Origin of the sequence: Streptomyces malaysiense (assembly GCF_000980885.2) — a bacterium.
Taxonomy (GTDB): Bacteria; Actinomycetota; Actinomycetes; order Streptomycetales; family Streptomycetaceae; genus Streptomyces; species Streptomyces malaysiense.
On sequence record NZ_LBDA02000019.1, the window covers coordinates 1 to 219,846 of the forward strand.

209 protein-coding genes, 3 tRNA genes, 1 pseudogene and 1 riboswitch are annotated in these 219,846 nt (G+C 70.9%); of the genes and pseudogenes, 83 read left to right on the top strand and 130 right to left on the bottom strand.

Annotated elements, in window-relative coordinates; genetic code table 11:
* Positions 1 to 884 (bottom strand): ATP-dependent 6-phosphofructokinase (locus tag VT52_RS09775; protein WP_071387423.1); only part of this gene is annotated, 884 nt, incomplete at its 3' end.
* A 233-nt stretch (positions 885 to 1,117) separates the two neighbouring features.
* Between VT52_RS09775 and pta the strand changes: the two genes are divergently transcribed.
* The 3 genes from pta to pyk all read left to right on the top strand — a co-directional run bounded on the left by pta (position 1,118) and on the right by pyk (position 5,931).
* Positions 1,118 to 3,217 (top strand): phosphate acetyltransferase, encoded by a 2,100-nt coding sequence (gene pta / locus VT52_RS09780; RefSeq protein WP_046424287.1) that lies wholly within the window; start codon positions 1,118 to 1,120, stop codon positions 3,215 to 3,217.
* Positions 3,214 to 4,422: an acetate kinase gene (locus tag VT52_RS09785; RefSeq protein ID WP_046424289.1), complete on the top strand. Its 1,209-nt coding sequence runs from the start codon at positions 3,214 to 3,216 to the stop codon at positions 4,420 to 4,422. Before pta ends, VT52_RS09785 begins: the two co-directional genes overlap by 4 nt.
* A gap of 84 nt (positions 4,423 to 4,506) precedes the next feature.
* Entirely contained in the window at positions 4,507 to 5,931 is a 1,425-nt protein-coding gene (gene pyk / locus VT52_RS09790; RefSeq protein WP_046424290.1) for a pyruvate kinase, read from the top strand.
* Positions 5,932 to 6,034: 103 nt separating this feature from the next.
* Here pyk and VT52_RS09795 read toward each other — a convergent pair whose 3' ends face one another.
* The 4 genes from VT52_RS09795 to VT52_RS09810 form a co-directional block, all read right to left on the bottom strand.
* Positions 6,035 to 7,261 (bottom strand): hypothetical protein, encoded by a 1,227-nt coding sequence (locus VT52_RS09795; RefSeq protein WP_240509705.1) that lies wholly within the window; start codon positions 7,259 to 7,261, stop codon positions 6,035 to 6,037.
* Positions 7,262 to 7,412: 151 nt separating this feature from the next.
* Entirely contained in the window at positions 7,413 to 7,973 is a 561-nt protein-coding gene (locus VT52_RS09800) for a DUF6114 domain-containing protein (RefSeq protein ID WP_046424291.1), read from the bottom strand.
* A 116-nt stretch (positions 7,974 to 8,089) separates the two neighbouring features.
* Complete coding sequence (locus tag VT52_RS09805) at positions 8,090 to 8,722, bottom strand: DUF6230 family protein (RefSeq protein ID WP_046424293.1); 633 nt, start codon at positions 8,720 to 8,722, stop codon at positions 8,090 to 8,092.
* Between the two features lie 622 nt (positions 8,723 to 9,344).
* The gene (locus tag VT52_RS09810) at positions 9,345 to 10,322 is read right to left on the bottom strand and encodes a tetratricopeptide repeat protein (protein WP_046424294.1); all 978 of its coding nucleotides are present in this window, start codon (positions 10,320 to 10,322) and stop codon (positions 9,345 to 9,347) included.
* A gap of 219 nt (positions 10,323 to 10,541) precedes the next feature.
* On the opposite strand from VT52_RS09810, the gene VT52_RS09815 reads away from it, so the two are divergent.
* Positions 10,542 to 11,159: a TetR/AcrR family transcriptional regulator gene (locus VT52_RS09815; RefSeq protein ID WP_046424296.1), complete on the top strand. Its 618-nt coding sequence runs from the start codon at positions 10,542 to 10,544 to the stop codon at positions 11,157 to 11,159.
* Between the two features lie 592 nt (positions 11,160 to 11,751).
* Here the strand turns inward: VT52_RS09815 and VT52_RS09820 are convergent.
* The 7 genes from VT52_RS09820 to VT52_RS09850 all read right to left on the bottom strand — a co-directional run bounded on the left by VT52_RS09820 (position 11,752) and on the right by VT52_RS09850 (position 16,768).
* A complete protein-coding gene (locus tag VT52_RS09820; RefSeq protein WP_046424297.1) occupies positions 11,752 to 13,452 on the bottom strand; it encodes a coenzyme B12-dependent isobutyryl-CoA mutase large subunit in 1,701 nt (566 codons plus the stop codon).
* A 97-nt stretch (positions 13,453 to 13,549) separates the two neighbouring features.
* A complete protein-coding gene (locus tag VT52_RS09825; RefSeq protein ID WP_046424298.1) occupies positions 13,550 to 13,888 on the bottom strand; it encodes a DUF3817 domain-containing protein in 339 nt (112 codons plus the stop codon).
* 43 nt (positions 13,889 to 13,931) lie between these two features.
* The gene (locus VT52_RS09830) at positions 13,932 to 14,441 is read right to left on the bottom strand and encodes a MarR family winged helix-turn-helix transcriptional regulator (RefSeq protein WP_046424299.1); all 510 of its coding nucleotides are present in this window, start codon (positions 14,439 to 14,441) and stop codon (positions 13,932 to 13,934) included.
* Positions 14,442 to 14,629: 188 nt separating this feature from the next.
* The gene (locus VT52_RS09835) at positions 14,630 to 15,277 is read right to left on the bottom strand and encodes a TetR/AcrR family transcriptional regulator (protein WP_046424300.1); all 648 of its coding nucleotides are present in this window, start codon (positions 15,275 to 15,277) and stop codon (positions 14,630 to 14,632) included.
* On the bottom strand, positions 15,274 to 16,038 hold the full coding sequence (locus VT52_RS09840) for a hypothetical protein (protein ID WP_046424301.1): 765 nt from the start codon (positions 16,036 to 16,038) through the stop codon (positions 15,274 to 15,276). Before VT52_RS09840 ends, VT52_RS09835 begins: the two co-directional genes overlap by 4 nt.
* A gap of 92 nt (positions 16,039 to 16,130) precedes the next feature.
* The gene (locus VT52_RS09845; RefSeq protein WP_046424303.1) at positions 16,131 to 16,427 is read right to left on the bottom strand and encodes an MTH1187 family thiamine-binding protein; all 297 of its coding nucleotides are present in this window, start codon (positions 16,425 to 16,427) and stop codon (positions 16,131 to 16,133) included.
* The gene (locus tag VT52_RS09850; RefSeq protein ID WP_046424304.1) at positions 16,424 to 16,768 is read right to left on the bottom strand and encodes a DUF3817 domain-containing protein; all 345 of its coding nucleotides are present in this window, start codon (positions 16,766 to 16,768) and stop codon (positions 16,424 to 16,426) included. Before VT52_RS09850 ends, VT52_RS09845 begins: the two co-directional genes overlap by 4 nt.
* 252 nt (positions 16,769 to 17,020) lie before the next feature.
* On the opposite strand from VT52_RS09850, the gene VT52_RS09855 reads away from it, so the two are divergent.
* The 4 genes from VT52_RS09855 to VT52_RS09870 all read left to right on the top strand — a co-directional run bounded on the left by VT52_RS09855 (position 17,021) and on the right by VT52_RS09870 (position 19,695).
* The gene (locus tag VT52_RS09855; protein ID WP_046424306.1) at positions 17,021 to 17,653 is read left to right on the top strand and encodes an AIM24 family protein; all 633 of its coding nucleotides are present in this window, start codon (positions 17,021 to 17,023) and stop codon (positions 17,651 to 17,653) included.
* A 1-nt stretch (position 17,654) separates the two neighbouring features.
* Positions 17,655 to 18,305, top strand: coding sequence for an AIM24 family protein (locus tag VT52_RS09860; protein WP_046424307.1), 651 nt, complete (start codon positions 17,655 to 17,657; stop codon positions 18,303 to 18,305).
* A 59-nt stretch (positions 18,306 to 18,364) separates the two neighbouring features.
* Positions 18,365 to 19,126: an AIM24 family protein gene (locus VT52_RS09865; protein ID WP_079174972.1), complete on the top strand. Its 762-nt coding sequence runs from the start codon at positions 18,365 to 18,367 to the stop codon at positions 19,124 to 19,126.
* A gap of 92 nt (positions 19,127 to 19,218) precedes the next feature.
* On the top strand, positions 19,219 to 19,695 hold the full coding sequence (locus tag VT52_RS09870; protein ID WP_046424311.1) for a MarR family winged helix-turn-helix transcriptional regulator: 477 nt from the start codon (positions 19,219 to 19,221) through the stop codon (positions 19,693 to 19,695).
* 51 nt (positions 19,696 to 19,746) lie between these two features.
* Here the strand turns inward: VT52_RS09870 and VT52_RS09875 are convergent, their stop codons facing one another.
* The 3 genes from VT52_RS09875 to VT52_RS09885 form a co-directional block, all read right to left on the bottom strand.
* Entirely contained in the window at positions 19,747 to 20,946 is a 1,200-nt protein-coding gene (locus VT52_RS09875; protein ID WP_046424312.1) for an MFS transporter, read from the bottom strand.
* 149 nt (positions 20,947 to 21,095) lie between these two features.
* Positions 21,096 to 22,052, bottom strand: coding sequence for a methylmalonyl Co-A mutase-associated GTPase MeaB (gene meaB / locus VT52_RS09880; protein WP_046424315.1), 957 nt, complete (start codon positions 22,050 to 22,052; stop codon positions 21,096 to 21,098).
* A gap of 39 nt (positions 22,053 to 22,091) precedes the next feature.
* Complete coding sequence (locus VT52_RS09885) at positions 22,092 to 23,291, bottom strand: acetyl-CoA C-acetyltransferase (protein WP_046424317.1); 1,200 nt, start codon at positions 23,289 to 23,291, stop codon at positions 22,092 to 22,094.
* A gap of 149 nt (positions 23,292 to 23,440) precedes the next feature.
* Between VT52_RS09885 and mce the strand changes: the two genes are divergently transcribed.
* From mce to VT52_RS09920, 7 genes are all read left to right on the top strand, one after another.
* Positions 23,441 to 23,881 (top strand): methylmalonyl-CoA epimerase, encoded by a 441-nt coding sequence (gene mce, locus VT52_RS09890; RefSeq protein ID WP_046424319.1) that lies wholly within the window; start codon positions 23,441 to 23,443, stop codon positions 23,879 to 23,881.
* 207 nt (positions 23,882 to 24,088) lie between these two features.
* Entirely contained in the window at positions 24,089 to 28,039 is a 3,951-nt protein-coding gene (scy, locus tag VT52_RS09895; RefSeq protein ID WP_046424321.1) for a polarized growth protein Scy, read from the top strand.
* Positions 28,040 to 28,222: 183 nt separating this feature from the next.
* The gene (locus VT52_RS09900) at positions 28,223 to 29,158 is read left to right on the top strand and encodes a coiled-coil domain-containing protein (RefSeq protein ID WP_046424324.1); all 936 of its coding nucleotides are present in this window, start codon (positions 28,223 to 28,225) and stop codon (positions 29,156 to 29,158) included.
* A 66-nt stretch (positions 29,159 to 29,224) separates the two neighbouring features.
* Positions 29,225 to 30,178: an ATP-binding cassette domain-containing protein gene (locus VT52_RS09905; RefSeq protein WP_046424325.1), complete on the top strand. Its 954-nt coding sequence runs from the start codon at positions 29,225 to 29,227 to the stop codon at positions 30,176 to 30,178.
* The gene (locus VT52_RS09910) at positions 30,175 to 30,954 is read left to right on the top strand and encodes an ABC-2 transporter permease (RefSeq protein WP_046424326.1); all 780 of its coding nucleotides are present in this window, start codon (positions 30,175 to 30,177) and stop codon (positions 30,952 to 30,954) included. Before VT52_RS09905 ends, VT52_RS09910 begins: the two co-directional genes overlap by 4 nt.
* A 130-nt stretch (positions 30,955 to 31,084) precedes the next feature.
* Entirely contained in the window at positions 31,085 to 32,359 is a 1,275-nt protein-coding gene (locus VT52_RS09915; RefSeq protein ID WP_046424327.1) for an ABC transporter ATP-binding protein, read from the top strand.
* Entirely contained in the window at positions 32,356 to 33,237 is an 882-nt protein-coding gene (locus VT52_RS09920; protein WP_046424329.1) for an ABC transporter permease, read from the top strand. Before VT52_RS09915 ends, VT52_RS09920 begins: the two co-directional genes overlap by 4 nt.
* A 13-nt stretch (positions 33,238 to 33,250) precedes the next feature.
* Here the strand turns inward: VT52_RS09920 and VT52_RS09925 are convergent, their stop codons facing one another.
* Entirely contained in the window at positions 33,251 to 33,583 is a 333-nt protein-coding gene (locus tag VT52_RS09925) for a hypothetical protein (RefSeq protein WP_046424330.1), read from the bottom strand.
* A gap of 219 nt (positions 33,584 to 33,802) precedes the next feature.
* Between VT52_RS09925 and VT52_RS09930 the strand changes: the two genes are divergently transcribed.
* Entirely contained in the window at positions 33,803 to 34,831 is a 1,029-nt protein-coding gene (locus VT52_RS09930; RefSeq protein WP_046424332.1) for an LLM class flavin-dependent oxidoreductase, read from the top strand.
* A 151-nt stretch (positions 34,832 to 34,982) separates the two neighbouring features.
* Here VT52_RS09930 and VT52_RS09935 read toward each other — a convergent pair whose 3' ends face one another.
* Positions 34,983 to 35,375, bottom strand: coding sequence for an SCO5389 family protein (locus tag VT52_RS09935; protein WP_046424334.1), 393 nt, complete (start codon positions 35,373 to 35,375; stop codon positions 34,983 to 34,985).
* Positions 35,376 to 35,664: 289 nt separating this feature from the next.
* Here VT52_RS09935 and nucS point away from each other — a divergent pair, with 289 nt between their 5' ends.
* The gene (gene nucS, locus VT52_RS09940) at positions 35,665 to 36,336 is read left to right on the top strand and encodes an endonuclease NucS (protein WP_046424337.1); all 672 of its coding nucleotides are present in this window, start codon (positions 35,665 to 35,667) and stop codon (positions 36,334 to 36,336) included.
* A 69-nt stretch (positions 36,337 to 36,405) separates the two neighbouring features.
* Here the strand turns inward: nucS and VT52_RS09945 are convergent, their stop codons facing one another.
* The 4 genes from VT52_RS09945 to VT52_RS09960 all read right to left on the bottom strand — a co-directional run bounded on the left by VT52_RS09945 (position 36,406) and on the right by VT52_RS09960 (position 41,282).
* A complete protein-coding gene (locus VT52_RS09945; protein ID WP_046421604.1) occupies positions 36,406 to 38,829 on the bottom strand; it encodes a hypothetical protein in 2,424 nt (807 codons plus the stop codon).
* 236 nt (positions 38,830 to 39,065) lie between these two features.
* Positions 39,066 to 39,389 (bottom strand): STAS domain-containing protein, encoded by a 324-nt coding sequence (locus VT52_RS09950; RefSeq protein ID WP_046421601.1) that lies wholly within the window; start codon positions 39,387 to 39,389, stop codon positions 39,066 to 39,068.
* A 170-nt stretch (positions 39,390 to 39,559) separates the two neighbouring features.
* On the bottom strand, positions 39,560 to 40,408 hold the full coding sequence (locus VT52_RS09955; protein WP_046421600.1) for a 3-hydroxyacyl-CoA dehydrogenase family protein: 849 nt from the start codon (positions 40,406 to 40,408) through the stop codon (positions 39,560 to 39,562).
* A 238-nt stretch (positions 40,409 to 40,646) separates the two neighbouring features.
* A complete protein-coding gene (locus VT52_RS09960) occupies positions 40,647 to 41,282 on the bottom strand; it encodes a TetR/AcrR family transcriptional regulator (RefSeq protein WP_046421598.1) in 636 nt (211 codons plus the stop codon).
* Between the two features lie 80 nt (positions 41,283 to 41,362).
* On the opposite strand from VT52_RS09960, the gene VT52_RS09965 reads away from it, so the two are divergent.
* Genes VT52_RS09965 through VT52_RS09975 form a run of 3 tightly spaced genes read left to right on the top strand, consistent with a single transcriptional unit; the run spans position 41,363 to position 43,504 of the window.
* Positions 41,363 to 42,148, top strand: coding sequence for an ABC transporter ATP-binding protein (locus VT52_RS09965; protein ID WP_046421594.1), 786 nt, complete (start codon positions 41,363 to 41,365; stop codon positions 42,146 to 42,148).
* A gap of 20 nt (positions 42,149 to 42,168) precedes the next feature.
* The gene (locus VT52_RS09970) at positions 42,169 to 42,918 is read left to right on the top strand and encodes an ABC transporter permease (protein WP_046421592.1); all 750 of its coding nucleotides are present in this window, start codon (positions 42,169 to 42,171) and stop codon (positions 42,916 to 42,918) included.
* A gap of 13 nt (positions 42,919 to 42,931) precedes the next feature.
* Entirely contained in the window at positions 42,932 to 43,504 is a 573-nt protein-coding gene (locus VT52_RS09975; protein WP_046421589.1) for a cob(I)yrinic acid a,c-diamide adenosyltransferase, read from the top strand.
* Here VT52_RS09975 and VT52_RS09980 read toward each other — a convergent pair.
* On the bottom strand, positions 43,501 to 44,040 hold the full coding sequence (locus VT52_RS09980; protein ID WP_046421587.1) for a hypothetical protein: 540 nt from the start codon (positions 44,038 to 44,040) through the stop codon (positions 43,501 to 43,503). The two genes, VT52_RS09975 and VT52_RS09980, sit on opposite strands and share 4 nt — an antisense overlap.
* A 155-nt stretch (positions 44,041 to 44,195) precedes the next feature.
* Between VT52_RS09980 and VT52_RS09985 the strand changes: the two genes are divergently transcribed.
* Both VT52_RS09985 and VT52_RS09990 read left to right on the top strand, forming a co-directional pair.
* Positions 44,196 to 45,407, top strand: a complete 1,212-nt coding sequence (locus VT52_RS09985; RefSeq protein WP_046421586.1) for a sensor histidine kinase — start codon at positions 44,196 to 44,198, stop codon at positions 45,405 to 45,407.
* Positions 45,404 to 46,051 carry a response regulator gene (locus VT52_RS09990; protein ID WP_046421585.1) on the top strand — a complete coding sequence of 216 codons (648 nt, stop codon included), beginning with the start codon at positions 45,404 to 45,406 and terminating at the stop codon, positions 46,049 to 46,051. The genes VT52_RS09985 and VT52_RS09990 overlap by 4 nt, the downstream gene beginning before the upstream one ends.
* Positions 46,052 to 46,077: 26 nt before the next feature.
* Here the strand turns inward: VT52_RS09990 and VT52_RS09995 are convergent, their stop codons facing one another.
* On the bottom strand, positions 46,078 to 46,809 hold the full coding sequence (locus VT52_RS09995) for a DUF4097 family beta strand repeat-containing protein (RefSeq protein WP_046421582.1): 732 nt from the start codon (positions 46,807 to 46,809) through the stop codon (positions 46,078 to 46,080).
* A gap of 233 nt (positions 46,810 to 47,042) precedes the next feature.
* Between VT52_RS09995 and VT52_RS10000 the strand changes: the two genes are divergently transcribed.
* Positions 47,043 to 48,875, top strand: coding sequence for a glycoside hydrolase family 18 chitinase (locus VT52_RS10000; RefSeq protein WP_046421580.1), 1,833 nt, complete (start codon positions 47,043 to 47,045; stop codon positions 48,873 to 48,875).
* A gap of 82 nt (positions 48,876 to 48,957) precedes the next feature.
* On the opposite strand, the gene VT52_RS10005 is transcribed toward VT52_RS10000, so the two are convergent.
* The 25 genes from VT52_RS10005 to VT52_RS10125 all read right to left on the bottom strand — a co-directional run bounded on the left by VT52_RS10005 (position 48,958) and on the right by VT52_RS10125 (position 75,393).
* Positions 48,958 to 49,404, bottom strand: a complete 447-nt coding sequence (locus tag VT52_RS10005; protein WP_046421579.1) for a DUF2550 domain-containing protein — start codon at positions 49,402 to 49,404, stop codon at positions 48,958 to 48,960.
* A 154-nt stretch (positions 49,405 to 49,558) separates the two neighbouring features.
* Positions 49,559 to 49,933 (bottom strand): F0F1 ATP synthase subunit epsilon, encoded by a 375-nt coding sequence (locus VT52_RS10010; protein ID WP_046421578.1) that lies wholly within the window; start codon positions 49,931 to 49,933, stop codon positions 49,559 to 49,561.
* A gap of 110 nt (positions 49,934 to 50,043) precedes the next feature.
* Entirely contained in the window at positions 50,044 to 51,480 is a 1,437-nt protein-coding gene (gene atpD / locus VT52_RS10015; RefSeq protein ID WP_046421576.1) for a F0F1 ATP synthase subunit beta, read from the bottom strand.
* Entirely contained in the window at positions 51,481 to 52,398 is a 918-nt protein-coding gene (locus VT52_RS10020; RefSeq protein ID WP_046421575.1) for a F0F1 ATP synthase subunit gamma, read from the bottom strand. It abuts the gene before it with no gap.
* 21 nt (positions 52,399 to 52,419) lie between these two features.
* Positions 52,420 to 54,012 carry a F0F1 ATP synthase subunit alpha gene (atpA, locus tag VT52_RS10025; RefSeq protein ID WP_046421574.1) on the bottom strand — a complete coding sequence of 531 codons (1,593 nt, stop codon included), beginning with the start codon at positions 54,010 to 54,012 and terminating at the stop codon, positions 52,420 to 52,422.
* A 160-nt stretch (positions 54,013 to 54,172) separates the two neighbouring features.
* Positions 54,173 to 54,988: a F0F1 ATP synthase subunit delta gene (locus VT52_RS10030; protein ID WP_046421572.1), complete on the bottom strand. Its 816-nt coding sequence runs from the start codon at positions 54,986 to 54,988 to the stop codon at positions 54,173 to 54,175.
* Positions 54,985 to 55,530 carry a F0F1 ATP synthase subunit B gene (locus tag VT52_RS10035; RefSeq protein ID WP_046421570.1) on the bottom strand — a complete coding sequence of 182 codons (546 nt, stop codon included), beginning with the start codon at positions 55,528 to 55,530 and terminating at the stop codon, positions 54,985 to 54,987. Before VT52_RS10035 ends, VT52_RS10030 begins: the two co-directional genes overlap by 4 nt.
* A gap of 41 nt (positions 55,531 to 55,571) precedes the next feature.
* Positions 55,572 to 55,799 carry an ATP synthase F0 subunit C gene (gene atpE, locus VT52_RS10040; protein WP_030386954.1) on the bottom strand — a complete coding sequence of 76 codons (228 nt, stop codon included), beginning with the start codon at positions 55,797 to 55,799 and terminating at the stop codon, positions 55,572 to 55,574.
* Between the two features lie 74 nt (positions 55,800 to 55,873).
* The gene (gene atpB / locus VT52_RS10045; protein WP_046421569.1) at positions 55,874 to 56,713 is read right to left on the bottom strand and encodes a F0F1 ATP synthase subunit A; all 840 of its coding nucleotides are present in this window, start codon (positions 56,711 to 56,713) and stop codon (positions 55,874 to 55,876) included.
* A 210-nt stretch (positions 56,714 to 56,923) separates the two neighbouring features.
* Positions 56,924 to 57,364: a Cg1360 family ATP-synthase-associated protein gene (locus tag VT52_RS10050; protein ID WP_046421567.1), complete on the bottom strand. Its 441-nt coding sequence runs from the start codon at positions 57,362 to 57,364 to the stop codon at positions 56,924 to 56,926.
* A gap of 301 nt (positions 57,365 to 57,665) precedes the next feature.
* Positions 57,666 to 59,003 (bottom strand): MraY family glycosyltransferase, encoded by a 1,338-nt coding sequence (locus VT52_RS10055; protein WP_046421565.1) that lies wholly within the window; start codon positions 59,001 to 59,003, stop codon positions 57,666 to 57,668.
* Positions 59,004 to 59,167: 164 nt separating this feature from the next.
* Positions 59,168 to 60,406, bottom strand: a complete 1,239-nt coding sequence (locus tag VT52_RS10060) for a serine hydroxymethyltransferase (protein ID WP_046421564.1) — start codon at positions 60,404 to 60,406, stop codon at positions 59,168 to 59,170.
* Between the two features lie 124 nt (positions 60,407 to 60,530).
* Positions 60,531 to 61,208, bottom strand: a complete 678-nt coding sequence (locus VT52_RS10065; RefSeq protein ID WP_046421563.1) for an arsenate reductase/protein-tyrosine-phosphatase family protein — start codon at positions 61,206 to 61,208, stop codon at positions 60,531 to 60,533.
* A complete protein-coding gene (locus VT52_RS10070) occupies positions 61,205 to 61,852 on the bottom strand; it encodes an L-threonylcarbamoyladenylate synthase (protein WP_046421562.1) in 648 nt (215 codons plus the stop codon). The genes VT52_RS10065 and VT52_RS10070 overlap by 4 nt, the downstream gene beginning before the upstream one ends.
* A 50-nt stretch (positions 61,853 to 61,902) precedes the next feature.
* Positions 61,903 to 62,748, bottom strand: a complete 846-nt coding sequence (prmC, locus tag VT52_RS10075; protein WP_046421561.1) for a peptide chain release factor N(5)-glutamine methyltransferase — start codon at positions 62,746 to 62,748, stop codon at positions 61,903 to 61,905.
* A 37-nt stretch (positions 62,749 to 62,785) separates the two neighbouring features.
* Positions 62,786 to 63,853, bottom strand: coding sequence for a peptide chain release factor 1 (prfA, locus tag VT52_RS10080; protein ID WP_046421560.1), 1,068 nt, complete (start codon positions 63,851 to 63,853; stop codon positions 62,786 to 62,788).
* Between the two features lie 109 nt (positions 63,854 to 63,962).
* The gene (gene rpmE, locus VT52_RS10085) at positions 63,963 to 64,187 is read right to left on the bottom strand and encodes a 50S ribosomal protein L31 (RefSeq protein ID WP_018571447.1); all 225 of its coding nucleotides are present in this window, start codon (positions 64,185 to 64,187) and stop codon (positions 63,963 to 63,965) included.
* Between the two features lie 154 nt (positions 64,188 to 64,341).
* Entirely contained in the window at positions 64,342 to 65,472 is a 1,131-nt protein-coding gene (locus tag VT52_RS10090; protein ID WP_046421559.1) for an LCP family protein, read from the bottom strand.
* A 319-nt stretch (positions 65,473 to 65,791) separates the two neighbouring features.
* Positions 65,792 to 67,846: a transcription termination factor Rho gene (gene rho / locus VT52_RS10095; protein WP_046421558.1), complete on the bottom strand. Its 2,055-nt coding sequence runs from the start codon at positions 67,844 to 67,846 to the stop codon at positions 65,792 to 65,794.
* A 409-nt stretch (positions 67,847 to 68,255) separates the two neighbouring features.
* Positions 68,256 to 69,173, bottom strand: a complete 918-nt coding sequence (thrB, locus tag VT52_RS10100; RefSeq protein ID WP_046421557.1) for a homoserine kinase — start codon at positions 69,171 to 69,173, stop codon at positions 68,256 to 68,258.
* A gap of 369 nt (positions 69,174 to 69,542) precedes the next feature.
* Positions 69,543 to 70,601, bottom strand: a complete 1,059-nt coding sequence (gene thrC / locus VT52_RS10105) for a threonine synthase (protein WP_046421556.1) — start codon at positions 70,599 to 70,601, stop codon at positions 69,543 to 69,545.
* Positions 70,602 to 70,607: 6 nt separating this feature from the next.
* Positions 70,608 to 71,900: a homoserine dehydrogenase gene (locus tag VT52_RS10110; protein ID WP_046421555.1), complete on the bottom strand. Its 1,293-nt coding sequence runs from the start codon at positions 71,898 to 71,900 to the stop codon at positions 70,608 to 70,610.
* Positions 71,901 to 72,082: 182 nt separating this feature from the next.
* Positions 72,083 to 73,474 carry a diaminopimelate decarboxylase gene (gene lysA / locus VT52_RS10115; RefSeq protein ID WP_046421554.1) on the bottom strand — a complete coding sequence of 464 codons (1,392 nt, stop codon included), beginning with the start codon at positions 73,472 to 73,474 and terminating at the stop codon, positions 72,083 to 72,085.
* A gap of 57 nt (positions 73,475 to 73,531) precedes the next feature.
* Complete coding sequence (nrtL, locus tag VT52_RS10120) at positions 73,532 to 74,563, bottom strand: ArgS-related anticodon-binding protein NrtL (protein ID WP_046421553.1); 1,032 nt, start codon at positions 74,561 to 74,563, stop codon at positions 73,532 to 73,534.
* Positions 74,564 to 74,856: 293 nt separating this feature from the next.
* Positions 74,857 to 75,393 carry a response regulator gene (locus tag VT52_RS10125; RefSeq protein ID WP_046418654.1) on the bottom strand — a complete coding sequence of 179 codons (537 nt, stop codon included), beginning with the start codon at positions 75,391 to 75,393 and terminating at the stop codon, positions 74,857 to 74,859.
* Between the two features lie 107 nt (positions 75,394 to 75,500).
* On the opposite strand from VT52_RS10125, the gene VT52_RS10130 reads away from it, so the two are divergent.
* Positions 75,501 to 75,572 (top strand) — tRNA-Arg (locus VT52_RS10130).
* 466 nt (positions 75,573 to 76,038) lie between these two features.
* Here the strand turns inward: VT52_RS10130 and VT52_RS10135 are convergent.
* The 16 genes from VT52_RS10135 to VT52_RS10210 form a co-directional block, all read right to left on the bottom strand.
* Positions 76,039 to 76,509: a hypothetical protein gene (locus VT52_RS10135; protein WP_046418603.1), complete on the bottom strand. Its 471-nt coding sequence runs from the start codon at positions 76,507 to 76,509 to the stop codon at positions 76,039 to 76,041.
* Positions 76,506 to 76,877, bottom strand: a complete 372-nt coding sequence (locus VT52_RS10140; protein WP_046418600.1) for a helix-turn-helix domain-containing protein — start codon at positions 76,875 to 76,877, stop codon at positions 76,506 to 76,508. Before VT52_RS10140 ends, VT52_RS10135 begins: the two co-directional genes overlap by 4 nt.
* A gap of 44 nt (positions 76,878 to 76,921) precedes the next feature.
* Positions 76,922 to 77,314 (bottom strand): type II toxin-antitoxin system RelE/ParE family toxin, encoded by a 393-nt coding sequence (locus VT52_RS10145; RefSeq protein ID WP_046418598.1) that lies wholly within the window; start codon positions 77,312 to 77,314, stop codon positions 76,922 to 76,924.
* Between the two features lie 205 nt (positions 77,315 to 77,519).
* Positions 77,520 to 78,893, bottom strand: a complete 1,374-nt coding sequence (locus VT52_RS10150; RefSeq protein ID WP_046418597.1) for a tyrosine-type recombinase/integrase — start codon at positions 78,891 to 78,893, stop codon at positions 77,520 to 77,522.
* Entirely contained in the window at positions 78,890 to 79,060 is a 171-nt protein-coding gene (locus VT52_RS10155; RefSeq protein WP_240509707.1) for a helix-turn-helix transcriptional regulator, read from the bottom strand. Before VT52_RS10155 ends, VT52_RS10150 begins: the two co-directional genes overlap by 4 nt.
* Positions 79,060 to 80,379, bottom strand: coding sequence for a replication initiator (locus tag VT52_RS10160; RefSeq protein ID WP_046418591.1), 1,320 nt, complete (start codon positions 80,377 to 80,379; stop codon positions 79,060 to 79,062). Before VT52_RS10160 ends, VT52_RS10155 begins: the two co-directional genes overlap by 1 nt.
* Positions 80,380 to 80,510: 131 nt before the next feature.
* On the bottom strand, positions 80,511 to 80,768 hold the full coding sequence (locus VT52_RS10165; protein WP_046418589.1) for a hypothetical protein: 258 nt from the start codon (positions 80,766 to 80,768) through the stop codon (positions 80,511 to 80,513).
* A gap of 14 nt (positions 80,769 to 80,782) precedes the next feature.
* Positions 80,783 to 80,977, bottom strand: a complete 195-nt coding sequence (locus tag VT52_RS10170) for a hypothetical protein (protein ID WP_046418586.1) — start codon at positions 80,975 to 80,977, stop codon at positions 80,783 to 80,785.
* 12 nt (positions 80,978 to 80,989) lie between these two features.
* A complete protein-coding gene (locus VT52_RS10175; RefSeq protein ID WP_046418584.1) occupies positions 80,990 to 81,181 on the bottom strand; it encodes a mobile element transfer protein in 192 nt (63 codons plus the stop codon).
* The gene (locus tag VT52_RS10180; protein ID WP_046418581.1) at positions 81,181 to 81,372 is read right to left on the bottom strand and encodes an RING finger protein; all 192 of its coding nucleotides are present in this window, start codon (positions 81,370 to 81,372) and stop codon (positions 81,181 to 81,183) included. The genes VT52_RS10175 and VT52_RS10180 overlap by 1 nt, the downstream gene beginning before the upstream one ends.
* Before the next feature lie 18 nt (positions 81,373 to 81,390).
* Entirely contained in the window at positions 81,391 to 82,020 is a 630-nt protein-coding gene (locus tag VT52_RS10185; RefSeq protein ID WP_046418580.1) for a DUF2637 domain-containing protein, read from the bottom strand.
* 83 nt (positions 82,021 to 82,103) lie between these two features.
* Entirely contained in the window at positions 82,104 to 83,477 is a 1,374-nt protein-coding gene (locus VT52_RS10190; protein ID WP_046418578.1) for an FtsK/SpoIIIE domain-containing protein, read from the bottom strand.
* A 5-nt stretch (positions 83,478 to 83,482) separates the two neighbouring features.
* A complete protein-coding gene (locus VT52_RS10195) occupies positions 83,483 to 83,833 on the bottom strand; it encodes an SCO3933 family regulatory protein (protein WP_046418575.1) in 351 nt (116 codons plus the stop codon).
* 125 nt (positions 83,834 to 83,958) lie between these two features.
* Positions 83,959 to 84,687 carry a GntR family transcriptional regulator gene (locus VT52_RS10200; protein ID WP_046418574.1) on the bottom strand — a complete coding sequence of 243 codons (729 nt, stop codon included), beginning with the start codon at positions 84,685 to 84,687 and terminating at the stop codon, positions 83,959 to 83,961.
* An 89-nt stretch (positions 84,688 to 84,776) separates the two neighbouring features.
* Positions 84,777 to 85,214 (bottom strand): ATP-binding protein, encoded by a 438-nt coding sequence (locus VT52_RS10205; RefSeq protein ID WP_046418572.1) that lies wholly within the window; start codon positions 85,212 to 85,214, stop codon positions 84,777 to 84,779.
* Between the two features lie 278 nt (positions 85,215 to 85,492).
* On the bottom strand, positions 85,493 to 86,233 hold the full coding sequence (locus VT52_RS10210) for a GntR family transcriptional regulator (RefSeq protein WP_046418570.1): 741 nt from the start codon (positions 86,231 to 86,233) through the stop codon (positions 85,493 to 85,495).
* A gap of 80 nt (positions 86,234 to 86,313) precedes the next feature.
* Between VT52_RS10210 and VT52_RS10215 the strand changes: the two genes are divergently transcribed.
* Positions 86,314 to 87,411: a DUF1152 domain-containing protein gene (locus VT52_RS10215; protein WP_079174963.1), complete on the top strand. Its 1,098-nt coding sequence runs from the start codon at positions 86,314 to 86,316 to the stop codon at positions 87,409 to 87,411.
* Positions 87,412 to 88,212: 801 nt separating this feature from the next.
* Positions 88,213 to 88,875, top strand: coding sequence for a hypothetical protein (locus VT52_RS37535; RefSeq protein ID WP_143070861.1), 663 nt, complete (start codon positions 88,213 to 88,215; stop codon positions 88,873 to 88,875).
* Positions 88,876 to 89,464: 589 nt separating this feature from the next.
* Here the strand turns inward: VT52_RS37535 and VT52_RS10220 are convergent.
* The 4 genes and pseudogenes from VT52_RS10220 to VT52_RS38670 form a co-directional block, all read right to left on the bottom strand.
* Positions 89,465 to 92,539, bottom strand: a complete 3,075-nt coding sequence (locus VT52_RS10220) for a type I restriction endonuclease subunit R (RefSeq protein WP_046418565.1) — start codon at positions 92,537 to 92,539, stop codon at positions 89,465 to 89,467.
* 1 nt (position 92,540) lies between these two features.
* Positions 92,541 to 93,767: a restriction endonuclease subunit S domain-containing protein gene (locus VT52_RS37540; protein ID WP_143070862.1), complete on the bottom strand. Its 1,227-nt coding sequence runs from the start codon at positions 93,765 to 93,767 to the stop codon at positions 92,541 to 92,543.
* Positions 93,760 to 95,274 carry a type I restriction-modification system subunit M gene (locus VT52_RS10225; RefSeq protein ID WP_046418562.1) on the bottom strand — a complete coding sequence of 505 codons (1,515 nt, stop codon included), beginning with the start codon at positions 95,272 to 95,274 and terminating at the stop codon, positions 93,760 to 93,762. The genes VT52_RS37540 and VT52_RS10225 overlap by 8 nt, the downstream gene beginning before the upstream one ends.
* 826 nt (positions 95,275 to 96,100) lie before the next feature.
* Positions 96,101 to 96,300: pseudogene (locus VT52_RS38670) on the bottom strand (IS481 family transposase); the annotation flags it as partial.
* A 125-nt stretch (positions 96,301 to 96,425) separates the two neighbouring features.
* On the opposite strand from VT52_RS38670, the gene VT52_RS10230 reads away from it, so the two are divergent.
* The 4 genes from VT52_RS10230 to VT52_RS38675 all read left to right on the top strand — a co-directional run bounded on the left by VT52_RS10230 (position 96,426) and on the right by VT52_RS38675 (position 100,378).
* Positions 96,426 to 97,586, top strand: a complete 1,161-nt coding sequence (locus VT52_RS10230) for a metallophosphoesterase family protein (RefSeq protein WP_046418560.1) — start codon at positions 96,426 to 96,428, stop codon at positions 97,584 to 97,586.
* Between the two features lie 638 nt (positions 97,587 to 98,224).
* Positions 98,225 to 98,491, top strand: a complete 267-nt coding sequence (locus tag VT52_RS10235) for a hypothetical protein (protein ID WP_143070863.1) — start codon at positions 98,225 to 98,227, stop codon at positions 98,489 to 98,491.
* Between the two features lie 368 nt (positions 98,492 to 98,859).
* Complete coding sequence (locus VT52_RS10240) at positions 98,860 to 99,828, top strand: pyridoxal phosphate-dependent aminotransferase (protein WP_167377675.1); 969 nt, start codon at positions 98,860 to 98,862, stop codon at positions 99,826 to 99,828.
* On the top strand, positions 99,818 to 100,378 hold the full coding sequence (locus VT52_RS38675) for a response regulator transcription factor (RefSeq protein ID WP_079174967.1): 561 nt from the start codon (positions 99,818 to 99,820) through the stop codon (positions 100,376 to 100,378). The genes VT52_RS10240 and VT52_RS38675 overlap by 11 nt, the downstream gene beginning before the upstream one ends.
* 63 nt (positions 100,379 to 100,441) lie before the next feature.
* On the opposite strand, the gene VT52_RS10250 is transcribed toward VT52_RS38675, so the two are convergent.
* From VT52_RS10250 to VT52_RS35480, 10 genes are all read right to left on the bottom strand, one after another.
* Positions 100,442 to 100,924: an SAM-dependent methyltransferase gene (locus tag VT52_RS10250; protein ID WP_046418555.1), complete on the bottom strand. Its 483-nt coding sequence runs from the start codon at positions 100,922 to 100,924 to the stop codon at positions 100,442 to 100,444.
* Between the two features lie 16 nt (positions 100,925 to 100,940).
* Positions 100,941 to 102,290 (bottom strand): ATP-grasp domain-containing protein, encoded by a 1,350-nt coding sequence (locus VT52_RS10255; protein WP_053055443.1) that lies wholly within the window; start codon positions 102,288 to 102,290, stop codon positions 100,941 to 100,943.
* An 11-nt stretch (positions 102,291 to 102,301) separates the two neighbouring features.
* Positions 102,302 to 103,066 carry a class I SAM-dependent methyltransferase gene (locus tag VT52_RS10260; protein ID WP_046418553.1) on the bottom strand — a complete coding sequence of 255 codons (765 nt, stop codon included), beginning with the start codon at positions 103,064 to 103,066 and terminating at the stop codon, positions 102,302 to 102,304.
* Positions 103,056 to 104,108, bottom strand: a complete 1,053-nt coding sequence (locus VT52_RS10265) for a hypothetical protein (protein ID WP_046418550.1) — start codon at positions 104,106 to 104,108, stop codon at positions 103,056 to 103,058. Before VT52_RS10265 ends, VT52_RS10260 begins: the two co-directional genes overlap by 11 nt.
* Positions 104,102 to 105,151, bottom strand: a complete 1,050-nt coding sequence (locus VT52_RS10270; protein ID WP_143070864.1) for a PLP-dependent transferase — start codon at positions 105,149 to 105,151, stop codon at positions 104,102 to 104,104. The genes VT52_RS10265 and VT52_RS10270 overlap by 7 nt, the downstream gene beginning before the upstream one ends.
* A gap of 2 nt (positions 105,152 to 105,153) precedes the next feature.
* Positions 105,154 to 106,620 carry a coproporphyrinogen-III oxidase family protein gene (locus VT52_RS10275; protein WP_046418549.1) on the bottom strand — a complete coding sequence of 489 codons (1,467 nt, stop codon included), beginning with the start codon at positions 106,618 to 106,620 and terminating at the stop codon, positions 105,154 to 105,156.
* Positions 106,621 to 106,753: 133 nt separating this feature from the next.
* The gene (locus VT52_RS10280; protein WP_079174968.1) at positions 106,754 to 107,248 is read right to left on the bottom strand and encodes an SAM-dependent methyltransferase; all 495 of its coding nucleotides are present in this window, start codon (positions 107,246 to 107,248) and stop codon (positions 106,754 to 106,756) included.
* A 26-nt stretch (positions 107,249 to 107,274) separates the two neighbouring features.
* On the bottom strand, positions 107,275 to 108,351 hold the full coding sequence (locus VT52_RS10285) for a thioesterase domain-containing protein (RefSeq protein WP_046418548.1): 1,077 nt from the start codon (positions 108,349 to 108,351) through the stop codon (positions 107,275 to 107,277).
* A 48-nt stretch (positions 108,352 to 108,399) separates the two neighbouring features.
* Complete coding sequence (locus VT52_RS10290) at positions 108,400 to 109,638, bottom strand: MFS transporter (protein ID WP_046418544.1); 1,239 nt, start codon at positions 109,636 to 109,638, stop codon at positions 108,400 to 108,402.
* A complete protein-coding gene (locus VT52_RS35480) occupies positions 109,635 to 110,399 on the bottom strand; it encodes an alpha/beta fold hydrolase (protein WP_167377676.1) in 765 nt (254 codons plus the stop codon). Before VT52_RS35480 ends, VT52_RS10290 begins: the two co-directional genes overlap by 4 nt.
* A 205-nt stretch (positions 110,400 to 110,604) precedes the next feature.
* Here VT52_RS35480 and VT52_RS10300 point away from each other — a divergent pair, with 205 nt between their 5' ends.
* The 3 genes from VT52_RS10300 (at position 110,605) to metK (ending at position 113,959) form a co-directional block, all read left to right on the top strand.
* Positions 110,605 to 112,140 carry an amino acid adenylation domain-containing protein gene (locus VT52_RS10300; RefSeq protein ID WP_046418542.1) on the top strand — a complete coding sequence of 512 codons (1,536 nt, stop codon included), beginning with the start codon at positions 110,605 to 110,607 and terminating at the stop codon, positions 112,138 to 112,140.
* A gap of 119 nt (positions 112,141 to 112,259) precedes the next feature.
* Positions 112,260 to 112,697 (top strand): hypothetical protein, encoded by a 438-nt coding sequence (locus tag VT52_RS10305; protein WP_046418539.1) that lies wholly within the window; start codon positions 112,260 to 112,262, stop codon positions 112,695 to 112,697.
* A gap of 23 nt (positions 112,698 to 112,720) precedes the next feature.
* A complete protein-coding gene (gene metK / locus VT52_RS10310) occupies positions 112,721 to 113,959 on the top strand; it encodes a methionine adenosyltransferase (RefSeq protein ID WP_046418537.1) in 1,239 nt (412 codons plus the stop codon).
* Positions 113,960 to 114,014: 55 nt separating this feature from the next.
* On the opposite strand, the gene VT52_RS10315 is transcribed toward metK, so the two are convergent.
* From VT52_RS10315 to VT52_RS10325, 3 genes are all read right to left on the bottom strand, one after another.
* Positions 114,015 to 117,113, bottom strand: coding sequence for an AfsR/SARP family transcriptional regulator (locus VT52_RS10315; RefSeq protein ID WP_167377677.1), 3,099 nt, complete (start codon positions 117,111 to 117,113; stop codon positions 114,015 to 114,017).
* Positions 117,114 to 117,757: 644 nt separating this feature from the next.
* Positions 117,758 to 118,141, bottom strand: a complete 384-nt coding sequence (locus VT52_RS10320; protein ID WP_046418536.1) for a DUF6083 domain-containing protein — start codon at positions 118,139 to 118,141, stop codon at positions 117,758 to 117,760.
* A 223-nt stretch (positions 118,142 to 118,364) separates the two neighbouring features.
* Positions 118,365 to 119,465, bottom strand: a complete 1,101-nt coding sequence (locus tag VT52_RS10325) for a substrate-binding domain-containing protein (protein ID WP_046418637.1) — start codon at positions 119,463 to 119,465, stop codon at positions 118,365 to 118,367.
* Between the two features lie 492 nt (positions 119,466 to 119,957).
* On the opposite strand from VT52_RS10325, the gene VT52_RS10330 reads away from it, so the two are divergent.
* Positions 119,958 to 120,938 (top strand): hydroxyacid dehydrogenase, encoded by a 981-nt coding sequence (locus tag VT52_RS10330; protein ID WP_046418634.1) that lies wholly within the window; start codon positions 119,958 to 119,960, stop codon positions 120,936 to 120,938.
* 129 nt (positions 120,939 to 121,067) lie between these two features.
* Here VT52_RS10330 and ku read toward each other — a convergent pair whose 3' ends face one another.
* Complete coding sequence (gene ku / locus VT52_RS10335) at positions 121,068 to 122,099, bottom strand: non-homologous end joining protein Ku (protein WP_046418633.1); 1,032 nt, start codon at positions 122,097 to 122,099, stop codon at positions 121,068 to 121,070.
* Positions 122,100 to 122,162: 63 nt separating this feature from the next.
* On the opposite strand from ku, the gene ligD reads away from it, so the two are divergent.
* A complete protein-coding gene (ligD, locus tag VT52_RS10340; protein ID WP_046418534.1) occupies positions 122,163 to 123,062 on the top strand; it encodes a non-homologous end-joining DNA ligase in 900 nt (299 codons plus the stop codon).
* On the opposite strand, the gene VT52_RS10345 is transcribed toward ligD, so the two are convergent.
* Positions 123,059 to 123,862, bottom strand: a complete 804-nt coding sequence (locus VT52_RS10345) for a nuclease-related domain-containing protein (RefSeq protein WP_046418631.1) — start codon at positions 123,860 to 123,862, stop codon at positions 123,059 to 123,061. The two genes, ligD and VT52_RS10345, sit on opposite strands and share 4 nt — an antisense overlap.
* Positions 123,863 to 123,961: 99 nt before the next feature.
* Here VT52_RS10345 and VT52_RS10350 point away from each other — a divergent pair, with 99 nt between their 5' ends.
* The 6 genes from VT52_RS10350 to VT52_RS10375 all read left to right on the top strand — a co-directional run bounded on the left by VT52_RS10350 (position 123,962) and on the right by VT52_RS10375 (position 130,150).
* Positions 123,962 to 124,468: a protein-tyrosine phosphatase family protein gene (locus VT52_RS10350; protein ID WP_046418533.1), complete on the top strand. Its 507-nt coding sequence runs from the start codon at positions 123,962 to 123,964 to the stop codon at positions 124,466 to 124,468.
* Between the two features lie 128 nt (positions 124,469 to 124,596).
* Positions 124,597 to 125,343, top strand: a complete 747-nt coding sequence (locus VT52_RS10355) for a hypothetical protein (RefSeq protein ID WP_046418531.1) — start codon at positions 124,597 to 124,599, stop codon at positions 125,341 to 125,343.
* Positions 125,340 to 126,596 carry a sensor histidine kinase gene (locus VT52_RS10360; protein ID WP_046418528.1) on the top strand — a complete coding sequence of 419 codons (1,257 nt, stop codon included), beginning with the start codon at positions 125,340 to 125,342 and terminating at the stop codon, positions 126,594 to 126,596. Before VT52_RS10355 ends, VT52_RS10360 begins: the two co-directional genes overlap by 4 nt.
* Before the next feature lie 151 nt (positions 126,597 to 126,747).
* The gene (locus VT52_RS10365) at positions 126,748 to 128,109 is read left to right on the top strand and encodes an FtsW/RodA/SpoVE family cell cycle protein (protein WP_046418527.1); all 1,362 of its coding nucleotides are present in this window, start codon (positions 126,748 to 126,750) and stop codon (positions 128,107 to 128,109) included.
* A gap of 53 nt (positions 128,110 to 128,162) precedes the next feature.
* Positions 128,163 to 129,620, top strand: a complete 1,458-nt coding sequence (locus VT52_RS10370) for a penicillin-binding transpeptidase domain-containing protein (protein ID WP_167377679.1) — start codon at positions 128,163 to 128,165, stop codon at positions 129,618 to 129,620.
* A gap of 44 nt (positions 129,621 to 129,664) precedes the next feature.
* Positions 129,665 to 130,150: a DUF3291 domain-containing protein gene (locus VT52_RS10375; protein ID WP_046418523.1), complete on the top strand. Its 486-nt coding sequence runs from the start codon at positions 129,665 to 129,667 to the stop codon at positions 130,148 to 130,150.
* On the opposite strand, the gene VT52_RS10380 is transcribed toward VT52_RS10375, so the two are convergent.
* Both VT52_RS10380 and VT52_RS10385 read right to left on the bottom strand, forming a co-directional pair.
* Positions 130,134 to 131,027: a hypothetical protein gene (locus tag VT52_RS10380; RefSeq protein ID WP_107481285.1), complete on the bottom strand. Its 894-nt coding sequence runs from the start codon at positions 131,025 to 131,027 to the stop codon at positions 130,134 to 130,136. The two genes, VT52_RS10375 and VT52_RS10380, sit on opposite strands and share 17 nt — an antisense overlap.
* Positions 131,028 to 131,119: 92 nt before the next feature.
* Complete coding sequence (locus tag VT52_RS10385; protein WP_046418519.1) at positions 131,120 to 132,229, bottom strand: ferritin-like domain-containing protein; 1,110 nt, start codon at positions 132,227 to 132,229, stop codon at positions 131,120 to 131,122.
* A 124-nt stretch (positions 132,230 to 132,353) separates the two neighbouring features.
* Here VT52_RS10385 and VT52_RS10390 point away from each other — a divergent pair, with 124 nt between their 5' ends.
* A complete protein-coding gene (locus VT52_RS10390; protein WP_046418516.1) occupies positions 132,354 to 133,292 on the top strand; it encodes an AurF N-oxygenase family protein in 939 nt (312 codons plus the stop codon).
* Between the two features lie 70 nt (positions 133,293 to 133,362).
* On the opposite strand, the gene VT52_RS10395 is transcribed toward VT52_RS10390, so the two are convergent.
* Both VT52_RS10395 and VT52_RS10400 read right to left on the bottom strand, forming a co-directional pair.
* Complete coding sequence (locus VT52_RS10395) at positions 133,363 to 133,938, bottom strand: hypothetical protein (RefSeq protein ID WP_046418514.1); 576 nt, start codon at positions 133,936 to 133,938, stop codon at positions 133,363 to 133,365.
* A gap of 110 nt (positions 133,939 to 134,048) precedes the next feature.
* Positions 134,049 to 134,651, bottom strand: coding sequence for a HutD/Ves family protein (locus VT52_RS10400; RefSeq protein WP_046418511.1), 603 nt, complete (start codon positions 134,649 to 134,651; stop codon positions 134,049 to 134,051).
* A gap of 119 nt (positions 134,652 to 134,770) precedes the next feature.
* On the opposite strand from VT52_RS10400, the gene VT52_RS10405 reads away from it, so the two are divergent.
* From VT52_RS10405 to VT52_RS10415, 3 genes are all read left to right on the top strand, one after another.
* The gene (locus tag VT52_RS10405) at positions 134,771 to 135,430 is read left to right on the top strand and encodes a TetR/AcrR family transcriptional regulator (protein WP_046418509.1); all 660 of its coding nucleotides are present in this window, start codon (positions 134,771 to 134,773) and stop codon (positions 135,428 to 135,430) included.
* Positions 135,431 to 135,434: 4 nt separating this feature from the next.
* On the top strand, positions 135,435 to 135,725 hold the full coding sequence (locus VT52_RS10410) for a hypothetical protein (RefSeq protein ID WP_046418629.1): 291 nt from the start codon (positions 135,435 to 135,437) through the stop codon (positions 135,723 to 135,725).
* A 115-nt stretch (positions 135,726 to 135,840) separates the two neighbouring features.
* Positions 135,841 to 136,863 carry a C40 family peptidase gene (locus tag VT52_RS10415; protein WP_046418507.1) on the top strand — a complete coding sequence of 341 codons (1,023 nt, stop codon included), beginning with the start codon at positions 135,841 to 135,843 and terminating at the stop codon, positions 136,861 to 136,863.
* Between the two features lie 60 nt (positions 136,864 to 136,923).
* On the opposite strand, the gene VT52_RS10420 is transcribed toward VT52_RS10415, so the two are convergent.
* From VT52_RS10420 to VT52_RS10440, 5 genes are read right to left on the bottom strand one after another with little or no spacing between them, the layout of a single operon-like run.
* Entirely contained in the window at positions 136,924 to 138,177 is a 1,254-nt protein-coding gene (locus VT52_RS10420) for a styrene monooxygenase/indole monooxygenase family protein (RefSeq protein ID WP_046418503.1), read from the bottom strand.
* Between the two features lie 23 nt (positions 138,178 to 138,200).
* The gene (locus VT52_RS10425; RefSeq protein WP_046418501.1) at positions 138,201 to 138,860 is read right to left on the bottom strand and encodes a GTP-binding protein; all 660 of its coding nucleotides are present in this window, start codon (positions 138,858 to 138,860) and stop codon (positions 138,201 to 138,203) included.
* Positions 138,841 to 139,254 (bottom strand): DUF742 domain-containing protein, encoded by a 414-nt coding sequence (locus VT52_RS10430; RefSeq protein ID WP_046418499.1) that lies wholly within the window; start codon positions 139,252 to 139,254, stop codon positions 138,841 to 138,843. The genes VT52_RS10425 and VT52_RS10430 overlap by 20 nt, the downstream gene beginning before the upstream one ends.
* Positions 139,251 to 139,742, bottom strand: a complete 492-nt coding sequence (locus VT52_RS10435) for a roadblock/LC7 domain-containing protein (RefSeq protein ID WP_046418497.1) — start codon at positions 139,740 to 139,742, stop codon at positions 139,251 to 139,253. Before VT52_RS10435 ends, VT52_RS10430 begins: the two co-directional genes overlap by 4 nt.
* Positions 139,739 to 142,531 carry a sensor histidine kinase gene (locus tag VT52_RS10440; protein ID WP_240509708.1) on the bottom strand — a complete coding sequence of 931 codons (2,793 nt, stop codon included), beginning with the start codon at positions 142,529 to 142,531 and terminating at the stop codon, positions 139,739 to 139,741. The genes VT52_RS10435 and VT52_RS10440 overlap by 4 nt, the downstream gene beginning before the upstream one ends.
* Positions 142,532 to 142,915: 384 nt before the next feature.
* On the opposite strand from VT52_RS10440, the gene VT52_RS10445 reads away from it, so the two are divergent.
* Positions 142,916 to 143,704, top strand: coding sequence for a protein phosphatase 2C domain-containing protein (locus tag VT52_RS10445; RefSeq protein WP_046418492.1), 789 nt, complete (start codon positions 142,916 to 142,918; stop codon positions 143,702 to 143,704).
* Between the two features lie 47 nt (positions 143,705 to 143,751).
* Here the strand turns inward: VT52_RS10445 and VT52_RS10450 are convergent, their stop codons facing one another.
* The gene (locus VT52_RS10450) at positions 143,752 to 144,243 is read right to left on the bottom strand and encodes a MarR family winged helix-turn-helix transcriptional regulator (RefSeq protein ID WP_046418490.1); all 492 of its coding nucleotides are present in this window, start codon (positions 144,241 to 144,243) and stop codon (positions 143,752 to 143,754) included.
* Between the two features lie 291 nt (positions 144,244 to 144,534).
* Here VT52_RS10450 and VT52_RS10455 point away from each other — a divergent pair, with 291 nt between their 5' ends.
* Positions 144,535 to 145,311 (top strand): lysozyme, encoded by a 777-nt coding sequence (locus VT52_RS10455; RefSeq protein ID WP_240509710.1) that lies wholly within the window; start codon positions 144,535 to 144,537, stop codon positions 145,309 to 145,311.
* A gap of 131 nt (positions 145,312 to 145,442) precedes the next feature.
* Here VT52_RS10455 and lon read toward each other — a convergent pair whose 3' ends face one another.
* Together lon and VT52_RS10465 are read right to left on the bottom strand one after the other, a co-directional pair.
* A complete protein-coding gene (gene lon / locus VT52_RS10460) occupies positions 145,443 to 147,863 on the bottom strand; it encodes an endopeptidase La (protein WP_046418484.1) in 2,421 nt (806 codons plus the stop codon).
* 82 nt (positions 147,864 to 147,945) lie between these two features.
* Positions 147,946 to 148,734 (bottom strand): rhomboid-like protein, encoded by a 789-nt coding sequence (locus VT52_RS10465; protein WP_240509709.1) that lies wholly within the window; start codon positions 148,732 to 148,734, stop codon positions 147,946 to 147,948.
* Positions 148,735 to 148,912: 178 nt separating this feature from the next.
* Between VT52_RS10465 and VT52_RS10470 the strand changes: the two genes are divergently transcribed.
* The 4 genes from VT52_RS10470 (at position 148,913) to VT52_RS10485 (ending at position 155,677) form a co-directional block, all read left to right on the top strand.
* Positions 148,913 to 149,590, top strand: a complete 678-nt coding sequence (locus VT52_RS10470) for a spermine/spermidine synthase domain-containing protein (RefSeq protein ID WP_046418482.1) — start codon at positions 148,913 to 148,915, stop codon at positions 149,588 to 149,590.
* Positions 149,591 to 149,701: 111 nt separating this feature from the next.
* Positions 149,702 to 150,445, top strand: coding sequence for a response regulator transcription factor (locus VT52_RS10475; RefSeq protein ID WP_046418480.1), 744 nt, complete (start codon positions 149,702 to 149,704; stop codon positions 150,443 to 150,445).
* Positions 150,442 to 151,566 carry a HAMP domain-containing sensor histidine kinase gene (locus VT52_RS10480; protein ID WP_046418478.1) on the top strand — a complete coding sequence of 375 codons (1,125 nt, stop codon included), beginning with the start codon at positions 150,442 to 150,444 and terminating at the stop codon, positions 151,564 to 151,566. The genes VT52_RS10475 and VT52_RS10480 overlap by 4 nt, the downstream gene beginning before the upstream one ends.
* 301 nt (positions 151,567 to 151,867) lie before the next feature.
* Positions 151,868 to 155,677: a multifunctional oxoglutarate decarboxylase/oxoglutarate dehydrogenase thiamine pyrophosphate-binding subunit/dihydrolipoyllysine-residue succinyltransferase subunit gene (locus VT52_RS10485; protein WP_046418476.1), complete on the top strand. Its 3,810-nt coding sequence runs from the start codon at positions 151,868 to 151,870 to the stop codon at positions 155,675 to 155,677.
* A gap of 128 nt (positions 155,678 to 155,805) precedes the next feature.
* Here the strand turns inward: VT52_RS10485 and VT52_RS10490 are convergent, their stop codons facing one another.
* Positions 155,806 to 155,985 (bottom strand): DUF6104 family protein, encoded by a 180-nt coding sequence (locus VT52_RS10490; RefSeq protein WP_046418474.1) that lies wholly within the window; start codon positions 155,983 to 155,985, stop codon positions 155,806 to 155,808.
* Between the two features lie 192 nt (positions 155,986 to 156,177).
* On the opposite strand from VT52_RS10490, the gene VT52_RS10495 reads away from it, so the two are divergent.
* Positions 156,178 to 157,065 (top strand): DUF4097 family beta strand repeat-containing protein, encoded by an 888-nt coding sequence (locus VT52_RS10495; RefSeq protein WP_046418473.1) that lies wholly within the window; start codon positions 156,178 to 156,180, stop codon positions 157,063 to 157,065.
* A gap of 1 nt (position 157,066) precedes the next feature.
* Complete coding sequence (locus VT52_RS10500) at positions 157,067 to 158,041, top strand: PadR family transcriptional regulator (RefSeq protein WP_046418471.1); 975 nt, start codon at positions 157,067 to 157,069, stop codon at positions 158,039 to 158,041.
* Between the two features lie 51 nt (positions 158,042 to 158,092).
* On the opposite strand, the gene VT52_RS10505 is transcribed toward VT52_RS10500, so the two are convergent.
* Together VT52_RS10505 and VT52_RS10510 are read right to left on the bottom strand one after the other, a co-directional pair.
* The gene (locus VT52_RS10505) at positions 158,093 to 159,058 is read right to left on the bottom strand and encodes a zinc-binding dehydrogenase (protein WP_046418470.1); all 966 of its coding nucleotides are present in this window, start codon (positions 159,056 to 159,058) and stop codon (positions 158,093 to 158,095) included.
* Positions 159,059 to 159,242: 184 nt separating this feature from the next.
* Positions 159,243 to 160,466 carry an NAD(P)-dependent malic enzyme gene (locus VT52_RS10510; RefSeq protein ID WP_046418468.1) on the bottom strand — a complete coding sequence of 408 codons (1,224 nt, stop codon included), beginning with the start codon at positions 160,464 to 160,466 and terminating at the stop codon, positions 159,243 to 159,245.
* Between the two features lie 608 nt (positions 160,467 to 161,074).
* Here VT52_RS10510 and VT52_RS10515 point away from each other — a divergent pair.
* The 3 genes from VT52_RS10515 to VT52_RS10525 are packed head-to-tail and all read left to right on the top strand — an operon-like array spanning position 161,075 to position 163,804.
* Positions 161,075 to 162,031: an ABC transporter substrate-binding protein gene (locus VT52_RS10515; protein ID WP_046418467.1), complete on the top strand. Its 957-nt coding sequence runs from the start codon at positions 161,075 to 161,077 to the stop codon at positions 162,029 to 162,031.
* Between the two features lie 40 nt (positions 162,032 to 162,071).
* A complete protein-coding gene (locus tag VT52_RS10520) occupies positions 162,072 to 163,004 on the top strand; it encodes an amino acid ABC transporter permease (protein WP_046418461.1) in 933 nt (310 codons plus the stop codon).
* A gap of 47 nt (positions 163,005 to 163,051) precedes the next feature.
* Positions 163,052 to 163,804 carry an amino acid ABC transporter ATP-binding protein gene (locus VT52_RS10525; RefSeq protein WP_046418624.1) on the top strand — a complete coding sequence of 251 codons (753 nt, stop codon included), beginning with the start codon at positions 163,052 to 163,054 and terminating at the stop codon, positions 163,802 to 163,804.
* Positions 163,805 to 163,880: 76 nt separating this feature from the next.
* Here the strand turns inward: VT52_RS10525 and VT52_RS10530 are convergent, their stop codons facing one another.
* Entirely contained in the window at positions 163,881 to 164,639 is a 759-nt protein-coding gene (locus VT52_RS10530; RefSeq protein WP_046418459.1) for a class I SAM-dependent methyltransferase, read from the bottom strand.
* A gap of 100 nt (positions 164,640 to 164,739) precedes the next feature.
* Here VT52_RS10530 and VT52_RS10535 point away from each other — a divergent pair, with 100 nt between their 5' ends.
* Complete coding sequence (locus tag VT52_RS10535) at positions 164,740 to 165,369, top strand: CGNR zinc finger domain-containing protein (protein ID WP_046418456.1); 630 nt, start codon at positions 164,740 to 164,742, stop codon at positions 165,367 to 165,369.
* Here VT52_RS10535 and sodX read toward each other — a convergent pair.
* Positions 165,273 to 165,707, bottom strand: coding sequence for a nickel-type superoxide dismutase maturation protease (gene sodX / locus VT52_RS10540; RefSeq protein ID WP_046418454.1), 435 nt, complete (start codon positions 165,705 to 165,707; stop codon positions 165,273 to 165,275). The two genes, VT52_RS10535 and sodX, sit on opposite strands and share 97 nt — an antisense overlap.
* Positions 165,708 to 165,852: 145 nt before the next feature.
* On the opposite strand from sodX, the gene sodN reads away from it, so the two are divergent.
* Entirely contained in the window at positions 165,853 to 166,248 is a 396-nt protein-coding gene (gene sodN, locus VT52_RS10545) for a superoxide dismutase, Ni (protein WP_046418451.1), read from the top strand.
* 124 nt (positions 166,249 to 166,372) lie between these two features.
* Here the strand turns inward: sodN and VT52_RS10550 are convergent, their stop codons facing one another.
* Both VT52_RS10550 and VT52_RS10555 read right to left on the bottom strand, forming a co-directional pair.
* Positions 166,373 to 166,600 carry a hypothetical protein gene (locus tag VT52_RS10550; protein WP_046418449.1) on the bottom strand — a complete coding sequence of 76 codons (228 nt, stop codon included), beginning with the start codon at positions 166,598 to 166,600 and terminating at the stop codon, positions 166,373 to 166,375.
* Between the two features lie 16 nt (positions 166,601 to 166,616).
* Complete coding sequence (locus tag VT52_RS10555; protein WP_046418447.1) at positions 166,617 to 167,771, bottom strand: inorganic phosphate transporter; 1,155 nt, start codon at positions 167,769 to 167,771, stop codon at positions 166,617 to 166,619.
* A gap of 141 nt (positions 167,772 to 167,912) precedes the next feature.
* On the opposite strand from VT52_RS10555, the gene VT52_RS10560 reads away from it, so the two are divergent.
* Complete coding sequence (locus VT52_RS10560) at positions 167,913 to 168,311, top strand: helix-turn-helix transcriptional regulator (RefSeq protein ID WP_046418621.1); 399 nt, start codon at positions 167,913 to 167,915, stop codon at positions 168,309 to 168,311.
* A 65-nt stretch (positions 168,312 to 168,376) separates the two neighbouring features.
* Positions 168,377 to 168,793 (top strand): VOC family protein, encoded by a 417-nt coding sequence (locus tag VT52_RS10565; protein ID WP_046418444.1) that lies wholly within the window; start codon positions 168,377 to 168,379, stop codon positions 168,791 to 168,793.
* A 36-nt stretch (positions 168,794 to 168,829) separates the two neighbouring features.
* On the opposite strand, the gene VT52_RS10570 is transcribed toward VT52_RS10565, so the two are convergent.
* The 3 genes from VT52_RS10570 to VT52_RS10580 all read right to left on the bottom strand — a co-directional run bounded on the left by VT52_RS10570 (position 168,830) and on the right by VT52_RS10580 (position 171,975).
* Positions 168,830 to 169,162 carry a DUF952 domain-containing protein gene (locus VT52_RS10570; protein WP_046418443.1) on the bottom strand — a complete coding sequence of 111 codons (333 nt, stop codon included), beginning with the start codon at positions 169,160 to 169,162 and terminating at the stop codon, positions 168,830 to 168,832.
* A gap of 157 nt (positions 169,163 to 169,319) precedes the next feature.
* On the bottom strand, positions 169,320 to 170,456 hold the full coding sequence (locus VT52_RS10575; protein WP_046418441.1) for a family 2 encapsulin nanocompartment cargo protein polyprenyl transferase: 1,137 nt from the start codon (positions 170,454 to 170,456) through the stop codon (positions 169,320 to 169,322).
* A 112-nt stretch (positions 170,457 to 170,568) separates the two neighbouring features.
* Complete coding sequence (locus VT52_RS10580; RefSeq protein ID WP_046418438.1) at positions 170,569 to 171,975, bottom strand: family 2B encapsulin nanocompartment shell protein; 1,407 nt, start codon at positions 171,973 to 171,975, stop codon at positions 170,569 to 170,571.
* A gap of 194 nt (positions 171,976 to 172,169) precedes the next feature.
* Here VT52_RS10580 and VT52_RS10585 point away from each other — a divergent pair, with 194 nt between their 5' ends.
* Entirely contained in the window at positions 172,170 to 173,069 is a 900-nt protein-coding gene (locus VT52_RS10585; protein ID WP_046418618.1) for a 1-aminocyclopropane-1-carboxylate deaminase/D-cysteine desulfhydrase, read from the top strand.
* Between the two features lie 27 nt (positions 173,070 to 173,096).
* Here VT52_RS10585 and VT52_RS10590 read toward each other — a convergent pair whose 3' ends face one another.
* Positions 173,097 to 174,692: a Na+/H+ antiporter gene (locus VT52_RS10590; RefSeq protein ID WP_046418436.1), complete on the bottom strand. Its 1,596-nt coding sequence runs from the start codon at positions 174,690 to 174,692 to the stop codon at positions 173,097 to 173,099.
* Between the two features lie 61 nt (positions 174,693 to 174,753).
* Between VT52_RS10590 and VT52_RS10595 the strand changes: the two genes are divergently transcribed.
* The 3 genes from VT52_RS10595 to VT52_RS10605 all read left to right on the top strand — a co-directional run bounded on the left by VT52_RS10595 (position 174,754) and on the right by VT52_RS10605 (position 176,992).
* Complete coding sequence (locus tag VT52_RS10595) at positions 174,754 to 175,014, top strand: UBP-type zinc finger domain-containing protein (protein WP_046418435.1); 261 nt, start codon at positions 174,754 to 174,756, stop codon at positions 175,012 to 175,014.
* Between the two features lie 437 nt (positions 175,015 to 175,451).
* Complete coding sequence (locus tag VT52_RS10600) at positions 175,452 to 175,868, top strand: ATP-binding protein (protein ID WP_009190566.1); 417 nt, start codon at positions 175,452 to 175,454, stop codon at positions 175,866 to 175,868.
* Between the two features lie 20 nt (positions 175,869 to 175,888).
* Complete coding sequence (locus tag VT52_RS10605) at positions 175,889 to 176,992, top strand: RNA polymerase sigma factor SigF (protein WP_206306480.1); 1,104 nt, start codon at positions 175,889 to 175,891, stop codon at positions 176,990 to 176,992.
* Between the two features lie 9 nt (positions 176,993 to 177,001).
* On the opposite strand, the gene VT52_RS10610 is transcribed toward VT52_RS10605, so the two are convergent.
* Entirely contained in the window at positions 177,002 to 177,451 is a 450-nt protein-coding gene (locus tag VT52_RS10610; protein ID WP_046418616.1) for a hypothetical protein, read from the bottom strand.
* A gap of 254 nt (positions 177,452 to 177,705) precedes the next feature.
* Here VT52_RS10610 and VT52_RS10615 point away from each other — a divergent pair, with 254 nt between their 5' ends.
* On the top strand, positions 177,706 to 178,674 hold the full coding sequence (locus VT52_RS10615; protein ID WP_046418428.1) for a diacylglycerol/lipid kinase family protein: 969 nt from the start codon (positions 177,706 to 177,708) through the stop codon (positions 178,672 to 178,674).
* 320 nt (positions 178,675 to 178,994) lie between these two features.
* Complete coding sequence (locus VT52_RS10620) at positions 178,995 to 179,252, top strand: WhiB family transcriptional regulator (protein WP_003992873.1); 258 nt, start codon at positions 178,995 to 178,997, stop codon at positions 179,250 to 179,252.
* Between the two features lie 233 nt (positions 179,253 to 179,485).
* On the opposite strand, the gene VT52_RS10625 is transcribed toward VT52_RS10620, so the two are convergent.
* On the bottom strand, positions 179,486 to 180,961 hold the full coding sequence (locus tag VT52_RS10625) for a sensor histidine kinase (RefSeq protein ID WP_206306481.1): 1,476 nt from the start codon (positions 180,959 to 180,961) through the stop codon (positions 179,486 to 179,488).
* A 499-nt stretch (positions 180,962 to 181,460) separates the two neighbouring features.
* On the opposite strand from VT52_RS10625, the gene nagB reads away from it, so the two are divergent.
* From nagB to VT52_RS10655, 6 genes are all read left to right on the top strand, one after another.
* Positions 181,461 to 182,246: a glucosamine-6-phosphate deaminase gene (nagB, locus tag VT52_RS10630; protein ID WP_046418421.1), complete on the top strand. Its 786-nt coding sequence runs from the start codon at positions 181,461 to 181,463 to the stop codon at positions 182,244 to 182,246.
* Positions 182,247 to 182,544: 298 nt separating this feature from the next.
* On the top strand, positions 182,545 to 183,309 hold the full coding sequence (locus tag VT52_RS10635; protein WP_046418419.1) for a GntR family transcriptional regulator: 765 nt from the start codon (positions 182,545 to 182,547) through the stop codon (positions 183,307 to 183,309).
* A 136-nt stretch (positions 183,310 to 183,445) separates the two neighbouring features.
* Positions 183,446 to 183,709, top strand: a complete 264-nt coding sequence (locus VT52_RS10640; protein ID WP_107481289.1) for a DUF3311 domain-containing protein — start codon at positions 183,446 to 183,448, stop codon at positions 183,707 to 183,709.
* Entirely contained in the window at positions 183,706 to 185,334 is a 1,629-nt protein-coding gene (gene mctP, locus VT52_RS10645; protein ID WP_046418415.1) for a monocarboxylate uptake permease MctP, read from the top strand. Before VT52_RS10640 ends, mctP begins: the two co-directional genes overlap by 4 nt.
* A gap of 146 nt (positions 185,335 to 185,480) precedes the next feature.
* Positions 185,481 to 185,605, top strand: a riboswitch (cobalamin riboswitch).
* A 124-nt stretch (positions 185,606 to 185,729) separates the two neighbouring features.
* Complete coding sequence (locus VT52_RS10650; RefSeq protein ID WP_046418413.1) at positions 185,730 to 188,087, top strand: ribonucleoside-diphosphate reductase subunit alpha; 2,358 nt, start codon at positions 185,730 to 185,732, stop codon at positions 188,085 to 188,087.
* A gap of 56 nt (positions 188,088 to 188,143) precedes the next feature.
* Complete coding sequence (locus VT52_RS10655; RefSeq protein WP_046418411.1) at positions 188,144 to 189,154, top strand: ribonucleotide-diphosphate reductase subunit beta; 1,011 nt, start codon at positions 188,144 to 188,146, stop codon at positions 189,152 to 189,154.
* Here VT52_RS10655 and VT52_RS35495 read toward each other — a convergent pair.
* Positions 189,067 to 189,309 (bottom strand): hypothetical protein, encoded by a 243-nt coding sequence (locus tag VT52_RS35495; RefSeq protein WP_046418409.1) that lies wholly within the window; start codon positions 189,307 to 189,309, stop codon positions 189,067 to 189,069. The two genes, VT52_RS10655 and VT52_RS35495, sit on opposite strands and share 88 nt — an antisense overlap.
* Before the next feature lie 92 nt (positions 189,310 to 189,401).
* Here VT52_RS35495 and VT52_RS10660 point away from each other — a divergent pair, with 92 nt between their 5' ends.
* A complete protein-coding gene (locus VT52_RS10660; RefSeq protein WP_046418406.1) occupies positions 189,402 to 190,364 on the top strand; it encodes a GlxA family transcriptional regulator in 963 nt (320 codons plus the stop codon).
* A gap of 33 nt (positions 190,365 to 190,397) precedes the next feature.
* Here VT52_RS10660 and VT52_RS10665 read toward each other — a convergent pair whose 3' ends face one another.
* The 8 genes from VT52_RS10665 to VT52_RS10700 all read right to left on the bottom strand — a co-directional run bounded on the left by VT52_RS10665 (position 190,398) and on the right by VT52_RS10700 (position 197,848).
* Entirely contained in the window at positions 190,398 to 191,771 is a 1,374-nt protein-coding gene (locus VT52_RS10665) for a bifunctional albaflavenone monooxygenase/terpene synthase (RefSeq protein WP_046418404.1), read from the bottom strand.
* On the bottom strand, positions 191,768 to 192,853 hold the full coding sequence (gene cyc1 / locus VT52_RS10670; RefSeq protein ID WP_107481290.1) for an epi-isozizaene synthase: 1,086 nt from the start codon (positions 192,851 to 192,853) through the stop codon (positions 191,768 to 191,770). The genes VT52_RS10665 and cyc1 overlap by 4 nt, the downstream gene beginning before the upstream one ends.
* A gap of 291 nt (positions 192,854 to 193,144) precedes the next feature.
* Entirely contained in the window at positions 193,145 to 193,795 is a 651-nt protein-coding gene (gene def / locus VT52_RS10675; protein ID WP_046418402.1) for a peptide deformylase, read from the bottom strand.
* A gap of 72 nt (positions 193,796 to 193,867) precedes the next feature.
* Complete coding sequence (locus tag VT52_RS10680) at positions 193,868 to 194,848, bottom strand: tetratricopeptide repeat domain-containing protein (protein ID WP_046418611.1); 981 nt, start codon at positions 194,846 to 194,848, stop codon at positions 193,868 to 193,870.
* 213 nt (positions 194,849 to 195,061) lie between these two features.
* Positions 195,062 to 195,364, bottom strand: coding sequence for a mycothiol system anti-sigma-R factor (gene rsrA, locus VT52_RS10685; protein WP_046418401.1), 303 nt, complete (start codon positions 195,362 to 195,364; stop codon positions 195,062 to 195,064).
* The gene (sigR, locus tag VT52_RS10690) at positions 195,361 to 196,056 is read right to left on the bottom strand and encodes an RNA polymerase sigma factor SigR (protein ID WP_037660184.1); all 696 of its coding nucleotides are present in this window, start codon (positions 196,054 to 196,056) and stop codon (positions 195,361 to 195,363) included. Before sigR ends, rsrA begins: the two co-directional genes overlap by 4 nt.
* A 256-nt stretch (positions 196,057 to 196,312) precedes the next feature.
* Positions 196,313 to 196,939: an alpha/beta hydrolase family protein gene (locus tag VT52_RS10695; RefSeq protein WP_107481291.1), complete on the bottom strand. Its 627-nt coding sequence runs from the start codon at positions 196,937 to 196,939 to the stop codon at positions 196,313 to 196,315.
* A 93-nt stretch (positions 196,940 to 197,032) separates the two neighbouring features.
* Positions 197,033 to 197,848 carry an SOS response-associated peptidase gene (locus VT52_RS10700; RefSeq protein WP_046418397.1) on the bottom strand — a complete coding sequence of 272 codons (816 nt, stop codon included), beginning with the start codon at positions 197,846 to 197,848 and terminating at the stop codon, positions 197,033 to 197,035.
* Between the two features lie 50 nt (positions 197,849 to 197,898).
* On the opposite strand from VT52_RS10700, the gene VT52_RS10705 reads away from it, so the two are divergent.
* The 4 genes from VT52_RS10705 to VT52_RS10720 all read left to right on the top strand — a co-directional run bounded on the left by VT52_RS10705 (position 197,899) and on the right by VT52_RS10720 (position 201,461).
* Positions 197,899 to 198,621, top strand: a complete 723-nt coding sequence (locus tag VT52_RS10705) for a M50 family metallopeptidase (RefSeq protein WP_046418396.1) — start codon at positions 197,899 to 197,901, stop codon at positions 198,619 to 198,621.
* Positions 198,622 to 198,716: 95 nt separating this feature from the next.
* Entirely contained in the window at positions 198,717 to 200,033 is a 1,317-nt protein-coding gene (aroA, locus tag VT52_RS10710) for a 3-phosphoshikimate 1-carboxyvinyltransferase (protein WP_046418393.1), read from the top strand.
* Between the two features lie 9 nt (positions 200,034 to 200,042).
* On the top strand, positions 200,043 to 201,053 hold the full coding sequence (gene rsgA, locus VT52_RS10715) for a ribosome small subunit-dependent GTPase A (RefSeq protein WP_046418391.1): 1,011 nt from the start codon (positions 200,043 to 200,045) through the stop codon (positions 201,051 to 201,053).
* 84 nt (positions 201,054 to 201,137) lie between these two features.
* Positions 201,138 to 201,461, top strand: a complete 324-nt coding sequence (locus tag VT52_RS10720; protein ID WP_046418389.1) for a DMT family transporter — start codon at positions 201,138 to 201,140, stop codon at positions 201,459 to 201,461.
* A gap of 43 nt (positions 201,462 to 201,504) precedes the next feature.
* Here the strand turns inward: VT52_RS10720 and VT52_RS10725 are convergent, their stop codons facing one another.
* Positions 201,505 to 202,098 carry a TetR/AcrR family transcriptional regulator gene (locus tag VT52_RS10725; RefSeq protein WP_046418388.1) on the bottom strand — a complete coding sequence of 198 codons (594 nt, stop codon included), beginning with the start codon at positions 202,096 to 202,098 and terminating at the stop codon, positions 201,505 to 201,507.
* Positions 202,099 to 202,307: 209 nt separating this feature from the next.
* Here VT52_RS10725 and hisN point away from each other — a divergent pair, with 209 nt between their 5' ends.
* Positions 202,308 to 203,108 carry a histidinol-phosphatase gene (gene hisN / locus VT52_RS10730; RefSeq protein WP_046418386.1) on the top strand — a complete coding sequence of 267 codons (801 nt, stop codon included), beginning with the start codon at positions 202,308 to 202,310 and terminating at the stop codon, positions 203,106 to 203,108.
* A gap of 148 nt (positions 203,109 to 203,256) precedes the next feature.
* Complete coding sequence (locus VT52_RS10735; RefSeq protein ID WP_046418384.1) at positions 203,257 to 203,664, top strand: CBS domain-containing protein; 408 nt, start codon at positions 203,257 to 203,259, stop codon at positions 203,662 to 203,664.
* 99 nt (positions 203,665 to 203,763) lie between these two features.
* Here the strand turns inward: VT52_RS10735 and VT52_RS10740 are convergent, their stop codons facing one another.
* A complete protein-coding gene (locus VT52_RS10740) occupies positions 203,764 to 205,218 on the bottom strand; it encodes a catalase (RefSeq protein WP_046418383.1) in 1,455 nt (484 codons plus the stop codon).
* A 146-nt stretch (positions 205,219 to 205,364) separates the two neighbouring features.
* Here VT52_RS10740 and VT52_RS10745 point away from each other — a divergent pair, with 146 nt between their 5' ends.
* A complete protein-coding gene (locus tag VT52_RS10745; protein ID WP_046418382.1) occupies positions 205,365 to 205,781 on the top strand; it encodes a Fur family transcriptional regulator in 417 nt (138 codons plus the stop codon).
* Positions 205,782 to 205,990: 209 nt separating this feature from the next.
* Here the strand turns inward: VT52_RS10745 and VT52_RS10750 are convergent.
* From VT52_RS10750 to VT52_RS10765, 4 genes are all read right to left on the bottom strand, one after another.
* Positions 205,991 to 206,064: transfer RNA gene (locus VT52_RS10750), tRNA-Met, on the bottom strand.
* 86 nt (positions 206,065 to 206,150) lie between these two features.
* Positions 206,151 to 207,962, bottom strand: a complete 1,812-nt coding sequence (locus VT52_RS10755; protein ID WP_046418380.1) for a tetratricopeptide repeat protein — start codon at positions 207,960 to 207,962, stop codon at positions 206,151 to 206,153.
* 238 nt (positions 207,963 to 208,200) lie between these two features.
* Positions 208,201 to 208,274, bottom strand: a tRNA-Met gene (locus VT52_RS10760).
* A 41-nt stretch (positions 208,275 to 208,315) separates the two neighbouring features.
* Positions 208,316 to 211,222 carry a UPF0182 family membrane protein gene (locus tag VT52_RS10765; RefSeq protein ID WP_079174971.1) on the bottom strand — a complete coding sequence of 969 codons (2,907 nt, stop codon included), beginning with the start codon at positions 211,220 to 211,222 and terminating at the stop codon, positions 208,316 to 208,318.
* 164 nt (positions 211,223 to 211,386) lie between these two features.
* On the opposite strand from VT52_RS10765, the gene VT52_RS10770 reads away from it, so the two are divergent.
* Entirely contained in the window at positions 211,387 to 211,929 is a 543-nt protein-coding gene (locus tag VT52_RS10770) for a PPA1309 family protein (RefSeq protein ID WP_046418378.1), read from the top strand.
* A gap of 126 nt (positions 211,930 to 212,055) precedes the next feature.
* On the opposite strand, the gene VT52_RS10775 is transcribed toward VT52_RS10770, so the two are convergent.
* The 4 genes from VT52_RS10775 to VT52_RS10785 all read right to left on the bottom strand — a co-directional run bounded on the left by VT52_RS10775 (position 212,056) and on the right by VT52_RS10785 (position 215,278).
* Positions 212,056 to 213,153 carry a YlbL family protein gene (locus tag VT52_RS10775; RefSeq protein WP_206306482.1) on the bottom strand — a complete coding sequence of 366 codons (1,098 nt, stop codon included), beginning with the start codon at positions 213,151 to 213,153 and terminating at the stop codon, positions 212,056 to 212,058.
* A gap of 50 nt (positions 213,154 to 213,203) precedes the next feature.
* Complete coding sequence (locus tag VT52_RS37890; RefSeq protein ID WP_167377678.1) at positions 213,204 to 213,377, bottom strand: hypothetical protein; 174 nt, start codon at positions 213,375 to 213,377, stop codon at positions 213,204 to 213,206.
* A gap of 226 nt (positions 213,378 to 213,603) precedes the next feature.
* Complete coding sequence (locus VT52_RS10780; protein WP_046418375.1) at positions 213,604 to 214,062, bottom strand: molybdenum cofactor biosynthesis protein MoaE; 459 nt, start codon at positions 214,060 to 214,062, stop codon at positions 213,604 to 213,606.
* Positions 214,063 to 214,153: 91 nt separating this feature from the next.
* The gene (locus VT52_RS10785) at positions 214,154 to 215,278 is read right to left on the bottom strand and encodes an SDR family oxidoreductase (RefSeq protein ID WP_046418374.1); all 1,125 of its coding nucleotides are present in this window, start codon (positions 215,276 to 215,278) and stop codon (positions 214,154 to 214,156) included.
* 191 nt (positions 215,279 to 215,469) lie between these two features.
* Here VT52_RS10785 and VT52_RS10790 point away from each other — a divergent pair, with 191 nt between their 5' ends.
* Together VT52_RS10790 and VT52_RS10795 are read left to right on the top strand one after the other, a co-directional pair.
* Positions 215,470 to 216,909 (top strand): zinc-dependent metalloprotease, encoded by a 1,440-nt coding sequence (locus VT52_RS10790; protein ID WP_046418372.1) that lies wholly within the window; start codon positions 215,470 to 215,472, stop codon positions 216,907 to 216,909.
* On the top strand, positions 216,906 to 217,427 hold the full coding sequence (locus tag VT52_RS10795) for an NUDIX hydrolase (protein ID WP_046418370.1): 522 nt from the start codon (positions 216,906 to 216,908) through the stop codon (positions 217,425 to 217,427). The genes VT52_RS10790 and VT52_RS10795 overlap by 4 nt, the downstream gene beginning before the upstream one ends.
* Before the next feature lie 78 nt (positions 217,428 to 217,505).
* Here VT52_RS10795 and VT52_RS10800 read toward each other — a convergent pair whose 3' ends face one another.
* The 3 genes from VT52_RS10800 to VT52_RS10810 form a co-directional block, all read right to left on the bottom strand.
* Positions 217,506 to 218,261: an AIM24 family protein gene (locus tag VT52_RS10800; RefSeq protein ID WP_046418369.1), complete on the bottom strand. Its 756-nt coding sequence runs from the start codon at positions 218,259 to 218,261 to the stop codon at positions 217,506 to 217,508.
* Between the two features lie 17 nt (positions 218,262 to 218,278).
* Entirely contained in the window at positions 218,279 to 218,959 is a 681-nt protein-coding gene (locus VT52_RS10805) for an AIM24 family protein (RefSeq protein ID WP_046418368.1), read from the bottom strand.
* Positions 218,960 to 218,970: 11 nt separating this feature from the next.
* Positions 218,971 to 219,846 (bottom strand): AIM24 family protein (locus VT52_RS10810; protein ID WP_143070865.1); only part of this gene is annotated, 876 nt, incomplete at its 5' end.

The following is a 219,846-nucleotide window of genomic DNA, read 5'->3' on the forward strand; positions in this document are numbered from 1 at the left end:
ACGGCGTGCCAGCCGAAGCGGGTGGCGAGGACGCGGTCGTAGGCGGTGGGCACGCCGCCGCGCTGGACGTGGCCGAGGATGACCGGCTTGGCCTCCTTGCCGAGGCGGCGCTCCAGCTCGTAGGCGAGGGCGGTGCCGATGCCCTGGAAGCGCTCGTGGCCGTACTGGTCGATCGCGCCCTTGCCGTAGTCCATGGTGCCCTCGGCGGGGTGCGCGCCCTCGGCGACGCAGATCACGGCGAACTTCTTGCCGCGCGAGAAGCGCTCCTCGACCATCTTGACCAGGTCCGCGGGGTCGAAGGAGCGCTCGGGCAGGCAGATGCCGTGGGCGCCGGCGGCCATACCGGACTCCAGCGCGATCCAGCCCGCGTGCCGGCCCATGACCTCGACCACCATCACCCGCTGGTGGGACTCGGCGGTGGTCTTGAGGCGGTCCATCGCCTCGGTGGCGACGCCCACCGCGGTGTCGAAGCCGAAGGTGCGGTCCGTGGACGAGATGTCGTTGTCGATCGTCTTGGGCACGCCGACGACCGGGAGGCCCGCGTCGGAGAGCATCCGGGCCGCCGTCAGGGTGCCCTCGCCGCCGATCGGGATCAGCGCGTCGATGCCGAACTCCCCGACCATGTCGGTGGCCCGCTCGCAGGCCTCCCGCAGCCGGTCCCGCTCCAGGCGGGAGGAGCCGAGGATGGTGCCGCCGAGGGCCAGGATGCCGCCGACCGCGTCCAGGTCGAGGGCGCGGTAGTGGCGGTCGAGCAGACCCCGGTAGCCGTCCTCGAACCCGATGACCTCGTCGTCGTACTGCGTCACCGCGCGGTGCACGACCGAACGGATCACGGCGTTCAGGCCGGGGCAGTCGCCGCCTGCGGTGAGAACTCCGATGCGCATCGTGCTGTGTCTCCTGCTCGCTGTCTCGTCCGTGCGTGAGGCTGCCCCGATTCTTTCACGTCCGCCGGGGAGCCCCGGGATCCTGACGGGCGCCTTATCCCGGCCGAGGGGTACTGTCAAGAGGGTTCCGCTCACCCTGGTGGGCGATTTTTGTGCCGACCAATCGACGACGACCCTTCGATGACGACCTTGCGACGGCCCTTCGACGGCGACATGAGAAACGGAGTGGACACGTGACGCGCTGCGTGTACCTGACCGGCATCGACCGCGGCGACGGCCGCCAGGTCGTGGAGCTGGGGGTCATGGAACTCCTGACCCGGCAGGTCGACCGGGTGGGGGTCTTCCGCCCGCTCGTGCACGACGGCCCCGACCGGCTGTTCGAGCTGCTGCGGGCGCGCTACCGCCTCTCCCAGGACCCGGCGACCGTGATCGGCATGGACTACCGGGAGGCGTCCGCGATCCAGGCCGAGCGGGGCACCGACGAGCTGGTCTCCACCCTGGTCGACCGGTTCCACCAGCTGGCCCGCGACTACGACGTGGTCCTGGTCCTCGGCACCGACTACGCCGCCACCCAGCTCCCGGACGAGCTGGCCCTCAACGCCAGGCTGGCCAACGAGTTCGGCGCCTCCGTGCTGCCGGTCGTCGGCGGCCGCGGCCAGAACGCCGAGTCGGTGCGCGCGGAGGTCCGCAACGCCTACCGCGCCTACCACGGCCTGGGCTGCGACGTCCTCGCCATGGTCGCCAACCGGGTCTCCCGCGAGGACCGCGACGAGATCGCCGAGCGCCTGGCCTCCCGGCTGCCGGTGCCCTGCTACGTGCTGCCCGACGAGCCCGCCCTGTCCGCGCCGACCATCGCGCAGATCGCCCAGGCCCTGGACGCCCGGGTGCTGCTCGGCGACGACTCCGGGCTCGCCCGCGACGCCCTCGGCTTCGTCTTCGGCGGCGCCATGCTGCCGAACCTGCTGGCCGCTCTGACCCCGGGCTGCGTGGTCATCACCCCCGGAGACCGCGCGGACCTGGTCGTGGGCGCGCTGGCCGCGCACAGCGCCGGCACCCCGCCGATAGCCGGCATGCTGCTCACCCTGGACGAGGTGCCGGGCCAGGAGATCCTCACGCTGGCCGCCCGGCTCGCCCCGGGCACCCCGGTCCTGGCGGTGCGCGGCAACAGCTTCCCCACCGCCGAGCGGCTGTTCTCCCTGGAGGGCCGGATGACGGCGGCCACCCCGCGCAAGGCGGAGACCGCGCTCGGCCTGTTCGAACGCCATGTCGACACCGCCGAGCTGGCCGGCCGCATCTCCGCGCCGAGCGGCGACCGCGTCACCCCGATGATGTTCGAGCACACGCTGCTGGAGCGGGCCCGCTCCGACCGGCGCCGGGTCGTGCTCCCGGAGGGCACCGAGGAGCGGGTGCTGCACGCGGCCGAGGTGCTGATGCGCCGGGGCGTGTGCGACCTGACCCTGCTCGGCCCCGCCGACCAGATCCGCAAGAAGGCCGCCGACCTGGGCATCGACCTCGGCGACAGCCAGCTGATCGACCCGGCCACCTCCGAGCTGCGCGACGCCTTCGCCGAGAAGTACGCGGCCCTGCGCGCCCACAAGGGCGTCACGGTGGAGCTGGCGTACGACGTCGTCACGGACGTGAACTACTTCGGCACCCTGATGGTCGAGGAGGGCCTCGCCGACGGCATGGTCTCCGGCTCGGTGCACTCCACGGCGGCCACCATCCGCCCGGCCTTCGAGATCATCAAGACGCGCCCGGAGGCCGCGATCGTCTCCTCGGTGTTCTTCATGTGCCTGGCCGACAAGGTGCTGGTCTACGGCGACTGCGCGGTCAACCCCGACCCGGACGCCGAGCAGCTCGCCGACATCGCCGTCCAGTCGGCCGGTACGGCGGCCCGCTTCGGGGTGGAGCCGCGGATCGCGATGCTGTCGTACTCCACCGGCACCTCCGGCACGGGCGCCGACGTCGACAAGGTGCGCGCGGCCACCGAGCTGGTCCGCGCCCGCCGGCCCGATCTGAGGATCGAGGGGCCGATCCAGTACGACGCCGCCGTGGAGCCCACCGTCGCCGCGACCAAGCTGCCGGGCTCCGAGGTCGCCGGGCAGGCCACGGTGCTGATCTTCCCGGACCTCAACACCGGCAACAACACCTACAAGGCCGTGCAGCGCTCGGCCGGCGCGATCGCCGTCGGCCCGGTCCTCCAGGGGCTGAACAAGCCGGTCAACGACCTGTCCCGGGGCGCCCTGGTACCGGACATCGTGACCACCGTCGCCATCACGGCCATCCAGGCCCAGACCTCCGCAGACCGAACAGAAAGCGTGCCCGCACCGTGACCGCGACCCGTGTCCTCGTCCTCAACTCCGGCTCCTCGTCGCTGAAGTACCAGCTGCTCGACATGCGGGACGCGAGCCGGCTCGCCCTCGGCCTGGTCGAGCGGATCGGCGAGCAGACCTCCCGGCTCAAGCACACCGTCGCGGGCAGCGGCGAGACCCGCGAGCAGGACGGCCCGATCGCCGACCACGACGCCGCGCTCAAGGCGGTCGCCGGGGAACTGGCCCGCGACGGCCTCGGCCTCGACTCGCCGGACCTGCTGGCGATCGGGCACCGGGTGGTGCACGGCGGGATGTTCTTCACCGAGCCCACCGTCGTCGACGACGGCGTGATCACCGAGATCGAGCGGCTGATCCCGGTCGCCCCGCTGCACAACCCGGCCAACCTGACCGGCATCCGCACCGCCCGCGCGCTGCGCCCCGACCTGCCGCAGGTCGCCGTGTTCGACACCGCGTTCCACACCACGATGCCGGAGTCGGCGGCGCGCTACGCGATCGACCCGCGCCTCGCGGACCGCTACCGGGTGCGCCGCTACGGCTTCCACGGCACCTCGCACGCCTACGTGTCCCGCGAGACGGCCCGGCTGCTGGGCAAGGACCCCTCCGAGGTCAACGTGATCGTGCTGCACCTCGGCAACGGCGCCTCCGCGTCCGCGGTGGAGCGGGGCCGGTGCGTGGACACCTCCATGGGGCTCACGCCTTTGGAGGGGCTGGTGATGGGTACGCGCTCCGGTGATCTGGATCCCGCCGTCATCTTCCATTTGGCACGGGTTGGCGGAATGTCCATGGACGAGATCGACACTCTCCTCAACAAGAGGAGCGGCTTGTTCGGTCTGTGCGGGGACAACGACATGCGGGAGATCCGCCGCCGGATCGACGAGGGCGACCAGGAAGCCGCTCTCGCCTTCGACATTTACATTCACCGGCTCAAGAAGTACATCGGCGCCTATTTCGCCGTCCTCGGGAAGGTGGACGCGATCGCGTTCACCGCCGGGGTCGGGGAGAACGCGGCGCCCGTGCGGCAGGCGGCGATCGCGGGCCTGGAGGGGCTGGGCGCGGCGGTCGACCCGGAGCTGAACTCCGTGCGCGGCGACGGGGCCCGGCTGATTTCGCCCGGGTCCGCGCGGGTGGCCGTGGCCGTGGTGCCGACGGATGAAGAACTGGAGATCGCGACGCAGACCTACGCACTGGTCGGAAAGAGCAATTGAGCAGCACCTGAGCAGGACTCCTCTCATTTGTATCTTCCGCCAGACGGAATATTCCGTAGCGAAACAAACCGATAGGATCGCCCCATGCGCCGTTCGAAAATCGTCTGTACTCTCGGCCCCGCGGTCGACTCCCACGAGAAGCTCGTCGCCATGATCGAGGCGGGCATGAACGTGGCCCGCTTCAACTTCAGCCACGGCTCCCACGCCGAGCACCAGGCGCGGTACGACCGCGTCCGTGCCGCGTCCAAGGAGACCGGCCGGCCCATCGGCGTCCTCGCCGACCTCCAGGGCCCGAAGATCCGCCTGGAGACCTTCGCCGAGGGCCCGGTCGAGCTGGAGCGCGGCGACGAGTTCGTCATCACCACCGAGGACGTGCCCGGCGACCGGCACATCTGCGGGACGACGTACAAGGGGCTGCCGGGCGACGTCGGGCGCGGCGACCAGGTCCTGATCAACGACGGCAACGTCGAGCTGAAGGTCGTGGACGTGGAGGGCCCCCGGGTCCGGACGATCGTGATCGAGGGCGGTGTCGTCTCCGACCACAAGGGCATCAACCTGCCCGGCGCGGCCGTCAACGTGCCCGCGCTGAGCGAGAAGGACGTCGAGGACCTGCGGTTCGCGCTGCGCATGGGCTGCGACATGGTCGCGCTGTCCTTCGTGCGGGACGCGAAGGACGTCCAGGACGTGCACCGCGTCATGGACGAGGAGGGCCGCCGGGTCCCGGTCATCGCCAAGGTGGAGAAGCCGCAGGCGGTGGAGAACATGCAGGACGTCGTCGCGGCGTTCGACGCGGTGATGGTGGCCCGCGGCGACCTCGCGGTGGAGTACCCGCTCGAGAAGGTCCCGATGGTGCAGAAGCGCCTGATCGAGCTGTGCCGGCGCAACGCCAAGCCGGTGATCGTGGCAACCCAGATGATGGAGTCGATGATCACCAACTCCCGTCCGACCCGCGCCGAGGCCTCCGACGTGGCCAACGCGATCCTGGACGGCGCCGACGCGGTGATGCTGTCCGCCGAGTCCTCGGTGGGCGCCTACCCGGTCGAGACGGTCAGGACGATGTCGAAGATCGTCCAGGCCGCGGAGCAGGAGCTGCTGTCCAAGGGCCTGCAGCCGCTGGTGCCGGGCAAGAAGCCGCGCACGCAGGGCGGTTCGGTGGCCCGCGCGGCCTGCGAGATCGCCGACTTCCTCGGCGGCCGGGGCCTGGTCGCGTTCACCCAGTCCGGTGACACCGCGCGCCGCCTCTCGCGCTACCGCGCCGCCCAGCCGATCCTCGCCTTCACCACCGAGGAGTCCACCCGCAACCAGCTGACGCTGAGCTGGGGCGTGGAGCCGTACGTGGTGCCGTTCGTGGACACCACCGACGACATGGTCGACCAGGTGGACCAGGAGCTGGCCAAGCTGGCCCGCTTCGAGAAGGGCGCCACCGTGGTCATCACGGCCGGCTCGCCCCCCGGTGTCCCCGGCACCACCAACATGATCCGGGTGCACCACCTGGGCAGCGAGAGCTGACGCGGCCCGCACGGGCCCCTGTACGGCGCGGAGGGCGCCCCCCTGCGGACAAGGGGGCGCCCTCCGCGGTGTCCGCGGCTCCCGGACGGGTCCTGGGGGCCGGTCAGCCGGTCGTGTACACGTGCATCCCGGGCACGTGCAGGTTGCCTCCGAACTGGGCGGCCTGGGTCACCTTCACATGGGTGAAGTAGATCAGCGGGAGGTTCAGCGGGGGCGGGCTGTCCGGGTCGAACGTCATGGGGATCAGGCCGAACAGGTTGCCCGAGATCTGCTCGGTGTACATCACGGTCTTGCCGCCGCGGATGGTCGACGTCGAGCCCTTGGACGCCTGGACGTGGTACGTCTTGCCGGACAGCGAGTCGTGCACCGTCTGGTGCAGGTCGCCGATGTCGGTGCCGTCGGAGATGACGTACTTCAGCACCTTCTTGGTGGTGCCGTCGGCCGTCCGCACCTCGACGATGCCCTGGTAGTCGGCGCCCTTGAGCAGCAGCGAGCTGGCCTGGAGGTACCAGGGGTCGTCCGCCACCGGCACCTGGTTGTCGACGCCGCCCTGGTCGGTGGTGGCCGCCGGGCAGTCCGCGGCCGAGGGGCTCGCGCTCGTGGACGGGCCCGGGGTCGCCGAGTCCGCCGTGTCCTTGACCGCCCTGCCCGCGCCGTCGACCGTCTTGCCCGCGCCGTCGACCGTCTTCGAGACCGTGCCGGTGGCGTTCTTCACCGTGCCCCCGACCGTCTCGGCGGCCTTGGAGGTCGTGTCCGTGACGGTGTCGGACAGCTTCGTGCCCGACGACGACGCCGTGGAGCCGGACGCGGACGGCGACGGGCTCGCCGAGGGCGTGGCGCTCGCGGACGGCGTGGCGGTGTCCTGCTTGCCGCCGGTGAGGACGTTGCCGAGGGTGTCGCCGATGGTGCCGAGGAGTCCGCCACCGCCGCTCTGGCTCGGCGACGTGCTCGACGTCGTCGTACCGGAGCCGGAACCCGAACCGGAGCCCGTACCCGAACCGGAGGTCTCGGTCGGCTTCGGCGCGGCCTCGTCCGCGGAACCCGAACCCGAGCCCGAGCCCGAGTCCTTGGACGACGAGGAGCCCGCCGTGCCCCCGGAGGAGTCCTTGGCCGTGTCCTTCGTGGCGTCGCCGCTCGGCGAGGACGCCGGCGTCGGCGCGTCGGTGGACTTGGTGGCCGACGGCGACGGCGAGGACGAGGGGTTCTTGCTGTCGTCCAGCGCCTTGACGCAGTCCTTGTACTCGTCCGCCGTCAGGCTCTTGGCGGCGGGCGAGGAGGCCGGGCTGCCGCCGTTGCCCGCCGCGAGGGCGAGCGTGGAGGTGAAGCCCATGCCCATGAGCACGGCCGTCGGCATCGCCACGGTGGCTATCGCCCTGCCGGCCGGCATGTGGAACCTGGTGAACAGCGGCTTCCTGGGGGCCGCGTGACGGGCTCCGGTTCTCCCGCGGGACTCGACCGCATCGATCCCGCGGCTCACCTCGTCAGCCGGCACTGTGCCTCCCGTTCGCCCCGTTGGCCGGGCTCGTTCCTGACAGGTCGTTCGGCTCGTACACACCGTCGGCGCCCTGGGCGGGCAGCGGCACGGACTCGGGTGCGCCGCCCGTGCCCGGGGCGGCCTCACCTGCCTGCGACTCCGGTCCGCCGGGCTCGCCCGGCGCCCATGCCACGGCCATCGCTCCGCCGATGAGGGAGAACAGGAAGCCGAGGACGAATCCACCGAAGTTGGACACGGGGAGGGACACCAGTGCCAGCAGGATCGCGGCGACTCCCGCGAAGGTCCGCACATGCTTCTGGAACCAGAGGCTGATGCCCAGCACGACGAGCAGCACACCGATGATCAGGGATCCCGCTCCCGCGGTGGTCGCCATCGCCAGCGTGAGGTGTCCCAGCTGGAGGTGGGCGTACGGGAAGTACATGATCGGAAAGCCGCCGAGCAAGACGAACAGACCTGCCCAGAACGGCCGCGCGCCCCGCCAGGCGCGGAACTGCTGCCTCCGGACGTTGAACTGGCCGGAGTCGGCGGCAGGGGTCTCGGCGCTCATGGAAAACAGCTCCCTGGTGCGGCATTGCTGTGGTGATGACGTGTGCCGCGCGTGAAGACGCGGCGGGTGTGGCGCGGGCGGGGGCGCCGTCGGCTCCCCCGCCCGTCAACGAGTGCCTAGTAGCACTCGTGTGTGCCCGCCTGCACGGACATGTGCAGACCACTGAGCTTGAAGGTGCCGGCCGTGGTCGCCCACGCCGTCTGCTTCACACCGGTCAGCGTGGCCGAGTCGGCCTGCTGCGCGAAGCCGAACGGGTTGGCCTGCTCCTTGCCGCCCTTCATGCCCGGACCCTTGCCGGCGTCCTTGGCCGCAACACCGATGTCGATGTTGTTGAAGGTGGCGTCGGCGCTCAGGTCGTCGACGTCGATGTACAGCTGGCTGGCCTCGACCGGCTTGTTCGCGCCGGCCTTCAGCACGAGGCTCACCGAGCCCAGCACCGGGATGTTCGGCGTGACGACCGACTGGCACATGTTCGTGATCTCGGCCGAGTTGAACGCCGAGACCGCGACCGGGTGGGTCGTCTGGTCACCACTGAGGGTGTAACCGTTGTCGAGGGCGCCGTACTGCTCGAAGCCGTGACCGACCAGCTGGTCCGCGGTCACCTTGAAGGACTGACCCGACACGCTGAACGAGGCGGCCAGCGCACCCTGAGCGAGGGCGACACCTATACACGCCGTGGCGGCGACGCTGGGCACCATGACCACAGCGAACCGCTTCCATCTGGTCCCGCCACGCACCTGGGACTCCATATTTCCTCCTTCTCGGACGTACATCTCCTGGCCCGGACTCGCCCACGAACGGCGGCTCGACCGGGCAGGGATGGGAGAAGTGCTACGTCCTCGGGAAGGGGAGCGCCTGTACTCGCAGGCGCCTACGCACCCGGATCACCGGCGATCACCCCCGAGCGACAACCACTGGTCGCGCCTGACACACATCACGCACAACCTTGCTGGACAGGCTTCGCCGGCCGGCGAAGACCCCCCTGTCCGAGAGCCGGCGCCACTGCCGCCGGCTCTGCTCGGTGGGGACCCAGAGTCTCCCTCGCCCCGACCGGGTGCCGGGGTACGGGAATGGACCGAGCGTCGCCGATCGTGGTGCAAATTGGCCGCCCGCACAAGGGGGTTCGTTACTGGCTAGTAACGGGCGGATAACCGAGAACCGACAGGGCGATCCCGGAGTGCGACACTCAGTCGCAACACAGGGCAGAGCAAAGCCGTTGATCTCTGTACGAAACCAGACAGATCAACGGCCCTGATTTACTCGGAGTAACAGCCGCCCCGATTGCCAAGATTTGGCAAAGCGGAGCGGCCCCAACGCATTGTCGGCAAACCTTTCACCTCGGCGTCACAGGCCGTGGCGTTTACGGACTGGTCAGAAAAGAGCCCGCGCGAGCGCCCTGCGAGCGCCGATCACCCGGGGGTCCTCGGAGCCCACGACCTCGAACAGCTCCAGGAGCCGGCGGCGTACCGCGTCCCGGTCGTCACCCGCCGTGCGCTGCACGGTCTCGATCAACCGCCCGAAGGCGTCCTCGACATGACCGCCCACCAGGTCCAGGTCCGCGGCGGCGATCTGCGCCTTCGCGTCCTTGGGCTGCTCGGCTGCCTCCCGGCGCACCTTCTGCGGATCCATACCCTGCACCCGGCGCAGCAACTCCGCCTGCGCGAGACCGAGTTTGGCCTCGGGGTGGGCCGGGTCGTCGGCCAGCACGTTCTGGTACGCGGCGACCGCGCCCTCCAGGTCGCCGGCGTCCAGGGCCTGGGCCGCCGCGTTCAGCAGCGCGTCGTAAGGACCGACCGGGGCCTCGGCGCCCGCGCCGGGAGCGCCGCCCGGCCGCGCGTCCGGGTCGACGGTCAGGCCGGTCAGGCCGAAGCGCTCCTCGGCGACCTGCACCAGCTGGTCAAGGGTGCCGCGGATCTGCTCCTCGCCGGCCGTCCCCTGGAACAGGGGCAGGGCCTGGCCCGCCACGACGGCGAACACCGCCGGGATGCCCTGCACCCCGAACTGCTGCATCAACATCTGGTTGGCGTCGACGTCGATCTTGGCGAGGAGGAAGCGCCCGGCGTACTCGACCGCCAGTCGCTCCAGGACCGGGCTCAGCTGCTTGCAGGGCTGACACCACTCGGCCCAGAAGTCGATGACGACGGGCACCTCGGCGGAGCGCTGGAGGACCTCGCGCTCGAAGCCCGCCTCATCGACGTCGATGACGAGATCGGCCGGGGAGACGGCGCCCGTGCCGCCCTGCCGGGCCGCTTCCGCGCGCGCCTGCTCGGCCTTGGCCTTGGCCTCCTGGGCCGCCTTCACCGCGGCGAGGTCGACCACGCCGCTCATGGACATGTTCCGTGGCTGCATGCGTCTATCCTCCCCTGTTCCAGCGTCTGAAGAAAAAAGCGCCGCTGTCCGGCGCCGGGTCCCCACCCACGCCGTGCTGTTCTGCCCGCGTACGTCCCTCGCGAGCTTTCGCTACGACCCGTAGCGTAATGGCAATGGGGGATCGCGCGACACCGCCTTCCGGTGATCTCCCTCACGACGCCACGGATCCGGACGCCACCGGCCGGTTATGGTCGGGGGATGCAGAGCCGCACCCCCGCCGCCCGTCCCGGGCGCCCGCGCAGCGCCACCGCGGACGCCGCGATCCTGGCCGCGACCCGGGAGGCGCTGGTGGAGCTGGGGTGGTCCAAGCTCACGCTCCAGGACGTGGCCACGCGCGCGGGGGTGGCGAAGACCACGCTCTACCGCCGCTGGGCGGGCAAGAACGAGCTGGTCGTCGACGCGGTCGCGGAACTCTTCGACGAGCTGCGGCTGCCCGACGCGGGCAGCCTGGCCGCCGACATCGAGGGCGTGGTCCTCCAGTTCGCGGCGCTCCTGGACCGCCCCGAGTGCCGCAGCGGTCTCATGGCGGTGGTCGCGGAGTCGACCCGTGACGAACCCCTGCGCGAACGCATCCGAGCCTCGGTCGTGGAACGCCAGAAACGCCTGGTCGTCGAGGGCCGCGCCCGCGCCCAGGCCCGCGGCGAACTCCCTCCGGAGTCGGACCCCGAGGAAACCGCCCGCACCATCGACCTCACCTTCGACATGGTCGCCGGCGCCGTCGTCCACCGGACCCTGGTCAGCGGCAAACCGGCCGACGGCCCGTGGATCCGGAGCTTCATCCGGGTGCTTCTGCTGGGGTTGTCCGCCCCGGCATGAGGACGCGGAGCGACCGGTGCCGCACGGGACACCTCGGCGGCACGCCCCGCACGGAACCCCGACCGAATCCGAACCCCCGCCCGCTCCCTCGCAACGGGCCCGTGTCCCCGTGCGCACCCCCGACGAACGCGGGACGCCCCGGCGGCTCGGCCCCCCACGGCCCCCAACCCGCCCCACGACCGGCCCAGATCTCCGTGAGCCCGGCACCGCGCCCGCGGCCACCGCGCGAGCCCCCGGACCGGCCGGAGCGGGCCGATCGAACGGACCCCACCGCGCGCCCGCCCGACGAACGCGGGACCCCCCCGGCGGCGCGGACCGGCGGCTCGAAGCGGCGGCGCGGACCGGCGGGGAGCCCAGGCCGAGCCCGGATCCCCGTGACCTCCGACCCACCCCGCAACGGCCCCCACGACCCCGCAAGCACCCCCGCACAACCCGGCCCCCGCCCCGGCCGGGACCGGACCCCGGCACCGCGCCCGCGGCCACCACGTGAGCCCCTGGGCCGGCCGGAGCGGACCAGCCGCACGGACCCCGCCGCGCCGCCCGCCCGCTGGCCGGCCCGGCCGCGAGGCCCCCGTCGGGAGCCCGGCCGTCCTCAGAATCCCGGCGGTTCCGTGTACGCGCCCCACTCGTCGCGCAGGACGCCGCAGATCTCGCCGAGGGTCGCCTCCGCGCGGACCGCGGACAGCATCGGTCCGATCATGCTGGAGTCGTCGCGGGCGGCGGTGAGGAGCGCGGTGAGGGACGTGCGCACGGCGTCCTCGTCGCGGGCGGCCCTGCGGTCCCCGAGGATCTGGACCTGGGCGCGTTCCACCTCGTGGCCGACGCGCAGGATCTCCAGTTCGCCGGTGACGGAGCCGGTGTGCGTGTTGACGCCCACGACCTTCTTCTCGCTCTTCTCCAGGGCCTGTTGGTAGCGGAAGGCGGACTCGGCGATCTCGCCGGTGAACCAGCCGTCCTCGATCCCGCGCAGGATCCCGGAGGTCATCGGCCCGATGGGGTGCCGCCCGTCCGGACGGGCCGCGCGCCCCCGCTCCCTGATCCGCTCGAAGATCTCCTCCGCGGCCGCCTCGATGCGGTCGGTCAGCTGCTCGACGTACCACGCGCCCCCCAGCGGATCCGCCACCCCCGCGACCCCGGTCTCCTCCATCAGCACCTGCTGGGTGCGCAGCGCGATCTCCGCGGCCCGCTCGCTGGGCAGCGCCAGCGTCTCGTCCAGGGCGTTGGTGTGCAGCGAGTTGGTCCCGCCGAGCACCGCGGCCAGCGCCTCCACCGCGGTGCGCACCACGTTGTTGTACGGCTGCTGCGCGGTCAGCGAGACCCCGGCGGTCTGCGTGTGGAACCGCAGCCACTGCGCCTTCTCGGTCCGCGCGCCGTACACGTCCCGCAGCCACCGCGCCCAGATGCGCCGCGCGGCACGGAACTTGGCGATCTCCTCGAAGAAGTCGACATGGGCGTCGAAGAAGAACGAGAGCCCGGGGGCGAACGCGTCGACGTCCAGGCCCCGGCTCATCCCCAGCTCGACGTACCCGAACCCGTCCGCGAGCGTGTACGCCAGCTCCTGCGCGGCCGTCGCCCCCGCCTCCCGGATGTGGTAACCGGAGACCGACAGCGGCTTGTAGGCGGGGATGCCGGCCGCGCAGTACTCCATGAGGTCGCCGATCAGGCGCAGATGCGGCTCCGGCTGGAAGAGCCACTCCTTCTGGGCGATGTACTCCTTGAAGATGTCCGTCTGGAGCGTGCCGTTGAGGACCGCGTGATCCACGCCCTGGCGTTCGGCCGCGACCAGGTACATGCAGAAGACGGGCACGGCGGGCCCGCTGATCGTCATGGACGTGGTGACCTCGCCGAGCGGGATGCCCTCGAAAAGGATCTCCATGTCGGCGGCCGAGTCGATCGCGACCCCGCAGTGCCCGACCTCGCCGAGCGAGCGGGGGTCGTCCGAGTCCCGGCCCATCAGCGTGGGCATGTCGAACGCCACGGACAGGCCGCCGCCGCCCGCGGCGAGGATCATCTTGTAGCGCTCGTTGGTCTGCCGGGCGTTGCCGAACCCGGCGAACTGCCGGATCGTCCAGGTGCGCCCCCGGTAGCCGGTCGAATGGAGCCCCCTGGTGAACGGGTACTCCCCCGGCCAGCCGATCCGCTCGAATCCCTCGTACGTGTCACCGGGCCGCGGCCCGTACACCGGCTCCACGGGATCCCCGGAGAGCGTGGAGAAGTCGGCGTCACGCTTGTGCGCGGCGTCGTATCGGGCCTGCCAGCGCCGGCGGCCCTCCTCGATGGCGTGAGCGTCCATACCATCGAATTTACTTGGACGTCCTAGTAAGTGTCGACGCCCGAGCCGCCGTACGGGTGCGGTACGGCGGCTGCGGCCCTGGTCCCGCGGCGGGGGCCTACGCCTCGGCGACGGCCGGGGTGCGGTCGGCGATCTTGCCGTCCAGTTCCCGGCTGATCCTCCGCTCCACGAAGAACGCGGCGGTCGGGATGGTGCCCGCGAGGAGCACCCACAGCTGCTTGCCGACCGGCCACTTCGCCTTGGCGCCCAGGTCGAAGGCGAAGACCAGGTAGACGACGTACAGCCAGCCGTGGGCGATGGCGATGACACGGGTCATGTCGGCCGCGCCGCTGATGTCCAGCCCGTACTTCGCGATCATGCTCAGGCACAGGAGCACCAGAAGGACACCCGTGGTGTAGGCCATGACGCGGTAGCGGGTCAGCACGCTCTTCTTCATGGAGTCGAGCGTAACCACCCGTTCCGGGAGATCTTGGCCGGGGTCACCCCTCGTCGAAGTCCAGCGCGGCGATCCGCAGCGGGCGGAACATCGCGAAGATCTCCCGGCACTCCTCGGCGTCGTAAGCACCGAGCCCGAAGTCCATGGCCATCAGGTCGCGGGAGGCCGCGTCGACCACCTCACGGCCCTTCTCGGTGATCACCGCGAGGGTGCCGCGGCCGTCGTTGGGATTGGGCCGCTTGGCGACCAGGCCGGACTTGACCAGCCGGTCGACCGTGTTCGTCACGGACGTGGGGTGCACCATGAGACGCTCGCCGATCTTGGACATCGGCAGCTCCCCGGCCTTGGAGAAGGTGAGCAGCACCAGCGCCTCGTAGCGGGCGAACGTCAGCCCGTACGGCTTGACCACCGCGTCCACCTCGGCGAGCAGGATCTGCTGGGCCCGCATGATCGAGGTGATCGCGGCCATGGACGGCACGTTGCCCCAGCGCTGCTGCCACAGCTCGTCGGCGCGGGCGATGGGGTCGAACGGGAGGCTGAGTGGCTTCGGCACGTCATCAGACCCTACCGGCCGGTCATATGCCGGTCAGCTCCGTCTCATCTTTCGGCCTCCCGCGACCACGACCGCGACCGCCCACGACCGCCGCCGCGCCCCGAGGCCGCCCGGGGTCCCGCCCAGGGGCACGGGCGACCGCGAGGGACCACGGCACGGCCGCAGCCGGCCCGCGGCCCGGCCCCCGCTCACCGGCCGGCCCGCCGCAGGCGGTGCCGAACGGCCCGCTGCGCCACCGGCCCCAGTTCCTCCAGCGCGGCCACGAGCGCGGCCAGCTGGTCCAGCGCCCCCAGCGCCGCCTCCGCCCCCGGCGCGTCGACCCCCTCGTACAGCTCGATCCCCACGAACGACGCGGCCACCGCCCGCGCGAACCCCGCCGGGTCGACGAACTCGGCGACCGGGGTCCCGGCGAGCAGCCGGGCGAGCACCTGCTCGATCTCCGCGATCCACAGCCGCAGCCCCGCCGCCGTCGCGGGCCCGAGCGCCGCGTGCGTGGGGGCGCCGGCGAGCAGCTGGCCGAGGAGGGCGACATGGCCGTCGTCCCGCTCGTGCTCGTGGATCTCCCGGGCGACGGCGAGCAGCTCGGACAGGGAGGTGACCGCGGCGAGCCGCTCGCGGTAGCGGGCGACGGCCTGCTCCGCGCCGTACCGGCAGGCCGCCGCGAGCAGCTCGTCCACCGTGCCGAAGTGGTAGAAGACCAGCGCCTGGTTGACGCCGGCCGCGGCGGCCACGGTACGGGCCGAGGTCTTGGCGATGCCCTGCTCGGTGAGCGTGCGCAGGGCGCCCTCCAGCAGCTTGGCCTTGGTCTCCCGGGCCTTCGGCGTCTCGGAGCTCACGCGGGCGCCTCCACACGCTTCTGGAGGGTGCGCAGCAGCCGCGGCGCCCGGATCCGGGTGGCGGGGGCACGCAGGCAGCGGCGGGCGGCCGGGGTGCATTCGAGCGGCGACTTGAACAGGGCGAGGCAGACCGCGGCGAGCAGGAGTACCGGGCACAGGTAGGCCATGACGGCGTCGAACGACCCGAACAGGCGCATCAGGCGCTCCAGGCGCAGCCCGCCGAGGCAGGCGGTGAGCAGCAGGACGCGCACGACGATCTCGGCGAGCCAGTTGCACAGGGCGCGCTCGGGGGTGATGCCGCGCTCCACCCAGAGCCGGAGCCGGTCGAAGGACCAGGCGGTGGCCCAGTCGAGCAGCGGGCGCACCAGGAGGCGGTCGGCGGCGGCGCCGAGGGCTCCGCCGCGGGGGCGGTAGTCGTAGCCGGTGAGGAAGCGCACGCCCCGGTCGTCGGGGACGTAGCGCCAGTAGCCGCCGCCCTCGGCGATCAGGCCGAGGGGGTGGGTGGAGGAGAAGCACAGGGCGGAGGTGCGGGTGCCGTCGGGGCGTTCCTTCTCGCCGGCCGAGACGCCGGTGCCGGCGAGGGCGAGGAAGGGAGGCAGGCGCGCGGTGAAGTGGAAGGGCCGCGGCTCGCCCGGGGCGCCCGGGAGGTGGCGGAGCTCGGTGACGAGCAGGTACCAGCGCCGGCGCAGGACGGGGTCCTGGGTGTGCGCCCACAGGAGGTCGAGGTCGGCGCGTATGTGTGTCTCCGTATAGAGACCCATGGTGTTCCCCCACGTCAGGCCGCTGTTTGAGCGATCGCTCAAAGGATCTTCGAGAAAGAAGGTACTTCCCTTTGAGCGATCGCTCAAAACCGCTAACCCGCCAGGTGGCGCTCGACCGTCTCCACCTTGGAGGTGAGGCCGTCGGTGACACCGGGCCGGATGTCGGCCTTGAGGACGAGTGAGACGCGCGGGGCGCGCGCCTCGACGGCGGCGACGGCGCGCCGGACGACGTCCATGACCTCCTCCCAGCTCTCGCCCTCGATCGAGGTGAACATGGCGTCGGTGCGGTTCGGCAGGCCGGACTCGCGGACCACGCGGACGGCGTCGGCGACGTACTCCCCGACGTCCTCGCCGACGCCGAGGGGTGTCACGGAGAAGGCGACGATCATGCGTTCACGACCCCTTCCTTGCGGGCGCGGGCGGCGATCACGGCGCCCTCGGCCTCGCGGCGCAGCCTCCGCTCGGCGAAGAAGCCGCCGGTGGGCAGCACCGAGAGCACGAAGTAGAGGGCGGCGGTGCCGAGGCTCCACTTGGCGCGGTTCCAGGCGTCGGCCCAGAAGATCACGTACAGGATGAACAGGACACCGTGGACCGCGCCCATCACGGGCACCGCGTTGAAGTCCGTGGTCCGCTTCAGCACGGAGCAGACGAGCAGGACGATGAAGGACACGGCCTCGGGGGCGGAGACGAGGCGGAGGCGGCGGATGGCGGTGGCGGTCTTGATGTCCACGGATCACCTTCGGTGGGAGTTGCGAGCAGAGGCGGCCGGCCGGGTCCGGCGGTCGCCGGTCCGGGGTTGCCGGTCCGAGGTCGTCGGCCCGGCGGTTACGGAGCGCCGTCGGGGGGCTACCGGTTTGTGAACGCACGCACAAGCGTGCCGCCATTGTGGCAAACCGCGCCCCTGGGGGTCCGCTCAGGGTGCGGCTCCACCCACGGGTGCTGTTCGGCCCACCCGCGCTGCCGCTACGTTCCCAGCGTGGCGATGTTCCGATTGCAAGGCAGCAAGGTGCTCGCGGTCGAGATGACCGGGGACGCCGTGAAGGCGAAGAACGGCTCGATGGTCGCGTACGACGGGCAGATGTCCTTCAAGAAACTCACCGGGGGCGGGGACGGGCTGCGCGGGATGGTGACCCGCCGGCTCACCGGTGAGCAGATGGCGGTGATGGAGGTGAAGGGGAACGGGACCTGCTGGTTCGCCGACCGGGCGACCGAGATCAACCTGGTGCGCCTCCAGGGCGAGAAACTGTACGTGGAGTCCGGCAACCTGCTGGTGACGGACGCGGCGCTGCGCACGGGCACCACGTTCACGGGGCTGCGCGGCGCCTCCCAGGGGAACGGCCTGTTCACCACGACGGTGGAGGGGCACGGCCAGGCGGCGATCATGTCCGACGGCCCCGCGGTGGCACTGCGGGTCAGCCCCCGCCATCCGCTGACCGTAGATCCGGGGGCCTATGTCGCCCACCAGGGCAATGTCCGGCAGTCCTTCCAGTCGGGTGTGACGTTCCGCACCTTCCTCGGGGAGGGCGGGGGCGAGGCGTTCCAGATCCGCTTCGAGGGGGACGGCCTGGTCTATGTGCAGCCGAGCGAGCGGAACACGATCGCGGGGGACCTGTGAGATGACCTTCCGAGAGATCAACTCCAAGATGGTCGAGGCGACGGTGCTCCCCGGGCAGCGGCTGTTCAGTCAGCGCGGGGCGATGCTCGCCTACAAGGGGGACGTGTCCTTCACCCCCAACCTCCAGGGCGGCCAGGGCGGGGTGATGTCCATGCTGGGGCGCCGGGTGACCGGCGAGGCGACCCCGCTGATGACCGTCGAGGGCAGCGGCACGGTGTTCTTCGGGCACGGCGGCCATCACGTGCACGTCATCCACCTCACCGGCGACACCCTCTACGTGGAGGCCGACCGCCTGCTCGCCTTCGAGGGCACGCTGCGCCAGGGCACCATGTTCATGGGCTCACAGGGCGGGGTGATGGGCCTGGTCCGCGGCCAGGCCACCGGCCAGGGGCTGTTCACCACCACCCTCCAGGGCCGGGGCGCGGTCGCCGTGATGGCGCACGGCGGCGTCTTCGAGCTGCCGGTCGGACCCGACCGCCCGGTGCACGTGGACCCGCAGGCCTATGTCGCCCACCACGGCGACGTCCGCAACAGACTGTCCGCCGCCCTCGGCTGGCGCGAGATGGTGGGCCGCGGCTCCGGCGAGGCGTTCCAGCTGGAGCTGAGCGGCAGCGGCACGGTGTACGTCCAGGCCTCGGAGGAGAAGCTGTGAGCGCGTACTCAGGCACGTACGGCACCGCCGGCCCCGGCGGCCCGGTGGTGTACGACCCGATGACCCTGCCCGTCGACGACAACGTGAACAGCTACACGTTCTGCGTCGAGCTCAAGGACGGGCAGTGGTTCCTCCAGAAGGGGAAGATGATCGCCTACTACGGGGCGATCGAGTTCAACGGCATCGGGCACGGCCGGCTCGACCATCTCGTGCGCACCTCGTTCCATTCGCCACTGCACGCGAGCGACTGGGTCGTGGCGAGCGGCTCGGGCAAGATGCTGCTCGCCGACCGGGCCTTCGACGTCAACTCGTACGACCTGGACGACGGGAACTTGACCATTCGCGCGGGCAATCTGCTCGCTTTTCAGCCAAGTCTCGCGCTCAAACAATCGATCGTGCCGGGTTTTCTGACCCTCATCGGAACCGGAAGATTCGTGGCCGCGTCCAACGGGCCGGTGGTGTTCATGGAGCCTCCTCTCCGGGTGGATCCCCAGGCACTCGTCGGCTGGGCCGACTGCCCCTCCCCGTGCCATCACTACGACCACGGGTACCTGACCGGTGTACTGGGCGGACTCCGTGCGATGACGGGCCTGGGCGGGGTCTCCGGAGAGGAGCACCAGTTCGAGTTCGTGGGTGCGGGGACGGTGCTGCTCCAGTCGTCGGAGGCACTGATGGCGGAGGTCGAGACGGGGGTCGTACCGTCCGATCCGGGGACCCCGGGCGGTGGCTCACCGGGGCGGCTCGGACACGGTCCGCAACCGCCCGGCGCACCGCGCCTTCCCGGACAGCTGGGGGACCTCCAGCGTCGCTTCGGGCTGTGAGCGGTAGTCTGCGGAGTGTGACGTCGAACGCGTGCGCACAGTCACACCACCCGAAGTAGTTCGCCATTCAACTTCTTAGGTAGACTTCATTCATGGAGACCGAAACGGCCACGCGCTGGCTGACCGATGCGGAGCAGTGCGCCTGGCGCACCCACCTGGAGGTCAACAGGCTGTTGACGTACCAGCTGGAGAAGGATCTGCAGCCGTTCGGCCTGACGATGAACGATTACGAGATCCTCGTGAACCTGTCCGAGTCGGAGGACGTGCGGATGCGGATGAGCGACCTCGCCTCCGCCACGCTCCAGTCCAAGAGCCGGCTATCGCACCAGATCACGCGGATGGAGAACGCGGACCTCGTGCGCCGCGAGAACTGTGAATCGGATCGGCGGGGGCTGTACGCGGTGCTCACGGAGCACGGCATGGAGACGATGAAGAAGGTGGCGCCGCACCATGTGTCCTCGGTGCGACGGCACTTCATCGACCTGCTCTCACCGGAGGCACTCGTGGAGCTGGACAAGGCGCTGAAGCCGATCGCCGAACACCTGCGGGGACAGCGGGGGCGCCCCTAGGCGGACGCGGGTCGCCGCGCCCCCGGCAAGGGGGCGCGGCGACCCGCGCGATCAGCCACGTCGTGACCGCGGGACACCGCCGGCCCCGGCCACCACGGCGGAGACCAGCGCCGTCGCACCCGCCACCAGGAAGCAGACCCCCAGCGGCATCCGGCCGATCAGCAGCCCCGTCGCCAGCGCTCCGGCCGAACTCCCGGCGTTCACACCCATGTTGACCCACGCCCCGGCCTGCGTCCGGGACCCGGCGGGCACGGACTCGTCGGCCGCGAGGTACGCCGTCGTCAGGGTCGGGGCGAAGAAGAACCCGGCGAGGGCCAGCGCGGCGGTGAGGACCCGGAGGTCGGGCGCGAGCCCCGCCACCGCGACGACCAGGCCCAGCGCCACCGAGAAGCGGAGCAGCCGCGTCCGCGCCGGGACCACCCACCGCACCGCCCCGTTCGCGAGGCCCCCCAGCGCGCTGCCCGCCGACAGCGCGCCCAGCACCCACGGCACGAGATCGCCGCCGTACCCGTGCGCCGAGGCGTAGGCCATGGTCAGCAGGTCCACCCCGCTGAGGGTCAGTCCGACGCCGAGGGCGACGACGGCGGGCGCGAGCAGACCCCGGACGCCCCCGAGCCGCGCGCCCGGTACGGCCGGCCGCGGCCCCGGCATCACCGGTGACGCGACGAACACCCCGGTGCCGGCCACGATCAGCAGCGCGCTGAGCACGATCCCGGAAGCCGGCGGGGCGACCCCGGTCAGGACGCCGACCAGGACCGGACCGGATACGAAGAGCAGTTCCTCGGCGACGCCGTCGAGGCTGTAGGCGCGCTGCAGCAGATGCCGGTCGGGGGCCAGCTCGGCCCACAGCGCGCGCATCGTCGGCCCCAGCGGGGGTGTGCAGCCGCCGGCGAGCGCCGCGACCACCGCGAGCGGGGCCACCGGCGCCCCGGGACGCCAGGTCAGGACGGCGAGCAGGGTCAGCAGCGCGCCGTACAGCAGGGCCATGGGAGCGAGGGCCCGGCGAGGCCCGTGCCGGTCGATCAGAGCCCCGCGCACCGGCATCAGAAAGACCGACGCGGCGCCGAACAGGGACATCACCGCCCCGGAGACGGCGTAGGAGCCGGTGGCGCGGGTGACGGACAGCATCACCGCGATGGAGACGGTGCCGTAGGAGAGGCGGGCGGTCAGGGCCGCGGCGAAGGTGCGGCGGGCGCCCGGAAGGCGCAGCACGGCGGCGTACGAAGGCCGCACGGGAGCATGCGTGGACATGCGGGAGGGTTCCTCTGCTGGAGGCGGGAGAAGGGCATGCCGAAGCACGCGAGCGCCGAGCGGTCATGGCGTCGCGTGCGGGGCGGGCCCTATGCCAGGAGGAGGAACATGGAGGACAACCTAGCCGGTGGCGGCCGGAGCCGGCCCGCTCAGCTCTTCGTGATCCCCGCCACCAGTTCGTCGGCGGCACGGTACGGGTCGAGTTCGCCCGCGACGATCCGCTCCGCGAGGGCGCTCAGGCGCCGGTCGCCGTGCAGGTCCCCGATGCGCTCGCGCAGGGCCGTGACCGCGATGGTCTCCACCTCGCGGGCCGCGCGGGCGCGCCGGCGTTCGGTGAGGACCCCGTGCTCCTCCATCCAGGCGCGGTGCTTCTCCAGCGCCTGGACCACCTCGTCCACGCCCTCGGCGCGGGAGGCGACCGTCTTCACGATGGGCGGGCGCCAGTCGCCGGGTCCGCGGGCCTCGCCGAGACCCAGCATGTGGTTCAGCTCGCGGGCGGTGGCGTCGGCGCCGTCCCGGTCCGCCTTGTTGACGACGTAGACGTCGCCGATCTCCAGGATGCCCGCCTTGGCGGCCTGGATGCCGTCACCCATGCCCGGGGCCAGCAGCACCACGCTGGTGTCCGCCTGGGCGGCGATCTCCACCTCGGACTGGCCCACGCCCACCGTCTCGACCAGGACGACGTCGCAGCCCGCCGCGTCCAGGACGCGGATCGCCTGCGGGGCGGACCAGGCGAGGCCGCCGAGGTGGCCCCGGGTGGCCATGGAGCGGATGTAGACGCCGGGGTCGGAGGCGTGCTCCGACATGCGCACCCGGTCGCCGAGCAGGGCGCCGCCGGAGAAGGGCGAGGACGGGTCGACGGCCAGGACGCCGACCCGCTTGCCCTGTTTGCGGTACGCCGTGACCAGTGCGGAGGTGGAGGTCGACTTGCCGACGCCCGGCGAGCCGGTCAGACCCACCACGAAGGCGTTGCCGGTCAGCGGGGCCAGCGCCGCCATGACCTCCCTGAGCTGCGGGGACGCCCCCTCCACCAGGGAGATCAGCCGGGCCACGGCCCGCGGCCTGCCTTCCCTGGCCTGGGCCACCAGGGAGGAGACGTCCTGCATCACACAGCTCCGTTCACTTCACCGACCTGACGGAAGACCTCAGGCCTTCGGTACCCGCACGATCAGCGCGTCACCCTGGCCGCCGCCACCGCACAGCGCGGCCGCGCCGACGCCGCCGCCCCGGCGCTTGAGCTCCAGCGCCAAGTGGAGCACGAGGCGGGCGCCGGACATGCCGATCGGGTGGCCGAGGGCGATCGCGCCGCCGTTGACGTTCACCTTTTCCGTGGAAACACCGAGGTCCTTCATTGACTGCACGGTGACGGAGGCGAAGGCCTCGTTGATCTCGATCAGGTCGAGGTCGGCGACCTCCTTGCCCTCCTTCTTGAGGGCGCTGAGGATCGCGTTGGAGGGCTGGGAGTGCAGCGAGTTGTCCGGGCCCGCCACATTGCCGTGCGCGCCGATCTCGGCGAGCCACTGGAGGCCCAGCTCCTCCGCCTTGGCCTTGCTCATCACGACCACGGCGGCGGCGCCGTCGGAGATCTGCGAGGAGGTGCCGGCGGTGATGGTGCCGTCCTTGGTGAAGGACGGGCGCAGCCTGCCCAGGGTCTCCACGGTGGTGTCGGCGCGGACGCCCTCGTCCTTGCTGAACAGGACCGGGTCGCCCTTGCGCTGCGGGATCTCCACGGGGGTGATCTCCGCCTCGAACACGCCGTTCTTCTGCGCGGCGGCGGCCCGCTGGTGGGACAGGGCGCCGATCTCGTCCTGCGCGAGGCGGCCGATGCCGAGCCGGGTGTTGTGGTGCTCGGTGGACTCGCCCATGGCGATGTTCTCGAAGGAGTCGGTCAGGCCGTCGTGCGCCATCGAGTCGATCATCTCGATCGCGCCGTACTTGTAGCCCTCGCGGGACTTGGGCAGCAGGTGGGGCGCGTTGGTCATGGACTCCATGCCGCCCGCCACGACGATGTCGAACTCGCCGGCGCGGATCAGCTGGTCGGCCAGGGCGATGGCGTCGAGACCGGAGAGGCACACCTTGTTGACGGTGAGGGCCGGGACGCTCATCGAGATGCCGCCCTTGACGGCGGCCTGGCGGGCCGGGATCTGGCCCGCGCCGGCCTGGAGCACCTGCCCCATGATCACGTACTGCACCTGGTCGCCGCCGATGCCCGCGCGGTCCAGGGCGGCCTTGATCGCGAAACCGCCCAGGTCGGCCGCGGAGAAGGACTTCAGGGAGCCCAGCAGCCGTCCCATGGGCGTACGGGCGCCCGCGACGATCACCGAGCTGTTCGTTCCAGAAGACATGAGGTGCGATCCCCTTCCAGCTACGCAGAGCCGAGGAGTGAACGAGGGTTTACATCGAATGTACTGAGAGTCACTCAGTGCCGTCATCGCCCTGCCGGTGTGATCGCGCGCACGTTGCGTAACCACCGCCGTGGCGCTGCACTGAAACCATGCTGACGCGAATCGACCACATCGGGATCGCCTGCCACGACCTCGACACCACCGTCGAGTTCTACCGGGCCACCTACGGCTTCGAGGTGTTCCACACCGAGGTCAACGAGGAACAGGGCGTGCGCGAGGCCATGCTCAAGATCAACGAGACCTCGGACGGCGGCGCCTCCTACCTCCAGCTCCTGGAGCCGACCCGCGAGGACTCCGCGGTCGGCAAGTGGCTGGCCAAGAACGGCGAGGGCGTGCATCACATCGCCTTCGGCACGGCGGACGTCGACGCCGACTCCGAGGACATCCGGAGCAAGGGCGTACGGGTGCTCTACGACGAGCCGCGACACGGTTCCATGGGTTCCAGGATCACCTTCCTGCACCCCAAGGACTGCCATGGAGTCCTCACAGAACTGGTGACTTCGGCGCCTGTTGAGTCTCCGGAGCACTGACCGCCGTACATATGGGCCGGTAGGGTTGGGGGCGGTCGTCCCGCGAACCGGGGCGGCCGCATGCCGGGGTCCGGGTTTCGGGGGACGTGCGTCGGGGCAGCAGGCCGTGCTCCGCCGTTGATCTGACACCATTTCCCCGGGGGCCCCGTTCGGCGGTTGGACGTGGCTCGTTGGAGAAGCTGACCAGGGGACGGATGGGACCGCGCAGTGCGGGGCTACGAGAGCCAGGAGCGAGAGCCGGCGGCTGACGACGTCGACCACCTCTCTCGGTTCGAGGCCGATATGAAGCGGCTGAGGACCGAGCGGGAGAAGGCGATCCAGCACGCCGAGGATCTCGGCTACCAGGTCGAGGTGCTGCGCGCCAAGCTGCACGAGGCGCGCCGCACCCTGATGACCCGTCCCGCCTTCGACGGCGGCGACATCGGCTACCAGGCCGAACAGTTGCTCCGCAACGCCCAGATGCAGGCGGAGCAGCTGCGGCAGGACGCCGAGCGCGAGCTGAGCCAGGTCCGCGCGCAGACCCAGCGGATCCTCCAGGAGCACGCCGAGCAGGCCGCGCGGCTCCAGGCCGAGCTGCACCAGGAGGCGGTGACCCGGCGCCAGCAGCTCGACCAGGAGCTGGCCGAGCGCAGGGCGACCGTCGAGTCGCACGTCAACGAGAACGTGGCGTGGGCGGAGCAGCTGCGCGCCCGTACCGAGCAGCAGGCCCGCCGGCTCCTCGACGAGTCGCGCGCGGAGGCCGAGCAGGCGATGGCCGCGGCCCGCGCGGAGACCGAGCGGCTGACCCGGGAGGCCCGGGACCGGCTGCGCGGCGAGGCCGAGGAGGCCCGCTCCGAGGCCGAGCAGATCCTGCGCCGGGCCCGCACCGACGCGGAGCGGCTGCTGAACGCGGCGTCGGCGCAGGCGCAGGAGGCCACCGAGCACGCCGAGCGGCTGCGCACCACCACGGCCACCGAGTCGGACACCGCCCGCCGGCAGGCGAGCGAGTTGAGCCGGACCGCCGAGAAGCAGATGGCCGAGGCGGAGGAGGCGCTGCGCAAGGCGCAGTCCGAGGCCGAGAAGCTGGTCACCGAGGCCGAGGAGGCCGCCGCCAAGACACTGGCGAGCGCCGAGGCCGCCAACGAGACGCGCACCCGTACCGCCAAGGAGCAGGTCGCGCGGCTGGTCGGGGAGGCGACCAAGGAGGCCGAGGCCACCCGTTCGGACGCCGAGCAGCTGGTGGCGGACGCGCGCGCCGAGGCGGAGAAGATCCTCGCCGAGGCCGCCGAGAAGGCCCGTGCGGCCACCGCCGAGGAGACCGCGACCCAGCTGTCCAAGGCGGCCAGGACCGCCGAGGAGGTCCTCAACAAGGCGTCGGAGGACGCCCAGAAGACCACCAAGGCGGCCGCCGAGAAGGCCGAGCGGATCCGCAAGGAGGCCGAGGCCGAGGCGGACCGGCTGCGTGCCGAGGCGCACGACATCGCCGAGCAGCTCAAGGGCGCGGCGAAGGACGACACCGAGGAGTACCGCGCCAAGACGGTCGAGCTCCAGGAGGAGGCCCGCCGGCTGCGCGGCGAGGCCGAGCAGCTGCGCTCCGACGCGGTGGCCGAGGGCGAGTCGATCCGCGCGGAGGCCCGCCGGGAGTCGGTCACCAAGATCGAGGAGGCGGCCAAGTCCGCCGAGGAGCTGCTGGCCAAGGCCAAGGCGGACGCCGACGAGCTGCGGCAGAAGGCGACCGCCGACAGCGAGAAGGTCCGCACCGAGGCCATCGAGCGCGCCACGGCGCTGCGCCGGCAGGCCGAGGAGACCCTGGAGCGCGCCCGCGCGGAGGCCGAGCGGCTGCGCACCGCGGCCGACGAGCGGGCCGAGTCCGTGAGGGCGGACGCCGAGAAGGCGGCCCGGGAGCTGCGCGAGGAGACCGACAAGGCGGTCGAGGCACGGCGCGCGGAGGCCGCCGAGGAGCTGACCCGGCTGGGGACCGAGGCGCAGGAGCGGCTCACCTCGGCCGAGCAGGCGCTCACCGAGGCCCGCGAGGAGGCCACGCGGATCCGCAAGGAGGCCGCCGAGGAGGCCGAGCGGCTGCGCGCCGAGGCCGCCGAGCGGATCCGGGCGCTCCAGGAGCAGGCCGAGACCGAGGCGGAACGGCTGCGCGACGAGGCGGCGGCCGACGCCTCCGCGTCCCGCGCCGAGGGCGAGGCCGTCGCCGTGCGGCTGCGCGGTGAGGCCGCGGCCGAGGCGGAGCGGCTGAAGACCGAGGCGCAGGAGAGCGCCGACCGGGTGCGCGCGGAGGCGCAGTCCGCCGCCGAGCGGCTGGCCGCCGAGGCGTCCGAGACGCTGGCCGCCGCGCAGGAGGAGGCCGCCCGGCGCCGTCGCGAGGCCGAGGAGCTGCTGGGCGCTGCCCGCGAGGAGGCCGAGGAGGAGCGCCGGCGGGCCCGCGAGCAGAGCGAGGAGCTGCTGGCCTCGGCGCGCAAGCGGGTCGAGGACGCGCAGGCCGAGGCGGTCCGCCTGGTCGAGGAGGCCGAGCGGCGGTCCGGTGAGATGGTGTCCGCCGCCGAGCAGCACGCGCAGCAGGTGCGGGACTCCGTGGCCGGGCTGCACGAGCAGGCGCAGGAGGAGATCACCGGGCTGCGGTCGGCCGCCGAGCACGCGGCGGAGCGTACGAAGCGCGAGGCCGAGGAGGAGGCCGAGCGGCTGCGGGCCGACGCGCACGCCGAGCGGGAGCGGGCGGGCGAGGACGCCGGGCGGCTGCGGCAGGAGGCACGGGAGGAGTCCGAGGCGGCCCGGGAGCTGGCCGAGCGCACGCTCGCGGAGGCGACGGCGGAGGCCGAGCGGCTGCGTTCGGACGCGGGCGAGTACGCGCAGCGGGTGCGCACCGAGGCGTCCGACGCGCTGGCGGAGGCCGACCAGGCGGCGGCGCGGACCCGGGCGGACGCCCGTGAGGACGCCAACCGCATCCGTTCGGACGCGGCGACGCAGGCCGACACGCTCATCACGGAGGCCCGCAAGGAGGCCGAGCTCCTCCAGACGGAGACCGTCGCGGAGGCGGAGCGGCTCCAGACGGAGACCGCCGCCGAGGCAGAGCGCGTGCGCACGGAGTCCGTGGCGGAGGCCGAGCGGGTACGCGCGGAGTCCGTGGCCGAGGCCGAGCGGGTACGGGCCGAGGCGCGGGCCGCCGCTGAGCAGCTGGTCGGCGAGGCCGCCACGGAGGCGGAGCGGCTGCGGGCCGAGGCCGCCGAGACGGTGGGCTCCGCGCAGGCGCACGCCGAGCGGACGCGGGCCGAGGCCGAGCGGGTCGAGGCGGACGCCCAGGCGGCGGCCGAGCGGCTGCTCGGTACGGCGCGCGAGGAGGCCGAGCGGACGCTGGACGAGGCCCGCAAGGACGCGAACAAGCGGCGTTCGGAGGCGGCCGAGCAGGTCGACAAGCTCATCGGCGAGACCACGGCCGAGGCAGACAAGCTGCTCACCGAGGCGCAGCAGCAGGCGCTGAAGACCACGGCGGACGCCGAGACGCAGGCCGACACCATGGTGGGCGCGGCCCGCAGCGAGGCCGAGCGGATCGTCTCCGAGTCGACCATCGAGGGCAACTCCCTGGTGGAGAAGGCCCGGACGGACGCGGACGAGCTGCTGGTGGGCGCGCGCCGGGACGCGACCGCGATCCGGGAGCGGGCGGAGGAGCTGCGCGAGCGGGTCACCGCCGAGATCGAGGAGCTGCACACCCGGGCCCGCCGCGAGTCCGCCGAGACGATGAAGTCCGCCGGCGACCGCTGCGACGCACTCATCAAGGCCGCCGAGGAGCAGTTGGAGAAGGCCCAGGCGAAGGCGAAGGCGATCCTCTCGGACGCCGACTCCGAAGCGGGCAAGGTGCGTATCGCGGCCGTCAAGAAGGCGGAGGGCCTGCTGAAGGAGGCCGAGCAGAAGAAGGCGCGGCTGGTCAAGGAGGCCGAGGAGCTCAAGGCGGAGGCGATCCGGGAGGCGCGGCGCTCGGTGGAGGAGGGCAAGCGCGAGCTGGAGGTCCTGGTGCGCAGGCGCGAGGACATCAACGCCGAGATCTCCCGTGTCCAGGATGTCCTGGACGCGCTGGAGTCCTTCGAGACGCCGGGTGCGGGCAAGGACGGCTCGGTCAAGGCAAGCGCGACGGTCGGCGCCCCCCGTTCGGGTGGCAAGTCGTCAGACAGCTAGCATCCGAGGGGTGTTTCGGGGTCCACTGAGGGCTTTGCCCTGCTCGTTGGCAAGTCCTCCGACGGTCAGCCACTCAAAAGAGGTGTCATTCTCCAGATCAAACACGTATCCGCTCGATGACACACCGCTTCGGCCCCTAGGATTCCCCCTATCACCTCACCGGTCTCATTTGACAGGAACCCCATGAGCGACACTTCCCCCTACGGCTTCGAGCTTGTGCGGCGTGGGTACGACCGCGCTCAGGTGGACGAACGTATCTCCAACCTCGTCTCCCAACGTGACCAGGCCAACGCCCGCATCACCGCCCTGGAAAAGCGCATCGAGGAGCTGCACCTCGAAACGCAGAACGCCCAGACCCAGGTCAGCGACGCCGAGCCGTCGTACGCGGGTCTCGGCGCTCGGGTCGAGAAGATCCTGCGCCTGGCCGAGGAAGAGGCCAAGGAGCTGCGTGAGGAGGCCCGCCGCGCGGCCGAACAGCACCGCGAGCTGGCCGAGTCGGCCGCTCAGCAGGTTCGCAACGACGCCGAGTCCTACGCCACCGAGCGCAAGGCGAAGGCGGAGGACGAGGGCGCCCGGATCGTCGAGAAGGCCAAGGGCGAGGCGTCTCAGCTGCGTGCCGACGCGCAGAAGGACGCGCAGTCCAAGCGCGAGGAGGCGGACGCCCTCTTCGAGGAGACCCGCGCCAAGGCCGCGCAGGCCGCCGCCGACTTCGAGACGAACCTGGCCAAGCGCCGCGAGCAGTCCGAGCGCGACCTGGCCTCGCGTCAGCAGAAGGCGGAGAAGCGGCTGGCGGAGATCGAGCACCGCGCCGAGCAGCTGCGCCTGGAGGCGGAGAAGCTGCGCACCGACGCGGAGCGCCGCGCCCGCCAGACGGTGGAGACCGCCCAGCGCCAGGCCGAGGACATCGTGGCCGACGCCAACGCGAAGGCGGACCGCATCCGTTCCGAGTCCGAGCGCGAGCTGGCGGCCCTCACCAACCGCCGCGACAGCATCAACGCCCAGCTGACGAACGTGCGCGAGATGCTGGCGACACTGACCGGCGCGGCGGTGGCCGCCGCCGGCTCGACGGGCGAGGACGAGCCCGTCTCTCGTGGGGTCCCGGCGCAGCAGTCCCGGTAGGTTTCACGGCTCCGAAGCCCCCTGCTTCAAGTGGCAGGGGGCTTTGTCCCGTTCTAGCGTGGCGGCATGATCGAGCTGGACGGGCTGACCAAGCGGTACGGCGAGAAGCCGGCCGTCGACGGTCTGACATGTACCGTGCGGCCCGGCATCGTGACCGGGTTCCTCGGGCCCAACGGCGCCGGGAAGTCCACGACCATGCGGATGATCCTCGGTCTCGACCACCCCACCGCGGGTGAGGTACGGATCGACGGCAGGCGGTACGACCAGCTGACGGACCCCCTGACGTACGTCGGCGCGCTGCTGGACGCCAAGGCGATGCACGGCGGGCGCAGCGCCTACAACCATCTGCTGTGCCTCGCGCAGAGCAACGGCATTCCGCGCGCCCGGGTGGGCGAGGTGCTGGAGACGGTCGGGCTGATGGCCGTCGCGCGGCAGAAGGCCAAGGGGTTCTCGTACGGCATGTCGCAGCGGCTGGGGATCGCGGCCGCGCTGCTCGGCGACCCCCGGATCCTGATGTTCGACGAGCCGGTGAACGGGCTCGACCCCGAGGGCATCCACTGGATCCGCAATCTGATGAAATCACTGGCCGCCCAGGGGCGGACGGTCTTCGTGTCCTCCCATCTGATGAGCGAGATGGCGCAGACGGCCGACCACCTCGTCGTGATCGGGCAGGGCCGACTGCTCGCGGACACCTCCATGGCGGAGTTCGTCCGGCGGCACGCGCGCAGTTACGTCCGCATCCGCTCGCCCCAGCGCGAACGGCTCCTGGACGCGCTGCACGAGGCCGGGATCACCGTGACCGAGGCCGCGGACGGGGCACTGGAGGCGGAGGGCGGCAAGGCCGAGCAGGTCGGGGAACTGGCCGCGGGGCACGGGATCGTGCTGCACGAGCTGAGCCCCCGGCAGGCTTCCCTGGAGGAGGCGTTCATGCGGCTGACGGCGGGATCGGTCGAATACCACGCACAGTCGGAGGCCGCCCCGCCGGACCGGGGCTCCGACCGGCGGGGGCGGACGGCATGACGGGCGCCCAGGCCGCGCGGACCCTCCGCTCGGAATGGACGAAGATCCGGTCGGTGTCGTCCACGGGCTGGACCCTCTCGGTCGCCGCCGTGGTCACCATCGGCATCGGCATGCTCATCTCCGCGCTGACCCGGAACGAGTACGACTCGATGCCGATCCAGGAGCGGCTGGCCCTCGACCCGACCTTCGTCAGCTTCGCCGGCATGACCCTCGGCCAGCTCGCCATGATCGTGTTCGGCGTGCTGGTCGTCACCAGCGAGTACAGCACGGGCATGATCCGGGTCTCGCTGGCCGCCGTACCGCGCCGCGGCACCTTCCTGTTCGGCAAGACCGCGGTGGCGGGCGCGCTCGCCCTGGTCGTCGGGATGGTCACGAGCTTCGCCACGTTCTTCCTCGGCCAGGCCATGCTCGGCCCCTACCGGGCGGGGCTCGGCGACCCCGGGGTGCTGCGCGCGGTGGTGGGCGGCGGGCTGTATCTGACCCTGATCGCGGTGTTCTCCATGGGCGTCGCCACCATGCTGCGCTCACCGCTGCTGTCGCTCGGCATCCTGATGCCGTTCTTCTTCCTGATCTCCAACATCCTCGCGGCCGTGGAGAGCACCACGAAGGTCGCCCGGTTCCTGCCCGACCAGGCCGGCAGCCGGATCATGCAGGCGATGCCGCGCGCCGACGACGTCCCGTACGGACCCTGGGGCGGTCTCGGGATCATGACGCTGTGGGTGATCGCCGCGCTCGCCGGAGGATACGCGCTGCTCAGGCACCGGGACGCCCAGTAGAGGTCACCTTCACGCAGCGTATTGCCTCGGCTTTACTTTTATTTGGGCGGAACCGTCAGCGCCCGGCTATCCTCCTAACCCTTACGGGGGCGGTTCCTCGCTGTCCTGAACCTTCCGATGGGTGCGGAGCATGATCGAGGCTGTAGGCCTGACGAAGCGGTACGGCGACAAGACCGCCGTGTACAACCTTTCCTTCCAGGTTCGACCGGGATCCGTGACCGGCTTCCTCGGGCCCAACGGCTCGGGCAAGTCCACCACGATGCGGATGATCCTCGGCCTGGACAATCCCACGTCCGGCCAGGTGACCATCGGCGGTCACCCCTACCGCAGGCTCCCCAACGCGCCCCGCCAGGTCGGCGCGCTGCTCGACGCCAAGGCCGTGCACGGCGGCCGCTCCGCCCGCAACCATCTGCTGAGCCTCGCCCAGCTGTCGGGCATCCCGGCCCGCCGCGTGGACGAGGTGCTCGGCGTGGTCGGCCTCCAGGACGTCGCCAAGAAGCGCTCCAAGGGCTTCTCGCTCGGCATGGGCCAGCGCCTCGGCATCGCCGCCGCGCTGCTCGGCGACCCCCAGGTGCTGCTCTTCGACGAGCCGGTCAACGGCCTCGACCCCGAGGGCATCCTCTGGGTGCGCAACCTGATGAAGGCGCTGGCCGCGGAGGGCCGGACGGTCTTCGTGTCCTCCCATCTGATGAGCGAGATGGCGCTGACCGCCGACCACCTCATCGTGATCGGGCGCGGCCAGCTGCTCGCCGACATGAGCGTGACGGACTTCATCTCCGCCAACTCCGCCGACTTCGCACGGGTGCGCACCCCCGACACCGAGCCGCAGCTGCGCGAGAAGCTCGGCGCGGCGCTCACCGGGGCGGGCGGCCATGTGCTGCCGGAGCAGGACGGCGCGCTGCGCGTGACCGGGCTGCCACTGCCCCGCATCAGCGACCTCGCGCACGAGGCGGGCGTCCGACTGTGGGAGCTGTCGCCGCACCAGGCCTCGCTGGAGGAGGCGTACATGCGGATGACCCAGGGCGCGGTGGACTACCGCTCCACCAGCGACCAGAAGGCGGGCCTCCAGCAGCCGCTGCCGCCCGGCGCCGAGCCGCCCGTGCCGGTGCCCGGCCAGGGCCAGCCCGGCTGGTACGCCCCGCCGCCGCCCCAGCAGGGCGGGCAGCCCTTCGCGATGCCGGCGGGCGGCCCCGGCGCGCCCGCGGGACCCTACGGCGGCGCCCCGGCGGGCGCGTACGGCGCTCCGGGCGCCCCGGCGGGACCGGGAGCCCCGGCCGTGAACCCGTACGCCCAGCCGGCGCCTCAGGCCCCGGCCGCTCCCCCGGCCCCGGCCACCGCCCCCGCCGCCACGCCTGACGCCTCCTCCCCCGCCGCCGACACGAACCAGCCCGAGGACGCCCGATGAGCACCCACCAGCCCCCGATGCCGCAGGCCCCCGGCGCGCCCGACCGGCAGGCGGCGCCCGGCGGGTCGTACCCCGGCTACACCTCGCCGATCCCCGTCGTGCGCACCCACCTCGGGCACGCGCTGGCCTCGGAGTGGACGAAGATCCGGTCGGTCCGCTCGACGATCTGGACGCTCAGCGTCTTCGTGTTCCTCGTCGTGGGCATCGGCCTGCTGGTCGGCGCGCTGGTGTCGGCGCACGCCAGCGAGTCTTCGCTGAGCGGCACCAACCCGCTCTCCTTCGGCTTCTTCGGCGTGCTCGTCGGCACCATGTGCGTCATCACGCTCGGCGTGCTGACCACGGCCTCGGAGTACGGCACCGGCATGATCCGCACGACGATGACGGCGTGCCCGAGCCGCGGCCGGGTGCTGGCCGCCAAGGCGATCGTGTTCTTCGCGGTCGCCTTCGTGGTGTCCCTGGTGTCGGTCGGCTTCGTGGCGATGGTCCAGTCGTCCATGCTGTCCGGTTCCGGTGTGGAGTCGCCCTCCGGCGCGGACTGGTTCAAGGCGACCGTCGGCGTGAGCCTCTACATCGCGCTGCTCGGTCTGCTCGCGCTGCTCGTCGGCTCGATGATCCGGCACTCCGCGGGCGGCATCACCATCATGATCGGTCTGGTGCTCGCCCCGCTGGTGCTGGCGCTGTTCATGGCCACGGAGTCGCTGCACTCGGTGCGCGACTTCCTGTTCGAGTACAGCTTCCCGAGCCAGCTCAGCGTCTTCTACGACAACACGCTCAGCGGCTCCGGGCCCCAGGGCTGGGACCCGCTGTGGATCATGCTGGGGCTGACCGCCGCGGCCGGCGTGGGGGCGTACGCACTGCTGCGCAACCGGGACGTGTGACCGGTCCGGTCGCTCAGAACTTCGGCGCGTTACGAGACCGCTGCACCCGTGTGGTGCGGCGGTCTCGCGCGTTCCAGCAGGACTTGTGCCAGTGGCGGCGGTCGTCCACGCCCGCGTGCTCCGGCCAGGCCACCACGTGCGGCACCGCGGAGGGGATCATCTGGTCGCAGCCGGGGCAGCGGTAGGTCTTGCCCTCGGCGCTCGCGCCCGCGACATGGCGCACGCTCCACTCCTCGCCCCGCCAGTCCTGCGAGGACTGGAAGCCGCCGTACCGCCCGGTGCGGTCGTCCTCGGCGCTGTGGCCGGACGGGTCGGCGGCCTTCGGTCGGTTGCGGCGCGGGGACACGGGACACCTCTCGGGGCTCGGCGGCAAGCAAGGGCTGCGTCCAGCGTACGCGGCGCCCGGCGGGGTACGCGAAGGCCGCCAACCGGCGCAAGTCCCCCTCCGGAACGGCCGATTCTGAAGACAATCCGCAAATTCCTCCGCCAGGCCGTGTCCTTGGCACGTGTCGGACGGTTATGCCGGTGGGGGAGCTCGGGTCGGAGCCGAGGAAGCGGGAAAGCGATGTACGTAGGAAGCTTTGTGCTGGCCGCCCAGTTCCCGGGCCAGGGTCAGGGGGAGGCACTGCACCGGGCGGTCCGCTCGGCGGAGGTCGCCGAGGAGGCCGGGCTCGACTCGGTGTGGCTGGCCGAGCACCACTTCGTGCCGTACGGCACCTGTCCGTCCGCCGTCACCCTGGCCGCGCTGCTGCTCGGCCGCACCCGCCGCATCCGGGTGGGCACCGCGGTCAGCGTACTGCCCACCGTCCACCCGGTCGCCCTGGGCGAGCAGGCCGCGCTGCTGCACCTGACGAGCGGCGGTCGGTTCACCCTCGGGGTGGGCCGCGGCGGTCCCTGGGTTGACCTGGAGGTGTTCGGCAGCGGCCTGGACGCGTACGAGAACGGGTTCCCCGAGTCACTCGATCTGCTGCTGCGCTGGCTGCGCGAGCCCTCGGTGGGCGCCCGCGGTGAGCGCTTCGCGTTCCGCGAGGTGCCCGTCGTACCGCGTCCCGCCCAGGCCCTGACGGACACCCCGGGCCCGGAGGTCGTCGTCGCGTGCACCTCGCCGAAGAGCGTGCGGCTGGCGGCGGAGCGCGGGCTGCCGATGCTGCTCGGGATGCACTCGGGCGACGAGGAGAAGGCGGAGATGGTCGCGCTGTGGCGGCGCAGTGCCCGCGCGGCGGGCCGGCCGCCCGAGGAGATCGCGACGGCGGCGCACGTCGCGGCCGGGGTCTGCCAGCTCGCCGACCGCCGCCAGGACGCGGCGGAGACCCTGCTCAAGGCGATGCCGGGTTGGCTGAAACAGGGACTCGACGCGCATGTGACGGTCGACGGGCGCAAGCGCGCGATGCGCGACCCGGTCGCCTACACCGAACTGCTCTGCGGGCTGCATCCGGTGGGCACCCCGCGGCTCGCCGGCGACCGGCTCGCGGCCACCGCCGAGCGCACCGGCATCTCCCGCTTCGCCCTGCTGGTCGAGGGCTCGGGCGATCTCGCGGCGACGGAGGACACCCTGCGGCGCCTGGGCGCCGAGGTGCTCCCGCAACTGCGCTGACGAACCGCCTGCCGACCGGTTGACGGACAAGGGCGAACAGACACACCCGGCAAGCCACCTGGGGGGCTTGCCGCCCCAGCACCGATCGCGCCTTCCACGGGTGGAGCGGCAAGCGGGCGACGCACCGCCCCGGACGTGCCGGGGCCGCGGGTCAGCAGTCCCGAAACTCCGGCGACTGGTTCAGCAGCTGGGCCCGCACGGAGGTGAAGCGGGTCAGCGTCTCGTCCACCGAGGCGTCCAGCGGGAACACCGCGACCCGGTGGCAGTTCTGGAAGGCCAGCCGCACGCCGAAGTGCCGTTGCAGCGCGCCGCGGATGGCGTCACTCGCGAGGGCACGCAGCAGCTGTCCACGCGCCTGCTCGTTGGGCGGGGGCGTCTGGTTGTCGGCGAAGGGGCCGCCGTCCACCTTCAGCTGGGCCACCAGGGAGCTGATCATCTCCCATGCGTAGGGCAGGGAGCTCCGGACGCAGTCGACGAATTCCGCTTCGTCGACCTCGCCTCGCTCGGCCGCGTCGAGTAGGGCCGGTGAGACGTCGAGCGACATGGGTTCTCCTCTCGCACCCCCGGTGAACAGGGGTTGCCGGACGGATAAAGGGAGTTCGGCCCCGAAAAACACGCTGAGTACATGGTTCGCGACCTCCCGTTCCCTACGGTAGGCAACGGTCGGTGACCACACCACCAGAATGCGTATATGGAACGGTCGGGTTGCACCCACAATCGGCCAAGGATGAACAAGAGTTTCCAGGGACAAAGCAGTGACAAGTGGGACCATCCACAGGGAGCGGCTCGGGCGAATCGCGTACGGCAGTGGGTGTCGAGTAGCGTTGCCGACCATGCGTCTCGTCATTGCCCGGTGCTCGGTCGACTACGCCGGCCGGCTCACCGCCCACCTGCCCTCGGCGCCCCGCCTGATCCTGGTCAAGGCGGACGGCAGCGTCTCCATCCACGCCGACGACCGGGCCTACAAGCCCCTGAACTGGATGTCGCCGCCCTGCACGCTGAAGGAGGGCGCGGGCGAGGACGAGGGCGTGTGGACCGTCGTCAACAAGGCGGGCGAGAAACTGATCATCACGATGGAGGAGATCCTCCACGACTCCTCGCACGAACTGGGCGTGGACCCGGGTCTGATCAAGGACGGCGTGGAAGCGCACCTCCAGGAGCTGCTCGCCGACCGCATCGAGACCCTCGGCGACGGCTACACGCTCATCCGGCGCGAGTACATGACGGCCATCGGCCCGGTGGACATCCTGTGCCGGGACGCCGAGGGCCGGACGGTCGCGATCGAGATCAAGCGCCGCGGCGAGATCGACGGTGTCGAGCAGCTGACCCGCTACCTCGACCTGCTCAACCGCGATCCCCATCTCGCGCCGGTCCGCGGCATCTTCGCCGCCCAGGAGATCAAGCCCCAGGCCCGCGTCCTCGCCACCGACCGGGGCATCGACTGCCACATCATGGACTACGACGCCCTGCGCGGCATCGAGGACGACAAGCTGCGGCTGTTCTGAGGGACGGGACCGCGACGGTGAACGGCGGTGCCGGACGGCCCCTTCGGGCCGGTCCGGCACCGCCGGCCCTCACCCGGGGCTCTGCGTCCCGGGGTCCGGGTCGGCCGGGGCCGGCGCGTCGGACGCCGACTTCGTGAACGACGCCTGGTCGCTCGCGGAGCCGGTGGGCGTGTCCGTGTCCGTCGGGGTCGGCCCGGTGGCCGAGGAGGACGGGGAGGCCGGGGACGAGGCCGGGGTGGACGGGGTCGACCCCGAGGGGTCCGGGGACGTCGGCTTCGTCCTGGTCGGAGTCGGGGTCGTCCCTCCGCCGGGCCCGCCGCCCGAGCCGGTGCCCGTCGTGTCCGACGGGTCGGCCGTGGGACTCGCCGACGGCCGCACCGGAGCGTTCGTCCCGGCGTACGTCCCCGCCGGGGCCGGGGCCGAGCGGTGGCCCGTCGACGGCCGCGAGGCCGTGCCCGGGTCCTGCGCCGGGGCCGGATCGGCGGCCGGGTCGCCCGCGTCCTGGCTCGTGGAGGGGTTGACGTCGGCCCGCCCCGCGGGGTTCTTGTCCTCGGTGTCGTGGGACGTCATGCCGAGCGTCACCACCGTGCCCAGCACCGCCGCGAGCAGCGCGCCGGAGCCGGCCGCCACCAGATTGCGGCGCGCGAGACGCCGTATGGCGAGACTCTTCGTCTGGGACGCGACGACGATCCGCGGAGTGACCAGGGTGTCCGGCACGGAGGGCACCGACAGCGCGGCGGGCAGCGCGGGCACCGGCTCCGTCGCCGGCTCCCCCACGACCACCGGCACCGGCAGGCCGGGCAGCTCCCCCGCCCGGTCCGCGACCAGCGCCAGCGCCCGGCGCCCCGCGACCGCGCCCCGCTTGTCCGCGAGCGCGCCGCGCAGCGCGATCGACGCCTCCAGCTCCGCGCGGGCCCGGTCAAGCCGCCCCCCGCACAGCGCGAGAATCCCCAACTCATGGTGGAAGTAGGCTTGTTCGGGCACCTCACCGGAGTGCAGCGCGGCCTGTGCGCCACTGCGCAGGGCCCGCTCCCAGGCGCTCCACCGCAGCGCGGCGGCGAACGCGGGCGCGGCGGCGCGCGCGAGCCGCACCGCCTCTCCGTCGTCGCCCTCGCCCGGTGGCACCACGGCGGCCAGCGCCGCGAGCACCGCGTCGGCCTCCGCGGCCACCCGCTCCGGGGTGACCGAGGGATGCCCGGCCCACCAGGCGTAGTGCCGGGCGGCGGTACAAGCACGCTCGGGCGCGTCGTCGCCGTACCCCGCGGCCTCCAGCTGGGTGCGCACGCCCGCCGCGAGCCGGTACCGGGAGCCGGCCGGGGAGACCAGGCCGCAGTGCACCAGCTCCCCGAGCGCCGCGTCGGCATGGGTGTCGCCGACCAGGGCGGGCAGGTGCGCCTGGTGCGGGACCTCGCCGCCGAGGGCGACCGCGAAGCGCAGGGTGGCGCGGGCGGAGGCGCTGAGCCGGGAGGCGAGCAGCGGCGCGGGGGCGGCGGCCTCGCCGAGCGAGGGCAGCGGACCGCCCTCGTCGGTGAACTCCGGCACCGCGTCGACCACGGGCCGTACGTCCTCGAAGACGCCGTACTCGTCCACCGCCCCGGATTCGGCCCGGAGTTGGTCCCGCTGCCGCAGCAGCGCGCCCGCCTGGACGAACCGCAGCGGCAGGCCCTCGGACTCGAACCACAGGTCGCCCGCCCAGTTGGCCTCCTCCTCGGTGAGCACCCGCCCGGCCGTGCGCTCCAGGATGTCCACCCCGCCGGCCCGGTCGAGCCCGCCGAGGAAGACCTCTTCGACGTCGGCCTCGGCGCTCGGCGCGGGCACGTCCGGGGTGGCGGAGACCAGGAAGGCGCACTCGGGCGTCGCCTCCAGCAGCTCGTCCAGCTCGGCGCCGCCGAACTCGATGTCGTCCACCACGACGACCGCGCCGATCTCCGCGAGCGGCGCCCGCAGTTCGAGGCGTTCGGGACGGTGTCCGGGGGCGTCGTGGACGGTGTGGAAGAGGTCGTGGAGCAGGTCCTCGGCGGTGCGGCGGATGCCGCACAGGCGCACCACGCCGTCGGGCGCGAGGTCGCCGCAGTCGTCGGCGACCAGGTCGAGCAGGGCGCTGCGGCCGGACCCGCCGGGGCCCGTGAGCCGTACGGTGCGACCGCGCGCGAGCAGCCGTACCAGCCGCTCCCGTACTTCCTGGCGTTCCAGCAGGGGCAGCGGGTGCTGTGCGGGTCCCGGTGGTACCGGGGGGCGGCCCGCGCGTTCGTCCTCGGCCCGCTCGGCGGCGCCGCGCTTGCGGGGGCCCGCCGGGCGCCGGGCCGGCGGGCAGAGCTCGATCTCGCTGCCGTCCACGGGGTTGACGGTGAGCAGCAGGTCGCCGGAGACCAGGTGTGCGGTGCGGGCGGGCGCGGGCGCGCTCGGGCCGAAGTCGGCGGTGAGGGGGTCGCGGGGCGGGCGCCGGGTGCCCGCGTGTCCGTACTCCTCAGGCCCAGGGCTGATCGGGTCCATGGGTTCAAGCCCCCCATAAGCGTCGTGTGCTCGTGTTACGGCCCCTCCCGGCCTGCCGCACGCCGCACAGTCGCTCCGGTCCGGGCCCGCTCGGTCGAGGGTTGCGAGTCGGGCGGGCGACCGAACACTAAACCTTTGCTCAGTATCCACGACAGGGCGGGGTGCCCCACGGTCCGAGACGTCACGGTCCGGCGCGGATTGCCCGTCCGGTGTGCTCGCGCCCCGCGGGCACCGGCTCACACCCGGGGCAGCGACTCCACGCCGATACCGCCCTCGATCGCGAGGATGCGGTGCAGCCGGGTGGCCACCAACAGGCGCTGCATCTGCGGCGGTACGGCGCGCAGCACCAGACGGCGGCCGCAGCGGCCGGCCCGCCGGTGGGCCCCCATGATCACACCGAGCCCGGTGGCGTCCCAGGAGTCCAGTTCGGACAGGTCGAGCACCAGGTCGCCGGCGCCGTCGTCGACGGCCGAGTGCAGGGCCGTACGGGCGTCCGCCGCGCTGCGGACGTCGAGGCGCCCCCCGACGACCAGCTCGGCGTGGTCGCCCCTGATGTACATATGCGCTCCCCGTTGAGTGCGGTTGTGGCCAACTCCGTATCGATGGTGTGCACCGTCTGACTGAATGCGTGGCGGTGCGGTTGCTGCTTGTAAGCGAACCGATACCGAATTCACCCTTGGGGGTGATGTTCCGGGGGTGAACCCGGTGGCGGAACGCGGCAGTGCGCCGATCAGTACGTGTAGAAGCCCTGCCCGCTCTTGCGGCCGATGTCACCGGCATCCACCATCCGGCGCATCAGCTCCGGCGGGGCGAACTTCTCGTCCTGGGACTCGGTGTAGATGTTGCCGGTGGCGTGCAGCAGGATGTCCACACCGGTCAGGTCGGTGGTGGCGAGCGGGCCCATGGCGTGCCCGAAGCCCAGCTTGCAGGCGAGGTCGATGTCCTCGGCGGTCGCCACACCCGACTCGTAGAGCTTGACGGCCTCCACGACCAGCGCGGAGATGAGGCGGGTGGTGACGAACCCGGCGACGTCGCGGTTGACGACGATGCAGGTCTTGCCTACGGACTCGGCGAACTCCCGTGCGGTCGCGAGGGCTTCGTCGCTGGTCTTGTAGCCGCGCACCAGCTCGACCAGCTTCATCATCGGCACCGGCGAGAAGAAGTGGACGCCGACGACCCGCTCGGGGTGCTCGGTGGCCGCCGCGATCTTGGTGATCGGGATGGCGGAGGTGTTGGAGGCGAGCACGGCGTCCGGGCGCACGATCTTGTCGAGCGCGCGGAAGATCTCGTGCTTGACCTCCAGCTTCTCGAACACGGCCTCCACGACGACGTCCGCGTCCGCGGCGGCGTCCAGGTCGGTGGTCGGGGTGATGCGGCCCAGCGCGGCCTCGGCCTCGGCCGCGTCCAGCTTGCCCTTGCTCACGAACTTGTCGTACGACGCCTTGACGCCGTCGGTGCCGCGCGCCAGCGCCTCGTCGGTGACATCGCGAAGGACGACCTCCCAGCCCGCCTGCGCGGCGACCTGAGCGATACCGGACCCCATGAGACCGGCCCCGATGACGGCGAGCTTCCCTGCCACGTCCGACTCCTCTTCCCGCTGTTACCCGCTATGGACATGTGTGCCTTCGGCGGACGATAGCGCTCCGAAGCGGCCGTGTGACCAGTAAGTAACGCGCGTCACGTCTCATTTGACGGACGTCACATCGGGGCGACTTCCCCCGGATCCGAACGGCGGTCGAACGGCGGTCGACACGGTGCGTGTTCGGGGCACTACACCACAGCCGCGCGAAAAGGCCCCCGGCGCCGCTCCGTTGGCCCTACCCGCGCACCGCGTAGGCGAGCACCCGCTCGCTCAGCAGTTCCTCGATGTCGTCCAGCAGCGCCAGCACCTCCCGCGAGACCTCGCCCGGTTCGCGGCGCTCGAGCATCTCGCGGCCGATGACCCGGATGGCCGTGCCGTGAATCCAGCCGATCTGACCGGCCATCAGGCTCGGCAGCTCGTCGTCCTCGGCCGCGCCGGTCTCCTCGCGCAGCACCTGCTCCAGGTTGGCCTCCACCTCCTGGGCGAGCGCCCAGAGCCGGGAGCGCAGGGCCGGCGCCTCCTGGATCACGCGCATGAAGTCGGCGTAGCCCGCGAACAGGCCGACACGGGGGGACACCGCCCGGACCTCGTCCCGCAGCTCGCGCAGCACCGCCTGGGCCGCCGACTCACCCTCGGCGCGGCCCCGGACCCAGCGGGCGAGGCGCTCGACCATGCCGGCGGAACGGTCGAGGAACAGGTCCTCCTTGGCCGGGAAGTAGTTGTAGACGGTGTTGACGGAGACGTTCGCCGCGTCGGCGATCTCCGCGACCGTCACCGCGTCGAAGCCGCGCTCGACGAACAGCCCCGTGGCGACATCCGAGATGTACTGCCGGGTCTGCCGCTTCTTCCGCTCCCTGAGCCCCTCAGCCATGCCCGCCATCCTAGCTTCGCTGCATCTTCTTAAAACTTGGAGTCATTGCAATTTTTCAGGGACTCTGTTTTTCTGGAGGCATGGCAGCAGTCATCAGCGCGGCGGGCCTCGCCCGCACCTTCCAGACGAAAGCCGGCCCCGTCGACGCCGTACGCGGCGTCGACCTCACCGTCCACGAGGGCGAGATCCTCGGGTTCCTGGGCCCCAACGGCGCCGGCAAGACGACCACCCTGCGCATGCTCACCACGCTCCTGAAGCCGACCGGCGGCACGGCCGCCGTCGCCGGGCACGACCTGGCCACCGACCCGGCCGGAGTGCGCCGGGCCTCCGGGTACGTGGCCCAGTCCGGCGGCGCCGACCCGGGGATCGGCGTCCGGGAGGAACTGGTCACCCAGGCGCGGTTCTACCGGCTTTCCAAGGCCGACGCCGTCGCCCGCGCCGGGGAACTCGCCCGCGAACTCGACCTCACCGACTTCCTCGACCGCAGGACGGCCGCCCTCTCCGGCGGCCAGCGGCGCCGCCTCGACATCGCGATGGCCCTGACCCACCGCCCCAAGGTGCTGTTCCTGGACGAGCCCACGACCGGACTCGACCCGGGCAGCCGCGCCGACCTGTGGGACCTGGTCCGCCGGCTGCGCGACGAGCACGGCACGACCGTCTTCCTGACCACCCACTACCTGGACGAGGCCGACGCCCTCGCCGACCGTCTGGTGATCGTGGACGGCGGCACGGTCGCCGCCGAGGGCACGCCGGGCGCGCTCAAGCTGCGGTACGGCGGCTCCCTGGACGCCACCCTCCAGGACACCTTCCTGGCCGTCACCGGCCGCGCCCCCGCCCCCGCCGGCGACGCCCCCGTCGCCGTATGACCCCCCAGGAGCCCACCGGCATGCTGCTGCACGACACGGCCCTCGTCTACGGCCGCTACCTCCGCCAGTCCCTCCGCTCCCGCTTCGCCCTCCTGTTCGGCGCCCTCACCCCGCTGCTCTACCTGCTCTTCTTCGGCCCCCTGCTGACCGGCCTGCCGCTCGGCCGGGCGGGCAGCTCCTGGCAGATCCTGGTGCCCGGCCTGCTGCTCCAACTCGGCCTCTTCGGCGCCCTGTTCGCGGGATTCACGATCATCATGGAGAGCGCCCAAGGGGTGGTCGAGCGGATGCGGGTCACCCCGGTCAGCCGGCTCGCCCTGCTGCTCGGCCGGGTGCTGCGCGACGCCACCGTGTTCGTGTTCCAGGCGGTCCTGCTGGTGCTGGCCGCCGTGGCGATGGGCCTGCGCGCACCCCTGGCGGGAATCCTCGTCGGCTTCGGATTCGTCGCCCTGCTCACGATCTCCCTGGCCTCGCTGTCGTACGCGGCGGGCATGAAGGTCCGCACCCCGCAGGAGTTCGGCCCGCTGATCAACGCGGTGTCGATGCCCTCGATGCTGCTGTCCGGCCTGATGCTCCCGATGTCCCTGGCACCCGCCTGGCTGAACGTGCTCTCGCACTTCGTGCCGTTCCGCTACCTGGTGGACGCGATGCGCGACGCCTACGTGGGCCACTACGCCACCGCCCACATGCTCTACGGCGTCCTCGTGGCCGTCGGATTCGCCATGCTGGCCGTGACGGCGGGCACACGGGTGTTCCGGACGGCCGGGGCGTAATTACGCTGGGCCCATGGTCAATCTGACGCGCATCTACACCCGCACCGGCGACAAGGGCACCACACACCTCGGTGACATGAGCCGGGCGCCCAAGACGGACCTCAGGATCTCCGCCTACGCGGACTCCAACGAGGCCAACGCGGTCATCGGCACCGCGATCGCCCTGGGCGGCCTGGACGAGGAGGTCGTCACGGTCCTCACCCGCGTGCAGAACGACCTGTTCGACGTGGGCGCGGACCTGTCGACCCCGGTGGCGGAGAACCCGGAGTACCCCCCGCTGCGGGTCGAGCAGTTCTACATCGACCGCCTGGAGGCGGACTGCGACCGCTTCAACGAGCAGCTGGAGAAGCTGCGCTCCTTCATCCTCCCCGGCGGCACCCCGGGCGCGGCCCTGCTCCACCAGGCCTGCACGGTCGTCCGCCGCGCCGAGCGCTCCACCTGGGCGGCGATGGAGGCGCACGGCGACCTCATGAACCCCCTCACCGCCACCTACCTCAACCGTCTCTCCGACCTCCTGTTCATCCTCGCCCGCATCGCCAACAAGGCCACCGGCGACGTGCTGTGGGTGCCGGGCGGCGAGCGCTAGCGCCCACGCTCCCGCCTGGGGAAGAGCGTGTAGCTCCCGGCGATCACCACGTTGATGCCGATCAGCCACACCATCCTCAGCTGCCACGCCCGCAGCGAACCCGTGTCGCCGTCGGCACCCACGTACCGGATCGCCGCCTGGAGCAGCACGAGGGCGACGACGCAGGCCAGTGTCCAGCGGGCCGCCACCCGCCATTCGTGGGCGGCGCGGGCCCGGCCGTAGCGGGGCGGGCGCACCGGGGGCGGGCCGCCGGCGAAGCGGTGGGCGACCCGGGCGTCGGCCCACCTGATCGTGGCGTGGCCGAGGCCGACCGTGAAGCCGATGTAGACGGCGGCGAGCCCGTGCCGCCAGTCCGCCCGGCCACCGTGCTTCAGATCGATGGCGGTGACGACGAGCAGGACCACCTCCAGGAGCGGCTCGCACAGCAGCAGGGCCAGTCCGGTGCGCGGCATCCGCAGCCCGTACCGGACGCCCAGCCCCGCCGCGAGCAGCACCCAGAACGCCACCTCACAGGCGACGATCACCGCGACGATCATGAACCGCTCCCTTCCTCGCCCGCCGTCCCCCAGGCTCGCGCGGCGGGGACGGCGGATCGTCGTCCCCGGGGCCGAGTCCGGGTAAGCGAAAGTCGCGGTCCGGGACCGTTCCCAGGGAGCATCCGCGCTCTGCGCGGGGCGTGTTGGATGGGGGTATGGCCGTACGACTGCTCCGACCGCACCGGTTCGACGTGTTCCTCGCAGCCGGCGGCCTCGCGGGCGGGATCGCGCTGTGGGCGCTCGGGCTGCACACCTCGGGCAGCGGGGTGCTCGGCGCCGACTGGGGGCTGATCCCGCTGGCGGTGACGGCGGGCCTGGAGCTGCTCCGCCGCACCCGGCCACGACTCGCCCTGATCTGCGGCACCCTGGCCGTCACCTTCGACATGTTCACCCCGGGCAACGCGGCGACGATCCTGATGTTCACGGACCTCGCCTACACCGCCGTGCTCTACGGCCCGCCGGCCGCCGCACGCCGCATCCCCGTCACCACCGGGCTGGTCAGCCTCGGGGTGACGCTCGGATTCCTCGTCTGGTGGCGCGAGCCGCATGCGATCCTGGTCGGCCTGGGCTGCGCCGTCGTCTCCTTCGCCCCCGCCGCCACCGGGGCCCTGGTGCGCAACCATCACGAGGCCGCCACGGCCGCACGGCTGCGGGCCGAACAGACCGCGCTGCTCGCGGAGATGGACCGAGCGCAGGCGGTGACCGCCGAACGGGCGCGGATGGCACGGGAACTGCACGACATGGTCGCGGGCCACCTGTCGGCCATCGCGATCCACTCCACGGCCGCGCTCTCCCTCGACGACCCGGACACCTCCCGCGCCTCCCTCGATGTCATCCGGGAGAACAGCGTCGCCGGACTGACCGAGATGCGGCGGCTGATCGGCATCCTGCGGGACAGCGGCGACGACACCGGCCCGACGGCGACGCCGACGCTCGACGGACTCGGCGCACTGACCGCCGGTGCCCGTGCGAACGGGCTGGACGTCACCCTCGACGCCGGGCACGGCGGCGTTCCGGCACCGGTCGAACTGGCCGCCTACCGGATCGTGCAGGAGTCGCTGACCAACGCCCTCAAGCACGCGGCCGCGGGACCCGTCCTGGTCGTGCTGCGCCAGGCGGACGACGCCCTGCGGATCGAGGTGAGCAGCCCCTACCGGCCCGGTGACGGACCCCGGGTGCCCGGCTCGGGTGCCGGGCTCCCCGGGATGCGGGAGCGGGCCACGCTGCTCGGGGGAACCCTGACCGCCGGACCGCACGGCGACCGGTGGACCGTACACGCCGTCCTCTCGCTGGCCGAGCACACCATCGCCGAGGACACCGCCCTCGCCGATGTCACCGATGTCACCGACGGGGAGGTCCTCGCATGATCCGCGTCCTGGTCGCCGAGGACCAGTCGGCCGTCCGCGCGGGACTGGTCCTGATCCTGCGCAGCGCACCCGGCATCGAGGTGGCCGGTGAGGCCGCGAACGGCGAACGGGCGGTCGAACTCGCCCGGGAACTGCGGCCCGACGTCGTACTGATGGACGTGCAGATGCCGCGCCTGGACGGGGTGTCGGCGACCCGGCTCATCACGGCGGAAGGGCTCGCGGACGTCTTGGTGCTGACCACCTTCGACCTGGACGAGTACGTCTTCGGAGCCCTGCGGGCCGGCGCCTCCGGGTTCTTGCTGAAGAGCGCGGAGGCGAAGGACCTGATCGACGCGGTGCGGACGGTGGCGCGCGGGGAGGGGATCGTGGCGCCGGCTGTGACCCGGCGGCTGATCGCCGAGTTCGCCGGCGGTCCGGGCGGCGGCCGGGGCACCCGGACCGATCCGGCCGTGCTGGACGGGCTGACCCCGCGCGAGCGCCAGGTGCTCTCCCTCCTCGGCGAGGGGCTCTCCAACGCGCAGATCGGGGTCCGTCTGGAGATGGCGGAGGGCACGGCCAAATCGCACGTCAGCCGGCTGCTGGGCAAGCTGGACCTGCGCAGCCGGGTACAAGCGGCTGTCCTGGCGCGGGAGCTGGGCGCCTGACGGAGCCGCTGCCCGCGCCCGGCCCGCTAGCCCGCCGACTCCACCGTCAGGTTGCCGTTCGTCGTCGACAGGTCCAGGAGGTACCGGCCCGACGGGTCGTCCTTGAAGGCCAGGGTCTTGTCGCCGTTGGTGTCGTGCGCCGATATCCGGTATTTGGCGGGCGGCACGGTGATCGTGAGGTCTCCGCTGGTCGTATGAGCCTTGATGTTGCCGGGGGTGGCCGTCCGGATCGTCACCGTGCCGTTCGACGTGCGGGTGTCGATGGCGCCGCCCTTGGTGTTCTGGACATGGACATCGCCGTTCGACGTACGCAGCTTCACCGCGCCCGCGGCGTCGTGCACCGCGATGTCGCCGTTGCTGGTGTGCACGTCGATCGCGCCCGCGTCATTCAGTGTGAGGTCGCCGTTGGAGGTGCCGCCCGTCACCGGAAGGCCGGCGGGGACCTTCACGTCGTAGTCGACGGCGCAGTCGGGGCCGCAGCCGGAGAGGGTCAGGACGCCGTTGTCCACGTGGAAGGTCGCACGGCTCGGCTTGTCGCCGTGGTAGTTGACCTTGCGGTGCACGGAGACCGCGGAGGCGTCCGCCGCGGACTCCACCTTCACGTCGCCGTTCCCACTGTCGAGGCGGATCGACGTCACCTTCTGGGAGACCTTGGCGTCGTCCTCGAAGCTCTTCTGATCGAGGATCGAGCACGCGGAAAGCCCGCCGACGGTGAGTGCGGCCAGGGCCGCGGCAGCAAGGAAGCGCGCGCGTCGCATGAAGGGTCCCCCGTATACAGCGCATCGGATCGTTGATCGGTCACAGCGATCGTACGCAGCCAGCCGTCCGCGCTTCACTGGGGAAAACCCCCCAATGCATCGGGGGTGTAAAGGAGTTGGAATGGTCCAGACCTATTGACCCATGGTCCAGACCTTTCTACCCTCGCAGCACCGTGGGCATGAAGGCTCAGTCATGTCCCCCCTGTCACCCCCACTACCGAGGGAGGCGCTCGATGCGCTTCAGACACAAGGTCGCGGCAGGGCTCGCGACCCTGGTACTCCCCCTGGCCGGACTGGTCGGACTCGCGAGCCCCGCGCCGGCCGCGACCGCCCAGGCCGCCGGCGTCACCGCGAGCTTCACCAAGTCCAGCGACTGGGGCACCGGCTTCGGCGGCCAGTGGACCATCAAGAACGCGGGCTCCGCGAGCATCAGTTCCTGGACCGTCGAGTGGGACTTCCCCTCCGGCACGTCCGTCACCTCCGCCTGGGACGCCGACGTCACCAACTCCGGCAACCACTGGACGGCGAAGAACAAGTCCTACAACGGCACCATCGCCCCCGGCGCCTCCGTCAGCTTCGGCTTCAACGGAGCCGGTCCGGGCAGCCCCGGCAACTGCACGCTCAACGGCGGCAGCTGCGACGGCACGACCGCCCCCGGCGACTCCGCGCCGAGCGCCCCCGGCACCCCGACCGCCTCCGGCATCACCGACACCTCGGTGCAGCTCTCCTGGAGCGCGGCCACCGACGACAAGGGCGTCAAGAACTACGACGTACTGCGCGACGGCAAGGTCGTCGCCACCGTGACCACCACGTCGTACACCGACACCGGACTCACCGCCGGCAGCGACTACTCCTACTCGGTGCAGGCCCGCGACACCGCCGACCAGACCGGTCCGGCCAGCGCCGCCGTCTCCGTGCACACCACCGGCGGCTCGACCACTCCGCCGCCCCCCGGCGGCAAGGTCAAGCTCGGCTACTTCACCGACTGGGGCATCTACGCCCGCAACTACAACGTGAAGAACCTGGTGACCTCCGGCTCCGCCGCGAAGATCACCCACATCAACTACGCCTTCGGCAACGTCACCGGCGGCAAGTGCGCCATCGGTGACTCCTACGCCGACTACGACAAGGCGTTCACCGCCGACCAGTCGGTCAACGGCACGGCCGACACCTGGGACCAGCCGCTGCGCGGCAACTTCAACCAGCTGCGCGAACTGAAGGCCAAGTACCCGAACCTCAAGGTCATCTGGTCCTTCGGCGGCTGGACCTGGTCCGGCGGGTTCGCCGACGCGGCCAAGGACCCGGCCGGCTTCGCCCAGTCCTGCTACGACCTGGTCAACGACCCGCGCTGGGCCGATGTGTTCGACGGCATCGACATCGACTGGGAGTACCCCAACAACTGCGGCCTGACCTGTGACACCAGCGGGCCCGAGGCGTTCAAGAACGTGATGGCCGCGCTGCGCGCCAAGTTCGGCAGCGGCAAGCTGGTCACGGCCGCGGTCACCGCCGACGGTTCGGACGGCGGCAAGATCGACTCCGCCGACTACTCCGGCGCCGCCCAGTACGTCGACTGGTACAACGTGATGACGTACGACTTCTTCGGCGCCTGGGACGCGAAGGGCCCCACCGCCCCGCACTCCCCGCTCACCTCGTACAGCGGCATCCCGAAGGCCGGCTTCACCACCGCCGACGCGATCGCCAAGTACAAGGCGGCCGGTGTCCCCGCCTCCAAGCTGCTCATCGGCATCGGCTTCTACGGCCGCGGCTGGACCGGCGTCACCCAGGACGCCCCGGGCGGCACCGCGACGGGCCCGGCGGCCGGCACCTACGAGCAGGGCATCGAGGACTACAAGGTCCTCAAGTCGTCCTGCCCCGTCACCGGCACCGTCGCGGGCACCGCGTACGCCCACTGCGGCAGCAACTGGTGGTCGTACGACACCCCGTCGACCATCGCCGGGAAGATGAGCTGGGCCAAGACCCAGGGCCTGGGCGGCGCCTTCTTCTGGGAGTTCAGCGGCGACACCAGCGACGGCGAACTGGTGAACGCCATCAGCAGCAACCTGTGAGAACCGTCAACCGCACGAGGCTCTAGCCTCGTCGACGCTCCCCCCGGCTTCCGTCCGGGGCCCCCGGACAGTGGGCGAGTGGCTACGCCACGTTCACCCGCTGTCCGGGCGGAGCGGCTTCCAGCCACGCGAGGAACCCGGTCAGCGCGTCCTCGCTCATGGCGAGTTCCAGGCGCGTGCCCCGGTGGACACAGGCGAGGACCACCGCGTCGGACAGCAGTGCCAGTTCCTCCTCGCCCTCGGGCAGCCGGCGGCCGGCCACCTCGATCTGGGCGCGTTCCAGGACGCGGCGGGGGCGGACGGCGTAGGAGAAGACCCGGTACCACTCGATGCGGTCGCCGTTGTAGCGGGCGACGCCGTAGCTCCAGCCCTTGCCGCCCGCGTCCGGCTTCTCGGCCACGCCCCACCGCAGGGAGCAGTCGAAGGTCCCGCCCGAGCGCTGGATCAGCCGGCGCCGCAGACCGAACAGAAACAGCCCGGCCACCACGAGCGCGACCACGATCCCGCACACAGTCAGAGCGAGGACCATCGGCACCGACCTCCTCGTCTCCTAGGTAGGGGAACTGCTTCTACTACTGAGTAATGAAACGGAAAAAACACCTACATCTGCCTCAGCCGCGACCGGCACCGGATTGCTCCGGGCCGGCCGCGGCTGAGTGATGTCAACGTACCGCGCGGCTGGTTCAGCGCGCGGCCGCCGCACGAAGTCGGACGTCCGCGCGGCGCTCGGCGGCGGCGTCGCCCTCCGCCTTCGCGCGCTCGAGCTCCCGCTCCGTGCGCTGGACATCGATCTCGTCCGACAGCTCGGCGATCTCGGCCAGCAGGGACAGCTTGTTGTCCGCGAACGAGACGAAACCGCCGTGCACCGCGGCGACGACCGTTCCGCCGTCACTCGTACGGATGGTCACCGGGCCCGACTCCAGCACACCGAGCAGCGGCTGGTGACCGGGCATGACGCCGATGTCGCCGGAGGTGGTGCGCGCGACGACCAGGGTGGCCTCGCCGGACCAGACCTGGCGGTCCGCGGCGACCAGCTCGACGTGCAGCTCAGCAGCCAAGAGTGGCTCCTCGGGTCACCACCCGGCAGGGGTGCCGGGTGTTGGGGTCAATTCTAGTGGGCGTTGCGGAGGGGGCGGGACGCGCCCGCCCCCTCCGAAGAGCACGGGGCTCAGGAGACGCCCAGCTCCTTGGCGTTGGCCTTGAGGTCCTCCAGGCCACCGCACATGAAGAACGCCTGCTCCGGGAAGTGGTCGTACTCGCCGTCGCAGATCGCGTTGAACGCGGTGATCGACTCGTCCAGCGGCACGTCCGAACCGTCCACGCCGGTGAACTGCTTGGCGACGTGGGTGTTCTGGGACAGGAAGCGCTCCACGCGACGGGCGCGCTTGACGACGAGCTTGTCCTCTTCGCCGAGCTCGTCGATACCGAGGATCGCGATGATGTCCTGCAGGTCCTTGTACTTCTGCAGGATGTTCTTCACGCGCATGGCCGCGTTGTAGTGGTCCGCGGCGATGTACCGCGGGTCCAGGATCCGGGACGTCGAGTCCAGCGGGTCCACGGCCGGGTAGATGCCCTTCTCCGAGATCGGACGGGAGAGAACCGTCGTCGCGTCGAGGTGGGCGAAGGTGGTGGCCGGAGCCGGGTCGGTCAGGTCGTCCGCGGGGACGTAGATCGCCTGCATCGAGGTGATCGAGTGACCGCGGGTCGACGTGATGCGCTCCTGGAGGAGACCCATCTCGTCGGCCAGGTTCGGCTGGTAACCCACCGCGGACGGCATACGGCCGAGCAGGGTGGAGACCTCGGAACCGGCCTGCGTGAAGCGGAAGATGTTGTCGATGAAGAACAGCACGTCCTGCTTCTGGACGTCACGGAAGTACTCGGCCATGGTGAGGCCGGCCAGCGCGACGCGCAGACGGGTGCCCGGGGGCTCGTCCATCTGACCGAAGACGAGGGCCGTCTTGTCGATGACGCCCGAGTCGGTCATCTCCTCGATGAGGTCGTTGCCCTCACGGGTGCGCTCACCGACACCGGCGAACACGGAGACACCGTCGTGGTTGTTGGCGACACGGTAGATCATCTCCTGGATGAGCACCGTCTTGCCGACGCCGGCGCCGCCGAACAGGCCGATCTTGCCGCCCTTGACGTACGGGGTGAGCAGGTCGATGACCTTGACGCCCGTCTCGAACATCTCGGTCTTCGACTCGAGCTCGTCGAAGTTCGGGGCCTTGCGGTGGATCGGCCAGCGCTCGCCCTCGTACTGCTCGTCGACGTTCAGCACCTCGCCAAGGGTGTTGAACACCTTGCCCTTGGTGAAGTCGCCGACCGGCACCGAGATCGGCGCGCCGGTGTCGACGACCTGGGCCTGGCGGACCAGGCCGTCGGTCGGCTGCATGGAGATGGTGCGGACCAGGCCGTCACCCAGGTGCTGGGCGACCTCCAGGGTCAGCGTCTTCTTCTCGCCGGCGTTGGCCGGGTCGGACACCTCGACGTGCAGCGCCTGGTAGATGTCCGGCATCGCGTCGACGGGGAACTCCACGTCGACGACCGGGCCGATGACCCGGGCGACGCGGCCCGTAGCCGTCGCGGTCTCAACAGTGGTGGTCATTTATCGGTCACTCCCCGCGGTCGCGTCGGCCAGGGCGCTCGCGCCACCGACGATCTCGCTGATTTCCTGGGTGATTTCGGCCTGGCGGGCCGCGTTGGCAAGGCGGGACAGCGTGTTGATCAGCTCGCCCGCGTTGTCGGTGGCCGACTTCATCGCGCGCCGCGTGGCGGCGTGCTTGGAAGCGGCCGACTGGAGCAGCGCGTTGTAGATACGGCTTTCGACATAGCGAGGCAGCAGGGCGTCGAGGACGTCCTCCGCCGAGGGCTCGAAGTCGTAGAGCGGCAGGATCTCGCCCTCGGACCCCGTCTCCTCGGCGACCTCGTCGAGGCGCAGCGGAAGCAGCCGTGCGTCGAGCGCGCTCTGCGTCATCATCGAGACGAACTCGGTGTAGACGATGTGGAGTTCATCCACGCCGCCCGCGGCCGTGTCCTTCTCGATGGCCTCGATCAGCGGCGCCGCGACCGTCTTGGCGTCGGCGTACGTCGGCTCGTCGGTGAAGCCCGTCCACGACTCCGCGACCTTGCGCTCGCGGAAGTTGTAGTGGGCGACACCGCGCCGGCCGACGATGTACGCGTCGACCTGCTTGCCCTCGCGCTCCAGGCGCTCGGTCAGCTGCTCCGCCGCCTTGATGGCGTTGGAGTTGAAGGCGCCGGCCAGACCGCGGTCGCTCGTGAGGAGCAGGACCGCGGCACGGGTCGGGTTCTCCGCCTCCGTGGTGAGCGGGTGCCTGGTGTTCGAACCCGTACCGACCGCCGTGACCGCGCGTGTCAGCTCGGTCGCGTACGGCGTGGATGCCGCCACCTTGCGCTGCGCCTTGACGACGCGCGAGGCGGCGATCATCTCCATCGCCTTGGTGATCTTCTTGGTCGCGCTGACGGATCGGATACGACGCTTGTAGACCCGGAGCTGGGCTCCCATGAGTCAGGTCCCTTCCTTACGTCACTTGGCGGCAGCGGCAGGAGTGTCCTCGCCGAGCAGCTTGCCGTCCGAGGTCTCGAACTGCTTCTTGAACTCGGCCACCGCGTCGTCGATCGCCTGGATCGTGTCGTTCGACATCTTGGCGCCCTCCTTGATGGAGGTCATCAGGCCCTGGTGCTTGCGGTGCAGGAAGTCCAGCAGCTCCCGCTCGAAGCGACGGATGTCCACGACCGGGACCTCGTCCATACGACCGTTGGTGCCGGCCCACACGGAGACGACCTGGTCCTCGGTGGCCATCGGCTGGTACTGGTCCTGCTTCAGCAGCTCGACCATGCGCTGACCGCGCTCCAGCTGGGCCTTGGAGGTCGCGTCCAGGTCGGAACCGAAGGCGGCGAACGCCTCCAGCTCACGGAACTGGGCGAGGTCCACACGCAGGCGGCCGGAGACCTGGCGCATCGCCTTGTGCTGGGCGGAGCCACCGACTCGGGAGACCGAGATACCGACGTTCAGCGCGGGACGCTGACCGGCGTTGAACAGGTCCGACTCCAGGAAGCACTGGCCGTCGGTGATGGAGATGACGTTGGTCGGGATGAACGCCGAGACGTCGTTGGCCTTGGTCTCGACGATCGGCAGACCGGTCATCGAACCGGCACCCATCTCGTCGGAGAGCTTGGCGCAGCGCTCCAGCAGACGCGAGTGCAGGTAGAAGACGTCACCCGGGTAGGCCTCACGGCCCGGCGGGCGGCGCAGCAGCAGGGACACGGCGCGGTAGGCGTCGGCCTGCTTCGAGAGGTCGTCGAAGATGATGAGGACGTGCTTGCCCTCGTACATCCACTGCTGGCCGATGGCCGAACCGGTGTACGGCGCCAGGTACTTGAAGCCGGCCGGGTCGGACGCCGGGGCGGCGACGATGGTCGTGTACTCCAGCGCGCCGTTCTCCTCCAGCGAGCGGCGAACGCCCGCGATGGTGGAGCCCTTCTGGCCGATGGCGACGTAGATGCAGCGGACCTGCTTCTTCGGGTCGCCGGTGCGCCAGTTGTCGCGCTGGTTGATGATGGTGTCGACGGCCAGGGCGGTCTTGCCGGTCTGGCGGTCACCGATGATCAGCTGACGCTGACCGCGGCCGATCGGGGTCATCGCGTCGACGGCCTTGTAGCCGGTCTCCATCGGCTCGTGCACCGACTTGCGCTGCATGACCGTGGGGGCCTGCAGCTCAAGGGCGCGGCGGCCGGACGTCTCGATCTCGCCGAGGCCGTCGATCGGGTTGCCGAGCGGGTCGACAACACGGCCGAGGTAGCCCTCGCCGACCGCGACGGAGAGCACCTCGCCGGTACGCGTGACCGGCTGACCCTCCTCGACGCCGCTGAACTCGCCGAGGACGATGGCACCGATCTCGCGCTCCTCGAGGTTGAGGGCGAGGCCGAGGGTGCCGTCCTCGAACTTCAGCAGTTCGTTGGCCATGGCCGAGGGAAGACCCTCGATCTTCGCGATGCCGTCGCCGGCAAGGGTGACCGTACCGACCTCCTCGCGCGAGGCCGCGTCCGGCTTGTACGACTGGACGAAGTTCTCCAGCGCGTCCCGGATCTCCTCCGGCCGGATCGTGAGCTCCGCCATCTGGGTTCCCTGCTCTCCTTGTTGGGCCCGAAGTTTCACTTTGGGGGGATGGGGACTCCCCCCAACAGGAGGTGAATCCTCTGCACGGCCCAACCAGGGCCGTATGTACGTACTGCTATTTCTCGGTATGCCGAGGTGCTGCGTCGCTGTCGCGGCGCCGCTAGCTCGCCATGCGACGGGCGGCCTCGTCCAGCCGGTCCGCCAGCGAACCGTTGATGACCTCGTCACCGACCTGGACACGCATTCCGCCGACGACGTCGGGGTCCACGTCCAGGTTGAGGTGGATCCGGCGGCCGTAGAGCTTGCCGAGGGCGGCGCCGAGGCGCTGCTTCTGGGTGTCGCTCAGCGGTACCGCCGAGGTGACGACCGCGACCAGACGGTCCCGGCGCTCCGCGGCCAGCTTGGACAGGGACTCCAGTCCCGCTTCCAGGCTACGACCACGCGGCGCGGCCACGAGGCGCACGACCAGACGCTCGGTGGCGGGCTTGGCCCGTCCGCCCAGCAGCCGGTTCAGCAGCTCGGTCTTGGCCCCGGCGCCCGCGGTGCGGTCGGTCAGGGCGGCGCGCAGCTCGGTGCTGGAAGAGACGATCCGGCCGAACCGGAACAGCTCGTCCTCGACCTCGTCGAGGTTGCCACGCTTCTCCGCGGCGGTGAGGTCGGCGATGTCCGCCAGCTGCTCCAGCGCGTCCACCAGGTCGCGGGGCTGCGACCAGCGGGCGCGGGCCATCCCGGCCACCAGGTCGGCGGTCACGCCGCTGACCTGGGCGCCGAGCAGGCGCTGGACCAGCTCGGCCTTGGCCTCTCCGGACTGCGCCGGGTCGGTGAGAACCCGGCGCAGGCCGGCCTCGCGGTCGAGCAGCGCGGTGACGGCCGCCAGCTCGTCGGCGAGCGAGGTCGCGTCCGCGGACGTGGAGTCCGTCAGCGCGTCGAGACGCTCCCGTGCGGCTGCCAGGGCCTCGCGGCTCGCTCCGTTCATCGCGCGGCCTCGGCCTTCTCCTCGAGCTCGTCGAGGAAGCGGTCGATCACACGGCTCTGCCGGGCGTGGTCCTCGAGGGACTCGCCGACGAGCTTGCCGGCCAGGTCGGTGGCGAGCTTGCCGACGTCCTGACGCAGCGTGGACGCGGCGGCCTTGCGGTCGGCCTCGATCTGGGCGTGACCGGCGGCGACGATCTCCTCGCGCTGCCGCTGGCCCTCGGCCCGCATCTCGGCGATGAGCGTGGCACCCTGCTCCTGCGCCTCCTGGCGCAGTCGCGCGGCCTCGTGCCGGGCCTCGGCGAGCTGGGCCTTGTACTGCTCAAGGACGCTCTGGGCCTCGGTCTGCGCGGCCTCGGCCTTTTCGATACCGCCCTCGATGGCCTCGCGACGCTCTTCCAGAACCTTGTTGATGTTCGGGAGGAGCTTCTTGGCGAGGAAGCCGAAGACGATGACGAAGGCGATCAGGCCGATGACGAGCTCCGGCCACGGCGGAACGAGAGGGTTCTCCTTCTCCGCCGCAAACTGAACCCATGCGTGGGTCATCTCAGTGCCTTTCGTCGAATGGGCTGTCGCTGTCGTTCGACTCAGGAGTAGACGAACGGCATGACGAGGCCGATGAGGGCCAGCGCCTCACAGAACGCGAAGCCGAGGATCTGGTTGGCGCGGATCAGGCCCGCGGCCTCGGGCTGACGCGCGAGGGCCTGCGTACCGTTACCGAAGATGATGCCGACGCCGACGCCGGGGCCGATGGCCGCAAGGCCGTAACCGACGGAGCTGAGCGAACCAGTGACAGCGGCAAGGGTCTGGGACATGCCAGTTCTTCCTTTTCTTTACGGACCGGTGGGGGTTGGCCACCGGACGACCAGGGGTTTCGGGGCGGTTTGGCTCAGTGGTGCTCGGCGAGCGCGCCCTGGATGTAGGAGCAGGTCAGCAGGACGAAGACGTATGCCTGGACGGCCTGGATGAACAGCTCGAAGGCGGTCATGACGATCGTCATCGCGAACGAGACACCGGAGTAGGCGATGCCGATGCCGTTCAGCATGTACCAGCTGGCGACCGTGAAGAGCACGAGCAGCGTGTGACCGGCGAACATGTTCGCGAACAGTCGCACGGCGTGCGTGAAGGGGCGGACCAGCAGGTTCGAGAAGAGCTCGATCGTCATGGCCAGCGGCAGCACCGGTCCGAGCGACTTGTCGTAGCCCGTGAAGTTCTTGAAGGCGCCGACGAAACCGTGCCGCTTGAAGGTGAGGGAGACCCAGAGGATGTAGACGATCGCCGCCAGGACGATCGGGTAGGCGATGATCGCCGTGACCGGGAACTGGGCGACCGGGATGACCGACCAGAGGTTCATCATCCAGACGAAGAAGAAGAGAGAGACGACCAGCGGGACGTACTTCTCGCCTTCCTTCTTGCCGATGGTCTCGTAGACGACACCGCGGCGCACGAAGTCGTAGCCGGCCTCGGCGACCATCTGGAGCTTGCCCGGGACGACCTTGGGCTTGCCGAACGCGGCCCAGAAGAAGCCCACGATGATGATGGAGCCAAGCAGGGCGAGCAGCATCGGCTTGTTGAAGTAAAAGCCGTGCGTGTTCCCCCAGATCGGCTCGAAGAGGAACGAGTGCAGGCCTGGAGCGACGGTCTCGAAGCCGCACCCGCTGAACAGGTGGCAGCTCGAGTCGAAAGCGAGCGTCTGCGTCGGATCAGCACTCACCGCGGGCTCCTTCATCGTGGCGCATAGGTACGGCAACCTCGTTGTGTCGGCGCGGCGTGCGGCCGCGTGTCGGCACGGGACTGGTGTGACGGATGTGGGGGCGGCTGGGGGGCATCTCGCCTCGCGATCGGACAGGCGTCAGCTCGGATGCCCGCGCCCGCGATGCCGCAGTTGGCACCGGACGATAGCAGTTAGCGCGCTGCGCCTTTATCCCGGCCCTACCTCTCACGACGAACGCCCTGTCTTTTCGGGCTTGTCACCCGAGGACGAGGCATCCGGATCGACGTAGAGGGTCTTGGCCTTCATGTGCGCACGCGTCTGTGCGCTGATCCACGCGAGGGTGGCGACCACAAGCGTGATGGCGAAGGCACGCGGGTTGAAGAGCGTGGTGTTCTTGAACAGGGCGACGAAGATGACCATCAGCAGCAGCTGAGCCGCGTAGAGCATCAGGCCCATCATCTGGAACAGCTGCGGAAATGACTTGGCGGTGCGCTGGAGCACGTAGAGACCGAGCCCCATGAACAGGATCACGACCAGCGTCGCGACGACGGCCCCGAGCGCTCCCTTGCCGCCCGCGACCACACCGCTGACGACGGCGGCGAGCGCGCCGACGACAGCCGTGGGCACGGCGGCCTGGGCCAGGATCCGGACGTCAGAAGACGGCATGGCGGCAACTCCGCTTTCACAGGGGGCAGGTGTCGTCATGGACGAGCGTAGTCCCGGGCTGAGCGATCGAGATCTCACACCAACGGACCGTCGCACTACGGTCCCTCGGCTCTATCCGGGGTTCTCGTGAACAGTATCACAAACTATTTGATGAGGTCTTTACCTGGTAGGTGTGCTTGCTGTCACACATGAGAGTGACTCTGCACGTCTGATCAGAAACACGGCCGCTTTGTCTGGTATTGGGGATCTTTGCTCCCCCACGACTTGGCAATGCTCTAGTCAGATTCTTACCTTGACCGTCTCAGGAACGGTCGGGAAATCGCCCACGAGTGCCGATTGCGGTCGCCCCGTTGACGCCGGACACACCGGCCGTGACGGGCGCGCGCTCATCGGACTCCGGTTCGGCGGGTCCGTCCTGCGCGGCCGCCTCCATGGCGAGTTCCGCTTCCGCCGCCGCGGCGGCGGCCGCACGCCGGCGCCGGTACCGGGGCGGCACGAAGCGCTGGGCCCACACGGGCACCCGCGGCGTGAAGCGCGGCAGGAGCAGCAGGACGAGGCCCACGGCGCTGAGGAAGACGACGCCGAGCACGATCCACATCGACGCCGAGTTGACCGAGTAGGCCAGCGCGCCGAAGGCGATCAGCGCCGACCAGAAGTACATGATCAGCACCGCGCGGCTGTGCGAGTGGCCGATCTCCAGCAACCGGTGGTGCAGATGCCCGCGGTCCGCGGCGAACGGCGACTGGCCGCGCCAGGTACGGCGCACGATGGCCAGCACCAGGTCGGCGGCCGGGATCGCGATGATCGTCAGCGGCATCAGCAGCGGGATGTAGACCGGCACCATCTGGTGCACCGTGGCGCGCTCGGAACCGGAGAACAGGTTCATCACGTCCGGGTCCACCTGGCCCGTGATCGAGATGGCGCCCGCGGCCAGCACCAGGCCGATCAGCATCGAGCCGGAGTCGCCCATGAAGATGCGCGCCGGGTGCATGTTGTGCGGCAGAAAGCCCAGGCACATGCCCATCAGGATCGACGCGAACAGGGTCGCGGGGGCCGCGGCCTCGATGCCGTACGACACCCAGACGCGATACGCGTACAGGAAGAACGCCACCGTCGCGATGCACACCATGCCGGCCGCGAGACCGTCGAGGCCGTCCACGAAGTTCACGGCGTTGATCGTGATGACGACGAGTGCCACGGTCAGCAGCGTGCCCTGCCACTGGGTCAGCGCCACGTTGCCGACGCCGGGGATGGGCAGCCACAGGATCGTCAGACCCTGCATCACCATGACGCCGGCGGCGATCATCTGGCCGCCGAGCTTGATCAGGGCGTCGATCTCGAACTTGTCGTCCAGGACGCCGATCAGCCAGATCAGGGCGGCGCCGGAGAGCAGGGCGCGCGGCTCGTTGGACTTCTCGAACACCCAGTTCAGGCTGGACAGGTGGTCGGCGACCAGCAGGCCCGCGCACAGCCCGAAGAACATCGCGATCCCGCCGAGGCGCGGAGTGGGCTCCCGGTGCACGTCCCGGGCCCGGATCTCCGGCATCGCCCCCGCCACGATCGCGAACTTCCGCACCGGCCCTGTCAGCAGGTACGTCACCGCGGCCGTGATGCAGAGCGTCAGCAGGTATTCACGCACGGGCTTCCCCACAGGTCTCGCTGGCCATCACAGCCCCACAGCCTAGCGGCGGGCGTATAGGGATGAGGACTTACGGGTAGCAAGGATGGTTGCAGACCTCGTTGTGACCTTCGCCGCGACCCCCGCCGCGGGCGGGCCGCGCCCGGTGGCGCGAGTACCTCCGATCAGCCCGGATACGGCGGGAAGGCGCCGGTCAGCTCGTGCACCTCGGCCCGCGCCCCGGCCGGTTCCGGGTGCCCGCGCACCACCGCGGCGAGCAGCTTCGCGATCCGCTCCATCTCCGGCTCGCCCATGCCCTGGGTGGTCACCGCTGCGGTTCCCAGGCGCAGGCCCCGGCCGTCGCCGTGCGGCAGCGCGCAGCAGTCCAGGACGATCCCGGCGGCGGCGAGCCGGCCGCGGGCGGTGCGGCCGTCCGCACCGAGCGGTGCCACGTCGGCGGTGATCAGGTGGGTGTCCGTGCCGCCGGTGGTGACGGCGAGTCCCTCCTCGGCGAGGTGGCCGGCCAGGGTGCGGGCGTTGGCGACCACCTGGTGCGCGTACGTGGCGAACGCCGGCGTCGCGGCCTCGCCGAACGCGACGGCCTTCGCGGCGATGGTGTGCATCTGCGCCCCGCCCTGGGTGAACGGGAACACCGCCCGGTCCACCCGCCCGGCCAGCTCCGCGCCGCACAGGATCATGCCGCCGCGGGGGCCGCGCAGCACCTTGTGCGTGGTCGCGCAGACGATGTCGGCGTACGGCACCGGGTTCGGGGCGGCGCCGCCCGCGACGAGGCCGATGGGGTGGGCGGCGTCGGCGATCAGATAGGCGCCGACCTCGTCGGCGACCTCACGGAAGAAGGCGTAGTCGATGTGCCGGGGGTAGGAGATCGAACCGCACACGATCGCCTTGGGACGGCGGTTGCGGGCCAGGTGGCGTACCTGCTCGTGGTCGATCAGCCCGGTCTCCGCGTCGACGCCGTACCCGACGAAGTCGAACCAGCGGCCGGAGAAGTTGGCCGGGGAGCCATGGGTGAGGTGACCGCCGTAGGGCAGGCCGAGGGCGAGGACGGTGTCGCCGGGGCGCAGCAGGGCGGCGTAGGCCGCGAGGACGGCGGAGGAGCCGGAGTGGGCCTGTACGTTCGCGTGCCGGGACCCGAACAGCGCGCACGCACGCTCCACGGCCAGCCGCTCGGCCATGTCCACGATCTCGCAGCCGCCGTGGTGGCGGGCGCCGGGGTAGCCCTCGGCGTACTTGTTCGCCAGCGGCGACCCGAGGGCGGTGAGCACGGCACGGGAGGTGAAGTTCTCCGCCGCGATCAGCTGGAGCGACGCCGACTGCCGACGCAGCTCCCCCATCAGGATCTCGGCCACCTCCGGGTCCTGCTCCCGCAGGACATCGGCCTCGTGCAGGGTGCTGACCGGCATGACGGGCTCCGGGCGGTCGACGGTGACGTATCCCCAATGTAGGCCGGGGTCGGTCGGAGGGCGCGGCGTCGGCCCGCCGTCCCGGCCCGGCGTCCGCGCCCCGGGAAGCTCACCGCGCCCGGCGCTACATCCGTGCCGGCACGCCCGTCAGCGCCGTCACCACCGGGTCCAGCGCGTCCCGTATCTCGTCGCCGATGGAACGGAAGAACGGCAGGGGCGCCCCGTAGGGGTCGTAGACCTCGTCCGCCTCGGCCGTGGGGGCCAGGAGCCAGCCGCGCAGGGCGGCGGCGGCGCGGACCAGGGCGCGGGCGCGCATGACCAGGCCGTCCTCCAGGGGCGGCAGCGTCACGGGGTCGATCGCGCGGACCAGGCGCGTGAACTCCTTGAGGGTGAATGTGCGCAGGCCCGCCGAATGGCCCATGGAGATGACCTGGGCGCGGTGGTCACGGGTCGCGGTCAGGACCAGGTCGGCCCGGATGACGTGGTCGTCGAGCAGTTCCCGGCCCATGAAGCCGGAGGCGTCCGCGCCGAAGTCGGCCAGCACGGTCTCCGCGTTGGCCTCCATGGGCGCGCCCTCATGACCCCATGTGCCCGCGCTCTCCACGATCAGCCCGCCGCCGAGCACACCGAGGCGCTCGGCGACGAAATGCCGGGTCAGCCGCTCGGTGATGGGCGAGCGGCACACGTTGCCGGTACTGACGTGGAGGATGCGGAAGGTGTCGCGCGGAAACCCGAACGTCGTCGTCTCCTCCGCGAGGCGCTCTCCGATGCCTATGCCACGCCCCGTTTCAGGGGCCGTCAATTCGCCACCTCAAGGTCGGGTACGACCTTGCGCAGCTCGTCCGCGGAGATGGCGCCCTCGCGCAGCAGCACCGGCACGTCGCGGGAGACGTCCACGATGGAGGACGGGACGTTGCCCGGGGTCGGTCCGCCGTCCAGGTAGACGGAGACGGAGTCGCCGAGCATGTCCTGCGCGGCGTCGCAGGTCTCCGGCGACGGGTGCCCGGTGAGGTTGGCGGAGGACACGGCCATCGGGCCGACCTCGGTGAGCAGCTCGATGGCGACCGGGTGCAGCGGCATGCGCACGGCGACCGTGCCCCGGGTGTCGCCGAGGTCCCACTGGAGGGACGGCTGGTGCTTGGCGACCAGCGTCAGGGCACCCGGCCAGAACGCGTCGACCAGTTCCCAGGCCATCTCGGAGAAGTTCGTGACGAGGCCGTGCAGGGTGTTCGGGGAGCCGATGAGCACGGGAGTGGGCATGTTGCGGCCCCGGCCCTTGGCGGCGAGCAGATCGGCGACGGCCTCGGAGGAGAACGCGTCGGCGCCGATGCCGTAGACCGTGTCGGTCGGCAGCACCACCAGCTCGCCCCGGCGGACGGCGGACGCGGCTTCGCGCAGACCCGTCGCGCGGTCGGTCGCGTCGTTGGTGTCGTATCGCCGTGCCATCTAACGGGCCTCCTCGTACACAAACTGCGGGGTTGAAGTCTGGGCGCCGCTCACGGCAGCGCCTTGCGGGCGGTGGCGAACCGCGGCCGGTTGTTGAGGTCGGGGTGATCGGCCGCGTCGGCCCAGCCCCGCTCCTCGGTGAAGATCCACGGCACCTGTCCGCCCTGGGTGTCGGCGTGTTCGATGACGACGACCCCGCCGGGCCGCAGCAGCCGGTGCGCGGTGCGCTCGATGCCGCGGATCAGGTCGAGTCCGTCCTCCCCCGAGAACAACGCGAGTTCGGGATCGTAGTCGCGGGCTTCGGGGGCGACGTACTCCCATTCGGTGAGCGGGATGTACGGCGGGTTGGAGACGACCAGGTCGACCTGGCCGTCCAGGTCCGGGAACGCGGTCAGGGCGTCGCCCTGGCGCAGGTCGACCCTGGACCCCTCGACGTTCTTGCGGGTCCAGCGCAGCGCGTCCTCCGAGAGCTCCACGGCGTGCACCCTGGAGCGCGGCACCTCCTGGGCGAGGGCGAGCGCGATGGCTCCGGAGCCGGTGCACAGGTCGACGATGCACGGCTCGACCACGTCCATGGCGCGGACCGCGTCTATGGCCCAGCCGACCACCGACTCGGTCTCCGGCCGGGGCACGAACACGCCGGGCCCGACCTGGAGTTCCAGGTAGCGGAAGTAGGCCCGCCCGGTGATGTGCTGGAGCGGCTCGCGCTGCTCCCGCCGGGCGATGACCTCCCAGTACCGGGCGTCGAAGTCCGCGTCCTTCACGGAGTGCAGTCCGCCGCGCTTGACGCCGTGCACGAACGCGGCGAGCTCCTCCGCGTCGGTGCGCGGCGAGGGCACGCCGGCGTCGGCCAGCCGCTGGGTGGCCTGGGCCACCTCCGATAGCAGCAGGTTCACGCGAGTCCTCCGGAAGTCAGCAAATCCTCGTGGTTCCTTACGCGGCCGCGAGCTTCGCCGCGGAGTCGGCGTCGACACAGGCCTGGATGACCGCGTCGAGCTCGCCGTCCAGGACCTGGTCCAGGTTGTACGCCTTGAAGCCGACACGGTGGTCGGAGATGCGGTTCTCCGGGAAGTTGTACGTACGGATCTTCTCGGAGCGGTCGACGGTGCGGACCTGGCTGCGGCGGGCGTCCGCGGCCTCCCGCTCCGCCTCCTCCTGGGCCGCGGCGAGCAGCCTGGAGCGCAGGATGCGCAGGGCCTGCTCCTTGTTCTGGAGCTGGCTCTTCTCGTTCTGGCAGGAGGCGACGACACCGGTGGGCAGGTGGGTGATGCGCACCGCGGAGTCCGTGGTGTTGACGGACTGCCCGCCGGGGCCGGAGGACCGGTAGACGTCGATGCGGAGGTCGTTCGGGTTGATCTCCACGTCCACCTCCTCGGCCTCGGGGGTGACGAGGACGCCGGCGGCGGAGGTGTGGATGCGGCCCTGGGACTCGGTGGCCGGCACGCGCTGCACGCGGTGCACGCCGCCCTCGTACTTCAGCCGCGCCCACACGCCCTGGCCGGGCTCGGTCTGCCCGCGGGTCTTCACCGCGACCTGGACGTCCTTGTAGCCGCCCAGCTCGGACTCGGTGGCGTCGATGACCTCGGTCTTCCAGCCGACGCGCTCCGCGTAGCGCAGGTACATGCGCAGCAGGTCGCCGGCGAACAGCGCCGACTCGTCGCCGCCCGCGCCCGCCTTGATCTCCAGGATGACGTCCTTGTCGTCACTCGGGTCGCGCGGGACCAGCAGGAGGCGCAGCTTCTCGGTCAGCTCCTCGCGCTGCTGCTCCAGCTCCTTGACCTCGGCGGCGAAGTCGGGGTCGTCGGCGGCCAGCTCGCGCGCGGTCTCGATGTCGTCGCCGGCCTGCTTCCAGGAGCCGTACGTGCCGACGATCGGGGTCAGCTCGGCATAGCGCTTGTTCAGCTTGCGCGCGTTCGCCTGGTCGGCGTGGACCGACGGGTCGGCGAGCTTCTTCTCGAGGTCGGCGTGCTCGGCGACGAGTTCCTCGACTGCCTCGAACATCTTTCGGCTCCTGTACTGCGATGAAGGGAAGGGGCGGGCGACCAAAAACGCCGGTCCCGGACGCACGCCCTCGCGGACGTACGGCCGTGGACCGGCGAATGGGGGCTCGCTACTTCTTGGAGCCGGCGGCAGCCTTGCCGAAGCGGGCCTCGAAGCGGGCCACACGGCCACCGGTGTCGAGGATCTTCTGCTTGCCCGTGTAGAACGGGTGGCACTCGGAGCAGACCTCGGCACGGATGGTGCCGGAGTCGATGGTGCTCCGGGTGGTGAACGACGCGCCACAGGTGCAGCTGACCTGCGTCTCGACGTACTCGGGGTGGATGTCGCGCTTCAAGGTTTCTCCTAGTTTTCGGGAGGGCGCCGGGTCGCCGCCGCGGGCTGCGGAGACGTGAACCGGGGCCGACGTACCAGTCTGCCAGGACTGGGGCCATCCCCCAAAACCGGGGGTGCGGCTGTTCTATTCCCCGGGGTGGTCCGGCGGCCGTGCGTCAGCCGCTCACCACGCCGTCGGCCTGGCCCGTGGCCGTGCCCTTGGTGGCGGACACGGGGATCGGGCGGTCGTTCTTCAGCGCGTCCCACACCAGCCGGGCCTTCGACTTCTCCAGCAGGACGCGGTTCGGGTCGGCCGGGTCGTACCGGACGGGCATGGTGACCATCGTCATGTGCCGGGCGTCGATGCCCTTGAGGCCGTCGGCGAAGTCGACGAGGGAGTTGACCGAGCCGAGGTCGGAGTCGGTGGTGACGGCCTTGGTGGCGGTGTCGGCGAGGTCGTACAGCTTCTTGGGGTCGCTGAAGACGCCGACGTTCTTGACCTGGCCGAGCAGGGCCTTGACGAAGGCCTGCTGGAGCTGGATGCGGCCGAGGTCGGAGCCGTCGCCGACGCCGTGCCGGGTGCGGACCAGACCGAGGGCCTGCTGTCCGTCGAGGGTGTGCGTGCCGGCCTTGAGGTCCAGGTGACTCTGCGGGTCGGCGATGGCCCTGGTCGTGGTGACCGGGACGCCGCCGAGTTCGTCGATGAGCTTCTGGAAGCCCGCGAAGTCGACCTCCAGGTAGTGGTCCATGCGGATGCCGGTGAGGGACTCGACGGACTTCACGGCGCAGGCCGCGCCGCCGGTGGAGTACGCCTCGTTGAACATCACGGAGTTCGCGGCCGGGTGCGTGGCGCCCTTGGCGTCGGTGCACGCCGGGCGGTCCACCAGGGTGTCCCGGGGCACGGAGACCACGGCGGCCTTCTTGTGGCCCTGGTAGACGTGCACGATCATCGCGGTGTCGGAGCGGGCGCTGCCGTCGTCCGTGCCGCCGCCGAGCTTCCTGTTGGAGCCGGCGCGGGTGTCGGAGCCGAGGACCAGGATGTTCTCGGAGCCGTTGTCGACCTTCGTGGGCCGGTCCTTGCCGAGGACCTGGTTGATGTCGACGCTGTGCAGGTTGCCGTTGAGCTTGAAGTACAGGTATCCGGCTCCGGCGCCGCCGAGCACCAGCACGCCCGCGGCCGTCCAGGCCGTCGCGAGCAGGGCCCTGCGACCGGCGCCGCGGGGCTTGCGGCGCCGGCCGCGGCCCCGTCGGCCGGGCTCCTGGGCACCGGGCTCGGGTATCGGTTCCGGCATGCTCTCGGCGGACACGGCACTCCTAGGTCTCGTCGATCGGTTACCCCCTGCGGTCAGGGTCGGGCGCGGTCGTCACCGCTCCATCGTCCCTCCGTACGGTGGGACGGAGAAACTCGGGACAGCGTTGCACGACGCAGAGTGCCCACCGCGTGGGGCGATGGGCACCGTGTGTAGTCGGCCGCGCCGGGAGTGCGGCGCTCACCTGCGGATTCGCAGCCCGTCGTCGAGCGCTTCCGGGCCGGTACGGAACGTCACCTTTGTGGCGAAGCTCTCGCGTCGCACACGACGGAGGCCGCCCCCGAGGGGACGGCCTCCGTCGGATGGAACCAAAGACTCAGTCGCCGTTCCCGGGGGTCGGCGTCGTCTTCTGGATCTGCATCAGGAACTCGACGTTCGACTTGGTCTGCTTCATCTTGTCCAGCAGCAGCTCGATCGCCTGCTGCTGGTCCAGGGCGTGCAGCACCCGGCGCAGCTTCCAGACGATGCCCAGCTCCTCGGCGCCCAGCAGGATCTCTTCCTTACGGGTACCGGACGCGTCCACGTCCACCGCCGGGAAGATGCGCTTGTCGGCGAGCTTGCGGTCGAGCTTGAGCTCCATGTTGCCGGTGCCCTTGAACTCCTCGAAGATCACCTCGTCCATGCGGGAGCCGGTGTCCACGAGCGCCGTCGCCAGGATGGTGAGCGAGCCGCCGTCCTCGATGTTGCGCGCGGCGCCGAAGAAGCGCTTCGGCGGGTACAGCGCGGTCGAGTCGACACCACCGGACAGGATGCGGCCGGAGGCCGGCGCCGCGAGGTTGTAGGCGCGGCCCAGACGCGTGATGGAGTCCAGCAGCACGACCACGTCGTGGCCCAGCTCCACGAGGCGCTTGGCGCGCTCGATGGCGAGCTCGGCGACCGTGGTGTGGTCCTCGGCCGGGCGGTCGAAGGTCGAGGAGATGACCTCGCCCTTGACCGACCGCTGCATGTCGGTGACCTCTTCCGGACGCTCGTCGACCAGGACGACCATCAGGTGGCACTCGGGGTTGTTGTGCGTGATCGCGTTGGCGATCGCCTGCATGATCATGGTCTTGCCGGTCTTCGGCGGGGCCACGATCAGACCGCGCTGGCCCTTGCCGATCGGCGACACGAGGTCGATGATCCGGGTCGTCAGCACACCCGGGTCCGTCTCCAGGCGGAGGCGGTCCTGCGGGTACAGCGGCGTCAGCTTGTTGAACTCCGGGCGGCCGCGGCCGTGTTCGGGCGCCATGCCGTTGACGGAGTCCAGGCGGACGAGCGCGTTGAACTTCTCGCGGCGCTCCCCCTCCTTCGGCTGCCGGACCGCACCGGTGAGGTGGTCACCCTTGCGCAGGCCGTTCTTGCGGACCTGGGCGAGGGAGACGTACACGTCGTTCGGGCCCGGCAGGTAGCCGGAGGTCCGGATGAAGGCGTAGTTGTCGAGGATGTCCAGGATGCCCGCGACGGGGATCAGGACGTCGTCCTCGGCGACCTGCGGCTCGGCGATCTCGTCGCGGCCACGACGGCCGCGGCGGTCGCGGTAACGGCCGCGCCGGCCGCGGCGGCCGCCCTCGAAGTCGTCGTCGTCCTGCTGCTGCCGGTCCTGGCGGCCGCCCTGCTGGCCCTGCTGCTGCCGCTGGCCGCCCTGCTGGTCGTCGCCCTTGTTGCGGCGGTCACCGCGGTCACCACGGTCACCACGCTCGCCGCGGTCGCGGTCACGGCCGCGCTCACGGCGGTCGCGGCGGCCGCGGCCCTCGCCGTCACCGGCGTCGTTCTTCGCGGACTCGCCCTGCTGCTGCGGCTGCTGGGCGGACGCGTCGGCCTTGGACTCGCTCTTCGCGTCGGCGCGGGCCTCGGTCTTCGCCTCGGCGGCGGCCGTCTCGGCGCCGCCCGCGGCGGGGCTGCCGGCCTCGGCGGTGGCGCGGCGACGGCGGCGCTCGGTCGGCGCGTCGTCTCCCCCGCGCTCGGCTTCGCTCGCGCGGGCGGTGCCCCCAGCGGCGGGCTGTCCGGGGATCTCGATCTGCTGCTGCGCCTTCTCGGCGGGCGCCTCGGACTTGGCCGCCTTCTGCGCGCCGTCCGCGCTCTCGCCGGTGCGGGCCTTGGAGGTGGCACGGCGCTTCGGCTTGGTCTCGGTGGCGGTCTCGGCCTTGGGGGCACTGCCCTGGGCCTGCGCCTCCTTGATGACCTCGATCAGCTGGCTCTTGCGCATCCGCGCGGTGCCCCTGATACCGAGGCCCGAGGCGACCTGCTGCAGCTCGGCCAGCACCATGCCCTCAAGGCCGGTACCCCGGCGCCGCCGGGAGCCGGCACCGGCGGCAGGCGCGGAGGCGTCCGTGGCGGGCGCGGCAGCGGTCTCCTCGACACGTGCGCCCATCAGATCGGTGGTGTCGCTCACGAAGGGTCCTTCCCTGGAGCGGACGTCGGCCTGTCTGGCTCGGCGACCGGTTGTGCTGTCCGGCTACGGTCCTGTCTTCGGTGAACCGTGCCGGGGCGGTGGTCCGCCAACGAACGCGGCGGAAGAGAAATGTGCGGTGATGGCGCTTCCGCGAGCCGTGGCACTCGGTGTCACGTGGCGTGGTAGCACCTGTTCCGGAGCATGCCCTGCGGCCGGCTCAGTGCTCGCATACGACGTACTGCCCAGGTACGACGCACGGGACACGGAGTGGCGTGGGAGGCTCCCGGAAGAATGTCTGTCCCGGACGGGGACACGTGGCACCTCGCCATGGTGGGGTCGGGTGCAGACTTGAGATTAACACTACCGGATCCAACAAACATTCCCCCTCTCCAAATCCGGCAACCGTGTGTCAGGGCGCAAGCGGAAGCACGCTCGCTCCCCGCATGTCCAGGTCCAGCCGGTTGGCGGCCCAGCCCTCACCGGCGAGGTGGGAGACCTTGTCGGCGGTGTCGGCGTCGGTCAGGGCCATGACGGTGGGTCCGGCGCCGGAGATGACGGCCGGGATCCCGTCCGCCCGCAGGCGCTCCACCAGCGCGGCGCTCTCCGGCATGGCCGGGGCGCGGTACTCCTGGTGGAGGCGGTCCTCGGTCGCGGGCAGCAGCAGTTCGGGGCGCCGGGTGAGCGCCTCCACGAGCAGCGCGGCGCGGCCCGCGTTGGCGGCGGCGTCGACATGCGGCACGGTGCGCGGCAGCAGTCCGCGGGCGGTTTCCGTCAGGACCGGCTTTCCGGGCACGAAAACCACCGGAACGATGGAATCGTCGGGGTCCATTCTGATCGCGCGGGCCGCGCCGGATTCCATCCAGGACAGGGTGAATCCGCCGAGCAGGCAGGCGGCCACGTTGTCGGGGTGGCCCTCGATCTCGGTGGCCAGGGCCAGCAGGGCCGCGTCGTCCAGACGGGCCTCGCCGCCTATGGTCACGGCGCGGGCGGCCACGATGCCGGCGCAGATGGCGGCGGAGGAGGAGCCGAGTCCCCGGCCGTGCGGGATGCGGTTGGCGCAGACGATCTCCAGGCCCCGGGGCTGGCCGCCCAGCAGGTCGAAGGCGGTGCGCAGGGAGCGGGCGAGGAGGTGGCGCTCGTCGCGCGGCAGGTTCTCGCTGCCCTCACCCGCGATGTCGATGTGCAGCCCGGAGTCGGCCACCCGGACGACGACGTCGTCGTAGAGCCCCAGCGCGAGGCCCAGGGCGTCGAAGCCCGGACCGAGATTGGCGCTGGTGGCGGGGGTGCGCACCCGGACGGCGGCGGCACGGAAGGCTGGACCGGCCATCGCTCGAAGACTCTCCTTGAGCTGCGTGACTGTCAAAGACATTCGATACGTACGTGGAGCCCCTCGGCCGCGCAGACGGCGCGGCGTTGCCCCTATGCGCAGTGCATATGCAACGAGTGGGTTCGGTACAGCCTATCGAAGGAAGGTTCAGTAGCGACATAGGGCGCACAGGAGGCGCACGATGCGTGTCGTAAGCCCTTTGTGCACCCTGACAGGGCCTGACAGGGCCTGACAGGGCCTGACAGGGCCTGACAGGGTGCTGGAAGACCCTGTCGGCCCCCACCGGGGAAGACCCCCGGAGCACCCCGGAGCCGCGGTGCCGCGGCTCCGGGGTGCCTGAGTGCTGCGCCGCCTCAGTGCCGCGATGCCTCAGGCGAGGCCGAGGCGCTCGGCCGCGGTGGCCGCGTCGACCGGGACCGTGACCGGCTGCGGCGCGCCGGCGACGGCCCAGTCGGGGTCCTTCAGGCCGTTGCCGGTGACGGTGCAGACGATGCGCTGGCCCGGGTCGACCTTGCCCTGCTCGGCGGCCTTGAGCAGACCGGCGACGGAGGCGGCCGAGGCGGGCTCCACGAAGACGCCCTCCTGCGCGGCCAACAGCCGGTAGGCGCGCAGGATTTCACGGTCCGTCACCTCGTCGATGGCGCCGCCGGACTCGTCCCGGGCCGCCAGGGCGTACTGCCAGGATGCCGGGTTGCCGATCCGGATGGCGGTGGCGATGGTCGACGGGTCCTTGACGACCTCGCCGCGCACGATCGGGGCGCTGCCGGACGCCTGGAACCCCCACATGCGGGGCGTGCGGGTGGCGATCTTGTCGGCGGCGTACTCCTGGTAGCCCTTCCAGTACGCGGTGATGTTGCCCGCGTTGCCCACCGGCAGGACGTGGATGTCGGGCGCGTCGCCGAGCATGTCCACGATCTCGAAGGCGGCCGTCTTCTGGCCCTCGATACGCACCGGGTTGACCGAATTGACCAACGCCACCGGGTAGTTCTCGCTCAGCGAGCGGGCGAGGGTGAGGCAGTCGTCGAAGTTCCCCTCGACCTGGAGGATCTTCGCGCCGTGCACCAGGGCCTGGCCCATCTTGCCGAGCGCGATCTTGCCCTGCGGCACCAGCACGGCCGAGACCATGCCGGCACGCACGGCGTACGCCGCGGCGGAGGCGGAGGTGTTGCCGGTGGAGGCGCAGATGACCGCCTTGGCACCCTCCTCCTTCGCCCTGGAGATGGCCATCGTCATGCCGCGGTCCTTGAAGGAACCGGTCGGGTTCGCGCCCTCCACCTTGAGGTGGACCTCGCAGCCGGTGCGCTCGGAGAGCACTTGCGCGGGCACGAGGGGCGTGCCGCCCTCACGCAGCGTCACGACCGGCGTGGTGTCGGAAACCGGCAGCCGGTCCCGGTACTCCTCGATGATTCCGCGCCACTGGTGGGTCATTGCTCGTTACTCTCCTTCAACCCGCATGATGCTGGCGACACCCCGCACGGTGTCGAGCTTGCGCAGCGCCTCGACGGTGCCGGTCAGGGCGGCGTCGAGGGCTCGGTGGGTGACGACGACGAGGGAGGCCTCGCCGTCCTTGCCCTGCTGCCGAACGGTGTCGATGGACACCCCGTGCTCGGCGAAGACCGTGGCGACCTGGGCGAGGACACCCGGTTTGTCGGCCACGTCCAGGCTGATGTGGTACCGCGTGACGACATCGCCCATCGGGGAGACGGGCAGCGCGGCGTACGCCGACTCGCCGGGCCCCGTGGTGCCGTTGAGCTTGTTGCGGCAGACGGCGACGAGGTCGCCGAGCACGGCGGAGGCGGTCGGGGAACCGCCGGCGCCGGGGCCGTAGAACATCAGCTGGCCGGCCGCGTCGCTCTCCACGAAGACGGCGTTGTACGCGCCGCGCACGGAGGCGAGGGGGTGGCTCAGCGGAATCATGGCGGGGTGTACGCGCGCCGTGACGGACGCCCCGTCCCGCGCCCGCTCGCAGATGGCGAGCAGCTTGATGGTGCAGCCCATCCCCTTGGCCGAGCGGAAGTCGGCGGCGGTGACCTCCGTCATCCCCTCGCGGTGGACGTCGTCCAGACGCACCCGCGTGTGGAAGGCGATGCCGGCGAGGATGGCGGCCTTGGCGGCGGCGTCGAAGCCCTCGACGTCGGCGGTCGGGTCGGCCTCGGCGTACCCGAGCGCGGTGGCCTCGTCCAGGGCCTCCTGGTAGCCGGCGCCCGTGGAGTCCATCTTGTCGAGGATGAAGTTGGTGGTGCCGTTGACGATGCCGAGCACCCGGTTGACCTTGTCGCCGGCCAGGGACTCGCGCAGCGGGCGGATCAGCGGGATGGCACCGGCGACGGCGGCCTCGTAGTAGAGGTCCCGGCCGTGCTCCCCGGCGGCGGCGTGCAGGGCCGCCCCGTCCTGGGCGAGCAGGGCCTTGTTCGCGGAGACGACGGACGCGCCGTGCTCGAACGCGGTGGTGATGAGCGAGCGGGCGGGCTCGATCCCCCCGATCACCTCCACCACGACGTCGATGTCCCCGCGTTTGACGAGCGCGGTGGCGTCCGTGGTGACCAGGGCCGGGTCGATGCCCTCGCGCACCTTGCTCGGGCGCCGTACGGCGACCCCGGTGAGCTCCACCGGGGCGCCGATCCTCTGGGCGAGGTCGTCGGCGTGCGTCGTCATGATGCGCGCCACCTCTGAGCCGACGACCCCACAGCCCAGCAGCGCCACCTTCAGCGGACGCGTACGCATCATCCGACCTCGTTTCCTCTTACCGTCTACGGTTGGACCAGTCTCACTCACCGGACGGGGGTTTCTACCCTTCGTCCGGATCCTGAGACGTTTATTTCATTTTCGCGGGGCCCGAAGACCGCAGATCTTCCCGCCCCGCAGCTCTTCCCGCCCCCGCAGGTCGTCGCTCACCCGCAGGTCGTCGCTCACCCGACGTCGAGACGCAGAAGATCCTCCTCCGTCTCCCGCCGGACGATCACCCGGGCCTCGCCGTCCCTCACCGCGACGACGGGCGGCCGGAGCACGTGGTTGTAGTTGCTGGCCATCGACCGGCAGTACGCCCCCGTGGCCGGTACGGCGATGAGGTCGCCCGGCGCGAGGTCGGCCGGCAGGAACGCGTCCTTGACCACGATGTCCCCGCTCTCGCAGTGCTTGCCGACGACCCGGGCGAGCATGGGCTCGGCGTCGCTGGCCCGCGAGACGAGGGCGACGCTGTACTGGGCGTCGTACAGCGCGGTCCGGATGTTGTCGGACATGCCGCCGTCGACGGAGACGTACGTGCGCAGCCCCTCCAGCGGCTTCACCGTGCCGACCTCGTAGAGCGTGAACGCGGTCGGACCGACGACGGCGCGGCCGGGCTCGACCGAGATCCGGGGCGTGCGCAGCCGCGCGGCCTCGCACTCCCGGCTGACGATCTCGCCGAGCGCCTTGGCGATCTCGTGCGGCTCACGCGGGTCGTCGTCGCTGGTGTAGGCGATGCCGAGGCCGCCGCCGAGGTCGATCTCGGGCAGCTCGACGCCGTGCTCGTCACGGATGTCCTTGAGCAGGCCGACGACGCGGTGGGCGGCCACCTCGAACCCGGACATGTCGAAGATCTGCGAGCCGATGTGCGAGTGGATACCGATCAGTTCCAGCCCGTCCAGCTGCAGCGCCCGGCGCACGGCCTCGGCGGCCTGCCCGCCGGCGAGCGGGATGCCGAACTTCTGGTCCTCGTGGGCGGTGGCGATGAACTCGTGCGTATGGGCCTCGACGCCGACGGTGATCCGGATCTGCGCCTTCTGCCGCTTGCCCAGGGACTGAGCGATGTGGGCGACCCGCACGATCTCCTGGAAGGAGTCGAGCACGATCCGCCCGACGCCGGCCTCCACGGCACGGGTGATCTCGGCGACGGACTTGTTGTTCCCGTGGAAGGCGATGCGCTCGGGATCCATCCCGGCGGAGAGCGCGGTTACGAGCTCACCCCCGGAGCAAACGTCGAGATTCAGCCCTTCTTCCTCCAGCCACCGCACGACGGCACGCGAGAGGAACGCCTTCCCCGCGTAGAACACGTCGGCGTCGGCCCCGAAGGCGGTGCGCCAGGCGCGCGCCCGCGCCCGGAAGTCGGCCTCGTCCATGATGTACGCGGGCGTGCCGAACTCCTCGGCGAGCCGGGTCACGGGGACCCCGCCGACGGTGACGACCCCGTCCTCACCCCGGCCGACGGTCTGCGCCCAGACCTTGTGGTCGAGGACGTTGAGGTCGGTGGGCGGCGCGGAATAGTGGCCCTCGGGCAGGACGTCGGCGTGTCGGGGCCCGGCGGGATGGGCGGAACGGCTCATGACGGTGGCTCTCAGACTCTCTGTCTCTCTCCGGGGAACACGTGTCTCTCGGTTCCCTCAGAGATGTTCGGGTGCGTCGATGCCGAGCAGGGACAGGCCGCCGGCCAGCACCGTCCCGGCCGCTTCGGCAAGCGCGAGCCGGGCCTGGTGGGCGGCCGAGGGTTTCTCCTCGCCGATCGGAAGCACACAGGTAACAAAGGGCAGCACGGCATCCGCGACGGTGACGAGATGCCGGGCCAGCCGGTCCGGGGCGCGATGGGTGGCGGCCGCGGTGAGGATGCGGGGGTGGTCGGACAGGGCGGTCCGCAGAGCGGGGAGAACCGCCCTGCCGATGCTCGTATCGAACCCGGCGCCGACCTTGATACGGGCGTCGGCGGTGTCGAGGGGGCCCGGCTCGGCGGCGAAGCCCAGACGGGCGGCGCCCCGGCAGAGGGACCGGACGCGGGCGTGGGCGTACCGCACCCGGAACAGCGGATTGCCCTCCCGCTGGACGAGATGGTCGGCGGTGACGCGGGGCCGGTCGTGCGGGGCGGGATGGAGCAGCGCCCACCGGGCGGCGTCGGGCCCGAGCGGCGCGGGGTCCTCCGGAGCGGGCACGGGCCGCAGATTGACGGGCTCACCATGCTCCACGGTGGCCCGCCCGCCCTGGGTGGCGACGATCCGTACGACGGCGTCGGCGACGACCTCGGCCCGCACCTCGTACGGCACCCGCAACGCGATGACCTGCCCGGCGAGGGCGTCCCCGTGGCCGTACCGCTCCCCTCGCCCGCGGATCTCCCGCACCAGCTCCTGGAGCGGATCGGCCCGCCGGTCGAGCCGGAAGTTGAGGAACCCCGGCCCGGTGACGACGACGTCCTCGACACCGTCCGCCGCGATCAGCCGGGGCCGCAGGATCTCGGCGACCTTGAGCGGCGGCTCCCCGGCCGCGCGGGCGAGCTGGAGCGCGACGTTGGTCGCGTACTCCCCGCACCCCCCGGCCCCCGGCTCACTCACCACGACCCGCTCGGGCACGGCGACGCTCAGCTGCCCCTCGTCAACAGCACGACGCACCGCGTGCAGCACGGTACGGGACAGCTCGACGGGGGTCACGGGACAAGGGTAGGGGAGGAGGGGGGTGGGAAGGCGAGCCGGTTTCCCTGGTGAGACGGGGGCGGGTGCGGGGGTGGCGGAAGAGAGGGGCGGGGCAGGACGGCCCGAATCGCTCGGACGGCTCGGACGCCCGGGACGGCTGGGACGGCTCGGACGCCCGGGACGGCTGGGACGGCTCGGTGGCTCCCCTCACCCACGACCGGGGCCCCGAGGTTTCTACGACGGGGACCCCGAGGTCCCTACGACCGGGGTCCCGGGGTCTCTGCGAACCGACCCCGACGGCTCCACCCGTCTCACCCGATGGAAACCCCGCCGGCCACCCCGTCCGCGAGCCCGTCATCGTCATCGTCACCACTGCCGTCCCCGCCTCCCCCTCCCACTCCACCGCCCCCTCCCCCACGGCCGGCGCGACCCTGGATCAGCTGCTTGACGAGGCGCACGAGTTCGGCGGGTTCGAAGGGCTTGGAGAGGAAGGCGTCGACACCGACATCGAGGCCGGTCTCGACCTCGTACTGGGTGCAGGCGCTGATGATGGCGAGGGGCAGATGGTTCGTACGGGGGTCGGCACGCAACCGGGCGGCGGTGCGCAACCCGTCCAGCCGCGGCATGACGACATCGAGCGTCACGAGGTCGGGCCGCACCTGGTGCACCACGTCCAGACACTCGGCACCATCGGCCGCGGTCACGACCTCGAGCCCTTCCAGTTCGAGATTGACCCTGATCAGCTGCCGGATGACCTTGTTGTCGTCGACAACAAGCACCCGGCCCGACGCGCCCGGCACAACTCGAGAGTAGGACCGCCCGGGCCACCGCGTCCGGGTTTTCCCCACTTCCACCCCCTACAGGGGCCCCTCCCCGCAAACGGGTTCCTGATCACCCCTCCGGACCTGCTAATGTTCTACCCGTCGCAGCGAGCACAACGCTCCGCAACCGACACGCCCCCGTAGCTCAGGGGATAGAGCAACGGCCTCCGGAGCCGTGTGCGCAGGTTCGAATCCTGCCGGGGGCACCCTGCATGAGGTGTCCAAAGACCCCGTCACCAGCGGAAACGCTGCGGTCGGGGTCTTCGCGTTTGTGCAGGCGTGTGCCGCCCAAAGCGGCTGTATGCCGCGGTCTGTGGACGAGGCGTGGACGGGATCTTGGTGCATCGCCGCAGGTGAGTCCCGGCAGACATCCTCCGGTGAGGACGGGGCAGCGCGGGCAGTCGGTGTCACTCGTACTTACGAACCAGGGTCTCGCTGGGCCTGTTGCTACCCGCCGGCGTGGAGGCGGCCAGCAGGAGCCTTAAGGCGCCGCCACACCTCACTACTTTGCTGGGTCAACACCCATGCCTGCCAGGTCCCGCGGATTGAGCGCACTCACGAGCGGCGGCACTGCCGCAGGTGGCACTCCATCGGGAACCGCTAGGACGGCACGCTTCCCGGTGAAAGAGGCGGCCATGATTGAGTCTGTGCAGCAGACCCGGTCGTAGCTGGCTACGTCAATTTGACTTGACTGGCCGAAGGCACGAGCCCGATAGCTTCGAGATCCAGGATCGGCAGGAGTGGGGGGGCGATACCCAGCTTCACAGCAGACTGATGGATCGCTTCCCGGAGATAGGGGCGAGTCACTGGCGTGGCGATGACCTCCGCGAAGCGCCGCGCGATGGCCACTGGGACGCTCACCGGTTCAGGCGTCCGAAACACAGCAGCCACGTCCGCCACTAGACGCCCTTCAGACGTCACAACCTGCGCGCGCGTCCGGATGGCCAAACGGTCACCCTCCAACCGCTGCATCAGTTGGATGTCGGCCCGATCATCATCAGAGGGCTCATCAGCGTCTTCGTCCACTCGGTCGAAGCCGTCGACCCTACGGCCGCTCACCTCGTAGTAAACGATGTCAAACAGTTCAGCTAGCTGCTGGAGCTCTTCCAGGGATGAGACCTCCCGAAGCTCCGTAGTGCTCATGCAGCACCCCGACGCTTCCCCGCCACCGGCACGGGTTCAGCCCTGTGCGCCAGAGGTTCCCATGCGTCCGTACTGGGCCCCGACGCATCGACGACGTGCGCCTTCGTCGCCACAGCCATGCCTACAGCCCTGGCGTAACGCATGATCGTCGACAGCCGCGGATCTCCACCTAGGCGCTCGAAGTCCGAGACGGCAGACTGAGTAGTCTCCATGGCTTGGGCCACCTGCTTCTGAGTAATGCCACAGGCCTTGCGATGCCGCACTAGGGTCTCCACGAGCATCATGACTGCATCCGTGTCACTCGCGGCAGCACTGGTCCGTGCGTCGCCAAGATCGATGCCAAGCAACCCCGCCAGGTGCTCGTCCATGGGTGCTCCTTCCCCTGTCTGCCGAGTATCGCTCAGGACCGATATCACTTCAACGCCTCAGCAGGTGGATCAGTGTCGCTTGACCTGCTTTGCCACTCAGATAGCCGTTTGCGAGCGGTCTCAATATCGCCTGGATCGGTTTGTATGCCCTGCGTGGACTTCTTGTTCATGAACTTCAGAGCGAGCAGCATCGGCCCTGCCCCTTCGACCTCGCTGTAGAACAGCCTGAAGATGCGCTCACCGCAGTCCAGGCGGAGCTCCCACAGCCCGTTGCCCAGCGGTTTCCGATCCTTCGGTAGCAGTTCGTCTCGCGCTGCACGTTCCATGATCTTGCCGAGGCGGACCCGTTCGTGTTGGGTCAGGCGACACTTGGCGATCTCCCTGTGGACCACGTCTGCGTCCATCGGCGACCGGTAGAACTCCCACTTTTTGGCCATCTACCCCCGCCCTCCACGCCCCTTACATCAGATGACCTTACCCATAGCGGAGCGTTCATGACAGATCGTGACACCAGTGGAGTGCGCTCACCAGCGGGACCAGCACAGACGAGAAGGCGGCTGGAACCCATGAGCCAGGGATGCGCATCCTAAACACCGAGGCCCCTGGGCAGGTCGCCAGGGACCTCAGAAGAGGGAGCCCAGATCATTCGTACTCGCGGAGCAGGTCCTCAATGCGGCTGTTGGCGACCTCGTGCCGTCCGTCAAGGCACTTCGCGTACCGGGTCAGCAGGACCTCAACGCTATTGCCAGCGCGCTCGGCGACCTCGGTGGGATCGACTCCGGCGTTGAGCCACGTCGACAACGCCGAGTGCCGAAGGTCGTACGGCCTACTCGCGAGCGGCGAGGCCGCAGCGGCTGGCGGAAGCGCCAGGAGCCGAGCCTCCTGCCACACGCGGTAGTAGGTCGAAGACGGGACGACCGAGCCCTTCTCGCTGAAGAAAAGCCGCCCGTCTTCCGCCGTGCCGAAGGTGGCGAGGTGATCGCGCAGCACAGTGACGAGCTGGGGCGGGATGGGCACGGGCCGAACGTCCTCGGCCGGCCGATTCTTCAATCCGCGGTCGTCGTGGGTCTCGCCCGAGTCGGTCCACTGCTTGCCGACCGAAGGACGGGTCCGGTGGAGCAGCGCCGATCCCCAGCCCTGCGCAGGGAGGACAAGGTCAGTCTCGACCAGGCCGACCGCCTCAGCGGGCCGGAGGCCACCGAAGTACATCGCCGCGAACAGCCCGACGAGCCGCCGGCCGCGAGCACGCCGGTAGCCGCCCACATAGGACACTGCCGCCAGGAGATTACGTGCCTGCTCAGGGTTGGCCACAACGCGCGGATCGACCTGGTTCGAGACCTTGGGCTTCTGCCAGCGAACCGCCGTGATCGGATTCTCCCGCAGCTCCCCCAGGTCGACCGCGTAGTTCGCAGCGTTGACGAGAGTCCGCCGCTTCCGTCGCACGGTCTCGGCAGCTGCCGCGGTGCCGTCGAGCTTCAGCTTCAGCCCGTCGAGCACCGCACGCGCCGTTGCCGGCTCAGCGAGATCCGCAAGGGGTCGGGATGCCTTTGCCACCCAGTGCAGAACGTTCCGGACGTCATCCGGGGCCTCCCGATCGTTGGGCCCCGGCAGTACGAAGGCCCAGTTGCGTAAGGCCTTGCGGATCTCCTCGTCGGACGGCCGCCCTGCGCGCTCAACGAGCAGTTCCATGGTCACACTGGTCAGAGATTCGTTGATGGCGTCTCGCGTATTGGGTGCAGCGTGCGGCCACTTCATTGCGAGGTACCTCAAGGCGAAGTCGTACCAGGACAACAGCGACTTCTTCTGTTCCATCGAGGCCGGAAGACCGGTCTCCGTGTCGAATTCCTCGCCGCCCCGCATGGCACTCATGAGCTTCGCTCGGTAGTGATCAGCGAGCGCCTTGGTACGAAATGAGTCGGAGAAGACATTGCCCGCGACGGACCAGCGGACGCCATACGAAGGTGTCTTGGTGTCCCGCTTGCGTACGCCCCACACCTTCACGTCGAGGGACTTCACGCCGCCGCCTCCAACTGCCGCAGCCAGGCGGTGAAGTCGCTCCGCCAGACTCGCAGCTCGCCGTTGGGGAGCTTGAATGCGGCCGGTCCCTGCCCCAGCTCACGCCAGCGGTAGAACGTCCGGCGAGAAACGCCGCCCAGCTCGTCCAGGACTTGGCGAACAGTCATCAGCTCGTCGCGGCGGGTGTCCATGTCGGCTCTCCTTCCGTTCCGGGGGCGGGTTCGAGGGATGCGGCAAGCCAGGCTTCGGCGCGGGACAGGCCGGTACCGGCGAAGACCCAGTGAGCGAGGACGAGCGTGGTCTCGCCGTCCTGGGGGACGGGCGGCGAAGCTTGGGCCCGGCGCCATTCGGCGCGCGCGTCGCGGAGGGCGCCGAGGGTGGTGGAGTAGCAGCGGGACTTGGTGGAGAAGTGACCGCGGAAGCCGAGCATGTGGGCCCAGGCCCGCAGGCGGAGGTCTGCCAGCTCGGTGCGGGCGCCCAGGGACCAGGCGGTGCGGATCATGCGCCGGGCGTGTTCGCTGATCCGTGCCTGGGCCAGCTCGGCAAGGAAGCGAATCGGGCGGTCCAGGGTGCCGGTCGCTGCCTCCGCACCCTTGGTGGCGTACTTGGCGATGTACGCCGCCACGGCCCGCTCGGTCAGCTCCTGGCCGTCGTCGAAGTCGGCGGAGCGGATCGTGCGGACGTCGAGCTGTCGGCCGAAGACGAAGGTGTGAGCCCGCTCGTCGATCACCGGTCCGTCGACTCGCACGGTGGTGGCAGCGGCCTGGATGGCATCAGACAGCAACTCGGCCGTGGCCCAGGCAGGAGGTGCGGAATCTCCGCCCGCCGGGCCGTCGAGGCGGATGACTGCGTGGAAGTGGACGGCGCCCCGCTTCTGGTACTCGGCCACCTTCGCGAAGGAGATCCGGGCGTGGTGCTGGAAGGCCCGCTGAGTGAGGCCGGCTCGCTTGGCGACTTCACGGCGGAGGTAGATCGAGAACCGCCGCCACAGCGCCCCTGCGTGCGCGTTCCACAGCACGGCCGCTTCGTAGTCGTAGGACTCCGGGTCGAGGGGTGTCCCCAGGACGGCGTCACCTTCCTCGTGCCGCACCCCGCAACGGCAGTTCCGGCCGCCGGAGGGGCGATTGTGGACCGAGCCGAAGCTAGGGGCGGTGAAGGTGGCGAAGACGCGCGGGTGCGTGGCGACCTGTTCGGGCGTGCCCTTGCCGCCGCGGAGTCCGGCGGTGATCAGGTGGTAGGTGTCGCGGCGGTAGGTCTCGGCACAGGCCGCGCAGCGAGTGGCGCGGCGGTTGTTGCAGCGGACGAGGAGCTGGCCAGCGGGCAGGGTCGACGAGTCCAGGGCATGCAGGACACGGCCGATCTCGCCGGTCGTGGTGTCCACCGCGTACTCGGTGCGGTGGCCGTCGAGGCGGACAGGGCGGGTGCAGCCGCCCAGGCCGGACAGTTGGCGGGCCAGTTCGGGCATGGTGCCGAGAGAGGCCAGCATGGAGAGTTCCGCCAGCGGAGGCGGAGTCTGCCGGGTGATGATGGCAGTTCCTTTCGGCTGTTGCGACGGTTGGGAGGGACGGCCCCGGGGCGGCGGGATGCTTGGCGGCTTGTTGCCGCCCCGGCGGCCGGTCAGCGCTTGTTCGCGCTGCTGAGGAGGGAGCGCAGGACCACGGCGGCGATGGCCACGGACACGGCCGAGACAGCGACCGCCGCCAGGAGTGCGGTGAGCACGATTCCGACGACGACCACGGCGGCGACCGCGCCGACACCGACGCCCGCGTACGGGGCGACCGGTCGGCCGGCGACGGAGGCCGAAGCATGCGTCTGCTGAGGCGTGACGGTTGCCCTCGGCAGCGTCGGGACGTCGGGCAGCTTGGGGCGGAACACGGTGAGCCTCCTGGTCAGTGGTGGGTGCCGTTGACGACGCCGACCCCGGAACGGGTGCCGGACTCGATAGCCGGAGCGAGGAAGGTGTGGGAGAGCCAGAAGCCGAACAGCGCGATCACGACGGCGACCCAGAGCCGGACGCCGAGGAACTTGATCGCGGCCCAGGCGATAAGGCCGAGGACGAAGACGAGCGGCAGCGAGACGGTCACACTGAGCTCCCTTCAGCGGACGGCACAGCGGTGGGTGCGGGCGGCCAGCTCGGCGGCGGCGCGGCTGTCGTAGTCCGTGGCGAAGCCGCAGCGCGGGGCCGTGCAGGCAGCGGTGTGCTTCTCGCGGCCCCGGCCGTCGTAGTAGGTGGCGACCTGGACGGGCCCGATGCGGGTGACGTCTCGGAAGCGGCGGTTGGCGGGCATCAGCGGATCTCCTTCGGGGTTTCGCCGGTGAAGTCGGTGACGTGCTCGGCCAGCCAGCGCAAGATCTCGTCGCCCTCGTAGCTGTCGGCGGTGAGGATCACGGGCTCGGCGATGAGCACGGCTTCGGTGAGGCGGTTCTGTCGGGTCAGCTCGGCAGCGCGTTGCAGCGCGCGGAGCGTGGACGGGCGCACGGTGGAAGGTCCTCCGGGTCAGGTGAGTTGGGCAGCGATGGCCTCGGCCAGCGGCAGCGGGACGCCGAGCCGGGCTCGAAGGGTCGAGGTGTCGTTGGGCGTTCCGGTCCGGGCGCGGTGTTCGTCGGCGACCTTGCGCGCGAGCGTGACGAGCGCCGGCGGAACTGGTGGGTTGGAGGGGCGAGCTGGATCCGGCCCAGCAGCGGGCAGTTCAGATGCAGAGGCGGGCACTTCCGGTGCCTTGGGTTCGGGGTCCGACTCGCGCCCCGCCGCTGAGGCGTCCGCGGTTGATCCGTGGGCGAGCAACGTCCCGCCCAGGAAGGCGACCGCGGGCCATCCGGCGACGAGGATGCGCAGCCAGGCCGGTACAGCGCCCAGGTCGAGCAGCCCGGCTGTGGAGACGTTGGCGCCCAGCGAGGCAGTCAAGGCAACGAGGAACCAGCACCAACCGGCCGCTTTCGCCCCGCCGGAGCGGAGCCGCCGCCAGGCCGCCACCAACAGCAGGTCGACGGAGACCGGGTAGGCCCATGCCTTCCATCCGTGCTGTCCAGCAGCCGAGGCCAGGTCGTGCAGGTGGGCGAAGGACAGCGCGGCGGCGATCACCGCTTGGATGAGTACAGCGTCGAGGCGGACGGGCAGGGCACGCACGGCGTGACTCCTTCCGGTTCCAGGCATGGAGGGAGTAGGGACTTGGCACGGGACAGCCGTGCCGGCGGTAGGAGCGGGGGTGGTTACTCGGTGACCGGGCGAGCCGTGGGCACAGGCCCGGACGCCTCAACCGGCATCGGCGGTACGTAGGGCCGGAAGGGATCGAGCGCCGGTACGTCGGGGATGTGGTGAGCCGCAGCGCGGCAGATAGCCGCGGCCTCGGCGAGGGAGAGGTAGGGGGTACGGATGCGGGACCAGCCGCCGGAGGTGTCGCCGACAACGGCCAGACCCGGCAGCTCGGGGGCGATGGCGCAGGCCGCGAGGACGGCCTCAGGGGCGATGTCGCCGAGCGCCATCTTGGCCGAGGCTTCGTCGTTCACGCGGTGGCAGACGCGGCCCGTGAGCTGAGCGCGGAGCATGGTCGCGCCCTTGCCCAGCTCGGCGCCGAAGCGCTGCCCGCACACTTCGAGATAGATGCCGGCGGCCCGGCCGAGCTGGGCGAGGCGGATGAGCTGGGTAACCATCTCGTCCCGCCGTTCCTCCTCCTTCCGCGTGGCGACGAGGAAGAGTTCGGCCACCTCGTCGATGAAGAGCACGATCGGAGCGGGACGTTCCTCGTCTGGCAGTCCCCAGATGTCCGAGGTGATCAGCTCTTCCGGGGTGCCGGGCGCGATGCCCTGCCGGGCCTTGATCAGGTCGTATCGGTCCTCCATTTCCTTCACGAGCACGGGAAGCAGCTCGGCCGCCTGGTCCGGATCGGTCGCCAGGGCGGAGAGCCGGGGCGCGAAGGGTGCGAGCTCGACCCCGCGCTTGCAGTCGATTCCGACCAGGACGACCGGCTGAACGGCAAGCCCGGTCAACAGGTTTCGCAGATACATGGACTTGCCCGAGAGCGTGGCCCCCAGCACCAGTTCATGCGGCACGGTCCGGTAGTCCCGCACGAGCGCGGTCGCGTCTTCCCGTAACGCCACCGGGACCCGAAGCGGGCCGCTGTCGAGACGACGGGGCATCCGGACCTTCCGCAGCACATCGAAGCCGACGAGACGCAACTCGACGACGCCCGGCTTGATGTCCCGCACATGGACGGCGTGGACACCCCAGGCGTGCCGGAGGCGTTCGGCCGAGGCCGCCACGTCCGCCGGCTCCTGCCCCGGAGCCAACCGCAGCCGGATGCGCAGCCCGGTAGTGGTCGGCCGGATGATGCCCCGACGAGGAGGCACCGGCCGGACCTCACGGCGGGTGGCCGCCCGAACGGCCAGCGCCCGCCACCGGGACGGCTGCACGGTCAGGCCACACGCGTCCATGGTCGAGGAGTACGACGCCAGCAACCGGGCCACTGAGAGCGGCAGCCCGACCGTGGACCAGTACACCGCCGGGTAGGCGTGCCGGGCGTAGGCGGCGCCGCCTATAGCGGCGAGCGGACCGCCCAGCTCGGCCAACGTCAGCAGGTCCGTCACAGCGATCAGCCCGCCTGAGCCATCGGGAAGGCACCCGGAGCAACGGCGGTCGCCCGGTAGGCGATGCCGTGCCGCTCCTGGCCGTTGAAAACGCTCTGCCACGGCCGCGCCACCAGACCCGGCAGCGAGACCGGAGCACCGACCGTCAGGCCCTCGGTCACTCCGCTTTCCGGGACAGTGACCTGGATCAGCGACGACTCGCCCTCGTCGATGTAGACGACGCCGACGGTCATCAGCGCCTCACCGGTCACCGCATCCTTGGCGATCTCACCGGTCTGCCGGTCGCGCACCTTCGGCGCCGGAGCCTCGGTGAGCAGGATCGTGGCGGTCGAGGCGTCAACGCGGATCACACGCACAGGAATTCTCCTTCTGGGATGGATCAACCTGCCAGTCCTGACAAGTTGACTTAGCAAGTTCGAAGCTAGAGATGACAGGTTGACTTGTCAAGTCGCTATCGCTGGAGACTCGCCGAAGGGCGGCATCAGCTCAGGCGGTAGATGTCTTCGAGTTCCTGCCGGTCAGCCGGGAGGAGCACTTCGGAGACCTGCAACGACCGGCCGGAGGCATCACAGGCGACGACCAGGACACTCAGCACTGGCATGCCGTCCGGCAGCTCCAGGAGCTCAGCTTCACGGGCCTCGGGCAGCCGAGCCGACACACGCTCGATCACATGGTCGAAGCGGACCTTCTTCCGCGCTTCGAGATGTTCGCGGCTACTCCCGCTCAGAGGTTGGCCGGACCCCAGCTCAGTGCCCTCCACCATGCCGGCGGGGAAGTACGACGAGACCAGCTCAACAGCTTCGCCGTCCTCTTCGACCTGAAAGCGGCGCATGAGGACCTCGGCCCCCTTCGGCAGGCCGAGCGCCGAGGCGATCCGAGTCGGGACGGGCACGTGTGCGACTTCGATCAGTCGCCCCAGACCCTGCGACTCGTCGCGCTCCAGCGCCTCACGCCCCCGCCGATCCTTCTGTTCGACGACTTCCGGACGGCCCCGGACGATCGTGCCGTAGCCCTGCCGGGACTCCAGCCATCCGTCCCGCTTCAGCAGATCCAGCGCTCGTACGACGGTGGGGCGGGACATCCCGAAGGCCTGCACCAGTTGGTTTTCACTCGGTACACGGCTGCCTGGCGCATAGGTGCCATCCTCGATACGACGCTGAAGCGTCTGGGCGAGGCGCACGTACTTGGGTGGCTCCACTTCATACGCCATGAACGCCGCCTGTCGAGATTGGCCAAGTCAACTGGTCAATCAGACTACCGACAGATTCAAGGTTGCAGTAGACGGGGCGGGCTATCCCATCACGCCGGCCAGGCATCAGCCACCACGAAGGAGACGACCGTTCCGCCGAAGTGGCTGGGCCCGGAGTGCCATGAGTCGGCGATGGAGTCAACGAGGAGCAGCCCCCGCCCGTGAGCATCGTTCGCTTCCGGATGGCGCAGCCGTACGTTCGCCGGAAACCCCGGGTTGTGGACATCGACACGGAGCGAGGTTCCCTCACGGAACCACTCGACTCGCACCAACCAGGGATCCTCCGACTTCCCGTAGCAGATGGCGTTGGTCACGAGCTCCGAGAGCATCAGCGTGCAGTCGTCGATCGAGCAAGCCGGGTTGTACGGAGCGATGAACTTCCGGAACCAGCGCCGAGCCCGGGGCACAGACTCCGGCACAGGGTGCAAGGTCATCGCTCCGAGCCGCGGCGAGTCCTGGCAGGGGTATCGGTCGATCGTGTAGGCCATTCGTGCTCACTCCTTGCCACTGCCGTCGCACTCGAGGCAGCGCCGCTTCGACGTGGCACGGTTGCGGTCATTGGCCGTGGCAAGCGCCAGCGCCGTTCGGGACACAACGCGCTTCCAGCCACGCCCCCGACACCCCCGGCAAGCTAACCTCGCATCCTGCTCCGGCCGCCGACTCGTCACGTCGTGCCTCCTTCTCACCCAAGTGGCCTTAGCCACTTTCTGGATAGTGGCATTAGCCACTTCGGGAGTGCAAGCGGTTCGCCGCAACTGGCGCGTCGTCAGGTGAGCGGATAACCCTGCTCGAACGCCCAGCGGTGCGGCGGGTAGGTGGCTTCGGCGAACTCCAGGGGCCGGTCCTGGAGGTCGAAGACAACGTGATGAACGACGAGGACCGCGGATCCTGGCTCCAACCGCAGGTCGGCCGCCTCCTCGTCCGTGGCGAACCGAGCGCACATACGGTCTTCCGCGTAGCTCCCTTGACGCCCCGTCATCCTCTCGACGTACATCAGCGTCCCTTCCTGGATCCGCTCAGGATCCATGAGCTTGGGCGCACGCTGACCGACGTCTGGAGCGAACCACGAGGTGGAGAGCGTGATCGGACCATCCTGGTTGTTCGTCACGCGCCGGCGGTGTACGGCTCGACGATCCTTCGCCAGACCCAAGGCCTCGGCTACGTAGTCCGGCGCCTGCAGCCAGCCGGCCGACGTGATGACCGCGTACTCTCCGGGCGTGTAGATCTTCCCCGTCTGGCGGGCACGTCCGTACAACTCCCTTGCGCGTCGGTTCACTTCGAGACTACGCACGTAGGTTCCTGAGCCTTGGCGCTTCTCGACCAAGCCTTGATGGCTCAGCGCTTCCAGCGACCGCGCGGCCGTGGGCCGGGACACCTTCCAATCCGTGGCGAGCTGCCGTTCCGAGGGCACCTCATCCCCCGGGCGCAGGTCACCCCGGAGAATCTGATCACGGATGTAGTGGGCAATCTGGAGATACTTCGGTTGAGCCTCTTCGATCTGAGGCATCTCCCCTCCTAGTTCAAGTGGCTATGGCCTCTAGCCACTATAGGGTGAGTGGCCAACGTGTAAACCCGTAGTCTGAACGCATGACGCGGTTGATCGTCGCAGCAGGCGGAGGAGGCGACGCAGTCGCCGCCGCCATGCTTCACGCCGCCCTCTACGGCGACGAGGGCCAGGCGGTGATACTCACCTACGCCTGGGACCGCCTCCTGATCGACCCGCTACCAGGCCCCCGGCGACCCGCCGACTTCACCGGCCTCGAACGCCTCACACCGTCCACCTGGGCAGTGCCGGCGCAGGCACGCACGGTCGCACCCGCAGGCTCCACACTCCCCCGGCTCGCAGCAGAGCTCCCGCACACCTTCGCACTGCTCGACCCCTACCGTGGAGCCGAAGGCCTCACCCACCAACTCGAAGATCTCGTGAGCCACTTGGAGCCAGAGTCGATCGACCTCTTGGACGTGGGCGGGGACATCCTCGCGCGGGGTGATGAGCCAACGCTGAAGAGCCCACTCGCCGACGCCCTCTCGCTGGCCGCGTGCTGCCAAGTGAACGCGCCGGTGAGACTGCTCGTGGCGGGACCGGGCCTGGACGGTGAACTCCTGCCGGAGGATCTAGCCGACACGCTCGGCCCCGTCGTCCACACCTTCGCCGCGAGCGATCTGGAGGCGATCAGCTCAGTCCTGGAGTGGCACCCGTCCGAAGCGACCGGGCTCCTCGCAGCAGCGACCAGGGGCGTGCGAGGCACGTGCGAGATCCGAGACGCAGGACTCCCCGTACCGCTCACCGACGATAGCCCGACGGTGCACGAGGTCGACCTGGACGACGCTCTCAGCCGGAACCAGTTGGCCCGAGCCATCATGGCGACCGCGCACTTGGACGAGGCTGAGACCTACAGCCGCGAGATCTGCGGCTACTCGGAAATCGACTATGAGCGCAACAAGGCTCTGTGGCTCAAGGAGCAGCAGCCGGCCAAGCTGGACCCGGCCACCATCTGGGCCCAGCTCGACCAGTTCGAGCGCGAAGCCCGGGCCCGCGGAGTCACCCACACGACGTTCCGCCGCATCACCGAGGCGCTGAACCTCAGCGGCTCGCAGCGCAACGACTTGCGGCAGCTCCTCATCAGCAGCCGACCAGAGCAGTACGACGCGCCCCTGTGGCGCATCCCAGATCGTCCTGAGTAACAAATTTCTTCACGGGTTCAAGGCGGCTCGCTCCGCTCACCGCGCGCGGCCCGGCCCCCGGCCGGGCCTGCGCTCCTGTCTCCGCCCCGCTCCAGCCCGGCCGGCGCCCGTGCCGCGCGCACAGCAATCAGCCACTTGCCGTCAGAGAAGGGGTCCGTCGTGGCTGGGGCGGTCGGCTCCACGGCTTTACGGAGCCACTTTGGCGCGAGCCTCGAAGATCATGGCCCCAACGTCGTGCTTTACCGGGCAGGTCCACAGACTGCCCGACGCGCCGCAAGCTTACGGGGCCATGATCACTCGCGCCAAAGCAGCGCCACCCCAAAGCCGCTCCGCCGACCTCACGTTCGGACTCTCGGTTACACGCCTCAAGCGCCTTGGTTTTCGCCTAAGCTGACCACGCGAAGTATCGTCCAAGCACAGTGAACTCCGTGACTACAGTTTCACCAGCAATGCCCAGCCGGCCGCGCGATCAATGGGGAATTAATTATGGGCGGGGGAACCTCCAAGTACTCGGTCGAGTATTCATTCGTCAGCAATTGCACACAGGCGTCTATTCTATCGCCAGCCTACCTGGACGGTGTAACGGAAAGAAACCCCTCCTTGGTCAAGTCGCATATATACGCCATCTGCACCCGCTCCCGCATTACGGTACCAAGCGGAGGGGTAATTATTGGCGAAGACACGATAAAAGTGACCTTCCTGTCTCAATTCATGCATGCGGTAAACGAGATCACATTCGAGAGGCCTAACTCTTTCGGGATCCCGGGATTGCACGCTTCCAGCGAATGGCCCCACACTCAGGTGACGTTCCTGGACGGCGAGGGTCAAATACGTCTGCAGGCCACTGCCGCCAACCTACTTACCTCCTTGGCCAGCGACTACGAGATCGGCGAAATCGACGAAGTCCATAGAGAATTTCTGGACCTGGACGTCGTCTATATCGGTCGCGCATACGGAGCAACCGGAAATCGCAACGCGATCAGCAGGCTAATGAATCACGAGACCTTGCAGCGAATTCAAGGGGAGCTGTCGGTGAAGCGCCCAGACTTGGACCTCTGGCTAGTCCCACTATCGTTTCAAGGCTTCTCAATCATAGGCGAGTTCGGCACCTGGGTCGGAACGGTTACGGATGCCGAAGAGCGCGCACACGCAGAGGAAGTGGAGCGGTGCCCGATTCCTGAATCACAGCGCGTCGCCCTTACGGAAGGGGCTTTGATCAAGTACTTCGACCCCGAGTACAATAAGAACCTGAAAGGAACATTCCCCAGCCGCAATCACAAGGACTATTCGGCGGTATATTCGAGGGAATTGATCGGTGCGGGTTTTGATCTCGAAACCACTCCAGTGGGTACACGACTCGGAAGTGCCAAGATCCCTCACAGTTGGGCTCACGCGACAGTGTTTTCCCTTCGTACTGACAGTGAGAAACGTTCCATACTCGATCTCACATCACCACAAGGATGAGAATCCGCCCACCGCGGCGCTAGCAGATAGAAGTAGTTGGCGTCGCCTCGCCACCACGGTTGCGCCAGTGTGACTTCCCCTGGATGCCATCAAGCAGCGCGGCTGGGACCTTGCGGGGCGTGGCGAAGCGCACGCGCACCTGGTTGTTCAGCAAGCCCGCCGTCGTGGCTGACTGTCGTCGGCTGGGATTCAGACGGGTAGCAGCGAGGGCGCCGGCGTCAGTCAGGCGAGGCAGGGTTGGGCCGTCCCTGGGCCGTCCGAGGCCGCTCAACAGTGGCCAATGACGACCACTAGGCGCACGAGTCCACTGCCCCTGGACAGCAAAAATCCAGCTCACCAAGATCCCCGGGAAGACCCAGGGCAAGAAGACAGCTCCGGGCTCGCCCATTGAGGCACGGAGACAACAGGGAATCACGGTGGTCGAACCAGTAAGGTACGGGTCATGTTTCGCCAGGTCAGGCAGCGTCCACCTATCGAACCGCCGGTTGGTCGTCTCTCATGAGGCCAGCGCGTCTAACTAGGGTCGCTTCGACTTCAGTCAGCCCCACCTCTTGGGCAAGCTTCACGATGGTCCCGATCGTGACATCGTTCAATAGTTCTCCCGCACGTACTCGTACGTTCGGTCGAACAGCTCGCCCTTGATCGGCAGGCTGTAATCCTTCAAGACGGAACGCAGCTCGCGACGGACGCGTTTATCGCCCGCGTCGCTCGCGCTCCAACCGGCATAGGCGACCTCGACGACGATCGAATCGATCCGCTCGGCTATGTCGGGGACGATCTTGTGCAGCCCGGTCGGTGTGTTCTCCGCAACGATCTGCGTGAGCGCCCCACGCTTCGGATCAGCAAGCCGCTCGAGCACTCCCTGGTCGCCCCGTTCCGCTGCGCGATCCGCGGCAACCACGTCCTGAGCGATTTTCAGCGCTTCCTCGAGGAACGCCAGCGAGTCCTCGACATTCTCAATCGCCTTGGCACGGAGCTTCTCGATCCGCTCCGCCAGCGACCGGTACGCCGGGCTCTTGGTATCTGCGAGCCGACGCCTGAGGCGCGCCTCGATGGAGTCGAGGACCTTTTGGTACACGTCATCGGCCGTCGACTCCGGCGTCTGCTGCTCGGAGAGCATCAGCTGCTCGGCGATCTTCTTCACCAGCGCCAGGCCAGCAGCATCGAGTGTGACTGTTTTCGACGGCATGGACTTCACGCCCACATCGGTCATGTGACCATGAATCAGGTTAGTGGTCTTCGCGCCGAGACGTGCCCAAAGGAACGTCTTGGAGACGTCCTTGGGCCGGATCGACTCGTACACCTTCGCGAGCCAGAAGTACTGCCCCTTGAATGGTCGGAGCATCGGGTGCGGGTCCAGAAACTCCCACACCGTCTGCAGCGCGACGTAAGTCTCGATGAACTCGGTGCGCTGCGCGCCGCCCTCAGGAATCCGCTCGTGGGCCTCGGCCAGTGACTCGAACGACGAGTCACTAGTGTCGATGCCGTCGAACAAATGCAGCAAACGCGTGAGGTCGGCGACAAACTTTCCCGCCAGCTTGGAGGCGTCGGTGACGTTGAGCTCGTTCTCATCGTCTTCCTTCGCCTTCGGGCCGGCGACTGCCTTGCCAATGGCCTTTGCTAGCCCAATGTAGTCGACGACCCGCCCGAAGTCCTTGCGCTGACCGGTGACAGGGTTCTTCCACGGACGGTTGGGACGCGTGATCGTCTGGAACAGGTTAGTGTCCTTGGCGGGCTTGTCGAGATACAGCACGCCCTCGATTGGCGCGTTGAAGCCGGTCATCCACTTCGCGGTGACGACGATGAACGACATCGGGTCATCGACCTTCTTGAAGCGGCGCTTGAGTGCCTCCTCCTGCTCCGGAGTGAGCAGGTGCTTCTTGTGCTCCTTTGGGGTCTCCTTGCTGTCGGCGACGTGCATCACCACACCGACCTCACGGAGTCGTCCGTCCGGCATGACCGCAGCACGGCGCTTCAGCTCGCCCTCGATCGCCTTGGCATAAGCGATCACAAGGCGCTGGTTATAGGCCACGACCTGGGCCTTCTGCCCCAGCGGCGCGACATATGTAAGGAAGTGATCGACGATGTCGGCACACACAGCAGCCACGCGCTCAGGATTGGAGAGGATCGTCTCGATGTGAGAAGCCTTCCCCGACAGGAAAACTTTCTCTTCCTCGTCCAGGCCCTCCTCCGTGGCTAGCTCGTCGAAAGCCTCGTCCAAGGCTTCTTTGTCGAGGTTGAATCCGACAGACCGGCCCTCCACAATCACTGGCTTGGTGAACCCATCGGCGATGGATTGCTCCGGCGTGTACCGCGACATCACAAAATCCGGGTCGCCAGGGTCGCCGAACAGCTTGAACGTCGAACGGTCCTTGTCCTTGATGGCAGTACCCGTCGCACCGAAGAACTTCGCGTTCGGCACCGCCGCGCGCCACGCATCGCCGAGCTTCCCCTCCTGAGAGCGGTGCGCCTCGTCAACGAGCACCACGATGTTCGACCGGTTGTTCAGATGGCCAGCCTCAGCGAACTTGTGCACCGTCGTGATGACCACACCGGGCTCACCGCTACGCAGCAGAGCGTGCAGCTCCCGCCGGTTGCGGGGCACCGACATCCGCGGCATGCCGGCAGTCTCGAACATCTCCGCCGTCTGTCGGACCAGATCCTTACGGTCAGCGATCACGATGACCGTCGGCGCGCTCCCGAACTTCTCCGACACCGCGTCATCGCGCAACAAACGGGCGGCGGCGAACGCCATGAGTTCGGTCTTGCCCGAACCCTGGTGATGCCAGATCAGCCCGCCAGGACGGCCTGCGAGCACCTTAGCGTGGATCGCCAGAGCCGCCTCGAACTGCGGGTAACGAGGCAAGAACTTGACGTCCACCTCGGATGCGTCCCGAGCGTGACGGAACATCACCAGGTCTTTGAGGATCGGCAAGATCGTCTCCGGCCGCAGCAGCAAGCGCGCGGCCCGCTCGACACGAGCCGGGCCCGTGACGGTTTTTAGGTCGTCCTCAGTGGCCCCCCACGGGGCCCAGATCTCGGAGTCGGGGTCCGGGACCGCGCGGATCGGAGCCATACGGAATTCCAGGCCCTCGGTGGCGACGTTGAAGACGTTCGTCGCGAAGAAGTTCGGGTACTCCTCCTCGTACACGTCGTGAAGGTCCTTCGCGGCGTTGACCCACGAGACCTGATGCTTCACAGGCGTCTTGGTCTCGGCAACAACCAGCGGGAACCCGTTGACGTAGTAGACGACATCGAACCGGCGCGGTGTGGCTGCACCATTGACGGTGACCTCGTCAGCGACGGTGAAGCGGTTGTTGTCGAGATCTTTGAAGTCGATCAGCCGACGAGGCACATGCCTACCGTCGATCGTCGTGAACGAGTGGTCGCCCCGAAGCATCACGGTCAGCCGCTCGTTGGCCGCAACGAGACCGTTGTGCGCATCGAGGACAGCCTGATTGAGCTCATGCAGAACGAGATCCGCTGACTCGGAGTCGTCGACCAGCTCCGGGTTCAGAGCGAGCAGCGCTTCGCGTGCCCAGTCCTCGACGATAACGTCATGCTCATCGCGCGGTAATGCGTCCCCTTGGAGACGCTCCCAGCCAGCCTCCTCCGCCCACTCGAGCAGTGAACGCTGGATCGTGCTCGCTTCCGTCCACCCCATATCAAGACACCTCCTCGAGCAGAGCGTCGTACGACTTGGGAATTTCGATTTCCTGGTTCAGGAGCGATTTCAGGAGCGCGGAGCGGAAGATACGGAGGCGACCCAGCTCAATCTTCATCTCACTGACACTCAAGTCGATAGCATCCGCAACGGAAACAAGAGCCCTCTGCTCATTTCTGTCAGGAATAGGCACTTCGCGAGCAATGTAGTCTTTGACTGATAGGTTCGTGATTCCAGTTGTTCGCCGACTATAGGACCGCGTGAGACCTACGTTCCAGTCATGCTGAAGCCGCCAGAATAGGTAGCGTGGCTCGACTTTTTCGACGTTGGGTCGCATAAGCCGCTGGAAGTCAGTCGGGATGCACGGCGGTAGACCCGATCCAGCAATTACCACCCGGCCAACTGGCTGCTCTGGAGAACCACCTGATCGCTCTAGAATAATGTCGTCAGGTTGCACAAGACGCCGCTCAACTTGTTTTTGCGTAAACGAGCGCATCGGGGATCCGTCAGTAACGAATCCTGATGTGGCAGGGGCATAGATTCGCGGCCCCAGGGCCAGCACATCAACCTCACTCTCGCCCTCGGGCGAGCCCCAAATTCCACCGACCACATGCGAACAGAGGTCCTTAATGGAATGCTGGTGTCCGAGAATTGATTCAAAATGGTCAGACAGCGCACATCGCAAGAGGTGGCGCATCGCATCCACTTCCGCATCCAGTGTCGCGATCTGCGCGTCCACGGCGGCCATCACATCGATGACGCGGCGCTGCTCGGCAGGTGTAGGAACGACGAGTTGCGCACCAAAGAACTCGCGCAGACGGACGTTCAGCAGCCCGTGCGCACGCGCCCCTTCCCTCAGCATCCCCCTGAGAGAGTCGAAGAAGAACGTACTGTTGCATGCGTGAAGTAGGTAGTCCGATTCCACGCCGGGACGAGGGCGAAAGACGATGTAGAGCGTAGTGACAACTGCCGGTTCATCGCCATCCCATCGAGCTACGACCCCCCACGGAGCATCTTTGGAGGTGCTCTTGTTGTAGACAAAATCGCCCGGCTCAACGACCCAGTAGCCACTAAGGTCAGAACTCGCCACGCGCTTATTGAAGTAAGTTTCCTGATCGACAAGTCCGTGCCCGGCAGCGACAGTCAGGACCCGCTTATACCCTGCGGAGTTCTTGACCGCGACTCGATCGGCCAACTCGTCTAGACGCTTAACCAGCCAATCACTCATCGCATGCCCCAAACATGCTCAGGTCGATGTCTGCGGCAGCTAGTCGCTGGAACATGAAAGCTTCGGCCTCGATGCGCTTTTGCCGAGCATCGGCGTACTCGATGAGCGCAGTCCCTAGATCGGCAGTCTCTTCGGCAGCAACCTTGATGTAGCGGCCGATATTGAGGTCGAAGCCATTCTGCTCGATCTCCTCGAATGGCACCAGCCGGGCGTTCGCGCCGCCCTTCCCGTCGGGGTCGTTTCCCGTCTGGTACGCCTCGATGAGGATTCTGACGTCCTTTTCTGACATCCGGTTCTGCTTCTTGCCATTTTCGAACCGGGCCGACCCATCGATGAAAAGCACGTGCTCCTTGCGCCCGGCCTGCTTCTGGTCGCGAAAGATCAGCAGGCATGCTGGGATGTCAGTCGAGTAAAACAGCTTGGGCGGCAGCCCGATGACGGCTTCCAGGAGGTCCTTTTCGACGAGGCCCTGACGGATCTTCGCCTCCGCTCCTCCTCGGAATAGCACGCCGTGGGGCATGACCACGCCGACGCGGCCAGATCCAGGCTTCATCGATGAGACCATGTGCTGGACGAAGGCGTAGTCACCGTTCTTCGTCGGTGGCACGCCGCAGATGGCCCGCGGATCCGAGGTCCAACGGTCCGCTCCCCAATCCACCAGCGAGAAGGGCGGGTTAGCGATGACGGCGTCGAACTGGCGGACCGCACCAGTGGTGTCCTTGAACGCCGGCGCACGGAGGGTGTCCCCGCGCTTAATGTCGAAGTCCTCGATCTCGTGCAGGAACAGGTTCATCCGGGCGATCGAGGCCGTCGTCAGGTTAATCTCCTGGCCGTACACCCTGAGCGTGCGGTGATCCTTGCCGGACTCGCGCAGCTGGTTGATCGTCGCGACAAGCATCCCGCCGGAGCCGCAGGACGGGTCGTAGACGGACTCGCCCGGCTCAGGCTGGAGGATCCCAACGAGCAGGTTCACGACCTCACGAGGCGTGAAGAACTCGCCGGCCTTCTTGCCCGACTCGTCGGCGAAGTTCTTCAGCAAGTACTCGTAGCCCGCGCCGAGCAGGTCGTGCGAGACCGTCGACGGGTCGAGCCTGATCTTGTTGAACGCTTGAATGAGCCCCAGCAGAGCCGACTCCGGGATACGCTCCTTGTTGCCCCACGAGGCATCGCCGAAGACGCCGGCGAGCGAGCGGGGGTTGGCCATTTCGATTCGTTGGAAGGCTTTCGCGATCTCCGCACCGAGGTTGGTGACCTTCTCGGTGACCTCGCTCCACAACGTGCCCTCGGGCAGCTCGAACCGGTGGAAGTCGGCCTCGATCTCCTCGTCGAGGTCGTCGCCGTACTCATCGAATGCCGCGTCGTGCTCGTAGACCCAGGTGTCGCTGATCCACTTCCAGAACAGCATAGGGAAGACGTAGGTCTTGAAGTCAGCCGGGTCGACGGGGCCGCGAAGCGCGTTCGCGGCGTCCCACAGCCGAGATTCGAGCTCTTGCTGAGTGATCGTCACAGAGATGAGGTCCTTCGTTGAAGACGGTAACCCGATTATGTAGGAGGGCACTGACTGTTGGGGAGTCCGATACGGCAGGCAACAGCGGCCTACAGACGATGACCAGCACCCACGCTCCAAACCGAGCGTGATCGCGGATACACTCGGAGGAACGATTGGCCACCGTGCTGGAGCTTCTGGAACGCGCCACCGGACGAACTCTGCTAGAAGCAGACGCCAGCAAGGAGGACGGCTGGTCCAGCGTTCGACTCCTCGGCGGGTGGTAGCAGCGCCTAGGCAGGCGGCCGTACGCCTCGCCTCATGACAGCTGGCGGCCATGGACCATTTGTGGACTCAGTAGACCTTTCCTAGGTCGCAGAGCCCGTTGACCAGCAGCAATGGATGAGCCCCAAGCGGCCTCCGGAGCTGTGTGCGCAGGTTCGAAGCCGCCTGTTCGGCCATGCCGTGGGAGAGCATCACGACGCCGGCGTGGTCGTCGCCGCCCTGAACATGGCTGCGGCCGCCCGCGGCGGTGACGTGCGCGGCGTCATTTTTCCTAGTGATCGCGGAAGCGGGTCGAGGTCCAGCAGGTTCAGGTGGCCCTACCGGAAGCTGGGCGTCATCCCATCATGGGACCGCGTCGGATCCTGCTTCGGCAACGCCGTCAGCGAGGTGTTCAACAGCGCCCTCGAGGTCGTATACGTCCACCGGCACACCTTCGTCACTCGCACCGCGGCCCGTATCGGGATCGCCACCTGGATCACCGGCTTCTACAACGCCCGGCGACTACACAGTCGTGTGCGGCTTCAAGAGCCCGATCGACTGCAAGCCTGCGCATACGACTTCACGGCCGGGGAAAGGCGGGAACCACGTCCTCGTTCGGGTGGACGGTGACGCCTGGTGGGCACAGCTGCGGCCGAGCCGGATGTGCTGTCCGGCAACCATGAAGCCGCCGATGCTGCCGACGGAGGGCTCGGCGATCTGTTCGGCGGGCGGGGCAACAGCGGTGGCGGGCCCGGACGGACGGCTAGCTTGCAGCCGTCCGCAGCACGGGTGCCGTGGACGCCTTGCCACGAACGGAGTTCACCGAAGCGTTGGGACGTGTTTGTGTCAACTGACGGATCGACTGCCTACCGTGCGTTGGCTACTCCCGCCGTGGAAGGACACCGCACATGAGACGCCTCACCAAGTTCTCCTCCGCAGTTGTCGGCCTGACCGTCCTCGCGGCCGCCGGCACCGCCGTCGCCGCCGCGGACCAGGGCGACGACTGGCCCTACGCCCACCACAGCGCGGCCTCGTACACGCTGGCGGCTGTCGGGGACATCGCCTGCGAGCCCGACGACGCCGAGAACGCCGCCACCCCGGCGTCGCTCAAGTGCGGCAGCCCCACCCTGGGCGGCATGAGCGCCGAGTTCGCCACCGCGAAGCAGGCCACGGCCATGCACCCCGATGCGGTGGCTCTGCTGGGCGACGAGCAGTACCAGGTCGGCAAGCTGACCGACTTCGAGAAGTCCTTCGAACAGGCATGGGGCGGCCTGAAGATGCTCGAACGTCCCGCGCCGGGCAACCACGAGTACTACCCGTATGCCAAGAAGGGCGACAACGAGGCCGGGCAGAACGGCGCCGGATACTTCGGCTACTTCAACGGCCACGACCAGGCCGGCACGCCGGAGACCCAGGGGCAGGCCGGCGACGACACCGCCGACAAACAGGGGTGGTACTCCTACAACCTCGGCAACTGGCACGTCATCTCGCTCAACGCCGAGTGCAAGTCCGACGCGTTCGAACACGACTGCTCCACGACGGACAGCGGGCTCCTCGGCCAGGAGACCCGGTGGCTCTCGCACGACCTGGCCGCCAACAGGCGGCAGTGCACGATCGCGTACTGGCACCAGGCGACCTTCAGCGCCACGACGGCCTCGACCGCCACGGTGCCCGCGTCAGCGCCGGGCGCCGGCGGTGCGGAGGGTGCGGCGACCGACGCGTGGTGGAAGCTCCTGTACCAGCACCACGCCACGCTCATCCTCAACGGTCACGAGCACGCGTACGCCCGGCTGCGCCCGATGAACCCGGCCGGCCAGTACGACCCGGCCCACGGCATCCCGGAGTTCATCGTCGGCTCCGGCGGCGAGGCCCTCGACACCCTCGCCGGCTCGCCCGGCAACTACGACAACCCCAACGTCGTCACCGCCCAGGCCGGCGCCTTCGGCGTCATGAAGCTCACCCTCAGGTCCCACAGCTACAGCTGGGACTACAAGCCCGCCCTGCCCGGCCCCGGTTTCGACTCCACGGCGCTGAAGTACAGCGACTCCGGCAGCGGCACCTGCAACTGAGGCCCCGGCCTTCCTTCATGTCCAAGCCGTGGGCCACGATCGCGATCACCTCTGCGGCAGCCGTCGAAGCCACGACGTCAAACATCGACCGAGACAAGACATGCCCCACGCGACGGTGTCGGACACCAGTTGATGCACGACGTTCTGGTCCCAGGCCGAGGCTTGACGGTGGGCCTGGAGAACATGGGAAGTCTCGTGGGGCTTGTTCGGTTTCACGTCACGGCCCGGGATGTCGGTCGTGCGGCCTTCGATCTGTGGGCACTGGTGCGGGATCCAGTGCCGGTGCCGGGATCGCTGGCGGGGCGGGGGGCCGTCCGGAACAGGCTTACAAACCTGCCTCGTCGAGCGCGAGGGCTGCGATGAGTACCCGGTAGCCGGCGCCCCGGGGCCGTCTCCTCCGCCGACCCCGCGTTCGGGACGAGTGCGCCATGCAGCCGCCACTTGCGGGAGGCGGTGTACGGGCCATGCGCTCCCGCCGCCGGCAGTCGCTCCTTCTCGTCTTCTTCTCATCCGCTTTCGGCGTGCGCGGCAGGTCGGCTGGGGCGACGGAAGGCTGTTCGAAAGGGGATGGGGGTGGAATGAGGGTGGTTCGGGGGGTGGCCCCGGCGGAGGGAATGTCGGTGGGTGAGGAGAGCGCGATGGTGAGGACCAGGGTCGTGAGCCGGTCGGTGGTCGGGCTGGTGGCCGGGGTGGTGGCAGTGCTGGCGGTGGGGGTGCCGGCCCAGGCCGCGGTGGCCGAGCCCGGGGACACGCACTGGGGTGCGCCCCAGGCCGTCGCCGCCGTGGAGCCGGGGGACACGCACTGGGGCATCGTTCCGGCCGCCGTCAGTGCGGAGCCCGGGGATACCCACTGGGGTGCCGATCACGACGGCGTCCTCGTCTTCTCCGACGACACCGACTCGTGAGGGGTGGGGCAGCCCGCGTGCCCACCCGCGCTCCGGCGCCGGAGAAGGAGAACGCGCCGACCCGTCGGCTGCCCGCGCCCGTACCCCCGCCCGATCGCCGGATCTGCGGCCCGCGTCCGCATCACCGACGCCGCCGTCACCACCAGGAGCCCCCACCCATGCCCTCCCTCCCCCGTGCTCTCGGTGAAGTCGTCGGGGCATCCGTCGAGTACGTCGATCGTGTGGACGAGTTACTGCGTGGCTCGGGGCACGTGGAGCCCGTTCGGCTGCAGCGGGGCAGGACTGTTTTCGGGCCCTGTGCGCGGCCCCGGGTGTGGGGGGAGGCGGAGTTCGGGGTCTCGCCGGATGAGGTGGCGCCGGTCGGTGGGGTGGCTGAGCTGCGGGCGGCGTTCGCCCGGGAGGTGAGTGGTCGGCGGGGTGGAGACGTACCGCCCGAGCAGGTCCTGGTCACCGGTGGGGCCACCCACGCCCTCTCCATCGCGCTTCGCGCCGTACTGCGCGCGGGCGATGAGGTGCTGGTGCTCTCGCCGCACTGGCCCTGTGCCACCGCGCTGGTGCGGGCCGCGGGTGGGGTGGCGCGGGAGGTGCCGGTCTTCCTGGAGCTCGGGGCCGGTTTCGGGTTCGATCTGATGGGGGCGGTCGAGGGGGCGGTGACGTCCAGGACGCGGGCGATCTACTTCAACAGCCCCAACAATCCGACCGGGTATCGGCTCGACCGGCGGCGGCTCGCGGTGCTCGTGGAGTTGGCCGAGCGGCACGATCTGTGGCTGATCGCCGACAACACGTACGACGGGTACGACTTCACCAGGGAGGGGTTCCCCGACATCGCGGCGGTCGGCGGGGCGGCGGAGCGCACCTTCTCGGTGCACGGCTGCGGGACGACGTACGCGATGCCCGGGAACCGGGTGGGGTACCTGGTCAGTCCGCCGGGGGCGGCGGCGACCGCGGTGGCCCTGGCGCGGTGCACGGGCGGGGTGGTGCCCACCGTGGCGCAGTTCGCCGCGTACGAGGCGCTGCGGACGCCGCGTGAGGAGCTGGGCCGGCGCCGGGATCATGCCGCGGCGGCCTGGTGGCTGGCGGATTCGACGCTGGAGGTGCCGCACACGGAGGTGTCCGGCGGCCTGTACACGTTCCTCGACCTGCGGGCCTGGGGGGACGGCGAGCGGTTCGTGCGGCGGTGTGCCGAGCTCGGTGTCGGTCTGGCGCCGGGGCGGAACTTCGGCGAGCACTGCGGTGGTTGGGCCCGCCTCTGCTTCACCGCCGCGCCGCCGCAGCGGGTGGCCGGGGCGATCGAACGCATCAACAAGGTCTACGGGGAAGGCACCGATGAGCACTGAGACGGTCACGCTCGAACGCCCGGGAGCAGCTTCGACGGGCGACGGTCAGGGGACGAGAACGGCGATCTGCGGGGTGCGGCCGCTCGTGCTCATGGGTCTCACGCACCTGCTGACCACGCGGTCGCCCTGCGAGGTCGTCTTCGCCTCGGCCGACGGCTTCCCCGAACCCGGGACCGGGATCGACCTGCTGCTGGTCGAGGACACGCTGGCGCAGGAACTGCCGGAGCGGGCGGCGTGGCGCGGGCGGGCGCCGGATGTCGTCGTGGTGCGGGCCGACGCGACCCCGGACCAGGTGCTGCGGCGGGTGCACGAGGCCGTGGAGCGGCGCGCGCCGGTGGCCACGGCCGACCGGGCGCCGGCCGGGTTGTCGCCGCGCGAGGAGCAGGTGCTGCGGTTCATCGCGTCGGGGATGACCCATGGGCAGGTGGCCCGGCGCATCGGCATCAGCCAGCACACCGTGGACACGTACGTGAAGCGGGTGCGATCCAAGTTCGGTATCGGCAACAAGGCGGAACTCACCCGCGTCGCGCTCGGTCTCCAGCCGTTGTAGGAAATCGTCCTAGAGGTCGTCGTAGAGGTCGTCGTAGAGGTCGTCGTAGGAAGTCGTCGTAGGTCAGTAGTAGTTGCGCATGATGGTGGTGGCCCAGTCGGGCTGGGTGGTGTCGCCCTGGGGGCCGAACTCGCTCATGTAGGGCTTGATGTCGAGGACCGGGGTGCCGTCGACGGCGTCCAGGCCCTGGACGTGGAGGTCGAGGCCGTCGGTCTTGATCAGGCGGCAGCGGGAGACACCGAGCCGGTTGGGGCGGTTCTTGCCGCGCTGGGCGAAGATGCCGACGCGGGGCCAGTCCTTGTTGCCGCGCGGGTGCCGGGCGCCGGTCTCGATCTTCTCCACGGGCACCCGGTCGAAGTGGTAGACGATCTCCAGGTGGGAGAAGGAGTCCAGGCCGGCCACGGCCTCGGGGCCGTACTGGTCGGCGTCCAGGCGGATGACCGCCGTCTCCCCCGCCCAGTCGTCGTCACGGACCTCCGCGCGCCCGCCGACCACCCGGCCCACCGGAACCGAGACCACCTCGGCGGGAGTGCTGTTCTCGGGCATGAGTAGCGCCTTTCGTTCAGAGGGTCGATATGTCAGAGGGCGACACGTCGGACGTGTCGTCGGAGTGGTCCACCGTATCGATCAGGCGTGGCGCGCCGGTACGCGGTAGGTCCGGATCGCGCCAGAACTGGGCCAGTCGCTCGCGGAGTTGGCTGATCAGCGCCCTGGCTTCGGTGTGGTCGGCGGCCGATCCGTAGACCGTGCCGATGGAGCCGACCGTGCCGCGGCGCCAGTCGGTGTGCCAGTCGGCGGGCGGGGAGACGTCGACCAGGTCGACGCCGGGCAGGTCCCCGAGGCCGTCGAGGAGCGAGGGCGGGCCGGGCCGGAGCGGGCCGGGGGGCGGGACCATGAGGTACTGGAAGGTCACCCGGTCCCCGTGCAGCCGGGCGGGGTCCGGGGCGGTGACGGGCAGGCCCAGGGCCAGGCGCAGGGCCGCGGCCACCATGTCGTAGCCGGTGCGCCGTTGCAGGATCTCCGCGATGAATCCGCCGAGCCGCCCGTTGACCTCGATGATCCTCGGCCCGTGCGGGGTCAGTTTGACCTCGGTGTGGGTGATGCCGTGGCGGATGCCGAGGGCCCGTACGGCGGCCTGGGCCAGCCGTTCGGCCTCGGCGGCGACGGCGGCCGTCACCGGGGCCGGCAGGACGTGGCCGGTCTCCCGGAACGGCGGGACCATCGGCGGTTTTCCGTTGATCGCGGCGGTGCGCGGTTCGCCGTCGACGACCAGGGACTCCACGGAGACGAAGTCGGCCCAGCCGGGGCCGGTCCGGGTGGGGTCCCCGGGCAGGAACTCCTCCAGGACGAAGTCGCGGTCGTCGTCGGCCGTGAACTCCAGCAGGTGTGCGCGGAGTTCGTCGGCGGAGGTGATCAGGCAGGTGTCCACGCTGCCGGCGCCGTGCCGCGGTTTGAGGACCGCGGGTGTTCCCACCCGGGCGAGCGCGGCGGCTGCCTGGTCCGGGTCGCGGACCATGACGCATCCGGTGCGCTGGACGCCGGCCTGCGAAAGCAACTGCCGTTGGCGGTACTTGTCGGTGAGGGCCGCCGCGGTGGCGCGGGAGTGGAAGCGCAGTCCGCAGTGCGCGGCGACCGCCGCCGTCAGGCGCAGCCGGTGCTCGCTGAAGGTGACGACGCCCGCGGGGGCGAGGCGCTCGGCGAGCCGGCACACCTCGGCCTCGCCGAGCCCGGTGATGTCGGCGATCTCGGCGTGCCCGCCGACCGGCGTCAGCTCGGCCTCGTAGGCCGGGTTCCGCGGCTCGCACAGGAAGATCACCCGGCACAGTCCGCGGGCCGCCGAGAGGATGCGCCAGGCGGTGGCGGAGCCCTGGTCGTGGACGACCAGGAGGGTGGGGGGTGCGGAGTGTGCCATGGGTGCCTCCGTCAGGCCCGGCGGGCGGTGATGTTGAGCCGGACGTAGTCGACGACCGGTTCGGGCAGGCGGGCGGCGACCGCGTGTACGAAGTCCTCGTGGTCGGACTCGGGCAGCTTGTCGAGATGGGAGCCGAGGACCACGGTGGCCAGGTAGCTCCAGAGCTGATCGCCGGGCTCCAGCCGCGCCGGGTCGGGCAGCAGGTTGACGTCGATGTCGGTGAAGCCGGCGTTCCGCAGCCGCTCGGTGGTCTCCTCGACGCCGGCGAAGTACCAGACCTTGTCCTTGCCCTCGGGCTCGTCGTCGGACTTCTTGCCGAGCACCTCCCCGACGGCCGCGTTGATCAGGGCGACGTTGCCCCGGCCGCCGCACTCGGCGACGAACTGGCCGCCGGGCCGCAGGTGTCCGGCCAGGTTGGCGAACAGTGCCGCGTGGTCGGTGATCCAGTGGAAGGTGGCCACGCTGGTGATCGCGTCGACCTGGCCAAAGACCGGCAGCGGCTTGGTCAGGTCGGCGTTGACGATCTCCAGCCGGTCCAGCCGGTCGGCCAGCTTGGTGCGCAGCTGGTCGAGCATCCGGCTGGAGCCGTCGACACCGATCACCCGGCCGTCGGGGACCATGTCGAGCAGCGCGGCCGTGTCCCGGCCGGTGCCGCAGCCGGCGTCCAGGACGGTCTCGCCGCCCTTGAGGTCCAGCCTGCCGAGGGTGCGCTTGCCCCACTGCTGGTGCGGCAGGGGGAGCGAGTCGTACGTCTTGGCGTCCCATTCACGGGGCACGGTGGGGTTCCTTCGTGTCGGTGGTGCGGTCGTTCCCGGGGTGCGGTACGGGGACCGGGGTGCCGTCGAGGACCAGCCGGACCTCGATCGGGTGCGGGTCCCTGACCAGCCGCAGGGCGTCGCCCTCGGCGAACCAGCGGCGTACGGCGTCCGGCGCGGCCTCGCCGGCCTCCGTCGGGTCGGCGGGCAGCAACTGGACGAGGATGTTGCGCAGGCCGACGGGGGCGTCCTGTGTGGAGTAGGGGCCGCGCAGGTCGATCCGGCCGGAGGCGTGCACGGAGGCGGCCGGCACGCCGGGCGCGGCGGCGGGCGGGGCGGCGAAGCCGAGGGCCTCGGCGGCCAGCGCGGCCAGGAAGTACTCCTGGGCGCTGGGCGCGAGGTCGGCGCCGAACAGCTGCTTGGGCTGGTCGGACTCGGCGTGCACGCCGTCGACCTCGGCGAGGACATGGGTGCCGATCTCCCACATCACACGGGCCGTGCGCCGTCCGACGGCGGTGAGGTCCGCGTGGCCCGGGGCGGCGGGCGGGCTGGCGAGGTGCACGTCCCGGGCGGTCTGCACGACGGCCTTGATGTCGTTGGCCTCCTCCAGGGTGTGGTGGGCGGTGCCCCGGGCGCGGGCCGCGTCCACCGCCCGCCGGGCCTGCTCGGCGGACACCTCGCCGTCGAGTCGTATCTCGTACGAGAGCCGGCCGGTGCCGTCCGCCGCGAACTCGGCGCACGGCGTCACCTCCAGGAGCGCCGGGCCGCAGCCCGCGCCGGACAGTTCGGTGACGACGCTGTCCGCGACGGACGCGCCGAGCGCCACCAGCAGGGATCCGACCGGGTCGAGGCAGTCGGCGGCGCCGGATCCGAACCGCTGGTCGATGGCGAAGGCGCGGGCCACCCGGGTGGAGCCGAGCCGCATCGGTTCGGTGCGTACCCGGCAGCGGCCGGCCGCCGCCGGCTGGGCCGCCACGCCGATGCTCAGCTGGGCCTCCCAGGAGTCCTCGCCGATCTGCTCGGCGAGGGACCGACGGGCGCGCAGGTCGACTCCGTTCAGCATCGCTCGTCACCTCCGTCACGCTGTGCGAGGGCGGTGTCCAGGGCCTGCCGCAGCCGGCCGGACAGGGCGTCGGCGCCGGTGACGCCCACCGCGAGGCGTACCAGCTGCCGGGTGATGCCCAGCTCCCGCCGGACCCGTTCGCTGAGGTGGGCGTGGCTGGTGCGGGCGGGCAGCCGGGCCGTGCTGCCGAGGGGGGCGGGGCCGCCGTCGCAGGCGGCCAGGATGCCGGTGAGGTCGTGGATCTCCGGTACGACCTCGAAGGAGAGCAGCCCGCCGAAGCCCTGGTGGGTCTCCAGTGCCCAGGGTGCCTCGTCGAAGGACGGCCGGTGCACGGCCCGTACGGCGGGGTGGGCGCGCAGCGTCCCGGCGACCCGGTCGGCGCCGTCGCGCTGGGCGGTCAGTCGCAGCTCCAGGGTGGAAAGGGAGCGTTCGAGCAGATGGGCGGACCAGTCGGGGACCTCGCCGCCGAGCCGTGCGCACTGCTCCGCGATCCTCGGCAGGTAGCGGTCGATGCCGGTGACGAGGGCGGCGCCGACGTCGTCCCAGCCGTCGAGGTAGGGCGCCGTGTCCTCGATGACGATCACGGCGCCGGCCTCCAGGGGCCGCAGTTCGGCCGGGGACAGCGCGGTGTTGTCCACGACCAGCAGCAGGTCGTTCATCTGGGCGTGGACGGCGATCTCGTTGAGCGGCGCCGGGCGCATCAGCGGGTCGCTGAGGGACTGCGTGTAGACGACCTGGGTCTCGGGCCGTACGGCGGTCAGGACGGTGTCCGCGTCGGTGCTGTCGACGAAGGTCACCGTGCGGCCGTGCCCCGCGAGTTCCTGGGTCAGGACGCCGCGCAGCGGGTCGCAGGTCTGGTCGGAGGCGATGATGTGGCCGCCCGGGTTGGTGAGCGCGAGCAGCGTGGCCGTGGTGGCCGCGACGACACCGGGTACGAGCAGCGCGGTGTCGGCGCCGTGCAGGGCGGCGAAGGCGTCCTCGACCCGGCGGGCCGGGTCGTGGGGCGCGGTCGCGGCGGCGGTCGTGGGTGCGAAGTGGCGCATGGTCACCGCCGGCACACGGGCGCGTCGGACAGGCCGATGCGCTGGTGGAAGTAGTGGAAGATGATCTCTTCGTGCAGTGCCTCGCCGTCCAGGGTCGGCTTGAGGGCGGTGCCGTCGTTGACCTTCTCGACCAGTCCGCGCTCGATCAGTTCGGTGAAGGCGGAGGCGAAGGGCTCCGTCTCCAGCAGGTCGGCGCCGAAGCGCTCCTTGTAGCGGGCCAGGTCGATCGGCTGGTTGGCCTTGAAGTTGAAGCCGAGCGCGGTGCCGATGGCCTTGTGGCCGCTGAGCCGGCGGCCGAAGTTGAGCGGCAGGCCCTCGTCGTTCTGCATGAACGACACGTACTTGCTGATGTCGGTGATGTTGTGCGTCTGGAGGAACTCCTCCTGGTCGCCGGTGAGCCAGCCGTAGGCCCCGGGACCGTACGCGATCATCGTGTTGTAGTGCTCCCACTTGTTCTTCGAGGTCTGCGGGATGTTGCCGCCCTCGTAGGTGCCGGGTCTGCTCCACCAGCCGCAGGGGCTCGGGTAGTAGCCCTGCTCCAGCAGCACCTCGACGGCCTCCTGTCGCATCGCGTACGTCGAGTCCAGCTCGGGGAACCGGCCCTCGCGGATGAGCCGTTCGCGGACCGCGGGGTTGTTCCAGACCGCGCGGTTGCCGATGCCCATCTCCTCGCGGTCGGCGTTGCGCAGCCGGTAGATGGTGATGGTGGGGACGCCGAGACCGGTGAGGATCTCCATGTCGCGGCGCACCGACTCCGGGGTCTGGTACGGCAGGCCGAACATCATGTCGACGTTGAAGGGGCAGCCGGTCGCGAGCAGGTTCTTGACGGCCTCGATCGACTGGGCCGTGGAGTGCCGGCGCTTGGTGAAGTCGTTCACCTCGTCCTGGAGCGACTGCACACCGAGGCTGAACCGGTTGAAGCCCAGCTCCCTCGCGGTCTGGAGGTGGTGCTGCTGGAAGTTCTCGGGGTTGCCCTCGATGTTGAACTCGATCTCGTCCGAGAGGTCGTAGTTCTCCCGGACGTGCTCGACCAGCGGCCGGATGTATTCGGGGCTGTTGAGGAGCAGGGCCGCGGTGCCGCCGCCGATGTAGAAGGACTCGATGCGCGCCCGGGGTATCCAGTCGTAGCGGTCGAGGTAGCGGCGGGACTCCTCGATGAGGAGGTCGGACCACAGCCGCAGGGCGCCGTCCTCCTTGCCACGCGGCACCAGGCGCTTGACGTAGTTGCAGAAGTGGCAGATGTAGTTGCACAGCGGGAGGTGGAAGTACAGGTGGGCCGGGTGTCCCGCGCCCGGGAACCGGCCGTACTCGGCGGCGAGTTCCTCGGCTCCGAGCCGGTCGCCCTCGTTCGAGGTGACGTTGATGTTGTACTCGTCGCGGGGGATCTGCAGCTGCGGGTTGCGGTCGAGCAGGCGGCCGAGGTTGAGCTCCAGATCGACCGTGGTGCCGTCGGTGGTGGGGACGGACATGGGACTCCTTGGCTGTGGACGGGCCCGGGTGGCTTGTGGCCGCGCCGGGCGGTACGGGTTGGCGCGAGGAGCGTGGTATTCGTCAGTTCGGGAGGGGGGTCGTACTCGTGTCGGTCGGGACGGGGGGTACTCGTCAGTCGGCGTAGTACCGGGACATCGCCTCGTGCAGCCAGGCCGGTTCCCGGACCGTGTCCGGGCGCGGCTGGAAGAGCCGCTGGTACGGCTTGACGTCGAGTACGGGGGTGCCGTCCAGCGCGTCGAGCGCCCGGACGTGCAGTGTCAGGCCGTCGACCCGGACCAGCTCGCAGCGCGAGACGCCGAGCCGGTTGGGGCGTTCCTTCAGGCGCTGGGCGAGGATGCCGAGGCGGGGCAGGTCCGTGCGGTCCCGGGGGTGGCAGTCGCCGGTGACGGCCGCCGTCTCGGGGATCAGGTGGAAGTGGAAGACGATCTCCAGGTGCGAGAACCGCTCCAGGCCGGTCACAGCCTCGGGCCGCAGCCGCCCGGGGTCCAGTTCGATGACCGAGGTGACCTTGCCCCAGTGGTCGTGCTCGGGCACGTGCCGGGGCGAGCGGACGACGCCGATGGGCTGGAAGACGTACGAGGGCGGGGTGCCGTTCGGCTCCTGCACGGGTACTCCTCTCCGGGTCGCGGTGGTCAGGAGGCGACGGCGGGCGCGGACGCCGGGTCGAGCTGTTCGCGCAGCCGGCGGCCCAGGACCTCGACCTGGCCGGGCTCGACCATCGTGAAGTGGTCGCCGGGGACGTCGACGACGACGGCGCGCTCGGCGACCTCGCTCCAGCCCAGGTCCTCGGGGAGCGTCCCGCCCTCCATGGAGCGGTCGGTGACGCGGAAGACGGTGACGGTGCCGTCGTAGGGCCTGGTCTCGTAGGCCGCCAGGGCGTCCAGGTTGAACTGGTACATGTCGATCATGCGGCGCAGCCGGTCGGCGTCGAAGTCGGCGGGCATGGTGCCGGCCTCCACAGCCCGTTCCACCAGGGCCCGCGCCCGGGTGTCCGGGTCCAGGCCGCGCAGCCAGTCGATGTCCAGCTCCAGCTTGAGCCCGCGCCACAGCAGGGCGCGCAGCGCGAAGTCCGGGTCGGCGCTGGGCTCGACGGTGATGCGGGTGTCGAGCAGGCCGACGAGTCCGACGCGTTCGCCGCGCGCCTTGAGGCGGCGGGCAGTCTCGTAGGCGAGCAGTCCGCCCATCGAGTAGCCCATCAGGTTCCACTCGGCGCCCTCGGGGTGGACGGTGCGCAGCTGCTCGATGAAGTGCTCGGAGATCTCCTCGATCGAGGTCAGGGGTTCCTCGCCGGGCAGCAGTCCGAGCGACTGCACGGCCCAGAAGGGCTGGTCGAGGCCCATGGCGCGGGCGATGGGCGGGTAGAGCAGCACGGTTCCGGACACCGGCGGCAGCGCGTACAGCGGGCTGCCGCCCGTGCCCTGCTGGATGCGGACCAGCTGGCCCTGCCGGTCGGCCGTGCCCCGGCGGACGATCTCCGCGAGCTCGGCGACGGTGGCCGCGGCGAGCAGGTCGGCGGCGGTCAGGTCGACCTGGAAGAGCCTGCGCACCTCGACGGTCAGTTTGATGGCGAGCAGCGAGTGGCCGCCGAGGGTGAAGAAGTCGTCGTGGATGCCGACGTCGTCGCGGCCGAGCAACCGGCGCCACACATCGGTCAGTTGGAGTTCCACGCCGTCGCGCCCGGGGTCCGTGGTCGGTTTGGGGTGAGTCATCGTCTCCCTCGTCCGGAGTGTCGTAGGGGATGTGATGCGGGCGGCCGGTCAGGTCGCGGTGACCGGGGCGGGGGCGGCTTGCGCGGACCCGGCCCGGCGGCGCTCGGCCCAGCGCACCGCCGGTGCCATCGCCAGTCCGCCGGCGAGGAACACCGCGCCCAGGGTCAGCCAGCCGGGGGTGCCCCAGTCGATGAGGAGCAGGGTCAGGGAGACCGGGCCGAACATCTGCACCGCCGCGATGCCGGTGTTGAACAGGCCCTGGTACTGGCCCTGTCTGGTGGGCGGGGCTAGTTCGTAGCCGATCACCCAGGAGCCGGCCGACTGGACCATCTCGCCGTACACGTGCAGGGCCGCCGCGACCACCAGGATCACGGTCGCCGCCCAGGGGCCGCGTCCCGAGGAGAGGGCGAAGGCCGCGCAGCAGCCGAGCAGGGCCACCCCGGCGACGCGGAAGGCGCGGACGGCGGAGCGCAGTTCGTCGATCCTCTTGGTCACGGGGACCTGGAGGCCCACGCAGGCGAGGGTGTTCAGGAGGAGGAGCACGGCGGTGAGCGCGTGCGGGGCGCCGGTGTGCAGCGCGATCCACAGCGGCAGGATCACTTCGAGGATCGGGATGTGCAGCTGCATCACCATGTTGAGCACGGCGAGCAGCGCGTACGGGGTGTCGCGCAGCACCGCGAGCCGTGGTTCGCCCGGCGGGCGCCGGGGGGCGGGCGGTACGGCGGGCAGCCGCAGGAACACCAGTCCGCAGGCCACGAAGCTCAGCGCGTTGAGCAGGAAGGTGAGCCGGTACGCGGTTCCGGTGTCCCACAGCAGGGCCAGGCCGCCGAGCGCGGCGCCGGCCGAGACGCCCACGTTGGTGACGACCCGGATCTTGGCGCGGACCCGGACCAGGTTCGCGCCGTCCAGCACGGCCGGGATCAGTGCCTGGCGGGCCGCGTAGGCGCCGCGGTCGAACAGCGCGTACAGGAAGGCGAACACGATGAACAGCGGGTACGCGTCGGTCAGCAGGTAGGCGGCGGTGGCGAGGCCCGCGAGGACGAGGAGGGCCGCCGCGGTGCCGCGCGGGCCCCTGCGGTCGGCGAGGTGTCCGAAGGGGACGCCCGCGAACAGTCCGGCGATGCCCGCGATGCTCAGGCCCAGACCGAGCTGGGCCGGGGTGAATCCCGCGATCCGGGTGAAATAGAGGGCGGAACAGGTCACGAAGACGCCGTTTCCCAGGGAATTGGCGAGCGTGCCGAGCACGAGGGTGCGGGCGGGCCCTTTCTCGACGAGACGGGATTTCACGCGACTTCGCCCTCCTCGGCGTTTTCCCTGCCGGGAATCCCGGGGAATGCGTTCTGGTAGAAATCACGCATCGCGGAGGTGATCTCCGCCGTATTGCGATAGCAGTCGGCGTGCGATCCCCGGATGGTTTCGAGCCGGAGCGTGCCGCTCCCGCGGGCCGCGAGGCGCTCGCGCTCGTCGGGCAGGATGTTGCGGCTGCCGGCGCCGGCCAGGACCAGGACCGGGACACCGAGGCGCTCCAGCAGGTCCGGCAGGTGCCCGAAGTCGTAGGTCCAGCGCAGCAGGCTGCCCTCGGCCCACTCGTCGGCCTCGTGCAGCGCGGGGTGCGCGTCGAAGGACTGGTCGATCACCACGAGGCTGCGGACCCGGGACGCTCCCCAGGTGACCGCGGAGATCGCCGCCACGAGGCCGCCGTACGAGTATCCGACCAGGTGCACCTCGTCGGGGAGGATGTCGGCGACGCGGTGCAGGTCGGCGGAGAAGTCCAGTACCGAGTAGCCCCAGGCCGGCCGGTGGCTGTCGCCGTGGGCGCGCAGCGAGGGGTGGACGGCGACGGAGCCGGCCGGGCACAGGGCGTCGCCGATCGGCCTCAGCTGGTTCTTGTCACCGCCGAACCCGTGCAGCAGGAGCATGCTGCCCGGGGCGCCGCCGGCCTCAAAGCGCCCGGGAACGGCGTCGTAGTCCAGCAGTCGGACACCACTGCCGTGTCCCGCCAGGGCCGGTGTGGGAAGAACACGGTCCTCCGGTCCGGCAACGCTCATCGAGATCAACCCCCTTGAGGAATGCCGAGGTGGCTGCCCGGCCCCGTCAGATTCCGATTCCATGGCCCCTGGAGTCAACTCCGGCCGCTGTCCCCGGATTCGGGTACGTGACATCGCGAGTGAAGGGGGCGGAGTATCGGTGGCGGGTTGCCGGAATTCCGGTCGGCCCGGTCCTCGTAGCGTCTGCGGAACCGGAGGGATTTCCATGGGAGTCGGCCTCATCCACCGGGCGGTCGCACACCGGGCCCGGACCCGGCCGGACGCACTGGCCGTGGTGGACGGCTCCACCCGGCTCGACTACGCCACCCTCGACGCGGCGGCTGACGCCTGGGCGGCCGGGCTGGCGGCGGCCGGCGCCGGACCGGGCACCCTGGTCCCCGTCCTGCTGCCGCGCTCGGCCCGGCTGTACGTCGCCCTGCTCGCGGTGCTCAAGTGCGGTGCCGGGTACGCCGCGTTGGACCCGCGGTGGCCGCGGGAGCGGGTCGAGTCCGTGCTCGGGCAGCTGGGCGGTCCGGTGCTGGTGACGGACCTGGACGGGACGCCCGGCGAGACGTCCGGGAAGCGGTTCGGGCGGTGGCCGGTGTGGCAGCCGCCGGCCGTGGTCACCGGGTCCGCGCAGGCCGCGGCGCGGAACGGCGCCGGTACGTTCGCCGCCTACGACGGGTCCCCCGAGGTCCCCGCCACCGTCTTCTTCACGTCCGGCACCAGCGGCGCCCCGAAGGGCGTGGTGTCCCCGCACGCGGCCACCACCAGGCTCTTCACGGCGGACGGACCCCTCGCCTTCGGTCCCGGCACGGTCATGATGCAGGCCGCCCCCGCGTCCTGGGACGCCTTCTCCCTGGAGCTGTGGGGGACGCTCACCACCGGCGGCACCTGTGTCACCGCCGCGGAGGACTACCTCCTGCCGGACACCCTGCGCCACCTGATCGACACCTGTGCCGTGGACACGGCCTGGCTCACGTCCTCCCTGTTCAACCTGTTCACCGAGATCGACCCGGACTGCTTCCGTGGCCTGCGCGGCCTCTACATCGGCGGGGAGCGGCTGTCGGCCGCGCACGTGGGCCGGTTCCTCGCCGCGCACCCCGGCATCCGGCTGTTCAACGGCTACGGTCCGGTGGAGAGCTGTGTGTTCGCCACCGTGCACCCCGTCACCGCGGCGGACTGCGCGCCGGAGCACGGCGTCCCCATCGGCCGACCGGTCCCCGGCACCCGGGTGCGGGTGCTGGACGGGACGGGGCGGGAGTGCCCGGCCGGGGTCACCGGCGAGCTGTGCGTCGGCGGCGCGGGGCTGGCGCTCGGCTACCTCGGCGACCCGGACCTCACCGCCGCGCGCTTCACCGAGCACCCGGCGGACGGCACCCGTCTGTACCGGACCGGCGACCACGGCCTCCAGGACGCCGACGGCGTCTTCCATTTCACCGGGCGCACCGACCGCCAGGTCAAGATCCGCGGCTACCGCATCGAACCGGAGGAGATCGAGGCCCACGCGGCCGGACTGCCCGGGATCACGCACTGCGTGGCCGTCCCGGTACCCGGCCGGCTGGGCAACTACGACCGGCTCGCGCTGTTCTACACCTCCGCCGCCGAGGCGGACGAGGACCCGGTGCTGCTGCGCCGCTCCCTGTCCCTGCGGCTGCCCGCGCACGCCGTGCCGGACGTCGTACGGCGGGTGGAGCGGCTGCCGGTGACGGCCAACGGGAAGGTCGACCGGTCGGAACTGCTCGCCACGCTCACCGACTGAGCGCCCGGACGGCCCGACTCCCGCGCGACGGCCGTGTGCCCGGGGGCGGCCCGACCCACCCGCGCGTCGGCGGCACCCCCGTGCCCCGAGGAAACACCCGAGCCGAGAAAGGCAGTTCCATGCCCGTCATCACGCTGATGTCGCCCGACGCCGGACCCGGCCGTCCCGTCCTGGCGAAGATCGCCGAGGCGGTCACCGGGCTGCTGGGCATCTCCCCGCAGCACTGCTGGGTGACCTGGCAGCGGCTCGACGCCGAGGCGGCGCACCGGCCCGAATGGGACCGTCCCGACGGCCGCCCGTGTGCCCCGATCGGCTTCATCACCTGCAAGGCGACCTATCCCCGGGAGACCGTGGGCCGGCTGCTGCGGCTGCTGCGCGACGAGCTGAGCACCCTGCTCGGGGTGCCGGGCGACGAGGTCTACCTCGTGGTGCGCCGGGCCGTACCGGGCGAGCTGCTGATCCGGGGGGACGTATGGGCCGGGGACGAACCGGCGACGGAGCCGGCTTCGGCGCGTGCCGAGGCCGCTCCGGCAGCAAGCACTCGCTACCACAACTGACCGTCACGTCCTGAGGAGTCACCGTGTCCCGTCGTCTGTTCACCTCGGAGTCCGTGACCGAGGGCCATCCCGACAAGATCGCCGACCAGATCAGCGACACCGTCCTCGACGCGCTGCTCAAGGAGGACCCCACCTCCCGGGTCGCCGTGGAGACCCTGGTCACCACCGGCCTGGTCCATGTCGCGGGCGAGGTGACGACCACCGCCTACGCCCCGATCGCGGCCCTGGTGCGCGACCGCATCCTGCAGATCGGCTACGACAGTTCGCTCAAGGGCTTCGACGGCGCCTCGTGCGGCATCTCCGTGTCCATCGGCGCGCAGTCCCCGGACATCGCGCAGGGCGTGGACACGGCGTACGAGTCCCGTGTCGAGGGTGCCGCCGCAGGTGGAGGGCACGACGAGCTGGACCGCCAGGGCGCGGGCGACCAGGGCCTGATGTTCGGCTACGCCTGCGACGAGACGCCGGAACTGATGCCCCTGCCGATCACCCTGGCCCACCGGCTGTCCCGCCGGCTGTCCGAGGTCCGCAGGAACGGCACCCTGCCGTATCTGCGCCCCGACGGGAAGACGCAGGTCACCATCGAGTACGACGGCGACCGGCCGGTCCGCCTCGACACGGTCGTCGTCTCCGCGCAGCACGCCGCGGACACCGATCTGGGGGCGACCCTCGTCCCGGACATCCGCGAGCACGTGGTGGAGCCCGAGCTGGCCGCCCTCGGTATCGCCACCGAGGGCTACCGCCTCCTGGTCAACCCCACCGGACGGTTCGAGATCGGCGGCCCGATGGGGGACGCGGGCCTGACCGGGCGGAAGATCATCATCGACACGTACGGCGGCATGGCCCGGCACGGTGGCGGCGCGTTCTCCGGCAAGGACCCGTCCAAGGTGGACCGCAGTGCCGCGTACGCGATGCGCTGGGTCGCCAAGAACATCGTGGCGGCCGGTCTGGCCCGGCGCGCCGAGGTCCAGGTGGCCTACGCGATCGGCAAGGCCGAGCCCGTCGGCCTCTTCGTCGAGACCTTCGGCACCGAGACCGTGCCGGTGGCGCGCATCCAGGAGGCGGTGACCGAGGTCTTCGACCTGCGCCCCGCCGCCGTCATCCGCGATCTCGACCTGCTGCGCCCGATCTACGCCCAGACCGCGGCGTACGGCCACTTCGGCCGCGAACTGCCCGACTTCACCTGGGAACGCGTGGACCGCGCGGAGCGGCTGCGGGCCGTGGTGCGGGCCGCGGGCGGGGAGCCGGGCGCGGCGCGGGGCTGAGCCGGGGCAGCACCGCGGTGGCGGGTCGGCTCCGTCTCCCGACGGCGGGTTCGGCTCACGGGACCCGGGCGCCCGGGTCCCGCGGCGACATCTGTCCGGCGGGGGCCCGGTCGGGGGGCGTGGGCCCGGGGGCGGCGGCCGGGCCGCCGGCCTCGACCATCAGGTCCTCGGTCCGCTCCAGCCAGGTCCTGGAGCCGAGTTCGGCGAACAGCCCGCGCGCGGCCTCCAGATGCGCCGAGGCCAGCTGGTGGTCGCCCCGGGCGAGGGCGGTCTCGGCGAGACCGTAGCGCGATCTGGCCTCGACGACCCGCTCCCCCACCTGCCGCGCCAGGTTCAGCGCGCGGGTCAGGGTGTCGGCGGCGCTGTCGAGCCGCTTCTCCCGGCGGCGGAGCGTGCCGAGTCCGTACAGCGCGTACGCCTCGCCGATCCGGTCCCCGCTGTCCCGCACGATCCGCAGGACCTCCTGGAGCGCCTCCTGGGCCTGGCGCGGCTGGTCGAGCGCGAGGTGGAGCTCGGCGAACCGCTGGAGCACCTGCGCCCGCACGCGCAGGCACCTCTCCTCCCGGGAGATGGTGAGGGCCTGCTCCAGCAGGGCGCGGGCGCGCTCGGTGTTCCCCGATGCCAGCCACCAGCCGGCCAGGCTGCGCAGGATGTGCGCCTCGCCGATCCGGTCGCCGACCAGCCTGGTGATCGCCAGCGCCTCGTCGTACTTCTCCCGCATGGCGGCGTCGTCCCCGCGCACGCTGTCCAGGTAGGCGGCGTTGCGCAGCACCAGGGCGCGCCCGTGATCGTGGCCCTCCGCCTCGAACAGTTCCCGGGCCTCGCCGAAGCGCTCGTCCGCCTGCTCCATGCGGGTCTGGAACATGTGCAGGGTGCCCAGGGAGTACGACATCGCCGCCCGGCCGACGCGGTTTCCGGCGCGGGCCGACGCCTCGTACGCCAGCCGCGTGGTCTCCTTCCAGTCGTCGAAGTACCCCTTGACCTCGAACAGGGTGACGGAGGTGAGGGCGAGGTCCCAGCACAGCTCGTCCATGCCGGCCGCGGCGGCCTGCCGTACGGCCGTCACCAGCGCCCGGCGCTCCCCGCTCAGCCGCTCCATCGGCCGCGCGGCGGGCTCCGCGTCCGCGCCCTCGGGGAGTTTCCAGCGTTCGGCGCGGCCGTGGATGATCGTGTAGTCCCCGCCGTACTCCTCCCGGTGGGCCTCCTCGACCAGGGAGAGCCAGCCGCCGAGCACGCGGGCCAGGGCGGCGTCCCGTTCCTCGGGGGGTTCGGTCGCGAGGAGTTCCTCGCGGGCGTAGGCGCGGATGAGGTCGTGGAAGCGGTAGCGCGGCCGGTGCGAGTCCGGGTAGCGCACGGTGTCCATGACCTGCGCCTCCACGAGGACGTCGAGGGTGTCCTCCGCGGTGCCGAGGTCCGCATCCAGCAGCGCGGCGGCCACCCAGGCCGGCGAGTCGGGCGCCTGGACGAGGGAGAACAGCCGGAACAGACGCTGGGCCGACGGGGGCAGCGCCCGGTACGCCAGGCTGATGGTGGAGCGCAGTTCGAGCCCGCGGTGGCTCAGTTCGTCCAGGCGGCGACGCTCGTCCCGCAGCCGCTGGACCAGCCATTCGATCCGCCAGTGGGGGTGGGAGGCCAGCCGGGCGCCGGCGATCCGCAGCGCCAGGGGCAGCGCGTCGCACAGGTTGACCAGTTCGACGGCGGTGTCGAGTTCCGCCTGGACGCGCTCGCGGCCGACGATGCCGGCCAGCAGTTCCAGGGCGTTGGCCATGTCGAAGGCGGTGAGGTCGATGCCGCGGACGCCGTCCGTGCCGGCCAGCCGGGCCCGGCTCGTGGTGATCACCGCGCAGGTGGCGCTTCCGGGCAGGAGCGGGGTCACCTGCTCGGCGCCGGTCACGCCGTCCAGGACCACGAGCACCCGGCTGTCCGCGAGCCTGCTGCGGTACATCTCGGCCCGTTCCTGGGCGTCGTCGGGGATGGCCTTGGCCGGTATGCCGAGGGCCCGCAGGAAGCGCGCGAGGAGAGTGGTGATCTGCGCGTCGCCGGAGACGGTGTGCAGGTCGGCGTAGAGGTGGCCGTCGGGGAAGTGCTTGCTCACCTCGTGGGCGGCGCGCACGGCGAGGGCCGACTTGCCCACGCCGCCGGGGCCGGAGATGTCCACGATCGGCACGGCGTAGCCCGGGGTCCTCGCCCGTGAGGAGGCCACGAGCAGTTCCCTGATCTCGTCGAGCTGGGCGCGGCGGCCGGTGAAGTCGCCGATGGTGGCGGGCAGTTGGCGCGGTATGAGACGGAATCCACCCTCCTGTTCCGCCGGGACCTCCGAGGCGTCCGGGGCATCCGGGGTGCCAGGGACGCCGGGCCCGGTGCCGGGACGCGCGGGGGCGGCTCTCGGCGGCGGTGGAGCGGGGAGATCGAGTGCCGGGGACTGCCGCAGGATGGCCTGCTCCAGATCGCGCAGTTCCTGTCCCGGTTCGATGCCCATCTCCTCGACGAGCACCTTGCGGGCCCGCTGGAAGGTCGCCAGCGCCTCGGCCTGCCGCCCCGAGCGGTACAGCGCCAGCATGAGCAGCTCGTAGAGGCGCTCGCGCAGCGGGAACCGGCCGATGAGCGCGGCCAGTTCGGCGCAGACCTCGCCGTGCCTGGCCAGCAGCAGGTCGAGGCGCGCGCACTCCTCGATCGCGGCCAGGCGTCTGTCGTCGTAGTGCCTGGCCACATGCCGTACGGAGTCGCTGGGGATGCCGTCAAGGGCGGGGCCGCGCCAGAGTTCCAGGGCCGTGCGCAGGGTTGCCGCCGCCTGTGCGACGCGGTCGGCCCGGGAGTCCTCGCGGGCGGTGGTGACCAGCCGGTCGAACTCCAGGCTGTCCACGGCGGCCGCGGCCAGTTCGAGCACGTAGCCGGGCGCCCGGGTCCTGATCGCGTCGGGGCGGCCGGCGCGGGCGAACTGTTTGCGGAGTGTCGAGATGGCGACCTGGATCTGGCCGCGCGCGGTGACGGGGGGCGCGTCGCCCCAGACCGCGTCGATCAGCTGTTCCGTGGACAGCGTGCGGTTGACGTGCAGCCCCAGCATCGCCAGGACCACCCGCTGGCGCGGCCCGCCGACATCGAGCGAACGACCTTCGTGGACCAGCTCGACCGGCCCCAGCAGCCGAAGGATCATGTCGTCCACCCTCGCCTTCCCCCACACGTAGCACCGCGTTCAACGATCAGCACCGTAACCCTGGGTCGGAGCTGACATCCGGTGATTGCCATGAGTTTCCTGATGAATGGCACAGGAGTGGCCCGGCGGCCGTGGACACGGCCGGGCGCCCGTGTTCCCGCCGGCCGGCGGCACGGGTGACCGGGTGGGGCCGAACCGGCTCGCGCCGCGCTCGGTTCGCCGCTCAGGCGGTGCCGGGTCCGGCAGGCAGGGGCCGGCCCCCGGTGTCAGGCAGGACGGCGCCGGGCGGCGGCGCCCGGCGGGACCGACGGATCAGGGGATGTCGCGGCCGGACAGTGGGCCCGGCCGTCTCCCGCGCTGCTACGTTCCATGTCCGCCCCCGCTCAGCCCGCACGGCCGACGCCGCGCACCCGCGCATCCGGCCGGCATCCGCCGCCTGCCGCTTCCTGCTCGGGCAGCGTGCACCGGTCGAGAATCGAACTCATCTTGCCCGCAGGTCAATCAATATGCAAAGGGCGGTGAGCAACGGGACGCGCGTGCGCGCGGACCGGCCAGGGGGAAATCGGGGGGCGTCGGCTCGGCTCCGGCACCGGCGGGCGGGGTGCCGGTGAGGGCGGGAGGCCGGGCGACGGCCCTCGCCTTCGTCAACCGGCGTCCGGCCATCGCTCGGACGGCGGAGGCGGCTCCGGCGCGGTCGGCCGTTCCGCCTGCCGCGCCTTCTCTCCCCGCAGGTCCGTCAGCCACGGCCACAGGTCCGGCAGGAGCCGGGCCGGGCAGGCGAGGCGGTGTTCGATGCGGCACCGCTGGAACTGGTCCGGCGGGCACACGCCGTACACGCTCACCCGTCCGTCGGACAGTTCGATCCACCGGTGCCCCGCCGGCACCTCGTGGGCCGGCGGCCTCAGGTCCGGTTCCAGCATGACCCACTCGTGCCCGAGCGTCGCCACACGCTCCTGCGGCAGGCCGCAGTACGGGCAGCGTGACCGCCCACCGCCCAGCCGGCGCGCACGTCCCTCCGAAGCCCCCATGGGACGAGGGTCGGCACCCGGGCGTGCCCGGCGCAGGGCGCTCGTCGGACGGGACGCGTGGGGCGGTCGTGGCCCGAGGACGCGGGGGTCGGCCCGGTTGTCGCGTCCGGCAACCGGCGCCCGCGGCTCCACGGCCGAGATTCGCCCCCGGGGGCCGACGGCGGCGCCGGGGGTGTGGCGCGGACGGCCTCCGTTCAAGCCCCCCGCGCGTCCGTTCCCGGTCTCAGCACCCCCTTCGCCCCCGGCCCCGGCCCCCCGGACCGCTCCCGCACGAAGCCCGCACCGCAAGCGCGGGTTGCAACGTCAGATGGTGGACCGGGAGGGGGCGCGGGGAGCGCAGGCGGGAGACGAGGAGTTCGACGCCCTCGCGCCCCAGGGCACGTTTCGGCGGGGCGACGGCGGTCAGCGGGATGCTGGCGAGGGCGGCCACCTCGTCGTCGTAGGAGACGATCGCCAGGTCCTGGGGAACGCGGACGCCTCGTTGCGCCGCCAGTTGGAGGAGGACGATGGCCTCCGCGTCGCCGTGGGCGAGGACGGCCGTGGCGCCGTGGGCGCGGAGGTCGTCGAGAACCTCGTCGACGCGCTGCTCGGTGTGGGCGGAGGTCTCGCGCTGCGGTACCAGGCGGACGGGGGCGTCCTGGTCGAGACCGAGGGCGCGCAGGGCCTGTGCGTGGCCGAGCCGGACGGCGGGGGCCGTGGGGCCCAGGTCCTTGACCATGAGGGCTATGCGGCGGTGCCCGAGGCGGGCCAGGTGTTCCACGGCCAGGCGGGCGCCGGCCTGGTGGTCGGTGACCACGTGGTCCAGGCGGTCGACCAGCGTGGTCGACCGCAGTTCGCGTTCCACCAGGACCACCGGGATCCGCAGCTCGCGCAGGCGTTCCTCGAAGCGGGTGTGACGGGAGTTCTCCAGGGTCGGCGGGGCGAGCAGAAGGCCGTCGACGCCGTCGTCCAGGTGGCGGCGGATGGCCACCAGGTCCTGCTCGGGCTCGTGGTCGGAGAAGGCGAGGGTCAGTTCGGCGTTCAGTTCCGACGCCGCCTCGCGGGCTCCCTGGAGCACCTCCCGGAAGTAGAGGCCGTTGGGCAGCAGCAGGCCCAGCCGGAGGGTCGCCGGGGCCCGTTCCGGCACGCCGTCCGTCACGGCCCTGCGGTCCAGGACGACGCCTCCGTGGAAGCGCCGCACCAGACCCTCGCGTTCGAGAGCCTCGACATCGCGTCGCACCGTGACGTCGGAGACCCCCAGCAGACCCACGAGGTCACTGATCCGCGCCGAGCCGTGCTCCCGCAGATGGGCGAGGAGCAGGTCGTGCCGGTCCGGAGAGAGCATCACGCGTCACATTTCCCTCGGCGCGGGCGTGGAAGGGGTTCCGAACTGTTGGGAACGGAGGAAACCTAGCGCGCCGAGAGGGAGTTGGGCAGCCCTCGCCGGTCCGGCGGGGACAGGGGGACGCCGGAAGGCCGGAGAGCGGAGACCGGAAGCCCGAGACCGGAGACCGAAAGCCACGGGCCGAAAGGCGGGATAAGGGGTGAACCGGCGGAGAGCGGGATACCGAAAAGCTCCGGGTCCCTCTGGACCGTTCCAGGTGTGCACGGCCTCATTGACGCGTGACGGACCCGACCGGATGCTGAAGCCGCGTCGGAGCGCAAGGGCCCCTGCGGCGTTCCGCCGTGTCCGGCGGGGCGGCCCGGCCGCCGCCCGCCGACGTGCCGGATCTCCCCGCATGGGGCACCGTCTTCCCCGGCGCCCCACGCCCATGACCCGAGGAGTCCCGTGTCCGACCTGCCCCCCGCGGCCCGCCGCCCCCGGGTGCTGCTCGCCATGCGGCGCGATCTGCTGCCGCTGCTGCTCGACCCGGCGCGGACGGCCCGGCTCACCGGCCTCGCCGACCTGGATCCCACGGTGGTCGCCGACGACTTCACCACCCCCGGTGTCGCCGCCGAACTCGCCCGTGCCGAGGTGCTGTTCACCTTCTGGGGCTGTCCTCCCCTCAGCCCCGAGGTGCTCGCCGGGGCACCCCGGCTGCGGGCGGTGGTGCACGCCGCCGGCTCGGTGCGCGGCTTCGTCACCGACGCCTGCTGGGAGCGGGACATCGCCCTCTCCTCGGCCGCCGACGCCAACGCGCTGCCGGTGGCGGAGTACGCGCTGGCGATGATCCTGCTCGCCAACAAGCGGGCGCTGACGGCCCGCGAGCACTACCGGGCCGTGCGCGGTCGGGCGTCCTGGCCGCACGAGTACCGCGCGGCCGGCAACTACCGCCGCACCGTGGGCGTCGTCGGCGCCTCCCGCACCGGGCGCCGGCTCATCGCCCTGCTCGCCCCTCATGACATGGAAGTCCTGGTCCACGACCCGTACCTGGGCGCGGCGGAGGCTCGCGCGCTCGGTGCGCGGCCGGCCGGGCTGGACGAGCTGTGCGCCCGCTGCGACGTGGTCTCGCTGCACGCGCCCGAGCTGCCCGAGACCCGGCACATGATCGACGAGCGGCGGCTGCGGCTGATGCCGGACGGCGCCACGCTCGTCAACACCGCGCGCGGGGCGCTGGTGGACACCGACGCGCTGACCAGGGAGCTGACCGGCGGCCGGCTGAACGCCGTACTGGACGTGACCGAGCCGGAGATCCCGCCGGCCGGTTCCCCGCTGTGGGACCTGGCCAACGTGGTGCTCACCCCGCACATCGCCGGTTCGCTCGGCGGTGAACTGCACCGGCTGGCGGACTCGGCGCTGGACGAGCTGGAACGCCTGGCGCACGGGCGGCCGTTCGCCCATCCGGTCGTGCGCGAGCGGTTCGAACGCTCGGCCTGAGGGGCGCCGGCGGCGGAGGTCCGGCCCGGCGGGATCGTGCTCCCCGACCCCGACAGCCGTCTCCTGTGGCCCCGTACGGCGCTGACCGTGCCGCGGGGGCGACTGCCGCCGCAGGGGTGGTGACGGGGCTCAGGCCGGGCGCTTCCGCGTGGCCGACTTCTTCGCCGCCTTCTCCCCCGCGTCCGGCTTCCCCGCGTCCGACTTCGCCGTGCCCGACCTCGCGGCGCTCTTCTTGGCCGGCTCCGACGACTTCGAGGTGGACTTCCTCGCCGGGGCCTTCGCGGCCGCGGACTTCCTCGTCGTGGAGGTGGACTTCCGGGTGCCCGTCTCCTTGGGGGTGGAGCGGCGGCCCGGCAGGGATCTGACCTCGGCGCCGGCTGCGGGTTCGCGTGATTCGCGGGCGGCGCGGACGCTGTTCTCCAGGGCGGCCATCAGATCGAGGACCTTGCCGCCGCTCGCCGGCGCGGGGGCCTGCGGGGGCGCCTCGCCCGCGGCCTTGGCGGCGATGACCTCCTCCAGGGCCTCGCGGTACTCGTCGTGCAGGTCCGCCATCTCGACCTCGCCGAGGGTGTCCATCAGAGCGTCCGCGAGATCGAGTTCCTTGTCGCGGACGGTGACGTCCACGTCCGGGGCGACCCCCTCGGGGGCCCGTACCTCGTCCGGCCAGAGCAGGGCGTGCATGGCGATCGCGTCGCCGACGACCCGCAGCATCCCGAGCCGTTCCCGCCCGCGCAGCGCGAACTTGGCGATGGCGACCTTGTTGCTGCGCTTGAGGGCCTCCCGCAGGAGGGTGTACGGCTTGGCGGCGGGGGCGCCGCTCGCGGCCAGGTAGTACGCCGCGTCCATCTGGAGCGGGTCGATCTTCTCGGCCGGCACGAAGGCGACGATCTCGATGGTGCGGGCCGTCGGGATCGGCAGGTGGGACAGGTCCTCGTCGGTGATCGGGACGATGGTGCCGTCCGCGTCCTCGTAAGCCTTGCCGATCTCGGCCTGGGCGACCTCGCGGTCCTCGACCTCGCACACCTTGCGGTAGCGGATGCGGCCGTTGTCCTCGGTGTGGATCTGGCGGAAGGAGATCGCGTGGCTCTCCGTCGCGTTGACCAGCTTGATCGGGATGCTGACCAGCCCGAAGGAGATGGCGCCGTTCCATATCGATCGCACGTGCCGCACCCTTCCCTTCCTGTTTGATCCTTTTTGGACCCGTTCATCTGGGATTGTCATCCTATGACGCCCATCACAGAGGTGGCGGGGCGGCGGGTCCCGCTGACCAACCTGGAGAAGGTGCTGTATCCGGAGACCGGCTTCACCAAGGCGGAGCTGGTGCACTACTACGCGACCACCGCCGACGCGCTGCTCCCGCATCTGCGCGACCGCGCGGTGTCCTTCCTGCGCTACCCCGACGGCCCCGAGGGCCAGGTGTTCTTCACCAAGAACGTGCCGCCGGGTACGCCCGAGTGGGTCACGACCGCCGAGGTGCCGAGGTCGTCGGCAAACAGCCCGGCCCGGATGGTCGTCGTACAGGACCTGCCGAGCCTGGTGTGGGCGGCGAATCTGGTCACCGAGTTCCACACCCACCAGTGGCTGGTCGGGGCGCCGGAGGAGGCCGACCGGCTGGTGTTCGACCTCGATCCCGGGGCGCCCGCGACGATCGTGCAGTGCTGCGAGGTCGCCCTGTGGCTGCGCGAGCGGCTCGCGGCCGACGGGATCGAGGCGTACCCGAAGACGGCCGGGTCCAAGGGGCTGCACCTGCTGGCGGCGGTGGCCGGCGCCTCCTCGGAGCGGACCAGCGAGTACGCCAGGGCGCTCGCGGTGGAGGCGGAGCGTGCGCTGCCCCGGCTGGTGGTGCACCGGATGACCAAGAGCCTGCGGCCCGGGAAGGTGTTCGTGGACTGGAGCCAGAACGCGGCCCGCAAGACCACCGCCGCCCCCTACACCCTGCGCGCCCGCCGCGCCCCCCTGGCCTCCGCGCCCGTGACCTGGGACGAGGTCGCCGGCTGCCGCTCACCGGGGCGGCTGGAGTTCCAGGCGGAGGACATCGCGCCGCGGCTGCGGCGGCACGGCGACCTGATGGCACCCCTGCTGGACCGGCGACGGGCCGCGGCCCTCCCGGGACGACGCACCTAGACGTTCTCCCAGGTACGGCGGTCCCGCGCCATCGCGTGCAGCGCCTCCACGTCCGCCGGTTTCAGTACGCCGCCCAGCCGGGCCAGTCCCGGCAGATCCCCGGCGGACAGCACCCGCACCCCCCGGGGCGCGGCGGTCAGGCTCACCCCGGCGGGGTCGGTCAGGGCGAGGACCGGGCGGACCTCGGCGGTCAGGGCGTGGGCGGCCCGGTCGGCCTGGGCGCGCAGCCGGCGCAGCAGGGGTTCGGCGGCGCGCCGGCCCACGGTGACCATCGGGTCGGCGACCCGCACCCGCGCCCTGCGGGCGTACAGGGCGTGCAGGGCGAACAGCCCGCCGGGGCCGATCAGCAGATGGTGGACGCGGTCGCCGCCGGGCAGCGGCAGCGAGTGCAGGGCGCGCCAGCCGGCGCCCTCCAGGCCGTCGAGCGCCTCACCCACGGCCTGCTCGGCCAGCAGGGCCCGGCGGCGCGGGTCGGGGCGCAGCCGGTGCCCGGCGCCCGGATCACGGTCGAGGGCGACCAGCAGCGCCTCGCCGGGCCGGTTGGGCGCGAGGTCGTCGTCCGGGTGCAGGGCGAGCCGGGCGAGTTCGGCGGGCGTGGGGACCGGGGGCGGGCCCACGGCCACCGGGCCGGTGAGGAAGGGCCCGAGGGCTTCCAGCACCCGTTCCCGCTCGTCCTCGGCGAGCAGGTCGACCCGGCCGGCGTCGCGGTCGTACCAGGCGACCCGGCTGCCGTCCGGGCGGCAGACGTACAGCCGGTCCCGGCCCTGTCGGCGGCCCGGCACCACGCACAGTCCGCTCATGCGCATCACCCCTCGACCATGGGAACAGGCCGGGTGCTTCCGGGGCAAGACCGGCTACCGTGGAGAGCGGCCCTGCGCAGGGGAGTTGGGGAGGCGCCGGTGCGAACCCGCGGGATGCAGCCCGACGTGCCGGCTCCACGGAACCCGTGGAGCGAGATCGTGCCCGGCCTGTGGATGGGCGGGCACGAGTACCGGGGGCGTACGGGACGGCTGGAGACGGCCGTCGTACGGGACGAGTTCGACGTGGTGCAGTCGCTGCTGCGGCTGCCGGGCCACGGCCCGGACGCGGGCGTCGAGCACCGGGTGTGGCCGATACCGGACGGACCGCTGGACGGGACGCAGCTCGCCGGGGTGATCAGGCTGGCGCGGGCGGCGAACGAGGCGCTGGACGCGGGCCGCCGGGTGCTGGTGCGCTGCTACCACGGGTACAACCGCTCGGGCCTGGTCGTGGCGCACGCGCTGGTCCAGCGGGGTGGCGCGCCGGACGAGGCCGTCCGGCTGATCCGGGCCCGCCGCTCGGCGTGGGCGCTGCACAACGAGCTGTTCGTGGCGTACCTGCGCGCGGGTCTGCATACCGTCCGGCTCGTCGAGGAACTGGCCGAGTAGCCTCTCTGTCCCGGCACCCGGAGCCGGGACGTGCGGATCAGGTGCACAGAACGGACGAAAAGGGGCTTCCTTGGAATCTATGTGCATACTGGCCTACTGACCTGCAAAACCATCGCCCCTGGAGCATCGTGCCCGTCCGTCGCCCTGTGCGCACCGCCTTCGCCGCGGCCGCCGTCGCCCTGCTGTCGGCGACGGCGGCGGCCTGCGGGGACGCCGGGGAGCTGCAGAGCGCCGGGCCGGCCCAGACCGCGGACGGCCCCGCCAAGCTCTGGCCCGACCTGCGCCCGGCATCCAGCCCGGCCTATCCGTACGACGTGGCCACCAGGGAGACCGTCAAGGGTCTGACCGTGCCCGGCGGCGACATACGCCGGATCGATCCGGTGGACATCGTCGAGGCGGAGCTGAAGGCGCACCCCACCGACTACGGGTCCAAGGGGGCGTTCCACGGGACCGTGGACCGGGTGAAGGACTGCCGCGCGGGCGGCGACCGGGCGCTGTGCCCGCTGCTCAAGCCGTACTACCGGGACCTCACCGGCGACGGGCGGCCCGACCTCACCCTCGGTTTCCGGCTCTACCCGACCAACCAGACGGCGGTCCGGGTCTACACCGTCGAGGGCAGCCACCTGGTGCAGGTGCTGGCCGACAACGACGCGATCCTCGGCGTGGAGCTGGCCGGGCGCGCGCTGATCGAGCGCAACCCGGCGGACATCTCCGGCTACGAGTACCGCACCACCTGGGAGTGGGACCCCGGCCAGCGCGCGATGGTGTTCTCCCGCGACGAGTACCTGCACACCGGCGCGGGCCGCCGTGTCCACAGGGCGGGCCCCTCCCCGCGCCCGTCCGCCTCCCCCGCCGCCTACCCGAGCGCGCCATGAGGCTGCTGCTGGCCCGCTGGGCCGGGCCCCTCGCCGTACGGGCGGCCGGGTTCATCATCGTGATGTGCTGCGCGCTGGCCGCGCTGCTCGGCGTGCTCGTGCACGTCTCGGTGACCGACCAGACCGTCGGCCAGGCCCGCGACCTCGCGCTGTCCCGGCTCGCGGACGCCACCCGCGCCTACGAGGCCGGGGACACCCTGCTGCCCAGTGCCGGGGTCGACCCGGAGGGGCTGCCGGACTCGCTGCGCACGCTCGCGGCCTCCGGGCGGCGCGGCACCATGGTGTCCAGGCACCGGGGGCGGCCGACCATGTGGGCGGCGGGCCCCGTCCAGGGGCACCGGGCGCTCGCCGTGGAGATCGACTACTCGCAGCAGTCCGGGACCATCGCCGGGCTCGACACCTCGATCCTGTGGTCCTCCGCGCTCGCCATCGGCGCGACCGTGCTGGTCGGTGTGTTCGCCGTGTCGCGGGTGACCCGGCGGCTGCACGGCACGGCGCGGGTGGCCCGCCGGATCAGCGCGGGCGATCTGGACGCACGGGTCGACGACCCGCGCACGAAGGACCCGGGCCGCCCCCAGGACGAGGTGGCCGCGGTGGCCGCCGCGCTGGACTCGATGGCCTCCTCGCTCCAGGGCAAGCTGCTCAGCGAGCAGCGGTTCACCGCGGACGTGGCGCACGAGCTGCGGACCCCGCTCACCGGGCTGCACGCGGCGGCGGAACTGCTGCCGCCCGGACGGCCCACGGAACTGGTGCGGGACCGGGTGGCGGCGCTGCGCACGCTCACCGAGGACCTGCTGGAGATCTCCCGGCTGGACAGCGGGCGGGAGCGGCTGGAGGCCGACGCCGAGGAGCTGGGGGCGCTCGCCGAGCGGGTGGTGCGGGGCTCGGGGACGGACACCGAGGTGCGGGTCGTACGGGACGCACTGGTGGAGACGGACCGGCGGCGCCTGGAGCGGGTGCTGGGGAACCTGGTGGCCAACGCGCACAAGCACGGGGCGGCGCCGGTGCGGCTCACGGTGCACGGGCCGGTGGTGACCGTACGGGACCACGGGGACGGGTATCCGGAGTACCTGGTCGCGCACGGGCCGCAGCGGTTCCGCACCGAGGGCGGGGCGAAGGGGCACGGGCTCGGGCTGACCATCGCGGTGGGGCAGGCGGAGGTGCTGGGGGCGCGGCTGTCGTTCCGGAACGCGGTGGACGGGGGCGCGGTGGCGACGCTCGTCCTGCCGGTCGCTTCGCCGCAGACGCCGTAGGAACCGGGCGGCCCGGTTCGCCGGCGGGTGCCCGGCCGCACGCGGCCCCTCGCGCCCAGGTGGCCGGATCGCCGTGGGGGAACGCGGCCCCGCGGCCCTTCAGGGCGCGTTGTAGTGCGGTGAAATAGTCTGCTTTAGGTAGGTTCGCGGTATGACCGACGCCGGAACCGCCGCGGCGACGGCCCAGGCCGCCGTACCCGTCGCCCGGCTGCCCCGGCGCCGCGGCATCGAGCTCGCGCTGATCGTGCTGGCCGTCACGCTGTCGGTGTACGGCTACTGCGCCGTGGGGCTGGCCCGGTCCGGGCGGGTGCCGCCGGGTGCGCTGGCGTACGGGGCCGGGCTCGGGGTGCTCGCGCTGCTCGCCCATCTCGCCGTACGGCTGCGCGCGCCGTACGCCGATCCGCTGCCGCTGCCCATCGGGGTGCTGCTCAACGGGCTCGGCCTGGTGCTGATCTACCGGCTGGACCTGGAGACACCGGGCGACCGGGCCGCCCCCGCCCAGTTGGTGTGGTCGGCGCTCGGGGTGGCCCTGTTCATCGTCGTCGTCCTGCTGCTGCGCGACCACCGGCTGCTCCAGCGCTACTCCTACGTGTGCGTGGTCGCCGCGCTCGTCCTGCTGCTCCTGCCGAGTCTCTTCCCGGCGGTGAACGGCGCCCGGATCTGGATCCGGATCGCCGGGTTCTCCATCCAGCCCGGCGAGTTCGCGAAGGTGCTGCTGGCGGTGTTCTTCGCCGCGTACCTCGCCGCCAACCGCAACGCGCTCGCGTACACCGGCCGCCGGATCTGGCGGATGCAGTTCCCGACCGGCCGGGTGCTCGGGCCGATCGTGACGATCTGGCTGCTCAGCGTCGGGGTGCTGGTCCTGGAACGGGACCTCGGCACCTCGCTGCTGTTCTTCGGGCTGTTCGTGGTGCTGCTCTACGTCGCGACCGGGCGCACCGGCTGGATCGCGGTGGGGCTGGTGCTCGCCGTGCTGGGCGCGGTGGCCGTCGGCCGGGTGGAGCCGCATGTGGGCGGCCGGATCGCGGACTGGCTGCACCCGTTCGCCACCATCGAGGCCGGACGAGGTCCCAACCAGCTGTCCCAGTCGCTGTTCGCGTTCGCGGCGGGCGGGCTGCTGGGCACCGGGCTCGGGCTCGGGCACTCGGTGCTCATCGGCTTCGCCACGAAGTCGGACTTCATCCTGGCCACGGCCGGCGAGGAGCTGGGCCTGGTGGGCCTGGCGGCGATCATCCTGCTGTACGCGCTGCTGGTGGAGCGCGGCTACCGGGCGGGCCTCGCGCTGCGCGAGCCGTTCGGGCGGCTGCTCGCGGTGGGGCTCGCCTCGATCCTGGCGCTCCAGGTGTTCGTGATCGCGGGCGGGGTCACCGGGCTGATCCCGCTGACCGGCATGGCGATGCCCTTCCTCGCCCAGGGCGGCTCCTCGGTGGTCACCAACTGGGCGATCGTCGCCCTGCTGATCCGGGTGAGCGACTCGGCGCGCAGCCAGTACGACGGCAGGGAGGCGCCGTGAGACGGAATCCGGTGGGCGAGTACACGGGCATGGGCGGCGAGGGCGGGCGGCCGATGGCCCGGTACATCCGGCACGCGTGCGCGTTCTGCACCCTGCTGCTCGCGGCGCTGCTGGTGAACGCGGCCCGGGTGCAGCTCGTCCAGGCCGGCGACTACACCGGCAACCCGGCCAACCGCCGCGCGGCCATCGCCCGTTACCAGCAGCCGCGCGGCGACATCCTGGTCGGCGGCAAGCCGGTCACCGGCTCCGTGGACACCCATGAGCAGCTGCGCTACGAACGCTCCTACCAGGACGGCCCGTTGTACGCCCCGGTGACCGGCTTCGCCTCCCAGTCGTACGGCACCACCTTCCTGGAGCACGCCGAGGACGGGGTGCTCTCCGGTACCGACCCGATGCTCGCGCCGCTGCCGCTCTGGAACGACCTGACGCGCAGCCTCGATCCGGGCGGGAACGTCGTGACGACCCTCGACCGGGCGGCGCAGGAGGCGGCTTACCGGGGACTCGGCGGCCGCAAGGGCGCGGTGGCCGCGATCGACCCCTCGACCGGGCGCATCCTGGCGCTGGTGACGAGCCCGTCGTACGATCCGGCCCAGCTCTCCGGCAACGCCGAGTCGGTGGCCTCCGCGTGGGCGCGGCTCAACGGCGACCCGGACAAGCCGATGCTCAACCGGGCGGTACGGCAGACCTATCCGCCGGGTTCCACGTTCAAGGTGGTCACCGCGGCGGCGGCACTGGACGCGGGTGTGGTCACCGACCCGGACGCGCGCACCGACTCCCCCGACCCCTACCGGCTGCCCGGCACCCGCACCCGGCTGACCAACGAGGCCGACGGCTGCGCGGACACCTCGCTGCGGGACGCCTTCGAGTGGTCCTGCAACACGGTCTTCGCCAAGCTGGGCGTGGACGTCGGAGTGCGGGACATGACGGCCATGGCGGAGGCGTTCGGGTTCAACGACGACGAGGTGCGGGTGCCCTTCCCGGTCGCGCCCAGTACCTTCGACCCGCACGTGGACAAGGCCCAGTTGGCGCTCTCCTCGATCGGGCAGTACAACACCCGCGCCACCCCGCTCCAGATGGCGATGGTCGCGGCGGCCGTCGCCGACGACGGGCGGCTGCGCACGCCCTACCTGGTGGAGCGGACGACGCGGCACGACGGCGAGACGGTCTCGGGGAGCGGGACGCACCCGGTGCGCCAGGTCATGCGCCCGTACACGGCCGAGCAGTTGAAGGAGCTGATGACCGGGGTGGTGCGGGAGGGCACCGGCACCCAGGCCGCGATCCCCGGTGCCGTCGTCGGCGGCAAGACCGGCACCGCGCAGCACGGTGTGGGCAACACCGGTCTGCCGTACGCCTGGTTCGTCTCCTGGGCGCGGGACCAGGACGCGGTGGAGCCGGCGGTCGCGGTCGCGGTGGTGGTGGAGGACGCCTCGGCGGACCGGGGCGAGATCAGCGGCGGGGGTGACGCCGCGCCGATCGCCCGGGACGTGATGCGGGCGGTGCTCGGCCGGTGAGACGGGGCTGCCGCGGGCGCCCGTCATCTCCATAGGGTGCGACCATGACGGATACCGCACCCGCGTACGAACTGGCCCAGGTCAACATCGCCCGCCTCAAACACCCGCTGGAATCGGCTGAGTTGAAGGACTTCGTCGACGGACTCGACCCGGTGAACGCGGTCGCCGACGCCTCGGACGGCTTCGTGTGGCGGCTGCGGGGCGACTCCGGCAACGCGACCGACGTCCCGGTGCTCGGGGACGAGTGGATGATCGTCAACATGTCGGTGTGGCGGGACCCGGAGGCGCTGGAAGCGTTCATGTACCGGGGCCTGCACCGGGAGTTGCTGGCCCGGCGCAGGGAGTTCTTCGAGCGGCTCCAGGAGGCGGTGACCGCACTGTGGTGGGTGCCGGCCGGCCACCGCCCGGCGGTCGCCGAGGCGGAGGACCGGCTGCTGCACCTGAGGGCGCACGGCCCGACGCCGTACGCCTTCACGCTGCGGGCGCCCTTCGCGCCCGGGGAGGCGGCGGCGGTCAGCCGATCGGCTTGACCGCCTCGGAGCGGACCTGGAGGGTCTGCCTGGCGAGCGCCGCCAGGTCGACCTGAGAGGGGTCCTGCGACATGGCGCCCATGTCCACGACGGCGATCGTGGCGGCCGTGTTGCCGTCGGCCCAGGCGCAGGAGGGCATGGTGATCTTCGTGCCGGCGTGGTCCTGGACCAGCACCTCACAGCTGATGGTGATGCCCAGGTCGAAGTCCTTGGCGGGTACGGCGACCGTGGTGCCGGCGCTCTCGGCACCGCCCTTCATCATGTTCCGGCGGATCTGGTCCGTGTCCTTGAGCCGGCCGTACATGCCCGACACCACCAGGTTGCCCTTGGTCACGTCACCGCCCAGGGTGTACGTACCCACCACGGCGTGGACGTCCTTGGCGTTCCAGGAGGAGTCCGCCTCGCTCTCGATCGCCTGGCCGTCGGCACCGGAGAGGTCCTTGTCGAACGCGTACTTCCCGTCGAGCAGCGTCTTGGGCAGCGTCAGCTCCTCCTTGGCGTCGGGGAAGGTGGTCGCCGCCTTGTAGCCGATCGCGCCCAGCGCGACCACACCGCCCACGATCAGCACGACGGCACCGCCGACGATCCCGAGGATCAGGCCGACCCGGCTCTTCTTCGGGGGCGGCGGCACGACGGGCGGCATGCCGCCCCAGCCCTGGTACGGCGGCTGCTGCGGGCCCCCGGGCTGGGGACCCTGCTGGGGGTACGGCGAGCCCCCGTACGGACCGGGGTTCTGCGGCTGGGGCTGCCCGTAGGGGGACTGCTGCCCGTAAGGGGGCTGTTGACCGTAGGGGGACTGCTGGCCGTAAGGAGGCTGCTGGCCGTAAGGGGAACCGGGCTGGTTCGGGTACGGCGGCTGCTGCGGCGACGGAGGCATGGACACGCCAGCACGCTACTGCACGGGGGTGAACGGCCGGGCACCGAGTCGGCGCCCGGCCCGCCGCGCTCCCCCGAGTCCCCGGGGCCCGCTCAGCCCTCCTCCGCTCCCGCCTCGATCGCCTCCCCCACCTCCGCGACCCGCGCCCGCTCCTCCCGTGCGAAGCGCCGCGCGTCCAGCTGGTCGGCCAGTTCCTCGTCCTCGGCCATCAGCCGCTCCAGGTCCACGTCGCCCAGCTCCAGCACGCCGAGGTCGACGTACGCCCGCTTGAGCCGCTCGCCCCACAGGCCGATGTCCTTGACGCAGGGCACGATGCGGCTGAACAGCAGCTTGCGGAAGAGCTGGAGGAACTCGGTGTGTTCGGTGAGTTCCTCGGCCTCGGCGCGGGGGATGCCGAAGTTCTCCAGCACCTCCACGCCGCGCAGCCGGTCGCGCATCAGATAGCAGCCCTCGACGACGAACTCCTCGCGCTCGCGCAGTTCGGCGTCGGTGAGCTGCTTGTAGTAGTCGCGCAGCGCCATCCGGCCGAAGGCCACGTGCCGGGCCTCGTCCTGCATGACGTACGTGAGGATCTGCCGGGGCAGCGGCTTGTCGGTGGTGTCCCGGATCAGGCCGAAGGCGGCGAGCGCCAGCCCCTCGATGAGCACCTGCATGCCGAGGTAGGGCATGTCCCAGCGGCTGTCGCGCAGGGTGTCGCCCAGCAGCGACCGCAGGCTGTCGTTGATCGGGTAGACGAGCCCGACCTTCTCCTCCAGGAACCGGCTGTAGATCTCGGCGTGCCGGGCCTCGTCCATGGTCTGGGTCGCGGAGTAGAACTTGGCGTCCAGGTCGGGCACCGACTCCACGATCCGGGCCGCGCAGATCATCGCGCCCTGCTCGCCGTGCAGGAACTGGCTGAACTGCCAGGAGGCGAAGTGCCGGCGCAGCTCGCCCCTGTCGCGCTCGCTCATCCGGTCCCAGTACGGCGTCCCGTACAGGGCGGTCGCCTCGTCGGGGGTGCCGAGCACGTCGTGGGGATCGACCTCCAGATCCCAGTCGATGCGCCGGGTGGCGTCCCACTGCTTGTCCTTGCCCTTCTGATACAGGGCCAGCAGCCGCTCGCGGCCGTCGTCGTACTCCCAGCTGAACCGGGCCGCGCCGGACGCGGGCACCTGCCAGGTGGGCTCTCCGGGTTCGTTGGCGTACAGCTCATGGGTGGACATATCTCGCAGGCTCACACGTAGACGCGAAGTCAACAAGTCATGCGCAGGGGATTGACGCCCTTACTGACAGGCAGTCTCATAAGTTACCGGACGACATACCCCCGGGTAACGAGGTGAGGGAGCCATGACGACCCTGACGGAAGCGGACGCGCTGGACGGCCTGCGCGACGCGCTCGGCCTGCTCAAGGACCGGGAGCAGGTGGCCGAACGGCTGCTGGCCTCCTCCGCCAAGCACTCCTTCGACCCCGACAAGGAGCTGGACTGGGACGCGCCCTTCGAGGAGGGCAAGTGGTTCTGGCCGCCCGAGCTGGTCTCGCTGTACGGCACGCCCATGTGGCGGCGGATGAGCGAGGAGCAGCGCATCCTGCTCTCCCGGCACGAGGCGGCGGCACTGGGCTCGCTCGGCATCTGGTTCGAACTCATCCTGATGCAGCTGCTGGTGCGGCACATCTACGACAAGTCCGCCACCAGCGCGCATGTGCGCTACGCCCTCACCGAGATCGAGGACGAGTGCCGCCACTCGAAGATGTTCGCGCGCCTGATCGAGCGCGGTGACACCCCCTGGTACCCGGTCAGCAGGGCGCACCTGAACCTGGGCCGCCTCTTCAAGACCATCTCCACCACCCCGGGCTCCTTCACCGCGACCCTGCTGGGCGAGGAGGTCCTGGACTGGATGCAGCGCCTGACCTTCCCGGACGAGCGGGTGCAGCCACTGGTCCGGGGCGTGACGCGGATCCATGTGGTCGAGGAGGCGCGCCATGTGCGGTACGCGCGTGAGGAGTTGCGCCGCCAGATGGTGACCGCCCCGCGCTGGTCCCAGGAGTTCACCCGGGTGACCTCCGGCGAGTTCGCCCGCGTCTTCTCCGTCGCCTTCGTCAACCCGGAGGTGTACACCAACGTCGGCCTCGACAAGCGCGAGGCCATGGCCCAGGTCAAGGCCAGCGGCCACCGCCGCGAGGTCATGCAGACCGGCGCGAAGCGGCTGACCGACTTCCTGGACGACATCGGCGTGCTGCGGGGCGTCGGGCGACGGCTGTGGCAGTCCTCGGGGCTGCTGGCGTAGCCGGGCACGCGAAGTCCCCGCCGACGGAACTCCTCCGGTCCGGCGGGGACTTCGGCGTACCGGCGCCCTCCTACTCGTGGGCGCTGAGCACACCGCCGGCGCTGAGCACGATGTACACGCCGTTGGCGTCGAGGCCCACGTCGTGCTGGTCCTTCGTCTCGATGGTGGCGGCCACGCCGTCGTGGCCGATGATCCGCGCGCGGTAGCGCAGCTCGCCGAGCTTCGCCACCTTGACGGTCCAGCCGCCCGCGACCTTGAAGGTGCCCGGCCCCTGGTGGCCGCCGCCCATCCAGGCGTGCACCTCGCCGCCCAGCGTGAGCACGATGAACATGTCGTTGGCGTCGAGCCCGGCGTCATGGCCGTTCGTGTCCAGGGTGGCCAGCACCGAGCCCTTGTCGACGATCTTGACGCGGTAGTCCTGGGAACCGAGCCGGTAGATCTCGGCGGTGCTGCCGTCCGGCAGCTTCTGGGTGCGCTCCGGGGACGACTTCCCGGCCGCGGTGACCGGCACGCCGGTGCGGTGCGCGCCGCTGGAGGCGGACGTGGAGGCGTGCGCGGAGACGGCGGCCACCGAGAGCGCCGCGGCCGCGGCGACGGCCACCAGGCCGGTGGTACGAGCGGTACGGCGAACACTGCGAGCGGTCATGATCGAAGTCCCCCTTGGGTGTCGGCTCTCATTCCTACGCCCCGTCAGATGAGGCCGGTGACAGCGCAGTTCACCCGGTTCCGTCCGCACTTGGTAACAACGCGGATGCCCTAGGACCCCTCGGTCGCTCCGGTGAGAACGACGAGCGCGGCGACACCGGCGACGTCGAGGACCTCGTCGCCGGCCTCCTCGGGGGCCTCCTCGCCGGCTCCGGTGAACAGGGCCGCGTCGAGGCGACCGAGGGCCGTACCGGCCGCTTCGAGGACGGCGGAGCCCTCCAGCACGACGGCGAGCAGCTCGGCCCCGGCGGCCGGGGCGGGCAGGGCCGTCCGCCCCCGTACGATCTCCACCCGCGCGGCGGCCCGGCCGCGCCGGGTCATCACGTTGAAGTCGACGAGCGGGCCGCCGAGCAGCCGGCAGTCGGTGGCGGCGTCCCCGGGGAAGGCGAAGGGGACGTACGGCTCGGCCACGGTGTGCGGGGTCCCGTCGACGGTCAGCACCATGCCGGGGCCGTCGACCAGGGTGATGACCCGGTCGACCCCCTCGAAACGGGAGAACGGGCCGCCCCTGACGACATCGGCGAGGCTGACGCGCCAGGCGAAGTCCGCCATGGCCGCCCCCTTAGGGGCCGCGGCGATCTCACGGGTCAGTCCGCCCCCGTTCTTCCACGGCGCCGCCGGACGTTCCCCGGCCCTCAGCACCCGCACCGTCATCCCGTACTCCTTCTCGTCCGATGTCCCCCGTGTGTATCCGCGGACCACCCCCGCTGTCGAGCGCGGTAGGCCGACCGGCACCCCGCGCGCTCCCGGGCGCGCAAGTTACGCTGCGTGGCATGACCCCCCAGACCGCCACCCCCGCCTACCGCAGGCTCAGTGTCGAGGAGCGCCGGCGCCAGCTGCTCGACGCCGCGCTGTCGCTGTTCGCGCACCGGGCGCCCGAGGACGTGTCGCTGGACGACGTGGCGGAGGCGGCCGGAGTGTCGCGGCCCTTGGTCTACCGGTACTTCCCCGGCGGCAAGCAGCAGCTGTACGAGGCCGCACTGGGGTCGGCCGCGGACGAGCTGCGGCAGTGCTTCGACGAGCCGCGCACCGGCTCCCCGCTGGCCCGGCTGACCCGCGCCCTCACCCGCTACCTGGCCTTCGTGGACGAGCACGACACCGGCTTCGCCGCACTGCTGCGCGGCGGCAGCGTGGTGGAGACCTCGCGCACCACGGCCATCGTGGACGGGGTACGGCGGGCCGCCGCCGAGCACATTCTCAGCCACCTCGGCGCCACCGACCCCGGGCCCCGGCTGCGCATGACCATCCGGATGTGGATCACGGCCGTCGAGGCGGCCTCCCTGATCTGGCTGGACGAGGACAAGCAGCCGCCCGCCGGCGAACTGCGCGACTGGCTGGTGGACCAGTTCGTCGCCGCCCTGTCGGTCACCGCGACCCGCGACGAGGAGACGGCCGCCGTCGTGGGCGCCCTCGCGCGAGATGGCCGAGACTGAGACCGTGAAGAGCCAGGAGACCCCGTTCGAGGGCGGCCCCATGGACGGACGCGTGCTGCCCGTCCTGCTCGGGCCGACCGGACACCCGCCGAAGACGTACCGCATCCCCGTCCCCGACCCGGAGGGCGGCCCGCCCGCGGTGTACGTCTACCGGCGTGTGCCCCGCGGCCACAGCAAGCGACTGGGCCTGATCCAGGGGTGGAAGTACGAGTACGACCCCGACGACACCACCGGTGGACGCCTGCGCTGGCCCTGGTCCAAGCCGTCCGGCAAGCCGGGTGACACCCAAGGGTGACAGGGTTGCGCCGAACCGCGCACACCCGGCGCGCGCCCCGCGGGGATACGTCTGATTATCGGGGTCGGATAGGGGACGGCAATGCGCCCACCCCTTCCGCACCCGAGGTGATGTCGTGTCAGGAAAGCTTGTGCGCCTGGCCTGTACGGCCACGGTGGCGGCCCAGGCCGTCCTCGCACCCGTGCCCGCCACCGCCGCGCCGGAGCCGCGGCGCTCCGTCTCCGAGCTGCTGACGGACCTCCAGAAGCTGTACCGGCAGACCGAGCAGGCCACCGAGGCCTACGACGCCACCGCCGACCGGCTGGCCCGGCAGAAGTCCGAGGCGGCCCGCCTCGACAAGGAGCTGAGCCGCGCCCGGCGCGCCCTGGAGGCCGGCCGCGCCGACGCCGGCCGGCTGGCCCGCCAGCAGTACCAGGGCGCCTCCGGCGGCCTCGGCCCCTACATCAGTCTGCTGCTCGCCCCGGATCCGCAGCGCGCGCTGGACGAGGGCCATGTGCTCGGTGAACTGGCCCGCCAACGCGCCCGTACGGTCGACCGGTTGACCGGGGCCGAGCGGCACTCGGACACCGTCGCCCGCACCGCCCGCAAGGCCCTCGACGCCCAGCGGGCCCTCGCCGGGCGGCAGAAGAAGCAGCGCGACGCCGTCCAGGCGAAACTCGCCGACCTGGAACGCCTCCTGGCCTCCCTCGGCCCGGACCAGCTCGCCGCCGTCGACCGCCTCGAAAAGCAGGGCGTCAGCGCGGCCCAGCAGGCGCTCGCCGGCTCCCTCGCCGCGGACCGCCCGGCCTCCGGCCAGGGCGAACGCGCCGTCCGCTTCGCCCTGAGACAGGTCGGCAAGCCCTACGTCTGGGGCGCGCAGGGCCCCTCGTCCTACGACTGCTCCGGCCTGACCTCCCAGGCCTGGCGGCACGCGGGCACCCCGATCCCCCGCACCAGCCAGGAACAGTGGCGGCACCTGCGCCACGTCCCCCTGCGCCAACTCCGGCCCGGAGACCTGGTGATCTACTTCCCGGAGGCGACCCACGTGGCGATCTACGCGGGCGGCGGCAAGGTCGTCCAGGCCCCGAGACCGGGCACGAGGATCAAGATCTCCCCGGTGGCGTCCAACCCGGTGCTCGGAGCCGTACGCCCTGGGTAGCGGGCCGCCGGGGCGCGGGGCGGCGGTCACGGACCGGACGCGGCCCCGCGCCCGGGGGACTCAGGCCCCCGCCACCGACCCGAGGTACTCGTCCGCCTTCTCCGGCTCGAAGAAGAAGTTCTCGAAGTCGGCCGGATCGTCGAATCCGTTGGCGAACCGGTCGGCGACCGGCTGCAGTTGTCCCGCCGCGCCGATGAGGTTCAGGACGTGCTCCGGCGGCGGCGCCAGCATCGCGTTCGTCCACTTGGTGACGTGCTGCGCCACCTGCCAGTACCGCTCGAAGGTGCCCCGCATCCACTCCTCGTCGAACGGCTGCTCCCCGCGCTCCAGGATCGACGCGAGGTAGGAAGCGGCGCACTTGGAGGCGGAGTTGGAGCCCTGACCGGTGATCGGGTCATTGGCGACGACCACGTCGGCGACGCCGAGCACCAGACCGCCCGAGGGCAGCCGGCCGATCGGGTTGCGCACGGTCGGCGCGTACCGCCCGGCCAGCGTGCCACCGGCGTCCGTGAGTTCGACCTTCGTCGCCCGCGCGTACTCCCAGGGCGTGAACTTCTCCATGAGTTCCAGGGTCAGGGAGAGGTGCTCGGCCGGGTCCTTGACGCCGTTGAAGACGTCGAGCGGGCCGCCCGGTATGCCCTCCCAGAACAGGATGTCGGCGCGCCCGGAGACGGTGTACGTCGGCATGACGAACAGCTCGCCGACGCCCGGCACCAGGTTGCAGCGCACCGCGTCGAACTCCGGGTGCTCCGGCCGCGGGCCGAGCCCGTGGACGTACGACACCGCGAGCGCGCGCTGCGGCTCGCTGTACGGGGAGCGGGCGGCGTCGCGGCCGAACATGGACACCAGTTCGCCCTTGCCGGCCGCGACCAGCACCAGGTCGTAGGTGCGCGAGAAGTAGTCGAGGTCGCCCACCGCCGCGCCGTGGATGACCAGTTGCCCGCCGCGCTGGGCGAAGGTCTCCATCCAGCCGGCCATCTTCACGCGCTGGTCGACGGACTGGGCGTAGCCGTCGAGCCTGCCGACCCAGTCGATGGCGCGCTGGGTGGGGCCGGGGTCGTGCGAGCCGGGCGCCGCGACCGAGACGCCCAGTCCCTGGATCTTCGGGGCCTGGGACTCCCAGAAGTTCAGCTGGAGGTCGCGCTCGTGCTGGAGGGCGGTGTGGAACATGCACTGCGTCGACATGACGCGGCCGGACCGGATCTCGTCCGCGGTCCGGTTCGACATCAGGGTGACCTCGTAGCCGTGCGACTGGAGGCCGAGGGCGATCTGGAGGCCGGACTGGCCGGCTCCGACGACGAGTATCTTCCGCATGCGGGTGGTGGCTCCTTACAGGACTACTCGGGGGTTTCGTCCAGCGCGTGGCCGACGAGGGCCAGAAGGGTCTCGATGGCCGAAATCCGACGACGCGCATCCATGATCATGACAGGGATGTGCGCGGGTATCGTCAGCGCCTCTCGTACGTCCTCGGTGTCGAACCGCTCGCTGCCGTCGAAGTGGTTGACCGCGACGACGTACGGCAGACCGCAGCTCTCGAAGTAGTCCAGGGCGGGGAAGCAGTCCTTGAGGCGGCGGGTGTCGGCCAGCACCACGGCGCCGATCGCGCCGCGCACCAGGTCGTCCCACATGAACCAGAACCGCTGCTGGCCCGGCGTGCCGAACAGGTAGAGCACCAGGTCGTCGTCGAGCGTGATGCGGCCGAAGTCCATGGCCACGGTGGTGGTGACCTTGTCCGGGGTGTCGGACAGGTCGTCGGTGCCCTCGCTCGCCTGGGTCATCAGCGCCTCGGTCTGCAGAGGCGTGATCTCCGAGACGGCCGTGACCAGTGTGGTCTTGCCGACGCCGAAGCCGCCCGCCACCACGATCTTCGTCGCGACGGGGGCCCGCGTCCGGTCCGTCTGCCAGGCTTTCAGATCCTCGTCGGGCTCGGCGAAGCCGGCGACGAGGGGGGCGGTGCCTCCGTAGGAGGCGGTGGCGTCAGAGACGGCGGAGTCCACTCAGCACCCTTTCCAGCAGAGCGCGGTCCGGGCGGCCGGTTCCGTGGCCGGTTCCGGTGCCGTACACACGGATCTTTCCCTGGTCCGCGAGATCGCTGAGGAGCACGCGGACCACGCCGAGCGGCATCTTCAGCAGCGCGGCGATCTCGGCCACCGTGCGCATACGGCGGCACAGTTCGACGATGGCCCGCATCTCCGGCATGACACCGGCGAGCGACCCCTTCGTCAGTTCTCTGCGCTCCTCGGGCGCCTCGATGGCCGCGGTGCTGGCCACGAAGGTCTCCACCAGGAGGACGTGCCCGAAGCGGGTGCGGCCGCCGGTGAGCGAGTAGGGGCGCACGCGGGCGGGTTTGCGCTCACCGCCGCGCACCGGAAGCTTCTGCGTGCCGCTCATCGGGCGCTCCCCGCCGACTCCAGGGACTTGCGCAGCTCGCTGCGGAGTTCCGGGGTGAGGACGTGGCCGGCGCGGCCGACGAACAGCGCCATGTGATAGGCCACCACGCTCATGTCGCACTCGGCGGAGCCGTGCACGCCGAGCAGCGAGCCGTCACTGATGGACATCACGAACAGGCTGCCCTCCTCCATGGCGACCATGGTGTGCTTGACCCCGCCGAACGTCATCAGCTTGGCGGCGCCGACGGTGAGGCTGCCGATGCCGGAGACGATGGTGGCGAGGTCGGCGGAGGAGCCGCGGGGGCCCTTGCCGGGACGGGCCTGGCGGGACTGCTGCGCGTGGCCCGGGTCGGACGACAGCAGCAGCAGACCGTCCGAGGAGACCACGGCGACGGACTGGATGCCGGGGACCTCCTCGACCAGGTTGGTCAGCAGCCAGTGCAGATTGCGGGCCTCAGTGCTCAGCCCGAAGGTACTGGGAGCGGTCAACTGCTTGCCTCCTCGACAGGGCCCCCCGTGGCTTCTTCGGAATGGTCCGCGATCTCCGCCTCGATCTCGCGGTAGCCGGCCTGTGCTCCTTGGCGGAAGCCACCGAGCCGGCGGCGCAGTGCCTCGGCGTCGACGCTCGTGCTGCGCTGGCGGGGCGGGGGTGCGGGTGCGGGTGCGGTGATCTTGGGCGTGCGCTTGGGCAGCCCCTTGCTGGTGACCCGTTCCTCGGCCTCGGCCTCGCCGGCGTCGGCGGCGGCCTCGGCCCCGGGCCGCGTGTGGCTGGTGCGCCCGGCATCGTAGGGAGCCGCCGGCTCGTCGTCCGGTGCCTTCTCCGGGACCCCGTCCGTGAGCGGGAGCAGCAGCTCCATCGTCGTCTCGGCGAAGGTCTCCACCGGGGCCTTGGGGCGGGCCTCCGCCTCCTGCGGACCGGGCCCCGCCTGCTCGTGCGTCGTCTCCTCGGCGGCTTCCGGCGCCGCTTCCACGGGCGCCTCCGAAGCGGCCTCCCGCTCCTGCGCCCGCTCGGGCTCCCGCGCCGCGCCGGCGTCCATGACCGCCTTCTCCGCCAGCGCCACCAGCGGGTCCTGCTGCTCGGCGCCGTCCTTCGGACGCGCCGGCAGGACGTTGGAGTTGGCCTCGGCGGCGGCGCCCGGCAGGGTGAAGGTGCCGGTGGTGGAGGTGGCGGCCTGCGGGGGTACGGCGGTGGCGGGGGCCGCGGACAGCAGGGGGGCCGGCAGCACCACGACCGCGGCGACACCGCCCTGCTTCTGCTCGCGCAGCTGCACCCGCACACCGTGCCGGTGGGCGAGGCGGGCCACGACGTACAGGCCGAGCCCGAGGCCGTCGTCGCCCTCCTGGTCGTACCCGGCCTCGGGGTCGAAGTCGGCGAGGCGCGCGTTGAGCCGGGTGAGGCGGTCCTCCGCCATGCCGATGCCCTCGTCGTGCACCGAGAGCATGACCTCGCCGGACTCCAGGAGCCAGCCGGAGACCTCGACCGGCACGTCCGGCGGGGAGAACGTGGTGGCGTTCTCCATCAGTTCGGCCAGCAGGTGCGAGAGGTCGTCCGCGGCGAAGCCCGCGATGTGCGCGTGCGGAGGCAGCGCGGCGATGCGCACCCGCTCGTACCGCTCGATCTCGCTGACCGCGGCGCGCACCACGTCGACCAGCGGCACCGGTCCGTGGTGCTGCTGCACGTGCTCGGTACCGGCGAGGACCAGCAGGTTCTCGCTGTGCCGGCGCATCACCGTGGCGAAGTGGTCCAGCTTGAAGAGGGTGGCCAGCCGCTCCGGGTCCTGCTCGCGGTCCTCCAGCCCCTCGATGACGGCGAGCTGGCGCTCGACCAGGCCGAGGGTGCGCAGGGCCAGGTTCACGAAGGTACCGCCGATACTGGCGCGCACCCGGTCCAGTTCGGCCGCCGCCTCGGCGAGTTCGGCGCGCAGCTCCTCACGGGCGTCGGCCATCTTCTGCCGCTGCCCGACCAGGTGCTTGCGGTCGGTCTCCAGGGTGGCGACCCGCTCGTGCAGGGCGGCGGCGTGCGCGTGCAGGGCGTTGACGGAGCGGACGACCTGCGCGAACTCGTCGTTGCGGCCGGTGAAGGCGATGGGCTCGCGGCCGGCGGCGTCGCCGGGCTCGGCGAGCCGGGCCGTGCCGCGGCGCAGCACCGACAGGGGGCGGGTGAGGGTGCGGGCCATGGCGGTGGCGACGCCGACCGCGACCAGCAGCAGCACGCCGAGGACGGCGACACGGATCTCCAGCGCGGTGACGTCGTCGTCCCGCAGCTTCTCCAGGTCCTTGGTGCGGTGCTCGTACAGGGCCGATTCCGCGCCGCGCATCAGGTCGAGGCGCGCGGACAGGGCCGCGTCCAGCTTGGCGGGGCTGGTGCCGGAGGCGCTGTCGGGGAAGGACGACCGGGCGGTGAAGGTGTCCAGGTACTTCTCGGCCGAGTTGACGTCGGCGCCGGTGACCGTGGAGTCGTACGCGTCGACGGCAGGCTTGGGCGCGTTCTCGCGGAAGTCGGCGAGGGCCGTGTCGGAGCGCAGCCGGGCCTGCTGGGCGGCGGCGGTGAGCGCGTCGCGCTGCTTGCGGCCGGCCTCGGTGGGCACGGAGGTGGTGGTGGACAGGCCGGTGACGGGGTTGAACACCGTCTGGGTGGTCGCCGGGACGTTGAGCGCGGCCAGCAGCAGGCCGCGGGCGGCGGCGGACTGCTGGACCGCGGTGTCCAGCTCGGCGAGCGCGTAGGCGCCGGAGCCGGCCCGCGGGGGCATCCGCTCGGCCAGCTGCACGGCGAGCCGGTGCAGTTCGGTGATCGTCGTCGAATACGCCTGGTGGGCTTCGAGCGCCGTGCTCTTGCCGGTGAGGGCGGCGCGCCGGACGGTGGCGATGCGGTCGAGGTCGCCGCGTAGGTCCGCCGGGGTGCCGCTGTCGGCCCGCAGGTCCTCCACCTGGCGGTCGACGCGGGTGCTGCGGTCCTCGGAGGGCGCCTTGGACTCGGGCCGGCCGGCCGCGATGTAGGAGGTGACCTCGTCGCGCTCGTCGGCCAGGGAGCCCGCGAGGGTGAGGGCGTCCTGGGTGCGGGAGGCCAGCGTCACCAGGTCCTGGGAGTCGCTCACGTCCGAGGAAGCGGTGAGGAGGGAGGGGGCTCCGGCGCCGGCCACCGCGGCGGCCACGACCGCGACGGCGACGATCAGCCGGGTGCGCACATGCGTGGGCCGCCCGGTGCCCACGGGAGTCTCGGGGGCGGCCTTCTCGGGGGCCGTCTGCCTGCCTGTGCGCCGAGGCCGCTTCATCTGCACCGGTGCTCGCAATCCTGAACTCGTCTACCCAAGGGCCCGGGTGGCGCCCCGTCAGCTCGGTGCCAAGTGGTGCGTGCACCCGGTTCGTACGGTTCCCGACCCTCCCAGCGCCGGTGGGCAGTGGTCGCGCATCACCTGACCCGCCACCCGAAGGAGTGAACATCGGAGGGGAGTTGGCGGGCAAGTTCCTCTGGCGTGTGCGGGGCCGCCCCGCGGTGGGTCGGTTGGACGCGCGCGACAGGGTTTGGCAGTATTCGCCACCACGCTTTTTCGGAGGGGTCCATTCCCTCCCAAACCAGGCGCCTGACCTGCGTGAGCATGTCGATCCGACGGCGATTGCCAGCCTTTGGGGGACGCTGTGAAGGGCTCGTGCAGACTGGCCGGATGCGAACTGATCTCGTTTCGGAACCCGGCGACGCGACCCGACCCAACGAGGACTTCGCCGATGTCGGACTACCCGCCTCCGGGCAGGGTGGTTGCGTGATCTTGCTGGACGGGGTGACGCCGCCCGCCGGGGAGACGGGTTGTCTGCATTCCGTCCCCTGGTTCACCGCCCGGCTCGGCGGCGCGCTGACCGAACTGACCGTTTCCGGTCAGGATCTGACGCCGGCCGGCATTCTTTCCCGGGCGATCGAGCGCACCGCACGGGCACATGCGGACACCTGTGACCTTTCTCACCCGCGCACGCCTCAGGCAACCGTGGTGACGGTGCGCTGGTCCGCCGAGACGGTCGACTACCTGGTGCTCTCGGACTCGGCGCTGCTGCTGCGCTCGCCCGCGGGCGAGGTCACCCCGGTCCTGGACGACCGGCTCGCCCGGCTGCCGCGCTCGGCGCTGGCCACCGACGCCCTGGTGGACGCGAACCTGCGCAACAAGGAGGGCGGCTTCTTCACCGCCGCCGCGGACCCGTCCGTGGCGGCCCGCGCGGTGACCGGCACCGTACCCCGGGGCGGGGTCACCGCGCTGGCCGCCCTGACGGACGGCGCGACCCGCTGGACGGAGAAGTTCCACCAGGGCGACTGGACGGGCCTGTTCGACGTCCTCGCCCGGGACGGCGCCCGCTCGCTCGTCGACCGGGTGCGGCGACTGGAGGCGGCGGACGCCCGGGAGCGGGCCTTCCTGGGGCGCGGCAAGACGCACGACGACGCGACGGTGGTGTACGTCGAGTTGTGAGCGGCCCGCGGGACGCCGGCCGGCCCCGCAGGCCCCGGCGCTGCGGGCTACTTCTCCATGACCCCGTTCAACCGGTTCAGCAGCCGGGCCAGCTCGGCCACCTCGCGGCGGTCCCAGTGGGCGAGCTGGCTGACGTACCGGGCGCGGCGGGCCTCGCGGACCGTGCCGACCCGGCGGTGTCCCTCCTCGGTGAGGGTGACCAGCCAGGCGCGGCCGTCGGCGGGGTCGGGTTCGCGGGTGATCAGGCCCAGTTCCTCCAGGGCGCGCAGCTGGCGGGACATGGTGGCCTTGCCGACGCCGAAGTAGCCGGCGAGTTCGGTCGCCCGCCGGCCACCGTGCTCGCTCAGCCGGATCAGCAGTCCGTAGGCGGAGGACTCCAGGTCCGGGTGGACTTCCCGGGCCATCTCGCCCTGGTTCGCGCGGGCACGTCGCAGCAGTACGGTCAACTCGCGTTCGAGCGCGAGGAATTCCTGGTCTTCACCACTGGGCGTCACCTGCTCGGCGACGCGTGCTTCTGCGCCGTTTCCGTCCTCGTGCACGTCACACCCCTGATCGGTTTCGCGGTCCTGAAAGTTTCCGTCAAACGCCGCCATAGCCGCAGCTCCGTAAGTATTTCGCAGGCGTAGACCAACGGCGGCGGCCGGACCCCCTTCCCACGCCATGTCTACGTGCGTAGCTTTTTCGTCAGGCATCGAATGACATGCCCACGACAGTGAACCCCATCCGTGGCCACTGCCGTGCTCCCCCCACTCTCACCCCACGCTCCCCACCCTCTCCGGAGGCACGTCATGCCCTCGCCCAGACCCCGTCCACCGCGCCCGCTCGCCGTCATGGTCACGGCCCTGCTCGCGGCGATGGCCTGCGCACTCCCCCTCACCACCGCCCGGGCCGCGTCCACGCCCACCCGCGGCACCGCCTACATGGGCGAGACCGTCGCCGCCCACGACGGCACCCACGGCACCCCCACCAGCGCCGACGCCACCCAGACCGAGGGCGTGGACGTCTCCAACTACCAGGGCAGCGTGGCCTGGTCGACCCTGTACAACAGCGGCGTCCGCTGGGCGTACACGAAGGCGACGGAGGGCACGTACTACACGAACCCCTCCTTCGCCCAGCAGTACAACGGCTCGTACAACGTGGGCATGATCCGCGGCTCGTACCACTTCGCGACCCCGGACACCACCAGCGGCGCCACCCAGGCGAGCTACTTCGTCGCGCACGGCGGCGGCTGGTCCAAGGATGGCAAGACCCTGCCGGGCGTGCTCGACATCGAGTGGAATCCGTACGGCGCCGCCTGCTACGGCAAGACGGCCGGCCAGATGGTCAGCTGGATCGCGGACTTCCTGAACACGTACAGGTCCCTCACCAGCCGTGACGCCGTGATCTACACCGCCACCAGCTGGTGGACCGAGTGCACCGGCAACTACGCCGGCTTCGCGGGCGGCAACCCGCTGTGGATCGCCCGCTACGCCTCCACCGTGGGGACGCTCCCGGCCGGCTGGTCGTACTACACGATGTGGCAGTACACCTCCTCCGGCGCGACCGTCGGCGACCACGACAAGTTCAACGGCGCGCTCGACCGCGTCCAGGCGCTCGCCAACGGCTGACCTCCGCGGCAGCGCCGCCGGGCGCCGCCTGCCCGCGCCCGCCACGCCCGGCTCGGTGGGCCGGGCGTGGGCACGGCGAGGACCCGGGCCCCCTCACGGGACCCGGGCCCTGCCCTTCCCCACGGCGTCCGTCACGCCGCCAGGGGAACCTCCGGCGCCGCCCCGTCCGCCGCGGGCGCGAGCGCCAGCTCCAGGACCTGGCGGACGTCGGTCACGGTGTGGACGTCGAGCTTGTCCAGCACCTCGGCCGGGACGTCGTCCAGGTCGGCCTCGTTGCGCTTGGGGATGATCACGGTGGTCACCCCGGCGCGCTGCGCCGCGAGCAGCTTCTGCTTCACGCCGCCGATCGGCAGCACCCGGCCCGTCAGCGAGACCTCACCCGTCATCGCCACGTCCGTGCGCACCTGGCGGCCGGAGAGCAGCGAGGCCAGTGCGGTGGTCAGCGTGACACCCGCGCTCGGGCCGTCCTTCGGGACCGCGCCCGCCGGGAAGTGGATGTGCACACCCCGGTCCTTCAGATCGGTCACCGGCAGCTCCAACTCGGCGCCGTGGCTGCGCAGGAAGCTCAGCGCGATGCGCGCCGACTCCTTCATCACGTCGCCCAGCTGACCGGTCAGGGTCAGACCCGCCGCACCGGTCTCCGGATCGGCGAGGGACGCCTCCACGAAGAGCACGTCGCCGCCCGCGCCGGTGACCGCGAGCCCGGTCGCCACCCCGGGCACCGCCGTACGGCGCTCGGCCGGGTCCTGCGCCGACTCGGGCACATGGTGCGGCCGCCCGATCAGGGCGCGCAGGTCCTCGTCCGCGACGGTGCGCGGCAGCTCCCGCTCGCCCAGTTCGTGCTGGGCCGCGACCTTGCGCAGCAGCCGCGCGATCGAACGCTCCAGATTGCGCACGCCCGCCTCGCGCGTGTACTCGCCCGCGAGCCTGCGCAGCGCGCTCTCCGCCAGCGTGACCTCGCCCGCGTCGAGTCCGGCCCGCTCCAGCTGGCGCGGGAGCAGGTGGTCCCGGGCGATGACGACCTTCTCGTCCTCCGTGTAGCCGTCCAGGCGGACGATCTCCATGCGGTCGGCGAGCGCCTCCGGCACGGCCTCCAGGACGTTGGCGGTGGCCAGGAAGACGACGTCGGACAGGTCGAGTTCGACCTCCAGGTAGTGGTCGCGGAAGGTGTGGTTCTGCGCCGGGTCGAGCACCTCCAGGAGGGCGGCGGCCGGGTCGCCCCGGAAGTCCGAGCCCACCTTGTCGATCTCGTCCAGGAGCACGACCGGGTTCATGGACCCGGCCTCCTTGATCGCGCGCACGATCCGGCCGGGCAGCGCGCCGACGTAGGTACGGCGGTGACCGCGGATCTCGGCCTCGTCGCGGACGCCGCCGAGGGCGACACGGACGAACTTCCGGCCCATGGCGTGCGCCACGGACTCGCCCAGGCTGGTCTTCCCGACACCGGGCGGGCCGACGAGCGCGAGCACCGCCCCGCCGCGCCGGCCGCCGATCGCGGCGAGGCCGCGGTCCCCGCGCCGCTTGCGCACGGCCAGATACTCGGTGATGCGCTCCTTGACGTCCTCCAGGCCCGCGTGTTCCGCGTCGAGGACCTCCTTGGCGCCCCGGATGTCGTACGCGTCCTCGGTCCGCTCGTTCCACGGCAGCTCCAGGACGGTGTCCAGCCAGGTGCGGATCCAGCTGCCCTCGGGCGACTGGTCGGAGGACCGCTCCAGCTTGTCGACCTCCTTGAGCGCGGCCTCGCGGACCGTCCGAGGCAGGTCGGCGGCCTCCACCCGGGAGCGGTAGTCGTCGGACTCCTCGCCCTCCTGGTCGCCGTTCAGCTCGCGCAGCTCCTTGCGGACGGCCTCCAGCTGACGGCGCAGCAGGAACTCGCGCTGCTGCTTGTCCACGCCCTCCTGGACGTCCTTGGCGATGGTCTCGGCCACGTCCTGCTCCGCGAGATGGTCGCGCAGCTGCTGCGTGGCGAGCCTGAGACGGGCCACCGGGTCGGCGGTCTCCAGGAGTTCGACCTTCTGCTCGGTGGTCAGGAAGGGCGAGTAGCCGGAGTTGTCGGCGAGCGCGGAGACGCCGTCGATGGCCTGCACCCGGTCCACGACCTGCCAGGCGCCGCGCTTGCGCAGCCAGCTGGTGGCGAGTGCCTTGTACTCCGTGACGAGTTCGGCGACCTGGCCGGGCAGCGGCTCGGGCAGGGTCTCGTCCACCCGGGCACCCTCGACCCACAGGGCGGCGCCCGGTCCGGTGGTGCCGGCGCCGATGCGGACGCGGTCGCGGCCGCGGATCAGCGCGCCGGGGTCGCCGTCGGCCAGCCGGCCCACCTGCTCGACCGTGCCCAGCACACCGGTCTTCGCGTACGTGCCGTCGACACGCGGTACCAGCAGCACCCTGGGCTTGCCGGGTTCCGAGCGCGCGGCGGCCTGTGCGGCCTCCACCGCGGCGCGGACCTCGGCGTCGCTCAGGTCCAGCGGAACCACCATGCCGGGCAGCACGACCTCGTCGTCGAGCGGCAGCACGGGCAGGACGAGCGTGAACGCCGGTGACTCAGCAGCCATGATCTCCCCTTCGGCAGTCAACTTGAGCTATGCCGACTCAATGTCTGTCACCGGGGGAATGTTCCCGACGGGGCGTTCGCTGTCAGCGATCACCTTGTCGGCGCAGGTGGGCGGGGGTTCGCACGGCTTGTCGGCGCAGGTGGGCGGGGGTTCGCACGGCCGCCCAGCGGCGTATGACGGGCCACATCGACACGCCGATCGTCAGCGCGATCAGGTGGCCCCAGTTCGTCATGGGGTCCGTGTAGGCGAGCAGGTCGTTCAGCAGGAGGCCGGCCACGCCGGCGAGCAGGGGCAGGCCCAGCCAGGGGCGCAGAAGGCCGGCCAGGGCGCCGGTGCTCGCGGCGACGCCGAAGCTGATGCCGTAGTCCAGGCGGTGCAGGGAGGTCTCCGGGAGACGGCCGGCGAGGACCGCGAGGCCCACCGGGACCTCCGTGGCCAGGGTGGCCAGCACATGGCCGGCGAGGAAGACGCAGGCGGCCCGCGCACCGCCCATCCGGCGCTCCAGCGCGGTGAGCACGAGGACGAACGCGGCCGCGTACGGCGAGACGAGCCCGCCCGCGATCCACAGCGCGCTGGTCAGCAGGACCACCGCGGGCGAGCGCACCAGGTGGGCCACGTCCGTGCTGGAGCCCTGGTAGAGGGCGTACACCAGGGAGGGCGGGGCCAGCGCCGCGACCAGGGAGGTGACGGCCAGGAGAGCCGCGTAGCCGAAGGTGAACGGCGTCCCGGTGGGCGTCGGCAGCAGCAGCCAGGGGCGCACGCGCGGCACCGTGAGACGCCGGGCGGGCGACGGCGCGGGCAGCACGGACCGCTGGCGGGGCACACCGTCCAGCAGGTCGGCGCCCACGGCCTCCGGCACGATCCGTTCCACGGTGGCGCTCCTTCCGTTCCGCCCCACCCTCAGCGGTGCGGGAAGCCGCTGTCCACGACCGGAGCCCAGGGAGAGCGATTTCACGGCAACCTCATACGTTCCGGCCATGCACGGCACTCCCCGGCCGAGGATCCGTAATCGCAGTGAAAGCAAAGCCCTGTTCAAGCAGGATGGACCCATGGCTGCCCCAGACGACTCCCCCGTGGTGCTGGACCGGCGCAAAGGGCCGTACGGCGAGGTGGTGCTGCGCAGGCACGGCGCGCTGCTCCAGATCATCGCCAACGGCTGCTTCCTCATGGACACTTCGGACGGCCGCTCGGAGCGGCTGCTGGTCGACGCGGCGTACGGCGCCCTCGACGGCCGCCCGGCGCCGGCCGTGCTGATCGGCGGGCTGGGCGTCGGATTCTCACTCGCACACGCGTCCCACGATCCCCGCTGGGGAAGGATCACGGTCGTGGAGCGCGAGCCCGCCGTCGTCGACTGGCACCGGGCGGGGCCGCTGTCCGGACTGACCCGCGCCGCACTGGCCGACCCGCGCACCAGGATCGTCCGAGACGATCTCGTCCGTTACGTCAATGAGACGTCGGACACGTTCGACGCCCTGTGCCTCGACATCGACAACGGCCCCGGGTGGACGGTCACCGAGGACAACGCGAGCCTGTACTCACCCGCCGGACTGACCGCCTGCGCACGGGTGTTGAGACCCGGCGGAGTGCTTGCCGTATGGTCGGCGCAGCCGTCTCCGGAATTTGAAGGAACCTTGCGGAATGCCGGGTTCCGACGGGTGCGTACCGAAGAGGTGCCCGTTGCCCGGGGAGTTCCGGACGCCGTGCACCTCGGCGTCCGCCCTGGATAGCGACGGCACCGCCGATCCCCGTAGGGTGCTCCCCTGACGCGGATCTTTCGCGTCGATCGCAGACATGGGATCACCCCACGGGTTCCGGAAAGCAACAAGCAGGGGCGGGCGATGGAGCAGACACACACCTCCCAGAGCGGCGCGGCGGCGACCACCACTGCGGGCGCCCAGCGCCGGGTACTGGTCGTCGAGGACGACACCACGATCGTCGACGCCATCGCGGCCCGGCTCCGCGCCGAGGGGTTCCTCGTGCAGACCGCGGCCGACGGACCGGCCGCCGTGGACACGGCCGAGGCATGGCAGCCCGACCTGCTGATCCTCGACATCATGCTGCCCGGCTTCGACGGCCTGGAGGTCTGCCGGCGCGTGCAGGCCCAGCGCCCGGTGCCGGTGCTGATGCTCACCGCGCGGGACGACGAGACGGACATGCTGGTCGGGCTCGGCGTCGGTGCCGACGACTACATGACCAAGCCGTTCTCCATGCGCGAGCTGGCCGCACGGGTGCACGTGCTGCTGCGCCGGGTGGAGCGGGCCACCATCGCCGCCTCCACGCCCCGCTCCGGCATCCTGCGCCTCGGCGAGCTGGAGATCGACCACGCGCAGCGCCGGGTGCGGGTGAAGTCCGAGGACGTCCACCTGACGCCGACCGAGTTCGACCTGCTGGTGTGCCTGGCCAACACCCCGCGCGCGGTGCTCTCCCGGGAGCAGCTGCTGGCCGAGGTCTGGGACTGGGCGGACGCCTCCGGCACCCGCACCGTCGACAGCCACATCAAGGCGCTGCGCCGCAAGATCGGCGCCGAGCGCATCCGCACCGTGCACGGTGTGGGCTACGCGCTGGAGACGCCGAACCCGTGAGCGCGAGCGGGCGCCAAACCGCACGGAGGAGCCCCGGGGCCCGCACGGAGGACCCCTGGGGCGGCGTACGCCCCTTCTCGATCAAGACCAAGCTGACCGCCCTGGTGGTCATCGCGGTGCTGATCACCACCGGTCTGTCGATCGTCGCGGTGCACACCAAGACGGAGCTGCGCTTCATCACGGTGTTCTCGATGATCGCCACGCTGCTGATCACCCAGTTCGTGGCGCACTCGCTCACCATGCCGCTGGACGAGATGAACACGGTCGCCCGCGCCATCTCGCAGGGCGACTACACCCGCCGGGTGCGCGAGAGCCGCCGGGACGAGCTGGGCGACCTGGCGCAGACCATCAACGTCATGGCCGACGAGCTGGAGGCCCAGGACCGCCAGCGCAAGGAGCTGGTCGCGAACGTCTCCCATGAGCTGCGCACCCCGATCGCGGGCCTGCGCGCCGTGCTGGAGAACATCGTCGACGGGGTGACCGAGGCCGACCCGGAGACCATGCGGACGGCCCTGCGGCAGACCGAGCGGCTCGGCCGCCTGGTGGAGACCCTGCTGGACCTGTCCCGGCTCGACAACGGCGTCGTACCGCTGAAGATCCGGCGCTTCGAGGTGTGGCCGTACCTGTCGGGCGTGCTGAAGGAGACCAACATGGTCGCCTCGGCGCGCGCGGGCATGGCCACCGGCTCCGGCAGCCACACCCGGACCGACGTCCATCTGCACCTGGACGTCTCCCCGCCGGAACTGACCGCGCACGCGGACCCCGAACGCATCCACCAGGTCGTCGCCAACCTGATCGACAACGCGGTCAAGCACAGCCCGCCGCACGGCCGGGTGACCGTGAAGGCGCGCCGCGGGCCCCAGCCGGACTCGCTGGAGCTGGAGATCCTGGACGAGGGTCCGGGCATCCCGCGCTCCGAGTGGCACCGCGTCTTCGAGCGGTTCAACCGGGGCGCCGTGACCCGGCCGCACGGACCGGGCAGCGACGGCGGCACGGGCCTCGGGCTCGCGATCGCCCGCTGGGCGGTGGATCTGCACGGCGGCCGGATCGGTGTGGCCGAATCAGAGCGCGGATGCCGGATCATCGTCACTCTTCCGGGAGCGAACTCCGCTTCAAGTTGACGTAAAGTTCCGGCGAAGGCACAAGATCCACGGTCGTCCGCGCCGTCTTCGCGCAGCTGGACACGTGTGTATCGCCACAGGCCCGCGCCGCCCGCAGAAGCCGGGGGCGCAGGGTCGGGCCGGTGCACCCTCGCACACCCGGAACCACGCTTGTTTCCCGCCATTTCAAGCCCTGAAACAAGATTTTCGATGTGACTTACACGACGATGAACGGGCCCGACCTGACCTTCCCCGTCTCCAAGGCGTAGCCTTTATTCCCGCTGTCCATCACCTTGTGAAGCGGAAGAGGGCGGTTGCCGCCGTGTCGCCACAGTCCCCCAGTAACTCGAGCTCCCCCAGCCTTCGGCCGGGAGGTGCCCCCACCACCGACGCCCAAGCCGCCGGGAAGAACCCCGCGGCCGCGTTCGGCGCGAACGAGTGGCTCGTCGACGAGATCTATCAGCAGTACCTCCAGGACCCGAATTCGGTAGACCGCGCCTGGTGGGACTTCTTCGCCGATTACAAGCCGGGTGCGCCTGCCACCCCCGCGCCGGCGGGTACTGCGGCCGCGGGGGTCGCAGCGACCCCCGCCCCTGCGCCCCAGGCCGCCCCGGCGCCCGCGGCCCCGGCGGCCCCGAAGCCCGCCGCTGCCGCGCCGGCCCCCGCGGCTCCCGCGGCGAAGACGGCCCCCTCCCCGGCCAAGCCGGCGCAACCCGCACAGGCGCCCGCTCAGCCCAAGGCCGCTCCCGCCGCGGAGGCCCCCGCCGGCCCCGAGCAGGTCACCCTGCGCGGCCCGGCCGCCGCGGTCGCCAAGAACATGGACGCCTCGCTGGAGATGCCGACCGCCACCTCGGTCCGCGCCGTCCCGGTGAAGCTGCTGTTCGACAACCGCATCGTCATCAACAACCACCTCAAGCGCGCCCGCGGCGGGAAGATCTCCTTCACGCACCTCATCGGGTACGCGATGGTGCAGGCCATCAAGGCCATGCCGGCGATGAACCACTCGTTCACCGTCAAGGACGGCAAGCCGACCCTGGTCAAGCCGGCCCACGTCAACCTCGGTCTCGCCATCGACCTGGTCAAGCCCAACGGCGACCGCCAGCTCGTCGTCGCGGCGATCAAGAAGGCCGAGACGCTGAACTTCTTCGAGTTCTGGCAGGCCTACGAGGACATCGTCCGCCGCGCCCGCGAGGGCAAGCTGACCATGGACGACTTCACCGGCGTCACGGTCTCCCTGACCAACCCCGGCGGCCTGGGCACCGTGCACTCCGTGCCGCGTCTGATGCCCGGCCAGGCCGTGATCATGGGCGTCGGCTCCATGGACTACCCGGCCGAGTTCCAGGGCACCAGCCAGGACACCCTGAACAAGCTCGGTGTCTCCAAGGTCATGACCCTCACGTCTACCTACGACCACCGGGTCATCCAGGGCGCCGCCTCCGGCGAGTTCCTGCGCCAGGTCGCCAACCTGCTGCTCGGCGAGAACAAGTTCTACGACGACATCTTCGAGGCGCTGCGCATCCCCTACGAGCCGGTCCGCTGGCTCAAGGACATCGACGCGTCCCACGACGACGACGTCACCAAGGCCGCGCGCGTCTTCGAGCTGATCCACTCCTACCGGGTCCGCGGCCACGTCATGGCCGACACCGACCCGCTGGAGTACCGCCAGCGCAAGCACCCCGACCTGGACATCGTCGAGCACGGCCTCACCCTGTGGGACCTGGAGCGCGAGTTCGCCGTCGGCGGTTTCGCCGGCAAGTCGATGATGAAGCTGCGCGACATCCTCGGTGTGCTCCGCGACTCGTACTGCCGCACCACCGGCATCGAGTTCATGCACATCCAGGACCCCAAGCAGCGCAAGTGGATCCAGGACCGGGTCGAGCGCGGCCACGCCAAGCCGGAGCGCGAGGAGCAGCTGCGCATCCTGCGCCGGCTGAACGCGGCCGAGGCGTTCGAGACCTTCCTGCAGACCAAGTACGTCGGCCAGAAGCGCTTCTCCCTGGAGGGCGGCGAGTCCGTCATCCCGCTGCTGGACGCGGTCATCGACTCCGCCGCCGAGTCCCGCCTGGACGAGGTCGTCATCGGCATGGCCCACCGCGGCCGCCTGAACGTGCTCGCCAACATCGTCGGCAAGTCGTACGCGCAGATCTTCCGCGAGTTCGAGGGCAACCTCGACCCGAAGTCGATGCACGGCTCCGGCGACGTGAAGTACCACCTGGGCGCCGACGGCACCTTCACCGGCCTGGACGGCGAGCAGATCAAGGTCTCGCTGGTCGCCAACCCCTCGCACCTGGAGGCGGTCGACCCGATCCTGGAGGGCGTCGCCCGCGCCAAGCAGGACATCATCAACAAGGGCGGCACGGACTTCACCGTCCTGCCGGTGGCCATCCACGGCGACGCGGCCTTCGCGGGCCAGGGCGTGGTGGCCGAGACCCTGAACATGTCGCAGCTGCGCGGCTACCGCACCGGCGGCACCGTGCACATCGTCATCAACAACCAGGTCGGCTTCACCGCGGCCCCGGAGTCCTCGCGTTCCTCCATGTACGCGACGGACGTGGCCCGCATGATCGAGGCCCCGATCTTCCACGTGAACGGCGACGACCCCGAGGCCGTCGTCCGCGTCGCCCGGCTGGCGTTCGAGTTCCGCCAGGCGTTCAACAAGGACGTGGTGATCGACCTCATCTGCTACCGCCGCCGCGGTCACAACGAGTCGGACAACCCGGCCTTCACCCAGCCGCTGATGTACGACCTGATCGACAAGAAGCGCTCGGTGCGCAAGCTCTACACCGAGTCCCTGATCGGTCGCGGCGACATCACCCTGGAAGAGGCCGAGCAGGCCCTCCAGGACTACCAGGGCCAGCTGGAGAAGGTCTTCACCGAGGTCCGCGAGGCCACCGCGCAGCCGGCCGACGGTACCCCCCGGGAGGCCCAGGACGGCTTCCCGGTCGCGGTCCCGACCGCCGTCTCCGCCGAGGTCGTCAAGCGGATCGCGGAGTCCCAGGTCAACATCCCCGAGCACATCACCGTGCACCCGCGGCTGCTGCCGCAGCTCCAGCGCCGCGCGGCGATGGTCGAGGACGGCACCATCGACTGGGGCATGGGCGAGACCCTGGCCATCGGCTCCCTGCTGCTCGACGGCACCCCGGTCCGCCTCGCGGGCCAGGACTCCCAGCGCGGCACCTTCGGCCAGCGCCACGCGGTGCTGATCGACCGGGAGACCGGCGAGGAGTACACGCCGCTCCAGTACCTCGCCGAGGAGCAGGCGCGGCTGAACGTCTACAACTCGCTGCTGTCCGAGTACGCGGCCATGGGCTTCGAGTACGGCTACTCGCTCGCGCGTCCCGACGCGCTGGTGATGTGGGAGGCCCAGTTCGGCGACTTCGTCAACGGCGCCCAGACGGTCGTCGACGAGTTCATCTCCTCGGCCGAGCAGAAGTGGGGCCAGACCTCCGGCGTCGTCCTGCTGCTGCCGCACGGCTACGAGGGCCAGGGCCCGGACCACTCGTCCGCGCGCCCGGAGCGGTTCCTCCAGCTGTGCGCCCAGAACAACATGACGGTGGCCATGCCCACCTCGCCGTCGAACTACTTCCACCTGCTGCGGTGGCAGGTGCACAACCCGGCCCACAAGCCGCTGGTCGTCTTCACCCCGAAGTCGATGCTGCGCCTGAAGGCCGCCGCCTCCAAGGCGGAGGAGTTCACGACCGGCGGCTTCCGCCCGGTCATCGGCGACGCGACCGCCGAGGCGGCCGCGGTCCGCAAGGTCGTCTTCTGCTCCGGCAAGGTCTACTACGACCTGGAGGCCGAGCGTAAGAAGCGCGGCGTCACGGACACGGCGATCATCCGCATCGAGCGCCTGTACCCGCTGCCGGGTGCCGAGCTCCAGGCGGAGGTCAACAAGTACCCGAACGCCGAGAAGTACCTGTGGGTCCAGGAGGAGCCGGCGAACCAGGGTGCCTGGCCGTTCATCGCGCTCAACCTGATCGACCACCTCGACCTGGCGGTCGGCGCGGACATCCCGGCCGGCGAGCGGCTGCGGCGCATCTCGCGCCCGCACTCCTCGTCCCCGGCGGTGGGTTCCGCCAAGCGTCACCAGGCCGAGCAGGAGCAGCTGGTGCGTGAGGTGTTCGAGGCGTAGGCCTCCGGCACGACGACGCTGAAGGGCCCGGTTCCGTTCGGAACCGGGCCCTTCGGCGTCTTTCCCGCCGGCTCGTCGTCCTCGTCGCCTGCCTCGTCCTCGTCGTCTGCCCGTCGTCCGCCCGTCCTCTACTCGTCGTCCTCGTCGTCGAGGCGGGCGAGCCAGGTGGCCAGGCGCTCCACGGGCACCTCGAAGTCGGGGTTGAGGTCCACGAAGGTGCGCAGCTGCTCGGCGAGCCACTCGAAGGTGACCTCCTGCTCGCCGCGCCGCTTCTCCAGCTCCTCGATGCCGCGGTCGGTGAAGTACATGGGGTTGCGTCTCCTGGTGTGCGTGTGCGCCCGGGGCCGATGGGACGGGCGTGGGCGTCGTCACCAGCCTAAGCAATGCGCGGGGCGGTGTTCCCGGAAGAGTGTATTGACTTCCCGAGGCCACGATATATCGTGTTTCTCGACGGACGCGATATGGCGCGTCACGATCGTGTACGGCCGAGGAGGTCCCCCATGTCCGAGTGGTCCGTCGCCGAGCCACGGAAACTGACGTTCGACAGCCCGGTGCGCACCCTCCAGGTACGCATCGCGGGCGGCACGGTGAACGTGGTGGGGACCGAGGAGGGTCCCGCCCGCCTGGAGGTCTCGGACATAGCGGGCCCACCCCTGCTGGTGACGCACGAGGACGGCGTCCTGACGGTCGGGTACGAGGACCTGACCTGGCAGGGCTTCACCAAGCTCCTGGACCGCACGGGCTGGCGCCGCAGCGCGGTCGTCTCGCTGGCGGTCCCGGCGGACGCCAAGGTGGAGGTGGGCACGGTCGGCGCCGGCGCGGTGATCTCCGGAATCCGGGGCCCGGCGGTGGTCCGGGGCGTCACCGGCGACACCACCCTGGTCGGCCTCTCCGGACCGGTCCGGGCGAACACCGTGTCGGGCAACCTGGAGGCGCAGGCCGTCACCGGGGAGCTGCGCTTCGCCTCGGTCTCCGGCGACCTGACCGTGATCGAGGGCTCGGGCCCCGCCGTGCGGGCGGAATCGGTCAGCGGCTCGATGATCGTGGACCTGGACCCGGAGGGGCCGACGGACGTCCACCTCACCAGCGTCTCGGGCGAGATAGCCATCCGGCTGCCGCATCCGGCGGACGCGGAGGTGGAGGCCAACACGGCGAGCGGCCGGATCTCCAACGCCTTCGAGGGACTGCGGGTGCACGGCCAGTGGGGCGCCCACAAGATGACCGGCCGGCTGGGCGCGGGCACGGGACGGCTCCGGGCGACCACGGTCTCCGGCGGGATCGCCCTGCTCCGGCGCCCCGATCAGGCGCCGGACGGCGCGACCGACGGCACCACCGTCGACCCGACCGACGGCCCGACCGACGGCCCGACCGACAAGAAGGTGCTCTGACATGCCCCCCGTCTTCGCTCACGGACGCCTGCGCCTGTACCTGCTCAAGCTGCTGGACGAGGCCCCGCGCCACGGCTACGAGGTGATCCGCCTCCTGGAGGAGCGTTTCCAGGGGCTGTACGCCCCCTCGGCGGGCACCGTCTACCCCCGACTGGCCAAGCTGGAGGCCGAGGGCCTGGTCACCCACACCTCCGAGGGGGGCCGCAAGGTGTACGCCATCACGGACGCGGGCCGCGCCGAACTGGCGGATCGCGGCGGCGAGTTGGCCGACCTGGAACTGGAGATCCGCGAGTCGGTGGCGGAACTGGCGGCCGAGATCAAGGCCGATGTGCGGGGCGCGGCAGGGGATCTGCGCCGTGAGATGCGCGCCGCCGCGTCCGAGGCCCGCGGGGGTGGCGACGCAGGGGGTGCCGGGGACTCCGCGGCCGACAAGGACGCCTGGCGCGCCGCCAAGGAGGAGATGCGCCGGGTCAGGCAGGAGTGGAAGGAGCAGGCCCGCCGCGCCAAGGACGAGAGCCGCCGGGCCCGCGAGGAGGCCCAGCGCGCCCGCCATCAGGCTCAGGAGGCCCAGGCCCGCGCCCGCGCCCAGGCGCAGGAGGAGATGCAGCGCGTCGCCCGTCGCGTCCAGGACCACTTCGCACGCGGTGACTGGCCCTCGGGCGTCCGCGAGGGCCTGACCGAACTGGCCCGGGAACTGGGCGACCTGGGCAAGGACTGGACCAGTCCCCGCCCGGCCCCGAACCCGGCCTACACCACGACGGACTTCCCCGCCGAGTACGTCCCCTCCTGGACGCACGAACCCCCCACCGACAACCCCGCGCGCGACCTCGACCGTCTCCTGGACCGCTTCCGCGACGACATCCGCGACCTGTCCCGCGACCACGGCGTGACCCCGGATCAGCTCCGGACGGCCCGGGAGCACCTGTCGCGTGCGGCGGCGGAGATCAGCGCGGCCCTGCGCCCGCCGAAGGGATAGCGGAAAGGGCGGGCCCGGCGACCCGGACCCGCCCGCGCACCACCGACGAGGTCAGGACGTCGTCAGTACGATCTTCCCGAACTGCTCGCCGGACGCCATCCGCTCGAAGCCCTCGCGGGCCCGGTCCATCGGGAGCACCTCGTCGATGACGGGCCGTACGCCGGTCGTGGCGCAGAAGGAGAGCAGGTCCTCCAGCTCCTCCTTGGTGCCCATGGTGGAGCCGACGACCTTCAGCTCGAGGAAGAAGATCCGGGTCAGCTCGGCGTGCGAGGGCCGGTCGCCGCTGGTCGCGCCGGAGATGACGATCGTCCCGCCGGGGCGCAGCGACTTCACCGAGTGGGACCAGGTCGCGGCGCCCACGGTCTCGATGACCGCGTCCACCCGCTGCGGCAGCCGCGCCCCGCTCTCCACGGCCTCCACGGCGCCCAGCTCCAGGGCTCGCTTCCGCTTGGCCTCGTCCCGGCTGGTGGCGAACATCCGCAGGCCCGCCGCCCTGCCGAGCACGATCGCGGCCGTGGCGACCCCGCCGCCCGCGCCCTGCACCAGGACCGAGTCCCCGGGTCGTACCCCCGCGTTGGTGAACAGCATCCGGTAGGCCGTCAGCCACGCGGTGGGCAGACACGCGGCCTCGGCGAAGGACAGTTCCTTGGGCTTGGGCAGCACGTTGAAGGTCGGCACGGCGACCTGTTCGGCGAAGGTGCCCTGGTAGCGCTCGGTCAGGATGGAGCGCGGTTCCTTCGGGCCGACGCCGTGGCCGGTCTGGCCGATGACGGAGTGCAGGACGACCTCGTTGCCGTCCGCGTCGACCCCGGCGGCGTCGCAGCCGAGGATCATCGGCAGCCGGTCCGCCGGGAGGCCGACGCCCCGCAGGGACCAGAGGTCGTGGTGGTTGAGGGAGGCGGCGCGCACATCGATGGTGCTCCAGCCGGGACGGGCCTCGGGAGCCGGACGCTCCCCCAACTCAAGGCCCTGGAGCGGCTGGTCGCGGTCGATTCGGGCGGCGTAGACGGCGAACATGCTGCCGACGATAGGTCCCCCGGGCGGCGGACGGAACCTGGGCGCCCTGTGACACATACCCTCTTGCACCCGGGCACCCGGGCGGCGCGGTCCTCCGCACGCCCCCTCGGCACCCGCTCCCGGCGGGCGGAAAGGGGACGGCCCCGCCCGGCACACGGAACACGGGCGGGGCCATCGGCAGACGTCAGCGGCGGGCGACGCCCTCGGCCCGCGCCGCCGCGGCCACCGCCGCGGTGACCGCCGGAGCGACCCGCTCGTCGAACGGCGACGGGATCACGTAGTCCGCCGCGAGATCGTCACCGACCACCGCGGCCAGCGCCTCCGCCGCCGCGATCTTCATGCCCTCGGTGATCCGGGTGGCCCGCACCTGGAGCGCGCCCGCGAAGATCCCGGGGAAGGCCAGCACGTTGTTGATCTGGTTCGGGAAGTCCGAACGCCCGGTGGCCACGACCGCCGCGTACTTGTGCGCGACCTCGGGGTGCACCTCGGGGTTCGGGTTGGCCATCGCGAACACGAAGGCGCCCTTGGCCATACCGGCCACGGCCTCCTCGGCGACCGTACCGCCGGAGACGCCGATGAAGACGTCCGCGCCCTTGAGCGCGTCCGCCAGCGTGCCGCTGATGCCGGCCTTGTTGGTGTAGCCGGCCAGATCGCGCTTGACCGGGGTCAGGTCCTCGCGGTCCGCGGAGACGACGCCCTTGCGGTCCGCCACCGCCACATCGCCGATGCCGGCCTCGACCAGCATCTTGGCGATGGCGACACCGGCCGCGCCGGCACCCGAGATCACGGCGCGCAGCTGCCCGATCTCCCGGCCGCTGAGCCGCGCCGCGTTGCGCAGCGCCGCCAGCGTCACCACGGCCGTGCCGTGCTGGTCGTCGTGGAAGACCGGGATGTCCAGGCGCTCCTGGAGGCGGCGCTCGATCTCGAAGCACCGGGGCGCCGAGATGTCCTCCAGATTGACTCCGCCGAAGGAGGGAGCGAGCCGGACGACGGTCTCCACGATCTCGTCCACGTCGGTGCAGTCGAGCGCGATCGGCACCGCGTCGACCCCGCCGAACTGCTTGAACAGGATCGCTTTGCCCTCCATCACGGGGAGGGACGCCTGGGGACCGATGTCCCCGAGTCCTAGCACCGCCGTGCCGTCGGTGACGACGGCGACGACGGAGGACTTCCATGTGTAGTCGTTGACCAGCTCCGGCTGTTCCGCGATCGCGGTGCACACGCGCGCGACGCCGGGCGTGTACGCGAGGGAAAGGTCGTCCTTGTCGCGGACCGGCACGGTGGCTTGCACAGCCATCTTGCCGCCACGGTGCAGAGCGAACACCGGATCGAAGGAATCGAGGGGCTCGGCCCCGCCGTCCTGGTCCGTACCGATGTCGCTGCGAGGATTGACGATCTCCGCTGCCACTTGTTCTACCCCTTAGGTATGCATGGTTTGAGGGTCGACCACTCCTGGTGAGGGGTGGGCGGGCACCGCGCAGGGCCCGATTGCGGATACGCACGGGTCATGCGCGACGGGCGCGCCGCACACGCGCCCTGAGCCCCGGATGAGGGGTGTAAAGAACCTTCTTACCGGACGGACGGCGCCCACGACGAGTCCAATAGGTGCAAGGTCACATCTCGGAACCAGATAGCCACACGGAGATGACGTACCGCTGACGGCGGCGCGGAGGCTCCGGGGACTCGGCGGGCCCGGACGGAAGCGGCCGGCGCACGACACGGTCGTACGACACCCGCATGTCCAGCCGTCCACATGCCGGGATCTGCCGGAGGTTTTCCGGCGGTGGGACGGGATTAGCGCAGGTGGCCCGGTGCGGTATGGCACCGAGAGACCAAGGATGTACCGACCTGATGGGGTTCGGGGGTCACCCGTTATCCGATTTTGACATATCGGCGCCCCTGAATGGCGTAGTCCGAATGGCAAGATGCCGTAAACCCGCGAGGTCGCGCCACCCAATGGTGTGTGTTCTCGTCTACCCAGCGGCAAACTCTTCGCATACGCCGGAGGAATCCACGATGACCGCACGTTCCACCCGTCGTTCGACCGCCACGCACCCCCGGCTGGCTGCGGTCGGTGCGATCGCGGTCGCAGGCGCCCTGCTGCTCACCGGATGCGGTGACCAGACGAAGGGCAAGAACGACGACTCCGGCAGCGCCACGTCCGGCGCCCCGCTCGCGAGCAAGCTCCCGCAGTCCATCCGCAGCAAGGGCAAGATCCTGGTCGGCTCGGACATCGCGTACGCCCCGGTGGAGTTCAAGGACTCCAACGGCAAGGCCGTCGGCCTGGACCCGGACCTCGCCGCCGCGCTGGGCAAGCAGCTCGGGGTGACCTTCACGTTCCAGAACGGCACCTTCGACGCCCTGCTCACCGGCCTGCGCTCGGGCCGCTACGACATAGCCATGTCGGCCATGACCGACAACAAGGACCGCCAGCAGGGCATCGACCCGGACACCGGCAAGAAGGTCGGCGAGGGCGTCGACTTCGTCGACTACCTGACCGCCGGCGTCTCGATCTACACGCGCAAGGGCGACACCCAGGGGATCACCGGCTGGTCCGACCTGTGCGGCAAGAAGATCGCCGTCGAGCGCAGCACCGTCTCGGAGGACCTGGCCAAGGCCGAGGCCAAGAAGTGTCCGGCCGGCAAGAAGCTCTCCATCGAACCCTTCGACGACGACCAGCAGTCCCAGACCCGGCTGCGCTCGGGCGGCGTGGACGCGGCCTCCTCCGACTTCCCGGTCGCGGCGTACGCGGCGAAGACCTCGGGCGGCGGCAAGGACTTCCAGATCGTGGGCGACCAGGTCTCGGCGGCGCCGTACGGCATCGCGGTCTCCAAGGAGGCCACCCAGCTGCGGGACGCGCTCAAGGCCGCGATGGACGCGATCATCAAGAACGGCGAGTACCAGAAGATCCTCGTGAAGTGGGGCGCCCAGGACGGCGCCGTCAAGGAATCCGTGATCAACGGCGGCAAGTGACCCGCGGCTTTCCCAGCGGCCACCGAGAGGCAGCACATCCGTGACTGACACAGAGAAGACGGCCGGGGACCAGGGCACTCCCCCGGCCCGCCCGGAAGCCATCAAGGCCATTCCGGTGCGGCACTACGGGCGCTATGTGTCCGCCGTCGTCGCCATCGCGATCCTCGTCGCGATCATCAACGCCTTCAGCCAGGGCAAGATCAACTGGCATGCGGTGCCGGAGTACTTCTTCGACCACCGGATCATGACCGGTGTCAGCAAGACGCTCCTGCTGACGGTCCTGTCGATGCTGATCGGCATCGTCGGCGGCGTCCTCCTGGCCGTCATGCGGCTCTCGAAGAACCCGGTCACCTCGTCCATCGCGTGGTTCTACATCTGGTTCTTCCGCGGCACCCCGGTCCTGGTCCAGCTGTTCCTGTGGTTCAACCTGGGCCTGGTCTTCGAGTACATCAACCTGATGCCCTTCTACAAGGACTACTGGTCGAACTTCATGACGCCGTTGCTGACGGCGCTGCTCGGCCTGGGTCTGAACGAGGCGGCCTACATGGCCGAGATCTGCCGGGCGGGCCTGCTCGCCGTGGACGAGGGCCAGACCGAGGCGGCCCAGGCGCTGGGCATGAGCCACGGCAGGACGTTGCGCCGGGTGGTCATCCCGCAGGCGATGCGGGTGATCGTGCCGCCGACCGGCAACGAGGTCATCAACATGCTGAAGACGACCTCTCTCGTGGCGGCCGTCCAGTATCCCGAGCTGTTCCGCTACGCCCAGGACATCGGCCAGAACTCCGGTGCCCCGGTGGAGATGTACTTCCTGGCCGCGGCCTGGTACCTGATCATGACCTCGGTGCTCAGCGTGGGCCAGTACTACATCGAGCGGTACTACGCCCGCGGTTCCAGCCGCAGCCTCCCGCCCACCCCGTGGCAGAAGGTCAGGGCTCATCTGACGACCTTCTCCAGCAGGAAGGTCATGGCATGAGCGACAAGCTGAGCGAGCGGGACTCCGTGGCCGCGGGCACCACCCCGATGGTCAGGGCGGAGGGCGTCCACAAATCCTTCGGGCACGTGGAGGTGCTCAAGGGCATCGACCTGGAGGTGCGCCCCGGCGAGGTGTTCTGCCTCATCGGCCCCTCGGGTTCGGGCAAGTCCACCTTCCTGCGGTGCATCAACCACCTGGAGAAGATCAACGCCGGGCGGCTGTACGTCGACGGCGAGCTGGTCGGCTACCGCCAGAAGGGCGGCAAGCTGTACGAGCTCAAGGACAGCGAAGTCGCCATGAAGCGCCGGGACATCGGCATGGTCTTCCAGCGCTTCAACCTGTTCCCGCACATGACGGCGCTGGAGAACGTCATGGAGGCGCCGGTGCAGGTCAAGGGCCTGGCCAAGGGCGAGGCGCGGGAGCGTGCCGCCCAGCTCCTGGAGCGGGTGGGCCTGGCCGACAAGGCGGGCAACTACCCCTCGCAGCTCTCCGGCGGCCAGCAGCAGCGGGTCGCGATCGCGCGGGCGCTCGCGATGGACCCCAAGCTGATGCTGTTCGACGAGCCGACCTCGGCCCTGGACCCGGAGCTGGTCGGCGACGTCCTGGACGTCATGCGCGACCTCGCCGAGTCCGGCATGACGATGGTCGTCGTCACCCATGAGATGGGTTTCGCCCGCGAGGTGGGCGACAGCCTGGTGTTCATGGACGGCGGTGTCGTGGTCGAATCCGGCCATCCGCGGGACGTGTTGACGAATCCGCAGCACGAGCGGACCCAGTCGTTCCTGTCGAAGGTGCTGTGACCGGACGCGGAGCGGGCTGATGGGGAAGGGGCGGTGCGCGCACCGCCCCTTCCCCGTTCCCCGCCCGTCCGAGGACCTACTTGAGGGCGAGGACCAGGCTGTCCGACGGGGAGCACCACACGGGCCTGGCCTCGGTGAAGCCCTTCTCCCGCAGGGTTCGCGCGTGCCAGGCCGCGGAGGGCATGTCGCCGTCGGCGTGCTCGCCGTAGATCTCGAAGCGGCGGGCGGTCGGCTCGGCGAGCACCGGGTCCTTCGCCGCGACCTGCCACCACTCGGCCCAGTCGAGGGCGCCGTCCCGCTTGGCCTGATCCATGCGGGCGTGCCGCTGGGCGCGCTCGGCCGCGTTGATCCGGGGCGTGCCGTCATCGATCATGTGGTCCGCGTTCATGAACACACCGCCGGCGCGGACGAGTTCCGCGATCCGGCCATAGAGGTCCGCGAGGGGTTCGCTGTGCAGCCAGTGCAGGGCCGTCGCGGTCAGTACGGCGTCGTACGACGCGTACGGCAGCCGCGCCGCCCAGTCGGGGTCCTTGAGGTCGGCGGTCACGAAGGAGACCCGGTCGTCGCCCTCGAAGGTGCCGCGCGCGATGGCGAGCAGGGCCGGGTCGAGGTCGACGCCGGTGCTGGTGGCCCCGGGGAACCGCGCCAACAGCCGGGCGGTGATGCTGCCGGTGCCGCAGGCCAGGTCGAGTACCCGGGGCGTCGTACCGACGAGGGCCTCGACCATGTCGAGCATGATCCGGAAGCGGTCCTCGCGGTCGGGCATGTACCACTCCTGCTGCCGGTCCCAGCTGTTCTGCCAGGCCGCCCAGTCGGTTCCGGCACTCGTGGTCATGGAGACCGCCCCTTCCCTCGCTCGCGTAATACCCTGGATACACGATCGACTGTTACCCGACCGCTGGTACGACGATAGAGCGCCCCCGTAAGGACTACAAGTGGAACTGGCCTATTACTCGGATTACGCCGTGCGACTCGTCAACACCGAGGAACCGACCAGGGGCAAGGACTGCCTGACCTCGGTCGAGGCCATCCGTGACCTCTTCGGCGTCAACGCGTCCGCGGCCCGCCGGGCCACCGATGCCGATGTGACCCGCTTCCGTTCGGTCCGGGCCCGGCTGCGCTCGGTCTTCGAGGCGGCCGACGGGGGCGACGAGACGCTGGCGGTGGACCTGCTGAACTCGCTGCTGCTGGAGTTCCCGGTCAGCCCCCAGATCTCCGGCCACGACCACCGGGACGAGGACGACCGCCCGCTGTGGCACATGCACCTGGCCGACCACCCCTCCAACGCCACCGCCGGCTATGCCGCGATCGCGGCGATGGGCCTCGCCTTCCACCTCACCGAGTACGGCGTGGACCGGCTCGGCCTGTGCCAGGCGACGCCCTGCCGCAACGCCTATCTGGACACCTCGACCAACCGCTCCCGGCGCTACTGTTCCGACCGCTGCGCCACCCGTGCCAACGTGGCCGCCTACCGGGCCCGCAAGCGCCTGGAGGCCGACCGGTCGCCGAGCAGCGGCCGTACGGCCGAGACGGCCCAGCCCAGCACGGCCAGCGGCGAACGCTGACCGGCCCTGAACGGCCGCATCCGCAGCCAGGCCCTCCCCAGCACCAGTTCCTCCGGCACCACCCCGTAGTCGGTGCTGTCCCCGCCCGCGTACGGGTTGTCGCCGAGCACCCACCAGCCGCCCTCGCGCCGCTCCGCGGCACGCTTGACCACCAGCAGGTCCTGCTGGAACGGATGGCGCAGTACGACGATGTCACCGGGCCTGACCGCGCCGCCGTAGCGCACCAGCAGCCGGTCGCCGTGCTGGAGCGTGGGCACCATGGACGGCCCCGTGACCTCGGCCAGCCCGAACGGCGCGGGCGGCCTGCCCCGCTCGCTCTCCTGCGACAGCTCCGGCATTCCCGGCACCTCCCCGGTCCGTTCCTCCACCAGTCCCAGTCTGACCCTGGACTTTTGTCCTAAGCCCTAGGGGGCACTCAGGAAAACAGCTCCGTCAGGGAGTAATGTCGCACCTGAGAAGACGATCACGAGGAAGGAATGCTCCATGCTTTCCCGCCTGTTTGCCCCCAAGGTCAAGGTCAGCGCCCACTGCGACCTGCCCTGCGGCGTGTACGACCCGGCCCAGGCCCGCATCGAGGCGGAGTCGGTCAAGGCCGTCCAGGAGAAGATGGCCGGCAACGACGACCCCCACTTCCAGGCCCGCGCCACCATCATCAAGGAGCAGCGCGCGGAGCTCGCGAAGCACCACGTCTCCGTCCTCTGGAGCGACTACTTCAAGGCCCCGCACTTCGAGAAGTACCCCGAGCTGCACCAGCTGGTCAACGACACCCTGAAGGCCCTCTCGGCCGCCAAGGCGTCCACCGACCCGGCGACGGGCCAGAAGGCGCTCGACTACATCGCCCAGATCGACAAGATCTTCTGGGAGACCAAGAAGGCCTGACCTCTCGGTCACGCCGCCCGACCCGCGATTTCCTCCTGTCGCTCGGTCCACTTGCCCGCACCCGGCCCACGGGACTCCGATCACGGTGTCCGTGGGGGCCGGGTGCGGTCCTTTTTCGCGGGGGTCAGTGCAGCTGGGGCACGATCAGGTAGATGCCGTAGCCCACCACCACCGCGCAGGCCAGGAAGCACAGTCCCGCCTGCGCGCGGGCCAGGGCGGTGGCGGGGCCCGCGCGCCGGTCGGCGGCGCGGGAGAGGCCCAGGACGCCGAGGGTGAAGACGACGACCACGGCGACGGTGACGCCGAGGCTGACCGCGGCGACCCGGACGAGGGCGGACCAGTCGATGTGCATGGCGGACTCCCGGGGTTCAGACGGCCGAACCGACGTCGGTGGGGGTCTGGGAGCGGATGGTGACCTCGTGGTGGTCGTTGACGTTGTCGGCGTGCACCGGGTTGCGGCGGGAGACGGCGACGACGCCCAGGGCGAGCGCGAGCGCCACCAGGGCGACGACCACCGTGCCCACGTTGCCGCCGTGCTTGACCACGCTCGCCGCGAGACCGCCGACCAGCGCGGCGAACGGCAGGGTGATCAGCCAGGCCAGCGCCATCCGCCCGGCCACGCCCCAGCGGACCTCCGCGAGCCGGCGGCCGAGTCCCGCGCCCAGGATGCTGCCGGAGGCGACCTGGGTGGTGGACAGGGCGAAGCCGAGATGGGCGGAGGTGAGGATCACCGCAGTGGACGCCGTCTCGGCGGCGAAGCCCTGCGGCGACTGGATCTCCGTCAGGCCCTTGCCCATGGTGCGGATGATCCGCCAGCCGCCCAGATAGGTGCCGAGGCCGATCGCGAGGCCGGCGGAGCCGACCACCCAGACCGGCGGCCCGGCGTCATGGCCGAGCGCGCCCGCGGAGATCAGGGTCAGCGTGATCACGCCCATGGTCTTCTGCGCGTCGTTGGTGCCGTGCGCGAGGGAGACCAGGGACGCGGAGGCGACCTGGCCGAGCCGGAAGCCCTTGGTCACCCGGTCCTGGCGGGCGCGGGCGGAGAGCAGATAGGCGAGGTAGGTGGCGGCGCAGGCGGCCACGCCGGCCACCACCGGGGAGACGACGGCGGGCAGCAGCACCTTGTCGAGCACCTGGTCGAAGTGTACGCCCTTGGACCCCGCGCCGACCCAGACCGCGCCGATCAGCCCGCCGAAGAGGGCGTGCGAGGAACTGGAGGGCAGCCCGGCGAGCCAGGTCGCCAGGTTCCACAGGATCGCCCCGACCAGCCCGGCGAAGATCATCGCTGGGGTGACCAGGGCGTCGTCCACGATGCCTCCGGAGATCGTCCGGGCCACCTCGGTGGACAGGAAGGCGCCCGCGATATTGAGAACACCGCTGATCAGGACCGCGATTCTGGGCCGGAGCGCGCCGGTGGCGATGGAGGTGGCCATCGCGTTCGCGGTGTCATGGAACCCGTTCGTGAAGTCGAACGCCAGCGCCGTCACGATGACGACCGCCACGAGCAACGTGATGTGGTCCATGACTCCAGCCAACCAAGACCCGGCCGATTCCGCGCGAACTGGGAGCGGACGCCCGGGAGCGCCGGGGCGCGGACGGGGTGGAGAAGGCGGGCCGGGACGTTCCCGTCCCCGGCGCCGGCGGGCTGTGCCAAGCTGGTGGGCGTGAGCCTGGAGGATCTGCGGCGGCTGCGCCGGGTACGGGACCGGATGGACCGGGAGTACGCGGAGCCGCTCGACATGAGCGAGCTGGCGCGCGGCGCCCTGATGTCCCCCGGGCATTTCCAGCGCAGCTTCCGCAGGGCGTTCGGGGAGACGCCGTACAGCTATCTCATGACCCGCCGCATCGAGCGGGCCAAGGCGCTGCTGCGCCGGGGCGACCTCACGGTGACCGAGGTGTGCCTGGCCGTGGGGTGTACGTCGCTGGGGTCCTTCAGTTCCCGCTTCACCGAGTTGGTCGGCCGGACGCCGAGCGCCTACCGGGCCGCCTCGCACGAACCGGCCGCGGTGATCCCCTCCTGCGTGGCCCGCACCTTCACCCGGCCACGCCGCCGCCCCTACTGATCTCCTCCCCGGCCGTTCCCCGGAAGCCGCGCGCGCCCGCGTCCCGACCGGCCTAGCGTGAACGCATGGACGTACGACTCGCGCAGTGCTTCATCGCCGTGGACGACCACGACAAGGCCCTCGCCTTCTACCGCGACATCCTCGGCCTGGAGGTCCGCAACGACGTGGGCTTCGAGGGGATGCGATGGGTGACCGTCGGCTCCCCGCACCAGCCGGACGTGGAGATCGTGCTGGAGCCCCCGGGCGCCAACCCGGACGCCTCCCCGGCCGACCGGCAGGCGCTGGCCGAACTGCTCGCCAAGGGCATGCTGCGCGGGGTCATCCTGACCACCGACGACTGCGACGCGCTGTGGGAGCGGCTGCGCGAGTCCGGCGCCGATGTCCTCCAGGAGCCGACCGATCAGCCGTGGGGCGTCCGCGACTGCGCCTTCCGCGACCCGGCGGGCAATCTGCTGCGCTGCTTCCAGCGCCCGGCGGCCTGAACTCCCCACCTGGACCGCCCCACGGCCCCCGGGACCTCACCCCCAGGGTTCCACGGCCGCCACGGCGCTCACCGGCAGCGGTCCGTAGAGATGCGGGAACTCCTCACCGCCCGGCTTCACCGGTTCGTACTTCAACGGCGCGTCGAGCAGCGCCGGGTCCACCACCAGGACCACCAGTTCGTCCGGGCCGTCGTACGCGCCGTACAGGAACGCGGCGACGGACGGGAGTTGCTCGCGGGAGGAGAAGTGGATGAAGCCCACCTGGTCGAGGGTGCGGCCCCGGGTGGACACCTCGTAGGTGCCCCGCTCGCGGGCCGCCTCCCACAGGGAGCGTTCGGTGATGTGGACGACGCTGGACGGTTTCGGCATGGCTTCACGGTAGACGGCGGGCCCCGTGAACTGTGGGGATTCACGGGACCCGCCGACCGGAGCCCCCGGGACACCGTGCGGGGTCAGGAGCCGCACGGGCCCGGGGACCCCGGGTCCTCGGGGCCGCCGGCGGGGCCGGCGGCGTGGACCGCGACGCTCAGCTGCTGCGCCGGGTCACGAACTCGGCGAGGGCGAGCAGCCCGCCCGCCGCCTCCGGGTCCGGGATGGCTCGGGCCAGTTCCTGCACCGCGCGGGCCATCCGGTCGGCCGCCTCCGCCTGCGCCCAGTCCCGGCCGCCCGCCCGCTCCACGGCCAGCGCCGTCCGGGCCGTGCCCTCGCTGTCCCCGGTGACGTACGGCTTCGCGTACAGCGCGGCGAGTTCGGCCGCCGCCGGGGTGCCGGAGACCAGCGCCGCCACCACCGGCAGGGACTTCTTGCGGGCCGCGAGATCGGCACCGGCCGGTTTGCCGGTGCGCAGCGGCTCACCCCATATGCCGATGACGTCGTCGATCAGCTGGAAGGCGAGCCCCGCCTGACGGCCGAAGCCGTCCAGCGCGGCCACCTCCTCGGGCCCCGCGCCCGCGTACAGCGCGCCGAGGGCGCAGGCGCAGCCGAGCAGGGCCCCCGTCTTCGCCTCGGCCATGGCGAGCGCCTCGTCCAGCGTGACCTCGTCCGGGGCGCGGTGCTCCAGGTCGGTGTCGGAGTGCTGACCGGCGCACAGCTCCATCACGCAGTCCGCGAGCCGGGCGGCGGCCGAAGCCGCGGCCGGGTGCGGATCCTCGGCCAGCAGACGCAGCGCGAGCGCCTGCAGCGCGTCCCCGGCGAGGATCGCGTCGGCGTCCCCGAACACGGTCCAGGCCGTGGGCCGGTGCCTGCGGGTGGGGTCCCGGTCCATCACGTCGTCGTGCAGCAGTGTGAAGTTGTGGACCAGTTCCACCGCCGCCGCGGCCGGTACGGCGGCCTTCCGAGCCGCCGTACCGCCGAGCGCGGTGGCCGCGGCGAGCACCAGGGCCGGGCGGATCGCCTTGCCCGCGTGGCCCGCGGCCGGGCTGCCGTCCACGTGCTCCCAGCCGAAGTGGTAGCGCGCGATCCGGCGCATGGAGCCGGGCAGCGACTCGACGGCGGCACGCATCGCCGGGTCGGCCAGGGCCCGGCTCCGCTCCAGCAGCGCCGGGGCCTCCTGCCCGTCGTACGGGCCGGGGCCGGTGTCACCGGTCCCCCGCCGTCTCTCCGGTGCGCCGGGGTACGGCGCACCGGAGAGACGTTGTTCGGTCTCCGTCATGGACTCGGCCATGTCTCCCCCTCGCCAGGTCCGCGGGCATCGGCGGATCCTGCCCGGCCGGACGCGTACCCCGAGGGTGTACCCGTCCGGGTGGCCGGGGACACGGCCGCGACGTGCGGAAACGTCACCTCCAGCGGCCGATTTCGACGTTCTCCAGCACACCGAGCGCGTCGGGCACCAGGACGGCGGCCGAGTAGTAGGCCGTGACCAGGTACTTGATGACCGCCTGCTCGTTGATACCCATGAAGCGGACGGACAGGCTCGGCTCGATCTCGTCCGGGATGCCCGACTGCCGCAGGCCGATGACGCCCTGCTCGTCCTCGCCGGTGCGCATCGCGATGATCGAGGTGGTGCGGGCCTCGCTGATCGGGATCTTGCCGCAGGGGAAGAGGGGCACCCCGCGCCAGGTGGGGATGCGGTTGCCGCCCATGTCGATGGTCTCCGGCACCAGCCCCCGCTTGTTCAGCTCGCGGCCGAACGCGGCGATCGCGCGCGGGTGGGCGAGGAACAGCTTGGTCCCGCGGCGGCGACTGAGCAGTTCGTCCATGTCGTCCGGGCTGGGCACGCCGTCGTGCGGCTGGATCCGCTGGTCGTACTCGCAGTTGCTGAGCAGACCGAACTCCGGGTTGTTGATCAGCTCGTGCTCCTGGCGCTCCTTCAGCGCCTCGACCGTGAGCCGCAGCTGCTGCTCGGTCTGGTTCATCGGCTGGTTGTAGAGGTCGGCGACGCGGGAGTGGACGCGCAGCACGGTCTGGGCGATGCTCAGCTCGTACTCGCGGGGCCGGGCCTCGTAGTCGACGAAGGTGTGCGGGATGTCGGGCTCGCCGGAGTGGCCCGCGGCCAGGTCGACGGTCTTCTCACCGTACTTGTTGGTGCGCTGCTCCGGGATCGAGCGCAGCTGGGCCAGGTGGTCGCGCAGGGACTCGGAGCGCTCGGCGATCTGCTCGAAGTCCTGGCGGCTGAGGATGAGCACGGTGCTCGCGGTGTCCGCGCGGACCGTGTACTCCCAGATGGCGTCCGGGTCGACCAGCGCCTGGTCGCCGAAGTAGGAGCCGTCGGCGAGGACGCCGAGGACCGAGTCGTCGCCGTAGGGGCCGGTGCCGATCTTCTCGACGCGGCCGTGGGCCAGCAGGTGGACCCCGTCGTTGCGGTTGCCGAAGTCGGCGATCACCTCGCCGGGGGCGAAGTCGCGCTGGCGGCAGCGCCGGGCCAGCTCGGCCAGCACCTCCTCGTCCTCGTACGACCGCAGGGCCGGGAGTTCGCCGAGTTCGGCGGGGATGACCTCGACCTGTCCCCCGGTCTTGACGAAGGTGATGCGGCCGTCGCCGACGGCGTACGTCAGCCGGCGGTTCACCCGGTACGTGCCGCCCTGGACGTCGACCCAGGGGAGCGTGCGCAGCAGCCAGCGGGAGCTGATCTCCTGCATCTGCGGAACGGACTTGGTGGTGGTGGCCAGGTTCCGCGCTGCCGCGGTCCCGAGGGACTGCTGCGGCTTGCCCTGATCCGTGCGGAGCTCTTCGCCTACCGACATGTGGAAATGCCCTCCCATGTAATGCACCGGTCGCAACGGGCCGGTCTCGCGTCGAGCGTCCCATCACGCACGGTCGCCACGCCATTACCCGAAAGAGGGGGAATGGATCATCGCACTAGTGGGCAGAAAGGAGGACCACGTAAACGGGGGGCGACGATCGGGTGCGGGTCCGCGGGGTCGGCGACAATGACTCCGTGAGCAGCAGCGATCCCCTCGCCCCCCGCCTCCCCTCGCCCCTCCGGGAGCTCCGGGACGAGCGGTTCGACCGGCACCGGATACGGCTGGTGCTCAAGCGGGACGACCTGATCCACCCCGAGCTGATCGGCAACAAGTGGCGCAAGCTCGCGCCGAACGTCGCCGCGGCGGACGGGCGGCCGCTGGTCACCTTCGGCGGGGCCTACTCCAACCATCTGCGCGCCACCGCGGCCGCCGGGCGGCTGCTCGGGCTCGCCACCACCGGTGTGGTGCGCGGCCAGGAGCTGGCCGACCGGCCGCTCAACCCGTCCCTCGCCCGGTGTGCGGCCGACGGGATGCGGCTGCGCTTCGTCGACAGGTCGACCTACCGGCGCAAGGCCGAGCCGGGGACACTGGCGGCGATCCTGCGCGCGGCCGGCGCCGAGGGGGCGTACGTCGTGCCGGAGGGCGGCAGCAACGCGGCGGCGGTGCGCGGCTGCGCGGCGCTCGGCACGGAACTGCGCGGGCACGCCGACGTCGTCGCGGTCGCCTGCGGTACCGGCGGAACGCTCGCCGGGCTCGCGGCCGGGCTGGCGAACGGCCAACGCGCGCTCGGCGTGCCGGTCCTCAGGGGCGGCTTCCTCACCGCCGACGTGGAGGCATTGCAGGAACGTGCCTTCGGCGGCCGCAGGGGCGACTGGTCGCTGGACGACCGCTTCCACTTCGGCGGATACGCGCGGACCACCCCCGAACTCGACGCGTTCGCGGAGGACTTCGAGGAGCGGCACGGGGTGCCCGTGGAACGTCTCTATGTCGCCAAGTTGCTCTACGGGCTTGTCGTCCTCGCCGAGGAGGGCGCCTTCCCGCGCGGCACCACGCTCGCGGCCGTCGTCACCGGCCGGCCCTTCCCCGAGCCCTAGAAGCCGGCGCGCCACGACGCCTGTGCGCTACGCCGCCTCCCGGTACGCCGCCGCCTCCTCCAGGTCCAGGTGCCGCAGCAGGGCGCGCAGCATCTCGTCGTCGATGTAGCGGCGGTCGCGCAGCCGTACGAAGACCTCGCGCTCGGCGCTGATCATGGCGCGGGAGAGCCGGCGGTAGGTGTCGTCCACGGACTCGCCGGTGATCGGGTTGGCCTGGCCGAGGCGCTCCCAGACGGCGTTGCGGCGGCGCTCCAGGACGTCGTGGAGGCGGTCGGCGAGCGGCGGCGGCAGGGCGTTGCGCTCGTCGGCGAGGAGTTCCTCCAGGCGGCGTTCGGCGGCCAGGGACGCCTGCGCCTGGGCGTTGGCCTCGGCCAGGGTCTCGGCCTGGCGGTCGCGGCCGGGGAACTTCATCAGGCGGATCAGCGGCGCGAGGGTGAGGCCCTGCACGACCAGGGTGCCGATGACCGTGGTGAAGGTCAGGAAGAGGATCAGGTTGCGCTGCGGGAAGGGCGCGCCGCCGGGCACCGTCTCCGGGACGGAGAAGGCGATGGCCAGGGACACCACGCCCCGCATCGCCGCCCAGGAGACCACGACCGGCGCCCGCCAGGTGGGGTCCTCCTCGCGTTCCCGGATGCGCCGGAACAGCACGCGCGGCAGGAAGGTCGCCGGGAACGTCCAGACGAACCGCGCCAGCACGACGACCAGGAAGACGGCGACCGCGTACCAGGCCGCGTCGGCCCCGTGGTACGCCGTGAGGCCCTTGAGGATGGGCGGCAGCTGGAGGCCGATGAGCGCGAACACGGCCGACTCCAGCACGAAGGCGACCATCTTCCACACGGCCTCCTCCTGGAGCCGGGTGGCGAAGTCGACCTCCCAGGCACGGTGCCCGAGGTAGACGGCGACCACGACGACCGCGAGCACTCCGGAGGCGTGCAGCTGCTCGGCGACCCCGTAGGCGACGAACGGGATCAGCAGCGAGAGGGTGTTCTGGAGCAGCGCCTCGGTCAGCCGGGTGCGCAGCCAGTGGATCGGCACCATCAGCACCAGGCCGACGAGCACGCCGCCGACCGCCGCGCGCAGGAACTCCTCGATGCCGCCCGCCCAGGTGGAGCCCGCGCCGACGGCGGCGGCGAGCGCCACCTTGTAGGTGGTGATCGCGGTGGCGTCGTTCAGCAGGGACTCGCCCTGGAGGATCGTGGTGATCCGGGACGGCAGCCCGACCCGGCGGGCGATCGCGGCGGCCGCGACCGCGTCCGTGGGCGCCACGACCGCGCCGAGCACCAGCGCGGCGGGCAGCGGCAGCCCCGGTACGACGAGATAGGCGGCCCAGCCGACGGCGAAGGTCGCGAAGAGCACGTACCCGACGGACAGCAGTCCCACGGGGCGCATCTGGGCCCGCAGGTCCAGGTAGGAGCTCTCGGTGCCCTCCTTGTAGAGCAGCGGGGGCAGCACCAGGGGCAGGACGACATCGGGTTCGAGCGTGTAGTCGGGGATGCCGGGCACGTACGACACCACCAGGCCCACCGCGACCAGCAGCAGCGGCGCGGGCACCGGGGTGCGCCGGGCGGCCCCGGCGACCGCGGCACTGCCCGCGACCAGCAACAGCAGGGGCATCACGTCCATGCTTCTCGCCCACCCTCGTTTTCCGCGCGGTCACCCGCACACCCGTCGTAATCTGGCAGTCATGAAACAGTGCACGCACGCCGACGCGCTGCCGCGTCCGGAACCCGAGCCGCGCTCCGCGACCTGTCCGGAGTGCCTGGCGAGCGGTACGCACCCGGTGCAGCTGCGGCTCTGCCTGACCTGTGGCCACGTCGGTTGCTGCGACTCCTCACCGGGCCGGCACGCGACCGGGCACCACGAGCGGACCGGGCATCCGGTGATGCGGACGTTCGAACCGGGCGAGGACTGGCGGTGGTGCTTCGTGGACCACGTACTCGTCTGATCGGTACCCGTCAAAAGCGGCGCCCGTGCGCGCGGGAGCGGTACCCACGGGAGCGCGATTCCAGTTCGACTCCCGTCCGAATCCGGGCCGAATGCGGGCAGAATCCGCGCCGAATCCCGTTCGACCGGCATCCGATCGCTGATCATCTTCCCGTCCGGGCCCTGTGTCGTGTGACACTGCATGCGGCGGCGCGCGCACGACGGTTCGAGCGTCTGACGTCTGGGTACGTCAACCCGGCGCGCGCTCTTCCGATTTGGGGCCGCACACCCCCTAGACACGGAGCGTATCCACAGCTTTACTGTGAGTGACGCCAGGGGTCGGGGTCCCGGGGACGGAAACATTCGGCGCGCGATAGCGTCACCGCTTGAACCACCTACGCGTTAGCCCGGGGGGCGACCCTCGGCCCCTGTAAAGCTTGTACCACCATGGAGGTGAGGGTGTCCCAGATCGCAGGCGAACCCGCGGCGAACCAGGATTTCGTGGAGGTCCGGCTGCCGGCCGCGGGTGCCTACCTGTCGGTGCTGCGGACGGCCACGGCCGGTCTGGCGGCCCGCTTGGACTTCACCCTGGACGAGATCGAGGATCTGCGCATCGCCGTGGACGAGGCCTGCGCGATCCTGCTCCAGCAGGCCGTGCCGGGCTCGGTGCTCAGCTGCGTCTTCCGGCTCGTCGACGACTCGCTGGAGGTCACCGTGTCCGCGCCGACCACGGACGGCCATGCCCCCTCGCGGGACACCTTCGCCTGGACCGTGCTGTCGGCCCTCGCGGGGAAGGTCTCGTCCGCCGTCGACGAGGACAAGACGGTGTCCATCAGCCTCTACAAACAGCGCGGCGCGGGTCCCGGGCCGGCGTGAGGGAGAACGGGGACGGTCCGGTGCGGGACGAAGAGCGCGGCACGCGTGAGCTGCCGGCCGGGGACGGGGGTGCCCCCTGGTCGAGTGCGGCGGAAACCTCCGGGGAGAGCCCCCGCGACGGTTCCCGGCGCATGGCGGACGGCATCGACGGCATCCCCGAGCAGGCCAGGCCACACCCGGAGGACCACTCCGCAGGGCCCGGCGGTGCGGGTGCGGGCCCCGGCGACCCGCCCGAGGCGCGCGACGGGGCCGCCCCCGCCGGCCGCGCGGGGGCGAGGGCTCGGGGAAGGGCTACGGGCGGGACGATGAGCGAGCACGAGCGATACGCGGACGACCACGCGCTGAGCGCGGAGGCCGCGCCGCACGACCCGCACGACCGCAGCGGGGCCCGTGCGATGTTCGTCGAACTGCGCGGGCTCGACACGGGCAGCACGGAGTACGCGGAGCTGCGCAACCAGCTGGTCCGTATGCATCTGCCGCTCGTGGAGCACCTGGCGCGCCGGTTCCGCAACCGCGGTGAGCCGCTGGACGACCTCACCCAGGTCGCCACGATCGGTCTGATCAAGTCCGTGGACCGGTTCGACCCGGAGCGGGGCGTGGAGTTCTCCACGTACGCCACGCCGACCGTGGTCGGCGAGATCAAGCGGCATTTCCGTGACAAGGGCTGGGCCGTCCGGGTGCCGCGCCGGCTCCAGGAGCTGCGGCTGGCGCTGACCACGGCGACGGCGGAGCTGTCCCAGCTGCACGGCCGCTCGCCGACGGTGCACGAACTGGCGGAGAAGCTCGCCATCTCCGAGGAGGAGGTCCTGGAGGGCCTGGAGTCGGCGAACGCGTACTCCACGCTGTCCCTGGACGTCCCCGACACCGACGACGAGTCCCCCGCGGTCGCCGACACGCTCGGCGCGGAGGACGAGGCGCTGGAGGGGGTGGAGTACCGGGAGTCGCTCAAGCCGCTGCTGGAGGATCTGCCGCCGCGCGAGAAGCGGATCCTGCTGCTGCGCTTCTTCGGGAACATGACGCAGTCGCAGATCGCGCAGGAGGTCGGGATCTCGCAGATGCACGTCTCCCGGCTGCTGGCGCGGACGCTGGCGCAGTTGCGGGAGAAGCTGCTGGTGGAGGAGTAGGGCGCCGGTCTAACCGGCGCGCCCCGGGCCCTTGATGTCGAGGGCTCGGGCCGTCTCGCGGTTGATGAGCAGCACGAGGGCCGTGACGGCCACGACGGCGAGGACGATCCCGACCGGGACCGCGACACCACCGGACTTGAGCATGTTGAGCCCCACCGGGAGGGCCATCAGCTGGGTGATCACGGCGGGGCCCCGGCTCCAGCCGCGGCGCAGCAGGAGGCCGCGGGCGGCGAGGAGCGGGAGCAGGGCGAGCACGGCCAGGGTGATACCCAGCATCACGGCCTGCTGCCGGTCGTCGGGGGAACCGGTGATGCCGAGCACCAGAACCCACAGGCCGCCGACGAACAACGCGGCGCCTTCCAGGCCGGCCAGCGTGGCGGCGTACGTCAGCCGACGGGGGCGGGTGCCCGTGCCTTCGGCTTCGGACGCGTCCTTCACGGGGGTCTGCTCAGTGCTCACCCCAGCAGGGTAGCCGCCGGCGGCGCCCGGCCGGGGGCGGGCCCGGTCACCGGCGATCGCGGGGCGCCGGCGAGGCCCGGGGGTCCGGAACGCGGGGAACCACACGACCGGCCACCGCGCACCCGCATCCCGTGCACCGTGCCCCGCAGTCCGGCCACCCCCGCCGCGCGCGTGTGCGGGCTCACGCCCTCCCCTCTTACCCGATCCCTACCTCGGTCTGGGCCGAGTACCACCCAGTAGGTACGCTGCCTTCCATGCGTGCTCTTCTCGTGGTCAATCCGGCGGCAACCACCACAAGCGCACGCAGGCGCGATGTGCTGATCCACGCGCTCGCCAGCGAGATGAAGCTGGAGGCGGTCACCACCGAGTACCGCGGGCACGCGCGGGACCTGGGCCGGCAGGCGGCGGAGAGCGACGACATCGACATGGTCGTGGCGCTCGGCGGCGACGGCACCGTCAACGAGGTGGTCAACGGGCTCCTGCACGCCGGCCCCGACCTGGACCGGCTGCCCGGCCTCGCCGTCGTACCGGGCGGCTCCACCAACGTCTTCGCCCGCGCCCTGGGCCTGCCCAACGACCCCGTCGAGGCCACCGGCGCCCTGCTGGACGCGCTGCGCGAGAGCCGGGAGCGCGTGGTGGGCCTGGGTCTCGCCTCCGGCACGCCCGGTTCCGAGGACGAAGGGGTCCCGGCCCGCTGGTTCACCTTCAACGCGGGACTCGGTTTCGACGCGGGCGTCGTCGGCCGGGTCGAGCAGCAGCGCGAGCTCGGCAGGAAGTCGACGCACGCGCTCTACGTACGGCAGGTGATCCGGCAGTTCCTCGGCGAGGCCAACCGCCGGCACGGCCTGATCACCTTGGAGCGGCCCGGCGAGGACCCGATCGAGGACCTTGTTGTCGCCATAGTCTCGAACACGTCTCCTTGGACGTATCTCGGCAATCGTCCCATGTACACATCGCCTAAGGCCTCGTTCGACACAGGCATCGACGTGCTCGGTCTCAGCCGCCTGTCGACGGCCGCGGTTGCCCGGTATGGCACCCAGTTGCTCACTTCGTCCCCCGAGCGCGGACCCCATGGCAGGCATGCGTTCCCCCTCCATGATCTGGACCGCTTCACCTTGCATTCGAAGGCTCCCCTGCCCCTGCAGATGGACGGTGACCACCTGGGGCTCCGCAGAAGCGTGACGTTCACAGGCGTACGCCGCGCACTGCGTGTGATTGTGTGAGCGGAAGAGGCGAAAGTCCTTTCACTCGAACGTTTAGGCCAGGATCCACCCCATGGAAGTACGGCTGTGACCCAGTCGACACCGAGGAATCAAAAAAAACTTTCCGGAAGGGGTTGTATCCGCCGCTGAGGTTTGCGAGTCTCTACGTGGCGATCGGGACGGCCCCCAACACCGGCCTCCACTGATCACCGGAACCCCTCTTCATACCAAGGACCCCGCCGGGGAACACCCGGCGTTCGGCCCTTCACTTGTCGAGGGATTCGTGAAAGCGTTCACATTCACAAGCAACTTGCATGTAATACCAAGGAGAGGTAGCAGCCATGGACTGGCGTCACAACGCCGTTTGCCGCGAGGAAGACCCCGAGCTCTTCTTCCCCATCGGCAACACCGGTCCCGCGCTGCTGCAGATCGAGGAAGCCAAGGCCGTCTGCCGTCGCTGCCCGGTGATCGAGCAGTGTCTGCAGTGGGCGCTTGAGTCCGGCCAGGACTCCGGCGTCTGGGGTGGCCTCAGCGAGGACGAGCGTCGCGCGATGAAGCGCCGTGCCGCCCGCAACCGGGCCCGTCAGGCCTCCGCCTGACACACCCACCCCAGCTGACAGCCTGAGCTTGGCGGCGCGTGCATCGAGCACGCATCTCCCGCCCCCGAGCAGCAGCGCGCAGTATCCCCCGATGCCGCCAGCGAACAGCGGAGCAGCAACGAGCACGAGCCCCGGACCGAAGAGGGTCCGGGGCTTTCTGCTGTCCCGGACCGTGTCACCCCCCGTCGCCGCCATTGGTCGATACCAATGACCCCTCCCCCAGGGGCCGTCGACTACTTCTGGGCGCGCACCGGGATGTCCAGGACCACCCTGGTCCCCCGCTCGGGCGCCGGGACCATGTCGAACGTGCCGCCCAACTCGCCCTCCACCAGGGTCCGTACGATCTGGAGCCCCAGGTTGCCCGAGCGGTGCGGGTCGAATCCCTCGGGCAGGCCGGCCCCGTCGTCCTGGACGGTGACCAGGAGACGGGCCTCCTTCGTACTGCCACCGCGCACCGCCGAGACCTCCACCGTGCCGGTCTCGCCCTCGCGGAAGCCGTGTTCCAGGGCGTTCTGGAGCACCTCGGTGAGGACCATCGACAGCGGCGTGGCCACCTCGGCGTCGAGTATCCCGAAGCGCCCGCTGCGCCGGCCGGTCACCTTGCCCGGCGAGATCTCGGCGACCATCGACAGCACCCGGTCGGCGATGTCGTCGAACTCCACCCGCTCGTCCAGGTTCTGGGAGAGCGTCTCGTGCACGATCGCGATGGAGCCGACCCGGCGCACCGCCTCCTCCAGGGCCGCGCGCCCCCGTTCGGAGTCGATGCGCCGGGCCTGGAGCCGCAACAGGGCGGCCACCGTCTGGAGGTTGTTCTTCACCCGGTGGTGGATCTCCCGGATGGTGGCGTCCTTGGTGATCAACTCGCGTTCGCGGCGACGCAGTTCGGTGACGTCCCGGCACAGCACCAGCGCCCCGATCCGGGTGCCCTTGGGCTTGAGCGGGATGGAGCGGAACTGGATCACCCCGTCGGGCGACTCGATCTCGAACTCGCGCGGCGCCCAGCCACTGGCCACCTTGGCCAGCGCCTCGTCCACCGGGCCCCGGGTGGGGGCGAGTTCGGCGGTGGTCCGCCCGAGGTGGTGCCCGACCAGGTCGGCGGCGAGGCCGAGGCGGTGGTAGGCGGACAGCGCGTTCGGGGAGGCGTACTGGACGATGCCGTCGGCGTCCAGCCTGATCAGTCCGTCGCCGACGCGCGGCGAGGCGTCCATGTCGACCTGCTGGCCGGGGGAGGGGAAGGACCCGGCCGCGATCATCTGGGCGAGGTCGGAGGCGCTCTGGAGGTAGGTCAGCTCAAGCCGGCTCGGGGTGCGCACGGTGAGCAGGTTGGTGTTGCGGGCGATCACCCCGAGGACCCGGCCCTCGCGCCGTACCGGGATGGACTCGACCCGTACGGGGACCTCTTCGCGCCACTCCGGGTCGCCCTCGCGCACGATCCGGCCCTCGTCGAGCGCCACGTCCAGCATGGGCCGCCGGCCGCGCGGGACGAGATGGCCGACCATGTCGTCCTGGTAGGAGGTGGGGCCGGTGTTGGGGCGCATCTGGGCGACCGAGACGTACCGGGTGCCGTCCCGGGTGGGAACCCACAGGACCAGGTCGGCGAAGGAGAGGTCGGAGAGCAGCTGCCACTCCGAGACCAGCAGGTGGAGCCACTCGAGATCGGAGTCGTCGAGGGCGGTGTGCTGGCGGACCAGCTCGTTCATGGAGGGCACGTCTGCGAGCGTACCCGCGGGCCTCGGCATGGCCGAAAAACACCCGCGGGCCGCGGCGCCTGGAAGGGACCCTCAACCCTCCCGGCACCGCAGCCCGGAGCATCATCGGCCGTGGGGTGTGCGGTCCCGGTCGGCCGAAGGCCGAGGAGCCGGGGCAGTCAGGGCAGAGAGCGCCGGTTCCTCGGTCCGCCTTCCTGTGCGGGGAAGACGGGGCTTGTTCGCTTCGTACTGTCCGCTCGCGCGCCGCAGGGCACCGCCGGTTCGAACAGTCGCTTCGATTGTGGACTAGACCATGGGGCATGTCCATGCCCTTACGGCATACGCGACCCATGGCACTCGATGCCACGCAGCCTAGCCCGCCGAGGTCGACCATGGGGACAGAAGGCGCCGGTAATTTCCGCGACCCCTCGCACCAGGACATCGGCGCGAGGGGCCCACTCTGTTAGATTGGTCTAAACCACATAGACGCACGAGCCCTCTCCAGAACGGCAGGCCCAGCGTGGAAGTTGTCATCGTTCCGGACGCCGCGGCGGGTGGCGAGCTGATCGCCGAGGCCATGGCCCAGCTGCTGCGACGCAAGCCCGACGCCCTGCTCGGCGTCGCCACCGGCTCCACGCCGCTGCCCGTCTACCAGGCCCTCGCGGCCCGGGTGCGCGCCGGCGCCGTGGACACCGCGCGGGCCCGGATAGCCCAGCTCGACGAATACGTGGGGCTGCCCGCCGAGCACCCCGAGTCCTACCGTTCGGTACTGCGCCGCGAGGTGCTGGAGCCGCTCGGCATCGGCATGGACTCCTTCCTCGGCCCCGACGGCACCGCCGAGGACGTCCAGGCGGCGTGCGCGGCCTACGACCGTGCGCTCGCCGCGGCCGGCGGGGTGGACCTCCAGCTGCTCGGGATCGGCACCGACGGACACATCGGGTTCAACGAGCCCTGCTCCTCGCTCGCCTCCCGCACCCGGATCAAGACCCTGACCGAGCAGACCCGGGTGGACAACGCGCGCTTCTTCGACGGCGAGATCGAGCAGGTCCCGCACCACGTCATCACCCAGGGCATCGGCACCATCCTGGAGGCCCGGCACCTGGTGCTGCTCGCGACCGGCGAGGGCAAGGCGGGCGCGGTCGCGGCCACCGTGGAGGGTCCGGTGGCCGCCGTGTGCCCGGCCTCGGCGCTCCAGCTGCACCCGCACGCCACCGTCGTCGTGGACGAGGCGGCCGCGTCCGAGCTGAAGCTGGCGGACTACTTCCGCCACACGTACGCGAACAAGCCGGGGTGGCAGGGGATCTAGTGCCGCAACAGGCGACGTCCGCCCCGTCGCGACGCCCTGCACGCACCCTCGCCGCACCGGACGCCGCTCCTTGACGGGCGAACGTTGCCTGCCGCGGCACTAGCCAGGGCCTCTCGTCTGGATCAGGCCGGGCTCACGGGACCCTTGTTGGACTAGACCAGCTCGGGTCCCGACGGTATACAGAGGGGATCACGGAGCGTGCGGGTGGAGCCCTGACACAGTAAGCCGTGCCACGATGTGAGCCGTGGCCGATGGGGATGTCGGTCGCTTTCGGCGTCCGGAGCCGGGAAGGCGGAGCATGAGCACCGATGTCAGCAGTGCGGAGAACGAGGCCGGCACGACCGTCCGTACCGCGCGCGTGCCGAAGTACTACCGCCTGAAGAAGCACCTGCTCGACATGACGGAGACGCAGGCCCCGGGCACCCCGGTGCCACCGGAGCGCACGCTGGCCGCGGAGTTCGACACCTCCCGCACCACCGTCCGCCAGGCACTCCAGGAACTGGTCGTGGAGGGCCGTCTGGAGCGCATCCAGGGCAAGGGCACCTTCGTCGCCAAACCCAAGGTCTCCCAGGCGCTCCAGCTCACCTCCTACACCGAGGACATGCGCGCCCAGGGGCTGGAGCCGACCTCACAGCTGCTGGACGTCGGCTACATCACCGCCGACGACCGGCTCGCCGGACTGCTCGACATCTCCGCCGGCGGGCGCGTGCTGCGCATCGAGCGGCTGCGCATGGCCAACGGCGAGCCCATGGCGATCGAGACCACCCATCTGTCCGCCAAGCGCTTCCCCGCGCTGCGCCGTTCGCTGGTGAAGTACACGTCCCTCTACACCGCGCTCGCCGAGGTGTACGACGTCCACCTCGCCGAGGCCGAGGAGACCATCGAGACCTCGCTGGCCACCCCGCGCGAGGCCGGTCTGCTCGGGACGGACGTCGGGCTGCCGATGCTGATGCTCTCCCGGCACTCGCTGGACCGCGAGGGGCTGCCGGTCGAGTGGGTGCGGTCGGTGTACCGCGGCGACCGGTACAAGTTCGTCGCGCGCCTCAAGCGCCCGATGGACTGAACGCCCGTGCGGAGGCGTGCGTTCCTTCGCCGAATCGATACACACAGCTTGGGACGAGGTCTTCCACCAGCCGGACGCCGTCACCTAGATTGCCTGCGCATTACACAGGTGATCAGCGAGGGGACGGAGCCGCAGGATGTCAGAAACGCCCGAAGTCGGACCACCGGTGGTGACACCGCTCCGCGTGGTCATCGGCATGTGCCTCGTCGCGCCCTTCGTCGCGATGCTGTGGGTCGGCTCCTACGCGAAGACGGACCCGGCGTTCATCGGGATCCCGTTCTTCTACTGGTACCAGATGCTCTGGGTGCTGATCTCCACGGCCCTCACCATGATCGCGTACAAGCTCTGGCAGCACGACCAGCGCTCCCGTCGTGACGCGCGAGGGGGTGCCGCGCGGTGAAGACCGGGGTCAACGGCGTCGCGCTGGGCGTCTTCATCTTCTTCTTCCTGGCCGTCACGGTCCTGGGTTTCCTCGCCGCGCGCTGGCGCCGGGCCGAGAACGAGCACACGCTGGACGAGTGGGGCCTGGGCGGCCGCTCGTTCGGCACCTGGATCACCTGGTTCCTGCTCGGCGGCGACCTGTACACCGCCTACACCTTCGTGGCCGTACCGGCGGCCGTCTACGCGGCGGGCGCGGCCGGCTTCTTCGCGGTGCCGTACACGATCCTGGTGTACCCGCTGATCTTCACCTTCCTGCCGCGGCTGTGGTCGGTCTCGCACCGCCACGGCTACGTCACCACCTCCGACTTCGTGCGCGGCCGGTTCGGCTCGAAGGGGCTCTCGCTCGCGGTGGCGGTGACCGGCATCCTCGCGACGATGCCGTACATCGCGCTCCAGCTCGTCGGCATCCAGGCGGTGCTGGACGTGATGGGCGTCGGCGGCGGCGACGACACCAACGGGTTCGTGAAGGACCTGCCGCTGCTGATCGCGTTCGCGGTGCTGGCGGCGTACACCTACTCCTCCGGGCTGCGGGCGCCCGCGCTGATCGCGTTCGTCAAGGACGCGCTGATCTACATCGTGATCGGTGTGGCGATCATCTACATCCCGATCAAGCTGGGCGGGTTCGACGACATCTTCGCCAAGGCGGCCCACGCGTTCAGCCAGACCAACCCGGCCACGGGCAAGCCCCGCGGAGCGCTCACGCCGGCACCCACCGGGCAGTGGGCCTACGCCACGCTGGCGCTCGGCTCCGCGCTCGCGCTGTTCATGTACCCGCACTCGGTCACCGCGACGCTCTCCTCCAAGAGCCGCAACGTGATCCGGCGCAACACCACGATCCTGCCGCTGTACTCCCTGATGCTGGGCCTGCTGGCACTGCTGGGCTTCATGGCGATCGCGGCCGGGGTGAAGGTCACCAACGGGCAGCTGGCGATCCCGCAGCTGTTCGAGGACATGTTCCCGGACTGGTTCACCGGTGTGGCGTTCGCGGCGATCGGCATCGGCGCGCTGGTGCCGGCGGCGATCATGTCGATCGCGGCGGCGAACCTGTTCACGCGCAACATCTACAAGGACTTCATCAAGCCGGACGCCACGCCGAAGCAGGAGGCCCAGGTCTCCAAGCTGGTGTCGCTGCTGGTGAAGGTCGGCGCGCTGGTCTTCGTGCTCGGCATGGACAAGACGGTCGCCATCAACTTCCAGCTGCTCGGCGGCATCTGGATCCTGCAGACCTTCCCGGCACTGGTCGGCGGCCTGTTCACCCGCTGGTTCCACCGCTGGGCACTGCTCGCGGGCTGGGCGGTCGGCATGGTCTACGGCACCCTCGCCGCGTACGGTGTCGCCTCCCCGGCCCAGAAGCACTTCGGCGGCTCCGCCGACGACATCCCGGGCATCGGCCAGATCGGCTACATCGGCATGACGGCGTTCGTCCTCAACGTCCTCGTCACGGTCGTCCTGACCGTCGTCCTGAAGGCCGTGAAGGCCCCCGAGGGCATCGACGAGACCCGGCCCGAGGACTACACGGCGGACGCGGGCGACCCTGGCGTGGCGGTCGAACTGCCGCCCGCCACAGCGGGAAGCACGCACTAGCGAGCCGTCCGGGAGACCCGGGCCACCCGGGACGACCCGCTGCGGGCCGTCGGCGCCGAGGGCGCCAGCGGCCCGTTTCGCATACCCCCCGTAGACACAAGGTGGCACAACATCTGGGGGTGGCATGACGACCCGGCACTAGATGTATGCTCATGCTCGCTGTCGTCGCAGGGGAATCCGGTGCGAATCCGGAACTGTCCCGCAACGGTGTACTTGTGCGTATCCGCGCACGGGAGTCAGTCCGAGGACCTGCCGGCAGCGCACCCGGCCCACCGGTTCGGGTGCTCTGAGACGTCCGGGCCTCGCGGAGTGGGCTGGTGGACGCGACGCCGTGCGCGCTCGTGACTGCCCCCTGCCCTCCGCCAGGCCCCGTGCCGAGCGAGGGAGAGCCCCACGTGACCATCGCGCCAGCCGAACCGGCTTCAGCCCAGGGCCTGGAGAACGACGGTCCCGGTGCCGCGCTGCTGCGGACCCTGACCGAGCTGACCGGGGACCTCCCCGACGCCGATCCCGGCCGGGTCGCCGCCGCCGCGCTGCGCGGCCGCTCCGCCCATGCCGACGAGGCGGAGCTGCGCGAGCTCGCGACCGAGGCAGCGGCCGGCCTGATCTCCGAGGACCCCGCGTACTCGCGGCTCGCCGCCCGGCTGCTGACCGTCTCCATCCGCGCCGAGGCCGCCTCGCAGGGCGTGACGTCGTTCACCGAGTCGGTCGCCGTCGGACACCGCGAGGGACTCATCGCCGACCGGACGGCCGAGTTCACGCGGATCCACGCCGCCCGGCTCGACGACCTGATCGACCGCGCCGCCGACGACCGCTTCGGCTACTTCGGCCTGCGCACCCTGCACAGTCGCTACCTGCTGCGCCACCCGATCACCCGTCAGGTCATCGAGACCCCGCAGCACTTCATGCTCCGTGTCGCCGCCGGCCTCGCCGAGGACGACTCGGCCCGCTCCGTGGACGAGGTCGCCGCGCTCTACGAGCTGATGAGCCGGCTCGACTACCTGCCCTCCTCCCCCACCCTGTTCAACTCCGGCACCCGGCACCCCCAGATGTCGTCCTGCTACCTCCTCGACTCCCCGCTGGACGAGCTGGACTCCATCTACGACCGCTACCACCAGGTCGCCCGGCTCTCCAAGCACGCGGGCGGCATCGGACTGTCGTACTCCCGCATCCGCGCCCGCGGTTCGCTGATCCGCGGCACCAACGGGCACTCCAACGGCATCGTGCCGTTCCTGAAGACGCTGGACGCCTCGGTGGCCGCCGTGAACCAGGGCGGCCGGCGCAAGGGCGCGGCCGCGGTGTACCTGGAGACCTGGCACTCCGACCTGGAGGAGTTCCTGGAGCTGCGGGACAACACCGGTGAGGACGCCCGCCGTACGCACAACCTGAACCTCGCGCACTGGGTGCCGGACGAGTTCATGCGCCGGGTCGACTCCGACGGGCAGTGGTCGCTGTTCTCCCCGGCGGACGTGCCCGAGCTGGTGGACCTGTACGGCGCGGAGTTCGACGCCGCCTACCGCAGGGCCGAGGAGGCGGGCCTGGCGAGGAAGACCATGCCGGCCCGTGAGCTGTACGGCCGCATGATGCGCACCCTCGCGCAGACCGGCCAGGGCTGGATGACGTTCAAGGACGCCGCCAACCGCACCGCCAACCAGACCGCCGAGCCGGGCCAGGTCATCCACTCCTCCAACCTGTGCACGGAGATCCTGGAGGTCACCAACGACGGCGAGACGGCGGTCTGCAACCTCGGCTCCGTCAATCTCGGCGCCTTCGTGGCCGACGGGGACATCGACTGGGCGCGCCTGGACGAGACCGTGCGCACGGCCGTCACCTTCCTCGACCGCGTGGTGGACATCAACTTCTACCCGACCGAGCAGGCGGGCCGCTCCAACGCCAAGTGGCGCCCCGTGGGCCTCGGCGCGATGGGCCTTCAGGACGTCTTCTTCAAGCTGCGCCTGCCCTTCGACTCCCCCGAGGCGAAGGCGCTGTCCACCCGGATCGCCGAGCGGATCATGCTCGCCGCGTACGAGGCGTCCGCCGACCTCGCCGAGCGCAGCGGCCCGCTGCCGGCCTGGAAGCTGACCCGTACCGCGCGCGGTGTGCTGCACCCCGACCACTACCTCGTAGAGGAGACCTGGCCCGAGCGCTGGGCGGCGCTGCGGACGCGGATCGCCGAGGTCGGCCTGCGCAACTCGCTGCTGCTGGCGATCGCGCCGACGGCCACCATCGCCTCCATCGCGGGCGTCTACGAGTGCATCGAGCCGCAGGTGTCCAACCTGTTCAAGCGCGAGACGCTGTCCGGTGAGTTCCTCCAGGTCAACTCCTACCTGGTGCAGGACCTGAAGAACCTGGGCGTCTGGGACGCGCGCACCCGGGAGGCGCTGCGCGAGTCCAACGGCTCGGTGCAGGGCTTCGCGTGGATCCCCGAGGAGGTGCGGGCGCTGTACCGCACGGCGTGGGAGATCCCGCAGCGCGGTCTGATCGACATGGCGGCGGCGCGCACCCCGTTCCTCGACCAGGCGCAGTCCCTGAACCTGTTCATGGAGACGCCGACGATCGGCAAGCTCTCCTCGATGTACGCGTACGCCTGGAAGTCCGGGCTGAAGACGACGTACTACCTGCGCTCGCGCCCGGCGACCCGTATCGCCCGCGCCGCCCAGGCGCAGCGGACCGTCCCGGTCCAGCAGACGGCCGACCCCGACGCCGTCGCCTGCTCCCTGGAAAACCCCGAGTCCTGCGAGGCCTGCCAGTAACTCCCACCCGCCATCCGACCACCACCCCTGGAGGACGGCGCTTCGCGCCGAAAGCAATGACCCGTCATCAGAACCTGCTCGACCCGGGCTTCGAGCTGACCCTGCGCCCCATGCGCTACCCGGACTTCTACGAGCGCTACCGGGACGCCATCAAGAACACCTGGACCGTGGAGGAGGTCGACCTCCACTCGGACGTCGCCGACCTCGCGAAGCTGAGCCCGGCCGAGCAGCACCTGATCGGGCGCCTGGTCGCGTTCTTCGCGACGGGTGACTCGATCGTCGCCAACAACCTGGTGCTGACGCTCTACAAGCACATCAACTCCCCCGAGGCGCGGCTCTACCTGAGCCGTCAGCTGTTCGAGGAGGCGGTGCACGTCCAGTTCTACCTGACGCTGCTGGACACCTACCTGCCCGACCCGGAGGACCGCGCGGCGGCGTTCGCGGCCGTCGAGAACATCCCCTCGATCCGGGAGAAGGCCGGGTTCTGCTTCAAGTGGATCGACTCGGTGGACACGATCGACCGGCTGGAGACGCGGTCGGACCGCCGCCGCTTCCTGCTCAACCTGATCTGCTTCGCCGCGTGCATCGAGGGCCTGTTCTTCTACGGCGCCTTCGCGTACGTCTACTGGTTCCGCAGCCGGGGCCTGCTGCACGGCCTGGCCACGGGCACCAACTGGGTGTTCCGCGACGAGACGATGCACATGTCCTTCGCCTTCGACGTGGTCGACACCGTCCGCAAGGAGGAGCCGGAGCTGTTCGACGACCAGCTCCGGCAGGAGGTCACCGACATGCTGCGGGAGGCCGTCGAGGCCGAGCTGCAGTTCGCGCGCGACCTGTGCGGTGACGGCCTCCCGGGCATGAACACCGACTCCATGCGGCAGTACCTGGAGTGCGTGGCCGACCAGCGCCTGACCCGGCTGGGCTTCGCGCCGGTCTACGGCTCGGAGAACCCCTTCTCCTTCATGGAGCTGCAGGGCGTTCAGGAGCTGACCAACTTCTTCGAGCGCCGCCCGTCGGCGTACCAGGTGGCGGTGGAGGGCACCGTCGACCTGGACGAGGACTTCTGAGTCTCCTTCTCCCCACGGGCCTCCTGGGCCTCCCTGATCTGCCGGTCGACGCGCCGTTCGCGCAGGATGCCGAGCACGGAGGGGAGGACCAGGAGGACGAGGATCCCGAGGGTCGCGGTCATTCCGATCAGGCCTTGGATCTGGTTTCCGTTCATGCCACTACTGTCCTGCCGGACACTGCTGACCGGGAGTGGCAGGACTGCCGTAGACCCTCGAATTACTGCCACCTCTGAGGCACACTGGGGACATGCTCAAGAACGTCGCCGCCGTGCTGCTGAACGGAGTGCACCCCTTCGAGCTGGGCGTCGTCTGCGAGGTGTTCGGCATCGACCGCAGCGACGAGGGGCTGCCGGTGTACGACTTCGCCGTGGTCTCGGCCGAGGGGCCCGAACTCGGCACCCACTGCGGGTTCACCCTGTCCACTCCGCACGGCCTGGAGCGGCTGGAGGAAGCCGATCTGATCGCCGTACCGGCCGGTGAGAGCTATGTGGACCGGGACTATCCGCCCGAACTGCTCGCGGCGCTGCGGCGGGCCGTCGAGCGGGGCAGCCGGGTGCTCAGCGTCTGCTCCGGGGTGTTCGTGCTGGCCGCCGCCGGGCTGCTGGACGGACGCCGGTGCGCGGTGCACTGGCACCATGCCGGGCAGCTGGCCCGGCGCTATCCGCGGCTCGCCGTCGAGCAGGACGTGCTCTACGTGGACGAGGATCCGGTGATCACCTCCGCCGGCACCGCGGCCGGCATCGACGCCTGTCTGCATCTGGTGCGCAAGGAGCAGGGCCCCGAGGTGGCCAACAAGATCGCCCGCCGGATGGTGGTGCCCCCGCACCGGGACGGCGGACAGGCCCAGTTCATCGAGCGGCCGCTGCCGAAGACCCCGTGCGACACCGTCGGCGAGGTGCTGGTGTGGATGGAGGAGCACCTCGACCTGGAGGTGACCGTCGAACAGCTCGCCGCCCGCGCCCATATGGCGCCGCGCACCTTCGCCCGCCGCTTCCAGCAGGAGACGGGGACCACGCCCTACCGCTGGATCCTGCGCCAACGGGTGCTGCGAGCGCAGGAGTTGCTGGAGGGCACGGACGAGACGGTGGACACGATCGCCGCGCGCACCGGGTTCGGTACGGCGGCCGCGCTGCGGCACCAGTTCGTGCGGGCGCTCGGCACCACCCCGAACGCCTACCGGCGCGCGTTCCGGGGCCCGCGGGCCGCCTGAACACACGCCGGTAGCGGCGTCACCCGGGGCGTCTCACCAGGGCAGCGGCCGCAGCCGCAGGTTGTCCGGACGCAGCGTGATGCCCACCCGGACGGAGTCGTCGCAGTCCTCGGCCGGTTCGAAGCGGTACTTCGCCGTGATCGCCGCGGTGATCAGGCTCAGCTGGGCCATCGAGAAGTGGTCGCTGGGGCACTTGCGGTTGCCGACGCTGAAGGGGCTCATGGCGTACTTCGGCACCTCCCCGGCCCGCTCCGGAAGCCAGCGGTCCGGGTCGAAGTCGAGGTGCCGGTCGTACGAGCGGGCGTCGCGCTGAATGGCATACGGGCTGTAGATGATGTCGGCCCCGGCCGGAATGCGGTACTCCCCGAGCGCGGTGTCGGCGGTCGCCCGGCGCGTCAGAATCCATACGGCCGGGCGCAGCCGGATGGCTTCCAGGATCACATTGTTGGTGTGCCTGAGGGAGCGGACGTGCTCGAATCCGACCGGCCGGCCGCCGGTCACGGATTCGACCTCGGCACGCACCTTCTCGGCATGCTCAGGGTGTTCCGCGAGCGCCTGGAGCAGCCACATGATCGTGGAAGCGATCGTTTCGGCGCCGGGGGTGATTATCGCGACGACCTGGTCGTGGATCTCCTGCTCCCCGATGGGGTCGCCATTGTCGTCCTTCGCCTCCAGCAATGCCGTCAGCAAATCGTCCGGCTTTTGACCAGACGCCCTCCGCTCGGCGACGATCTCGTCCACGAGCAGATGCAAATCGGCCAATGCGCGGTTGAATTCGCGATTGGCTGGAAACGGCAGTTTGTACAGGGGGCCGAGCGGCACCACCATCCTGCGGTACATACCGCGGAAGACGGTGGCGAGGTCGGTGCTCAGCCGCTCGGCGCGCTCGTCCATGAACTCGCCGCGCAGCAGGCAGCGGGCGGCCATGCGCACGGCCACCCGGAAGGACTCCGAGGTGCAGTCGATGGGGGCGCCGGGCCGCCAGCGCTCGGTCAGCGCGTGCGCCTCCTCCTCCATGATCGGGCCGTAGCCGGGTATGGCGTCCATCCGGAACGCGGGCTGGATGGTGCGCCGCTGCCTGCGGTGGCGGGGGCCGTTGGCCGTGGCCACGCCCTCCTCGCCGAGCAGGCCCACCAGCGACTCCCACACCGGGCCGTCGATCTTGAAGTCGGGGCTGAGCGCGAGCGCGCCGGTCAGCTCCGGGGTGGTGACGGCGTACACGGTCTTGGGGCCGAGCCTGAGGCGCACGATGTCGCCGTGGGCGCGCAGCGAGGACATGAAGTCCAGTGGGTCGCGCACCAGTTGGAGGCCGTGCCCGAAGACCGGGACGGCGCCGCCGGCCAGGGGCGGCTCACGCAGTTCGGTCGGGGCGACGGAGGCCTCGGGCTGCACGGACTCTACGGTCATTTCTCACCTGCCGCTTCGTTGGTGACGTACGGGGGTGTGGAGCGGTCGGCCCAGCTGTCCACCATGTACCGGCCGGACTCGTGGTGGAACCAGTAGACCGAGCTGAACCAGTTGCGCATATTGCCGACGCAGGTACGGACGGCGGAACTCAGTTCCGTTCCGCGGGCCGTTCCGTCGGAAAGTGCATCCGCGAACCTGAGCGCTTCGCGTTCGGCCGCGAGGAATTCGTCGATGCATGTCTCGACGCGCCGCCTGAGGCTGTCCACCGCCTCTTCGAGGGTCAGTCCCTCATAGGTGATGAGACTGATTCCGAGATTGTGGACCTCGTCGCCGGCTATTTCCTTGGGGAGCGAGCACAGATCGTTGTACCAGGCGGCGAATTCCTGACTGAGCAAGGCGGCCCGGCGATAAGAGGGATTCTTCCTTATGGAGTCGGGGAGTTCGCATCCGGCACTGGGTTCGAGAAGGTCGGTCCAGATCCAGTGCGCGAAGGTGAGCCGGCGCAGGGCAAGGTACTCGTCGACACCGGGCACATACCCCTGGGTGCGATTGCGGAATTCACGGTCGTACGCCTCGATGACCGTGTGGAAATGCCGGGCGAAGCGCTGGTTCCAGGCGCCCGGCAGGAAGCCGTAGAGCCGCAGCACGCTGTCGGCGAACCCGGAGACCAGCGGGTCCGGGTGGTGCAGATGGTGCCTGGGAGCGTCGAGCGCCGCGTGCAGCCGGTGGCGCAGCCTCCGCCAGTCGCCCGTGCGCCCGTGCACGATGTCACGGTCGTGTCGGTCGTCCCAGACGAAGAACCAGGCGCTGTAGTCCGCTATGGCCTGGAGCACCTCGTCGCGGGCGTCCGTGTAGTAGCCCGCCATCAGGTCGGTGTAGCGCAGATCGTCGGCGAACTCCCGCACCTTGTCTTCCGGCATCAGCCGCTTTTCCAGCAGCCACAGCCGGGTCTTCTCCTGGAGCCGCGGCCAATACGGGTGCAGTCGCCGGGGAAAGCCGGACTCGATCACCGGGAGCGCCAGTGAGGGTGGCACCACGACCGCCGTCGTCGTCCCTGTGGTGCTGTGTGGGAAAGCTTGCACAGAACAAACCCCTCTCAGCCGCCGGATACGCACCCGCTCGGGTGGGGCCGGTGCGTCTCGATACCTATCCCGCACTTCCCATTCAGCACCACAACTGACCGCCCTGGGAACGGATTTACGCCACTCACTACCCCATGGTGCCGAGATTCCCCCCTTACGTGACTGATTAATGATCACCAACACCGCAGATACGACCATTTGTACGACGCACTGATGAGCGAAGAAGGGCAAGAAGAAAGGCGCCGGGTCCGGGAGTGATCCCGGACCCGGCGCCCAACGGCCCGATGAAACCTAGTCGTTGGCGACCACGGGGTAGCGCGGCTCGTTCTCGGCCATCTGCCGCAGCGCGTCCTTGCGGTCGCGCTTGGACAGCCGGTCGATGTAGAGGTAGCCGTGGAGGTGGTCGGTCTCGTGCTGCAAACACCGTGCGAAGTACCCGGTGCCGCGGACCTTGATCGGGTTGCCCTGCTCGTCCTGGCCGGTCACCTCGGCGTAGTCGGGACGCGCCAGCTCCGCGTAGGCCCCGGGCACCGACAGGCAGCCCTCGTTGCTGTCGTCGAGCCGACGCCGCTCGGCGGGCAGGTCGGCCACCTTCGGGTTGCACACCACGCCCACGTGCCGGACGCCCTCGTCGTCCTGGCAGTCGTAGACGAAGACCTTCAGGTCGACGCCGATCTGGTTGGCGGCCAGGCCCACGCCCTCGGCGGTGCGCTGGCTGGCGAACATGTCGGCGACCAGCTGCCGCAGCTCCTCGCCGAAATCGGTGACGTCCCCGCACTCCTTGTGCAGCACCGGATTGCCGACGACCGTGATCGGCCGCGAGGTGCCGCCCTCCCGCCAGGCCTTCTCGCGTCCCTCGCAGTCCTCCGTGTCCACGACATAGCCCTCGTCGTCGACGGGGAGCACGCCCGCGTGCTGCTGATCGGTGTCCTGCTGCGCCATGACCGACGTACGCCTTCCTGCAAGCCTGGAAAATTCTGCGGGTACAGCCTAAAGGGGCCGGTCACCGGCTGCTCAGCAAACCTCTTCCAAGTCCCGCCAGTCCCTGGAGTCCGGACTGTCGGCGACCCATCCGTCCAGGAGCCCCCGGACCAGCGACGGCGGCGCGGCCACACCGCACTCCCGCTCCGGCACCCACAGCTGGCCGTCCGTGCGGTGGCCCAGAGGGCCGGGGTGTCCGGGTTCGCTGTGGTCGTGGGGGTCCAGGTGCTCCCCCTCGCCCTCGTCGGACGGCATCCGGGACTCGCTGCACATCCGGCACAGCAGCCGTACCGAGGACGACCAGTCCTCCGCGGCGAACCCGGCGTCCGCGGCCAGCTGTTCCAGCGCGTCCCGGTCCGCCTCGGTGGCCGCCTCCAGGAGGACCACCCAGGTGGGCACGGGCGAGGGCGCCCACAGCTCGATCTCGTCGAAGACGGGGTAACTGTGCCCCGCGGACGTGGTGCGCTCCCCGTGCGGGACGCCGTCGTGCAGCACGACCTCGCCCCAGCGCCGCCCCGAGGAGGGCAGCGGGATGGACAGCACCTCGATCCGCGCCGGGTCCAGCCGGCGGCCCCACACCACCTCGGCCTCGCCCTCCGGCGAGAGCCGCACGGCCGCGCTGCCCAGCTCCATGCCGAGCGGTTCCCCGGCGGCGGTCGCGCCCCCGGGCACCTTCAGGCCGTACGCCTGCCAGGCGCGGCGGGCCAGCGGCCAGTCCTGGAGGGCGGTCGCGGCGATGCCCACGTTCCACCAGTCGGGGGCGCCGGTCTCCCGGTCGAGCAGGGCGACGGCGCGCAGTCCGGCCGCGCGGGCCTGCTCCCAGTCGTGCCGGAACTTGTGCAGCAGCGCGAGGTTGAACCAGGACTCCGACAGCCAGGGTTCCAGGTCGGCGGCACGGGTCAGCAGTTCACCCGCGTCCTCGTACCGGCCGTCGCCGATGAGCGTGAACGCGCGATCGGTGGCCTGCCGCCAGGAGGCGGAGGGCCGGTGCCGTCCCTTGCCGAAGATCCTCACGATTCCCGCCTGCCAGTTCCAGTTCCGCACAGTGGGCTGGCTTGTGCCCCCAGGCGCCCTCTCCCTCGCATCCAACCACGTGCGGTGGGAACGGCGCTCATTACCCATGGGTTACCCAGGTGCGGACGGGATCAGACAGTGCCGTACGTCTCGCCGGCGGTGAAGCCGGGCGGGGCGGAGCGGGAAGGCGCGGGGGGCGTGCGCCGCGCGGGCTCAGTTGTCCTGGGCCGTGGAGGTGATCTCGTGGTCGGGCGCGGGCTGTCCGGAGCGGAGCAGGTCCAGCCGTCCCATGACCTTGGCGCGCAGGTCCGCGGGCACGTCGTCATGCCCGCAGCACCGCTTGACCAGCTTCTTCACGGCCTCTTCCAGGCCGTACTTCTCCAGGCACGGCGAGCACTCCTCGAAGTGGTGCCGGAACTTGTCGCGATCGACGTCCGGCATCTCGCTGTCGAGGAACTCGTACAGATGGTCCAGGACCTCACCGCAGTCCGTCTCGTGCGGCTCTCCGCAGCTCATGAGCCCGAGCCTTTCGCTTCGTCCGACTCTCCGGCGCCCGCCGGGACCAGCCCGCGCTCACGGGCGTAGTCCTCCAGCATGCCGCGCAGTTGACGGCGGCCCCGGTGCAGCCGGGACATCACAGTACCGATGGGTGTCCCCATGATGTCCGCGATCTCCTTGTAGGCAAACCCCTCCACATCCGCGAGATACACGGCGATGCGGAACTCCTCGGGGATCGCCTGGAGCGCTTCCTTCACATCGGAGTCGGGCAGATGGTCGAGCGCCTGCGACTCGGCGGAGCGCAGCCCCGTCGACATGTGCGACTCGGCACGGGCGAGCTGCCAGTCCTCGATCTCCTCCGCGGCGGAGCGCTGGGGCTCACGCTGCTTCTTGCGGTACGAGTTGATGAAGGTGTTGGTGAGGATCCGGTACAGCCACGCCTTGAGGTTGGTGCCCTCGCGGAACTGGTGGAAGGAGGCGTACGCCTTGGCGTACGTCTCCTGCACGAGGTCCTCGGCGTCGGCCGGATTGCGCGTCATGCGCAGAGCGGCCGAGTACATCTGGTCGAGGAACTCCAGCGCGTCCCGCTCGAAGCGCGCGCTGCGCTCGGCGGTCGACTCGGCGGACGCCTCCGCGCTCGTGCCCCGGCCCTCGGGCTCTTCCGCCTGGCCGTTGTCGGTCCCCGCGTCGGTCCCTGTGACCGGACCCACCTCCTCAAGATCCCGGGCAGGACCGAGAGCGGTCCCACTCGATTCGGAGGATAGAACACGACCCGTACCCGCCGCCCCTCGAATTGAGGTGGCCTTGGGCGCGTGGAACACCGTCCAGGCCAGCTCAGAGCTGTTCTGGCGGGCCGGGCATACGGTCGAACCCATGCGGCGGACTTCCCTTCCCACGTCGTCGGTGCCGAGGCCTCAGCACTTCTGTGCGTCACAACAGCGCGGCGGCGCGCGGCATTCCCGGGGGTCACGCGAGTGACGCGGTCCACTCCACGACCCCGTCGGTGATGATCTCCAGGGCCCGTTCCTGCCCGATCCCGGCGCGTTTGGGGATCGCGAAGCCGTGGTCGCCGTAGGGCACCTCGATCATCCGGAAGTCCCCCTCGGGGAACTCGGCGGGCCTGCCGAAGGGGTCGTTGCCGCCCTGTACGACGAGGGTGGGCACGCCGGTGCCGAGCAGTTCGTCCGCGCGGGACTTCTCGGGCCTGCCCGGCGGGTGCAGCGGGAAGCTCAGGGCCAGGACGGCGCGGGCGCCCAGTTCGGCGGCGGTGCGGCACGCGACACGGGCGCCGGCGCTGCGGCCGCCGGAGATCACCGGCAGCTCCATGCCGGCCAGCGCGGGCCAGATCCCGCGCCACCCGGTGTCCAGCGTCCCGGGGGCGGGCGCCACCTTCCTGCCGGCGACCCGCCAGGGCTGTTCGACGAGGGCCACGCTCACCCCGTGTCCCGGCAGCACCCCGGCGAGCGCCTGGAGGTCCCGCGCCTCGATGCCGCCGCCCGCGCCGTGGCTCAGCGCGAGGACGGCCCGGGGGTCCGTGGCCCGGTGCCAGGTGAGGCGGGCGGTTCCGGCGTCGGTCTCGAGGATCTCGATCACTCTGGGGCCTCTCTTTCGGATCAGGTCGGCTCCGGGCATCGGCACCCTGCCGCCGGACCCCGCGACCCCGGCAAGATCCGAAAGAGGAGGTCCTCAGAAGAGTGTGCCCTCTTCGGGGGCCTCCAGCTCCTTCAGCAGCTCCGGGCCGTTGTTGCGGACGTTGCTGACTGCGGTGGCGACCGGGTAGGCGCGCATCAGGCCGGGTGGCGGCGGGGCGAGCAGGGCGCGCAGCTCGTCCGGGTCGGTGCGGGAGGGGTCGAGCCAGGCGTCCCAGCGGTCGGGGGTGAGCATCAGCGGCATCCTGGGGTGGATGTCGGCCAGCGTGCGGGGGCCGTCGGCGGGGGCCACGGCCAGCGGGGTCCGCTCGGCCTCCGTGGTGATCACCGAGCAGGTGACCCACCAGGCCCGGGGGTGGTCGTCGGGCAGGGTGCGGTCGCGCCAGAACTCGTACAGGCCGGCCATCGCGAACACCGAGCCGTCGGCGGGCAGCACGAAGTACGGCTGCTTGCGCGGCCGCTTCCGGCGCCCCTCGACCTCCAGGTCCCGCTCCTGTTCCCCGGTCACCCACTCGTAGTAGCCGTCGGCGGGCAGGACGCAGCGGCGGGCGGCGAAGGCGCGGCGGTAGGACGGCTTCTCGTGCACGGTCTCCGCACGGGCGTTGATCATCCGGGCGGCGCCCTCGGGGGTCTTGGACCAGGACGGCACCAGTCCCCACCTGAGTCTGCGCAGCTGGCGAACCGGACGCGGGGAGTCCGCGTCTTTCAAGGGGCGGTCGAGCACGGCGTGGACCTCTTTGGTGGGGGCCACGTTGTAGTCCGGCTCCAGGGTCTCCTCGGGTTCCCACTTCTCGATCCCGAAGGTCTTGGCGAGGTCCTCGGGCCCACGACTGGCTGCATACCGTCCGCACATACGTGCCACACTGCCAGACTCCGCCCGCCACCAGGGAGCCACTCGGACACATGAACAGCCTCGCCGCCCTCGCGCCGTCCGGCCTCTGGGACCGGCTCACCGGTATCCAGCCCGACCCCGATCTGTGGGTGGTGCTCGCCACCCTCGCCGCCGCGCTGGTGGTGGTCGTACCGCATCCGCTGTGGCGGGTGTCGCGCAACGCGATCACCATCGCCCACGAGGGCGGCCACGGGCTGGTCGCCCTGCTCACCGGCCGGCAGCTCACCGGCATCCGGCTGCACTCCGACACCAGCGGGCTCACGGTGAGCCGGGGCAAGCCGTACGGGCTCGGCATGATCCTCACCGCGGCCGCCGGCTACACCGCGCCCTCGCTGCTCGGCCTCGGCGGCGCGGCCCTGCTCGCCGCGGGCCGCATCACGCTGCTGCTGTGGGCGGCCACGGCCCTGCTCGCGGTGATGCTGGTGATGATCCGCAACGCGTACGGCGTGCTCACCGTGGTGCTCGCGGGCGGGGCGTTCCTGCTGGTGTCGTGGCTCGCGGGGCCGCAGGTGCAGGCGGCGTTCGCGTACGCGGTGGTGTGGTTCCTGCTGTTCGGGGGCGTACGACCGCCGTTCGAGCTCCAGAGCAAGCGGCGGCGGGGCGAGGCCGGCGACTCGGACGCGGACCAGCTGTCCCGGCTGACGCATGTCCCGGCCGCCCTGTGGCTGTTCCTCTTCCACGCCGTGTCGCTGTGCTCGCTGATCGGCGGCGGGCGGTGGCTGCTGGAGGTCTGAGGCGCCGCCCGCCGGGGGTCCGCAGGGCCGTCCGGGCCGCGGGGCGGGGCCGCCGCCGGAAGGTTGCGGCCCCGCCCTCCTTATAAAGTGGGCCCATGGCCCCGAACACCGCCCCCTCCGCCCTCTGGCCCGCTCCGCACGCGAGCGGCGCCGTCGACGCCACCGTCCATGTGCCGGGGTCCAAATCGGTCACCAACCGCGCCCTGGTGCTGGCCGCCCTCGCCTCCGAGCCCGGCTGGCTGCGCCGCCCGCTGCGCTCCCGGGACACCCTGCTGATGGCGGGCGCGCTGCGCGCGATGGGCGTCGAGATCGAGGAGGGCGTGGGCCCGGACGGCACCGGCGAGGCCTGGCGGGTGCTGCCGACCGGCCTGCACGGCCCGGCCACGGTGGACGTCGGCAACGCGGGCACCGTGATGCGCTTCCTGCCGCCGGTGGCCGCGCTGGCCGACGGCCCCATCCGGTTCGACGGCGACCCGCGGTCGTACGAGCGTCCGCTGCACGGCGTGATCGACGCGCTGCGCCTGCTGGGCGCGCGGATCGACGACGACGGCCGGGGCGCCCTGCCGCTGACCGTGCACGGCGGCGGCGCGCTGGAGGGCGGCCCGGTGTCGATCGACGCGTCGTCCTCCTCGCAGTTCGTCTCCGCGCTGCTGCTCTCGGGCCCCCGCTTCAACCAGGGTGTCGAGGTCCGGCACACCGGTTCGACCCTGCCCTCCATGCCGCACATCCGGATGACGGTGGACATGCTGCGCGCGGTCGGCGCCCAGGTGGACACCCCGGAGTCGGGCGGCGAGCCGAACGTGTGGCGGGTGACGCCGGGCGCGCTGCTCGGCCGGGACCTGACGATCGAGCCGGACCTGTCCAACGCGCAGCCCTTCCTGGCGGCGGCCCTGGTGACCGGCGGCAAGGTGCTGATCCCGGACTGGCCGGAGCGCACCACCCAGCCGGGCGACCGGCTGCGCGAGATCTTCACCGAGATGGGCGGCACCTGCGAACTCACCGAGTTCGGACTGGTGTTCACCGGTTCCGGCGCCGTCCACGGCATCGACGTCGACCTGGGCGACGTCGGCGAGCTGACCCCGGGCATCGCAGCCGTCGCCGCGCTCGCCGACTCCCCCTCGACGCTGCGCGGGGTGGCCCATCTGCGGCTGCACGAGACGGACCGGCTGGCCGCGCTCACCAAGGAGATCAACGAGCTCGGCGGCGACGTCACGGAGACGGCCGACGGTCTGCACATCCGCCCGCGCGCGTTGCACGGCGGCACCTTCCACACCTACGAGGACCACCGCATGGCCACCGCCGGCGCGATCATCGGCCTGGCGGTCGAGGGCGTACGCATCGAGAACATCGGGACGACGGCCAAGACCCTGCCGGACTTCCCCGAGCTGTGGACCGGGATGCTCGGGCAGTAGGGACACGTCATGCGCCGCTACGGCAAGCACACCGACGAGGACGACATCCGCACCCGCCCCAACCGCAAGGGCAACCGGCCGCGGACGAACATCCGGCCCAAGCACGAGGACGCGGCCGAGGGGCTGGTCCTGACCGTGGACCGGGGGCGGCTGACCTGCCTGGTGGAGGACCGGGTGGTGATGGCGATGAAGGCGCGGGAGCTGGGCCGCAAGGCGGCGGTGGTCGGGGACCGGGTGATGCTGGTCGGCGATCTGTCCGGCAGGAGGGACACCCTCGCGCGGATCGTCCGGATCCAGGAGCGGGCGTCGGTGCTGCGGCGCACGGCGGACGACGACGATCCGTACGAGCGCGTGGTGGTCGCCAACGCCGACCAGCTGGCGATCGTCACGGCCCTCGCCGACCCCGAGCCGCGGCCCCGGCTGATCGACCGCTGCCTGGTCGCGGCGTACGACGGGGGCCTCGAACCCCTGCTGGTGATGACCAAGTCGGACCTGGCCACGCCGGACGAACTCCTCGGACTGTACGGCCATCTGGACATCCCGTACGTGGTGACCAGCCGCGAGGAGCTGGAGAACGGGGACGCGGCGGACCGGGTGCGGGAGCTGCTGGACGGACGGATCACCGCGTTCGTGGGCCACTCCGGCGTGGGCAAGACGACGCTGGTGAACGCGCTGGTGCCCGAGGAGCGGCGGCGTACGACGGGACACGTCAACGCGGTGACGGGGCGCGGCCGGCACACCACCACGTCGGCGCTCGCGCTGCCGCTGGCGGGCGACGGCGGCTGGGTGATCGACACTCCGGGTGTCCGTTCCTTCGGCCTGGCGCACATCGATCCGTCCCGTGTCATCCACGCCTTCCCTGACCTGGAGCCGGGTACGGCGGACTGTCCGCGCGCGTGCAGCCACGACGAGCCGGACTGCGCCCTGGACGCGTGGGTGGAGGCGGGGCACGCGGACCCGGCGCGGCTGTACTCGCTGCGGCGGATGCTGGCGACGCGGGAGCGCACGGAAGGCGACTGACCTTCGCGTTGTTTGCCCGGACGGTGGTGCGGCAAGTGCATAATCGCACCGGGCCGGTGATCCGGATCAACGGGAGGACAGCGCATGGCGTGGCTGCTGGTGATCGTGGCCGGAATGCTGGAGACCGGCTTCGCCGTGTGCCTCAAGCTCTCCCACGGCTTCACCCGCCTGTGGCCGACGATCGCCTTCGCCTCCTTCGCCCTCGGCAGCTTCGGCCTCCTGACCCTGTCCCTGCGCAGACTCGACGTCGGCCCCGCCTACGCGGTCTGGACCGGCATCGGCGCGACCGGCACGGCGATCTACGGCATGATCTTCCTGGGCGACGTGGTCTCCACCCTGAAGATCATCTCGATCAGCTTCGTGATCGTGGGGATCATCGGCCTGCAGCTGTCGGGGTCGGCTCACTAGACCGCGCGGCCCGCTCCCCGCGACAGCGGTCGACGCGGGTCGGTCAGAGTTCCGTGCGCGGCGCGAGGGACCGGATCAGCCCGGCCACCCCGCCCTCCCCCGGCGGCGCCGCGACACAGGAGAGGGCGAGCCGGACGACCAGTTCGCAGGAGCGGGCGAGTTCGACGGTGGCGGCGGGGCCCGTGCCGGGGCCGGACAGCGCGGTGACGGCGCGGTCGCGGACCGTCCGTACCAGGTCGCCGGGCGAGGGGAGCGGCTGTTCCGGGCGGCGCTGCGCCGGTACCGGCGAGGGGCCCGGGGGCGGCGCCGGGAGCCGTTCGCTCCAGCAGCCGGTGAGCAACGCCCGTACCAGCGCGTCGTCCTGGGCCGCGGTCACGGTCCACTCGGCGGTGGCGGTGAGCCGGTCCCAGCTGCCGCCGCCGCCCGCGAGCGCGCGCTGCACCCCGGCGAGATAGTCGTCGGCCGCCCGCCGCACCAGCGCCCGCGCCAGGCCGTCCTTGCCGCCGAACTCGTTGTACAGGGTCTGCCGGGACACGCCCGCCGCCGCGGCCACCTCCACCATGCGCACCGCCGGCCACGGCCGGCGTGCCAGCGCCGCGAGGGCGGCGTCCAGCAGGGATACCCGGGCAGCGGCCATCGTCGCCTCCTCGGAGTCAACGGCGTTCCGCCCAGATTTGACGGCTTTTCGGGCGATGTCAAGGGGTTGCTCGCCAGGCACGGAAGGCCGCGTACCGCGCGCGTGCGAGCGGCGGTCGCACACGGCTCGGCGGGCGCCGCGCACGGCGGATCCGACACACGCACGCCCCCGTTGGCTCCCGTACCCGCCCAGCCGATAGCGTGACGTACATGCCGGACTACCTCGACGACCTCCGTCTCGCCCACGTCCTCGCGGACGCGGCCGACGCGGCCACCATGGACCGCTTCAAGGCCCTGGACCTGAAGGTGGAGACGAAGCCGGACATGACGCCGGTGAGCGAAGCGGACAAGGCGGCCGAGGAACTGATCCGCGGCCAGCTCCAGCGCGCCCGCCCCAGAGACGCGGTCCTCGGCGAGGAGTACGGCGTCGAGGGCACCGGCCCCCGGCGCTGGGTGATCGACCCGATCGACGGCACCAAGAACTACGTGCGCGGCGTCCCGGTGTGGGCCACGCTGATCTCGCTGATGGAGGCGGGCGAGGGCGGGTACCACCCCGTCGTGGGCCTCGTCTCCGCCCCCGCGCTCGGCCGCCGCTGGTGGGCCGCGAAGGGCCACGGCGCCTTCACCGGCCGCAATCTGACCTCCGCGAGCCGTATCCACGTCTCCGGTGTCGACACCCTCGCGGACGCCTCCTTCGCCTACTCGTCCCTGTCCGGCTGGGAGGAGCAGGACCGACTCGACGGCTTCCTGGACCTCAGCCGACAGGTGTGGCGCACCCGCGCGTACGGCGACTTCTGGCCCTACATGATGGTCGCCGAGGGTTGCGTGGACATCTGCGCGGAGCCGGAGCTGTCGCTGTGGGACATGGCCGCCCCCGCCATCGTCGTCACCGAGGCCGGCGGCACCTTCACCGGCCTCGACGGCCGCCCGGGGCCGCACAGCGGCAACGCGGCGGCGTCCAACGGCCTGCTGCACGACGAGTTGCTGGGGTATCTCAACCGGCGCCAGTGAGACGTGCGGGACGCCTGCGCACGCCCCCGGCGGGCCACACGCGCCCTCTTGTTGGCCCGGCCCCGACCTGAGACTCTGGAGTCACCCCCACTTGTGAATTTGTGAATCCGGGGACAAGGCCCCTGGATCTCAGGAGGTGGCCCCATCCATGCTGATCCGCGACGCCATGAGCACGGTGATCCTCACCCTCGGCCCCGCCCACACCCTCCGTGAAGCAGCCACATTGATGTCCGCCCGGCACATCGGCGCCGCCGTGGTCTTCGATCCGGACGCCGGCGGCATCGGCATCCTCACCGAGCGCGACATCCTGAACTCCGTCGGCCTCGGCCAGAACCCGGACACCGAGCGCGCCCACGCCCACACCACGACCGACGTCGTCTTCGCGGCGCCGACCTGGACACTGGAGGAGGCCGCCCGCGCCATGGCGCACGGCGGCTTCCGGCACCTGATCGTCCTCGACCGCGGCGAGGTGGCCGGGATCGTCTCGGTCCGCGACATCATCCGTTGCTGGTCCCCGGCCCGCGAGCCCGCTCCGCTGGCACGGGCGGGCTCCTGAGCGCGCCGGGCCAGGATCGCGAGGAGCCCCGGACAGGACGAACGGGCCGGACCCCGAGCACCGGGGGTCCGGCCCGCCCGGCGGACGGATGCCGCCGTCTCAGCCGCGCAGAGCCCGCACCGCCGCCTCCAGGCGCTTGCCGAAGTCGGCGTCCGCGGCCGCGAAGTTGCCGATCGCGCGGTCCGCGATGTCCTCGCGCGAGACCGGGGAGAGCGCCCCGGCGAGGTTGGCGATCAGCCGCTCCTTCTCCTGCTCCGACATCAGCCGGTACAGGTTCCCGGCCTGCACGAAGTCGTCGTCCTCGGCGTGCCGCGGGGTCGGGTGGCCGCCCGTGCCCGCGGTGAAGCCGTCGTACGGCCGCCACAGCGCCCGGCCGGTCTGCGCGGGCCCGCCGAAGCTGTTGGGCTCGTAGTTCCTGGCGCCGCCGTGCCGGCCGTCGTAGAGGAGGCCGTCCCGCGAGTGCGTGCGGGCCTCGGTGGCGTGCGGGCGGTTGACCGGCAGGTGGTCGGCGTTGACGCCGACGCGGTAGCGGTGCGCGTCGCCGTACGCGAAGAGCCGGCCCTGGAGCATCTTGTCCGGCGAGGGGCCGATGCCCGGCACGAAGTGCGAGGGGCTGAAGACCGACTGCTCGACCTCGGCGAAGACGTTGCGCGGGTTGCGGTTCAGCTCCAGCTTTCCGATCTCGACGACCGGGTAGTCCTCGTGCGGCCACACCTTGGTCAGGTCGAACGGGTTGAAACGGTACGACGCCGCGTCCGCCGCCGGCATGATCTGCACGCCCACGGTCCAGCTCGGGAACTCGCCCCGCTCGATCGACTCGCGCAGGTCGCGCTGGTGGGAGTCGGGGTCGGTGCCCGCGAGCACCGCGGCCTCACCGGCGGTGAGGTTCTTGATCCCCTGGTCGGTCTTGAAGTGGTACTTGACCCAGAAGACCTCGCCGGCCTCGTTGTTCCACTGGAAGGTGTGCGAGCCGAAGCCGTCCATGTGGCGGTACGACGCGGGGATGCCGCGGTCGCCGAACAGCCAGGTCACCTGGTGGGTCGCCTCCGGCGACAGCCCCCAGAAGTCCCACACGTTGTCGGCCTCCTGGCTGCCCGTGTAGGGGTCGCGCTTCTGGGTGTGGATGAAGTCGGGGAACTTGATCGCGTCCCGGATGAAGAAGACCGGGGTGTTGTTGCCGACGAGGTCGTAGTTGCCCTCCTCGGTGTAGAACTTCACCGCGAAACCGCGCGGGTCGCGGACCGCGTCCGCCGCGCCCAGGTTTCCGGCCACCGTCGAGAAGCGCAGGAAGACCTCGGTCTCCTTGCCGACCTCGGAGAGGAAGGCGGCCCTGGTGTACGGCGTGGCGTCCGCGGTCACCGTGAAGGTGCCGTAGGCGCCGGCGCCGCGGGCGTGCACGACCCGCTCCGGGATGCGCTCGCGGTTGAAGTGGGCCAGCTTCTCCAGCAGCAGCTGGTCCTGGACCAGCACCGGGCCGCCGACGCCCGCCGTCTCGCTGTTCTGGTTGTCGGCTACCGGAGCACCGGCCTCCGTGGTGAGCGGTCCCTGCGTCACGTGCGCCTCCTGCGGTTTACGCCGGCCAATCCTGTCCATTGGCCAAAGCCGTTCCCAATCCTACATTGGACTAAGTCCAAGTCAAACAAGATTCCAATCTCACACCTATTCCCGTCCTGGTCCCCCTTGCTGTTAGGCTGGTAGCCATGAGCGACCTTCTGGAACGGCTGCGTGGACGCGGATGGCGGATGACCGCGCAGCGACGCGTGGTGGCCGAGGTCCTCGACGGCGAGCACGTCCACATGACGGCCGACGAGGTCCACGCACGGGCTGTCGCGAAGCTGCCGGAGATCTCCCGGGCGACCGTCTACAACACGCTGGGCGAACTGGTCACGCTCGGCGAGGTGCTGGAAGTCTCGACCGACAGGCGCGCCAAGCGGTACGACCCGAACGCCCACCGGCCGCACCACCACCTGGTCTGCGCCCGCTGCGGCGCGATCCGCGACGTCCACCCCACGGGCAACCCGCTGGCGGACCTCCCCGACACCGAGCGCTTCGGCTTCACGGTGTCGGACGTCGAGGTGACGTACCGCGGGCTGTGCCCGGAGTGCTCGGGCGCGTGACGCCGTAGCGGCCATGGAGTGACGGAGGGGGCGCGAGCCCCCTCTTTTTTTCGCGCCCCGCGCGGCAGCGCCCGGCCCCGCACGACGGCGGGGACACGGGAGTGGAGGGGGCGTACGCGTGAAGGAGGCGCACGCGTGGACATCCGACCGCACACATACGACCGAGGGCCGGAATCCGTTTCCGGATTCCGGCGGCCCTCGGCCTTCAGTAGCGGGGACAGGATTTGAACCTGCGACCTCTGGGTTATGAGCCCAGCGAGCTACCGAGCTGCTCCACCCCGCGTCGGTGAACACGACATTACGCGAGGGGAGCCGACGGAGGCAAATCCATTCGGCCCCGAGTGACCAGGGCCACTCAGCCGGGGCCACTCACGCGGACAGCTCCTCCCGCAGCGCGTCCCGCAGCCGGCCCGCCCGCTCGGTGACCTCCGCGGGGCCCAGTTCCGCAGCGCGCGTCGCCCAGCGCTGCCCCTCGTCGAGGTCGCCGCGGCGGGCGCAGACCAGGGCCAGGCGAAGGGCCGCACGGCCGTGGCCGTCGTTCGCCGCGCGCGTCCACCACACCACGGCCTCCGGCTCGCTGCCCTCGCGGGCGAGCAGCAGTCCGAGATTGAACGCCCCGTTGCGCGACCCCGCCTCCGCCGCCGCCCGGTACCAGCGCGCCGCCTCGACCACATCGCCGCGCGCGGAGGCGAGCATGCCGACCCGGACCTGCGCCCGACGGTGGCCCTGCTGCGCCGCCCGCTCGTACCACTCCTCGCACTCGGCCTTCTCGTGCGTGCTCTCCCCCAGCTCGTGCGCGGGCCGGGGCGGGCGGCGGGCGTCCAGCAGGGCGGCGAGCCGGTACGCCGCCTCCGCGCTGCCACCGCCCGCCGCGCAGCGCAGGTGCCGCTCGGCCGCCGGCTCGTCGCGCTCGCGCAGCCGCGCCATGCCGACCTGGAGCGCGGCCTCGGTGTGCCCCGCCGAGGCCGCCCGCTCGTACCAGCGCAGCGCCATCGCCTCCTCGCCGCGCCCGGCGTACAGGATGCCGAGGTTGAAGGCCGCGTCCACGCTCCCCGCCTCGGCCGCCTTGGAGAACCAGGGCTCCGCGCCGGAGGTGTCGCCGACCTGGAGCAGCAGGATGGCCAGCGCGTTCGCGGCCTCCCGGTGCCCGGCGTACGCGGCGCGCCGGTACCACTGCTCGGCCTGCGCGGTGCGGCCCTGCTCGGCGCAGAGCAGCCCGAGGTTGTACGCGCCGTTGTCGTCCCCCGCGTCCAGCGCCGCCCGGTACCAGCGCTCGGCAGTCTGGGTCTCGCCCCGTTCGGCGTGCAGCGCGCCGAGCGCGTTGGCCGCGTTGCCGTCACCCTCCTGGGCGGCGCGCAGCCACCACACGGCCGCGCTCTCGGTGTCCCCGGCGTCCCGCAGCAGGAAGCCGAGGGCGCAGGCGGCACGCGGTTCGCCGTCCTTGGCGGAGGTCAGGTACCAGCGCCCGGCCTCCTTCAGCTCCCCGCGCTGCTCCAGGATGGCCCCGAGGTGCAGCGCGGCCCGCCGGTGCCCGCGCGCGGCGGCCTGCCGGTACCACTGCTCGGCCTCCGCGACAGCGTTGTCACCCCCGCTCTCGGCCCGGTCCTCGGCCTCCCGGTCGAGCGAACGCGCTATCCGGTACGCCGCCTCCCGGTGCCCGCGCTCGGCGGCGAGCCGCATCCACTGCCCGGCCCCCGCGTCCCCCCGGTGCTCCAGCAGGTCGGCGAGTGCGTAGGCGCCGAGGACATGGCCCTGCTCGGCGGACTGGCGCAGCCAGTACTCGGCGGCGGGTTCGTCACCGCGTTCGCGGTGGTAGCGGCCGAGCGCGTGTGCGGCGGCCGCGGAACCGGCGACTGCGGCGATCCGCCACCAGCCGGCGGCCTCCTCGCCGTAACCCCGCTGGTGCAGCAGGACGCCGAGGTTGTTGGCGGCGGCCCGGTCGCCGGCCGCGGTGGCGGCCCGCAGGTGGGTCTCGGCACCGTCGAGGTCGCCGCGGCGCAGCAGCATGGCGCCGAGGACGCTGGCGGCCTCCGCGTCACCGCTGCGTGCGGCGAGCGCGAGGCGTACCTCGTCGTCGGCGTCGGCCATGTCACCCACCTCGTCGCGGGTCGGCCCCTCACCGAAATTCTGTACAAATCGCCCTGACTCGAACAGAGTTGCCTTGTCCCCCATAACGTCCATCGTCGCACCACCCGCAACCTGGGTACACCCGGTATACCCCACCCCGTGAGGTCACTTCAGCGTTTTGTCGACATGCCCACAGGACGACAAGTCAAACACACGACGCCCAACTCCTCACGGCGGCGCGGCGGTGACTTCCTCCTCAACTTGTGCCCGCACAGACCGAGTTCACCGACTTCACCGGGTTCACACACCACGAAGGCCCGGATCCTGAAAGGATCCGGGCCTTCGTTTTCAGTAGCGGGGACAGGATTTGAACCTGCGACCTCTGGGTTATGAGCCCAGCGAGCTACCGAGCTGCTCCACCCCGCGCCGTTGTGAGCCAACCGTATCACGGCGCGGGACGGTGCTGATCAGCCCTTCTGCTTCGAGGGCTCCGACTGCTTCTGCTGCTTCTGCTGCTTCTGCGCGTCCTGGGCCCGCTCCAGCGCCGCCTTGAGGTCCTTCTGCGCCTTCGCGTAGGCGTCCCAGTCGGGGCCGCCGGACTGCTTCAGCGCCCGCTGCCCCGCCTCGAACGCCTTCTGGGCGTCGGCCAGGTCCCGCTGGACACCCGGACCGCTCGCCGCGGGCGGGGCCTTGGAGCCGGTGTCCGGCGGCCCGGCCGCGGCGGAGCCGGTGCCGAACAGCTTGTCCAGCGCCTCGCCCAGGGTGTTCTCGAACGCCGGCGGCCGGTCCCCGTAGGTGACCAGCACCTTGCGCTGCAACGGGTACTTGAGCCCCCCGCCGCGTACGTAGACCGGCTCCACGTAGAGCAGGCCGCCGTCCAGCGGCACGGTCAGCAGGTTGCCGTACTCCACCGCCGAGTCGCCGCCCTTGAGGTACTTGATCGCGGCGGCGACGTCCTGTTCGGAGTTGAACTGGCTCTGGACCTGCTTGGGCCCGTCGACCGTCGTACTGGTCGGCAGTTTCAGGATCCTGATCTTGCCGTAGTCGCTGCTGTCCGCCTCGGAGTCGACCGACATGAAGGCGCTGAGGTTGTCCCGGCCGGTCGGCGTGAACGTCGTCGACAACGAGAACGCCTGCTTGCTCTGGTCGGGCATCTTCATGCTCAGGTAGTACGGCGGGACCGCGTCGCCCGACTTGTTGGTCGGGTCGTCCGGCACCTGCCACACCTCGCTGCCGGTGAGGAAGGTCTGCGGATCCGTCACGTGGTAGCGGGTGAGCAGCTCGCGCTGGACCTTGAACAGGTCCTGGGGGTACCGGAGATGGGACAGCAGTGTCGGGGAGATCGCGCTCTTCGGCAGCACCGTGCCGGGGAACGCCTTCATCCAGGTCTTCAGCACCGGGTCCCGGGTGTCCCACTGGTAGAGCTTGACCTCGCCGGTGTACGCGTCGACGGTCGCCTTGACCGAGTTGCGGATGTAGTTGACCTGGTTCTGCGGGGCCACCACGCTGCGGTTGTCGCTGCCGGCGGTCAGCGAGTCGGCCGTGGTGTCGCCGAGGGTCGTACGGGAGGAGTACGGGTAGCCGTTCGACGTCGTGTAGCCGTCGACGATCCACTGGATGTGGCCGTCGACGACGGCCGGGTAGGCGTCGCCGTCGATGGTCAGCCAGGGGGCGACCGCCTCCACGCGCTCCTTGGGAGTGCGGTTGTACAGGATCCGCGAGCCCTTGCCGATCGCGCCCGAGTACAGGATCTGCGGCTCGCTGAACGCCATCGCGTAGGCGGCCCGGTTGAGCGGGTTGTCGAGGTTCACCCCGCTCTTGCCGGCGTAGCTGGTGGTCACCTCGCCGTTGTCGTCGGTGGGGTGGTCGATCTCCTTCTGGGGACCGCCGACGATGGAGTAGGTGGTGGTCTTCTCGCCGTAGTAGACCCGCTGCTGGTAGGTCCCCAGGTCGCCCTTGGAGGGCAGGTCGTACTCGGTGAAGACGGGCTGGCCGTCGTCGGCCTCGGTGCCCTTGGCGGCCACCACGCCGTAGCCGTGCGTGTAGCGGAAGTGGTCGTTGATCCAGTTGTGCTTCGGGACGCCCTTCAGGTTCAGCTCACGCAGACCTATGACGGTGTCCTGGAGCTTGCCGTCCTTGGTGGGGTAGCGGTCGACGTCCAGGTTGGCGGGGAAGGTGTAGTAGTCCTTCATCTCCTGCGCCTGCTCGAACGTGGGCGAGACGATGTTCGGATCCATGATGCGGACGCTCGCCGCGTCGTTCGCGTCCGCGCGCAGCCTGGCGTCGTCCGAGACGGTGGACTTGCCGTCGTACTGGGTGACCTTGGTGTCGTCGATGCCGTACGCCTCGCGGGTCGCCGTGAGGTTCTTCCGTACGTACGGGGCCTCCTTGGCCTGCTCGTTGGGCTCGACCTGGAACTTCTGCACGATCGCCGGGTAGAGCCCGCCGATCAGGATCGCGGACAGGACCATCAGGCCGAAGCCGATGACGGGCAGCTGCCAGGTGCGCCGCCACAGGGTGGCGAAGAACAGCAGCGCGCAGATGACGGCGATGCAGAACAGGATCGTCTTGGCCGGCAGGTAGGCGTTGGCGTCGACGTAGCGCAGGCCGGTCCAGTTGCCGGTCGTCCTGAAGTCGCTGGACTTCACCGCGAGGCCGTACCGGTCGAGCCAGTAGGCGACCGCCTTGAGGGCGACGAACAGGCCGAGCAGCACCGAGAGATGACCGGTCGCGGCGGCGGTGGCGCGCGCTCCGGGGCTGGTGAGGCGCAGTCCGCCGTACAGGTAGTGCGTGAAGGCGGCGGCGATCAGGCACAGGATGACGGCGGCGAAGCCGAAGGCCAGCAGGAACCGGAACCAGGGCAGTTCGAAGGCGTAGAAGGAGATGTCCAGGTGGAACTGGGGGTCCTTCTGGTGGAAGGGGACTCCGTCCACCCACATCAGCCAGGTGCGCCACTGGCCGGCCGCCGAGGCGCCCGCGATCAGCCCGACCAGGGCGCAGACGCCGACCAGCAGCCAGGTCCTGTACGGCGCGAGACCCATCCGGTAGCGGTCCAGGCTCTGCTGCTCCATGGACATGGCGCTCAGCGGGGGCCGGAGCCGGTACGCCAGCCAGATGTTGAGGCCGACCATGAACGCCGCCAGCAGACCGAAGACGGAGAACAGCCCGATCTTGGTCCACAGTGTGATGGTGAACACGGACGAGTAGTGCACCGACCGGTACCACAGCCAGTTCGTCCAGAAGCCGGCGAACATGCTGAATGTCATACCGAGGACGGCGAGCACGCCCAGCGTCAGGAGCAGGACCCTGACCCGCCGGGATGGTCGGCCCGCCCCCGTCCGTGGCCCCGCAGGGCCCTGGCCGCGGTCCGGCATCTGGAAAGCCAAGGTGCGCCCCTCGAAAATCGCTCTCGATCCATCGGGCCCCCGTGCTCCGCGGGCCCAGGTGGCCCCCCGTGGTCGCGGGCCGACACATATGCAACTTACTCAGGCCCCGCTCGGTTCCCGATTCCGGTGGGGAACGAGGCAGGATTGTGACCATGTCCAACACTCCCATGGCAGCGAACCCGCTCACCCGGGCCGTACTCGAGATCGACGAGTACGCCTCGGGCCTCGGCTGGGACCAGCCCGCTCGCCTCTTCGCCCTCGTAGACACCGCTCGGCTGCGCAGTCAGGAACCCGCGCTCGCGGCCCAGCTGGGCCTGGAGGGCGAGTCCGAGACCGCCGGTCTCACCCCGATCGAGCAGGACGAGATCGCGTCCGGCAAGCCGCTCGACGAGTTCCTCGCCACCATCGCCTGGCCCGACGCGGTGGCCGGCTGCGCGCTCACGGTGGAGCGGCTGATGCTGCCGCCGTCCGCCGAGGCGCAGGTACCGAAGAACCTCAGCGAGGCCAAACTGGCGAAGTGGGTGGCCGGCCACCCCGAGCGCCAGGAGGTCCGGATGACGGTGGCGGTGCTGCGCGACGGCGCCCGCGAGTCGGCGCTGCGGCTGCGCGAGAAGGACTCCCCGACCGAGGTCCTGACCGGCCCCGACCTGGTCCCGGGTCTCGCGGACGCCCTGTCGGCGACGTTCGCCGACTGATCTTCCGTACGACGGCGGGGGCGCCACCGGCTCTGTCGCCGGGGGCGCCCCCGCTCCTCGTGACGGCACCGGGGGCGCCCCTCGTACGGGCGGGCGCCCCCGGTCATGCCGTGCCCCGCGAAATCCTCAGCCCTTGGCGGCGCACTTCGGCAGGGCCGCGGTGTCGCCGCCGCGGATGTCCTTGAGCGCGCCCAGCGCGTCCTTGATCGTCTTCACCTTGACCAGGGTCAGCCCGCTCGGCTTGTCCGCGGCCGCCTCGGCGCAGTTGTCGGCGGGCGTCAGGAAGTACTGGGCGCCCTTGCCGCGCGCGCCGAGGGTCTTCATGTCGACGCCGCCGATCGGCCCGACCGTGCCGTTGTCGTCGATGGTGCCGGTGCCCGCCACGAACTTGCCGCCGGTCAGGCTGCCCGGGGTGAGCTTGTCGTAGATGCCGAGCGCGAACATCAGACCGGCGCTGGGGCCGCCGACGTCGGCGAGCTTGATGTCGATGCTGAACGGAAACGTGTGATCGGTACCGGCGGAGATCCCGACGATGGCCCGCTTGGGTCCGCTGTCGTCGGAGGCGGCCGTGGTGATCGTGACGTCCTCGGTCCCGGTGGCCGTCCGGTGGGCCTTCTCGGCGGCGGCCTGCTCCTTGGCGGGGACGACGGTGAAGACCACCTTCTGGCCCGCCTTGTGCTCGGTGACGAACGTGGCGACGTCCGAGGGCTCCTTGACCGCGTGGCCGTCGACCGCCTTGATCACGTCGCCGGCGTGCAGCTTGCCCTCGGCCGGGGAGCCCTTGACCACGGTGGAGACGATCACCCAGGACTTCACCGGGATGCCCAGCTGCTTCAGGGCGGCGACCTTGGCGCTCTCCTGGGACTGGCTGAACTCCTCGGCGTTCTGCTGGGAGGACTGCTCCTCCGTGGTGCCCTTGGGGTAGAGCGTGTCGTGCGGCACGATCTTGCTGTCGCGCGAGAGCCAGCCGTAGACGGCCTCCACCAGGTTCATCCGGAAGTCCACGCTGGTCACCCGCACGGTGGTCATGTTCAGGTGACCGTCCGTCGGATACGTCTTGCGCCCGGAGACCTGGAGCACCGGCTCGCCCTGGTGGTTCCCGAGCGTGTTCACGGTCGGGCCGGGGGACATCTCCGCGTACGGCACGGGGATGAGCACTCCGGCGCACAGGAGCGCGATCAGCATCAGGGTGGAGGCGAGCATCGTCGCGGTGCGGCGTGGCATGCCTCGACAGTACGTGACGCACCTGTCGGCGCACTGTCAGGGCACCCCCGTCAGGCGCCGTCCGCGCCCGTGCTGGACCGCTCCATCGCCTCGCGGAACCGGGCGTATCCGTCCAGCTCGGGCCCGTCGCTACGGGCCTTGCGTGTCCGGTTGGCCCAACTGCCCCACAGCCCGCCGCCGACCGCACCCATAAACGGAATCAGCAGCCAGACAAGCGCGCCCATGCCGACCTCCCTACGCCGTGAGCGTCCGCAACTGACTGATCAGCAGATTAACCATCCGCACTCACAACGCTCACGTGCGGGGGGCGGTTACGCAACCGGAGTCACCAGTGGGCCGGGAGTGACCGGTTCGGCGCAGTGCCGCGCCCGGTTCCGGCAGGTCCCGCCCCCTTTCGGCGGACACCCGCGCGGTCGTCCGTCGCCCGGCCACCGCACCTCGGCGAAGGCGCTACGCGCCGACCCATTCGTCCGTGCCGTCCGAGAACTTCTGGTGCTTCCAGATCGGCACCTCGTGCTTGATGTCGTCGATCAGCTTCCGGCACGCCTCGAAGGCCTCCGCCCGATGCGGACACGCCACGGCGACGACCACCGCGATGTCCCCGACGCCCAGGTCGCCGACCCGGTGCACGGCGGCCAGGGCCCGCACCGGATGGTCCGCGACGACCTTCTCGGCCACCCGTCGCATCTCGGCCTCGGCGCCCGGATGGCAGGAGTAGCCGAGCGCGTCCACGTCGGCGCCCCCGTCGTGGTTGCGCACCGTACCCACGAACAGCGCGATGCCCCCGGCCGCCTCGTCCCCGACCGCCCGGAACACCTCGTCCACCGAGAGCGCGCTCTCCCTGACGCCGATCAGCTTGACGGGGTCCTGCGCGGCCCGCTCCCCGGGGTGCTCGCTCATCTCAGCCATGCCCCCATCGTGCCGCACGTCCGTGACGCCGGGGAATACGAGGTTCACCCGGCACGGGCGCGGGCGTATTGGATGCTCGTACGGACGCCGCCTACCGACGGCGCGCCTTCCGGGCCCGGCGTACCACCGCCGCCGCGCCCAGCAGGGCCACCGTCGCCCCGGCCGCGCCCGCCGCCGTGGCGTCCTTGCGGCCGAGCCGCCGGCCGGCCACCGTATGCCGCCCGGAGACCTCCTCCAGCAGTTCCGCCAGGACATCCTCGTTGGTCCACCTCGGCCGCCAGCCCGCGTCGTGCAGCCGGCTCCCGCTGACCACCCACGGGTACATCGTGTAGGCCAGGTCGCCGGCCGGGGACGGGGTGAGCCCGATCCGGTGCAGCCGCGCCGCCGCGCCCAGCGCGACCGCCGAGGGCAGCTCCATGCGCCGGATCCCGCTGAGCTCCTCGACCTCCTCCTGCTCCAGCCATCCGTCGCAGCCGACGACCAGTTCCCCCTCGACCTTCTCCAGGACGGCGTACTCCAGGGCCGCGCACAGATCCTCGACATGGCAGAACTGCCACGCGGGCCGCGAACCGGCCACCACGAGGAGCCGCGGTGATTCGAAGTACCTGGTCAGCGCGGTGTCCATGCCACCGACGAGCACGGCGGGCCGTACCACGGTGACGTTCAGACCGGGGTGTGCGCGGGGCGCGCGGCGCGCGAGGCGCTCGATCTCCAGCAGGTCCCCGACACCGGTCGCCTCGGCCGTCGCCCGCAGCTCGGCGTCCTCCGACAGCGGCAGCTCGTTGTCCGGCAGCGCCCCGTAGACCATCGCCGAGGTGCACAGCACCACACGGTGCACGCCGGCCGCCGCCGCGGCGGTCAGCACGGTCTGCGTCCCCCGGACGTTGTAAGCGGTCCGCGCGGCCGCGTCACTGCCGAGATCCAGGTCGAGCGCGAGGTGGACGACCACGTCGGCGCCGCGCAGTTTGTCCGCGATGGCCGGATCGCGCACGTCCAGGATGTGCCACTGCGCCTCTTCGCACTCCCCGCGCCGCTCGTCGATCGCGACGACCCGCCGGATCTCCCGCGATGCGGCGAGCCGCGCCGTGAGCAGGGCTCCGACACCGGTCGCGGCGCCGGTGACCGCCACGACGGGCCCGCGCACGGCGGGTTCGCGCCCGGCGGACGCCTCTGAGTGGTTTCGCGCTGCGCGAACCTGCGGATCTGGGGAACTCACCCGGCATCTCCAGCGGTTGTCTTCTGTACGGGCGTGAGAGACGCGCACGTACGAGGTGCATCCATCCTGCCGCAGGCCGTCCGCGGGCGGAGCATCGAGGCCCGATCGGGTCCGGGTGTCTACGCTGGGTGGTGTTGTCGGGCAGCCGTGCCGCCGGAGAAGACCGGTGGCCTTACCAGCCGAGGATTCCCGTGAGTGACACCCCATTCGGTTTTGGCCTTCCGCCGGAGGAGCCGGAGGACGGCGACGAGGGCAAGAAGAAGGACCAGCAGAGCGGTGGTGGTCAGGGACCGGCCAACCCCTTCGGTTTCGGCGGTATGCCCGGAGCCGGTGGCTTTGGCGGCCCCGGCGCCGACAATCCGCTCGCTGCCATGTTCGGTTCGCTGAACCCCACCGACCTCGGTGCCGCGTTCCAGCAGCTGGGCCAGATGCTCTCCTACGAGGGCGGCCCGGTGAACTGGGACATGGCCAAGCAGATCGCGCGCCAGACGGTCGCCCAGGGCACCGCGGACGGCTCCAAGGACGCCAGCGTCGGCCCTTCCGAGCGCAAGGCCGTGGAGGAGGCCGTGCGCCTGGCCGACCTGTGGCTGGACGACGCCACGTCCCTGCCGTCGGGCTCCGCCTCGGCGGTGGCCTGGTCCCGCGCGGAGTGGGTCGAGGCGACCCTGCCCGCCTGGCGGGAGCTGGTCGACCCGGTCGCCGAGCGGGTCGGCGCGGCGATGGGCGATGTGCTGCCGGAGGAGATGCAGGCCATGGCGGGCCCGCTGATCGGCATGATGCGCTCGATGGGCGGCGCCATGTTCGGCACGCAGATCGGGCAGGCCGTCGGCGTGCTCGCGGGCGAGGTCGTCGGCTCCACCGACATCGGCCTGCCGCTCGGCCCGGCCCGCAAGGCCGCGCTGCTCCCGGCCAACGTGGAGGCGTTCGGCAAGGACCTGGGCGTGCCGCTGGAGGAGGTGCGGCTCTACCTGGCCCTGCGCGAGGCGGCCCACCAGCGTCTGTTCGCGCATGTGCCCTGGCTGCGCTCGCACCTGTTCGGCGCGGTCGACGGCTACGCGCGCGGCATCAAGGTCGACACCGCCAAGCTGGAGGACGTGGTCGGCCAGTTCGACCCGCAGAACCCCGAGCAGCTCCAGGACGCGCTTCAGCAGGGCATGTTCCAGCCCGAGGACACGCCCGAGCAGAAGGCCGCCCTGGCGCGCCTGGAGACCGCTCTGGCGCTCGTGGAGGGCTGGGTGGACGCGGTGGTCCACGCGGCCGCCAAGCCCCGTCTGTCGTCCGCCGACGCCCTGCGCGAGACCCTGCGCCGCCGCCGGGCCACCGGTGGCCCGGCGGAGCAGACGTTCGCCACGCTGATCGGCCTGGAGCTGCGTCCCCGCCGGCTGCGCGACGCCTCCCGCCTGTGGGCCTCGCTCACCGACGCACGCGGCGTCGACGGCCGCGACGCCCTGTGGCACCACCCGGACATGCTGCCAACCGCGACCGACCTGGACGACCCGGACGGCTTCGTGCACCGCGAGCACATGGACTTCTCCGAGCTGGACAAGATGCTCGGCGAGGCCGCCGACAAGCCGGACCTGAGGAAGGACGCCGAGAAGCACGACGAGGCCGAGGGCGACGACACCGAGTGAGCCTGTACGACGACGCGGTCCTCGTCCTGAAGGGGTACGAGGGCCAGGAAGAGCTGCGCCAGTCCTACCTGGACCACCTGGCGGCCCATCCCGACGGCATGTGGAAGGCCTGCCACGCGGGTCATGTCACGGCGAGCGCCCTGGTGATCGACCCCGAGCGCGGCCGGGTGCTGCTCACGCTCCACCGCAAGCTGCGGATGTGGCTCCAGATGGGCGGCCACTGCGAGCCGGGCGACGCCACGGTGGCGGCGGCCGCGCTGCGCGAGGCGACCGAGGAGTCGGGCATGACCGGGCTCACCCTGCTGCCCGGCGGCCCGGTGCGCCTGGACCGGCATCCGATTCCCTCGCCCTGCCACTGGCACTACGACGTCCAGTACGCGGCGCTGGCCCCCTCCGGCGCCGTGGCGGCGATCAGCGACGAGTCCCTGGACCTGCGCTGGTTCCCCTACGACGAGGTCGCGAGCGTGGCCGACGAGTCGGTCGTGCGGCTCCTGGAGGCCGTCCGCGCGAGGCTGTGAAGCGGTGAGGGGCGGCCGGCCGCGCGCGGCGGCGGTCCCTCACCGCTCCCGCCTCAGGGGCGCGCGTCCCCCGGGCGGTCAGTTCCAGACATTGCCCTGGTTCCCGCCGCGCGCCCCGTGCTGGCCCATGCCGAACTGGGCGGCGAGGCCCTGGCCGATCACCGCGTTCTGCGGCGGCAGCAGTTCGCTGGGCTGGACCAGCGCGAACCCGGAGCCCATGAAGCTCAGCTCCCAGCCCTCGCCGGTGCTGCCGCGCCTGCGCCACACCCCGGAGGAGTGTGTCTGGGCCTGCATCTGCACACGCAGCCCGGTCGACCAGGCCACGATCGCGTCGGCGTCGCAGTTGACGTACCGGTCCGGGGTGACCCGCATCAGCAGCGGTGCTCCGGAGGTCATCAGGGCGACCCGGCCGCGCCCGGTGATGTTCAGCTGGTACTTGCCGGAGCCGGAGATGCCGTAGAGGCTGTCGACGGCGATGACCTCGTGGTGCAGCGAGGAGTCCATGGCGAGCACGTAGGAGCTGTCGACGGTCAGCCCGTCCTGTTCCACGTCCATGATGTGCACGTGCTGGGAGAGGTTGGCCAGATAGACCGTGCCCTGGCCGTGGCAGCGCATCAGGTCCAGGCCCTCGCCGGTGTGGGCACGCGCGCGCCGCTGGTTGTCGCTGTGGTACTCGGCGTCGAACTCGACCATGCCCTGGTAGGCGACCATGCTGCCCTTGCGGGCGAGGATGTCGTCGTGGCCCTCCAGGACGACGCGCAGCAGCTGCGAGTTCTGGAGGCTCCAGCGCTCCTGCGCCTGGTTGTCGTTGTACGCGAAAATCGGACTCTGCATGGCGTGTTGGCTCCCCCTCAGCCCCGGATCCGCAGGCGGTCGGTGCTGTCCTCACTGGGCTGGACGACGACGATGCCCTGTCCGGAGAAGGCCATCTGGTAGGCCTCGCCGCTGCCCCGGCCGATCAGCGACTGCGCCTTGAAGCTGCGCTTGCCCTTGACCTTCAGGTTCGGCGACCAGGCGACGAGCGCGTCCGGGTCGACGTACGTCTCGTCCTCGCCGCCGCCGCAGTCCACGACGATCGGCGTGCCCCGGGAGGTCAGCGCGACCCAGCCCTGCCCGGAGATCCGCGTGTTCCACAGGCCCTGCCCGGCGAACTTCGCGAGCCCCTTCACCCGCTCCACGCCCCAGCTCAGGTGCGCGTCGAAGGCGAGGAGGTTGGTGGCGTTGACGGAGATGCCGTCGCCGTCGAGGTTGATCACGACGACGTTCGCGCCGTAGTCGGCGAGATAGAGCAGCCCGTCCCCGGAGCACTTCATCAGCGGGGCGCCCTCGCCGGTCATCCAGTCCCGGGCGATCTGGCGCACGGCCGGCGGGTTGGGCTCGTACTGCACGAAGCCCTCGTAGGCGACCATCGAACCCACGCGCGCGAAGAGGTCGCTGCCGGTCTGCATGGCGACCTTGAGCATGTGGTCCCCGTGGTTCTCCATGCGGGCGGTGACGGGGGCGGGGGCGAAGCCCGCGAGCGGCTGGTTCATGACGGGCTCCCTCAGACCTCGTACGGCTGGACGACGATGAAGTTGCCGGGCGCGCCCCGGAACTGGAGGTTGACGCTCTCGCCGGTGTCCCCGGGATAGGCGTTGCGGCGCATGCGGACCTGGCTGGAGACGATCACCTGGGCCGCCGCCGACCAGGCCACCACCGCGTTGCAGTCGGCGAAGGTGGTCGGGGTGACCGGCAGCACCACGGGCTTGCCGTGCGTCTTGACGACGATGGTGCCGGTGCCCTGGAACTGCATGGTGAACAGCGCGCCGCCCGGGATGCCGTGACCCTCGATGCGGCGGACCTCGTACTGGAGGGTCTCGTCGAAGGCGAGCACGTTGTCGGCGGACACGCAGATCGCGTCCCCCTGGAGCTCGACCGGGTGCAGGTTGGCGGCGTTCTCGGCGAGGAACACCTGGCCCTGGCCGGTGCAGCGCATCAGCTGCATCTCCTGGCCGGTGGCATTGCCGACGATGCGTCCGGCGATACCGGCGCCCTTGTAGCTGAAATCGACCTTGCCCTGGTAGAGCACCATGCTGCCCTGCTTGGCCAGCACCGGCTGCCCGCCGATGCCGAGGTCGACGCGCATGAGCTTCTTGTTCTGCTGCGTCCAGCGCTGCCCGGTCGGCGTCTCCTTGAACTTCTGGAGCGCGACGCCCACGCCGGCACCGCCCTGCGGGGCGCCCTGGGGCACACCGTATGAGGCGGTCTGCTGACCGGGCACCTGGCCGTAGCCCGGGGGCATGGGCGCGCCGGGCGGGCCGGGCGGGCCAGGGGGCATCGGGGCGGTGGGGCGACCGCCGTACGACGGCTGCTGCGGGGGCATGCCGTAGGGCGCGGGGGCCGGGGCGGGCGGCGGGACGGTGCCCGCCGGGCCGGGGGG

Excerpts from the sequence above, each read along its gene's own strand:
- VT52_RS09860 (WP_046424307.1), top strand. The coding sequence starts at position 17,655 with ATGACCTTCCGAGAGATCAACTCCAAGATGGTCGAGGCGACGGTGCTC.
- VT52_RS10430 (WP_046418499.1), bottom strand. The coding sequence starts at position 139,254 with ATGAGCGGCACGCAGAAGCTTCCGGTGCGCGGCGGTGAGCGCAAACCC.
- hisN (WP_046418386.1), top strand. The coding sequence starts at position 202,308 with ATGCCGGACTACCTCGACGACCTCCGTCTCGCCCACGTCCTCGCGGAC.
- VT52_RS09995 (WP_046421582.1), bottom strand. The coding sequence starts at position 46,809 with ATGCGACGCGCGCGCTTCCTTGCTGCCGCGGCCCTGGCCGCACTCACC.
- VT52_RS10775 (WP_206306482.1), bottom strand. The coding sequence starts at position 213,153 with ATGCCACGCCGCACCGCGACGATGCTCGCCTCCACCCTGATGCTGATC.
- pyk (WP_046424290.1), top strand. The coding sequence starts at position 4,507 with ATGCGCCGTTCGAAAATCGTCTGTACTCTCGGCCCCGCGGTCGACTCC.
- rsrA (WP_046418401.1), bottom strand. The coding sequence starts at position 195,364 with ATGAGCTGCGGAGAGCCGCACGAGACGGACTGCGGTGAGGTCCTGGAC.
- VT52_RS10725 (WP_046418388.1), bottom strand. The coding sequence starts at position 202,098 with ATGGCCGCTGCCCGGGTATCCCTGCTGGACGCCGCCCTCGCGGCGCTG.
- VT52_RS10575 (WP_046418441.1), bottom strand. The coding sequence starts at position 170,456 with ATGGCCGAGTCCATGACGGAGACCGAACAACGTCTCTCCGGTGCGCCG.
- VT52_RS37540 (WP_143070862.1), bottom strand. The coding sequence starts at position 93,767 with ATGAGTGATTGGCTGGTTAAGCGTCTAGACGAGTTGGCCGATCGAGTC.
- VT52_RS09875 (WP_046424312.1), bottom strand. The coding sequence starts at position 20,946 with ATGTCCACGCATGCTCCCGTGCGGCCTTCGTACGCCGCCGTGCTGCGC.
- def (WP_046418402.1), bottom strand. The coding sequence starts at position 193,795 with ATGGCGCAGCAGGACACCGATCAGCAGCACGCGGGCGTGCTCCCCGTC.
- aroA (WP_046418393.1), top strand. The coding sequence starts at position 198,717 with ATGGCCCCGAACACCGCCCCCTCCGCCCTCTGGCCCGCTCCGCACGCG.
- VT52_RS09820 (WP_046424297.1), bottom strand. The coding sequence starts at position 13,452 with ATGGACGCTCACGCCATCGAGGAGGGCCGCCGGCGCTGGCAGGCCCGA.
- VT52_RS10230 (WP_046418560.1), top strand. The coding sequence starts at position 96,426 with ATGAGACGCCTCACCAAGTTCTCCTCCGCAGTTGTCGGCCTGACCGTC.
- VT52_RS10735 (WP_046418384.1), top strand. The coding sequence starts at position 203,257 with ATGCTGATCCGCGACGCCATGAGCACGGTGATCCTCACCCTCGGCCCC.
- VT52_RS10270 (WP_143070864.1), bottom strand. The coding sequence starts at position 105,151 with ATGCGCCACTTCGCACCCACGACCGCCGCCGCGACCGCGCCCCACGAC.
- VT52_RS10255 (WP_053055443.1), bottom strand. The coding sequence starts at position 102,290 with ATGGCACACTCCGCACCCCCCACCCTCCTGGTCGTCCACGACCAGGGC.
- VT52_RS09970 (WP_046421592.1), top strand. The coding sequence starts at position 42,169 with ATGCTGCTGCACGACACGGCCCTCGTCTACGGCCGCTACCTCCGCCAG.
- VT52_RS10285 (WP_046418548.1), bottom strand. The coding sequence starts at position 108,351 with ATGACTCACCCCAAACCGACCACGGACCCCGGGCGCGACGGCGTGGAA.
- VT52_RS09980 (WP_046421587.1), bottom strand. The coding sequence starts at position 44,040 with ATGATCGTCGCGGTGATCGTCGCCTGTGAGGTGGCGTTCTGGGTGCTG.
- atpA (WP_046421574.1), bottom strand. The coding sequence starts at position 54,012 with ATGGCGGAGCTCACGATCCGGCCGGAGGAGATCCGGGACGCGCTGGAG.
- VT52_RS10215 (WP_079174963.1), top strand. The coding sequence starts at position 86,314 with ATGACGCGGTTGATCGTCGCAGCAGGCGGAGGAGGCGACGCAGTCGCC.
- VT52_RS09885 (WP_046424317.1), bottom strand. The coding sequence starts at position 23,291 with ATGTCTTCTGGAACGAACAGCTCGGTGATCGTCGCGGGCGCCCGTACG.
- VT52_RS10595 (WP_046418435.1), top strand. The coding sequence starts at position 174,754 with ATGAAACAGTGCACGCACGCCGACGCGCTGCCGCGTCCGGAACCCGAG.
- VT52_RS09905 (WP_046424325.1), top strand. The coding sequence starts at position 29,225 with ATGATCGAGCTGGACGGGCTGACCAAGCGGTACGGCGAGAAGCCGGCC.
- thrC (WP_046421556.1), bottom strand. The coding sequence starts at position 70,601 with ATGACCCACCAGTGGCGCGGAATCATCGAGGAGTACCGGGACCGGCTG.
- VT52_RS10500 (WP_046418471.1), top strand. The coding sequence starts at position 157,067 with ATGCCCCCCGTCTTCGCTCACGGACGCCTGCGCCTGTACCTGCTCAAG.
- VT52_RS10020 (WP_046421575.1), bottom strand. The coding sequence starts at position 52,398 with ATGGGAGCCCAGCTCCGGGTCTACAAGCGTCGTATCCGATCCGTCAGC.
- VT52_RS09845 (WP_046424303.1), bottom strand. The coding sequence starts at position 16,427 with ATGATCGTCGCCTTCTCCGTGACACCCCTCGGCGTCGGCGAGGACGTC.
- atpE (WP_030386954.1), bottom strand. The coding sequence starts at position 55,799 with ATGTCCCAGACCCTTGCCGCTGTCACTGGTTCGCTCAGCTCCGTCGGT.
- VT52_RS10765 (WP_079174971.1), bottom strand. The coding sequence starts at position 211,222 with ATGCCGGACCGCGGCCAGGGCCCTGCGGGGCCACGGACGGGGGCGGGC.
- lysA (WP_046421554.1), bottom strand. The coding sequence starts at position 73,474 with ATGAGCCGTTCCGCCCATCCCGCCGGGCCCCGACACGCCGACGTCCTG.
- VT52_RS37890 (WP_167377678.1), bottom strand. The coding sequence starts at position 213,377 with ATGGGCGCGCTTGTCTGGCTGCTGATTCCGTTTATGGGTGCGGTCGGC.
- VT52_RS10455 (WP_240509710.1), top strand. The coding sequence starts at position 144,535 with ATGGTCACGGCCCTGCTCGCGGCGATGGCCTGCGCACTCCCCCTCACC.
- VT52_RS10145 (WP_046418598.1), bottom strand. The coding sequence starts at position 77,314 with ATGGCCAAAAAGTGGGAGTTCTACCGGTCGCCGATGGACGCAGACGTG.
- VT52_RS09855 (WP_046424306.1), top strand. The coding sequence starts at position 17,021 with ATGTTCCGATTGCAAGGCAGCAAGGTGCTCGCGGTCGAGATGACCGGG.
- lon (WP_046418484.1), bottom strand. The coding sequence starts at position 147,863 with ATGGCTGCTGAGTCACCGGCGTTCACGCTCGTCCTGCCCGTGCTGCCG.
- atpB (WP_046421569.1), bottom strand. The coding sequence starts at position 56,713 with ATGAAGGAGCCCGCGGTGAGTGCTGATCCGACGCAGACGCTCGCTTTC.
- VT52_RS10050 (WP_046421567.1), bottom strand. The coding sequence starts at position 57,364 with ATGCCGTCTTCTGACGTCCGGATCCTGGCCCAGGCCGCCGTGCCCACG.
- VT52_RS09920 (WP_046424329.1), top strand. The coding sequence starts at position 32,356 with ATGAGCACCCACCAGCCCCCGATGCCGCAGGCCCCCGGCGCGCCCGAC.
- VT52_RS09945 (WP_046421604.1), bottom strand. The coding sequence starts at position 38,829 with ATGGACCCGATCAGCCCTGGGCCTGAGGAGTACGGACACGCGGGCACC.
- VT52_RS09935 (WP_046424334.1), bottom strand. The coding sequence starts at position 35,375 with ATGTCGCTCGACGTCTCACCGGCCCTACTCGACGCGGCCGAGCGAGGC.
- sodX (WP_046418454.1), bottom strand. The coding sequence starts at position 165,707 with ATGCCGGAGCTGTCGCAGGAGAGCGAGCGGGGCAGGCCGCCCGCGCCG.
- VT52_RS10405 (WP_046418509.1), top strand. The coding sequence starts at position 134,771 with ATGACCCCCCAGACCGCCACCCCCGCCTACCGCAGGCTCAGTGTCGAG.
- prfA (WP_046421560.1), bottom strand. The coding sequence starts at position 63,853 with ATGTTCGAGGCAGTCGAGGAACTCGTCGCCGAGCACGCCGACCTCGAG.
- VT52_RS09985 (WP_046421586.1), top strand. The coding sequence starts at position 44,196 with ATGGCCGTACGACTGCTCCGACCGCACCGGTTCGACGTGTTCCTCGCA.
- VT52_RS10315 (WP_167377677.1), bottom strand. The coding sequence starts at position 117,113 with ATGATCCTTCGGCTGCTGGGGCCGGTCGAGCTGGTCCACGAAGGTCGT.
- VT52_RS10665 (WP_046418404.1), bottom strand. The coding sequence starts at position 191,771 with ATGACCGTAGAGTCCGTGCAGCCCGAGGCCTCCGTCGCCCCGACCGAA.
- VT52_RS10700 (WP_046418397.1), bottom strand. The coding sequence starts at position 197,848 with ATGTGCGGACGGTATGCAGCCAGTCGTGGGCCCGAGGACCTCGCCAAG.
- VT52_RS10140 (WP_046418600.1), bottom strand. The coding sequence starts at position 76,877 with ATGGACGAGCACCTGGCGGGGTTGCTTGGCATCGATCTTGGCGACGCA.
- VT52_RS10385 (WP_046418519.1), bottom strand. The coding sequence starts at position 132,229 with ATGTCCACCCATGAGCTGTACGCCAACGAACCCGGAGAGCCCACCTGG.
- VT52_RS10345 (WP_046418631.1), bottom strand. The coding sequence starts at position 123,862 with ATGAGCGGACTGTGCGTGGTGCCGGGCCGCCGACAGGGCCGGGACCGG.
- VT52_RS10380 (WP_107481285.1), bottom strand. The coding sequence starts at position 131,027 with ATGCCTCCGTCGCCGCAGCAGCCGCCGTACCCGAACCAGCCCGGTTCC.
- VT52_RS10155 (WP_240509707.1), bottom strand. The coding sequence starts at position 79,060 with ATGACTGTTCGCCAAGTCCTGGACGAGCTGGGCGGCGTTTCTCGCCGG.
- VT52_RS10705 (WP_046418396.1), top strand. The coding sequence starts at position 197,899 with ATGAACAGCCTCGCCGCCCTCGCGCCGTCCGGCCTCTGGGACCGGCTC.
- VT52_RS38675 (WP_079174967.1), top strand. The coding sequence starts at position 99,818 with ATGAGCACTGAGACGGTCACGCTCGAACGCCCGGGAGCAGCTTCGACG.
- VT52_RS10635 (WP_046418419.1), top strand. The coding sequence starts at position 182,545 with ATGAGCACCGATGTCAGCAGTGCGGAGAACGAGGCCGGCACGACCGTC.
- VT52_RS09900 (WP_046424324.1), top strand. The coding sequence starts at position 28,223 with ATGAGCGACACTTCCCCCTACGGCTTCGAGCTTGTGCGGCGTGGGTAC.
- VT52_RS09975 (WP_046421589.1), top strand. The coding sequence starts at position 42,932 with ATGGTCAATCTGACGCGCATCTACACCCGCACCGGCGACAAGGGCACC.
- VT52_RS10205 (WP_046418572.1), bottom strand. The coding sequence starts at position 85,214 with ATGGCCTACACGATCGACCGATACCCCTGCCAGGACTCGCCGCGGCTC.
- VT52_RS10660 (WP_046418406.1), top strand. The coding sequence starts at position 189,402 with ATGCTCAAGAACGTCGCCGCCGTGCTGCTGAACGGAGTGCACCCCTTC.
- VT52_RS10550 (WP_046418449.1), bottom strand. The coding sequence starts at position 166,600 with ATGCACATCGACTGGTCCGCCCTCGTCCGGGTCGCCGCGGTCAGCCTC.
- VT52_RS10220 (WP_046418565.1), bottom strand. The coding sequence starts at position 92,539 with ATGGGGTGGACGGAAGCGAGCACGATCCAGCGTTCACTGCTCGAGTGG.
- VT52_RS10005 (WP_046421579.1), bottom strand. The coding sequence starts at position 49,404 with ATGGTCCTCGCTCTGACTGTGTGCGGGATCGTGGTCGCGCTCGTGGTG.
- VT52_RS10490 (WP_046418474.1), bottom strand. The coding sequence starts at position 155,985 with ATGTACTTCACCGACCGCGGCATCGAGGAGCTGGAGAAGCGGCGCGGC.
- ligD (WP_046418534.1), top strand. The coding sequence starts at position 122,163 with ATGACGCCCATCACAGAGGTGGCGGGGCGGCGGGTCCCGCTGACCAAC.
- VT52_RS35480 (WP_167377676.1), bottom strand. The coding sequence starts at position 110,399 with ATGAGCGTTGCCGGACCGGAGGACCGTGTTCTTCCCACACCGGCCCTG.
- VT52_RS10000 (WP_046421580.1), top strand. The coding sequence starts at position 47,043 with ATGCGCTTCAGACACAAGGTCGCGGCAGGGCTCGCGACCCTGGTACTC.
- VT52_RS10445 (WP_046418492.1), top strand. The coding sequence starts at position 142,916 with ATGCGAACTGATCTCGTTTCGGAACCCGGCGACGCGACCCGACCCAAC.
- VT52_RS09795 (WP_240509705.1), bottom strand. The coding sequence starts at position 7,261 with ATGGGCTTCACCTCCACGCTCGCCCTCGCGGCGGGCAACGGCGGCAGC.
- VT52_RS10580 (WP_046418438.1), bottom strand. The coding sequence starts at position 171,975 with ATGTCGGTAGGCGAAGAGCTCCGCACGGATCAGGGCAAGCCGCAGCAG.
- VT52_RS09930 (WP_046424332.1), top strand. The coding sequence starts at position 33,803 with ATGTACGTAGGAAGCTTTGTGCTGGCCGCCCAGTTCCCGGGCCAGGGT.
- VT52_RS09990 (WP_046421585.1), top strand. The coding sequence starts at position 45,404 with ATGATCCGCGTCCTGGTCGCCGAGGACCAGTCGGCCGTCCGCGCGGGA.
- VT52_RS10035 (WP_046421570.1), bottom strand. The coding sequence starts at position 55,530 with ATGACCCACGCATGGGTTCAGTTTGCGGCGGAGAAGGAGAACCCTCTC.
- VT52_RS10620 (WP_003992873.1), top strand. The coding sequence starts at position 178,995 with ATGGACTGGCGTCACAACGCCGTTTGCCGCGAGGAAGACCCCGAGCTC.
- VT52_RS10300 (WP_046418542.1), top strand. The coding sequence starts at position 110,605 with ATGGGAGTCGGCCTCATCCACCGGGCGGTCGCACACCGGGCCCGGACC.
- VT52_RS10325 (WP_046418637.1), bottom strand. The coding sequence starts at position 119,465 with ATGCTCTCTCCGGACCGGCACGACCTGCTCCTCGCCCATCTGCGGGAG.
- VT52_RS10370 (WP_167377679.1), top strand. The coding sequence starts at position 128,163 with ATGGCCCGGTACATCCGGCACGCGTGCGCGTTCTGCACCCTGCTGCTC.
- VT52_RS10365 (WP_046418527.1), top strand. The coding sequence starts at position 126,748 with ATGACCGACGCCGGAACCGCCGCGGCGACGGCCCAGGCCGCCGTACCC.
- VT52_RS10805 (WP_046418368.1), bottom strand. The coding sequence starts at position 218,959 with ATGAACCAGCCGCTCGCGGGCTTCGCCCCCGCCCCCGTCACCGCCCGC.
- VT52_RS10590 (WP_046418436.1), bottom strand. The coding sequence starts at position 174,692 with ATGGACGTGATGCCCCTGCTGTTGCTGGTCGCGGGCAGTGCCGCGGTC.
- VT52_RS10400 (WP_046418511.1), bottom strand. The coding sequence starts at position 134,651 with ATGACGGTGCGGGTGCTGAGGGCCGGGGAACGTCCGGCGGCGCCGTGG.
- VT52_RS10390 (WP_046418516.1), top strand. The coding sequence starts at position 132,354 with ATGACGACCCTGACGGAAGCGGACGCGCTGGACGGCCTGCGCGACGCG.
- VT52_RS10495 (WP_046418473.1), top strand. The coding sequence starts at position 156,178 with ATGTCCGAGTGGTCCGTCGCCGAGCCACGGAAACTGACGTTCGACAGC.
- VT52_RS10175 (WP_046418584.1), bottom strand. The coding sequence starts at position 81,181 with ATGCCCGCCAACCGCCGCTTCCGAGACGTCACCCGCATCGGGCCCGTC.
- VT52_RS10530 (WP_046418459.1), bottom strand. The coding sequence starts at position 164,639 with ATGACCACGAGTGCCGGAACCGACTGGGCGGCCTGGCAGAACAGCTGG.
- VT52_RS10770 (WP_046418378.1), top strand. The coding sequence starts at position 211,387 with ATGTCCAACACTCCCATGGCAGCGAACCCGCTCACCCGGGCCGTACTC.
- VT52_RS10030 (WP_046421572.1), bottom strand. The coding sequence starts at position 54,988 with ATGAACGGAGCGAGCCGCGAGGCCCTGGCAGCCGCACGGGAGCGTCTC.
- VT52_RS10305 (WP_046418539.1), top strand. The coding sequence starts at position 112,260 with ATGCCCGTCATCACGCTGATGTCGCCCGACGCCGGACCCGGCCGTCCC.
- rsgA (WP_046418391.1), top strand. The coding sequence starts at position 200,043 with ATGCGCCGCTACGGCAAGCACACCGACGAGGACGACATCCGCACCCGC.
- VT52_RS35495 (WP_046418409.1), bottom strand. The coding sequence starts at position 189,309 with ATGAACGGAAACCAGATCCAAGGCCTGATCGGAATGACCGCGACCCTC.
- VT52_RS10420 (WP_046418503.1), bottom strand. The coding sequence starts at position 138,177 with ATGCGGAAGATACTCGTCGTCGGAGCCGGCCAGTCCGGCCTCCAGATC.
- VT52_RS10200 (WP_046418574.1), bottom strand. The coding sequence starts at position 84,687 with ATGGCGTATGAAGTGGAGCCACCCAAGTACGTGCGCCTCGCCCAGACG.
- VT52_RS09810 (WP_046424294.1), bottom strand. The coding sequence starts at position 10,322 with ATGCAGCCACGGAACATGTCCATGAGCGGCGTGGTCGACCTCGCCGCG.
- VT52_RS10070 (WP_046421562.1), bottom strand. The coding sequence starts at position 61,852 with ATGGCACGGCGATACGACACCAACGACGCGACCGACCGCGCGACGGGT.
- VT52_RS10210 (WP_046418570.1), bottom strand. The coding sequence starts at position 86,233 with ATGCCTCAGATCGAAGAGGCTCAACCGAAGTATCTCCAGATTGCCCAC.
- VT52_RS09825 (WP_046424298.1), bottom strand. The coding sequence starts at position 13,888 with ATGAAGAAGAGCGTGCTGACCCGCTACCGCGTCATGGCCTACACCACG.
- VT52_RS09815 (WP_046424296.1), top strand. The coding sequence starts at position 10,542 with ATGCAGAGCCGCACCCCCGCCGCCCGTCCCGGGCGCCCGCGCAGCGCC.
- atpD (WP_046421576.1), bottom strand. The coding sequence starts at position 51,480 with ATGACCACCACTGTTGAGACCGCGACGGCTACGGGCCGCGTCGCCCGG.
- VT52_RS10330 (WP_046418634.1), top strand. The coding sequence starts at position 119,958 with ATGCGGCGCGATCTGCTGCCGCTGCTGCTCGACCCGGCGCGGACGGCC.
- VT52_RS10755 (WP_046418380.1), bottom strand. The coding sequence starts at position 207,962 with ATGGACGTTATGGGGGACAAGGCAACTCTGTTCGAGTCAGGGCGATTT.
- VT52_RS10265 (WP_046418550.1), bottom strand. The coding sequence starts at position 104,108 with ATGCTGAACGGAGTCGACCTGCGCGCCCGTCGGTCCCTCGCCGAGCAG.
- sodN (WP_046418451.1), top strand. The coding sequence starts at position 165,853 with ATGCTTTCCCGCCTGTTTGCCCCCAAGGTCAAGGTCAGCGCCCACTGC.
- VT52_RS09805 (WP_046424293.1), bottom strand. The coding sequence starts at position 8,722 with ATGGAGTCCCAGGTGCGTGGCGGGACCAGATGGAAGCGGTTCGCTGTG.
- VT52_RS10110 (WP_046421555.1), bottom strand. The coding sequence starts at position 71,900 with ATGATGCGTACGCGTCCGCTGAAGGTGGCGCTGCTGGGCTGTGGGGTC.
- VT52_RS10745 (WP_046418382.1), top strand. The coding sequence starts at position 205,365 with ATGAGCGACCTTCTGGAACGGCTGCGTGGACGCGGATGGCGGATGACC.
- VT52_RS09915 (WP_046424327.1), top strand. The coding sequence starts at position 31,085 with ATGATCGAGGCTGTAGGCCTGACGAAGCGGTACGGCGACAAGACCGCC.
- VT52_RS10235 (WP_143070863.1), top strand. The coding sequence starts at position 98,225 with ATGGTGAGGACCAGGGTCGTGAGCCGGTCGGTGGTCGGGCTGGTGGCC.
- VT52_RS10375 (WP_046418523.1), top strand. The coding sequence starts at position 129,665 with ATGACGGATACCGCACCCGCGTACGAACTGGCCCAGGTCAACATCGCC.
- VT52_RS10470 (WP_046418482.1), top strand. The coding sequence starts at position 148,913 with ATGGCTGCCCCAGACGACTCCCCCGTGGTGCTGGACCGGCGCAAAGGG.
- VT52_RS09865 (WP_079174972.1), top strand. The coding sequence starts at position 18,365 with ATGACCCTGCCCGTCGACGACAACGTGAACAGCTACACGTTCTGCGTC.
- VT52_RS10800 (WP_046418369.1), bottom strand. The coding sequence starts at position 218,261 with ATGCAGAGTCCGATTTTCGCGTACAACGACAACCAGGCGCAGGAGCGC.
- nucS (WP_046424337.1), top strand. The coding sequence starts at position 35,665 with ATGCGTCTCGTCATTGCCCGGTGCTCGGTCGACTACGCCGGCCGGCTC.
- VT52_RS10475 (WP_046418480.1), top strand. The coding sequence starts at position 149,702 with ATGGAGCAGACACACACCTCCCAGAGCGGCGCGGCGGCGACCACCACT.
- VT52_RS10525 (WP_046418624.1), top strand. The coding sequence starts at position 163,052 with ATGGTCAGGGCGGAGGGCGTCCACAAATCCTTCGGGCACGTGGAGGTG.
- VT52_RS10360 (WP_046418528.1), top strand. The coding sequence starts at position 125,340 with ATGAGGCTGCTGCTGGCCCGCTGGGCCGGGCCCCTCGCCGTACGGGCG.
- VT52_RS10615 (WP_046418428.1), top strand. The coding sequence starts at position 177,706 with ATGCGTGCTCTTCTCGTGGTCAATCCGGCGGCAACCACCACAAGCGCA.
- VT52_RS10640 (WP_107481289.1), top strand. The coding sequence starts at position 183,446 with ATGTCAGAAACGCCCGAAGTCGGACCACCGGTGGTGACACCGCTCCGC.
- thrB (WP_046421557.1), bottom strand. The coding sequence starts at position 69,173 with ATGGCCGGTCCAGCCTTCCGTGCCGCCGCCGTCCGGGTGCGCACCCCC.
- VT52_RS10275 (WP_046418549.1), bottom strand. The coding sequence starts at position 106,620 with ATGTCCGTCCCCACCACCGACGGCACCACGGTCGATCTGGAGCTCAAC.
- mce (WP_046424319.1), top strand. The coding sequence starts at position 23,441 with ATGCTGACGCGAATCGACCACATCGGGATCGCCTGCCACGACCTCGAC.
- VT52_RS09960 (WP_046421598.1), bottom strand. The coding sequence starts at position 41,282 with ATGGCTGAGGGGCTCAGGGAGCGGAAGAAGCGGCAGACCCGGCAGTAC.
- VT52_RS09965 (WP_046421594.1), top strand. The coding sequence starts at position 41,363 with ATGGCAGCAGTCATCAGCGCGGCGGGCCTCGCCCGCACCTTCCAGACG.
- VT52_RS09800 (WP_046424291.1), bottom strand. The coding sequence starts at position 7,973 with ATGAGCGCCGAGACCCCTGCCGCCGACTCCGGCCAGTTCAACGTCCGG.
- VT52_RS09950 (WP_046421601.1), bottom strand. The coding sequence starts at position 39,389 with ATGTACATCAGGGGCGACCACGCCGAGCTGGTCGTCGGGGGGCGCCTC.
- VT52_RS10250 (WP_046418555.1), bottom strand. The coding sequence starts at position 100,924 with ATGCCCGAGAACAGCACTCCCGCCGAGGTGGTCTCGGTTCCGGTGGGC.
- VT52_RS10780 (WP_046418375.1), bottom strand. The coding sequence starts at position 214,062 with ATGGCTGAGATGAGCGAGCACCCCGGGGAGCGGGCCGCGCAGGACCCC.
- VT52_RS10060 (WP_046421564.1), bottom strand. The coding sequence starts at position 60,406 with ATGCCGGTCAGCACCCTGCACGAGGCCGATGTCCTGCGGGAGCAGGAC.
- VT52_RS10565 (WP_046418444.1), top strand. The coding sequence starts at position 168,377 with ATGGACGTACGACTCGCGCAGTGCTTCATCGCCGTGGACGACCACGAC.
- VT52_RS10570 (WP_046418443.1), bottom strand. The coding sequence starts at position 169,162 with ATGCCGAAACCGTCCAGCGTCGTCCACATCACCGAACGCTCCCTGTGG.
- VT52_RS10555 (WP_046418447.1), bottom strand. The coding sequence starts at position 167,771 with ATGGACCACATCACGTTGCTCGTGGCGGTCGTCATCGTGACGGCGCTG.
- VT52_RS09840 (WP_046424301.1), bottom strand. The coding sequence starts at position 16,038 with ATGGGTCTCTATACGGAGACACACATACGCGCCGACCTCGACCTCCTG.
- VT52_RS10160 (WP_046418591.1), bottom strand. The coding sequence starts at position 80,379 with ATGCTGGCCTCTCTCGGCACCATGCCCGAACTGGCCCGCCAACTGTCC.
- VT52_RS10655 (WP_046418411.1), top strand. The coding sequence starts at position 188,144 with ATGACCCGTCATCAGAACCTGCTCGACCCGGGCTTCGAGCTGACCCTG.
- VT52_RS10505 (WP_046418470.1), bottom strand. The coding sequence starts at position 159,058 with ATGTTCGCCGTCTACGCCGCCCGAATCGACCGCGACCAGCCGCTCCAG.
- VT52_RS10720 (WP_046418389.1), top strand. The coding sequence starts at position 201,138 with ATGGCGTGGCTGCTGGTGATCGTGGCCGGAATGCTGGAGACCGGCTTC.
- VT52_RS10135 (WP_046418603.1), bottom strand. The coding sequence starts at position 76,509 with ATGAGCACTACGGAGCTTCGGGAGGTCTCATCCCTGGAAGAGCTCCAG.
- VT52_RS10395 (WP_046418514.1), bottom strand. The coding sequence starts at position 133,938 with ATGACCGCTCGCAGTGTTCGCCGTACCGCTCGTACCACCGGCCTGGTG.
- VT52_RS09910 (WP_046424326.1), top strand. The coding sequence starts at position 30,175 with ATGACGGGCGCCCAGGCCGCGCGGACCCTCCGCTCGGAATGGACGAAG.
- VT52_RS10320 (WP_046418536.1), bottom strand. The coding sequence starts at position 118,141 with ATGGGGGCTTCGGAGGGACGTGCGCGCCGGCTGGGCGGTGGGCGGTCA.
- meaB (WP_046424315.1), bottom strand. The coding sequence starts at position 22,052 with ATGCAGGACGTCTCCTCCCTGGTGGCCCAGGCCAGGGAAGGCAGGCCG.
- VT52_RS10515 (WP_046418467.1), top strand. The coding sequence starts at position 161,075 with ATGACCGCACGTTCCACCCGTCGTTCGACCGCCACGCACCCCCGGCTG.
- VT52_RS09870 (WP_046424311.1), top strand. The coding sequence starts at position 19,219 with ATGGAGACCGAAACGGCCACGCGCTGGCTGACCGATGCGGAGCAGTGC.